Genomic DNA, 230,686 nt, shown 5'->3' on the forward strand with positions numbered 1-230,686 from the left:
ACGCCTAGGCGTTGCGCAGGCTCAGGAATGCATCGATTTGCTGACCAAGCGTATCGGCTTTCTCATGACATGCTGTTAAACAGCTCTTCTGGTACGTCTTCGTAAAAACGGCAGAACGGAAGAGAGCCGACCAGCGTGACACTCTGCTTGGCACGCGTCATCGCCACATACAGAACACGCCGCAATAGGCTGGCCTCCTGAGCCCTATCTTCCCTGTCCATATTGTCGAGAATACGCCCGGGATATTGAACGTCATGCAGCCCCATGATCACCACATGATCGAACTCGAGTCCTTTCAGCTGGTGAAAGGTGGTGACGGCAACGCCACCGGCAAAACTGCCAAGTCCTGCACCTTTGACTTTCTTGACCTTCAGACCGCGCTTTTCCAGTGCTTTCTGGGCAGGATAGAGCTGACGCGAAAAGGGTAAAACAACCGCCACAGACGTGGTGCGCAGCCTTTTATACTCACTGGCCACAAAATCGTAGCCTTTGTCATAGGCCTGCTTCGCATCAGAGGCGAGCAGCAACCTGACCTTCTCTCCCTCCTTAACCGGGCGAACCGGTGCCGTGTAGTCGGCATTGTCGGTCACGTCATTATCCGCCAGCAGGTGCCCGGCCACGTCCATGATCTGTCGCGTCGTACGATGACTCGCCGAAAGGCGCCGGGAGCGGCCACCCTGTACCTGGATGCCGAGGGATGCCCAAGTGAAACTGCGCCGGTAGATCTTTTGGGCCATGTCACCGGCCATACTGAGCGAAACACGGGGAATTTTCGCAGCGACTAACAGCCAGCTTTTATCGAAGTCCTGTACTTCGTCGATCATGACATGGTCATAGCGGTATTCGTCAGGCAGATCCCCGCCCCGCTCCATCATGGCGCGCAACAACAGCCCAGCCGGATTGTCGTAGTCTTCCTGCTGGGTTTCCTCGAGCCATTCCTGATACAGCTCGTAGACACTCCAAATGAAGCGGCGATCCTCCTGTGTGACTCGAACCGCCGTACCCCGGCCCGCGCGCTCGACGGCAAGATAGTCATCAAGCCGGGTGAGATGCTGACCGAACAGCCAGGCGATTTCATCGCCCCACCAGCCCAACAGATGCGGCGCATCCTTCAGTTCAAAGAAGCGATGCTTACCGACATCGTCTTCCGCCTCCTTGACCAGCCTCTTGAGCTGTTCGCTACGCGCCTTGCCATCTACCCAGCCGGAAAATTCGAACCCCATTGCTTTGGCGGTGCTGCGTGACCAGTCATGAAAGGTCTTGACCTCTATATCCCCTTTCATCCCCGCCTGGCGAAACGACTTCTTTACGTAGGCGCATAGGGCCGTGTTATACGTCAGGAAAAGCAGGGATCCCTTGGTCATGGCAGACAGGATCTTGCCTGCCCTGGCGGCTAAAACGGTGGTTTTACCACTGCCAGCCTGACCACGAATCAATAAGTGCTGGGAAGGATCGAGATTGATCACCGCCTGCTGCTCGTCAGTGAACGTAATAGCCGGCTGAGCAGGCTCAGTATGCAACGACGCTACGCTGCTCTCAGTCCCATCGCCCCCTTGGGCGACTTCTTCTGTCAGGCGCCACTGGTACGAAGCATCGGCCTTGACAGTGCCTTCCGTTCTGAGTCGATACAGCAGCGAGTTTATATCGCTTCGATCAACGTGCTGGCCAAACTCATCCCCCAGAATAGACGCCAGTTGACGTGCTTTTATCGGTGCATGCAGGCGTAGCAGCTTCATGACCTGCGTTTCAAAAACATCTTGATTCATTAACTGTCCTCACGCCTTTCCAAATACTTCATCACAGCCGACCCCCATCATAAAGACAGGATGCCATCATGATGCAACAGCCCTTATGCAGCACATCGAACATCATCGATTTGTAAGTGGCAACCATCTCACAGGTGATCGCTTATACCAACGGGCGGTCTCTCGTACAGACGCCTTCTGCAAAATGAAAATCCTGGGTGCCAGTCAAATAATCGGCACGAAGGGCACGCAGCCGCTGAGAATCACACCCAAAATTAGAATCGTCAGGCTTGTTCGCATCGCTTTTTCCTTATGAATCGAAATCAAAGTTTAATTCTTCATCGTCTTCACCAAACACCGCATCCAGGTTCTCCGGGGCGGCTACGTTGCCGGGATTCAGGCGTGCCAAGCGGGCCAACAGATGGGTCTGGGGAAGGGAGAGGTTCACCGCATAGGCGATGGGTAATGCTTGGGCTTTACGCAGGCTTAGGAAGGTTTCGTCATCCAGTTGGCTGAGCGCCTTCTCGTCGATCATGTGCAGGCCGTCGAGGGATAGCCCCAGTTGATTCTGTAGGGTTTCCGGCCAGGGCGTAATGATCTTGGCCTTGGCCAACGCTGATAGCGCTTTCTGGGTGGCCTGGTGTTTACGGTGGCTAATCTTGAGCGCTTCGACACGCTCAGATACCGCCTCGGTCATCTGGCCATTTTCATCGAAGAAGGGCTCGCCCTCTTCCGCGCCCAGCAGGCCGGAATTGCGATCAAAGGTGACCAGGCCCTTCTCGCCCACGGTAACAATCTCGAAGGGATAGGTGGAAAGCCACGCAGGACGGTAATTGCCCAGCCACTTGCCCTGCTTGATGAAGAGGTTATGGCCGGGTTCCAGACCGCAAACGCCAACTAACCGCCATTCACGAGCCTCTTTGATGAGTGCCAGCGGCATGGTGGCAGCGGCTTTGGCGAGTTCCCCGGCGTGTAGCGGAATCAACGCTTTATCCGCAGCAAAGCTAAGGTCAATGGGTGGGTGCCAGGTCTTGCCTTGGCATTCCTTGGGGCTCAATACGAGCGGGTTGGGCATGAAGACTCCCGATAACATGTAAGAAATGACGGACAAAGATTGAGGAAATATCACACGGGTTAAAGCGCTATTTTCTCAGCCTTCGTGCTGAATAAAAAACCCCCAGCCGAGGCCGGGGGTTAGATCGTACTTCATATGGGCAAGTAAGCTGTTTAGGGCTTACTGCATCAGGCAGCCTGTACTGAACCACCCGATGACTTCAAAGGAGCAAGGGGAAAGTTGCCCTCCCCCTGTGACCAAGGTCAGATGACCTTAGGCAACTTCGCCAGCAGTCAGGAAGCCTGTAGACAGCTGATCGTTGATGTTGGCAGCGTCAACACCAGTCAGAGTCACCTGAGTAACATCGTCTTGGCCAGAAGCGCTACCACCGAAGGTTTCGGTTTCAACGTACAGGTTGACATTGTTACCGTCTTGCTCCCAGAAGATTTCCAGAGCACCTGCATCACCAACATTGTCAGTAATGGCGTCGTCACCAAGCTCAACGAGGCTGAAGCCTTCGCCAAAGAAGATCTTATCTTCGCCGCTGGCACCGAAACCAGTCAGAACCTGATCACCCTCGGACTCAGCGAAGAGGTAGACATCATCTTCGGAAGTGAAGTTATTCGCGCCTTCCAACAAGGTTACGCCCAGACCACCTTCTTCCTCAGAGTCGGTCAGTGCTGCATCGGCTTCAACGATGGCCTCTGCCAGAGCATCAGCCTCCGCGTTCAGAGATTCGGTCGCATTCGCTTCAGCAATCAATTCTTCACGTGTCTCAATTACGCCTTGAGCGGTTTCAAGATCAGCCAGTTCTTGGTCATAAGTATCGACCAGCGCCTGAGTAGCAACGGCATCTTCAGCAGCTTCTTCGCGAGCAATACCTTCAGCCGCGATTTCGTCAGCCAAGCCAGCAGTCAGGTCGGCCGGCTCTTCGGTCAGCACAAACAGTTCATCAGCTGCGGTAGTAAGTGCATTGTCACGTGCAGTACCTTCTGCAGTGATCTCAGCGCTGTAGTCAGCGGTGTAAGCACCAGTTACATCAACAGTTGTTTCTACAAACAGAGCTACAGCCGCAGTATCAATGGGCCCTTCAAGCGCGGTTACTTCCGTACCAATAGCAGCTTGCGTGGTAGTGTTAGCAGCAGCAATCTCGTCCGCATTTGTGCCGGAGGTATCGCCATCGGCGATAGCTGGGAAGTCAGTGGCGTCGTAAGTATTGAGCGCATCGTATGCGCTGCTCAAATCGGACTGTGTTGTTGCATCTGCAGTGGCGTTATACGCGGCCAGTGCGTCGTTATAAGTAGTTACCAACGCATTGAAGTCAGTCAGATCAGCCTGAGCATTGGTGAACGCTGTAGACTCGGCACCAAAGTCTGCAACATTGGTCTGTGCTTCTTCAAACGCAGCTTTGTCAGCAGCAAACTCGCTGTTTAGCGCAGTTTCATTGCCAGCAGAAACTGCTGCAGCTGCTTCATCGCGCGCTTCTTCAGCAGCGGCTTCAGCTTCAATCGCGGCGACGTGAGCTTCCACAGCGGTATACAGCTCGTTAATGCCAACCGTGTCGGTATAAGCATCTTCGATCACCAATTCGCCTTCGGCGTTGATGCGAATCATGGCCGCACCGCCATTACCAGCATCGGTTACTACATCAACGTCTTCAGCACCGGCTGCCGGAGCAACATAAGTGGCGTCAGCATTATCGTCAGCGCGAGCGGCACGGGCATCAAACGTCGCTACAGCACCTTGTGCATCGGCATTCGCCTCTGCCGTTGCACCTACCGCTGCTTCGTAAGCGTCCTGGGTAGTGTTACGCGCTTCGATCTTGGCCATCAGTCCGTCAACTTCAAGGACGTCTGCTTGAGCGGCTGAAAGCGCATCTTTTGCGTCTTGGAGTCGTGCTTGAATGACGTTGTCGGAATCAAAAGTAGTGCGATGAGCAGTCAACGCGTTAGCTGCGTTAGTCTCAGCTGTGTCGATGGCAGTACGGATGTCCTGGAGTGAGGAAGTCTCGTCAAGACCCAGACCTTCGAGCAGTTCGTTGTCGACTTGATCATTCAGGAAGTTGGCTTCGGCTGTTTGAGCATCGGCCAGAGTCGCCAGTGCTTCAGTGAGCCCTGCGACTCTCCTCCCCTTCTTACCTATTGATTTATAAAGTCTTTTAAGTCTTCAAGTAATCTAAAATGATCCATTTCTATCTTTAATCTATTTTTGATAGCAGATACGTATATTTTGAATCTCCTTCAGAACAAGGAGTGGCGTGGCTTCGCGTCGTTTCTTCATTTCTATCTGCCGTTTACTTACGGCTTCTCTTTTTCCTTTCGACGCTCTTCTAACGCTGCGAGGCCTTTTGCGGTCACTGTGATGGTTAGGCTGTCAGTGGCCCCCAATAGGTCAACATCAATCCCTCTATCGCGGAAAACCCGCATCATGGCGGTCAATGTATCGGCCCGCATGGCCATTTCCAGGGTTTCGTTACGGGCGACCGTGGATTTAGCCACACCTAACGCATCCGCGAATTCCTGCTGACTCATGCTGAGGGCAGCCCGGCCCATGCGCATAGCGAGCGCAAATCGGTTTTTTTCATCCATTAGGGTTTACTCCTCACGATTCTGAAGCTATAAAGTACGTATTCGCTATCAATGATAGCGTATTCGCATCATTAATAGCCTATCGGTATTAATAACCCGATATTCAGCCAAATAGAGAGGAAACGTCCATGCCATCTCAGAATCTGACCCAAACCTTCGTGGATCGTAGCAATCTGTGCCCAAAGGGCAAGAAAAAGGTCGATTACTTTGATTCAAAACTATCAGGGCTGCTTCTAAAAGTATTGGATACGGGTCGAAAGACTTGGTATTTGCGTTATTCGAACGCTCATGGGCGTATACGAGAGAAAAAGCTGGCATCCGCCACCGTTGTGACACTTTCAGACATTAGAGAGTTCGCACGTCGACATTTAAGCGATATTGCCCTGGGTAACGACCCCTTTGACGCCGCTGAGGCTATGAAGGCCATCCCGACGCTATCAGTGTTCATTAATGAGACCTACATGCCCTACATTCGTAGTCATAAACGCTCCTGGAAGACCGATCAGATACTGCTGCGCGCCCATGTGCTACCTAACTGGGGACATCTGCACCTGGATGAGATAACACAACAGCGAGCGATCAAGCTGTTCGCCGATCACCGTTTAACCCACAAACCTGCGAGCACCAACCGCGTATACGACATGCTTAACACGGTGTTTCATCTGGCGATCCGTTGGGAGACCGGATTGACCGCGAACCCGCTCAAGAACGTGCGTCGTTATAAGGAAAATAATAAGCGGGAGCGTTATTTGACCGAGGGTGAGGCCAAACAGCTGTTTGAGGCACTGGAAACCACGAAAGCGCCACAGTTAAGGGCGATCGTGACCATGCTGCTACTGACCGGCGCCCGATTGAGCGAAGTGCTGAACGCCCAGTGGAAGGACTTCGATACACAGGCGCGGGTGTGGACGATTGAGTTCAACAAGAGCGGTAAGACCCGCTACGTGCCATTGTCCAACTCTGCGATCCAATTGATCGAGAACATGCCACGCATTGAGGGGTGCGCTTACTCCTTCGCCAATCCGCAGACAAAAGAGCCATATTCAAGCATTCACTACGCCTGGGATACGGTAAGAAAACGGGCGGGATTGGCTGACCTGCGCATTCATGATTTGCGTCACAGCTTTGCCAGCTTCTTGGTGAACGGGGGACGGTCGATCTATGAGGTGCAGAAGATCCTGGGCCACACCCAGATACGCACCACACAGCGGTATGCGCACCTGAGCCAGGAAACACTGCTAGAAGCGGCCAGCACGGCGATGAACAGCGTGCCGATACTGGCCTCGCTGCCATTAGCTAAGGCCATTGAGGGACGACCCACACGACCACCCCGACCGGCAGTGATCACACACAGCCCGCCGCTCCTTGCACCACCGAGGGACTTACTGGGAACAATGTAGGCAACGCCTCAAAGAATGGCGTCGATTAGGAAGGAAACAAAAAACCAGGCAGATACGGCAAGGGCAGCCACCGGGGCTGCCCTTTTTATGCGTCAGGCGGGGATATCGGAATTAAGGCAGGATCAGTGCTGGGTCTCGGCACGCAGCTTTTCGACTTCTTCTACGGGCAGTTCTTCGATTTCCGCGATCAACTGATCACTCATTTCCGTCAAGGCAATCAGTTTGCGGGCCGCATTGCGTTTGCTTTCCAACGCACGCTGTTCGGCTTCTTGACGTTCTTCCTGACGCCCCTTCTCAATACCCAGGCGCTCAATCGTATTCACGTAAGGCATATGTTTCTCCTCCTGTATGGCGTAGACCGCCTGGACAAATTCAGGTTCCAGTGCCTTGGGCAACTGGATCATCCAGTCGATAATGTTGAACAGCCGCACGATCTGCTCTCGGCTGTAGCCACGTTCGAACAGCAACCTTGTGAGAGCCACCTTGGTATCCTTGCGTGAGGCACCGTCCTTGAGCCGCTTGGCCTTGATCTGAGCCATCACCACCAAGGCAAAGACATTGTCCCTGGTTTCCAGCTGTAACCAGTCCTCTTCCCAATCAATCAGTTTAGCCGTGGGGAAGGTAAACGTCAGCTCACATCCCCAACGCTGATAGTGGAAGGTCGTCGGCCGGAAGCTCTTACGGGTATCGGCCAGCACCGCAAGGCTCACCACGTCCATCCCCTGATAGCGGTCACGTAGTCGATACTGGTAGGTATACATCCGCTCGGCAAACGCCTCTTCAGGTTCGCCCTGGACCTCGACGTGGATCAGCACCCAGGTCTCGCTGCCATCTTTGGCGTAAACCTTGATCAGTTTATCAGCGTGGCGTCTTCCACTATCGGCATCGGGCGTAATCTGCTGCAGCTCTTTATCCAGAAAGCTGTAGCCCTTCGACCAGTCCACTTGCTCGTGGATGGCCGGAAACAGCAAGCCCACAAATTCCTGGAAGTAATAATCCAATGCCATCTTCCACGGGCTATCGTGGTCGGCACGACGGCTGTTGTCGTGATCGCTCATGCACACTCCTACGTTGATGCCCGAAGCTTACCACACGCCTTTATCACTCAACGCATGCTGGCTGGCAGGTACCCGCACCACCGTATTGCAAGCATGCAGCAGTGAACCATCGCCTATTCATTGCCCAGAAGACCTCAGAATGCCCCGTCAGACGCTTTTATCTCCATAGGCTACCAAGGACATGCCAACCACCAAGCGCTGCTCACAACGCTTGTCTCGCACGTTTAACGAGGAAGCCAGAATGAATACATCCTCACTGCCATCATCAGCTCAGCCAGTCTCAGCTTCGGATAGGGAATAGCGTTGCGAGCTACCAAGCCAGTCAACCGTTATTGGCCTGATATCACAGGGTGACAAGGTTTCGACAGGCTGTACTGCTCAAGCCAAGCAAGAGGGTAGAGCCAGAAATGTAGGGGCAGCGGGCTGAATGTTAGGGAGCGACGATCAACCAGCGCTTTATAGTGATTCGCCTATCCAGCAAGCTGTCTAACAGTAGCCGTGTAATCGGCAGTATCTTCCATCTTTCGGAAGCCATACTTATCAGCAAACTGTTGGATCGATGGCGTGCCAGCCTGCTCAATCCCAATGACATCATATCGGTACTCTTGAGCGAATTCGGTAACGAATCTCAAAAAGTCACTCCCATGACCTTTGCGTGTTTTTTCGAATTCAATTCGGCTAATTACAATCGCCTTACCACCCCAAGATTCGCTCCCCTCCTCAAATACACGAATGTATAGATCAAACTTTTTTCGACTAGCATTCACAGTCGTGTTTAAGGAGGAGCATGAAACACAAGGTGCTTTGTAACCGAATCTCTCCCTTAGGTAAGCATCAAGGCGAGTGCAGAAATTAGATTTGTCGGAACCATCATGGGTGGTTGTGCAAAAACTCATAAAATGATGTGCTCAGGTTGGTTTGGGTTGATATTCCCTAGCCGCAGTATCGTGAAACAAGAAACCAGGTGCAACCAATCCAATGTAGCTGGTTTCCTCTTCCTTACCTTTTCCTCAGCGATACCGGAATGGGTGCAAGCAGGCTCTCCACCGCTACCTTCCCGTATTGCCAGGTCGGGAGCAGACTAGCTTTTCCCTACCCAATCTAATCGTCCCAGTTCCTGGGCCAACGATGCATCAGATGCTGCAGCCCGGCCTTTCTGCAAGCTCAGCTCTATAACGTTTCACTACCCAGCCAGACCAGAAACCAAACCCACCAAGCCAATCTCCACTACTCAGTTCCCAATTCACCTCGAGATACCGAGGGTGTACCGATCTCTGCAGAAACCATCGAAACCAATAACATCACAGTAAGCATGGTCAGGCTGGACCCCACCACACCCGTTGATGCAATCAGGGATAAAGGCTCGGCATCGGGTACGGGTTTTTCATCTAGCTGGAAGAAGTACTTTGCTGGCTTAACCTTCAAGCAAGCAAAGCAGGCTCCCCTATAACTTTTATCCTTTACGCTGCCATCACCCGGGGAGCCACCCTACCGCCTGGCGTCGCGTTCGCTACGCTACGCTGCGCTCACACTCCTGGGCTCGGTGGCACCCCGGGGATGACAACGGAAACCCCCAACCCAACCCCCAAGGGGCCCTTCGGGCTCCTTGGGAGTAACCCGAGATTCCCGGATGACGTCAACAAGCATGATAAGACGGGCTTTGGAATGAGTGTGCCAGTCGAAGGCACCTAAAGCCTACATAGAGGGTGATTCAGGGAATGATCCGAACCAGTGCATTCGACAGATGGGGGTGGGGATCAGGTAGAAAGCAGGAGGACACTACCATTGGAGGAAGCCAAGGAAGATGTCTTATAGAAATAGAAATGAGGCAGGACAGGTCGGGGCAATACTGATAGATAGTAATAGTAGGATAGGTATATATATATTAATAGGAGGGTATATATAGAGATAGAGTTTAGTTTGGTTTAAATGGAATGGTGGCGCTCCGCTGGGATTATAAGCACACGATATCTGCTATCACCAAAGCACGCAACTAAAAATTGCACTTTTTACATTTGGCTTTAATGCGCAAGGTCAGTTCACCGTTTCAAACCAAGTCACACTCAGTTATACCGCAATACTTATCAAAATGGCTTCATCGGCTCATTAGTATCAGGATGCGCCAATATCGGCTCAAATAACTCGGTGGCGGCGTTTTATTTACTCACATGCACCTCTTTTGCCGCCTTACTCGATAAAATCTCTTACAGCCCACCGTTGAGGCTCTTTCTACCGCCGCGTCCTAAACCAACGATGCCGGAACTGATGCAGGATTAGGGCATCGCGTGCGTTTCTCAGCTGAACACCTCCAAGCACTGCAATGCTGCAATATTGGACCACTGCATTATTTCATCACGTCATGACAATTACGGGCTTACTCATGAACAGAAATCTTGAGAAGAGCTGATACGCCCCTGGTGGTCGGGCGGTGAAGAGATGAAATCACAAAATGACATCAATGAAATTTTATCGCTCCCCTGGCGGGGGTCGCGGAAATGACAAGATTTGTAGCTGCAACACTGAACTACATTGGATCGTTGCGCTGGCTAAACCCCACCAAACTCAGGCTTGTCGCTCCCGCTCTCTCTTCCAGGAAGTATGCCCTGCTTACAGCTAACGAAGGGGTACCACTCTGCATCATCTTGTTAGAGAATACGCACCGCTTGGCTGGTGATGGCAAGCCAAAAAGGATCACATCTCTATTCTATTTAAGGGAATTGATCCTAATTTTATGGACAGGTAAACCAAGGAAGATGCAGCATCATTATGAATCAGTTATCCGTTCACTCTAGTCACGATTGCTCGAGTAGCAGGAAACCTCGGAAACGTTGTGGAACCTGCCATGCTCAAGGTCACATCACGTCGCACAAGCCAGCCAACGAGTTTGATGCATGATCTCAACGGTTAAACACGTTGCTAGCCGCTGCGGTGGTGGCAAAAGCTATCACACATTACAGCGGCTTCTGGCCTCTCAGGTAAAGCTTTACCCGGACCACAAGGCAGTGATTTTCGCCTCCAAGACCAACAGCCTCAATAAGCAGAATTACGCTACCTACCTGGCTGCCAAGGCAGCGTCAGAAGATCCCAATAAAGGCCGTATCCACGTCAGAAGGATCGATGCCCATGACTTCAAAGGGAAAGTTGTCAAAACGGTGAGCGATACCTTAGAAGATGGTTTCCTGGGCATCATCTTTACATCACATGCGGTGCTCGGTCTGATCGACCCGAAACTTCTTTCAGGAGTCATGCTGATTATCGATGAGATACCTCAGGGGCTGGTCAAACCGCTATCGATCAAATACGAAGCAGAAGACAGTGGCGATAGCTGGGAAACCAACATTGTCACGCAGCCCTCCTCTTACGATGAGTATGAAGAGGTCTTGCTCAGTCCAAAAGCAGACCATGAGGCCATCAAGCGAGTCATTCATAACGTAAGAACCAACAAAGACAACACGCGAACGAAGGAAGTGGCTGATCTGTTGGAATTTCTGCTGGCCGGCTATGACAAAATGTACGTGACTACTTACGTACAACGTCGCTCTTTTCGTTACTACCAAGCCATTCACTGGCATAAGCTGAAACTGATCGCGGAGCAGGTGGAGTCACTGGTGATACTGAGTGCTCAGCTCAAGGACAGCCTGTTTGGCTTCGTGGTGGAGCACTGCCTGGAGCTCCCAATCGTGAATTTCGACATCGAAGACGATCTGACGCTAGAAACCAAGCATAAAAACAAGGTCAAGATTATTCCCTTTCTAATTGACGCACGATGGTCAAGTTCGCTGAAGCAAAAGCCCGTCGATGAAGTGCTCTGCTTTGCGGATAATCAGCCATTGTCGGTGACGAACTGTATTGCTGAATACGCACAGCGGTTTGCTGAACATACGTTGGCAGAGCATGGCTTCTCTCATTTCATCATGACGCTCAACCACGGTGATACGGTGCTTGAGCGCCTCAAACGTGACGGTGTTGTCATTACGACAACCGCAGTACATGGCATGAACCATCTGAAGCGATTTGATCACGCGGTATATCTCGCGTCTAACCGCCCCAACCCATTTGAGCTCAAGCATCTGAAAATGTTTGCTCAAGACCACGGGGCAACTCCACAGAAAATCGAGCGAGCCGTCACGACCGAGCGCTGCCTTGAAACCGCTTATCAATGCATAGCACGTACCAGTATCCGTTTAACCAATCCCGATCTCACAAAGGAGCACATCTTCATCGTGCCGGATATGGAGTACGCTCGCTACTTAGCCAAGTGGTTTGAACAAGGATGTGTCAGCATCGATCCTTCTTACGCGCATACCAAGCGTGAAACCAGAGCATGTACCAAGCAAGTCGTCATCCAGATTCGGCGTGACTATCTAACAGGGAAGGACAATCTCAAAAACCTGGTAGCACAAGCCGGAGTCGAAATGTATGACTACAAGCACGCGATCAGAAAACATCGTGAGGAGCTGGGCCAACTCGGCATACTGGGGCGTAAGTCCAAAAATGCCGAACCTGCATGAACCCTATACTCTACGTCAGTCAGCATTGCCACAGCCACCCCACTAACCAGCATCACAGCAGGTGTCAGGAGAAGTCTGTCGACTTCTATACAGACTTATCCTCCATATACTAGCGATGTCTCAAAGCCAATAATCAGCGGTACATAGCCTATAAGCTATCCACACCTCCAAGCCAGCCCAGCACCGTGGTTTGATTCGCTAGCAGATGATCTGGTTTTGCCGATGAGAAGTCTCAGCCGACTTCTCCTGATACCCCGCAGGTTTTTTCAGAATACCTCACATAAGTACGACGGTAGCTGGTAGTGGGTGGCATCACTCTGATCGACCCTCCCCCCCTACCTCGACTGGCAGAAAAAGCCGAGGTACCACCCCCCTCATCATTCACTTCATTGATTGGCTTGCACGTCCCCGAGCTCCAGTACTTCAAGCCAACACAACACACGGGACACAACACAGCAAAATCAGACAGTATCTATCAGTGGCTTCAGATACTTATCCACGGCTAACTGCTTGTAAGTATCTCTACGCCACTACGTCGAGGGCACCACTTGTCAGGCATCAGACTTGTATAGGTGGCTCCGCCACTTCTTGTGAGAGCTAACATCACGTCAACTTGACTGCTTTACAGAAGAGTACAGAGTGGCTCCGCCACTTTCTTTGAAAATTCCCATCACATCACTTTTCAGAAGAGTAGAGGCGGCTTCGCCGCTAATCATAGAGGAGTTAAGCAGAGTGGTTACGCCACTCCTACCCACACGTCGCCACACTTCAGCTAACCAACATCAATGCTCAGCAGTATCGTATGAGTAGAACAACACACTCATCTCACAACAGTAAATAACAGGCTAGCTCCGCTAGCTCCGGTGGGTCTCTAAAGAGAGATGCCATCAGCTAACCGTCAGGCAACCGCAATACCACAGTATTGGAATATTGCAGGACGCTCACTCGACCCGTCATCCCTGCAATACAGCCCACACATTTTCCATCAACGTTTCAGCGAATGTTTCTGTTCGCCGAACCTTACCCTCAAGGACAACCACACTGAATGACATTCTTACAGTACTATGCGCATCCCATCATCACGCCAGCCTTATCGCTTTAGCATGAAGCAGCGAAAACCACCTACTCACATCTGGGTTGCTCAGGGCAGTTAGTGACCTGCGGGTCGCTTTACCTGGATACCACCCTGTTCGTTAATCCTTACTTGGCACGCCTTACTTAGCCGCAAGAGATAACCTTCATGCCACGTCATGCTCCCGCCTTGCTACCTCACTTGGCAGGTACTTTCGCGTTGCTGGCGTATTCCCCACGTTATTGGCCAAGCGCTCTCACAGGATACGCCCTGTAGCTATCAGCACGCCTACCAGAGACATGCTGTGTCACGGGAGATACCTCCGTGTTCTCAGATGATGTTGGACAGGATCACCCGATCACCCAACCAACGTAGCTCTGGCGGTACCTGTCACCACCCCAGTCATACCACGCAACCTAACCCTTTTATTTTCAAGCCGATACCGGCTATCAATCCTTCAATAAGGAATAAGCAATGCAAACACAAATCACAGCACTGGTAATCATCCAGCGCGAGCACGACCGCCTCAAAAAGCAGCTCAAACAGCTTGCCACCTATGAAGTGGACGTCGATGACCTCATTAAACTGGAAAAAAAGTGGGAAGACCAACTCTGCTTTGAGCCTTGTGCCCCACCGTTATTGGCATCATTGAGCCGCTTGATTGAGCTGCGGAAAAACGAGGCATATCCAACAAGCGCTTACAATGACGTGATTTACCAGATACACGTTTACAAGAGCGCGAGTTGGGCGTTACTGCACCGAGCCTTTGGAAACAGCTTGGCACCCTGCCTCAACGAATGGGGGCATCTACGCAACCAGCACCGGAAACTGTTTAAGCAGGATATGGAGCCGGATAAGAAGCTCACGATATCAGTACAGGCTGACTTCCTAAGAGCCCAACTACAGGCCTTGTTACCCACGCCTGACACTGTCAGCCCGACAAGCGAGCAGGTCATCACCGTAGCAAAGCAACAAGCCAGTGATGCGCTTTTCAAGGAGTTAATTGATCAGTTCGCCTGCATGTCAAAGCGAATCGAAGAGGCTCAATATCCCAAGCATACCTCCCCAGCCGAGGTCGTGAATATGCAGGCCTACCGCTCAACCCCCTAGCAACCGGCTGCATCACGCCAACGTGTTAAGCCAGTCTCGAGATGGGCTGCTGATAAAGCGTCTGCCCCTTATCTTGAGCTGGCTTACCGGATCGTTTCGCTTAACCACACCCACAGACGCTGGCACGCCGATGCTTGGTGGATACCTGTTCACCAAGCATCCTTTTTTCTTGGCTACCGCTCGCTTATTTGGTCCTCACCCGATGAAACCTGCCCAGCCTTAGCCACGGTAATCACTATTACCTACTCACGACTTTTCAAGAACCTAACCATGACTAATCAACTCATTACCCTGACACTCATGCAGCGCGAGCATCAACGCCTCGATGACCAGGCAGACCAACTGAGATCCCACACGCTGAACCTGGATGATCTGTACCTGCTCAGGCAACACTGGCAAGCTCACCTTGGCTTCTTGAGGTACGCACCGCCCCTTATCGCTGCCCTGGAGCAGCTTATCCAACAGCAAGAGAATGGAAACTGTCCGGATGACGCCTATGCCAAGGTGATCCAACAGCTCAGTATTTACCGGCAACGTTGTCGGCAGCTAGTGGCCGGTGTCTACGGTCGTTCGGAGGCTTACCTGGTGCAAGGAGGAAAGCTACACCCCGTCTACTCACAGGCATTCCAACAGACCTTTGAAGCCAAGAGATCGCTTGGTGTGATCGAGCAAACAGCATTATTACAACGGCTGTTTCCGTTTGATCCGGCATGCATCCATCCAGGCAGCAAAGCGCTGCTTAACGGCACCGACCCACCTGTCAGCAATCACGTCGGCAACCTGTAAGTATCCGCTCCTTCACTCACTCACGTCGCCGACGCTCACGGTAAGCGTTCAGATCCACCACATTACTTTTACTTGCTGGCTTCTCTTCTTTGCCTGATTTCTTATCCGGGATAAGCACGTCCTCATCCGAGAAAGACAGTACATCCTCTTCTGGCTCCACCTCAGGATAAGTCTGACACTGGCGCAGGAGTTTCTCCACGTCACTCATTTTCTTGGGACTGGTTTGAGTATCGGTTGGCGTGGGCAGTAACTGCTGAAGCCAGATTACCTGATCAGTAACTGAGAGCTTGGCCTTGGGTTCGTACGTTTGTTCAAAAGCGTAGCGGTACTCGGGATAGACCTTACCCCAGCGGTCGAGAAAGCGAGACGGACTGCCCCAGGTTTGGCGAAGTAATGCCCAGCTTGAGTGGTTATAGGCGCTGATCTGGAACACGACCTCATCGTAGTCTTCCAGGTGATACTCACCCTGTTGCAACTGCTCGATCAGATGATCCAGAGACGCCAGTAACGCCGGGGCATACAGCCGATACCCCAGCCCTGACTGCCAGCCTGTACGTAAGGCCATAAGTTGCACGTCATCCATATCGTAACGGCTTAGGCGCTTGGCTTGGGTGTTCAAGCGCTGCTGCTCACGCTGGGTGAGGGTCAGCACAATTGTCAGCTCATTCAGCATGAAGGCGTATCATCTTGGCAGTGGTTTGATGGCACTAATGCCTGCTTGCTGTGTAGCAATACTGCAGTAGTGCAACATGCCAGGGGCTTAACGGATAAGTCACTCGACAGCCCCTTTCTCAAATAATCGGCACGAAGGGCACGCAGCCGCTGAGTATCACGCCGAGCACTATAATCATCAGACTTGTTCGCATCGTTTTTTCCTTATGAATCGAAATCAAAGTTTAATTCCTCGTCGTCTTCGCCAAACACCGCATCCAGATTCTCCGGGGCGGCTACGTTGCCGGGGTTAAGGCGTGCCAGTCGGGCCAACAAATGGGTCTGGGGCAGGGAGAGATTCACCGCGTAGGCGATGGGTAATGCCTGGGCTTTACGCAGGCTCAGGAAGGTTTCGTCATCCAGTTGGCTGAGTGCTTTCTCGTCGATCATGTGCAAGCCGTTAATAGAAAGGCCCAATTGGCTTTGTAACGCGTCGGGCCAGGGGGTGATGACCTTGGCTTTGGCGAGTGCATTAAGCGCCTTCCGGGTGGCTTGTTGCTTGCGGTGGCTGGCCTTGAGCGCTTCGACGCGCTCAGATACGGCCTCGGTCATTTGGCCATCGGTAGTGAAGAAAGGCTCACCGGCATCGTCTTCATCCAGCAAGCTACTGTTCCGATCAAAGGTGACCAGGCCTTTCTCCCCTACCACAACGATCTCGAAGGGCCAGGTGGATAGCCACTCGGGCCGATAGTGGCCCAGCCACTTGCCTTGTTTGATGAACAGATTATGGCCTGACTCAATACCGCAAACACCCACCAGGCGCCATTCACGGTTCTCTTTGACGAGCGCTAACGGCAAGGTCGCAGCGGCCTTGGCGAGTTCCCCGGCGTGCAGTGGGATCAGCGCCTTGTCGGCAGCAAAGCCAAGATCAATGGGCGGGTGCCAAGTCTTGCCCTGGCACTCTTTGGGGCTCAGAACGAGCGGGTTGGGCATGAAGCCTCCCTGAAACGGTAGGAAATGACGGTCAAAGATTGAGGAAATATCGCACGGGTTAAAGCGCTATTTTCTCAGCCTTCGTGCTGAATAAAAAACCCCCAGCCGGGGCCGGGGGTCAGATCGTACTTCATATGGGCAAGCAAGCTGTTTAGGGCTTACTGCATCAGACAGTCTGTACTGAACCACCCGATGACTTCAAAGGAGCAAGGGGGAGAGTTCACCCTCCCCCTGGGCCAAGCTCAAAGGAGCTTAGGCAGCTTCGATAATGCTCACTTGGCCATTTTCGAACTGCAGGTCTGCAACGTTCACGCCAGTCAAGGTGACTTCAGTGATCTCGCCGTTGTTCAGCGCGCTACCGGCACCTTCGAACTGTTCGACGAACAGCTTGGCGTTGTCGCCATCCTGCTGGAAGAAGACTTCCAGAGTACCAGTTTCGCCCAAACGAGCATCGGCCAGCACGTCGTCTTCGCCCAAATCAACACGGCTGAAGTCAGTACCCAGGAACAGGATGTCTTCGGCTTCGAAGTTGCTCATCTCAACGTTGACACTGTTCTCGCTGTAGAGATACAGATCGCCTTCACCGGCAGTACCGGCCTCGGAAGCTGCTTCGAGGTCGACCAGGTTCTCGATACCGAACTCTTCTTCCAGCTGCGTACGCAGCTCGTCGATACGGCCAGCATCAGCTTCGTAGGCATCAACCGCTGCCTGCATGTCAGCCGCGTAGATTTCAGCGTCGCTCAAGTCAGACTGCGCATCAACAATCGCCTGTTCCAGCGCATCACGCCCGTCCTGCAGTGCCTTGACGATATTAAGAACTTCGCCGCTGACAGTCGCGTCAAAGGTAGCAATAGCGTCTTCAACAGTATCTTCCAACTCATCACGGTTGGTCACTGCATCGAGTGAATCCTGAATAGCTTTTTCGAGGGCAGTCGGCTCAAGCGTGTCATCTGTGGTGTCATACAGATCTAGCGCAAAGGTCTCAACGATACCGTCAACTTCGGTTTCACGCGCTTCTGCATCTTCGGTGGTGACTGCAGCGGTAATGGTCTCTAACAGAGTACCTAGCTCAGTGGTTCCATCAGCCAGAGTATCCGTCAGGCTGTTGCCATCGGCAGAGTAAGCCAGGATAGCATCACGCACATCACGCAGAATGGCTTCGTTGTCGCCCTTGGCGCTGATATCGCTGTCCAGCGCGTTTTGGGTGGCAGTGATGTTGGCCTGAATTTCAGTAGCGGACTGCAGGTCAAGCAAGTCTTCTTCTGCGTACTCACCATCAGGCGTTTGCGTGGTAGTTAGGTTGCCTTCACCGTCTACATAGACAGCTACACCACCGTTTTCGAGAACAGTACCCGTCCACTCGTAAGAACCTGCACCGTCAATGGTGCCAAAAGTTGCAGCCGTGGTGTCGATGCCGGTAGCGACGTTAGCTTCGGTGAGGTTAGCAATGGTGACAGTGGAGCTACCATCAGTACCACCGAACTCAACGGTGACATCACCGGCAGTTAAGGTGAAAGCGTCCATAGCGGCATCAATGACGCCAGAGATGTTAGTAATCCCTGTACCACCAGTAGCATCTACAAGGTTGCCAGCAGAAATTTCTAGCTGACCGGATACTGTCACACCATCAATTGCTGCATTGCTGATAGCGCCGGCATCGCTGATGGTGAAAGTAACGACCGTGCCATCCGCTTGAGTGATGCTGATGTTCTGAGTTGCACCGGTAGCAGGAGTCAGCTCTGTTACAACAGCACTGTTTGCAACTGATGCAGTTTCGGATTCGAAAGCACCAGCGCCATCGGCAGTGTAAGTTACGCCGGCGGAAACAACCGTATCACCTGCTGCCATCGCACCAAGTGCGTCTGTGAGCGCAGCAGCTTGATTGTTTGCAGGTGTGTTTACCGCAGCGTAACCAGCCAGGGTTACGTTGCCTTCGTTAGAAGTATCATCGGCAGTGTAAACGGTATCGCCAGCTTCGTTCTCGTAGCTATAAACAGCTGAATAATTGGTCGCCGCATCGCCTTCAGCATCTACTACAACGGTAGCGTTCTGGCCGTCAACCAAGTATTGACGCTCATCGTTATCAACCAGTGTCTGAGCGGCGGTCTCAGCACGATCTAGGTTTGCCTGAGTCATGCGAGTATCGGCAGTAATGAATTCGATGTCTTGAACAAGGCCGGTCACATCAGCGTTAGCGTCGATGTCATCATTGTTGGCAGCGTTTTCATAAGCGCTGAACTCGACAGTGCCAGCAGTCAGAAGATTGGCATTGGCTGTAGCCACGTCAGCCTGGGCATCTTCAACCGCTTGGTTAGCAGCCGCCAGGTCAGCTTCGGCGTTGTCGGCAGTATAAGCTTCCTGGAAGGTTTCCAGCGTTTCGCCTTCGAGCGGCTCATCCAGATTGCTGTTGAAAACGGTAGCGACGCCTTCCAGTGAATCGGCGGCATCAGCTTGTGCTTCTTGCAGAGAAACCAGCGCTTCAGTGAGCCCTGAGTGGTAGAGTCTTGAAAAACCTGATAAAAGTGAAGATTTCTAAGCGTTTTATACTGGGCTTTTTTACCCTTCCTTCCACACCGAGCCATGACCGAAATCACGCGTTTCAAATTCACCCACCTAACGATCATAAATGCCGTTTTCCCAACACAGCGCGCTTCCGAACGACCGGAAAGTTACCGAACACTTGCTTGCATAAAACAGGTAATTTGGTTCATAAGCGACTTCCACAGGGGTGTAGTGGGGATCATCGTATGCGTTATTCTTCTTCATCGACACCGGATCAGGATAGGGGAAACTCACACCGGAAATAGTCATCTCGCCACTCATCCGTCAATTGATTCATCCACGCTATCCAGATTCAGGGGCTACAAGGCCAAAATATCCAGGAACGCACCCTCATGTTGATAAAAACTATCCACGACTGTTTATCCCACGATTTTAAGCTTCTATTGATCGGCTATTTCACTTCATCACATCACCTCACCCCTCCAACTTACGCTAACGCTTCACTGATCCCGCTACGCGGTTGTGCATATAGTGGCTAACGCTTTATGTATTCCCTCTCTATCGTCAGGTACGACGGGTGCGTCAGGTGAATCGCTACCATTACTTACTCTCAGGATGAAACCCTCCCCTTACGGGATCACGACATGGAAAGCTATTTCTGGTTATTATCTTCTATCTGGTAATACTATTGTGCTTTCTACTGCTAAAAAATAATGATCAAAAAACTTTCGCATTCCCATGCTTATTTTATCATTATTTCTTTACCCGCACGAAAGACACGAATAGATAGTAAGCTATTTACTAACCTTATCTACCCCATCACACTGAAATAAAACTTACACAAATAAAACTCACACAGATAAAACAGATAAAACAGATAAAACAGATAAAACAGATAAAAAATACAACTATTCGCTAACGCTTCATCAACCTGCCCCCTACGGGGATTAAAAACCTAGCTAACGCCTTATTAAACTATCCCCCTTCCGGGGATAAAAACCTGGCTAACGCAATCCATACCCATCAACTCATCCAATATACCTCACCTTATCAATATTTAAAATAAGCATAATATAAAAACACCTCATATAACATTTACAATATCTCTTATAAATAACAATCTCACTTACCATTTCCAATATCTATTCCAATACCACCTCCAATATCACTTCTAACAACTATTCCAATATCACCTCCAATATCACTTCCAACATCATGTACCAGAGAGCATCAGGTGATTGATGGTCGAAGGTCACCTTCCCAGTGGGGGGTTAGGGAGACACCTCTCCCCCTATCATAACGTCTTCCACTAACGTCACCCGACGCACCCGTCGCACCTGACACCACGCTATCCTGAGCAAGCTATCCCCTACCCTGAATGCTATCCCATTTGATAAAGCACCCCGATAAAGCCGCTATTCAGCTGAAATATCCGGCCTTACCATCCATTGAAGGAAAAAGTAAACAGATCCATTATCCAAGAGATTTTTGCACGGATATACGACTATTTCCCAATCTCACCTGCCTCGCACAAGCTGCATAATCTGCTCTATAAAATAGATCGCTCACCCAACGGCAATATATCCAGTGATCAACCGGTAAAACCACAACGACCATCGGGCATCCGTTGATGGAGGCTCAATGGTCTCTTTCCAGTTGGGATTGGGAGACACCTCTCCCCGGTATCTCATCCCCTATATCCACTCAGCTGATCACACGATAACGCCGAAGATTATCCTGCTGACTCAAAGCATCCCGATAAAGAGAGCTAATTCACCCAAAATATCCCCTTTATCGCTTCTTGAAGGTAAAACTCAATGGATTGGCTATCCGGGTATTTTCCGGCTTTATCTGGGGGCTTCTTCCCGGAACAGCCCATTGATCTTGAGGGAGTGAAATGTAAATTCGGAGAAGAGGTAATGCGTACTATTAATCAATGGCGAGGACAGATTAAGCGGGCTGGGAGCTTTCTCATGACAGATGACCGGTGGCTCTGGTGGATCAATGCATTATTGGCGCTGAGCCTGTTACCCACTGCCAATGTGTGGGGCTTTTACGGGTGAGCAAAGCGTTCCTGCGTTCATTTGATCGTGTAACCGTGCAAAAAAATCCCCAAGCGATATGGCCAATCAAGCCATCGATTCACTTGGGGGTCTGGTGGTTATCCTGGCTGGGTATCCAAGGATTTGGTGGGTGTCTTGGGGGAATTTAAGGGGGTGAAGTCCAGCGTGCTCAATGAGCTGGAGGTGGCATTGGAGGCTTGCTGAAGTGTTTGTTGCGAGAGGTGGGCATAGCGCAACGTGACCTTGGGACTGGCATGGCCCAGGATTCTCTGCACTTCGTAAAGGGTACGCCCGCTATTGACCAGCATGGAGGCATATTGGTGGCGACAATCATGTAACCGAAACTCCGGTAGCCCCGCTTGATCACGCAGTCGATGCCAGACCCAGGTAATGGTGGTGAGGGGTTTGCCGGTTTGCTGGCTGATAAAGACCCGATCCTCACTTTGACAGTGCTGTTGGGTTTCTTCGAGGATGGTCACGGCCACGTCGCTGAGCGGTATTTGGCGAGCTTTTTTGCTTTTGGAGTTTTCCTTGGGGATACGCCATTGTCGCGTGGGAATATCAATATCCTGCCAGCGGGCTTTAAGGGCTTCACCCAGCCGCGCACCGGTCGACAGCAGCAATAACACCACCAAGCAGACCACCCGATTGCGGTCGGTCGAGAGCACGTGAAGCAGCCGATCGAGTTCCTCTTGGGTTAAATAGCGTTCCTTTTTATTGTCCACGTTGAAGTGTTTGACGCCTTTGACGGGGTTCTCCTCGATCACCTCCCATTGAATGGCCAGATTGAAGATATAGCTCAGAAGCATCAGCTGGCGATCGCAGCTTGAGGGGGCCAGGCCTTTTTCCCGGAGCGCATGGTGGAAGGTGACCACTTGACGACGACTGACCAGATCCAGGGGCGTTTCACCAAACACGGGAAGCATATAATTTTTGAGAAAGGACACATCGGTTTCCCAGGAACGTTTGCGCACTTTGACGTAGGGCAGATAGCGGTCTTCCACAAAGCGGGCAAAGGTCGGGGTATCTTTACGTTTTTTCTTATCGGCACGCGGATCGGCCCCCAGCATGATCGCGGCTTTGACCTGCTTGGCTTTCTTGCGGGCTTGCGGAATGGTCAGCTCTGCGGTGGTGCCGAGTTTTTCGTACTGGGTTTTACCGCGTTCATTTTTATAGCGCAGATAGAGCGTACCCACATGGGTATTGGTCGCCCGGAGTTCCAGCAGAAAACCGGGAAATTGGGTATCGCAATATTCAATCTTGCGTTGACCGGCAGGACATTGCAGCGTTTTGATCAGGGCATTGGAGAGGGCAATTTTAGGCATGGAAAGGCTTCCTGTTACGTTTGGACAAGACTTCCCCGGATCGGCCTGTTGTGAGACCGATCTGAGGGTGTTTTAAGGGGAATTGGGCCACGCGATAACGGCTAGGGTGGCCCGGTGAGGGTTATTAGCTGAATGCTATTCGCGTTAGCTTTTTAGCGGAATGGTTAATGCAGCGAGCGCCTAAATTCACGAATGCCAGCATTGTGGCTTCTTGCCGCCGTTATTACCGGCGCTGGAGGCATTGGGGTAAGGCTTTCACTTTCATCGGTGCCTGCCAGGCTGGATGATGTTGCCCCTTCAGGCATATATCTAACGGTAAGGCGGCGCCCGCCAGAGTTAATACGTTCGACATGGAACCCATGGTGTTCCAAGGTGCTCGCTAGGCTATTGAGCCTGTGGCCCAGCTGCTTTGCGTTTTGTGGCCAATCGCGTTGGTCTTGCTCCTGCCCAGCCGCTGTTGCATTCAAGCCGTGCAATAGGTCCGTAGCGCGGCCTTGCCACGTGCTGGTTTTATCTGCCATAAAGTCCTGCAGTGCTGATACCAGGGGAGGGATGTCACCATCGGCTCCCTCTGCGTCTCCACGCAAACGCTGCATTAGTGCTCCAAAATCAGCGGGGGTAAGATCCAGTGCTTGAGCGGCGGCTTGGCCAAACGCACCAAAATCCGCCATCCGTGGTAATGCCTCACAGGTTTGCTGCTTCTGATTTCTGAGCGCTGTCTGCACAACGTCCAATAAGCCGGCCAACAGATGAGGAGCGTTTTCCTCAAACTGCTTGCGGATAGCGGTATGCGTTTGGCGTCGTTCGCTGGGAATCCGATTGAAATGCAACGTCAGGCTACGATCTGCCATATCATCAAACTTAAGTGGCGAGTTGATCGCGGTGATAATCAGCGGTGCGCAGACGCGAAACAGCTGCTCGCTGGCATTGGTGTAAAGGGCCCTTACGCGCATCCCATCTCCCGTGGTCAAGCGACAAGCACGGTCTGATTCCAAGGCCTTAAAGGGTTGGGTATTGTCCATGATCACCAAACGTGAATTGAGGAAGGTGATCATGTTATCGCGAATATTGCTAAACCCTGGCATCGTCGGCACCTCACTCGGGTCTATCAAATTCCGCATCAGGCAAGCCGCTTCGGTTTTTCCGCTACCAGCAGCCCCCTGAAGAATCAAAATAGGAAAGTTGCTGGTCCCCGCCAGTCCATACGCCAGATAAGTAATGATCATTTCAATACCCTCAGCATCCTCCAGACTCCACCATTGGCGAAGTATCGAAAAATCCCCTGTTTGACTAGGCATTGGTAACGGTTGCATTCCTGGTGGGCACCGAAATAGCACGGGAACGTCCGACAACATCAGAACATTCCAACCATGTTCATCTATCTTGATAACGTGGCCTGCCGCCGTGGCCATGTCGATATATACCGTGTCGTGGTCACGGGCCGTCCGGACAAACACCGACTGTGTTTCCACTTGTTGAGATAACCCGACCAACGTATCGATCACTTCATTGATCAACGTTTTGCTCAGACATGTTTCAAACATGCTGTACATGCAAGCCGATAGCCATTGGGCAAATACGCCCTCTTGAACCACCAAAGGCCGGATACTTCCTTCTCCATGGGGTAAATAATTTGCCCGACCGTATTGGTCTTTGAACAACCGCCCGGCTTGCACGAGCTGATCGATCACCCATTTAGCGGAGGGCTTTTTACCCGATGAAGATGGCGCTTTTTCGGGGGCTTGGGTTACCGGATTAGAAGCGGCACTCTGGGATGTTGTTGGCGTGGTCATGGTGTTTTTCCTTTTTGGGTTGATCGAGGTGGTGGCAAATAAGCGACCACAATTTTCCATCTCCCTGGGCAGGGAAATGATCAGGAAAGCGAATTTCTTCGCAATCAACCCGTAAGGGAAAGCCAGGCAGTACGTCCGCACTGGCAGTGCGCATCCATGATTGCGCTTGCTGTGCCACACAGTGGCGATCAGCGTCCGGTACTTCGATGATCAAGGCATCATGCACGGGGGCAATCACCTGAATCCCATCATTCACACAATAGGTGAGCGCTAATCGCAGCATCTCAGCGCCATTGGCTTGCATGGGCCAATTCATCAGCGTTCGACGCTTGGTGGTCGCGTCCACGGCCATTTTCCAGCCGAACACCGACTCAATTTCACGTTTCTCAAGCGCGCAATGCTCAACCTGCGTCAGCCACTGCCAAAAGCGGCGATAGAGCCATCGATGTGCCGTCAGCAAGGCTTGAGCTTCTACCTCGGTGCAAGGGATTTGCCGCGCAAGACTTTTAGCCCCCATGCCATACTGCACCGCGAGTACCGTGGCCTTATAGCGTCCGCGTACGTCAGGGTGCGAGGCTTTGGTGGCATCTTCGGGTACGGCACCGGTCTGCTTGGCAAAGGCTAGGTAAGGATCCCCACTGCGGTAGGCGTCCAACATTGCCGGATCATCGGACAAGGCGGCTGCGATCCCAAACTCCTGTTGCTGGTAATCCAGTTCCAATAAGGCCATGCCTGTTGAAGGGCGCAGCAAGGGGCGAAAGGCTTTGGATAGCCCCAGGATAAAGCGGTTGGTACTGGGGGCATTCCTGCCGGTAATGGTCTGAAACGCCCGAAAGTTCACCCGATTGCGTCCAGCATCATCCACCACCAGTGCTTCTTTGCCTAACTGACCTAATAGTTTGCGCAGCTCTTTTAAGGGCGTGATCTCGGGGTAACACTTAGCCATGTCCGAGAAGGTGTCTTTATCCACTTTATAGAGGCCGCTGGGCGTTAAGGGCCAATCCCAGCCACGTTGTTGAATCAGGGCCGCAAAGCGCTCCATCCGAAAACGCCCTAGGTCGTCATAGACCGGAAACTTAGCCCTTACGTTATTGATCAGCGCTTGGCGTAGACCTTCCCGGTGCGCCCGAATAGCGGATAAGCACGCCACATCCAACGGCAAACCATTTTCTTCTACCGTGGTCAGCGCCTGCATATAGTGCCCGCGCAGTCTGGCCAGGGGCCATTCGATAGCTTCGTCCATGTGTCGAACCAAGTGGCAAGTGTTAGCCACATCGGTTTGGCAATAGGTCAACAGCTGCTGTTTTTCTTCCTCGCTGTAAGGCCCACCCCGGAGGGCGAGCTCACGATTTTTCTCTTTGGCCCAGGCATGATCATCTTCCTTACCGATCCAGCGCATGGCAGCGGCCAATCCCCCGAAACGGGCGGAGGCGTGTTCCGATGACCGTTTGTCCGTTTGACCGTTTGTCCAACAGCGAAATTCGACGTGGGCATCCACCAGACTCTCAGGACGGGGCCATCCCAAGACGTCATAACAGGCCAAATCAGCGGTGGCACTAAACACAATCAGATCATGCGGCTCATCGAAAGCGAACGGGGTGGTATCCGCATTGGGTCCTTCCAGCCAACGTGTTTGAATCTCACCGGTAAACAGATGCTCAGCCACAGCACAGCGGGGTTGGGGGCGCCCGTCAGGACGGACGCCATACTCCATATCGACAACCCACGTGTCAGCCTGCGCCTGTTGGGCAGCGCTCGGGAGTTTCACTTAGATTACTCCGCGCAGCGTTTTGACCACAGGATGATCCAAGCTGGTGATCAAGTGCTCTTTGAACGCTTCCTGGACAAAATCATCGATGGTTTTCCCCTGCGGCCATTGCGGTTCTCCAAGATCCATGGCGGCGGGTAGTGCTGCATAAGCACTCTGTTCAGAATTGGTCAGCACCCGCACCCAGCGCTCGCAAGCTTGGCGGGTCACATCCAAGGCACTATCACGCCAAGAGCCTGGCGTACCGGTGATTGGCCAAAGCATGATGTCGCCTTCACGATTGATAAAAGGCATCAGGGTGTAAAGGCGGAATTCGCCTGCCAATTCCTGTTCCAGAGAAGGGGCAACCAAGTAGCGTTCCAGGGCACGCTTCACTACCAGCAGAGAGGCATGGAACGGCTCTGCAACATGGTACGAGCGATAAAATTGCTGGGGATCAGGACGACCCACCATGATTTTTGGTGCTGCTTCTGCAGGAGCGCCTTCTTGATGAGAAAGTGACTTACGGAAATCTTGAATTGACTGTGACATGTGAAAAACCTCAGTACATTAACGGGTGAACAGGGATAAAACGGCGAACATAACTGACGTAAACATGAACCTTCGTTCGCCGATCAGACGGGAAATAACGAGAACTGGCCGCCTGATGAGTGGCATCATCCAAATAACGGCAAAACAATGCAAACGCCGATGCTGCAGTGCAATAAATCAATTTGAGCCACTTTCCCCTCGAAATCCCCTTTTTAAAAGGCTATTTGATAACTAGCCTTATATATTATAATTATAGAAAATGGTTTTTATAATCATAATAATTCTAACGAGTGCATTACTTTTCCCTGAATACCTTCAGCAAATAGGCCCGAATTGCCTCTTTCCCATTATTCCGCCGAGAAACGCCAGTAGGTAGCGTGGTCATTTGATTGGTATTGAAAACGGCCAAACGGACAAACGAACAAACGAACATCCGAGGTGGGTGATGAATAGCATTAGCTGCCTTTCACCGTTTCCCGTCGCAATCGACTGATCGTGGCACTGGTGAACGGTTTTCCTTCATAGGTGGTGAGCCCCCGTTGGTTCAAGGCATGGGCAATGGCGGTACCGCTGGATAATCCTTCGTCCTGTTCCAAATGCTGAATCACCCGCTGGATGCGCTGTTTCCAATAGGCTTGGCGCTGGGTGCGATGTTGGGTCGCCGTTTGGGTATCGCTATGCCGGATGGTGTCGATAGCGGGATTGCCCAATACCGTGCCGCGTTGCTTGGCGGCTTTCAGGGCTAAGCGAGTGCGTTGGCTGATCATCTTGGCTTCATGCTGGGCCATGGCGGCGAGAATATGGATGGTGAGTTGGTCCACGTCGGGTAGATCGCAAAGGGTAAAGCGAATCCCACGCTTCTGTAGCCCGGTAATAAAATGCAGATCACGGCTGAGGCGATCGAGCTTGGCCACCAGCAATGTGGCTTGAGCCAATTCGGCATAGTCGGCGGCATGATGAAACTGCGGTCGATCGGCTTTCTTACCCGATTCGACTTCCTGAAACTCGGCAATCACTTCTCCCCCGTACTGGGCAAGATAGTCGTTTACCGCCTGGCGCTGGGCGGATAATCCCAATCCTGAACGCGATTGTTGTTGGGTACTGACCCGGTAATAGGCCACATAACGACGTGAAATGGACACTGGCATAAAGGCTCCTTTTATCGATGGAAACGGCTTCCGTAAGGATCAGGTCACCTTGAGGGGATGGACCGGGTAAATCGGTCTGTTAAGGGGGAAATTGGGGGTCAGTTGAGTCTTGTGGTAGGCGCTACCGGCAAGGCAAGAAAACAACGGTAAAGGCGATACCCGGCGGTATCGCGTCTGATGAATGATGTTGGATTGAGGTTGGATTGATGGGTGACTGGATGAGGAATCAGTTTTCCCAGATCACTTCGACGTCATAAACGCCATTGCGGTAGTAGCTGATGAAGTTGGTGAGATAACGCTCAAAGAACTCCCCTACCCGGCAGAGCGCAATCGGCGGAAGGTAGCGCATGGCACAAAGCTCAACGCTAAATTCAAAATCGATCTCTTTCATCAACTCAATCTGATCCCCACTCCCCACGTAGCTGAAATCGGTGAGATAACCCAGCCGGTAGGTATCGCCTTCGACACGCCCCACGCGAATTTCCACCGGATGAAATCCTCCCAGTAACACATCATAGCCAGGATCACGAAATACCAGGGTAATCGCGAATAGCGGATCTTCCGGGGGTAATGGAGGTGCCTGTTGATAGGCGTGCTGGATCTCTTTCTCCAGAATTTCCGTCAGCGCATCGGGAATGGGCAAGGGGGTATTACTCACATCAAGCTGCATCGGCAATGGCATCGAAAGGCTCCAAAGGAAATGGAAAAGCGGATGAAATAGCGATCCACACAAAAACGGCATCGCCCTTTCAAAAGAGCTATGCCGAATCCTGCATTTCGCTAAACGAACGTTTTGGGTGATGAAAAAACCACCTATTAACGCGGTGGCTAACGATTAACCTTCATCGGTGCTGAGGGAGGGATTTTTGGGACGATCCGGGGTGGTTTTCGGGGTGTCTGGCTCAGCTGTGTCGGGGGTGTTATCTGAAGGGGTCAGTGCTTTTTGCGCATTGGCCTCACGGCGACGTTGCTGTTCGGCTAAGCGGGCTTGCTTACGCGCTTCCTTGCGGGCATTTTCCTGAGCGACCTCATCGGTTAGATCGATACCTTCCTCGATGGCGGTTTTGACCTGATCCCAGAACGGTTGTTGATCCTGAGTCGGGTGCAATACCAGGGGTTGTTGTTCATCGGCAATTACCAGCCCTTCGGCTTTAAGCGCTGCCCCCAGAAAGCCATGGTTATTGGCGCCTTTACGTTCATAGAGCGGCTTGAACAGAATCGCCTTGAAGGGCACGGTTTGCTGATCGATTAAGGCCAGGATAGCGGTGAGCTTGATCCATTCCTGACTGAAATAACCGCTGGATTGATTGGCGGTAATGCGAAGCCAGGTGTGATCGGACAGAGCGCTTTCCTTTCCGGTTGCATCCGCATCGATACCGATTTCATAGGACAAATTCCCGGAAGCGCGGGTGCTGAGTTTGGGGCATGTGGCCTTTTTGAGTAGGCGGATGCGGTCTTCTTCGAGTATTGCGGATTCGTCGTTGGGGGTTGCGGTATTCGAGGTTTCAGAGGAAAGGTTCTCCCCTGCTAAAGCTTTGTCAGTCGTCGCATCATTAATACTTTCCGCAGCGGCTTTGACGGTGGATTTACGCGAACGGGCGTTCATGGCTTTCTCCTGAGAAAACGTCCTGATAGAAACGTCAGGCACGCGAACACCCCCAGAACGGTCAAATTTCCGGGGGGATACGTTGGGTGTGGGTTAATACAAAGAATCAACCGATAGGATCGATAAAACGGCCTTAACCGGAGGCTTTCATGCGCATATCGGCGGTGATGTAAGGCTCTAGCTGGGCCAGGACGGCAGTAATTACCGCGAGATCATCCACGTAGCCCCCTATCGGAATGGCATCGGGAATCGCATCCAATGGACAGATCAGATAGCCCAGGGCGGCAACGGCACTGGCTTTTAAGGTGATGGGCACACTGGGATCACGCATCACGTACCAAAGCAATTTGGCCCGGTAACGGATTTCACGGTAGCCGGTGGGGAGATTATGCAGCTTGCGCCAAAAGCGCTTTTGCGAGAACTGTTTGGCATAGCGGCTAGTCATGGGCCTGGCGTCCCAGGGCGGTTAAGGCACAGCAGCGTGAGGCTTTGGGAAAGAGAAGATAGGTACCGCCACCATCGTCTTGGGTCACGGCGAGCAGTAAGACATGCTGATCCGGGGCATTGAGCAATATCTCGCTTAAATGAATCAGCTGAAAGCGTTTGAGTTTATCGATACCGGGGAGATCGGCCAGGACGTTGGAGGCCGTCAGGTAATGCAGCTGCGTACCCGTACTTTCCCAGAATTGCTGGGCGGCATGGGGATCGCCCTCGAACGGGGTGTGGATAAGTTGCTCTTCCAGAAAGGTCTTGAGCTGGGAAGAGATGGCCAGCGATGCAATGTGCTGGGGGGAATCAAGCGTGGTCATAAAAGGTTCCTTTACCGAGTGAGCAAAGGAATAATATGTATTTATGACAGTAAGTTATGACGGTAATGTAAGAATCTGATGGATACGTCAATCAATACGCCAGTCGCTCACTGGTGCGTTACCCGGAACATAGGAACACAGCAAAACACCCCCTAATCCGGTGAAAAATCATGCTTCCGGTCGATAAGAAAGGTAAAGCTTTGCCGCTGCCAATTAACCCCTATTTTACAGGCGATTAGCGCTGTTTCTTGAAGGCCAGAAAATCCACGACGTTACTCACTGTCGAGGGTGATGCTTCCCTGCGGGGTTCCCCTTCTTGCCTTTCCGATTCTTTCAGCAGCGCTCTGCCCTGTCGGCTTTTGCGGAGATTGTAGGGATCATCCCGATTGGGCACGGCGTCTACCATCGCGCGAATGAGGTCTGCCTGTTCTTTGATGGAGAGTTTTCTGCCGAGTTCGTAGCGTTGCTCAAACTGATATCTATACTCGGGAAGTACCTTTAACCAACGGTCCACATAGGGATTGATGGAACCCAGAAACGTCTTGATGAACGACCAGCTGCCTTTCTTGTAAATCCCGATCTGAAAAATCACCTCGTCATAGTCCGCTTCGGTGGCTTTGCCTTGTGCCTGGCGCTCTAGCAGATGATCCATGGCCTGCAGCAAGCATCGGGAGATGATCAACAAAGCCTAACTTATCTACCCAGTAGGCCCGATAGGTTGTGAGATCTTGTTCCGTGAGCGCATAGGTCGATAAGCGCTTAACCGGGTTATTCAACCGCTGATGTTCACGCTGAGTGAGAATGATCAGGGTGGGCAAGTCTGGTTTCATGGTGATCTATGGATAATGGGGGACGATGAATGAAATGAGTTATTGATACGACAGGATTTTGTGATCGTGGAGGTACACGTTACCGCAACCCTTTGCTATTTACCCCCTAGTGAGTCGATTTTTCCCTGCTTCAGCATGATCGAAGACAAACCCTTACCGTCGACGATTGCTCCCGTTTTTAGGCGTTATCTGCACCGTAAATGAGGCCCCGCTGTCTCGCCGAGCCCCGTTCATTTCCTTCAGGTTTTCACCTCATCAAATAATCGGCACGAAGGGCACGCAGCCGCTGAGGATCACACCCAAAATCAGAATCGTCAGGCTTGTTCGCATCGGTTTTTCCTTATGAATCGAAATCAAAGTTTAATTCTTCATCGTCTTCACCAAACACCGCATCCAGGTTCTCCGGGGCAGCCACGCTACCGGGGTTCAGGCGTGCCAGGCGGGCCAGCAAATGCGTTTGGGGCAGAGAGAGATTCACTGCATAGGCGATGGGTAATGCCTGGGCTTTGCGTAGGCTCAGGAACGTTTCATCATCCAGTTGGCTAAGCGCTTTTTCGTCAATCATGTGCAAGCCGTTAATGGACAGCCCCAGTTGGCTGTGTAGGGCTTCCGGCCAGGGCGTGATGACCTTGGCTTTCGCTAATGCTGACAGCGCTTTCTGGGTCGCTTGGTGCTTACGGTGGCTAACTTTGAGCGCTTCGACACGCTCAGATACGGCCTCGGTCATCTGGCCATCGGTATTGAAGAACGACTCGCCGGCATCTTCTTCATCCAGCAAGCCGGAATCACGATCAAACGTGACCAAGCCCTTCTCGCCCACCACAACGATCTCAAAAGGATAGGTGGATAACCACGCAGGACGGTAATTGCCCAACCACTTGCCCTGCTTGATGAAGAGGTTATGGTCAGGTTCCAGACCGCAAACCCCAACCAAGCGCCACTCACGGTTCTCTTTGATCAGCGCTAACGGCATGGTCGCAGCGGCTTTGGCGAGTTCCCCGGCATGCAGCGGGATGAGGGCTTTATCCGCAGCAAAGCTGAGATCAATGGGCGGGTGCCAGGTCTTGCCTTGGCATTCCTTGGGGCTCAATACGAGCGGGTTGGGCATGAAGACTCCCGATAACATGTAAGAAATGACGGTCAAAGATTGAGGAAATATCGCACAGGGTAAAGCGCTATTTTCTCAGCCTTCGTGATGAACCAAAAACCCCCAGCCGAGGCCGGGGGTTAGATCGTACTTCATAGGGGCAAGCAAGCTGTTTAGGGCTTACTGCATCAGGCAGCCTGTACTGAACCACCCGATGACTTCAAAGGAGCAAGGGGGAAGTTGCCCTCCCCTGGGCCAAGCTCAAAGGAGCTTAGGCAACAGTCAGGAAGCCATCAGCGTTGATGCTAACTTCACTGCCAGTTACGCCAGTCAGTTCAATCACTGTCATGTCGGCAGCGCTAGAACCATTACCCGCAAAGGACTTCTCTTCGAAGTACAGAGTGGTGCTGGTGCCGTTGTCGACAACGATGAGCTCTTGCGCAGCCACATCACCCAGGTCGTCGGAGATGTCCTGATCTTCGCCAGCCAGGACGATAGACAGTTGCTCACCAACATAGATGCTGTCGCCAGCTTCTTCGTCGGTAGTCAGCTCGAAACCGGTGATGGCAGTATCGGTGTCGGTCAACAGGAAGATGTCGCTATCGGCAGTGCCCGCTTCGTTAGCGGTATCGATGGACTCTACGACGTAACCTTCATCAGCCAGAGCTTTCTCGGCATCTTCAACGGCTTTGTCGAGGCTTTCCAGCTCACTTACAAGAGCCTGAGTAGCCTGGTAGTCAGCGGTCAGCTCTTCACGCTCGGTCACTTCTGCCTGAGCAGCTTCCAGAGCAACGGCTTTGGCAAGAACATCGGCTACCAGCGGTGCTGCAGCAGTGAAGTCAGCTGTGTATTCCACGTCATTGTGGCCATCGGTACCAGTGTCAGCAGATGCATTGTAGTAATTGCCGATCATAGCAGAGGCATCAGCTTCGACAGTGATTTCGGTGATAGCAGCACTAGTGTCCACCAGCTGAGCATCTACGGGTGTAGTGGCGCTGTTCCAAGTGATAGTAGTCGGGTCAGACACATCGGCGGCATAAAAATTGTCATCTGAGGCTTTGACTACATAACCAGAGTCATCTGCCAGAGCAAACAAACCGACAGATGTTTCAGCGGCACCATCTTCGACGAGATTCTGATCGGTGTATGTACCTACTGCAGTACCGTCAACATAATCCACTACGGTGAAACCGGTTGCGTCAACAACCGAGCCAGTGGTGTCAACAGACACAGCACCATCTGCAGCTACAGTGGCGGCGTAAGCGGCTGCTGGAGTACCACTTACATAAGCAACATATGAGGTGCCGCCGTCATTAGTGGCTAGCGTGTCATACTCAGCACCAGTGGTGCCAGCCGTTTCAGTGAAAGGACCAACTGCCGACTGAACATTGGCTACAGACACATAGCCTGTTTCGTCAGTAATAGCCGTTCCACTGCTATCGAAGGTCACATCACCAGTTTCAGCAGAAACCGTGGCTGAATAGAAATTAGTGCCGTCAGCTGTGGCAAGGTAGGTGCCATCAACATCGTTGAACAGCAGAGTGTCAGCCGTTACGTTCTCTACCATTACAACATTGGAATCAGAAGCAACATTGGCTTGCTCGGTGACATCTTTCCAGTCAGGAGACTCGACATCCAGAACGTCTGCCAGTTCAGCTTCGAAAGTCTCTTTTGAAGCATCTTCTGCCAAAGACTTATCGTAGGCTTCCTGAGCCGCTGCCAGCAAAGCGTCGAAGCCCTTAATCGGGTTGGCTTCGGTATTTACACCTTCAGCAGCTACCAGCTGGTTGCCGCTACCCAAGACAATGATGGGGTTAACAAGACTGTCTTGAACAAAAGTCTTATCAGCCTCGCCATTAAAAGCGCCATTGACCGACAAATCCAGTGAAGCGGTACCGCCGTTCAGCTGCTCTACCTTGGCGACTTCTGCTTCCAGTGCAACATCAGCATCGTCAGAAGCTTCAATAGCCGCTTCATAGGCAACTTGAGCATTGAGCAAAGATTCTTTCGCTGCAGCAAGGCCGTCTTCCTCGCCCATTTTCTGTTCAGCGGTAGCCAGAGCTTCTTCAGCATCCAGCACCTTGGCTTTCAGGACGTTCAAGGAGTCGCCCTGACCCAGACCGCCATCATTTTGGAGAGCTGTTTCAGCCGCATCGTCTGCAGCAGTGATCGCGGTGCGAACCTGAGCTTCAGTGGCAACTTCCGGCTCAACAGCAAGCTGCTCTTCAACGAGTTCGTTGGAAGCAGTTTCTTCGATGAAAGTGCTGACATCAGCCTGGGCAGTCTGAAGCGTGTTCAGACCTTCAGTGAGCCCTGAAGGTCCAGCGAGCACTTCACTGACGGAACGTCCGTCTGTCAGAGTCGCTTCGGGACGACCTTCCTCAAACTGACCAAACAGTACCCAGTGCTTGTAAGCATTGAGATTGGCGCCTGCGTCAATGGCATTAGCCACGTCTGGGTTGGCAGCAAGGTATGCATCGGAATCGAAGCCAGCAGCGATTTCCGCGTAGGCAGCATTAGGCGCACGCCCTTCTGCAGCGCCCAGATTCAAAAAGTGGTTCAACGGATTCATGCCGTCTTGTACGGCAGCGGCTACATCCGGGTTAGCTTCCAAGTACTCGGCAGTGTTGAAGTTTTCATTCGGGTTGCGGTTTTCTTTGAACCCCATGTTTTCCCAATGGCTCAGGCCGCTTTGGATGGTGCCGTTAGCAACAGCTTCAGCTACATCTGGATTCTGTGCTAGGTAGTATTCTTCGTTGAACTGAAAAGACATATTATAAATCCCTCTAAGTGAATATTCACTGGTAGATAATCTCGCCGTATAGGAAGCAAGATCAACAGAGCGGCCATGGCGCCATGGTCGCTCCTTGAAACGTCAATGCATGTGACGACTCAAGGAGCAACCATGATATAACTAAAAGCAATAGCAATAGCAATATAAAATTTCATATGCCCAAGGCCCGACGAGCCCGATTTTTTTGTTGGCAATTGCATTTCACGTTACAACCTGCTCCTTTCTTGATAACTACATTATTAACTGAGACGTCACGCCTATTCGCATGAGGTTATCGTAGCTAAGACAGTAATCTCTAACACAAGCTAATTCAAGCTTTCGCTGCAAGCTTTGATTCGGGCCTACATATAATTACTGTTTCAGGAACGGCGGCTCATCCTGAGGCATTTTCGCTACGTTCATGCTGATAGCAGGCGATCGCGGAGGCCAAGCGATTCCGGGAGCTCGGGGCGGAAAACGCTCGGTTCAAAAAAATTGCTGGCGAAGAGCGCGCTCGACAATGCGGCGCTCAAGGAGATCGTGGCGTGAAGGTATTAACGCAAAGCGAGACGGCGTGTGAGGCAAGGACGGGTGGCTGGCTCGGCAAGCCGGGCAAGCCGGCTTACCGTGAGAGTTGAAGCCCCCTGTCAGTTACGCAGTTCAGCTTGGCTGACGCGTTTTATCTAGCGGGCATTTTGGCTAATGAATCCTTTAAAAACAGTCAACAAAATAATCTTCAGGTCTAGCCAGACAGACCAGTTTTCGATATACCAAAGGTCGCATTCGATCCGCTTGGCCAGGTCTGTATCGCCACGCCAGCCATTAATTTGCGCCCAGCCGGTAATGCCTGCCTTGACAAGATGTTTTTGCATGTAACCGGGGATCTGCTGCTTGAATTCCTCAACAAACTGGGTACGCTCAGGACGTGGCCCGACAATTGACATATCGCCTTTCAAGACATTGATAAATTGAGGCAGCTCATCCAGGCTGGTTCGACGGATCAGAGCACCGAAGCGGGTCGTTTGCTTTTGGTGCGCCCCACCCCATTGCACACCGTTTTTTTCCACATCAACGGGCATCGAACGAAATTTAAGCATCATAAAGGGTCGGCCGTTAATCCCCACGCGCTCCTGGCGGTAGAAGATGGGACCTGGAGAGGTGAGTTTTACGCCTAGCGCCAAGGCAAGCATCAGCGGTGAAATGAGCAACAAGATCACTGCGGCTACGAGCTTGTCTTCCAGCCACTTCAATAGCCCCCGGGTGCCACTAATTGGCGAACAGCTCAAGTCTAGCAAGAAGAGGTCGGCGACTTGAGAGATGTCGTGATTGATAAGCCGAAAGTCGCGCAGATCGGGCATGTAGCGCACGTTACCGGTGGTTTGGTCGAGCGCCTGAAGTATTTGATTGACGTGCTTGCCGTGGCTAAGCGGCAGACAAATCCACACTTCTTGCTGGTTGTGGGTAATGGGGTCGCCGGTCTGATAGGTTTCGTGGGGTATCTCAGCTAGTTCGTTGGCGGTGTCTTCGCCTATCAATAGTACGCGTTCTACTTCAAACCCTGCGGTGGGTACGCGGTTGAGCTGCCGCCAGGCAGTAGCACAGGAATGAGCATCTCCTACCAATAATAATGTACAGCGGTTGCGACCACTGGCGCGCAGCCGGTTGAGTATCGGGTAGGCCACCAGCCGTATGAGTATGCAGCCAAGCGCTGCGATGAACATCCAGGTCATTAGCCAAAGGCGCGAGAAAGCTAAGCCGCGCTGGGTGAGAAATAGTGCCAGTGTGACCAGCGCACCTACCAGGAAGAAGCCACCTAGCAGGCGCACCATGAGCTGGCCGCGCATGCGGCCACGCCAGGAACGGTAAACGCCTAGTGTCGGCAAAATAAGCAGCGTGATCAGCGCGCCACTTAGCAGTAGCCATTGATAGCGTTCGCTCATGGCATAGTGGTCAAAGCGTATGCCGTAGGCTAGCCAGCCGCTTAGCAGCACAATCAAGAAGTCCACTATTTTGACCGCTTTAGGTGTGTAGGCGGTGAAACCACTCAAGTTACGGTTCATTTTATGCATAGTCATGAAAGGCCATTGCTGTTCATTTGGTTGGGTGATGCTTTACGCCACCAGCCTGCATGCATGCTGAAGGTTTGGATAACGCGCGGAGACAGCGAGCGGTAGCTGCGCCCCAACCGATAGCCTAGGTATTTCATGCCGCTACGCAGAATGAACTCGGGTACTTTATGTAGTTTTTTATGCTGGTTGAGAAATTGCAGTTCCGAACGAATGTAGCGCATGCCCTCCCCTTCAGCTTTGCCAAAGGCCTCTAGTAACCAGGGGTTCATGCTGTGGAAAGCACCAATGTCAAAGTAGCGACGAAACTCTTCTATTATTCGGTAGCTATGGGAGTGATACACGCAGGCATCGGCGACGTACTGTATCGCGCCGCCACGCTGAAGTAGCCGGGCAGCGGCTTGGGTGTCTTCGCCTAAAATGAGGCCGTCGGAAAACCAGCCAATCTCTTGCATGGCACTGCGCCGGTAAGCCGCAAATGAGTTGGAGAGAAAGGCAGCTTTTAGGCCAACGTAAGTGCGGTCTTCCCAGGTACGGCGTATGGACTGGCTGGGGTAGTTAAAGGCGCGTAAGTGTTGGCCAAAGATGTTGGTGCCGGGGTAGGCAAGTTGGCGGCCATAGGCAGCAGCGACCTGTGGGTCTTCAAAGGCGGCAATCAGCTTGCTGATGGCATATTCGTCTACGAGCAGCGCGTCTTGGGTCATGAAGACGACGATGTCAGCACTGGTTTGACGTGCGGCCATGGCGCGCGTGCCGCCGTGGTCGAACGTGGCTTTTTTTATCTGCTGGAGCTGAAAGCCTGCTTGCTGGATGCGTTCGGGGGTGCCATCCGTAGAGGAAGAATCCACGAACATAACGTCCAGCGGCTGCAGTTGCGCGGCACCGGTCAGCGCTGGCAGCAGATCTTCAAGGTAAGGTGCGGCGTTGTACGTGGGTATGATGACCTGTACACGGGCATTGACCTTGGGAGGCTGTTGGGGTTCAGGAGAGTTACTCATAACGTCCTTGCCAGTGATTTTTTCATTCAATTAGTTGGTAGCGCCTTGCGGGCCGGTATAGATAGCGGTGCGCGGCGACCGCGAGGGCGAACATGGTAAAGGTGGTGAAATAAACAAAGTAGTCGTTGAAAAACATCAGTGCTGTTGCAGCAAGAAAGATGCTTTTCAACAGGTAGTTGGCACTAAACCGGTGTATCGCACTGGCCGCCATACCCAGCAGTAGGTTGTATAGCGCCACACCGTACCAGCCGAAATCCAGGTAGACATTGGCGAGGTAGCCGCTGGCGGTGTTGTAGTGGTTGGGAATAATGCTGGCGAAGTAGCTGTTCACTTCCGTATCAACGGCCATAAAGGCGGGCATGCCCGCACTGTAGAGCGCTTTCCCAGCAAAAAATGTGTGATGCTGGGTTAATTCAATAATATTGATGGCGGGCATGGAGATGTAGGCCAGTAGCCAGACAATACCGGCGTTCATTTGCTGGAATTCGGGCTTGATGTTCAAAGCGGCAAAGAAGCTGGCGGTGCCAGTGCGGTAGTGCCCGACGACTTCCATAATGATGACCATCAGGACCACTAGCAGTAGCCCGTAAAGCAGCATGCGGCCGATGCGGATGTTGCGCAGGTGCAGCACTAAAAAGAAGTAGCCGAGGAGCGAGAAGATAATGTAGCCACGGCTTACGTAGAGGATAAAAATACCTATACCCACGGCTTTCATGAATAGCCCCAGCGTGGGACGGGCATATGCCGACAGCAACACTATAAAGGCAGCTAGGGCAAACAGTATGCCTTTGAGGCGCCCGTATTCCAGGTAATTATAGGTATCAACACCTAAAAAACCAAAGAATGGCGGTAGGCCATAAGTGACTAGGTTAAGCGCCACAATGGCAAATGCGAGTAGCAGTATGACCCACATGAAGCGCTGTGTTTGGTGGGTTACGGTGGCGACTTGGTGCAGCGTGAGACAGTGCCGCGTGCGACTGGTGTTACCGAGCAGTGCGACAAGCCCAAAGCCAATGCTGTACATGGCGATGGACACGCCCATGAGCTGATAAAGCGGTGAGATGTCATCTTGAAATGAGGTGGAGACGCGCAGGCTTACGCTGACGGCAATAATAGCCCATACGGCGATAAATATGACCAGCGGATGCTTGATCCACTCTTCAGCGCGCATGAGGGATTACCCGCTTAATGGTGTAGGCGAGCTTCGTGCCCACAATGCGCAGCGTGGAATCTTGCAGCCCTAGCGCCCGCGCTTGTTTTATGACCCCTTGTAGGCTGGTGGCAACGTCTTTGAGTGCCAAGAGCCGCTTTGCATAGTAGCTTACGCCAATGGCTTTGGCGCCGATGACATTGCCGCCGTGTTGCCTGTAACCCATCGTAGGCTGATTGACAAATACCACCTTGCCACCTGCTTGCAGGGTGCGACAGGCGAGCCACCAGTCGTGCATGAGAGCTTGCCTGGGGATGGGAGTTCCCTCATCTATAGCAGCTTGATTGAGCATTACGGTGCAGCCTGTGACGCGGTTGAGCACGGCCGCATCCAGCAGGGAGCGGTATTCGCGCGGTAGCTGCTGAGCATCGAAAAATGAGGAGGCGAGCTTATTACCCTGTGCATCGACGACCTGAAGGTCGGTGTGAACGAGTATGGGGACCGAGGGGCACTTTGCTTCTTCGGCCTGCATGGCGTTAAGCGTTACTTCTACCTTAAAAGGTAGCCATATGTCGTCCTGGTCACAGAACATGACATAGGGAGCTTGAGCGTGTTTGAGCAGGTGTGCGAAGTTGCCGCAAGCGTTACCAAAGCGCTGCCCGTCTTCGAGCACCTGGATGCGTTCAGGGTATTGACGCTGATAAGTGTGCAGGATGTCTAAGGTAGCATCGCTTGAACCGTCATCATGGGCGATCAGCTGCCAGCTTGTGTTGGTTTGTGCCAACAGGGAGTCGAGCTGCTCCTTGAGGTAGCGCTCGCCGTTCCAGGTTGCCAGGAGGATCTCGATCTCAGGCTGCATAAGACGCCTTCTGTAAATATCGCTTGATGTCGTCATATATCAGCCCCTTGTGGACAGCTAGCTGTTGGGCAGCCTCGGCATTACGCGGCTGTTCCAGCAGTGTGTTGAAAGCGTCTATAAAGTGGGTATCAGGAACTGAAACAGCTTCCTCAGGCAGCAGCCAAGTACCGATAAAGGCGTGCAGTTTTTTAACACGCTGGGTGGCGATGCCACATACTCGGCGGCCAAAGGCGTAGGCGGTGATAGCCCCGTGCAGGCTGGTACCGATATAGGCCTGGGAGAACGCAAGCGAGGCCATGATATGTAACACATGGGGGCTTTGCTGTAGTGCACAGGGGATGCCCCGCTGTTTTAGCATTTCAAACAGTTTTTTTAATATTTGAGCGTCGGAGTGCCCAGTGGCACGCCCAATAGGTAGCAGTAAGATCGAGTAGCCGGTTGCGGCGGCGATATCGGCTAGCTGCTCGGCAACCTGTTCGTGCTGCCCTGCTACGTAGCTCTTGGCTGTTTGAAAGACGAGGTAGTGGTCGTGCTTAAAGCCATTTTGGGTGTCTATGTCTTCTTGCCAGGGCTGTTTGGCTAGCTCGTCAAGCGGATAAATATCGGACATGATGAGCGCAGTGTCGGGCACCAGCCGTGCATCAACGCCCGCTTCTTGTAGGCGCTGCTGGGCTTCGCGGTCGCGTACGGAGACTTCGCTTGCGCCTTTGAGTAACGCGGCAACGTCATGCAAGTGCTGGGGGTTTCGCTCTATATTGAAGCCCGAGGCGCCTACTGCTGTGTAGTGCAGGCTTAACGGGCGTTCTTTTGGATCCATGACATAGGGGTAACGTGCTGGTTGTTGGTAGGCTTTGCGCAATAGTTCATTGGCTCGCTCAAACCCTAGCAGGCGACGCCCTGCCGCTAGCCCGCGGCACAGTAAATCGCTGGGTAAATGGTGACCTAACATGGTGACCCAATCCGCTGAGAGAATGTCACCCCCACAAAATATGACATTGTGTTGCGCGGGCGCTTGGCGAATGCGCTTGATCAGCGTGCTCATGGTTTCTGCGCGTACACCGCCTATGTTGGTGAGGTCAGCTTGTTTGACGGCGTAGCAGCTAACATCAGCCCCTTCACCGTATTCACCACAAATCACGTGGCGATGAATGAGCGGAAACAGAATATCGCCGTAGTTGTGACGGTCGAAAGCGCCGCATAAGGCAAAATGTGGTTGGCTCATGAATATTTTCTCCTGCAGTGGCTGCATTTTCCTGGGATTTGGTGGGGCTATCTAACCAGGGGTTTTAGCAACGCATTGCGCTTGATTCGGGCCAACGGCTTGAGGTCGGCTTCTAGGTAATCCATTACATAAGCAATGAAGAACATGGTTAGCAGTGTTGACCAGGCGGCGCCTTGGACGCCCAGCGCGGGTATTAAAATGGCATTGGCGACAATATTGAGTAGCGCTGCAGCAAAGGTGCGCTTGGCGACTTTACGCTCCAGATGTTCGACAGTCATGTAGCGAACCGTGAGTGAGTGCACAGAGGTAAAAATGGCGGACGCCATGAGCAGCGGAAGAATGCTGGCTGAGGCTTGATAACTGGGGCCAAACGCAAACAGTATAATCGGCTCACTTAGCCAATAAGCAATAAGTGCGGCAAAACTAGTCATTGCGACCATACCGCTGAATAGCCATTGCATTCGCTTAATAAAAACCGGATAAGAGGCTTTCTTAACGGCGACTAAAAACGGTAGCAGCGAGGTGGAGAGTACGAAAGGTATGAGTATCCAGGCCTCGTAGATGCGTGCGGCAGCAGCATAGATACCCACTTCTTCCATACCCAACATATGGCGCAGCATTAGCTGATCGATACGCATGTAGATAAGTGATGACAACCCAGCTAATACCATTGGCCAGGCACTGCCCAGCAGTGGTTTGATATCTGCTTTTGAAATGCTTAATTTATCAATCGGCTGTGCATACTTGTACATGCCTAACAGGCAGACAGCTACTAGGACGTGTTCCATTAAGTACGCAGCCACAAACCAGACGAGCGTTGTTTCTTGCCATATAAAGAGTAGCTTGACGACGACCATGATGCTTAACGCAGCAGACTTTGCCATGGCACCGCGCTTAGCTTCGACACGTGCTTGAAACAAGAAGTCGAAGGCGTAGAACATTACAAGGAACACGCTGAGACTCGCAAGAGCCAGGTAATGTTTAATGGCCAGGGGTTCATTGCTTACGTAGAGCACTAGTAGAAGCAGACTGTAGCAAAGTGCTGCTGCCCCTAGCATTAGCGCCATGGCGGTACCCAGTTTGCGGCCAGCGTGCAGGTCTTGGGCCAGCTCTCTGACCAGTATGGCATCCATACCTAGCCGTGCGACCACCACCAGGAAGGCGACGACAGCAATCACGTAGCTGAGGATGCCGAACTGTTCTGGGCCGAGGTAGCGGGCAATATAGACGCCTACCAAAACGCCTGAGATTAGCCGCAGTAACTGTTCTGCCAACATCCATCCACTGTTGGCCATATAGGCATAGAGTTTGTGCTGGCCCATTTAGCTGGCTCGGTGGTTGCTCTTCATTTTTTTGACCACCAAGGCAGCAAAGTGCCAAAGCCATGCGCTACCTAATGCGAGTATTACGGCTACCATGCCTCCTAGCACTAATTTCCATAGTCGCCCTAACCCTACTGGGCGTGTGCTACGTTCGGCTAGCTGTACTATTTCACCGGGTACCAGCTCGGCAAGGTGGGCTTCTATTTCGGCCACTTGGTCGGCGTAGGTGGCCGCTAGTTCACCTGAGTCGCTACTTTCGAGTATATTTTGCGCTCGTTCTAGTGTGTTATCACGCCGCTTTTCCAGCGTTTCTTTCCGACGCTGCAAACTAATTTGCTGATTTTCTTGGGCGCGCTGAAGTATCTGTTCATGAAGGCTTGTTACGTGTTGCGCATTGCTTTCTGCAGCTTCGCTTTCGATAACCAATAACAGCGTTTCATTGGGATTGGTGACAGTTACATCAAAGTCTAAACGCTCAGTTTTCAGCATTTTCATTAGGGCTGCTGAGGCGTTATTGGCGTATAACGTTCTTATTTTGGCGGCAACGGCTGAAGGAGGTTCTAAACTACCCAGTTCATTATTTTGGGTTGGACGCTGCTCGGCTACTTTGTACACTGAGTTATAGGTGTACTTTTTTTCACCACTCATGACGAGCGCGACCACCGCACCAAAGATGACCAAAAATACCGCGAGCGCTATTTTCCAGCGGCGGCAGGTAATCACAGCAATGTCAACAAGTGACACTTCCTTATGTTCATGCTGATAAAATATCTTTTCCATTCGTGATAAGCCCTAACCTAGCCAGTGTTTAGTGTTTAGTTTTACTTCAATGTGCGCTGAAGCAGTTGCATGGCATTTTCGAGATCCTCGCTTTCCAGACTTCCCACCGCCGATTGCAGTGCCAACAGATCCAGGGCGTAGTTGCCCATGGTATCCACGTATTGAATGCGCTGGTCGTAAAGGCTGGCGCGGGCGTCGAGCACATCGACCAGATCACGCAGGCCGAGCTGTTCGCCGAGCTCGGCGGCTTGTAAAAACAATTGGCTGGATTCGATCGATTGGCCCAGGGCATCCAGCTGGCGCACATTGCCATTGAGCGAACGCAAACGCAGGCGAACCTCCTGAGCGGCGAGGTTGTGCTGGTGCTCGAGCGCCTGTTGCCCGGCTTGTTCCCGCAACACCCCTTGGCGCACGCTGGCGGTGGTATAGCCGCCGCGATAAAGCGGCATGCTGAGTTCCACGCTGGCGCGGTAATCTTTGCTTTCGCGCAGTTGGTCGTCGCTTTGGCGATCGGAGTAGCTAAGGTTCAGGTTGAGCTCGGGGAAGTAACCGGCGCGACGGGTACCGGTGTCCGCGGCGGTGACGCGCCGCTCTTCGCGCGCCAGCAACACACGCAGATTCTGCCCGGTGCGTTGCAGCCAGTCTTCCTGCTCGCCCCATTCACGCTGCAGTTCCACTCGCGAGAGTTCGCCCACCGCCAGGCCACGAAATTCAGGCAAGGTGCCTGTCAGGCGCTCGAGCTCGCTCAGGGCGTTATCCAGTTCGTTTTCCGCCAGCACCGCATCGGAAATCGCCCGATCCAGGCGTGATTGAGCTTCGAGCAAGTTGATACGGTTGCCGATGCCCAAGTCATAGGCACGTTGCGCCTGGCGCACCTGCAGCTCCAGGGATTCCTGCTGGGCTTCGAGCAAGCCTAGGCGCTGGGCGGCGAGATAGGCGTCGACGTAGGCTTCGCTGACCTGCAATGCCAGGTCGCGCTCGACCACTGCCAGCTGCAGCTCCGCGGCACTGATCTGGGCATCGGCGACATCCAGCTTGCGCCAGCGCTCCAGGCTGAACAATGGCTGTTGAAGCTGTACCTGCCATACGGTTTCATCTATCTCACCGGGGCGTGTAGCGGTTTGCTCCAGCCCGAACTCCTCCGGGGAGGTCTGAATGTTGGTGGAATCCTGCCACAGGTAGGTGCCGGAGGCTGAGACCTGGGGGAGCAGTTGAGAGCGCGCCATCGGGCGCTCTTCCTGAGTGGCTTCCAGCTCGAAACGCTGGCGGGCGAGTTCGGCATCGTTTTCCAATGCCAGGGCAAACAGCCCTGGTAACGAAGGCAGTTGCCGAATGCCGGTAGCACGGTTTTCGTCGATGGCGGCAAGTTCGGCCAAGGCCGCGTTGCCGGCGGGAACGTCGTCCTGAGCCATGCCAGGCGTGGCGACAAGCATGAGCGTCAGCGCCAAGGCACCTAGCGGCGCCCATCGCCCGGCAAGCCGGCCTCCTACCATGGGGTCAGCCTGGTGGGGGTTGGCCGACCAACAACCACCGTCAAGGGCTCGCCCGGCAAGCCGGCCTCCTACCATGGGGCCAGCCTGGTGGGGGTTGACCTGGTAGGAGGGCGATTTATCGCGCGAGGGGGTGTCTGGACAAACACCACGGTCAAGAGCTCGCCCGGTAAACCGGCCTCCTACCTTGGGCGAGGGGTTAATTCTTGTCATCAACATCAATCCTCCTGGAGGGCGCGGGCCAGCATATCGGTAATCGGTTTGGCGATATAACTGGCGAAGGTGCGCTCACCGGTGCGAATCATCACTTCGGCGGGCATGCCGGAAAGGAGGCGCATCTGCTCGGTCATGTCTTTCTGGCCGTTTTCGGTCACCCGTACGCGCGCCTTGTAATACTCCTGCCCGGTGGCTTCGTCCTCGAAGCTGTCGGCGCTGATGTTGATAATTTCGCCGGCAATCTGGTTGGTCAGGCGCTGATTGAAGGCGGAAAAGCGAATTTCAGCGTGCTGGCCGATGTAGATGTTGTCGATATCGCGGGTCGGCACCCGGGCTTCGACCACAAAGCCATCCTGGCTGGGCACGATGTCCATGATCGGGTCACCGGCACGCAGCACGGCACCGATGGTGTGCACCTGCAGCCCGACGACCGTGCCGGAAACCGGCGCCCTGACCACGGTGCGTTTGACCTGGTCGGTAAGCGAGGTAATGCGTTCTTCGGCTTCGGCGATCTGGGCCTGGGCCTGGCGCAGCTGTTCACCGATCTCGGCCTGGAACTCCTGCTGGCGGATTTCCTTTTGCATCAGGTTTTCGCTGATCTGCGAGCGCAGCTGGGCGATGTTGGCACGGTACTCGGCATTGTCGCCTTCGTACTGCAGGATCTGGCGCTCGAGCTCGCGCATGCGCTGGTTATCGCCCAGGCCTTCGCGATAGAGCGAGCGGAAGTCTTCCGCCTCGCTGCGCAGCGAGGCAATGCGTTGCTTGTTGACACTGATGCGTGATTCCAGCCCTTCGATCTGTTCGCGCATCTGGTTGCTCTGCTCGTCCAGCGAGTTCAGGGTGCTGGCAAGCGATTGACGGCGAGCGACGAACAGGCTCTGTTGCACGGCAAGCACCTGTTGCACCCGCGGGTCATCGACATCCTGGAGTTCAGCGGGGATTTCCAGGGTCTCGGCGCCCTGCTGCTCGGCCAGCAAGCGCAGTTCCATGGCACGGTTGATCAGGTATTGCGAGCGCGCGATTTCCAACTGGGCGCGCACCTGGGTATCGCTGAGCACCACCAGGGGGTCACCGGCCTCGACATGATCGCCGTCCTGCACCCTCAGTTCGTCGACCAGGCCGCCTTCCAGGTGCTGCACGGTACGCTTGAACGACTCCATCGAGACGCTGCCCGGGGCTACCACGGCAATCGCCAGGGAGGCTGTCGCCGCCCAGGTACCGAAGCCACCGAACGCCACCAGCAAGATGGCGTAGCCTAGCTTGCGGTAGCCTTTGTCGCTGGTGGGCAGGCCTTCCACGGTTTCACCTTCGAGCGTCGCCGGCCCCTTGGGGGTAACGTCGATCTCCTGGCGCACCGGCATCTTGTCTGAGGTGGACTTGTCGTTCTCGTTGTCACTCATCTGCTCTATCACTCCTCGCCGCTGCGGCCACCGGGAATGGCCGAAAGGCGTGTGTTGTTCTGCTGGCCCACCTGAGCGCGGGGCTTCTTGGCGAACTGAGCCAGGACGTCATCGCGCGGGCCGAACATGCTCACCTGGCCTTCTTTCATCACCAGCAGCTTGTCCATCTTCTTGAGCACGCTGGTGCGATGGCTGATGACGAACAGCGTGGTGCCTTCGGCTTTCAAGTCGGCAATCGCCTGCGCCAGGGCGCGCTCTCCGGCGTCGTCCAGGTTGGCGTTGGGTTCGTCCAGCACCACCAGCACCGGATTGCCGTAAAGCGCGCGCGCCAGGCCGACGCGCTGGCGTTGGCCACCGGAAAGCGCGCCGCTGGTCGAGGAAATCACCGTGTCGTAACCATTGGACAGATCCAGGATCATTTCATGCACACCCGCCTTCTTGGCCGCTTCGACCACCTTTTGTGGGTCAAGGTTGCCGAATCGGGCGATATTTTCACTGACGCTGCCATCGAACAGTTCGATATCCTGGGGCAGGTAGCCGAGATAGGGGCCGATTTCATCGCGGTTGTAATGGGTGATTTCACCGCCATCGAGTCGCACATCGCCCACCTGGGCCGGCCAGATACCCAGCAAGACACGCGCCAGGGTGGATTTGCCCGCCGCACTGGGGCCGATGATGCCGACGTGCTCGCCCTTGGGCACACTGAAATTGATGCCGCGAATGGTGGCCATCCGCGAGCCGGGAGGTGCGGCGGCGACACCTTCCAGCGCCACTTCGCCCTTCGGGGCGGGCAGTGACATATGCTGCTGCTCTTCGGGTATCTGGGTCAGCAGTTCATTCAAACGCTCGTAGGCGCCACGCGCCCCCACGAACCCTTTCCAGCCACCGATCATTTGGTCGATAGGCGCCAGAGCGCGGCCCATGAGGATCGAACCCGCAATCATCATCCCGGGGGTCATCTCGCCTCTTAGCACCAACAAGGCACCCAGCCCCAGAATCAACGACTGGAACATCAAGCGCAGCACCTTGGAGGTATTGGTCAGCGCGCCCGCCCGATCACTGGCTTGAGATTGCTTGGCCAGAAATTCATGGTGGCGTTTGGACCAACGCCCCATGATCCCGGGAAGCATGCCCATGGCATGCAGCACTTCGCTGTTGCGCAGGTTGGAGTTGGCCAGGTTCTGCGCCTGGATATGTTCACTATTGGCTTCGGCGAGCAATGTCTTGGTGGCTTTTTCATTGGCGACCGCCAAGCCCACCAGAATAACCCCTGCCAGGGTGGCAAAAATGCCTAGCCAGGGGTGAAAGAGGAACAACACACCCAGATAGACCGGCACCCAAGGTGCATCGAAAAAGGCAAACAGGCCGTTGCCGGTGAGAAACTGGCGCAGGCTGGTCAAGTCATTCAACGGCTGGGCACTTGCCGTTCCCTGGGTATGCAGGCTACGCCGGAACATGGCGCCGTAAAGCCGGGCATTGATGCTGGTATCCAGGCGGTTGCCGATGCGCACCAGCATGCGCGAGCGCACCAGCTCCAACCCACCCATCACCATGAACAGAAAGATCACCAGCAGGGTGAGCATGATCAATGTATCGACGCTCTGTGAGGAGAGAACGCGATCGTAGACCTGCAGCATGTACATGGGCGGGACAAGCATCAGCAGGTTGACGAACATGCTGAAAAAGCCCACCGAGACGAACGAGCCCTTGCAAGCTTTCAACGCCCGCTGCAGATCCGTTGCTTCCTGTTGCTTTGCCATGGGGTGGTTCACCGTTGAATTGAGAGAACGTCAAGTGAGAAATTTAATCGCGGCAGCATAACAGAAACGCCCCTACAGCGGGTAGGGGCGCTTCCGGGCGAGTGCCCGGCAGAAACGGGGGGTCAGCTCAACCTTGAGCCAAGTACATTCCGCTCAACGATAGACGGGAAAGTGCGAGCACAAGGCTTCGACCTTGCCTTTGACATCGATTTCGATGGCGGCAGTGTCGACACCCTTGGCCAGGGCATCCAGGATATCGCTGATCCAACCCGCCAGCTCGCGGCATTCGGCTTCGCCGAAACCGCGCGTGGTGACTGCCGGAGTGCCGATACGCAAGCCGGAGGTGACGAAGGGGCTTTGCGGGTCGTTGGGCACGGCGTTCTTGTTGACGGTGATGTGCGCCCGACCCAGGGCAGCGTCGGCGTCTTTACCGGTCACGCCCTGCTTGACCAGGGAAAGCAGGAAGAGGTGATCCTGGGTACCGCCGGAGATGATATCGAAACCACGCTCCATGAACACACCGGCCATGGCTTGGGCGTTCTTGACCACCTGCTGCTGGTAAGCCTTGAACGCCGGATCCATGGCTTCCTTGAAGCAGATCGCCTTGGCGGCGATGACGTGCATCAAGGGGCCGCCCTGCACGCCCGGGAACACCGCTGACTGAAGCTTCTTCTCGATATCGGCATCGCCTTCCGCCGAAAGAATCAAGCCGCCACGCGGGCCGCGCAGGGTCTTGTGGGTGGTGGTGGTGACCACATGCGCGTGCGGCAAGGGGCTGGGGTAGACACCGCCGGCCACCAGGCCCGCCACATGCGCCATGTCGACCAGCAGGTAGGCACCCACTTCATCGGCGATTTCACGGAACTTGGCCCAGTCGACGATCTGTGAGTAGGCAGAGAACCCGGCGATAATCATCTTGGGCTGATGCTCGCGCGCCAGACGGGCGACTTCGTCGTAATCGATCAGGCCCTGGTCATTCAAGCCGTACTGGATGGCATTGTAATGCTTGCCGGAGAAGTTGGGCTTTGCCCCATGGGTCAGGTGGCCACCGGCATCCAGGCTCATGCCCAGGATGGTATCACCGGGCTTGACCAGCGCCTGAAAGACGGCACCGTTGGCCTGAGAACCGGAATGCGGCTGAACGTTGGCGTAGGTGGCGCCGAACAACTGCTTGGCGTAGTCGATGGCCAGGTTTTCGGCGATATCGACAAACTCGCAGCCGCCGTAGTAACGCTTGCCGGGATAGCCTTCGGCATACTTGTTGGTCAGCTGGCTGCCCTGAGCTTCCAGTACGCGGGGGCTGGCGTAGTTTTCGGAAGCGATCAGTTCGATGTGGGCTTCCTGACGCACCACTTCTTTTTGCATGGCATCGAACAGGGCATCATCGAATCCGGCAATTGTCATGTCACGGCTGAACATCGGCGGGAACCTCGTTAAAGGAGTACAAGCTAGGAAAAGTCAGGCGGCAATGATAACTCAGCCTGACGCGGGTTTCATCGAATCCGCGTCAGGTAACTCATGAATGATATTCATGAAAAAAAGCTGAAGAAACAGGGTTAGCGCGTTTCCACTTCCAGCGACACTTGGCCGGGCAGGCCCAGGGGGTCGTCGGTGTAGGTTTTCAGGTTGCTTTGTGGCGGCAGGGTGGCGTTGATTTCAAGCTCGCTGGCGCTGCCTTCCAGCAAGGCGACAAAGCCTGCGAGCACTTGTTGGACTTCTGGGCCGAACATCATGCCGAAGCCTTGGGCCTGGGTGCGCGCCTGTTCGAGAAGCTGGGCTTCGGTGATTCCTTCAAGCGCTGCACCCACCGTGACCAGCCGGCCGAACAGCCCCCTATCGCTTAGCGTCAGCGAAAGATCGCCGCCCAATAGGGTGGCGGCATCCAGCAGGCTGGCATCGTGAAAGACATCCATCGGCTGGGTATTTTCGGGTAAAATCACCGGCAGATTGACGCCGAAGGCTAGCTGCATGGCGTCATGCAGGGTGATGCGGCTGTCACCGCCCAAAGTGCTGTGGTCGTTGTGCTGCTCCCAACGGCCGTTGAAACCGGCGTCCAGCTTGAGCGTGCCGCTGCCGCCGGTGAGCAGGTTACTCGCCATGCGCAGCTGGGTGCGCTCTTCGGCCGGGGCGTTGGCGATCATGCGCTCAAGGTCGACTTCGAAGGCTTCCAGCCACATGCCACCTTCGCCATCGGCAAGATCACCATCGATACGCAGCTCATCGAGCCGACCTACCAGGCGGTCGCTGTCGATGGCGAAATTTTCCATTACCAGCAGGTTCAACTGCCCTTCCTCGGGATTCTCGAGTCCGCTCAATTGCTCCATACGCAATGCATCGAGCGTCAGGGAACCGCTGCCGAATTCCTCGAGGTCTTCCCCGGTGGCCGCCAGGCCGTTTATTTCGAGCAACCCGATGGCATCGGCACTTAGCGACTCGCCATAAAGTCGTTCAATATCCAGGCGCCCGCGGCCACGCTTTACCCCGGCATCGCGCAGAAATTCTTCCGCCAGGTCGGAGTCGAGATCCACCACGATCTGGTCAACCGTCAAGCCGCCCAGCTGAAAGTCCTGACCTTCCATCGCCTCGTGAAGCGGAAATACCGCCCGGGAAGGTTCATTGAGAACGATCTCCTCGATCTGCAACAGCGCAAGCTCGGTCAGGCGGTCTTCCACGCGGATGTCTTGCAGGGTAACGCGCTCAGGCTGGTCGTAGTCGCCGTTGACGACATAGCTGCCAATCCGCAGGCGCTCGCCCTCGACGCTATCAAATACGATGTCTTCAGCGGTATAGCGGCTGCGCAGCATGGCATCTGAAACGTCGCCAATGCTCAGCTCGCCTCCCTGAGCGAACAAGGCACGCAGCTCGGCCTCAAGACGCTCGGCGCTGGCCAGCGCCGGGGTAGTCGCCACTAAAGTGGCAATCAATAAACCGCTACCGGCCAGACTGCGATTGGACAGGCGCTGTGACATGCAAAACCTCCGTGCTAAGAGAACGTTATTCTAGCGAAACCTATCGTTAAGAATATTCCTGATGCTCGCAATAAACCACCTTGGCATCAGCTACCACAACCCCTCGCGCGGCAAGCCGCCCTCCCACAACACCACACCACACCACACAGAAGAATTTACAGCCAGACAGCATCCCAGAAAGCATAATCCATGATGTTATCCACCAAGCCTGCGCGTAGCGGGTTCGCTACGATATATCGGGCAACTTTGCGTAAATCTTCGTCTTTGCGTAATACATGATCATGAAAACCATCCTGCCAGACCGATTTCCCTAGCGATAACGAGACCTTGGCTTTGTAAAGCCTAACCGCCTCTGAAAGATTGCCTTCAAGTTTAAAGAGCCAATGAACATGGTCCGGCATCACCACAAAACTGAGCGTCGTGGCATGACATGAAAGCACGGGATGATAGAAATGATGGGCCGCCTGACACGCTGGCCAGAAGGAAGAAAAAATCTGATCGCGATTGCGTGTAACGATTGTCACCAAGTAATCATGACCCACTGAAGAGGTGCGCCCTTTGCGCAGCGCTACCTTCCTTGGCATAAGTTTCTCCTATCAATGCAACGATACAAGACCATACCCCTCGCGCGGCAAGCCGCCCTCCTACCATGCAACGGCGCATTGCCCGCCTCGAGGTAGGAGGCCGCTTCAGCGGGCGAGGGTTTAGCCTGCAAAAGCCACCTTCAAATACTCGCGCGGCAAGCCGCCCTCCTACCATGCAACGGCGCATTACCCGCCACGAGGTAGGAGGCCGCTTCAGCGGGCGAGGGTTTAGCCTGCAAAAGCCACCTTCAAATACTCGCGCGGCAAGCCGCCCTCCTACCATGCAACGGCGCATTGCCCGCCGCCAGGTAGGAGGCCGCTTCGCGGGCGAGGGTTGGCTTCACGCCTCTCCCAGCAAGCCGAGGCTGGCGGCCGGTGCCTGGCGCCGCAGGCTGTAAGACAGGGCGTGGCCGATCACCCCGATCAACAGGGCGGCGCCTAGCGGCAGCACCAGCCATAGCTCGATATGCAGGCGCGGCGGCAAGTCCAGCAGGAACATATACAGTACAGCCGTGGCAAGCTCGGCGAGAACGGCGGCCAGCAGGCCGCTGGCCAGACCCAGCAAGGCGAATTCAGCGCCTTGAATGCGGGAAATCATCCGGTTGCCGGCACCGAACACCCGCAGCAGGCCGCTTTCGTGAGCCCGCACCGGACGGCTGGCGGTCAGGGCGGCATACAGCACACTCACCCCGGCCAACAACACCAGTCCCAGCACCAGTTCAACGGCACGCGTCACCTGGGTGAGCACATCACGCACCTGGCCGAGAATGGCATCCACATTGAGCAGCGAGACTCCGGGAAATTCGCTTACCAGCTCGGGCAAGATGCCTTGCTCTTCTTCCGGCAAGTGAAACGCCGTGATGTAGCTATGGCCGTAACGTTCAAGTACGCCCGGCGGAAAGATGACGTAGAAGTTGGGCCTAAAGCTATCCCAGTTCAGATCCCGCAGGCTGGTGATTTGCGTGCGAACCTCGTCACTGCCGATACTGAACGTCAGTTGGTCGCCCAAGCCCAGCCCCAGGCGCTGCGCCAGGCCGTCCTCCATGGAGACGGGCACCGGCGGCGGCTGGGACTCTGCATCCACGGCAGCCATCCAGCCATTGCCACTTTGTGAGTCGGCAGCGGCGTCAGCCTGCCAGCCGTCAAACCACTCTCCCGCCACCACGCGATTGCCTTCGGGCACCTCGGCTTGCCAGGTGAGGTTGAGTTCACGGCGCAGGGCATTGTCGCCCCGAGCCTCTTCCGGCACTGCCTCTCGTGGTGGCTGGCCGTTGATCGCAGTGATTCGCCCACGCACCATGGGGTACAGAGAGCTCTGGGTTTCCACGCTATCGGCAATCGCGGCATCGAAGCCTTCCCGCTCACCGGGCTGAATATTGATGGCGAAGTAATTGGGGGTGTCTGCGGGCAGCTGTGCCTCCCAGGTGGTCAGAAGATCCCCGCGCACCAGCACGATCATCGCCATGGCGAAAAAGGTAATCGAGAACGCCAACAACTGCCCCAACCCGGCTTGGCGGCGGCGTGCCAGCTGGCGCCCACCCAGGCGCAGCGCCTGGGTCCATTCACCGCCCTTGGGAAGCGCTTGAATGCCGCGCAACAGCAAGGCCAGCAAGGCGGCGCCCACCCCCCACAAGACGCTCAGCACCACAATGCCGCCCAGCAATAGCCCAAGCGCCAGCGTGATGCTGCCCGAATAAAGCCACAGCAAACCGCCGAACACCCCGCATGCCACGCTGACCACCAGCCAGGCCGAGGGCGGCAAGGGGTCGAGTTCGCGACGCAACACCTTGAGGGCACTGACGCGCTTGAGGCGCAACAGCGTGGGACCGGCAAACCCCACCAGGACCGCCAGGGCGGTCAACATACCCAGCCATAGCGGCATGATGCCGGGTGCCGGCAGGCTCATGGGCAGAAAAGCGCTGAGAAGGCGCAGCAGCAGCGCCTGGCCAAGCACCCCGAGCAGTGCCCCGAGCAGCGAGGCGGCCAGCGCCAGCCCGGCGAGCTGCAGGGTGAAAATATGCACCAGTTGACGCTGAGTGGCACCGAAGCAGCGCAGCAGCGCCGCGGTGTCCAGGTGGCGCTCTACATAACGCCGCGTGGCCATGGCCACCGCGACCCCGGCCAGCAGCACGGCGGCGAGCCCGGCGATACCCAGATAGCTTTCGGCTCGCTCCAGAGCGTTGCCCAGCTGCGGGCGATCCTGGCGCACATCGCGCACTTCAACGCCCTCGCGGCGCAGCTGTGCCAAGCGGTCATCCAGACGGTTGACGGCCTCCGGCGGCCCGGCGGCGAGAATCTCGAACTCTACCCTTGAGCCGGGCTGTACCAGGCCGGTGGCCTCCAGATCGGCGATATTCATCATCACACGTGGATTGAAACTACTGAAGCCGCCGGACTGGTCGGCTTCTCGCTCGATGATACCGCTCACCCGCAGCTCGGTCTGGCCGATCTGCACCTGGTCGCCCAGCTCCAGATCGACCAGCTCACGCAGGCGCGGGTCGATCCAGGCCTTACCGGCTGCGGGGCCGGAGGCCACCTCCTCGACACCTTCGCCGAGATCCACATGCGAGACGCCGTAATGCGGATAGACATCATCCACCACCTTGAGGCTCACCGACTGAAAACGGTCCTCCCGGCTGATCATCGAGACCAGATCCACCTGGTCGCTCAGCACGAGCCCGGCATCGATCAATTCCTGGCGTAACTCGGGAGAAAACGGCTCGCTCTGCTCCAGTACCAAATCGCCCCCCAGCATCTGCCCGGCTTGACGTTCCAGGCCACGTTCCAGGCGGTCGAGAAAAAAGGCGATCATGGTCGAGGCGGCAACCGCCAGTACCAGGGCAATGAACAGCGCCCGCACGTCCGGGGCGCGCAGGTCGCGTTTCAGGCCACGGGCGGCCAGGCGAAGAGTGGGAGCCTTCACGCCGTCACCTCGCTGGGGTCGAATTCCACCAGACGCCCTTCCTCCAGACGCAAGCAGCGGTCACAACGCCCGGCCAGGGCATGGTCATGAGTCACCAGTATCAAGGTGGTGCGTTCTTGCTGATTGAGCGAAAACAAGAGTTCGATCACCGTGGCGCCGGTGTGCGGGTCGAGGTTGCCGGTGGGTTCATCGGCGAACACCAGCTCAGGGTTGGCCACGAAGGCCCGGGCTATCGCGACGCGCTGTTGCTCGCCGCCGGAAAGCTGCTTGGGAAGATGCGTGACCCGCTCGCCCAGCCCCACCCGGTTCAGCCAATCCTTGGCCGTGCCTTCCTCACCCGCGCGAGGCGAAAGCTCCAGCGGCAGCAGCACGTTTTCCAGGGCACTCAGGCTGGGCAGCAACTGAAAATTCTGGAACACGAAGCCCACCCGCCCGGCGCGCAACATGGCACGGCCGTCTTCGTCGAGTTCGCTGAGCGCTTGGCCAAATAAAGAAAGCTCACCCGCCGTGGGGGTATCCAAGCCGGCAAGCAATCCCAGCAAGGTGGACTTGCCCACCCCGCTGCGCCCCAGGATCGCGACACTTTCGCCAGGCAACACGGTCAAATCCAGTTCACTCAAGATGGTCAGCTGTCGTTCGCCGCTGGCAACCCTCTTGGTCAAGCCTTCGGCATGTAGAATGGGTGTGTCTAGAATGGATGTATCGTTGACAGAGGTTCCGGACGTTCGAGTAAAGGAGTTGGACATGAAGAAAGGCATCCCTGTGGCAAAGCGTGAGCTGAGAGGCATGATAACTGCTTGGTTTGTCTTGCTGATACTTGCGGCTTGCTTAAATACAAGCACGGCTTGGGCGCAAACGCGCCCCACGCTGCTGGTAATGGGCGACAGCTTGAGCGCCGCCTATGGTATCGAACAGGCGCAGGGCTGGGTGACGCTATTGGCCGAACGCCTGGATGAACAGGCAAAGGTGGTAAATGCCAGCATCAGCGGCGAGACCACCACCGGGGGGGCGCAGCGTTTACCGGCACTGGTGGGACAATATGACCCGGATATTGTTCTGCTCGAGCTGGGCGGCAATGATGGCTTGCGCGGCCTGCCGCCGGGGCGGATGCGTGCCAACCTGGCCGAAATGATCGAGACCAGCCAACAAGCCGGTGCCGAGGTGATACTGCTGGGCATCGACATTCCGCCCAATTATGGCCAGGCCTACCGCGACGCCTTTACCACGGTATTTCACGACCTGGCGGCGAACTACGACCTTACCCTGGTACCGTTTCTGCTGGAAAACGTCGCCTTGAAGAGGCGCCTGATGCAAAGCGATGGCATTCATCCGACGGCCGCCGCCCAGCCCGCCATTCTGGATAATGTCTGGCCTGCCCTTGCGCCGTTTCTGGAGGAGCAAGGCATAGAAACAGCGCTGAATCAGGAGTAAGGCAAGCGAGCCGCATCTATAGCGGCTCGGGTACCTTCTGGCGTTGCTGAAGGCCCAGCCCGGCGAGGATCAACCCGAGCCCCAGCAAGGTGGAAAGCAGGATCGGCTCGCCCACTACCCAGTAAAGCAGAAACAGCGACACCGGGGGCGAAAGAAAGATCAGGTTGGAGACCTTGGCGGTGCGTGAAATCTTGTGCACCGCCAGCTGCCAAAGCACGAAAGCCACCCCCATTTCGAACAACCCGACATAGACGCCGGCGCCTACCGCCGACCAGCCGTGCCACTCGAATCCCGGCCCCATCCACAACAATAGCGTCAGCACCGGCATCCCCACGCTGAAGTTCTGCCACTGGGCCACCAGCGGCGAGCGGGCATCCCGGGTATTGAGCAACCAGTAAAGCGCCCATAGAAGCGTCGAAACCAGCGCGAACACCACGCCCCAGACATCGGCAAAATCGACATCGAGTACCGCGCCACGGGTGGCGATCACCCAGACCCCGGCATAGGCGACCATGCCGGCAAGCACGTCGATACGCGTCAAACGGTGCCCCAGAAGAGGCACCGCCAGAAATGCCATGGTCAGCGCCCAGGTATAATTGAGCGCCATCGCTTCCTGGCCCGGCAGGCGGTCGTAAGCGGCGAACAGCACCAGGTAATAGGCCACCGGATTCATCAGCCCGGCCCAGGCCGCAGTGCGCCAGCCCCGGCGCAAGGCTTCATTGACCAGCCCTTGGTGCACGACCAGGGCGCCCATCAACACCCAGGACACCAGGGATGCCAGCCACATCAATTCCAGCGGGCTCATCCACGTCAAGGCCACCTTGAAGGCCGTGGCCACCGTGGACCACAGGACCACCGCGCCCAGGCCGTAGAGCATGGCTTGTTTATCCTGGGTCATCTATCCAGGTGCCCCAGATCACGCCCGGGGTCGAGCTGGTCGCGAATCGCCTGTTTCAGCTTCTTGATGTCGGGAAAGCCGCCATCGCGCTTGCGTTCCCATATCAGAATGTCGTCACACCAGATCTCGAAGGTACCGCCGTGAGACGGCATCAGCGCCACCTCGGTAATCGCCTCGCCGAAGGTGGACAACAGCTCCTGGGCATACCATCCACTGCGCAACAGCCATTGGCACTGGGTACAGTAACGAATCCGGATACGTGACATTGGGTTTCCTTCTGATTGAGGGGGTTTAATTCCATGGTAGGAGGGCGATTTATCGCGCGAGGGGGTTACCCGCCGAGGGCAACCACCAACGCTCGCCCGGCAAGCCGGCCTCCTACCCTATGCCGGGACATGGGGTTAGTTCCATGGTAGGAGGGCGATTTATCGCGCGAGGGGGTTACCCGCCGAGGGCAACCACCAACGCTCGCCCGGCAAGCCGGCCTCCTACCTTTAGGGTTGGCGCGGAGCGTTTCATCGCGCCACAATACATACAATGATAACAGCCAAGGAGGCTCTATGGCCGACCAGGACGTTTCCCAGTCGCGGGTGTACGAATGGCTGACCGGCGATGAAGACAGCCGAATGTGTGACGACATTGCCGACAGCGCCTGCAATGAACAGCCGCGCAATTTCTTCCTGCACCTGGTCGCCTCGCTGGGCAACAAACTGGCCGATGAACTCTCCAACGCTCGCCTGGTATTGCCCTGGCTGATGGGGGTGATCGGTGCCCCGGTCTGGATGGTCGGGCTGCTGGTACCGATCCGCGAGTCGGGCGCCTTGCTGCCGCAGTTGTTTGTCGCCGGCTTCATTCGTTTGAAACCCCGACGCAAGTGGGTATGGGTTACCGGCGGTCTCTTGCAGGCAGTGGCGGCGCTGGGACTGGCCCTGCTGGCACTGTTTGGCCGGGGCAGTCTAGGCGGTGCCCTGGTGCTGGGTGTACTGGCCTTGCTGGCCTTGGCGCGTGGACTTTCCTCGATTTCCACCAAAGATGTGCTGGGCAAGACCATCGCCAAGAAACGCCGTGGCACCTTGATGGGCTGGAGCGGCAGTCTCGCCGGGGTGGCTACCGTGGTCGCAGGGGGCATCTTGATGCTGTTCGACGACCGCCCCGGGGAAGTGGCACTGGCCGTGCTGCTGGCGGTTGCGGCTCTGGGCTGGGCGCTGAATGCGCTGTGCGCCGCCCGGATTCGCGAAACGCCGGGCGCGGTGGAAGGTGGCGAAAATGCCTGGGACAGCATCAAGCTGGGGTTATCGCTACTCAAGGAGGACCGCACCTTCTTGCACTTCAACCTGTCACGGGCTCTGCTGCTTTCCAGTGCCTTGGCCCTGCCCTACATCGCCCTGCTCGGCCAGCGCCAAAGCGGCACCGACCTGGGTGGGCTGGGGTTGATGGTAGTGGTCTCCGGGCTTGCCGGCATGCTGGCAAGCCCGGTTTGGGGCAAACGAGCCGACCGCTCCAGCCGTGGTGTGATGCGCGACGCCGCCCTGGGCACTAGCCTGTGCTGCCTGCTGGGTGCAGGTGCCGCCTGGCTGCCCGCTGCCTGGAGCGAGACTATCTGGCCCTACGCCCTGGTCTATGCGCTGCTGGTGATCATTCATCATGGGGTACGCTTGGGGCGCAAGACGTATATTGTCGATATGGCGGGTCAGGACAACCGAGCCTTGTATGTGGCGCTTTCCAATACATTGACCGGTGTGCTGATGTTGCTCGTGGGGGGGATACTCGGGGCCTTGGCCCAATGGCTGGGCACCCCCATGCTTTTGGTGGTACTGAGCCTTGTCGCCGTGGCCGCTATGCTGAGCGCTCAACGCCTGCCTGAAGTGGAATGATGCTTTTTGTTAGCCGCTGCCAATTGCAAACCATGGCCCGGCTAGCCATGATGGCAGCAGGATAAACGCCGCTTGATGGGGCATTTGCTATCCTATTCACAAATGCATATTCCAAAAATGCCCAGAAATGCCGTTTGGTCGCGAGGCCACCGGAAGGCTTGAAGCAGCAACAGGAACCCTCTTGATGAAACGATCTCCCTTGATCAATCCGGCGCTACTCGAACGCATCATTGACGCCTCGGAAGACGGTATTGTAGTGGCCGAACAGGAAGGCGATGAGAACATTCTCATTTATGTCAACAAGGGCTTCGAGCGCCTGACCGGCTACACTGCTGACGAAATTCTCTACCGTGACTGTCGCTTTCTGCAAAACGAAGACCGTGACCAGGCAGGCTTGACGGCGATTCGCGCGGCTCTCAAGGCCGGTAGGCCCTGCCGGGAAGTATTGCGCAATTATCGCAAGGACGGCACCTTATTCTGGAATGAGCTTTCCATTACCCCGATGTACGACGAAACCGACAATCTGACCTATTACATCGGCGTACAGAAAGACGTGACCGAACGTGTAGAAGCCCAGCATGAATTGGCTCACCTGAAGGCAAAGTACGATATCGAAGAATAAAAAAGCGCCTCTCCAAGGCTTGCATTTCCTTACCGGAACCGCTATATAGCCAAAAGGCGCTGATCGCAGCGCTTGGCGCTTCATGCCGAGAAGGCTGAAGCAGTGCTGTGTTGCCGGCCAAGCCGGTTTTGGGTTGGAGGGCCTTTTATGAGCCGTAACCCCTTGAATCGTGATTTCACCGAAGAAGCTTACGACGCTTCCGATGAACTTGACACCTCAGAAGCTGTCAATGATGAACACTACGGGCGTAGTCGCTCATCGAGCAAGACCGATGCCCTGCGCGCTCGCCGACGAGTTGAAGCGTTGCTGGAAGAACGCCGCCTGAAACGCGTGATAGAAGACAGCTGGGACGACGAGGAAGAGTAATACGAAAAAATCGTGTTACAGCAGTAATGATCAAAGCAGTACGGTAAAAGAAGGCATCATACGTTAACCCTGATCACCCCCTTGAATCACCCTCTCCCAGCGCTTGCTGGCTCATGCAATAGGCGGCATCGGCTGGCCTTTCCTTTGGCCGGCCTCTATCATCCTCCCCCAGCAACATTTCCTTTTCTTATTTCGATCTTTCAACATAACGGATATCCATGGCGCAATACGTTTTTACCATGAACCGGGTCGGCAAGGTCGTGCCGCCCAAAAAGCAAATTCTCAAGGACATTTCCCTGTCGTTCTTCCCCGGCGCCAAGATTGGCGTACTGGGCCTTAACGGCTCGGGCAAGTCTACCCTGCTGCGCATCATGGCCGGTGTCGACAAGGAGTTCGAAGGCGAAGCACGGCCGATGCCGGACCTCAATGTCGGCTACCTGCCCCAGGAACCGGAACTCGACGACGGGAAAAACGTCCGGGATACCGTCGAGGAAGCCTTGGGCGCGATCAAGGAAGCTCAGGAAAAGCTGGATGGCGTCTACGCCGCCTATGCCGAGCCGGATGCCGACTTCGATGCCCTGGCTACCGAGCAAGGGCGTCTGGAAAACATCATCGAAGCGGCCGATGCGCATAACCTCGAGCGCAAGCTGGAAGTCGCCGCCGAAGCTCTGCGTCTGCCGCCCTGGGATGCCAAGGTGGGCACCCTTTCCGGCGGTGAACGCCGCCGTGTGGCCCTGTGTCGCTTGCTGCTTTCCAGCCCCGACATGCTGCTGATCGACGAGCCCACCAACCACCTGGATGCTGAGTCGGTTGCCTGGCTCGAGCGCTATCTGCACGATTATTCGGGCACCGTGGTGGCGATTACCCACGACCGTTATTTTCTGGATAACGTTGCCGGCTGGATTCTGGAGCTTGACCGTGGCCAGGGCCTGCCTTTCGAAGGTAACTACACCAACTGGCTGGAAACCAAGGAACAGCGTCTCGGCCAGGAAGCCAAGCAGGAGGCTTCACGCCAGAAAGCCATTCGCCAGGAACTCGAGTGGGTGCGCAGCAACACCAAGGGACGCCAGGCCAAGAGCAAGGCGCGCCTGAATCGCTTTGAAGAGATGCAATCCGGCGATTTCCAGAAGCGCAATGAAACCAACGAAATCTACATTCCGCCCGGCCCGCGCCTGGGCGACAAGGTCATCGAGTTTCATGACGTCGCCAAGCGCTTCGATGACAAGGTCCTCTACGAAGACCTGTCCTTCAGCGTGCCGCCCGGTGCGATCGTGGGGATTGTGGGGGGCAATGGTGCCGGCAAGTCCACCCTGTTCAAGCTGATTACCGGCCAGGAACAGCCCGATGCCGGTGAAGTGGTGGTCGGTGATACCGTCAAGATCGCCTACGTCGAGCAGCTGCGCGACGCCCTGGATGACAAGCAGACGGTGTGGGAAGCGGTGTCCGACGGTCAGGATCTGCTCAACATCAACGGCTACGAAGTGCCTTCGCGCGCCTATGTAGGCCGCTTCAACTTCAAGGGCAACGACCAGCAAAAGCGTCTGGACGAGCTTTCCGGTGGTGAGCGTGGCCGCCTGCAGCTGGCTCAGACCTTGAAGCAGGGCGCCAACGTGCTGCTGCTGGATGAGCCCTCCAACGACCTGGACATCGAGACCCTGCGCGCCCTGGAAGAAGCATTACTCGCCTTCCCCGGCTGCGCCATGGTGATCTCCCACGATCGCTGGTTCCTGGACCGCATCGCCACGCATATTCTGGCGTTCGAAGGCGATTCTCAGGTGGTGTTCTTCGACGGCAACTACACCGATTACGAGGCGGACCACAAGAAGCGTGTCGGCAATGACTCGCCCAAGCGCATGAAGTACAAGCGTATCGATGCATGATGCTAGCTTCATGGTAGCTATCGATAACTCTCGATAACTGCGCTTGACTGAAAAAGGCCCCGGAGGGGCCTTTTTTGTTTCCACTTCTTGTTTCAACTTCTGCTGCTTTCGACTTTCTCTGCCTGGCGGCTACAGCCGATAGACGCTTTTGGTCATGACCTTGGACATCAGGGACATGCCCAGTTTTACCGGCGCGGGAAAGCGTGCGCCACCCGCTTCCAGCGCCAGCTGGGCGTGGTGGGCTTCATCGATCGCCATCTGTTTGAGAATCGCCCGAGAACGCTTGTCGGCTTGCGGCAAGGTTTTCATGTGTTCTTCCAGATGCTTTCCCACTTGATCTTCGGTGGCGGCGACGAATCCCAGGCTGATCTTGTCACCGATGGCGCCCGCCGTGGCGCCTATTCCGAACGAGGCGGCGTAGAACAAGGGGTTGAGGTAACTGGTGCGCCCTTCAAGCTCCTGCAGCCGCTGGTCGCACCAGGCCAGATGGTCGATTTCTTCCTGGGCGGCCTCTTCCATCTGGCCGCGCACCTTGGGCAACTTGGCGGTCATTCCCTGCCCCTGATACAGCGCCTGGGCACAGACTTCACCGGCATGGTTGATCCGCATCAGCCCTTCGGCATGGCGACGCTCCTGCTCATCAAGCGGTTCTTCGGCCAACTTCCCGGCGGGATTGGGCCGATACGGCTGCGCCGCACGCGGCACCAAGGTGCGCAACACGGTATCGAATTGATGAATGAGATTATCCGTACGACTGAGATTACGACGCATGGCGATTGCCTCCCTTGATGAGCATGACGCCCTTTAACCGGCGGGCCAAGTGAATTGCCGGCCTCCCATAAGGTGCATGTGAAGGTGAAAGACCGTCTGGCCGCCCTTTTCGTTGCAGTTCATGACCACCCGATAACCGTCACCGGCAAAGCCGTGATCCTTGGCCAGCTTGGCGGCGGTGTATTGCAGCCGACCGATGGTTTCAAGATCGTCTTCCTCGATATCGTTCAGGGTGGCGATGTGCTTTTTGGGAACGATCAGGATATGCGTCGGCGCCTGGGGCGAGAGGTCGTCAAAGGCCAGTACCTCGTCATCTTCATAGACGATATCCGCGGGTATTTCCTGATTGATGATCTTGCAAAACAGACAATCCATGAAAAAATCTCCTTGTGTTGCATGTCGTTGCGTTATTGGCTGGCTGCCAAAATCGGGTCTCTCAGCGAAACCGGCGCTGGGCGAGAAGATGGCGTACCAGCGGTGCCAGGATCAACTCCATGGCCAGCGATAAACGTGAGCCCGGCACGACCAGCGTATGCGGCCGCGTCATGAAGGCATCCTTGATCATTGCCAGAAGCCACGGAAAATCCACGGTGGAGGGGTCGCGAAAACGAATCACCACGAAGGACTCGGCATCGGTGGGAATGTCCTGGACCTCGAAGGGATTCGAGGTATCCACGGTGGGCACTCGCTGAAAGTTGATGTGGGTGCGTGAAAACTGCGGCTGAATGTAGCGCACGTAGTCGTCCATGCGCCCCAGAATGGTATCGATCACCGCTTCCTGCGAATAGCCGCGCAACTTGGTGTCGCGGTCGATCTTCTGGATCCACTCCAGGTTCATGGTCGGGGCGACACCCACCAGCAGGTCCACGTGTCGAGCAATATCATGCTCTTCGGTTACCAGCCCACCGTGGAGCCCTTCATAGAACAGCAGGTCGGTACCACAGGGCAGCCCCTGCCATTCGGTAAAGGTACCCACACGATAGCCGGCTTCGATCATCTGCTTGTCTTCGGCATGGATATAATGCCGAAAGGTGCCGGTCCCCTGCTCCCCGTACTCGATGAACAGGTTTTCCAGTCGATCCAACTGGTTGGCTTCCACGGCAAAATGCGAAAGCTCGTGCTTGCGCTCGGGTTCTTCGCGAAAGATACGGTGAAGATCATCCCGGGTATAGCGATGGAAGGCATCGCCATCGACCACGGCGGCATGCACATCCTCGCGCAGAAACATGCGCTCGAAACTGCGCCTGACCGTGGTGGTACCCGCCCCTGAGGAACCGGTCACCGCGATGATCGGATATTCCCGTGACATCAGGTTTTCTCCGCCTCGGCAAGGGCGGCCAGCACTGTCTCTGGAATCGTGACCGGACGCCCCGTTTGTGTATCGACCAACAGCTGGTTGACGCGTGCCGTTGCCACGACTTCACCGTCGCTCTTATCACCAGCACTTTTAACTACGCGGTGATAGATGCTCAACGCCTTGCTTTCAGGGGTGGGAATAGCAGTTTCCACGCTCAGGCTATCCGGCCAACGTGCCTCACTCTGATATTGCACGGCAAGATCCGCCACCACGCTGGGATAGCCATGCATGTCCCATTCGTTCAGCCCCAGTGACGCCAACGCCTGAATGCGAGCTTCATGCAGCAACGAAACCAGGGCATCGTGGCCCAAGTGATGCCCATAGTTCATGTCGGTCACGCGTACCGTCATCGGGTGACGATGGAAAACCGCCTCATGGGGAAATACCAGCTTCACTCGTTCCATGCTTGTTTCCTTTCAGGCTGTTTCTGGGGACATGAGGCTCGGACACATGAATTCATGAATCCTTATGCAGGCTTTCACGCGCAATGGCGCGGAACGCGATATCGCGACGATACTCCACCTGCGTCCAGTCGATCTCGGCCACCCCTTGATAGGCCGTTTGCTGCGCCGCAGAGACGCTTTCACCCAGCGCCGTGACACACAGCACCCGGCCTCCGGCAGCCACGACATCCCCTTGGGCATTTTCCCGGGTTCCCGCATGGAATACCTTGCAGCCGGTTCCGATAATATTATCCAAACCGTGAATAACGTCGCCCTTGCGGTAGTCGCCCGGATACCCTCCCGCCGCCATGACCACCCCCACAGCCGCACGCGGGTCCCACTCACAATGCTTACCTTCCAGCTTCCCTTGGGCACCTGCCAGGCATAGTTCGGCAAGGTCCGAACGCAGGCGCAGCATGATCGGTTGGGTTTCCGGGTCACCGAAACGGCAGTTGTATTCGATTACCTTGGGGTTGCCTTGCTTATCGATCATCAGCCCGGCATAAAGGAATCCGGTATACGGATGACCTTCGGCGGCCATCGCTTCAACCGTGGGCAGGATGACCTGCTTCATGATGCGTCGATCGACCTCGGGGGTGATCACCGGCGCCGGTGAATAAGCCCCCATGCCACCGGTATTGGGACCGGTATCGCCGTCATAGGCACGCTTGTGATCCTGACTGGTCGCCATGGGCACTACATGTTGGCCATCCACCATGACGATAAAACTGGCTTCCTCGCCTTCAAGAAATTCTTCGATCACCACCCGTGCCCCGGCATCACCGAAGGTGTTGGCTTCCAGCATGTCGCGAATCGCCGCTTGCGCTTCGGCTTCGCTCATGGCGACGATCACACCCTTGCCGGCGGCCAGCCCATCGGCCTTGATCACAATTGGTGCGCCCTGGCGCTTCAGGTATTCAAGGGCGGGGGCCACCTCGGTAAACGTCTGATAATCGGCACTGGGAATATGATGGCGAGCCAGGAAATCCTTGGTGAAAGACTTGGATCCTTCAAGCTGAGCGGCCGCCTGGGTGGGGCCGAAAATAGCCAGCCCGGCCGCTTGAAAACGATCCACGACACCTTCCACCAGTGGCGCTTCGGGACCGACGATGGTCAGCCCCACCGCTTGAGAGCTAGCAAAATCCACCAGCACATCGAGGTCAACGGCTTGAATGGCGACATTGGCAACCTTCGGCTCCCGCTCGGTGCCGGCATTACCTGGGGCGACGAACACTTGCTCGACATTTTTCGACTGGGCTATTTTCCACGCCAGTGCATGTTCGCGGCCACCGCCGCCAATAATCAAAACCTTCATGTCTTTCCTTCTCGACCTGGGAAGCTGTCAATGCGTTGCAGCATTATGCCACAGCGTAGGCGGCCTGGCTTGATCGCGCCATAGGACGGGGAAACCTGGCTCAACCAGGCGTTTTATCATTCTTTTCAGGTTTTTCAGTCTCGTCAGTGCTCTCATTCCGATTATCGGGCGCGTCTTTTTCGATGGCGTCCTGGTCCGTCTTGTTGAAGGTCTTTTTCCAGAAGTGCATATTCTCTTCCGCCAGATCACGCATGACCTCTATTGGCGAATTACGCACCGCCTGCTTCCATTGGTCTTGCATGCGTTTTTGCTGCGACAGCATCAAACGCGTGCCCTGCTCCAGGTAGCGTGACAAGGGCAAGGGCGAGGTCATGTCATAGACCCGAATCAACTGCGCCAGAAGGTCATTGGAGAATACCTCGGATTCACCGTCGCCCTGTTCCTGTTCGATGATGATCGAGAGCAGAATGGTACGCGTCAGGTCTTCACCGCTTTTGGCGTCTTCCACCCGAAACGGCTCTTCCTCAAGGATCAAGTGACGCAGATCTTCCAGGGTGACATAGCGGCTTTGCTGGGTGTCGTACAACCTGCGATTGGCATACTTGCGAATTACGCGCACTGCGCATCTCCTTTGAAGCAATAGAGCTTTTTAGCCCGATGCTGGTATTGTGCCTGCAACACACGCCCATGCAAGCAACCGCTGACAATTCCCCGGCGGCATAGGCGCATCCCTGTCTTTCATTTTTTCCGGAAAAATCGTTTTTCGCCATGAATCTGATATTGATTGACCCAAACGAGCTGGCAAGTCCGACTTCTGCTCGCATCACCGACCCCCGCCGCTTACGCCATTTACATGAGGTGCATCGCGCTCAGGAAGGGGATCGTTTAAGCGTGGGTATCCGGGGTGGCAAAATGGGTAAAGCCATCTTGAGCAAGCTGGATGAACACCAAGCCTGCTTCGCGCTGGAGTCGCTGGATGAGCCTGCCCCGGTAGCGCTGCCGGTCCACTTGGTGCTGGCCCTGCCGCGGCCCCGCATGCTGGCCAGAACCCTGGAGCACGTGACCGCACTGGGGGTCAAGCAACTTACCTTGCTCAATACCCAGCGAGTGGAAAAGAGCTATTGGCAATCTCCAGAGCTGCGCGACGACAAGATCCACCAGCATTTATTGCTCGGGTTGGAGCAAGCCCGGGATACCCAGTTACCCAGCATTCAATTGGCCAAGGGGTTTCGTCCTTTCCTGGAAGACAGCCTGCCCGGCCTGCTGCAAGCTCGCCAAGGGCTTCTCGCCCATCCCGGCATGCCTCGGCCTTGCCCCCGTGGAGTTACTCAGCCGAGCCTACTGCTGGTCGGCCCGGAAGGCGGCTTTATTCCCTGGGAAGTCGAGCAGCTGCTGACAGCCGGCTGCGAGGGCATACATCTAGGCCCGCGTATCCTGCGGGTGGAAACCGCCGTGACCGCCTTGTTGGCGCGGATTTTTTAATGCCGACGCCTAGTCTTTCGACTCATGAGCCACCAGGGGTGCGTCCTTCTCGCAATCGGGTGTCTGCATGAAGGTACGCCGTACATCGAGCAACCCTAGATGACTCAGGGTACGCCGCCCCAGCAAGAGGGGATAATTCATTTCCCCACGGTCACGCAGGCTGAACTGTTCCTCGTAAATAGTGTTGCCCATGCACACCTTCAACAACACCACCGGGCGTTCATCACGCCCGCCGGCGCCGCGCACGGTCAACTCGCGATATAACGGGCGCTCCAGCGTATCGCTAAACAATTCGCCGCTGGCCTGATTTTCCAGTTTCAAGCGAAAGCGTACCCAGTCTTCGTCATCTTTCTCGAACAGCTCGATATCGCGGGCATCCAGGGAAGACGTCAGGGCGCCGCTATCCAACTTTGCCTTCACTTCTATCCCCCAGGGTTTCAGGGTGGCTTTTTCCACCCAGCCGAAGACCTTTTCCTCGGCTTGCACCGCGCTGCCGCTCATGACAAATAGCGCTATCCCAATGAGGTATGCCAAGGCGTTCTGTGCCACGCTTCGACCCGAGCTTGTTTTGCCTATCATGCATCGACTCCGTAATGACAGAATTCGTATATCACTTTCACTGTGCCTGGCGTAACCGGGCGAGCAGGCGCTGAGTGGCGAAACCATCGGGGGTCAAACCGTTGTCACGTTGAAAGGTACGTAGCCCGGCCCGAGTATTGGGACCCATGATGCCGTCCGCGCCACCCACCGAATAACCCTGATCATTCAATAGGCGCTGAAGTTCCCGAGTATCCTGGCGACTCAACGGAGCCTGCTCGCGCGGCCAGGACTGTTCGACACCTTCACGCCCGGCAATCGCATCGCTCAGAGTAGCGACGGCCAAGGCATAACTGGTGGCATTGTTGTAGCGTAAAATGGCACGAAAGTTCTGCCCCACCAGAAAGGCGGGGCCATCGGCACCGGCCGGCACGATTAACGCCGCACTCTCGAATTCAGGCAGTTCCCCCCGCATGGCACGCACACCCTGGGCAGCCCAGGCGGCGGTGCTCAAGCGTTGGGTCTGGGCGTAATCGAATGTCTCGGGAAGCGCTACTTCCGCCCCCCATGGCTGCCCCGCTTGCCAACCCGCCCGAGCCAGGTAATTGGCGGTGGAAGCCATGACGTCGGGGATGCTTTGCCATATATCACGTCGACCGTCGCCGTCGCCATCCACCGCATAGGCTTCAAAACTCGACGGAATGAACTGGGTATGGCCCATGGCCCCCGCCCAGGAACCCACCATTCGTTCGGCGGCAATATCACCTTGCTCGATGATACGCAGTGCCGCCATCAATTCATTGCGGGCAAATGCCTGTCGCCGGCCTTCATAGGCCAGGGTGGCCAAGGATTCCAGGGTGGAAAAATCACCGAAATTACTGCCGTAATTACTTTCGATTCCCCAGATCGCGACGATAACCTCGGCAGGCACACCATAGCGCCGGGCCATGCGTTCTGCGGTGGCGCCATGGTCGGCGAGTTTTTCGCGCCCGTTATCGACCCGGGTACTGGAAACGGCCGTGTCCAGATAGTCCCAGATCGCCCGAACGAACTCGGGCTGATGCCGATCCAGCTCAATGACTCGAGGCCGGTAACGCAACCCATCGAGAGCCTGGGTGAGGGTCGCTTCACCGATGCCTTCGCTTCGCGCATAAAGGCGAAACTCTCTTAGCCACTGGCTGAAATCGGTGTGACTGACATCTTCGGCTACCTGGGCATCCACTTCGGATAACAGGGCATTGCCGGCCGCAGCCAATGGCGCCAAGGTAAATGTCAGGATGGCCGCAGCACCCAGCACTGAACCGCGCAGGGAAAAACGAATATGGGTTTTACACATAGAAAGGAACCTGTCTTTGATGGGCGACCCTTGACGAGCCGCTCTTGCCGCCCACATAAACCCCAACCGGGAAAATAAAATTAAAGCACGCGATGATCTCGCAGATCGGGTGATCACGCTAGCCCGACAGATACCTTAGCCGCCAGATAACCAACAAATGGGTCAATATCACTACGACCGATAGCAATGAACGCAGCGGCAAATACCATCCGGGAAATCCGGCGCGCCCCTCCCGGCTAGTATCGTAGGCCCAGATCAGTATAAAACCGATAGCCAGCACCCATGCGCCCGTACTGAGGTTCAGGAGAAGGGCCGGCCAGGCGATCAAACTCGGCACCATCGCCAACGCCAGACGCCGACTGATACCAGCCCTTTCGCCAGTGTGATGGCTCAACGCCATGCCCCATTGCACACCGCCCAGAAAGGAAAGAATGACCGCGCTGTAATATAGAAAGGCATATACCGCGATGAGCTGCCATGACGATGGCGCAGTCCATGCAAGAACGCCGGTAACGATGAAGGGAATCAGTCCAGCCAACCCCAAGAGCCAAACCACACGTCTGTCATCAATCATTTTCGCCATGCTGTGTTTCTCTATTTAGCGGGTTCGTTCAACCCTTGAGGGCCACACTTCGAGTTCAGGGCAACCAGTGCGCGACATACAGACCGTCCGGATCGTAATGCTCGGCTTGCTTGAGCACGTCGAAGTGGCGATCTTTACGTGGATCACGTCCAATACCGGCAATATAGCGCCAGTTTCCCCAGTTGCTCGCTACATCATAGTCAATCAAACAATGTTCGAACCAGGCGGCGCCCAACCGCCAATCGACATTCAAGTCCTTGACCAGAAAGCTGGCCACGTTCTGACGGGCGCGGTTGGATAACCAGCCGGTACTTTTCAGTTCGAGCATGGCGGCATCGATGAAGGCAACGCCTGTTCTGCCATCACGCCAGGCATTGAAATTGGCGCAGGAGATGGGCAGTTGACGGGAGCCGAACAAGGCGACCCCTTCCAATCGGGCAGCGTGATAAAAATATTCCCGCCAGAGCAATTCGAAGATGATCCAATAGCTGGACTCATTGGCCCCATGACAGGCTTCCCATCGGCGCACCTCGCCATATACCTGTCGAGCAGAGAGGCATCCCTGCGCCAACCAGGGTGAGAACCGAGTGGAGAAATACGCGCCCAACAAGCCATTCCGGGTTTGTTTATAAGTCGCGACTCCACCTTGGTGCCAGAGATAATCTTCCAGGCGCTGGTGAGCGGCGTCTTCGCCACCCACGTATGCCAACCCCTGACGTGCATCGGGTTGCCAGTCGGCACTTTTTTCACACACCAGCTGGAGCGCCGGAAACCCCCGGGGCGCTTCCGGCCAAGGCGGTAGTGTGATGGGCGCCGGCAAGGCCGAAGGCACTGACCACTGGGCTTCCACTTGGCGGCGAAACGCCGAAAAACTCGTCGGCAAGGCGTGCGAGGCAAAGGGTAGCGATTGCGCCGCAAGCAACAGCCCGCTTTCCACCGTCTGCAGTTCGGTACTCGCGGGAAGGTTGGCGCGCACAGCCGCTTGATAGCGTCTTTCGTCCAGGCCGGCGGTTTGCCGTACACGAATACTGCGTACATTCAGTTGCTTGGCCAGATCACCCACTACCTTGTCCGGCGACCCGATGCGTACCAGCAGGTCACTGCCCCGCTTGAGTAATTCGCCGCGCAACGCCATCAGGCTCTGCCATATGAAACGCAGACGCGCTGACCCCATCCGCGCCACATCTTCTTGCTGGAAAAGCGTATTTAGCCAGTGTTGATCCAGAACATAAAGACACAGCAGCTGATCCGGTGCGGTATCGAAGTGAAATAGCGGGTTATCTGCGATACGTAGATCATCCTGCAACCATACGATGTCAGCCGTCATGCCTGTGCCACCGTGCATACTGTTTTCTCCATATCATTTCCCCTGCTGTTGGCTCGTCGCTACGCGTGCTGACCGGTAAATTATTTAACCAAATATATTATATTGTATAATTACTGTACATATATTGCCGTGTAATTACTGTTCAAGAATTGCTTGCAGGCCTTTCTTCAGGCACAAAAAAACCACCCGAAGGTGGCGTATGCAAAGAGCGCTAGCTTGCTACAAACATTTGATTTCGATTACTTTTATCTGATTAGTCCGGATCGGTATCCCGCGGCTGACGCTGGGCATTCTCAACGGTTTCCATGCCGCTTTTGAGTTCATGAGTCAAAGGGTCATAGTTAGGCCTAAGCTCATCTTTTACCGTTCCACTCCAGAGTTTCGAGCCCACAAAATAGCCCGCACGGCCAATCACATGGGCCGCTACCGGCGCGGTCATCATGATGAAGATAATGACCGCGAAGGCTCGGGCGACCACCGCCGCCTCGGCAAAGTGCAACGCCACCGCCAGCATGATCAAGGTGGTACCCAGCGTCGCCGCCTTGGTGGTGGCATGCATGCGCGTCAGCAGATCGGGCAGGCGCAGTATCCCCAGGGCCGCCACAAACATGAACGATGCTCCTGCGAGGATCAGCCCTCCCTTTAGAAGCTCAATCATCGCGCGGCCCTCCTCGTTCCAGAAAACGAGCGAAACCGATCGCCGCCATGAACGCCATCAATGCCATGACGATAGCCACATCGACCAGACTGGGCACATCGGTCGCGATGGCGACCAGCCCGATGATGCCGACCAGGATCGATGAAAATAGCTCCAGGGCCACCACCCGGTCCGGCAGACTGGGGCCGCGAAAAAGCCGCACGAAAGCCAGACACAGTGCCAGTGACATCAACGCCAAGCTCAGCAAGATCAGGGTCGACATGGTGCGCCTCCTTTACATTTACAAGAAGCAATCTACAAGAAGCAATCAGTGAAAAAGCGCCAGCGCCCGACGCTCGAGCTCGGCCAGGCCCTGGCGCAGTTCCACTTCGTCATGCAGAAACATCGCATGAATATACAGCACGCGTCGATCATCGGAGACATCCAGGCTGAGCGTGCCCGGTGTCAGCGAAATCAGATTGGCGACGAAGGCGATCTCGAACTCGGTACGCGCCTTGAGCGGCATGGCAATTACCCCAGGCTTCATGTACCAGGGTGGCGTCACGATGTCATAGGATACCTTGAGATTAGCTACCAGCAGTTCCTTGAAGAAAAAACCAATAAAACAAATCAGCCGCGGCAAGCGTTGGGCATAACCGTCAAGCGCCGGTACCTGGGATTGAATAAGCGCCAGCACCAGATAGCCGAAGATTAGCCCGGCGAGGACATTGCCCCCGCTGAAATCCCCGCTAAGCACGATCCAGGCCAACCCGAGCAGCAAATTCCAGCCAGCTCCGATCATGGCGTTGTCTCCTCTGCCTTGCCGAGCACCGCTTCGATGTAGCGTTCAGGCGTAAGCAGCTCCGCCGCCGAGGCTTCGGCCAGCGCATAGAAGGGTTCGGCATTGAGCCCGATCAGAAGGGTACAGGCGGCCAGGCCCACCGCCGGCGCCGACATCAACCAGAGCTCGCGCTGGCTAACCGCCGGAAAGGGGACGATATCCCCTTCCGGCGGTGTGGCTTTCCAGAACACTTCCGCCCAGATCTTGGTCATCGAATAAAGCGTCAGCAACCCCACCAGCAGCGCGATGAAGGTGACACCGTAGGCCTCGGCCTCGATGGCGGCACGAACCACGATGAACTTGGCAAAGAAGCCGGAAAGCGGCGGCATGCCGGCCAGGGATAGTGCCGGGATCAAGAACAGTACCGCCAAGCCGGGATGGCTTTTATACAATCCACCAAGCTTCTTGAGGTCATAACTGCCGCGCAGGCGATGCACGATACCACTGACCAGGAAGAGGTTCGTCTTCACGATGATGTGATGCATGATGTAGAAGACCCCGCCGATGAGCGCCAGCGGCGTGAACAGCGCCAGCCCCAGAATCATGTAACCGATCTGGCTGACGATATGAAACGACAGGATTCGCCGGAACTCGAACTGGGCCGCCGCCCCCAGCACGCCGGAAAGCATGGTCAACCCCGCCCCCCACAACAGGATCTCATGGGTATAGCCCGGGCTGTGATGGAAGATCAGCGTGAACACCCGAAACAGTGCATAGACCCCCACCTTGGTAAGCAGGCCGGCGAACAGTGCCGAGACCGCCACCGGCGGCGTGTGATAGGAAGCCGGCAGCCAGAAGAACAACGGAAACGCCGCCGCCTTGATGCCGAAGGCCACCATGAACATCATCGCCAGCACATCGACCATACCGTCGTTTTCGAGCGTCGCCAGACGACGGGCAATATCGGCCATGTTGAGCGTTCCCACCATGCCGTAAAGCAGCCCTACCGCGACCAGAAAAATTACCGACGACACCAGGTTGAGCGTGACGTACTTGATGGCGCCTTCCATCTGCGCCTTTTCGCTACCCAGAATCAGCAAGGCGAAAGAAGCCACCAACATCACTTCGAACCACACATAAAGGTTGAAGATATCCCCGGTAAGAAAGGCACCGGCGACTCCCGCCAGAAGCAGGTGCATCAACGGGAAGTAGCCATAGGCTTCATGCCCCCGGCCCACGGTCGCCAGTGAAAACAATGCCACGGCAAAGCCGATGATTCCGGTGAGCACCACCATGATGGCACCCAGCAGATCGGCGACCAGGCTGATACCGAAAGGTGCCGGCCAGGAGCCCATATGCATCACCAGAATGCCGTCGCGATTGACCGTCACCAGCAGCCACAGCGACGTCAGCAACAAGACCGCCGTACCGCCCACGGCAATCACTCGCTGCATGGTCCTCGAACGCCAGAACACCAATGACAAGGCACCCGAAAACAGCGGGATCAGGATAGGAAGCGCGATTTGCGGGTTCACGTATCGGTATCCTTCATCTTGTCCAGGTCATCAGCCTTGACGATCTCCCAGGCACGACGCACCAGCACCACGGCAAACGAGAGTACGCCGAAGGAAATCACGATGGCCGTGAGCACCAACGCCTGGGGCAAGGGGTCGGCCACGATACCTGGCGGGGCCGTCAGCCCCTGGGGGACCAACGGCGGCGCCCCACGGGTCATCCCGGCGGTAACGAAAATCAGCAGATTGGCAGCATTGGAAAGCAACATCAGGCCAATCACCAGCTTGACGATGGAGCGGCGCAACATCATGTAGATGGCAGCGGCAAAAAGAATACCGATAGCAATCGCCATCAACGATTCCATGGCACCTCCTCGGCACTGTCTCGATGCTCCTCCTGATCGGTTCTCACCAGCGAAGTGATCGCTGTCAGCACCGATCCCAGTACTGTCAGGTAGACGCCGATATCGAAGATCAGCGTGGTGGACGCCTTGAAACCGATAATCGGTACCGTCCACCAATGGGCGGTAAAGAAAGGCTCGCCGTACCACCAGGCAGGCAGGGTCGAGCATATTCCCAGCAACAACCCCGCCCCCACCAGATCCTGAGGCGTCACCTTGAGCATGGCGTGCAGCGAGGCCCTGCCGTAGGCAAAAAGGTAGAGCACGAAGGCTCCCGCCCCCACCAGACCCGCAATGAAACCGCCGCCCGGTTCGTCATGACCCCGCAATAACAGAAACACCGAAAACAGCAGCTGCAAAGGCAGCAACAGGCGTGCCGTCACGTTGAGAATCAAGGTGCCCGATCTAATCATCAGTATTCTCCCGGGGGGTCGGGGGATGCCGGGCATCGTAGTCCACGACGTGAAAACGCAGCATGGCGTAGACTCCCATTGCCGCCAAGGCGAGAACGAACATCTCGCCCAAGGTATCCAGTGCCCGGAAATCCACCAAGATGACATTGACGATATTGTGGCCATGCCCAAGCGGTTGGCTGTTGGCCACCATGTAATCGGAAATTCGCGGCAATCGTTCCCCGTTCAATACCGCCAGCATCAGCAGGGTTGTCAACCCCCCGGTGAGCACGGCAACCACCAGGTCACGCAATCGCTCGACAGGCGTGGAGAGGTCGGCAAAGCGTGGCGAGCGAAACAGTACCAGCACCAGCAGAATGACCGTCAAGGTTTCCACCAGCAACTGAGTAATCGCCAGATCCGGCGCACTGAACAGCACGAAGGTCAGGGCGATCGAAAAACCCATGACCCCCAGCGCCGCCACCGCCGCCAGACGCGAACGCATCACGCAGGCCACTATCGCACCGGACACCATCAGCCCCGCCGCCACCGCTTCGTGGAAATACACGTCTATGGACAGCGCTATATTCGGTGAGTGGCGAAACACTAACGCATGGCCGACCAACCCCAAGAACACCAGCAGGGTCATCACCAGATAGTTACGGATATAGCCATTCTGAAGCAGCCGCGTCTGCCATTCTGCCACATTGACCAGGCCGCGCATCAACGCCTCGTAACCGGCTTCCGGGCCACGCGCCATGATCGGCTCCAGGCGTGCCAGTCTGGCGCGCAATGCATGCCAGTAACGAAAAACCAGCACTCCCGCCGCCAGGCTAGCCAGGGAAAGTAACAGCGGCAGGTTGATGCCATGCCACAGCGACAGCTTCACCCCCCTGACTTCACCAAGGCTTATGCCTGTCACGACAGCCGCGACCAAGCCATCCAGCAGCGCCGGGACCAAGCCCAGCAATAGCGACAGCCCGGCCAACAGGACCGGGGCAACCAGCATCGCCGGCGGTGCTTCATGGGGTGTTTTTGGCGTTTCGCGCCGCGGGCCGAAGAAGGGCCGCAAGGCGACGATCACCGCCACCGCCAAGGTCAGAAAAGCCGCGATGAATGCCAGCATCAGAATAACGCCTTGATAATGGCTCGCTTCAAGCACCGACTCGAACATCAGCTCCTTGCCCACAAAGCCAAGTAGCGGCGGCAAGCCGGCCAATGAAAGAGCGGCAATGCAAGCCGCTGCGGCAGTCAACGGCATGGCATGCCTTAGCCCGCCCATGGCGGTGACATCTTTGGTGCCGGTTGCATGGTCGAGAATGCCGGCCACCATGAACAGCGCCCCCTTGTAGAGCGAATGCGCCAGCAGGAAAACCACGAAAGCCACCAGGGCACCCTGGGTGCCGATACCCAACAGCATGGTCAAGGTGCCCAGCGCCATGATCGTCGAATACGCTAACATTTTCTTGATATGGGTGTGCTGGATTGCCAGAAAGGCGCCGGTCGCCATGGTCAAGGCCCCCACCAGCGACAGGGTGATCACCCAGGTATCGGTGCCCCCCAGGGCGGGATGCAGCCGAGCCAGCAGATAGATACCTGCCTTGACCATGGTGGCCGAGTGCAGATAGGCCGACACCGGCGTCGGTGCAGCCATGGCATTGGGTAGCCAGAAATGAAACGGAAACTGCGCCGATTTGGTAAAGGCGCCAATCAACACACAGATCAGCAGTGCTGTGTAGAGCGAATGCTCGCGCAATACCTCGCCTTGCGTGATGAGCTCGGAAAGTGACCAGCTGCCTCCCGCCACTGCCAGCATGACGAAGCCTGCGAGTAGCGCCAAGCCTCCGCCTGCGGTAACGATTAGCCCTTGGAGGGCCGCTTTGCGTGCAGCAAGGTCGGTGTGGTTGAAGCCGATCAAGAGGTAGGAGGTAATGCTGGTGAGTTCCCAGAACACGAACAGGGTCACTAGGTTATCGGCGAGCACCAGACCAAGCATCGACATCATGAAAGCGGTGATCACCATCAAAAAGCGGGGCAGATCCTGATGGCCGCGCAGGTAGTCGCCGCTATACACCAGCACCAGTGCGCCGATCACGCTGATCAACATGGCAAATAGCCAGGCCAGGCCGTCTATCAAAAACGTCAGGGTGATATCGAGCCCCGGCACCCAGGCCCACTCCAACAGCAGCACATTCCCCGCGATGATAGTCGGCCACTGCCACAGCAGCCACAGCGTCAAGGACGCGGGCAACAACGCCATTAGCATAGGTGTTCGAGCACCGAACCAGCGATGCAGCAGGGGCGCCATCCCCGCCACCACAAAACCTCCCAGCACTGCGAGTTGCATGATGCATCCTCCCGGCATGCGCCGATTCGACACCCCCCACTCAAGGCGGCGAATCACAACGACATGAATCACAACTGCAGAAACCCTTACTGTATAGAGCCAAGATGTTGAAAGGCAAGGAGGGAGCCAGAAGCGCTGTTTTACGTTACAGTAGAGCTATCGACGCTGCGGTGAGCAAGACGGTTCTCACCCACCCTTCTTTCGGACCCGTGCAGGATGACTGATCGATGACATTGCTGTGGATAGCCCTGCTGCCCCTGCTAGGGGTACTGGTGCCTGTGCTGACCGCTCGACGCGGTCGGCATTTTTGTTCTCTGGCCACCGCCTTGCTGCCGGCCCTTGCCCTGTTACTGACGCTCGCTCAGTTGCCTGCGCTGAACGCCGGCGAAGCACTACGCTTCTCCGTTGACTGGATCCCCGGCCTGGGGCTGGACCTGGCGTTTCGCCTTGACGGCTTGTCGCTGCTTTTCAACCTGCTGATAATCGGCATCGGTCTGCTGATTCTTCTCTACGCGCATTATTACCTGTCGCCGGAGGAGCCTTTCGGGCGCTTCTATGCCTACTTGATCCTGTTCATGGCGTCGATGGTCGGTATCGTCATGTCCGACAACCTCTTGCTGCTGTGGCTCTATTGGGAACTTACCAGCCTTTCCTCCTTCCTGCTGATCGGTTTCTGGTCGTATCGCAGCGATGCTCGCAAAGGAGCACGCATGGCCTTGGCCGTCACCGGCGCGGGCGGACTGGCCTTGCTTGCCGGTCTGATATTGCTGGGGAACATGGTCGGCAGCTTCGACATGAATGTGGTACTGGCCAGCGGCGAGCTGATTGTCGCCGACTCTCTTTATCCGGTGATGCTGATACTGGTGCTGCTCGGCGCCTTTACCAAATCGGCCCAGTTTCCGTTTCATTTCTGGTTACCCCACGCCATGGCCGCACCGACGCCGGTGTCGGCCTATCTGCACTCGGCCACCATGGTCAAGGCGGGTATCTTCTTGCTGGCCAGACTGCATCCGGCTATCGCCGGCAGTGAGCTATGGTCGGTCATCGTACCGCTGGTGGGTATCATCACCATGCTGTACGGCGCTTGGTTCGCCTTGATCAAGACCGACCTCAAGTCCATCCTGGCGTTTTCCACGGTCAGTCATCTGGGGCTTATCACGGTGCTGTTGGGCATCGGCAGTCCCATGGCGGTGCTCGCCGCGCTCTTTCATATACTCAACCATGCCACCTTCAAGGCGGCGCTGTTCATGAGTGCGGGGATCATCGATCACGAAACCGGCACCCGCGAGCTTGGCCACCTCGGCGGGCTCAGGCGCGCCATGCCGGTCACCGCCCTGTTGACCACCGTGGCCGCCGCCGCCATGGCCGGGCTACCGCTACTCAATGGCTTTCTCTCCAAGGAAATGTTCTTCACCGAGACGCTGGTCACACCGGTGCTGGGCGGGTTGAGCTGGATAATGCCTGTCCTGGCGACCTTGGGTGGCGTACTGTCGGTGGCTTATTCACTACGCCTGGTATATGCAGTCTTCTTCAAGCCGGCTCGCCAAGCCCCGCCGAAATCTCCTCATGAGCCGCCACATCTGATGCGCTTACCCGTGGAATTGCTGGTGGTTCTTTGCGTTCTGGTGGGGATATTTCCTGCCGCCTTGGCCACCGGCCTGCTGGGGCTGGCCACCCAGGCTGTGCTCGGTGAAGCCCTGACGTTCTACCTGGCAGTGTGGCATGGCTTCAATCTGCCGCTGGCTATGAGCCTGGTGGCCATCGTCGCGGGTATTGCTCTCTACTGGCGTCACCCCTACCTGAAAAGTTTTGCCAAAAGCTTCCAGCCGGTGGATGCTCGCCTGGTCTTCGAGAGTGCCATGCAATGCCTGGTTCGCCGGGCGGAAAGCGGCCTGGCCCGCTTCGATGGCGGCTCACTGCAACGTTACATGGGATTGCTGCTGTTCGCCGCCCTGGTCATGGGCACACTGGGCCTGGCCGGCATGGGAGCCCTTACCGGCAGCCGGGGCAACCAGCCTCTCGACGGGGTACTGTTGCTGGGCGCCGGTCTATTGATCTTCGGTGGCATCGGTACCGTGCTCACCCACCGCCACCGCCTGATATCGCTGCTGATGCTTTCCGTCGTGGGGCTGGTGGTCGCGCTGACTTTCGCGCGATTCTCCGCTCCCGACCTGGCCCTGACGCAGCTGTCGGTGGAAGTCGTCACCATGATTCTGTTGATGTTGGCGCTGTTCTTTCTGCCCCAGAAAACCGCCAGCGAGTCCTCGCCACGCCGCAACCTGCGCGACATAGCCCTGGCCGGCTCCCTAGGCACGGTCATCGCAAGCCTCAACTATGCGGTGCTAACCCGTGACAACGACCCGATATCGGGCTTTTTCATGGAAAACAGCGTGCCCGGCGGTGGCGGTCACAATGTGGTCAACGTGATTCTGGTCGACTTTCGCGGCTTCGATACCCTGGGTGAAATCACCGTACTGGCCCTCGCGGGGCTGGCGATCTTCAAGCTACTCAATCGTCTGCGCTTGTTCATGCCTCACAGCGATAACGAGGGGCGCCTCTGGTCGCCGGACTGCTATCCGATGATCCTGACCACCATTTCCCAGGCCATACTACCTCTGGCGCTGCTGGTCTCGGCCTTCATCTTCCTGCGAGGACACAACATGCCGGGCGGCGGCTTTATCGCCGGGCTGATCACCGCCGTGGCCCTTATCCTGGTCTACATGGCGCGTGGCGTCGAATGGGTCCAGTACCGCCTCGACTTTCCCTACCAACCGATCGCTATTGCCGGGGTCGCCATCGCTACTCTTACCGGTCTGGGCAGCTGGTTGTTCGGAAAGCCGTTCTTGACCTCGGCTTTCGGCTACTTCCATCTACCGCTGGTGGGTAAGTTCGAATTGGCCACCGCCATGCTTTTCGATTTAGGCGTCTACCTGGCGGTGGTAGGAGCTACCCTCATGATTCTGGCCAATCTGGGCAAGGTCACCACCGCGCACCGCCCGGTCAAGCAACCAGCATCGAGCGATACCGAACGTTCCACCAAGGAGAAAAGTTGATGGAAGGCCTCTACGCCATCACCACCGGTGTTCTCACCGCCTGTGGTCTCTACCTGACACTACGCGGACGCACCTTTCCGGTTGTGGTCGGTTTGACCTTGCTCTCCTATGCCGTGAACCTCTTTCTGTTCTCCATGGGTGGGCTGACCACCGATGGGGCCGCTATCGTTGACGGCCCCGCAAGCTATGCCGACCCTTTGCCGCAGGCACTGGTACTTACGGCCATCGTCATCGGCTTCGCCATGACCGCCTTCGTGGTGATTCTGGCGATGCGCGCCCGCAGCGAGGCGGGTAACGATCATGTCGACGGCCGCGAGGAGGAACGCCAGTGATACAGCATTTGATTGTCCTGCCGGTCGTCCTGCCGTTGGTGGCCGGCATTCTGACATTGCGCCGCCGCCAGGGCGGCACCCGCTCCAAGCGCCTGATAGGCGTGGGCGCGACTGCATTGCTGGTGATGATCGGCATCGCGCTGCTGGCCCAGGCCGCCGGCGGCGAAGTGAGCTACTACGCGCTGGGCGGTTGGCAGCCCCCCTTTGGTATCGTTCTGGTGCTCGATCGCCTGTCAGCCTTGATGGTACTGGTGACCGCCGTGCTTGCACTGGGTGCGGTGGTCTTCGCCTGTGGCGGTGACGACGAGAAAGGCAGCAATTTCCATGGGCTTTTCCAGCTCCAGCTGATGGGCATCAATGGTGCCTTTCTCACCGGCGACCTGTTCAACCTCTTCGTATTTTTCGAGGTCTTGCTACTGGCTTCTTACGCCCTGCTGATGCATGGCGGCGGCAAGGCACGCATTCAGGCCGGGGTGCATTATGTGGTACTCAACCTGGCAGGCTCTTCACTGTTTCTGATTGCGGTGGGCGTGCTCTACGGCGCCACCGGCACTCTCAACATGGCCGATATGGCCGTGCGGATCAGCGAACTCCCTGCCGAACGGGCCGGCCTGGTGACGGCCGGCGCCCTGATGCTGCTGGTGGTGTTCGGCCTCAAGGCCGCCATCCTGCCCCTCTACTTCTGGCTGCCGCGTGCCTATGCCGCGGCACCCGCCCCGGTAGCGGCGCTGTTCGCCATCATGACCAAGGTAGGTATCTATGCGATTCTCAGGGTCTACTCGCTGCTCTTCGGCGAACAGGCGGGGCCACTCGCCGGACTGGAACAATCCTGGGTCTGGTGGTTGTCCCTGGCCACCTTGGTAGCCGCCGCCATGGGTATACTGGCGGCACGGGATCTGCGCCTGATGGTCGCCTATCTGGTGTTGTTTTCGGTCGGCACCCTGCTGGCCGGCATCGGCATCGGCTCGGTAGAGGCCACCTCCGCGCTACTCTATTATCTGATTCATACCACCCTGGTGACCGGCGGGCTCTTCCTGCTTGCCGAATTGATCGGTGTGCAACGCGGTAAAGCCGGAACACGGCTGGTGAAAGGCCGCCCTCTCAAACAGGGCGGCTGGCTGGCGGGGCTATTCTTTCTCGGGGCCATAGCGGTGGCGGGCATGCCGCCGCTGTCCGGCGCTATCGGCAAGGCATTTCTGCTGATAGCCGCCGAAGGCACTCAGCGGTTGTGGCTGTGGCCCATCCTGCTAGGCGGTGGGTTGTGCATGATGATTGCCCTTTCCCGCGCCGGCTCCACCCTGTTCTGGCGCAGCCACGGTGAAGCCGCTGGCGAAGCGTTACCGCGCCGCCAATGGTTCGGCGTCGTCTGGTTATTGGGCGCATCCCCCCTGCTGGTGGTACTGGCGGGCCCGATCAGCGACTACACTCACGCCACCGCCGTCCAACTGGCCAACCCCCAGAGCATGATTCATGCCCTTCTCGACGGAGAGTCTCCGTCAACTACCTCGCCCTGAAGGGATGAGGCTTGTGACAACAAGCCCGGTTGACCAGGGAAAGCGGTAGCCAACCCGCTACGTTTGCAATAGGTCGTTAAGACCCCACCGCCGGATGCTTCACTCAGTTCGGCGCTCTGGAAGATCAGGAGCATGCTGGTGAAAGGTAAAGCGCCGAAGGTTCTGATCGCTGTCGATGGCACCATGTTCGGCGGGAGCCGGTTGCAGACATTCCCGAGGGGAGACAGGTCGCAAGACCTGCGTCACCAGGCCCGTAAGGGCAAGAACAAAGGAGGTTGTTGGTATGGCAGTCTTGGTATTGGGAAAAAACAAGCAGCCGTTGATGCCGTGTAGCGAAAAGCGCGCAAGATTGCTATTGGAGCGCGGTCGGGCGGTGGTAGTGAATCGCACTCCCTTCGTGATCCGGCTGCGTGATCGGCGCCAGAGTGACGGCACCTTGCAGCCAACCCTGCTGGCCGCTGATCCGGGCAGCAAGGAAACCGGCCTGGCGCTGATGCGCCTGGAAGACAACGCAACGGACGAGCAGGCACCGGCGATACGTCATGTGCTTTGCCTGTTTCAATTGGTCCATCGGGGTTTCCAGATTCGTCAGGCACTGGAGCAACGGGCGGGGTTTCGCCGGCGGCGTCGCAGCAAGAACCTACGCCATCGGAAGCCACGTTTCGACAACCGGACGCGCAAGAAGGGCTGGCTGCCGCCCAGCCTGCAGCATCGGGTCGATACAACCATGGCCTGGGTGGACAAGCTGTGCCGTTGGGTGCCGGTGACTCACCTGAGCATGGAGCTGGTGCGCTTCGATATGCAGAAGCTGGAAAACCCGGAGATTACCGGGGTCGAGTACCAGCAAGGCACCTTGCTTGGCTATGAGGTACGCGAGTACCTGCTAGAGAAGTGGGGCCGGAAGTGCGCCTATTGCGGTACTGGCGATACACCGCTGGAAATTGAGCATGTGGTGCCGCGCGCTCGGGACGGCTCGAACCGGGTGAGCAACCTGACCATCGTCTGTCACGACTGCAACACCGCCAAGGACAGCCAGCCGCTTGCCGACTTCTTTGCCACCGACAAGGGGTTGAAACGCCGCCTCAAAGCCAATGGCCTGTCGGCGGAAACGCGCTTGGCTCGGGTGCAGCGCCAGCTCAAGTTGCCGCTGCGGGATGCCGCCGCCGTCAACGCCACGCGCTGGGCGCTGTTTGGCGCCATGAAAACCACTGGTCTGCCAGTCGCCGTGGGTAGCGGCGGTCGCACCAAGTTCAACCGCCAGCGCCTGGGTATTCCCAAGACCCACGCCCTGGATGCGGCCTGTGTTGGAAACGTCGACTTCCTGAAGGGTTGGCAAGTGCCGACGCTGATCATCAAGGCCACCGGGCGTGGCAGTTATCAGCGCACCCGGCTCGACAAATACGGTTTTCCGCGTGGCTACCTGATGCGCCAGAAGCAGGTACAGGGCTTTCAGACCGGCGATAGGGTTAGGGCGATTGTCCCGACCGGCAAGAAGGCCGGCACACATACAGGGCGCGCGGCAATCCGCAAGACTGGCAGTTTCAACATTCAGACCGAACAGGGCGCGGTACAGGGGATATCCTGGCGCTACTGCACTCTGCTGCAACGCGGTGATGGCTACGGCTATCACCAGATACCCACGATTCAACCCTAAGGAGGCGCGGACAGGGAACCCCGAGTCGTGCTGCGCACGACGCGCTATCCCTCCCGGCACTAAAAGTACCGGGTATCCCGCGTAATATCTGATGATCAAGCCCCGCTCTTGGCTGCCGACACCTCTGTTGTCGATCCTGCTGTTGCTGGTATGGCTACTCATGACACGTAGCATGGCCTTCGGCCAGATTCTGCTGGGGAGCGTACTGGCGATCGTCATTCCTCTGCTTACCTACCGTTTCTGGGATCTACAGCCGCATGTCAGCCAACCCTGGCTGTTGCTGCGCTTCGTTCTGCGAGTACTCGGCGATATCATCGTCGCCAATCTCGAGGTGGCCTGGTTGATCATCAACCCTTGGCGCCGCATGCGTCCGCATTTCGTTGAGTATCCACTGATGGTAAAGAAGCGTTTCACGGTTACCTTGCTGGCCAATACCATCAGCCTTACCCCGGGAACGGTCTCGGCCAACCTGCGTATGGATGGCAAGACGCTGCTGATCCACGCTTTGGATGTGGAGGACGAAGAGGCGCTTATCAATCACATTCGCGAGCGTTACGAGCGACCGCTTATGGAGATATATGAATGCTAGCTATCGCACTCAAGATCAGTCTGGCGCTAGTGATCCTGGCGCTGTTGCTGAATGTCTATCGACTCACCGTGGGTCCCTCGCTTCCCGACCGACTGCTGGCCTTGGACACCATGTACGTCAATTCCATTGCCTTGATTGTGATGATGGGCCTGTGGCTCAACACCAAGACCTATTTCGAGTCGGCACTGTTGATCGCCATGCTCGGTTTCATCAGCACGGTAGCGGTGTGCAAGTACTTGCTACGCGGCGATATCATCGAATAAAAAAGGCCTTGGAGGCTCCATGACGATTAACGTGATTCTTGAGGGCGTGATCAGTTTCCTGCTGATTGCAGGCGGCATCTTCGTATTTATCGGCTCGCTGGGCATGACCCACCTGCGCGACTTCTACATGCGCCTGCACGGCCCCACCAAGGCAACCACCCTGGGCATTGGCTGCATTCTGCTGGCTTCGATGCTGTATTTCTGGGGTGCCCAGGGCAAGCCGGATATCCAGGAAATACTGATTACCTTGTTCTTGTTCATCACCGCCCCGGTCAGCGCGCATTTGCTGGCCAAGACCGGGCTGCACTTGCAGCTGCCTCATGTCGACAAGACCCAAGGCCGGCCTTCGGAGCTGCGGGATGAAGAAATCGGTGACAAGCCGGTGCCGCATCCCGATCAGGGACACGGCTGACAAGCAGGATGGGTAGCGAGAAGGCCAATGCAGTCGTTGATACATTGGCCTTTTCATTGGCTAGAGCCAGCCACCCAGTTCGTTGCGGATAATCGCTGTCAGGGCTGCGATATGATCGTCCCGGTCATTCAGGCAAGGAATATAGGTGAAGGTCTCGCCCCCGGCCTCCAGAAAGCTATCGCGGATCTCTTCCTGAATTTCCTCCAACGTTTCTACACAATCCGAGGCGAACGCTGGGGATATCACCGCGATATGTTTCTTGCCCTGCCTGGCAAGCTCCGCCACATAGTCCACGGTAGCCGGCCCCACCCACTTCTCCGGCCCGAACTTGGATTGGAAAGTGGTCACGATCTCTTCATCCGCCATCCCCAGCCGTTCTTTCAACAGGCGCGTGGTCTTCTGGCAGTGACAATGATAGGGGTCGCCTTCCATCAGATAACGCTGGGGCACGCCGTGGTAACTGGCCACCAATTTTTCCGGGCGTGACGCCGTGTTTTCATAGACCTCCCGCACTGAATTGGCCAGCGCCGTGAGATATTCCGGGTGCTCGAAATACGCCGGCACCGTACGAATGGAGGGCTGCCACTTGAGTTTCATCAAGGTGCGAAAGGCCTGATCGTTGGCAGTCGCGGTGGTCGGTGAGCCGTATTGCGGATATAACGGGAAGAACACGATTTTTTCGCAGCCTTGGGCCTGAAGTCGCCGAATCACGCTATCGGTGGAAGGATTGCCGTAGCGCATGCAGAAATCCACCACCACATTATCACCGTAAAGCTCGTGCAGCGCCGTAGTCACTTTCTCGGTTTGCGCACGGGTAATGGTCAATAACGGGCTTTCGTTGTTTTCCATATTCCAGATACTTTTATACGCTTTTCCCGAAGAGAAGGGACGCTTGCTGAGAATGACCAGCTGCAACAGGGGCTGCCATTTCCAATCGGCGTAATCCACCACCCGCTTGTCGGACAGAAATTCACCTAGGTAACGTCGCATCGACCAGTAATCGGTGGCATCGGGCGTGCCCAGATTGGCCAGCACCACACCGACCTTGGTGGGAGCCACCGGCGGGTGGTCGGAGGCGGCATGCGCCAAGCGCCCTGTACCGGGCTGGTCCTTCTCTACGCTCGTGGTCATCCAATACTCCTAGGCAAATACGTTATACGTCATGGGATCTTAGCATTTTTCACCACCGCGGCGGCATAAAGTTATACTATCGACACGATCTGTATAACAATAGATGAACACATGTCTAAGCCTTGAGCTTACTATCCGGCAGATTACTGCCCCAGGAGTTTTTATGAGCCGCTTTCAGACATTGCAAGCGAGCGCGCCGGTAACGCTATTTCACGACGGCCACTGCCCTTTCTGCCGCGTCGAAGTCGCTTGGCTGGAAAAGCATCGCCAGCGTGAGCGTATCAAGCTGGTCGATATCCAAAGCCCAACGTTCAATGCCGAAGCATACGACACCCGATTCGAGCGCATGATGGGAAAGCTGCACGTATTGGATAGCCAAGGGGCGTGGTATATAGGCATGGACGCCAGCCGGGCCCTTTATGCCGTATTAGGCTACCGGCGGCTGGTGTGGCTGTCTTGCTTGCCCGGTATATGCGGCGTCATGGATACCGGCTACCGTTTTTTTGCCCGCCGCCGGGTACGGCTGGGCCAGTGGTGGGAAAAACGTCAAGCTAGACGTTGTGCTAAACGGTCTTGAGAACGACCTCAAAAGACTAGCGGCATGCGCGATGTCAGAGGGGCATCATAATGGGCTTCGCGACCGACCACTTCGTCTTGGGGCACATACTGCACCAAGTAAGCACGGTGAATACCGGCTCGCTTGAGCTCCAGGTAAACATCGTCGAGCGCGCGAAATAGCATCGGTTTTTTACGATTAGTCAGCATGTGGCGCTGCCCTTCCACATCTTCAAGTTCCACTTGATAGAAACGGCTGCCGGCGTGGGTAATCACCCGTATTTCAAAATTATCATGCTGTTTGACGAACGGCTTGAGTGACTTGAACTCCATGGTTCCCTCCTGCATTAAATACAACTCAGGCACAGCTTGACTGTGCCTGATGACATTTCCATTGCGGTTGAGTGTCACAAATATGACGGCAATGCTGCAAGGGAGTTCCAAGTATCTTCATCAAATATTACTGATAATCAGCTGGGTCGATCGCCTTTCCCAATGAGTTACGGTCAATCCAGTTACCCGCCTTGGTCTGCTTATAGCGGAACACCACCTTGTCACCGACCGCGACAGGCAACTCACTGTCTTCCGTCTGATAACTGTAGGCCTCGCCTTCCACCACCAAATGATAACGGTAAAGATCCGGCATCCCCAGCCATTCCTTGAACGGGCCTTCCTTCTCCAGCGATTGTAGCTCACCCCGCGCTTCCAACTTGGGAATGCGCGGACGATTACCCCGTCGAAAACCACCAGCCATTGCTTTCTCCACTTGATTGATTGCCACTCGCACGCCAGTCTCGTTCGTGCGTTTGCTTATCGGCCCTGCCCTTCGCGACTGGGCATTATGCGGCTTGGCCATTGCGCCTCAACCGTCTCTCAACATCGGCTCAACCGCCGAAGGCTTCCCCGTAGCTGTCCGGGGCCAAGTCCTCGAAACGGGTGTATTTACCGATAAATGCCATATGCACCGTGCCGATGGGGCCGTTACGTTGCTTGCCGATAATCAATTCAGCCAGCCCCTGGTTATCCGGGTTGTCCTGGTTGTACACCTCATCACGATAGACGAAGGCGATCACATCCGCATCCTGCTCGATGGCCCCGGACTCCCGCAAATCCGACATCACCGGGCGCTTGTTGGGGCGCTGCTCCAATGAACGGTTAAGCTGGGAAAGCGCTACCACCGGGCAACCGAATTCCTTGGCCATCCCTTTTAACGAACGCGAAATCTCCGAGATTTCCCCGGTACGATTTTCGGAAAAACCAGGAATCTGCATCAACTGCAGATAATCGATCATGATCAATGCCATGTTGCCATGCTCGCGTACCACCCGGCGTATGCGCGAGCGCATCTCATTGGGCGAAAGCGCTGCGGTGTCGTCGATGAACAGCTGCTTGTCTTTAAGCAGGTTGACCGCCGAGGTCAGCCGTGGCCAATCCTCATCTTCCAGCTGGCCAGTACGCACACGGGTCTGGTCGATTCGCCCCAGGGAGGACAGCATCCGCAGCATCAAGGATTCCGCGGGCATCTCCATGGAAAACACCATCACCGCCTTATCGCTGGAAATTACCGCGTGTTCCACCAGGTTCATGGCAAAGGAGGTCTTGCCCATCGAAGGCCTTCCGGCAATGATCACCAGATCCGAGGGCTGCCAGCCGGTCGTCATCTCGTCCAGGTCACGAAAACCGGTGGACAAGCCGGTCATTTCGCCCTTGAGATTGAACAACTCGTCAATGCGATCCACGGCCTTGGTCAAAAGCTCGCTCATGCCGAGAGGACCACCGCTTTTAGGCCGCTCCTCGCTGATCTGGAAGACCAGACGCTCGGCCTCGTCCAACAGTTCATCGGCAGGACGCCCTTGGGGGCTGAAAGCACCATCGGCTATCTGGCTGGCGGCACGGATCAACTTTCGCAACGTCGCCCGCTCACGCACGATATCGGCGTAGGCGCGAATATTGCTCGCCGAGGGGGTATTGCGGGCAAGTTCGGCCAGAAATGCCAGGCCACCGACCGTATCCAGCTGGTCGCGTGCTTCCAGGGCTTCCGAGAGCGTGACCACATCCAGCGGCTGTCCGGCTTCCGCCATGTAGATCATGACGTTGAATACCAAGCGATGCTCGTAGCGATAGAAGTCATCGGCCACCAACCGGTCCGACACATTGTCCCAAGCTTGGTTATCCAGCATCAACCCGCCGAGAACCGACTGCTCCGCCTCCAACGAATGAGGAGGCAGCTTGAGCGCTGCCGTTTCCTGGTCGGAAGAAGACCTGTCCTGCATCATTTGCTCCTTGAACGCTCGATATCGTTCAAACCGGTAGCCTGAGGGGTAAATCAGTGACTGGGGTGTCGTTGATAAACCCGGAACGACAAAGGGCGCGGGATAGCCCGCGCCCTTTGATGGTCTGGCGAGATCAAGCGGCTTATTCAGCCACAATCACCACACGCACCACTGCATTCACTTCTGGATGGAGATGCAGATCGATGTCGAATTCGCCGGTGTGACGAATCGGACCTTGCGGCATGCGAACTTCGCTCTTGACCACATCAATACCCGCGGAAGAAATCGCATCGGCGATATCACGCGGACCGATGGAACCGAACAGCTTGCCTTCGTCACCGGCTTTCGATGTCAAGGACAGTTCGATTTCATTGAGCTGTGCTGCACGCTCTTCGGCTTCGGCCTTGCGCTCGGCAGCTTGAGCTTCGAGCTCGGAGCGCTGGGCATTGAAGGCTTCGATGTTTTCCTTGGTGGCCGGCACGGCCAAGCCGTAAGGCACCAAGTAGTTACGACCATAACCAGGCTTTACAGTGACCTTGTCACCGAGGCCGCCCAGCTTACCAATCTTATCGAGCAGAATGACTTCCATCTCGTAAACCTCTTGTCAGTTGCTGCGAGCCAACCGTGCGCGAAAATTCGCTAGCGTATCGATCAGGCCCAACAGCAGCACGATGAGAATCGCGGGCCATGTGGTGATAAGCAGCGCGTAGAACGCTACCAACCACAAGCCATTCATCCCTTTTAATCCAATAACCCCGTGTACCAACGCAATGCCAGCGATCAGCAAAGGTACCCACCCAAGCATGGCCAACGGCGCAATTCCCAGCAGCATGCCCCCCACGCCCAGCACCAGCAGAACGGCCAGTTCCCGAGGCGCCAGGCGCAAGGCGTGAAACTCCTCGCGAAAGCCTCCCGGGTTATAAAGCCCGGCCTGCCAGCTGCGCGCCAGTGCCAGACAGCCTATCGATGCCAGCAATACCACTAACCCGGTGACGCCACTGATGACCAGTTCAGCCAGCACCTGAGTATCAAACCCTTGGCTGGTGAACTCGGTCAGCATGCGATCAATCTCAGGGGAGCCTTTACGCAACTCCTCAAGCATCAAGCGGGTGTCACCCGGCGGAGTGAAAACACCCAACTGGATCATTGCCGAGGCAGCCAGCGAGCCACCAATCAGTGCCTCACTCCAGCGCATTCGCTCACGCAGAATAACGGCCATCAGCGTCACCAGCAGTACGCTGGCAAGCGGAATCACATCACCCTGCGACCACCACCAGCCGGCGGGTAGCGCGGCGGCGATAACCACAGGAAGCGCCGGCACAAGGCCATGGCGCAGCGTCGCCAGGGCGGCGATTGCCGCCCCCAGCCAGAATAGCCAAGGCACCAGGGTTGCCAAAGCAGCCCCGGCGGCGGCGTAGGGTATGCCGCGCATCAGCCATCGGGCGAGTACCAACATCACGCTAGCAACTTACTTGTGGCTATCGGAGTAGGGCAGAAGCGCCAGGTAACGCGAGCGCTTTACAGCTGTCGCCAACTGGCGCTGATAACGTGCCTTGGTGCCGGTGATACGGCTTGGAACGATCTTGCCGGTTTCGGTGATGTAAGCTTTCAGCGTATCCAGATCCTTATAATCGATCTGCTTTACGCCTTCAGCGGTGAAGCGGCAAAACTTGCGGCGACGGAAAAAACGTGCCATGGAATAACTCCTTCAAACGTGCAAATAATAAAATCAGGCAGTTTCTTCGCGGGGCTTGTCTTCGCGACGCGGACGCTTTTCTTCTGCCGGCTTCATCATCGGTGAAGCTTCGGTGACAGCTTCCTTGCAGCGCAAGACCAAGCTGCGGATGATGGCATCGTTGAAACGGAAGATGTTCTCGATTTCGTCGAGAGTCTCGCCGCCGCACTCGACGTTCATCAGCACGTAGTGAGCCTTGTGGATCTTGTTGATCGGGTAAGCCAGGTGGCGACGGCCCCAATCTTCCAGACGATGCACGGTACCACCATTTTCGGTGACAATGCTGGTATAGCGCTCGACCATGGCCGGCACTTGCTCGCTCTGGTCCGGATGGACCATGAACACGATTTCATAATGACGCATACGATCTCCTTGCGGTTTGGCAGCTTCCAATGCGCGTGCTACCGAGGCACCACGACAGGGAAGCAAGGAGGTGATTGAAATGCCTCCGTTCGAGTCATCGCAGCAAGCGACGAGACGCCGGAGGCATCAAGTAGAATAGCGCCCGCTTGTCAGGCAAACGGGCGCAGGCATTTTAGGGGCGCAGCGACTAACTTGCAAGCTGTCGTTGGCGCACCGCCTCAAACAGGCAGATGCCCGTGGCCACCGAGACATTCAGGCTCGACACCTGCCCCGCCATGGGCAGCTTGGCGAGATTATCGCAGGCTTCGCGGGTCAAGCGGCGCATGCCCTTGCCTTCGGCCCCCATCACCAGGGCCACAGGACCGGTGAAGTCGATCTGATAGATACTGGATTCGGCTTCACCGGCGGCACCGGTAATCCACACACCTTCGACCTTGAGCTTGGCCAGGGTGCGCGCCAGATTGGTGACCTGATAAACCGGCACCACTTCAGCAGCACCGCAAGCCACCTTGCGTACGGTGGCATTGAGCGGAGCGGCCTTGTCCTTGGCCACGATCACCCCATGTGCACCGGCTGCATCGGCACTGCGCAGGCAAGCACCGAAGTTATGCACGTCGGTCACGCCATCGAGCACCAGAAACAATGGCGGCTGTGGTGCCCGCCAGGCGCGCAACTTGAGCCACAACGACTCTTCGCCTTCGGGTGTCAAAGGCGAGCAGAACGCCGCCACACCCTGATGGGCACCGCCCTGGGTCAGTTGGTCGAGCACTTCGCGGGGCCGCTCCTTGACCAATGCTCCCTTGGATTGAGCTTCGTCCACTAGAGCCGCAAGGCGCGTGCCCGCCCCTTGCTGCACCCACAATTCACGGGGAGCTTCACCACGATCGAGCAGGCTGCGCAGCGCATGCACACCAAATACCAGCTCAAGGCCATTCGGCACCTTGAGATGCTGACGAGAAGACGCCGGTTTCATTACTTACCCCTTCTTGGGTGACGTCTTGCGTGGCCCGCGGCGAGTTCGCCGTGCACCCTCACCGCTATTATGGGTGCCTTCCTTCTTGTCGGCCGAGCGGCTTTTGCGCGGCTGACGCTTAGGACGTGGCTTGTCATTTTCCAGGGCGAAGTCGATCTTACGATCATCCATGTCCACACGCGCGACCTGCACCGTGAGGCCATCACCCAAGCGATAGCTCGAACCGGTCCGTTCACCCTTGAGTCGATGTTTTTCGGCTTCGTAGTGGTAATAGTCAGATGGCAGCGAGGTGACGTGCACCAGCCCTTCCACATAGAATTCATCCAGGCGCACGAAAAGCCCGAACTGGGTCACCGTGGCGATGGTCCCTTCAAAGACTTCACCCAGCTTGTCGGACATGAACTCGCACTTGAGCCAGTCTTCGACATCACGGGTGGCATCGTCAGCGCGACGTTCGGCCATCGAACAGTGCTCACCCAGCTCGACCATCTGCTCGAACGTATAAGGGCACCACTTGCTTGGCGGCTCGACCGGCGCGCCTTCGGCACGCAGCACCGTATTGGTCTGGCGTGGCCCGCGAATCACCGAACGAATGGCGCGGTGAACCAACAGGTCCGGATAACGCCGGATCGGTGAGGTGAAGTGGGCATAGGCGGGATACGCCAGGCCGAAGTGGCCGTCGTTCTGCGGTGAATACACGGCACGACTCATCGAGCGCAACATCACGGTTTGAATGATATCGAAATCCGGCCGACCCTTGATCGTCTCCGCCAGGGTGCGGTAGTCCTGAGGGGTGGGCTCGTCGCCGCCGCCCAGGGAAAGCCCCAACTCATTGAGAAACAGGCGCAGCTTGTCGAGGCGCTCCGGAGCGGGACGCTCATGAATGCGGTAAAGCGCCGGGAGGTCATGCTTGTCGAGAAAGCGTGCCGTGGCCACGTTGGCCGCGAGCATGCATTCCTCGATCACCTTGTGAGCATCGTTGCGTGAGCGCGGCACGATTTTTTCGATCTTGCGCTCTTCATTGAAGATGATCGCGGTTTCGGTGGTCTCGAAATCGATCGCCCCACGCTCTTCACGTGCCTGACGGAGCAGCTTGTAAAGCTCATGCAGGTTCTTGACCGGCTTGACCAAGGAGGCATGCTCGTTACGCAGCGCCTCGCCCTCTTTGCTCGACTCATCGAGCATCGCCGCCACCTTGTTATAGGTCAGGCGCGCATGAGAGCGCATTACCGCCTCATAAAAGCGGTGACGGCTGATGGTGCCGGTCTTGGAAATATTCATTTCGCAGACCAGCACCAGACGGTCGACATGCGGGTTCAGCGAACACAGACCGTTGGAAAGAAGCTCCGGAAGCATCGGCACGACCTGGCCCGGAAAGTATACCGAGGTGCCACGTGTACGCGCTTCTTCGTCCAGCGCTGCACTCGGCCGAACGTAATGCGAAACGTCGGCAATCGCCACCAGCAATTTCCAGCTGCCCGACTTGGTCTTCCAGGCGCAGACCGCATCGTCGAAGTCTTTTGCCGACTCATCATCGATGGTCACCAATGGCGTATCCCGCAGGTCGATACGGTGAGCCTTGTCGGCTTCTTCGACTTCCGCCGAGATACCGGCGATCTGATCCAGCACCTCTGGTGGAAACTCGGCGGGAATATCGTAACTGCGAATCGCAATATCGATTTCCATGCCAGGGTCCATGCGTTCGCCCAGTACTTCGACGACTTCCCCTACCGGCTGCACGCGCGTTTCTGGCTGTTTGACGATTTTGGCTGAAATCACCTGCCCGTCCTGGGCACCACCACAGGCACTGTGAGGAATGATCACTTCCTGGGTGACACGAGGGTTCTCGGGAATCAGGATACCGAATTCCGGCGTATTGGCCCGATACACGCCCACGATTGTCTGGGTGTTGCGTGTCAGCACCTCGGAAATGGTGGCCTCGTCACGCCCGCGGCGATCACGTCCGGTGACACGTGCCAGGACATGGTCGCCATGGAAGACGCGGCGCATTTGCCGCGACTGCAACACCAGATCGGGCTTCTTGCCGTCATCGCGCACCAGAAAACCGAAGCCATCTCGATGGCCCAGCACCTTACCCTTGATCAAGTCCAGCTTATCGATCAAGGCATAGGCATTGCGGCGATTGCGTAGCACCTGACCGTCACGCTCCATGGCGGCCATGCGACGACGTACTGCTTCTTGAAGATCTTCATCTTCAAGGCCCAGCATCCGGCTCATGTTTTCGTGGGTAATAGGTTTGCCGTACTCTTCAAGCGCAGCTAGAAGATATTCGCGACTAGGCGCGGGTTTGTCGTACTTATGCGCTTCGCGTTCGGCGTGCGGATCGTCACGTAAAGTCCATTGCGTCATGCTTTCGGCATCCTCAGCGGCGGCAGGGGAAGAGTATTTAGAAGCAGGTGCTCTAAAGAGAAGTGATGATGGAGCGCGGACGCCAAGCGTCGCATGCACAAGGTTCCAGCAGCGAATGTGTCGGAAAAAACAAGTCTATGATTGGTCATGCCCGCAGTATAGCGCCGCTGTTTGAATGACCCAACCATCTTCCTTGCTGTTTATCGCCTGTAGGGCAAGAAAAAACGCCGTCAAAGGCTTGCATTCCATTACCAGGCGGGTAATATACGCGCCACTTGCCCAGATGGCGGAATTGGTAGACGCGCTAGCTTCAGGTGCTAGTGTCCGTATGGACGTGGAGGTTCAAGTCCTCTTCTGGGCACCATTAGTTTTTGAGTATATTACTCAAAAACGTCTGGTTACCTCGGTCACAGCGAGGTGAAGTAGTGAAGGCTGTACTTGAAGACAGTCGCATAAAATGTAGGCAGGCTTGTGTTCGCCCAGGTGGCGGAATTGGTAGACGCGCTAGCTTCAGGTGCTAGTGTCCGTATGGACGTGGAGGTTCAAGTCCTCTCCTGGGCACCATACCGAACACAACCGATCACATCGAAAAAGCAGCAATATGATGCGCCCAGGTGGCGGAATTGGTAGACGCGCTAGCTTCAGGTGCTAGTGTCCGTATGGACGTGGAGGTTCAAGTCCTCTCCTGGGCACCATGCTTCATGGTACCGTCCAACCGCATCATTTCTTATTATTTCCCCTTCTTTCTGCGTCATCTTCCCATCGTATCATCCAGTCATACCGTATAGTCCCACTTGTCGCGCCAATCCTTTGCCGTATTAGCCACTGTTTATGTTGACCTTCAAGCAATCCGTTATCTACTGAAACCGTCCCGGCCGTTTGGCTACCTCTTCCAACGCCCAACCGTCCGTCTCGATGCGGCTTTCCAGACGTTGCTCAACGTCCTGAGCCAGATCGGGAAAGAAGTCCAAACCGGTACGTGCCTCTACCTGATCGATACTCACCAGATAATCGTCCAACGGCTCATTACCGCGTGCGGTCTGAGGCATGATGAACGCCAATGCCTGCGGCGTTTCAGCGTGAGGCGCCACGACAATCTTGTAGAAGGCTTCGGGAATTTCCACAAGCCCGACACGATTGAAGACGTTATCCATGAAGGATTCCGGAAATACTGGGCCCGTAATCACCTGCAACTGCTCGAAACGCGGGGCGAAATGATCCATGACTGACTCTTCCAGTCGCTGCCATAGCTGCCGATTGAGGTCGGGGCGCTGCGGTGCCATATTGCTCATGCGAAAGGTATGCAACTGCGCTGCACGCCCGTGCACCGCGGCGATCGCGTAATTTGGCGCCAAGTGCCCACGATCGTAACCACTGCCAGAATATTCGTCGGTGCCAATCGGCCATAGCGTGCGCCAATCCGCCTGGAAATTCGGCCGCGCGCCAATGCGCGCATCTTCCACGGCATGTAGCTGATAGCTGACCCAAAGAGCGTTGACCCGGACATCCGACCAACCCACCAGAAAGCCGTCATTACGCAATACACGATGAAAGGTGGTGGGATGCAAAGACTCCCAAGTCGGCGTGCCCATCCAGTTGTAGTCATCGCGGTACTGGCGCTCCTGGAAATGCCATAACCCCGATGCCATTACCACGAATAACAGCGAAACACCGAGGTTGCGGCCCCGGCGGCGCCAACGGGATAGTGAATTACGCAAGGTCGATTTCTCCGCTTGGCGGTTTGTTCTATCCAACAACAGTTTTTTTATCCGACAATTGTTACCAGCCCAGGGAGAACATGGTTTCCAGATCGTGGCGGGAATGCACCTGCATTGCATTCAAGGTTTCAGTGTCACTCACGCCTTCCACGGCATTGAGACGTTCCGTCACCAACTCCGCGAGGCTTTCAAAGTCACGGGTCCGGGCAATGGCCACCAGATCGTAACGTCCACAAGTGGAATAGACCTCGCTGATGCCTTCGACGTCCGCCAGACGCTCGGCTACCGCTTTCACTTGGCCTTTCTCGGTGTTGATCAAGATGACAGCATTTTGCATGACGAGCCCTTCATAAAAAGAAATGCGCAGCGAGTATAACACCCACCTCTGTTTGCCACAGCACTCGCCCGCGGCCGTGACTAATTGTCGCTGGGTTGAAACAGGTATTCGCAGACCGTGTCGCCTTCCGCTAGCATAGGTTTCGGGACTCCGTTGTTCAGATGTTATCGGAGTAAGAGGTGGGCAAACCACCCTATCAATCGTGACCATACGTCAGACCGTGACGTTTAAGGAGACACCATGGCTAATCAAAGCCGTCGCAAGTTCATGCGTAACAGCCTTATGGGCCTTGCCGCCTTGCCACTGGGCGCCGGCATCCTTTCCAAGGCTGCCTTTGCCCAGACCTTACCCCGCCTGGACCCTTCCTCCAGTAACGCCCAAGCCCTGAATTATGTCGAAGTGGCCAGCGAAGCCAGCGATCATCCGGCCTACAGCGAAGGCGAATTTTGCAATAACTGCATGTTCTTCGTGGAAGAGAATGAAGGTTGCCAGCTATTCCCGCAAAACAGCGTAGAACCCCAGGGCTGGTGCCAGTCCTGGACTGCTCAGATGTAATCTGTTTCTGCCTGAAGCATCTTAAGCAGCTGTACCTTTGTCCCGCGTCTAGACGCGGGACAATTGTCTGTGTAGCAATTCTGTATAGCAGCTCCATCTACTTCCTGTAGATGAGCTCAAGGACCGGCCTGAATCTCCTCCCCTTCTATCGGCCAATGGTACCGTCGAGTAACACGCTCCGCTTCAAAGGAGTCAAGCCTGACCGGAAAGCCCCATAATTGATGCAGATGGCGCATTACCGGGTAGACACTCCGTCCTAGCGGGCGCCGTGCATCCTGGACGTGATGCAGCGTCAAGGAACGATCCCCTCGAATATCCGCCTCGACTATCTGAACATTGGGCTCACGGACCGAAAGCGCGTATTGCATGGCCAAGGCTTCGCGCACACGCCGATAGCCACGCTCATTGTGGATGGCGCCCACTTCCAGGGTTTCCTCCTGGTCATCGTCCACTACCAGAAAGAGCTTCAGGTCGCGCATCACTTTGGGAGATAGAAACTGCTGAATAAAGGATTCATCCTTGAAGTTACGCATGGCAAATTCCACCGATTCGCGCCATGAGCTTCCCGCCATATCCGGAAACCACTCCCGGTCTTCCTCGGTTGGCGACACACAGATACGTTTTATGTCGGTAAAGATGGCAAATCCCAGCGCGTAAGGGTTAATGCCGCTGAAATTGGGACTATCGAAATCGGGTTGATGGATAACCGCTGAGTGCGACTGAAGAAACTCCAGCATCAATCCTTCGTCAACTAAGCCATCATCGTATAGCCGATTCATCAAAGTGTAATGCCAAAAGCATGCCCAGCCTTCATTCATCACCTGGGTCTGGCGCTGGGGATAAAAATACTGGGCCAACTTGCGTACGATACGTACGATCTCGCGCTGCCAAGGCGCCAGCAGTGGCGCATTTTTCTCGATGAAATACAGCAGGTTCTCCTGTGGCTCAGAAGGATATCGGCCAGTGGCATGCAATCCCAGCGGATCGTTTTCCGGGCTCATGCCACCCGCTAGCGACGCATCACCGCGCGGGGGTTCAGGAATAGTCCGCCAGAGCATATTGACCTGAGTCTGGAGATAGGTTTCCCGTTCATCTTGGCGACGTATTTCTTCTTCTGCCGAAATCGGCGATGGCCGCTTATAGCGATCCACACCGTAGTTCTGCAAGGCGTGACACGCATCCAGCAGCTGTTCCACGGCCTGGACCCCATGGCGCTCTTCGCACTGGGCAATGTACTTGCGGGCGAATACCAGATAGTCGACGATCGATTCGGCATCCGTCCAGGCCCGGAATAGATAATTGCCCTTGAAGAAGGAATTATGCCCATAACAGGCATGGGCCATGACCAGCACCTGCATCATCAGGGTGTTCTCTTCCATGAGATAGGCGATGCAGGGGTCGGAATTGATCACCAGCTCATAGGCCAGGCCCATCTGGCCCCGCCGGTAGGCCTGTTCCACGGCCAGAAACTGCTTGCCGAACGACCAATGATGATAGCCCACCGGCATGCCTACGCTGGCGTAGGCATCCATCATCTGTTCAGTGGTGATGACTTCGATCTGGTTGGGATAAGTATCCAGGCGGTATTCATCCGCCAGACACGCAAGTTCCGTATCGAAACGCTGGAGTATGGCGAAGTTCCAGTCAGAGCCGCTGGCAATTGGACGGCGTTTGTCATTCATGGCGCACTCCTTGAGTGTCGTCTCACTGTCTCTGGCTGAGCCGACGCTTGAACAGCTCGCGAAACACCGGATAAATGTCTCCGGCTTCGACGATCTGGCGCATGGCGAAGCGGTCGGAAAACACCTCAGCCACTGTCTCGTACTCCTGCCACAGGGATTGATGCTCATGCGGGGTGATTTCCACGTAGGCAAAATATTGCAGTTGCGGCATCAGTTTCTTGAGCAGCAGTTCCCGACAGACATCCGAATCATCGTCCCAGTTATCCCCATCGCTGGCCTGGGCCACATAGAGGTTCCACTTCCCGGGGGGATAGCGCGCCTCGATGATCTTGTCGACCAACCTCAAGGCGCTGGAAACGATGGTCCCGCCGGTTTCGCGTGAGTAGAAGAATTCCTCCTCGCCCACTTCCCGCGCCGCCGTATGGTGGCGCACGAAGACCAGTTCGACTTTCTCGTAGTGCTTCTCCAGAAACAGATACAACAGCAGGAAAAAGCGCTTGGCGATATCCTTGTGGTTTTGCGTCATCGAGCCCGACACATCCATGACGCAAAAGATCACCGCCTGACTTGACGGCTGCGGCTGAGCGCTGAGCTGGTGGTAACGCAAGTCATAGGTGTCGATGAACGGTATTGCCTCAAGGCGTTTTTCCAGCCGCTCGATTTCCGCTTTGAGTTCGATGATTCGCGCCGGATTACGTAACACGGAATCCTTGCGCTCTTCCGCTTGCAGCGCCTCCTGAGCTTTCTTCAAGGCACGCCGGATCGGCGCGCGCAAGGCAATCCGCCGGGCATAGGCTTCTCGCATCGAGCGGGTAATACTGATACGTGAAGGTACACCGTCACGGCTCAAGCCGGCCCGTACCATTTTCACTTCATCCAGGGACTTGAGCGGCTTGCGCTGCAAATGCGGAAGTTCCAGACCATCGAAGACGAACTCCAGAAACTCTTCTCGGCTCAAGGTGAAGGCGAATTCGTCCATGCCTTCACCTTGGTTGGAGGCATCGCCTTGGCCTCCTCCCTGGCCGCCCTGCCCCTTGGGGCGTTGTATCCGGTCGCCTTCGAGAAACTCCTTGTTACCCGGCGCCACGATCGAGCGCGAACCACCCTGGCCATGTTGAAACACCGGTTCGGAAATATCCTTCGTGGGTATCGAAATCTTTTCGCCACGCTCCATGTCGGTGATCGAGCGTCGGTTGACCGATTCTTCCACGGAGCGCTTGATATGCTTACGATAACGCTCCAGAAAGCGCTGCCGATTCACAGCGCTCTTGTGCTTGGCATTGGGCCTTCGATCGATGAAATAGGTCATGTGACCTCCCGGCAAGGCTCACTGAGATTTACGCACTCGCAGATACCACTCCGACAGCAAACGCACCTGCTTCTCGGTATATCCGCGGTCCACCATGCGCGCCACGAAATCCTCATGCTTGCGCTGATCCGATGTCGACGCCTTGGCATTGAACGAGATCACTGGCAGAAGCTCTTCGGTATTGGCGAACATCTTGTGTTCGATCACCCCTTTAAGTTTTTCATAAGACTGCCAGCTGGGGTTCATGCCATTGTTCTGAGCACGCGCCCGCAGCACAAAGTTGACCACCTCATGACGAAAGTCCTTGGGATTGGAAATACCCGCCGGTTTCTCGATCTTTTCCAGCTCGTCATTGAGCGACTGGCGGTCGAGCAGCGCACCGGTTTCCGGGTCCCGGTATTCCTGATCCTGAATCCAGAAATCGGCATAGACGACGTAGCGGTCAAAGATGTTCTGGCCATATTCGCTATAGGATTCAAGATAGGCGGTCTGGATCTCCTTGCCGATGAAGTCGACGTAGCGCGGGGCCAGAAACTCCTTGATAAAGCCCAGATAACGCTCATGGACTTCACTGGGCAGCTGCTCACGCTCGAGTGCCTGTTCCAGCACATACAACAGATGTACCGGGTTGGCCGCTACTTCCGTGCCATCGAAGTTGAACACCTTGGAGAGAATCTTGAATGCAAAGCGCGTGGAAAGCCCCTGCATGCCTTCGTCCACACCCGCTGCATCACGGTATTCTTGGATCGACTTGGCGCGTGGGTCAGTGTCTTTCAGGTTTTCGCCGTCATAGACGCGCATCTTGGAAAAAAGATTCGAGTTTTCCGGCACATTGAGCCGTGAAAGCACCGAGAACTGAGACAGCATGCGCAGGGTGTCCGGCGCGCAGGGCGCTGCATTCAAGGAGGAGTCTTCGAGCAGTTTCTCGTAGATCTTGATCTCCTCGGAAACCCGCAGGCAATAAGGCACCTTGACGATATATACCCGGTCGAGAAATGCCTCGTTGTTACGGTTGTTACGAAATGCCTGCCACTCGGACTCGTTGGAGTGAGCCAGGACGATACCGTTGAAAGGAATCGCCCCCATCCCTTCGGTGGGGTTGTAGTTGCCTTCCTGGGTGGCGGTCAGCAATGGATGCAGCACCTTTATAGGCGCCTTGAACATCTCGACGAATTCCATCAGCCCTTGGTTGGCGCGGCACAGCCCGCCGGAGAAGCTGTAGGCATCCGGGTCATCCTGGGAATAAAGTTCCAGTTGACGAATATCCACCTTACCTACCAGAGAGGAAATATCCTGGTTGTTCTCGTCACCGGGCTCGGTCTTGGAAATGGCAATCTGATGCAGCCGCGAGGGATACAGGCGCACCACGCGGAATTCGGAAATATCCCCGCCGTACTCCTTGAGCCGCTTGGCCGCCCAGGGCGACATCACGCTTTTCAGGTAGCGCTGCGGAATACCGTATTCCTTTTCCAGCAGCTCGCCATCTTCCTCGGGAGAAAACAGGCCCAAGGGCGACTCATACACCGGAGAGCCCTTAATGGCATAGAACGGAATACGCTCCATCAACAGCTTCAAGCGTTCCGCCAGTGATGACTTACCCCCACCCACCGGCCCCAGCAGGTAGAGAATCTGCTTACGTTCCTCCAGTCCTTGAGCAGCATGGCGAAAATACGCCACGATCTGTTCAATGGCTTCTTCCATGCCATGAAATTCCGCGAACGCCGGATAGCGACGAATCACCTTGTTGGAGAAAATCCGCGAGAGACGCGGATCCTTGGCGGTATCGATCACTTCGGGCTCGCCTATGGCTTCAAGCAACCGCTCTGAAGCGCTGGCATACGCAGACGCATCGCGCCGGCACAACTCCAAGTACTCCTGCAGGCTCATGTCTTCCTGCTGAACACGGGAAAAACGATTTTGAACGTGGTCAAAGATGCTCATTGATGCCTCCTCTGGCCCAACCTCAGCGATACGACGCGTCGGCTAACGCGAGGTACTTCTTCTATCAGCGTAGTCAGCATTAGCGATAACGATGATGGTCGCTTCAACGCAACCCAATTTTGTTTTATTCGTTCTATTCTAAGAAAGCCTGAAAGGAAATTGGTTGCGTTGAAAGCAGAAGATTTGAACAGAGCAGCAAACGGAGAAGGCGGGGAAGGATCAGCTCAGGGCGGTTTGAATATCGGCAATCAAGTTATCAAGCAGCGCAGTGGTGGTATTCCAGGCACATACAAAACGCACCCCACCGGCCCCAATGAACGTATAGAACGTCCAGCCACGCTGGCGCAGAAACTCGATCACCGCCGGCGGCAATTCCACGAACACACTGTTGGCCTGGGTGGGAAACATCAGGGATATGCCTGGCAAGGCGCTCAGCCCTTCGGCCAGATAACTTGCCATGGCATTGGCGTGTTGCGCATTGGTGCGCCAGGCGCCACTTTCCAGCAGCCCTAGCCAAGGCGCCGCCACGAAACGCATCTTGGAGGCCAATTGGCCGGCCTGCTTGCAACGCCAGGCAAAATCTTCGGCCAGGTCACGGTTGAAGAACAGGATGGCTTCCCCGAAGGCCAGGCCGTTCTTGGTTCCGGAAAAACACAGGGCGTCTATCCCTACCTGCCAGGTCAATTCCGCCGGGGTGACGTTCAAACTGGCACAGGCATTGGCGAAACGGGCACCATCCATGTGCAGGCGCAGGTCGTACTTGTCGGCAACCGCCCTTATGGCCAGCAATTCCTCACGCGAATAAAGCGTGCCCACTTCGGTGGGTTGCGTCAGCGAAATGACTTTCGGTTTCGGGTAGTGAATGTCGTTGCGCTTAGTGACCAGCGCCTCGATGCCTTCCGGGGTCAACTTGCCGTTGGGGCCCGGTGCAGTAAGCAGTTTGGACCCATTGGAGAAGAATTCCGGTCCCCCGCACTCATCAGTTTCGATATGCGCCAGTTCATGACAGATCACGCTGTGATAACTGCGCGCCATGGCTGAAAGCACCAGGGAGTTGGCTGCGGTACCGTTGAAAACGAAAAACACTTCGCAATCATAGTCGAATAATTCACGAAAACGATCCGCCGCCCGAGCCGTCCAGTGATCATTGCCATAGGCCAGATCGTCCGTCTGGTTGGCTTTGAGCAGGTATTCCATCGCTTCCGGGCAGATGCCGGAAGTGTTGTCGCTGGCAAGAAAGCGCGGAGTGCACTCCGAAGTCATGAGTAAAAGTCCTTGTAGGCAAGCGTAGTCGCGGCGCCAGCCGGGTGCCACCGGCGCCATGGACGGCCAAGACGGGATAACCGCTTGGCCGGATACGTCACCTTATCGCCCTTTCCTTCGAGCGTCACCCGGCAGACTACAGCGCTGCCGCCAGACGCGTGCCTTGTTCGATGGCGCGTTTGGCATCAAGCTCGGCGGCCTCATCGGCGCCGCCAATGATATGCACCGCGACACCTTCCGCATTCAATGGTGCCAACAATTCACGTACCGACTCCTGCCCGGCACATACCACAATGCTGTCAACCGTCAATACCCGGGCAATCTCATCCTGGCGTATATGCAGCCCCTGGTCATCGATCTTGAGGTAGTCACAGCCCGCCAGGGTGGTGACGCCCCGTTGCTTAAGAGAAACGCGGTGCACCCAGCCCGTGGTCTTGCCCAGATACTTGCCCGGCTTGGAAGCCTTGCGCTGGAGCATGGTGATTTCTCGCGGCACCTCAGGCGGTTGCGGGGCCTTCAGCCCACCTCTCGACAAAACGTCCAGGTCGACGCCCCATTCATCGCACCAGGCGTCGACATCCAGCGTCGGGTGGCCCTGATGCGAAAGCAGTTCCGAGACATCGAAACCGATGCCACCGGCACCGATCACCGCCACACGCCGACCCACGCGTTCGGGGTGGGTGATCGCCTGGGCATAACTCAGCACGCTGGGGTGGTCACTGCCGGGCAAGGCCAGCTCGCGAGGGCGCACCCCGGTAGCCAGTATCACCTCATCGAAGCCTTTCAACGCCTGAACGTCGGCCTGAGTGTTCAAACGCACTTCCACAGCGTATTTGTCGAGCATCACCCGGTAATAGCGCAGGGTTTCGGAAAACTCCTCCTTGCCGGGAATTTTGCGCGTGTAGTTGAACTGCCCGCCAAGCTCGGCGTTTTGCTCGAACAGCACCACCTCGTGACCACGGCCGGCGGCCGTTACCGCCGTCGCCAGTCCCGCCGGGCCGCCACCCACCACCGCCACTCGCTTGATCCGGCTCGCCGGCTCAATCATCAACTCCGTTTCATGGCAGGCACGCGGATTGACCAGACAGGAGGTCAACTTGCCGGCAAAGGTATGATCCAGACAGGCCTGATTGCAGGCGATACAGGTATTGATTTCCTGCGACTTGCCCGCCTGGGCCTTTTCCACCCAGGCCGGGTCGGCGAGAAACGGGCGCGCCATGGACACCATGTCGGCATGGCCTTGCGCCAATACCCGCTCAGCGGTTTCCGGCATGTTGATACGGTTGGTGGTGATCAGGGGAATGGAAAGCTCAGCTTTCAGGCGCTGCGTGACTTGCGTAAACGCCGCACGCGGCACACTGGTGACGATGGTGGGTATCCGGGCTTCGTGCCAGCCGATACCGGTATTGATTACATCGGCACCGGCCGCTTCAATGGCCCGTCCTAGGGCGATTACCTCTTCCCAGGTGCTGCCATCCGCCACCAGGTCGATCATCGAAAGGCGAAAGATGATCAGAAAATCCTTGCCGACCGTCTCGCGAATCCGCCGCACGATTTCCACGGCGAAGCGGATGCGATTGGTGAAACTTCCGCCCCATTGATCTTCGCGGTGATTGGTGCGCGGACAGATGAATTCGTTGATCAGATAGCCTTCCGACCCCATAACTTCCACACCATCGTAACCGGCTTCCCGGGCAAGGGCGGCGCAGCGCACGTAATCATCGACTTGTTGCTCAACTTCCTGGGTGCTCAAGGCGCGCGGCATGAAGGGGTTTATCGGCGCCTGAAGCGCCGAAGGCGCCACCAGATCCGGAGAATAAGCATAACGACCGGCATGCAATATCTGCATGCAAATGTAGCCTCCGGCCTCATGTACCGCCTTGACCATCTCTTGATGAGGCGGCAGCTGATCGTTATCTATCAAGGCATTGGCATTCTCGAATACCGCACCTTCCCGATTAGGGGCGATACCCCCGGTTACGATAAGGCTCACCCCATGGCGCACCCGCTCGGCATAGAACACCGCCAAGCGCTCGAAGCCTTCCGGCACCTCCTCCAGATTGGTATGCATCGAGCCCATGAGAATACGATTGGGCAGTGTCAGGTGCCCGACATTCAAAGGACGAAACAGATGGGGGTAGGCAGACGCTTGCGACATGATAGAGTCTCTTTTGTTAGTAGAGTAACCAATCGAAGTAACCAGTCGATACTGGTAGCGTCCAATCGAAATTCAAACAAGCGTATGCCATCCTGAGTGTGACGTACAGCCCCTGCCAAGCTTGCCAACAGGAACATCCCATGCCGTTGATCTACTTTCTGGTCCCCCTGGCCACCGTACTGATCTGGTCGGGCAACATGACCATCAACCAGCTCAGCGTCGGTGCCATTGCTCCCACCAGTATCGCCTTTCTGCGCTGGGTGTTGGCCCTTGCCGTCATGACGCCCTTCGTGCTGCCGGCAGTATGGCGTCACCGGGAAGAACTCGGCCGCCAGTGGCCGAAACTGGCTTTTCTCGGCTTGCTCGGCATGGGCTTGTGGCAAGGGTTGGCCTACGTGGCGGCGGAAACCACCAGCGCGACCAACATGGGCATCCTGGCCGCCATGGTACCCCTTCTCACCGTACTGCTGAGCGCCCTGATCCTGCGTGTCGCACCGACGCTTGGCGGCATCGCCGGTGGGGTAGTGGCATTTATCGGGGTAACGGTGCTGCTGGGGCGTGGCAACCCGCTTTCGTTGCTGCACCTTGAAGTGGCATTCGGTGATGCGCTGATGGTAGTGGCCGCCAGCTGCTACGCCCTGTATGGGGTGATGCTGAAACGCTGGCCGATGGCACTGCCGCCCTGGGTAATGCTGTATGCCCAGGTGTGCTTTGCCGTGCTCTTCTTGCTGCCAGGCTATCTTCTCGGCCCGATGACGCCCGTCAGTACCGCTAATATCGGTTTGATCCTGTATGCCGGCATCCCGGCTTCCATCATTACCACCTTCCTGTGGATGCGGGCGGTACGCCAGATAGGTGCCAACCAGGCGAGCATCTTCATCAACTTGATGCCGTTGTTCAGCGCCTTGATTGCCATGGCATTTCTTGGCGAAATCGTGGCCGGCTTCCATCTCGTCGGCGGCCTGTTAATACTTGCCGGCGTGATCATGGCGCAACTGCTGACCCAGCCACTGAACCGCCTGCCTCGAACCCGAGAGTCTCTGTCTTGATGAGGAAACGTCTCTTTCTTGATGATGCAACAATACTTGAAAAGCCAGATAAGCCAGCTAGGTTTACATCATCATCCAAAAAAAGTCGTCACTATTATAATGAATGGATGCTAATGCCCCTTAACCAAAACGATACGAGGTTGTCATGAAACATATCCTCAAGGCTGCGGCGCTGGTTGGCACATTCAGTTTATTGTCAGGCATGGCGGTTGCAGAGCAGCCCGGTGAAGACATCGACCCGAACAGTGGTGTGGAGTCGGCAAATGACCCCGACGACGCCATGTTCGATCCCCAAGGCAAGGTAGAAAATGGAGAAATAGTTCCGGGCAGCGGCGTCGATAGCGCGAATGACCCTGACGACGCCACGTTCGATCCCCAAGGCAAGGTAGAGAATGGAGAAATAGTGCCGGACAGCGGCGTGGATTCGGCCAATGATCCCGATGATTGATCTTTAATGCTAACCCCCTGCAATGCGAGAAAGCCCCGGCCGCCGGGGCTTTTTGTTGCGTAAAGCTAAGACTGTAATGCGTAAAGCTGGGGAGCCGTAACGGGTAAAGAGTGCCAACGGGCTTCCGGTCGAAGGGATGCGACATGTTAGGATGGTCGATCTATTTTCGAAAAAGGGGTGAGTAATGTCCCTCGAAGAACTGCATCTCAATCTGCGCAACCTGACCCCGGACGATTACGAGCCGCTCAAGGCTCTGATGGATGCCGTCTATCATGACATCGGGGGCGCCTGGCCCAAACGCACCATCGACAAGCTGATCCAGGAATTTCCCGACGGCCAGATCGCCATCGAAGACGAAGGCAAGCTGATCGGCGTGGCCCTGACCGTGCAGGTGGATTACGACGACTTTTCCAATCCGCACAAGTACGACGACTTGATCGGCCACCGTGAAATCATCCTCAACGATGAGGATGGCGACGCCATGTATGGGCTGGATGTACTGATTCACCCCGACTATCGCGGCTATCGTCTCGGACGGCGTTTATACGAAGCGCGCAAGGAGCTATGCCGCTCACTGAATCTGCGTGCGATTCTCGCCGGCGGGCGGATTCCCGGCTATCACCAGCACTCCGACTCACTTTCCCCCGCCGAGTACATAGAAAAAGTCTCGCGCAAGGAAATCTACGACCCGATTCTCTCCTTCCAACTGGCCAACGGCTTTCAGGTCAAGCGCCTGTTGCACAAGTACCTGCCGGAAGATGAACAGTCGCGGGGTTATGCCACCCTGCTCGAGTGGAATAACATTCTGTACGAGCCCGCCGAAAGCGTACTCGAAACTCGCCCCACTCAGGTGCGCGTGGGCGCGGTGCAGTGGCAAATGCGTGAGTTCGCCTCGGTCGAAGCGGCATTGCAACAGATTGAATACTTCGTCGATGCTCTGTCCGATTACCAGAGCGATTTTGCCGTTTTCCCCGAGCTGTTCAACGCCCCGCTGATGGGGCTGCAAGACCGTTCCGCCCAACAGGACCAACTGGGGGCCATCCGCTTTCTGGCCGGCTTCACCGAACGCTTCAAGACTGAACTTTCACGCATGGCGATCTCCTACAACATCAACATTATCGGCGGTTCGATGATCGAAGTAGGCGACGACGACCGTCTCTACAACATCGCCTATCTGTTCCATCGCGACGGTAACGTTGAACGCCAAGCCAAATTGCATATCACCCCGCAGGAACGGCGCGACTGGGTGATCGAAGGTGGCGATGAACTGAGGGTCTTCGACACCGACGCCGGGCGCGTGGGGATTACCATCTGTTATGACGTGGAATTCCCCGAGATCAGCCGTCTGCTCGCCGACCAGGACATGGACATCCTGTTTGTGCCCTTCTGGACCGACACCAAGAACGGCTATCTGCGTGTGCGTCACTGTGCTCAGGCGCGCGCCATTGAAAATGAATGTTACGTGGTGCTATGCGGCAGCGTGGGTAACTTGCCGTCAATCGAAAATCTGGATATCCAGTACGCACAATCGGCGGTGTTTTCGCCATCGGATTTCGCCTTTCCCCACGATGCGGTATTGGCGGAAACCACCCCCAACACCGAAATGATCTTCTTCTCGGATCTGGATCTTACCCGCCTGACTGTGGTGCGGGCCGAAGGCTCGGTGACCAACCTAAAGGATCGCCGCAAGGATCTGTTCGATCTGCGCTGGCGTGACTGGTCGTGGAAGTCCGGGGCCAATCTCGACGACCAGTAGTGAGCCATCACCTAAGGCCAGAATAGATGCGTGGGGATGCGGCGATGAGCATCGACCACAATGCCCTCCTCGCGCAGTTTTTCCATCTGACGTTGCGCGCCGCCATGATCCGCCACGCGGCGGGTTGCCGATACCACGCGATGCCATGGCAGCGTATTTCCTTCGGGTAGTTTACGCATCGCCGTTCCCACCATTCGCGGTGTGGCACCCTCGGTCATTGCCGCAATGCGCCCGTAGGTCGTCACCCGTCCCGCTGGAATCTGATCGACAATCGTATAAATCTGCTCAAGCAGGTCAGGGCGCGACATCGTTACTCTCCTCGCGTTCCGTGCGTTGCATTCCTCATGACAGGCTGACCTTGGTCACCCCACTATTGAGGAAAAGTTCAGCTCAGGATACGTTAGCGTATCCTGATGGCTTCGGCTGCGCGTATAGGCGTCATTTTCATGCAAGGCAGATTAATCAAGGTAATCGTTGGAGGGCTGACGCTTCTGCTGTTGGGGGCCATGTGGCAGTGGCTGAGTACTAATGACTTTCTCACCGCTCAACATCTGGCAGAGCTTGCCAGTCAGCTTTCTCGCTGGCGCAATGCACCCTGGATGTTTCTGGTGGTCATGCTCATCTATGCCGCTGCCTTGCTGATAATGCTGCCGCTCAGCTTGCTGGTGGTGGGCACCGGCTTGCTTTTTGGTCCGACCTGGGGGTTTGGCTACGCTCTGCTAGGTACGCTGGCGTCCTCGGCGGTTTCCTACTGGGTGGGCCGCTGGCTGGGGCGCGACGCCTTGCTGCATTACGGCGGCCGCCATTTACGGGGTATGTCACGCTATTTATCGCGGCGCGGGATTCGCACCATGATCGTGATCAACCTCTTGCCGCTGGCGCCTTTTACCCTGACCAACATGATGGCCGGCGCCTTTCACCTGAAATTTCGCGCCTACATGATCGGTTCCACCCTGGGCATTGTGCCGGGCCTGGCGGTTCTCATGCTACTGAGTAGCCAGCTTGAAGCGCTTCTTACCGCTGAAAACCGTTTCGAATTGGGGCTTGCCGTGGGCGGTCTGGCGCTGGCCGTGGTGGCGATGTGGGGCCTGAACCGTTACGCCGCTCGTCGTCGTCAACGGCGATTGCGTCATTGAGATGGATGGAGGCCAGCCGACTACTTGCGAAAGGTTTCCGGCGTTTTGGAAGGCGCCAGCAGGTCGCTTTCGGGCTTGTCCTGAAACACCAGGCGCAGTACTCGCCCGCGGTGGCAAAGCAGTTGCCACTCCGCTTCCAATCGGCCCCGCACCCGCCCCCAGGCATCAGTATCGACATTCTGATGGGTGGTATTCTCCGTAGCGATCACCTCTCGGTAGACGTCCAGACAGCGCGCCGCACAGCAGGCTTCATCAAAACCTCTTGCGGTATTCAGCGCGCCTTGGCGCAACATTTCACGCAAGGCTTTTTCGCTCATGCCGGCGAGCACTTCACATAGCGCACCTGCGTCGTCACTGGGTAGAAGCCAACCGTTTCGGCCTTGTTCCACCACTTCACGTACGCCGGGTGCATCGATCGCAGCGACCGGCAACCCGGCAGCCATCGCCTCGACCAACACCATTCCCTGGGTCTCGCTATGCGAGGCGAAGGCGAACACATCCATGCCATGGTAGGCATCGATCAGGGTCTGACCATGCAATTTACCGGTGAAATGAAAGCGTTCGACCACTGAAGCCTCGGTGGCCGCACGCTGCATGGCCAGGCGTGCATCGCCTTCCCCCACCACAAGAAAGTGGGTCTCCGGCTGCTTGCGCAGCAATTGCACAATGGCCTCGGTCAGAAAAGGCAGGTTTTTTTCGTTCGCCAGCCTGCCCACATGCCCGACCACATAAGCCTTTGCTGGAATCTTGTATCGTCGGCGAAGCTCGGCGCCATCTCCCTGCGAGAAGCGCTGCGTATCGACACCACTGGGCACCACATGCACCGCCGGGTTTGCCCCACGCCTGTGCAATAAATCCCTGATACTCTCGCTGGGTGCGATAACCGCATCGCATAGGTGGGTATATTCCGTGGATAACGCCACAGCGAAGCGTTGCATGCGCGGTGAATCCCCAGGCACGTAATGGGTATAGTGTTCGTAAAGCGTATGATGAGTGAATACCAAGGGTAAGCCGTAGGTCTCGGCAGTTCGCGCCGCGGTATCACCCAACAGGAAGGGATGATGGGAATGCACGATATCGGGGGCGAACGCTTCTATCGCCTCGTAAAGCTGGCCGGGAATCGGAACCGGCAGTGAAAAATCACTGCCGTTGAAATGCTGAACCGCTGCCACTCGAATCACATCGGATTCATGCCTCGGCTGCCCTGTCATCTTGGGCGCCACCACCAATACTTGATGCCCCAGTGCCTGAAGGCGAGATTTAAGCCGCTTGACCGACTCACTGACGCCACCCACGATTGGACAATATGTATTGGTAAACATGAGTATGTTCAAACGATTGGCTCCCTGGTTGTCGCTTTTTCCCACCCTTATCGCCCAACACTTGCGTACCCGACGATGAAGGGTGACTATCCTGATTACCATATTCAAGATAGGCGATAAAAGAATCAAAGACATCGACACCCACCACCATTCCCTGACATCCGCCACTCAAAACACACAAGGAGGCGTGGGAAAGGCGGTAGCCAAGGCGTACTGACGTACATTGCGCTATCCCTGCCCGGCTAAAAGCCGGGAGTATCCCGCGTAAATCGATGAACCTTTATTTTTTGAACTCTCTCATTGATACGTTTCAGTCCTATGTATGGTCGCTTGCGATTGCGCTGATTATTCTACTGGGGCTGCACTTGGCCGCCTATATTCATGGCTACCAATTTCTGGTTTATCGCTGTTATGGCGCGATTATCGCCTCACTGCTGGTGGGCGCCTCCGCCTTCTGGTGGCTTCCTTTACTGGTCGACTCGCAATTGGCCTACGTGGATTCGTTTTTCGGCTGGGTGGTGCTCGCTACCTGCGCATTCTGGGTGGCGGTAATCGCCTATCTCTACCTGCACCCCTTGAGCTTTCTGTTACGCGAGACCCGCGACTGACCCTACGCCGTCATTCATCACCTTCGTTAATTTTTTGAGTCAGGAGACCAGCTAATGCGTAAATTGTTATACGCAAGTATCGCCGGGGTGACGCTCTCCGGATGTACCGGCATCCCCAAGGGCACCGAGGCGGTCACTGGCTTTGAGCTCGAGCGCTATCTTGGCCAATGGTACGAGGTCGCCCGTCTGGATCATTCCTTCGAGCGGGGGCTGGATTGCGTTACTGCAGATTACAGCCTGCGCGATGACGAGGGGGTGCGCGTCATCAATCGTGGCTACAATCTGGAGGAGGGTACTTGGAACGAAGCGGAAGGACGGGCCTATTTCATAGAAGACAAGACCGTTGGAAGGTTGAAAGTCAGTTTCTTCGGCCCTTTCTATGGTGGGTACAATATTCTTGAACTGGATGAGGACTACGACTGGGCATTGGTGGCCGGACCCAATCGCGATTACCTGTGGATACTCTCGCGGACTCCGCAACTCGACCCCCAAGTCGAGCAGCGATTGCGGCAACGTGCCGCCGAGCTGGACTTTCCGATAGACGACTTGATCGAGGTGGAGCAAGGCAATGCATGCCCAAATCCTCCAGCCTCCGCCGCCTGACGTGTTCTTTCGCTAAACAAGCTTCCTATAGAACAAGCTAAGCGGTAGCCAGACAGCCAAGACCCGAAACGACTCGACTAGACCGGATACCTCAAGGATTATTTTTTTATGACTATCGATGAGTTTTTCCAGCACCTCTGGCACGACTACACTGCCATGACGCCCCAGGCCAAGCGTATCCATGACGCCTTGATCGAAGACGGTGAAACCATCGTCAACGATCACGTGGCCTTTCGCACCTTCGACCGCGGCCCGATCACCTTGGCGGCTCTCGAACCTCATCTGTTGGCACTGGGGTATACGCCGCTTGAGCCTTATGATTTCGAAGCCAAGTACTTGCGTGCCTGGGGCTACCTTCCACCCCAGCAGGACCAGCCGAGGGTATTTCTTTCCGAATTGAAGTGCGATGAACTTTCTCTGGAGTCTCAAGCAGTCATCGACCGCCTGGTGGCGCAGGTCGATCCGGGTTCAGTCAACACGCCCGAGATTCTGTGGAGCGGTCGCCTATGGGAAGCGCCCACTTTCGATGAATACCGCCTCTTGATGGGAGAGAGCGAATACGCGGCTTGGCTTTCGATCATCGGGCTAAGGGCCAATCACTTCACCATCAGCGTCAATCATCTGACGCATTACGACAGCGTGGAAAAGCTGCTCGAAAAGGTCGAATCGCTGGGGTTGAAAATCAACGAATCCGGGGGCAGGGTCAAGGGGTCACCCGAGGCGCTACTGGAGCAGGGATCGACACTTGCAGACCGTCAGCCGTTCACCTTTGCCGACGGCCGGGTAGAAGAAATCGCCACCTGCTACTACGAATTTGCCAAGCGTTATCCAAAAGCGGATGGCACGCTGTTTCAAGGTTTTGTCGCCGCTAGCGCCGACAAGATATTCGATTCCACCAAAATGTCATGACTCCTCGATTCATGGCCTTCAGCGAACTTAATATAACGGCTGGCCTGGGTGCCAGTTTAAGGAGTGCCCCTCTATGAGTCACCGTATTGCTGTGATCGCCGGTGACGGCATCGGTACCGAAGTCATCCCCGAAGGGCTGCGCGCATTGAAAGCAGTCGCCGAACGCTTCGATATTGCGCTTGAGTTTCAGACATTCGACTTCGGCAGCTGCGACTATTATCTCGAACACGGCAAAATGCTGCCGAACGACTGGTTCGAGCAGCTCAAGGACTTCGATGCGTTGTTCTACGGGGCGGTGGGCTGGCCGGAAAAAGTACCCGATCACATCTCGCTATGGGGCTCGCTTTTACAGTTCCGTCGGCGCTTCGACCAGTACATCAACTTGCGCCCCTGCAAGCTGATGCCTGGCATCAAGAGCCCGCTGGCCGGACGTAAGCCGGGCGATATCGACTTTTACGTGGTACGCGAAAACACCGAAGGTGAATACTCGAGCGTGGGCGGCAAGATGTTCGAGGGCACCGAACGCGAGGTAGTAATTCAGGATACGATCATGACGCGCACGGGCGTGGACCGCGTGCTCAAGTACGCGTTTGAACTGGCGGCCACCCGCCCTCGAAAGAAGCTCACCTCGGCCACCAAATCCAACGGCATCTCGATTACCATGCCCTACTGGGATGAACGCGTGGAGGCGATGGCCGCGGGCTATCCGGAAATCGCTGTGGACAAGTTCCATATCGACATTCTCACTGCCAACTTCGTGCTTCACCCGGACTGGTTCGATGTGGTGGTGGGCAGCAACCTGTTCGGCGATATTCTCTCGGATCTCGGCCCCGCCTGTACCGGCACCATCGGCATCGCTCCCTCGGCTAATATCAATCCGGAAGGCAATTTTCCCAGCCTGTTCGAGCCGGTTCACGGCAGCGCCCCGGATATCGCCGGCAAGGGCATTGCCAACCCCATTGGTCAAATCTGGTCGGGGGCGATGATGCTTGAGCACCTAGGTCATCAGGAGGCCGCCGATACGCTGGTAAAGGCTATCGAAGCGGTACTGGAAAGCGGGGACGCCCAGCTATTGACGCCTGACATAGGCGGCAATGGCACCACCCAGAGCCTGGGGCGCGCCATCGCCGAGCGAATTGCCGCTGATATCAGCCCTTGAGCTTTTATCAGTCCTTGAGCTTCGCGGTAATGCCTGCCACATATTCGCCCTGAAAACGGGCGATCTTGAGCTCGCGTTCATCGGGCTGGCGCGAGCCGTCGGCGCCGGCCATGGTGGAGGCTCCATAGGGCGTTCCGCCACTGGCCTGGGAAATATCGAACTGCTCCTCGATACCATAACCGATCGGCACGATCACCATGCCGTGGTGGGCCAGCGTCGTCCAGGTGGAGGTAATGGTCATCTCCTCTCCACCTCCGGTACCGGTGGACGTGAAGACACTGGCCACCTTGCCGCGCAGTGCACCGCTGAACCACAGCCCGCCGGTCTGATCGAAAAAGGTGCGCATCTGTCCGGTCATGTTGCCAAAGCGCGTGGGCGTTCCCACGATGATGGCGTCAAAGTCGGCCAGTTCCGCAGGGGTGGCCTCCTGAGTATCAAAGTCCTGTTTGCCGCCGGCCTTCTCGTAAGCCTGAGGGTCCATGGTTTCCGGTACACGCTTGAGCGTCACTTCCACTCCCTCGACGGCCTTGGCGCCTTCCGCTACGGCCTTTGCCATGGTGTCGATATGCCCGTACATGGAATAGTAAAGTACCAGAACCTTAGTCATGAACTGACTCCTTGCTGTAATGGAAAGCTGTGATAGATAGCTGTTGTGGATATCAGAGGGTGCACATAGGCAAATGGCCAAAACACCAGCTTTCAAGATAGACGAGTTAACGGCTGAAAAAAGCGAAGGTTTTCGATGCCTTGATGCGATTTTCTCGATAGAACTCGCCCAGCCAGTGATATGTGCCCGGCTTGCGCTCTTTCTTCCTTGTCGCTATTAATAGAGAACGTTGATTCAATGGGAGGCACAGTCATGACGATTTTCGAAGCGCTACGCCAAGACCACGAGATTCAGCGAGACTTGCTCAGCCAGCTGGTTGCCACTCAGGGTGCCAGCGAGGAACGCGATACGCTTTATAAAAGAATACGCACAGAGCTGCACTCCCACGCCGCAGCCGAAGAGCGGGCGCTTTACGTACCCATGCTGGAAGTTGACTTGACTCAGGAAAAGGCCCGTCACAGCATCGCCGAGCATCACGAAATCGATGAATTGCTCGAACGCCTGGATGAGACTGACTACAGCGCCACCAGCTGGTTGACCCACGCCAAGCAGCTTCAGCATCTGGTGACTCATCATCTCGATGAGGAAGAACAGGAAGCATTCCAGCTAGCCGGGCGTGGCCTTGCCGACGACCAAAAAACAGCGCTGGCCGACGAATACCAGCAAGAAATGCAGCGACAACGAGATGCCTGAATGTTAAACGATTGGCTGGATGCAGCCTTGGGTGGCGATGAGACCAGCGTCTTGAGCGGCAACCTGCCCTTGGGGCGTTATTACTCCCCTGCCCCGGGCATTCTGGAACTTATCCCTACTCAACCACGCCCTGACGCACACGCCTGTATCATTTCCGCCGCCATTCACGGCAATGAAACCGCCCCGGTGGAGCTTGTCGGCGAATTGCTGGCAGGGCTTGAGGCCGGCACACTTTCTCTAGGGGCGCCGGTACTGATCATTCTGGGCAACCTGACAGCGCTGGTGAACAACGAACGCTTTATTACCACTAACCTCAACCGTCTTTTTAAACGCGGTCTTGAAGATGTTGGGGAGGAACCCAACCGCGCTCGGGAACTCATGGCGGCCGTGGATACATTCTATCAATCACATGTCGGTTTTCCTGCCCTGCACTATGATCTGCATACCGCCATTCGTGAGAGCCGTTACCCGCGCTTTGTGGTTGAACCGTTTGCCGAAACGCCTACTCAGCCTGAGCAATGGCAATGGCTGGCCGCGGCCGACATCCAGGCCGTCTTGCGTCAACATCAGCCCAGCTGGACGTTTTCTCATTATTCGCGACACTACCACGGCGCCCAATCGTTTACTCTTGAGCTCGGCCGTGTTGCGCCCTTCGGCGACAATGACCTCCAGTCCCTCCAGCCCTTCCTTGGGCTATTAAAGGCCTTGGTAAAAGGGGAGCCGCCCGCCACCGCAGTCCCCCAGAGCATGGCGTTCTTCCAGGTGACCCACGAGATAAGGCGCCATTCAGTGGACTTTCAGCTGTGTTTTTCCGAGGCTATTCCCAACTTTACGGCGTTTCCACCGGGTGCCTGTCTGGCTTGGGACAGTGCGACAGGTGAGTTTCGTGTGGAGGGAGCACCGCTCCATGTGGTATTTCCCAACGCTCGAGTGGCGCTTGGCGAACGCGCGGCACTGCTGGCAACATCTACCACTAAAGTCGAATAATCAAAATGCTACCGTTGACGCCTCTCTGACGCCATGGCTGTTAGAATCGCCTCCTTTTCGCGCCAACCACCCGTATTGGAGCCTATGTCATGGCCGCTACGCCTATTCCCCTTGAAGTGCGCAACATCAAGAAGCGCTTCGGCGAGACAGAGGTGCTCAAGGGTCTCTCACTGAAAGCCCATAAAGGTGATGTCATCACCTTGATCGGAGCCTCGGGATCAGGCAAGAGCACTTTTCTGCGTTGCATGAATTTATTGGAACAACCCGATGAAGGCGACCTGCTGCTTCACGGAGAAGAAATTCGCTTCAAGCAGACGCGTTACGGCCGCGAACCAGCGGACTGGAAACAAGTGGTACGCATGCGTGCCAAGCTTTCCATGGTATTTCAAAGCTTCAATCTCTGGGCTCATATGACGCTTCTGGAAAACATCATAGAAGCTCCGGTTCATGTGTTAGGCCAACCGAAAAAAGAAGCTATCGAGCACGCTCGCGCCCTGCTCGAACGTGTCGGCTTGACTGCGCGTGCCGATGCCTACCCTGCCCAAATGTCAGGTGGGCAGCAACAACGCGGTGCCATCGCCCGCGCCTTGGCGATGAATCCCGAAGTGATGCTATTTGATGAGCCTACCTCGGCCCTTGATCCGGAACTGGTCGGGGATGTGCTCAAAGTCATGCGCGACCTTGCCGATGAAGGCCGCACCATGGTGGTGGTCACCCATGAGATGGGGTTTGCTCGCGATGTATCCAGCCAGGTGATTTACCTGCACCAGGGGCTCGTCGAAGAAGCCGGCCATCCCAAGGAAGTACTCAATAACCCTCAATCCCCGCGCCTGAAACAATTTCTGGCACCTAAATACTGACTCCTGCGAGGCTTAGCATGCTCGACCTGCAAGGTTACGGCCCCCGCCTGCTCGAAGGTGCCGGGGTCACTATCCAGCTGGCGCTGTTGTCACTGGCGCTGGCACTGGTATTGGGGCTTGTTACCGCCAGCGCCAAGATGTCCCGCAACCGCTTGATCCATGCAACAGCCACCGTTTACACCACGCTGATTCGGGGTGTACCGGACCTTGTGCTGATGATGTTGTTGTTTTTCGGCGGTCAGATGGGGGTCAATGTCATCAGTGACATGCTCTACGATAATTTCGGGATAGATTATTACATCAGTTTCAACGCCTTTGCCGCCGGAGTGCTCACCATTGGTTTCATCTTCGGCGCCTACATGGGGGAAACCTTTCGTGGCGCCTTCATGGCAGTAGATAACGGCCAGATAGAAGCCGGGCGTGCCTATGGCATGAATAACTGGCTGCTGTTTCGCCGCATTCGCTTTCCACAAATGATGCGCCACGCACTTCCCGGGCTTTCCAACAATTGGATGGTGCTGCTAAAGACCACCGCTCTGGTCTCGGTCATCGGTTTGACCGATATGGTGCGAGTAGCTGCAGAAGCATCACGCGCCACCCATGAACCGTTTGTTTTTCTGCTGCCGGTAGCCGCCGCCTACCTGGTGATCGCAAGCGTTTCCGAATGGATCTTCGCGCGGTTGCAAAAGCGCTACAATATCGGCTTCGGAGAGCACTGACATGCTGGACATTTCCACCTGGTTCAACGATCTTCTAGCCGGCAATCTAATCTTTACCGCCCAGACTCTGGGCTATTATTGGCAAGGTCTGGTCACCACCACCCAGCTGGTATTTCTATCCTTGGTAATAGGCCTGGTAATGGCGGTGCCGCTGGCAGTACTACGCGGCTCGAAGCATCAATGGATTCGTCTGCCGATTTATCTTTACACCTATGTGTTTCGCGGCACACCGCTACTGATTCAGCTGTATATCATTTATTACGGTGTGGTATTCGTCGATGGTATTCAGGAATCTTTTCTTTGGCCGTTGCTGCGTGAAGCTTTCTATCCCGCCCTGATTGCCTTCACCTTAAACACGGCGGCCTACACCACGGAGATTTTTCACGGCGCCATCAAGGCCACCGCTCGTGGCGAGATCGAAGCCGCCCGCGCCTATGGCATGTCACAGAATCTGATGATGCGCCGCATAATTCTCCCCAGCGCTTTTCGGCGGGCGCTGCCTGCCTATGGCAACGAAGTGATCTTCATGCTGCACGCCAGCGCCATCGCCAGTGTGGTCACCCTGATGGACCTGACCGGGGCGGCCCGTTTCGTCTATGCACGGTATTACGCGCCTTTCGAAGCCTTCCTGTTCGTGGCGGCAATTTACCTGTGCCTGACCTTCGCGATCCTGTATTTCTTTCGCTTTCTGGAGAAAAAATTGCTGGCACACCTCAGGCCACTCAGCTGAGCCGAGCGCGCCTGGCTCAAACAAACGTTGGTTCCGCGTTAACCAAATACTTTGCCTCGCTCGCATCCTGGGTTAGGTTAATGCTGATCACCATCAGGTGAACCTCTCTCGACAGGAGTCAAATAATGAAGAAGTTGTTGACCGTTTCTCTACTCGGCCTGGCAATTGCCGCCACCACCGCTCAGGCACGCGATTATGATCATGTACGTATCGGCGTCGATGTTCCCTACGAGCCGATGGAATACCGTACTCCCGAGGGTGAGCTGACCGGGTTCGACATCGACCTGGGTAACGAGCTTTGCGAGCGGGTCGGGGTGACCTGCGAATGGATCGAGCAGGAGTGGGATGGCATCGTTCCCGGGTTATTGGCGCGTAACTACGACGCTATCATGTCGTCGATGACCATCAATGATCAACGCCGCCAGACCGTGCTGTTTTCCGACCCTTACTTCACGCCGCCTTCCGCCTGGTTCGCTCCGGCAACCAGCGAACTGGAAGAAACCACCAAGGAAAGCCTCGAAGGCAAGACCATCGGCGTGCAACGCGGCACCCTGCAGGACAATTACGTCACTGACATGTATGGCAACGTGGCCGATATCAACCGCTACTCCACCGCCGATGATATGGTGCTGGATATGGAAGCCGAGCGCCTGGATATCGTCTTTCTGGACTACCCCGTAGGAAAAGCCACCTTGATCGATAGCGAGAACCGTGACTATCAAGTGGTCGGCGAAAAGATCACCGAACCCAAGGAGTACTTCGGTGACGGTTTCGGCATCGCCTTCCGTCCGCGCGATGAAGCCTTGGCCGAGCGTTTCAACGAGGCCCTGGATGAAGTACAACAAGACGGCACCTACGATGAAATTCACCAGAAATATTTCGGTGACGAAGAATAAACGCCTAGCCCCTTCAAATTAGCTATTTCGTACTTGTCCTGCCATACAACAGCCCGCTTCAGCCAAGTTTTGAAGCGGGCTGTTCGAGATATTCCAAAGCGCTTACTCCTGCAGCACGTACCGCCCCGGAGCATCGTCCATTGGTTGATAGCCAGATTTCGGCGCCCCCATGGAAGGTGGCGAAGTGGTTTCACCACTGGAACGTTCCATCAACCAGGCTTTCCACTCGGGCCACCAGGATCCTTGGCGCTCAGGAACCAGTTCCCGCCAGGTGTTGGGATCCACGTAAGGTGCATCGTTAGGCGTGTCGGCAATTTGATAGACACGATGGGTTTTTCCCGGCTCGCTGACGACGCCCGCGTTATGTCCACCGCTGGTCAAGAGAAAAGTGATGTCCGTGTCTGCCAATAAATGGATCTCATAGACGGAGCGCCAAGGGGCAATATGGTCGGTGCGAGTGGCCACCGAGAAAAGCGGCACCTGAATATCGCTTAACAGCACAGGACTGTTGTCCACCCAGTAGTTACCTTCCGCCAGTGCGTTTTCGAGATACAGCTGTTCTAGGTATTCCGAATGCATACGATAGGTCATACGAGTGGCATCGGTACTCCAAGCCATCAGGTCGAACATCGGCAGTTGCTCCCCCATCAAGTAAGACTTCACCCAAGCGGACCAGATAAGGTCATTAGAGCGCAGGAAAACGAAAGTGCCGCGCATCTGCCATTTGTCCAGATAGCCCTGCTGCCACATCAAATCCTGTAAAAAGCTCACCTGACTTTCGTCGATGAACAGTTCCAGCTCCCCAGGCTCTTCGAAATCCGTTTCCGCGGCAAGCAGGCTCAGCGAAGCCAGACGATCATCCTTGTGGCGCGCCATGGCGGCAGCCGCGATCGACAGCAACGTACCTCCCAGGCAATACCCCACGGCATGAACTTTCTGATTCGGAACCACGGCATTGACGGCGTCGAGGGCCTCCATCACGCCGAGGCGCCGGTAATCATCCATACCCATATCGCGATCTTCAGCATCGGGGTTCTTCCATGACACCATGAACACCGTGTATCCCTCCCCCACTAGCCAGCGCACCAGGGAATTATCCGGTGAAAGATCCAGGATGTAGTATTTCATGATCCAGGCAGGAATGATCAGCAAAGGCTCTGCTTGAACCTTGTCCGTGGTGGGGCTGTACTGAATCAGCTCCATCAAGCGGTTGCGGTAGATAACCTTGCCCGGCGTCACCGCTACCGTTTCGCCGGGACGGTATTTCTCGGCGCCGACCGGTCGTTCACCCGCCGAAAGGCGCCGCGCATCTTCCAGGAAATGCAAATAGCCACTGACGAAATTACTGCCCCCGGTTTCCAGAGCCCGCTTTGTCACTTCGGGGTTGGTCAATGGCGAGTTGCTCGGTGAAAGTCCGTCAAGGATCTGCCGAAACACGAACTCCACCACATCCTCGTGGTGCGGTGTGACACCATCCACATCCACGGCGGCGTTGTACCACCATTGCTGATTTAACAGAAATGATTGGTAAATGACATTGTAGGGCCATTTCTGCCACGCCTCACTCTCGAATCGATCATCCTCGGGCAGGGGTTCAATACAAGGTTTGCATCCTGCTCCTTGTATGGAGCTAGGTAAAAACCCCCATAGCCGGGCTGCTTTGCGTGCCATTTTGACACCCAGCTGGGCCTGTTTTCCCGGGGAGAGACTCAAGTGCCAGGCCCAATCGCTGAAGGCCTGCATGAGAGCCACCGGCGAAACCCCACCCGTCATTCGGCCGAGGGCGGCATGTGCTGTTCGGTCGGTGACACTAAAAATATCGCCTTCACCCTTGGCCTCCCATTGTCCGCCACTGGCCGCATGGCGGCGCTTGCGGCGGGGCAACTCCGATGTCACTGGCCGCGGCGCCAAGGGACGTTTAGACGCACCGGTTTCTTCGCGACGTTTCGGCCCACGCCGGGTGCTACTGCTACCTTCATTGGTGTCTTGCATCCTTTCCTCCCTCAAGCAGGGTCTCATTCACACAACAACTGCAATGCATACTCCAGCATAGTTGAGAGCGTCGTATTGGAAAGTCCGTATCGCATGAGTCCAGAGCCTACGGCTGGCTGACGCTTTATTTTGTAAGACCAATTTTTTGTAAGACCAACGGTTTGGACTAAACTTGAATCACATCAATACATAGCACTGCGTTACAAAAGCAGAGCTTTAAAAAACAGTTTAAAACGGAGCCTCTCGCTTCGTTGCTGAAACAAGGAGAAGACCGTGAGCAACGCAAGTTCGAATAAGCGTGTGGAAAATAAAGTAGTTTTGGTCACTGGTGGCGTATTTGGCATTGGCCGCGCTATTTCCCTGCTATTGGCCCGCGAGGGAGCCAAGGTGGCGGTCACGGACATTCAGGATGAAGAAGGTAAAAAAGTCGTTGAGGAGATCAACAACGCCGGCGGTACCGCCGAGTATTGGCACCTCGATACGTCCAGCGAAGAACAAGTGAAAAACGTATTTTCCGAGGTGGCCGACACCTTCGGCAGCCTCAATGTTCTGGTCAACAATGCGGGGGTCTCGGGACCCAACAAGCCAACGCATGAGGTAACGGCCGAAGAGTGGAACAACCTCATGGCGATCAACGTCAACGGGGTATTTTTCTGCACCAAGCATGCGATTCCTTTCATGCAGAAAGCCGGGCAAGGCAGCATCATCAACCTGTCTTCGATCTACGGCATTGTAGGGGCTGCCGACCTTCCGCCCTACCATGCCTCCAAGGGGGCGGTACGGGTGATGAGCAAGAACGATGCGCTCTTCTATGCCAAGGATAATATTCGCGTCAATTCGATTCATCCAGGGTTTATCTGGACACCATTGGTGGAAAATCTGGGCAAGGAATCGCCGGAAGGGGTCGAGGCATTTCGTAAACAGCTGGATGCGCTACACCCCATTGGCCATGTGGGCGAACCAGACGATATCGCCTATGGCGCGCTGTACCTGGCGTCAGACGAGTCCAAGTTCGTCACCGGCAGCGAACTGCTGATTGATGGTGGCTACCTGTCTCGATAGCCGCTCAACAATCGCGGTGAAATGTCAGCTGTAGACCCTGCGGTTGAGCGCGTCACGGAACGCCGGCTGAACCTTGTTGCCGCGCAGGGTGGCGCCGCTGTAGCCGTCGATGTCCTTCGCCATCTTCGCCATCTACGAACCTGAGCGTCAGGACCAACCTAACCAAAGCCCTGCCGCCAGCAAAGCAAGAGTCACCAGCAACACCACCACGTTGAGCCCCATCAAAGGCTCGAGAGGCAACCGATCCTTCAGTGTCCCAGGCAGTTGCCAGGCCAGCCAAAGCGCACCAGGAAGTGTTAGCCAGGACAACATGGCTGCCACTGGTAGCCATCCGGTCAGCACGGCCAGTCCTGTCACTGCATAGCTCCCAAGCAGCATCGCGACCACCAGCCAAGCGGCGCGGTGCAGTCCAATCGCGATCGGCAGGTGCCGGCGCCCAATATGTCGGTCAGCCTCGCTGTCCGGGAACTGATTGAGCAGCAACAACTCGCTTACCAGCAGCCCTACCACCACAGATACCACCAGCGCCGACAAATCGATTCGGCCACCGAGCGCTATCAGCGCGCCCAGAGTCACTGCCAAGCCGAATCCCACCCCCGGGGCCAGCAGGCAAAGCCACGCTGAACGCGTGATCCAGCGCGTATAGGTAACGACGAGCACTAGCCCGACAGCCCCGAAAGCCAGCACCGGCCAGCCTCGCGCCCAGAAAAAGTAGCCCCCGATAGCCACCACGCCAACTAGCGCTGCCACCCCCGCACTCAATACCGCCGGTGCTGCCGTGGGTTCGGCCGGCAGAGCGCCGCTACCGCCTGAAAATGGCGTGCGCTGTGTTATCTGGTCAAGCCCCGAGTGGAAGTCCTCGTATTCGTTAAGCAGGTTGACGGCAGCATGAGCCAACAACCCGCCCACCATGACTAACACGGTATCCAAGGGAACCAGCAAGATAGGCTGGTGCACCGCCAGCAAGATTCCGAGCAGGGCACAAAGCGGCGCCAAGATCAGAAATCCGGGCCTTGTTGCCTGAAATACGGTCTGCATTGTCATCATATCGGACGACTCCGAGGCGAGCTTTTTGCACCATGCAGCCAATCAATCACCAGCACGAGTGCTTCGTGATCACGCTCCTCGTCACCCGACTGAGATAGCGCACTGGCCGAGACCAGGGTGAGGATACTGGCCAGAAAGGCGATAAAGGTATAAGCGATCTTGTCCATAAGAAATCGAAGACCTCGCTGTGAATGTGTAAGGCAGGAATGCCCTGCCTCAGCAGTCGTCGCATCGTTCCTCGCCTTGCCAAAAGCTACTGACAGTGTCGTCGATCGGCATCAGCCTTCAAACCATGCGGCGCGTTGTCGCAACCATATTGACTTATATCAAGTAACCTCCCTCAAGCAGGTCCATACTGGACTCAACAATGAAATTAATTTTCCTGAAGCAGGAGTTCACATGGCACATCACGACAAGGGCACTGGCCCCTGGCTGGTCCTCGGGTTGCCGATTGTCCTCGGGTTGGCCTGGGTCACTCAAGGCACCGGGGTGATCGAGAATGACCCAGAGCGCAACATTTCGATCCCAGACGAGCTGACCATGCCGCTTCAGGTGCAGTCCGCCTACAATGGCAAACAGATCTTCTTCCGCTACCGCTGGCCCGCCGAGCAGGCCCATGTCTACCATGACATGCTGCGCTACACTGATGGCGAGTGGGTCCGCCACGGCAACTCCCGACCGGGTCCCGACCCCGACGGCACCTACGAGGATCGGGTCGCCATGCTGGTGGACGACGGTGGCGTACCCGACTTCGGTCGCTATGGCGGCTACATCACCGTGGGTGACCAAATGCGTTTCTTCAGCGACTCGGCGAGCCCGGCGGAGGTTTCGGAGCATCCCTATCTCGGGCAACAGCTGGGGAAAAGCGACGTCCGTAAGTACTTGCCAGCCACCCGCACCGACCAGAACGACTGGCGCAGTGTGGCGGATGCTGACGTCCTCGCCGCCCAGCGCGAGGCCGGCTATTTCCTAGATCTCTGGCACTGGCGTGCCGGGCGCTCCAACCCCATTGGCGCCTCGGATGACCAGTGGGTCGGCGAGTATCGCAACAGCGATGCCGGCTCGGGGCCCTATACCACCAACTGGGATGACGACAACGACCAGCCACGCTGGATGCTCGACCCCGAGGAAACGGGCCAGCGAGCCTTGCGCTGGGAAGACGTGATATCCGATGAGGTCGATTTCAACGGCCTCTACTATCTGTCGGAAGATAACCGGACCGATTTTAATCCTGACCACAACTGGCAGGAGGGCGACGTAATCCCTCGCCGCCTGCTGCGCCAGCCCGAGGGCTCGCGGGGCAGCATCGCCGTCCATGGCCAGGCACGCTGGGAGGACGGCTACTGGGACGTGACCCTGGTGCGCGACCTGGACACCGGCAACCCGCTGGATGACAAGATCCTCACCGAGCAGGGGATCTACGACATCGGCATCGCCGTCTACCGCAATGCCACCGGCAGTCGCTGGCACTATGTCTCCCATCCCTACTCCCTGGGGCTGGGGCGTGATGCCGACCTCCAGGCCGCCAGCTTCTCCGGCAGCTCGCCCGACTGGAGCGATGAATGGTTCGACATGACCCTCTTCTACCCCGGGCAGGTGGACTGGCCGCTGCTGATCAGCCGCGCCCATGCCGGTGTGGAGGACATCTCCGAGGGCACCCCAGTGCGTGCGCGCCACAGCGAGAAGCAGCTGGCGCTCTACGGGGTCGAGATGGAGTTCAATGACGCCATCACTTGGCGATGGTGGATAACCCTGCTGGCCGGGCTGATCGCCATGCTAGGGGTGACCCTTGCCCTGCTACCCGACTTTCGCTCGACTCGTGAAGGAGACCGCTCATGACCGGCATGCACCATATGCTCGTACACTTCCCGCTGGGTTTCTGGGCACTCGCCACCCTGATGATCCTGGTCGGTGCCCTGCTGCCAGGTCGCATGGCCGAAATTAGCCGCGCCGCCCTGCTGCCGGTACTGATCCTCAGCCTGCTCGGTGCCCTGGCCGCCATCGTCACGGGATTTTTGATCTGGCCGATCGAGGCCAGCACGCACAGTCCTCTGGCGCGCAATCACATCCTGATGGCGCTCTGGTCGCTGGGTATCTTCGCCATGCTGACCGTGCTGGTCTGGCGAGCGGGCAACGCGGCCTTCGACGGCGCCCGGCGCTGGGTGCTGGTCCTCCTCGCGCTGATCGGCGGACTGTTCTTCGCCGCCGCCGGCACCTTGGGCGGCCATCTGGTCGGCGCCCCGACGCTGTTTTCCGATGTGCTCGGCCTGATGGGATGGGAGGTCTATACCACCTTCTACAGCCCCTTCTGGGTCAGCGCCGTGATGGTGCTCATCGGCTTGGCCTGCGCGGTGCTCGGCATCATGGACCAGCGCAGGACCGGCTGACGCCAGCGCCACCTCCGCTTGCGTTGCCGAATTGCAACGTCAGACAGTCAGCCTACTCGAAGCTGAAACGCGGCGCGGAAGCCTCCGGCAATAAAGCGGCGCAGCGACGCACCTTCTCCAGAAGCTCACCATGGGTGGGCGCCACCAGGTTGATATGAGCCAGCTTTCGACCGAGGCGCTCACTTTTGTCGTAACGATGCAGATGGGCATCGGGTAACGCCAGGATGTCAGCGCTGTCACCTTCACGACCGATGACATTGACCATGCAGGTCGGTGCCAGTGCGGCGGTCTGGCCCAGGGGCAGACCTTGAATGGCGCGCAAATGGTTCTCGAATTGGCTGGTGACGGCACCGTTCTGCGTCCAGTGGCCCGAGTTATGCACCCGAGGTGCCATCTCGTTGGCCAGAAGTCCGCCATCAGGCGTCTGGAACAACTCCAGCGCCAGCACGCCGACGTAATCCAGTTCGTCGAGCAAAGACAGAATATAGCTGTCGGCGGTTTGCTGAACGCCTTCGTCCAGATCGGGCAGCGGCGCCAGGGAGTAGCGCAGAATACCGTCCACATGGACATTTTCCGCCATGGGATAAAACACCACGTCGCCATCGCGGCCGCGCACGGCAATCATCGAGACCTCACGCACAAAATCGACGAAAGCCTCGACGATCAGCTTGGGATGCTTGATGTCGGCCCAGGCCTGCTCGGCCTGTTCGGGCGTCTTGAGTACCGCCTGTCCCTTGCCGTCATAGCCTTCGGTGACAGACTTGGCCACTACCGGGCAACCCAGTTCAAGGGCTGCTGCTTTCAGCTGCTCGGCGCTTTCCACCACCCGATAGGCTGGGGTGGGAATGCCCAAGTGCTCGAACAACGTTTTTTCTTCCACCCGGTTCTGGCATACCGCAATCGCACGGCTGCTTGGATACACCGGCTTGCGCGCTTCGATCTCGCGTACCAGCTCGACGGGCAAATGTTCGAATTCGTAGGTCACCAGGTCCACCTGGTCGAGAAAGGTCTCGAGCTGGGTGTTTTCCGGGTCGACAATCACCTCCCCAATGCCCACGCTGGGGTTGCCAGTGGTGTCCAGAAACGTGAACCGATTACCCAGAGGATAACCGGCCAGTGCCAACATCCGGCCCAGCTGGCCGGCTCCCAATACGCCGATATTCATGGTGCTATCCTCATTGCGATTCAGGGGTGGGACGCGGGTCCGGGTTATCGAGCACGTTCTGCGTCTGCTCGGAACGAAACGCCTCGACGGCCTCGCGCACGGCCTTATCATGCAAGCCGACGATCTGCGCTGCCAGAAGTCCGGCATTGGTGGCACCTGCCTTGCCAATCGCCAGCGTGCCCACGGCAATGCCTCCCGGCATCTGAGCAATCGAGAGCAATGAATCCAGCCCCTTGAGCGCCTTGGACTCCACCGGCACACCCAGGACAGGAAGCGGCGTTTGCGAGGCCACCATCCCCGGCAGGTGCGCTGCACCACCGGCACCGGCCACAATCACCTGAAGGCCACGGTCGGCGGCGGATTTGGCATAGTCGAACAGCAAATCCGGGGTGCGGTGTGCCGATACCACACGGGTTTCATAGCTCACGCCCAGACGCGCCAGCATGGCGACGGCATGTTCCATTACCGGCCAATCCGACTTTGACCCCATGATCACACCCACCTTGGGCGAGCTGTTCGACGACATCCATAACTCCTCGGCCAAGCGGCCAATCGAGAAAACGAGGTGCAATGACACCCGAAAAATAAGGCGCATAGTCTACCAGAGCCAGCCATTCGCAGGGTATTTGCCTCGGCAATGAAATTTTCATCATTTTTCCATTGAAAATGCGCTGCGATTAGCGGCATTCTGTGCCTGTCGCAATTGCCTATTGGAGCACCATGAGTACGGCACATTCGTTCGCTGGCACGGATTTGATCGATCCTCCGCGAAGCAGCCCTGACCTCGACGTCAGGGAACTGGAAAAACGCACGCGCTTGATGCGCATTCTTACCCGGCTGATTGCCGCCTCGGAATTGGGAAGCCGTGAAATCGCTCGGCGTGCAGGCCTTCCCGTGCAGAAGATCAGCGACCTGCTATCCGGTCGCCTGGAGCATTTGAGCCTCGATGAATTGCTCATTCTGCGCCGCACCATCGAACCGGAGCTCACGCCACCATAAGACCAGTGCGACGTTGCTATACCCACCTATCTCGAACGACAAGCGCGCCTATGGCGCGCTTGTTATTCTGTGCCTTGAATGGCCTAGACTGCGGATTGATAAAGCCTAGCGCTTTCAAATTTCGCGTTGTTCGAATTCCTTGGCCGCCTCGATCGCTTCCTGCTGGGTTTCATGCTCACTGACAACCACCTCGTTTTCGGGCTCCGTTTCATCTATCACATGCCAACCGATCACGTTCTGATGAAGATCGTCGGCTTCATAGATGGGCTCGATACGCGCTTGTTTATTATTTGCCTTAGGCATATTAACTCCTGCTAAACATTAGCTCGATAAAAACATGCGGTTGATGGAAAACGCCTAAAATTGATCGCTTCATTTTTGACAAAGGACCTTTGCGTAGTCACTTCTCACCTTAGCCAAGTCCGCTGGTCTTGCAACGCCGCTTGCCACTCGATCCAATTGCCACTCGTCCCAAGAGGCATCCAGTTGATAGCAGACTCGACCCTTATGCTATGGCACCATACGCCTTGCCTGACCAGCCCCGAAACCTCCCGAAGGAACCGCCATGCTCAGCACTGCCGTCGCCGCTCTTACACCCGGTTTCATGGTCATCCATGGCAACCGCATGGAAGACCTGCGCGGCCTGGCGGTGGAATGGATGCAGCGCCATCCTCTCGGCCCGCTGGAAAACGAGACTATCCTGGTACAGAGCAACGGCATCGGCCAGTGGCTGAAACTGGCGCTGGCCGAAGACCCGGCCCAGGGCGGGGCGGGTATCGCCGCTGCACTGGATATCAGCTTGCCGGCACGCTTTCTGTGGCAGGCGTATCGCTCGGTACTCAATGCCCATGAAGGTGGGGGCGAAACAGACGCCGTGCCCACCACCTCGCCCTTCGACAAGTCTCGCTTGGTATGGCGATTGCTGCGCCTGCTGCCGGAATTGGTCGAACGCGAAGAGTTCGCTGCACTGCGCCAGTTTCTGGATGGTGATAACGACTTGCGCAAGCACCATCAACTCGCCGAGCGCCTGGCCGACCTTTTCGACCAATATCAGGTCTATCGCGCCGACTGGCTGGAAGTCTGGGCCGAAGGACAGGACACCTTGCTCGGCGCCCATGGCGAACCCAAGCCCCTGGACGATGCTCAACGCTGGCAACCGGCGCTGTGGCGGGCTGTCTGTGAAAGTGTCGCCAACGACATCGCCCAGGACGGCATTTCTTCGAGCCGTGCCCAGGTGCATCGGCGCTTTCTCGACGCCACCCAGGCATTCAGCGCGTCTCAACCTCCGCCCGGCCTGCCGCGCCGGGTGATCGTGTTCGGCATTTCCTCACTGCCCCAGCAAACCCTGGAAGCCCTGGCCGCCATCGCCCGCTTCAGCCAAGTGCTGCTGTGCGTGCATAACCCCTGCCAGTATTACTGGGCCGATATCATCGAGCACAAGGAGCTTTTGAGAGCCACAAGTCGTCGCCAGCGTCGCAAGAGCGGCATGCCCGAACGCCTGGATGTGCTGGGCGCAGGCGACGGCGAAGCCGATCTGCACCTGCACGCCCAACCGCTGCTGGCGGCATGGGGCAAGCAGGGGCGCGATTACCTGCGCCTGCTCGACGAACACGACGACGCCGGTACCTATCAGGGGTTGTTCGAACATCAGGCGCTGCGTATCGATCTGTTCGAACCCTTCGTCGATGAGTCGGACAAGCCCCGCCTGCTGCATCAATTGCAGGACGACATCCGCGAACTGCGCCCCTTGGCGGAAACCCGCGAGCACTGGCCGAACGCTGATCCCCGCCAGGACGCGTCCATCGTGTTTCATGTCACTCATGGCCCCCAGCGCGAAGTGGAAATACTCCACGACCAGCTGCTCGCCGCCTTCAGTGGCGACCCCGAGTTGCGCCCCCGAGACATCATCGTGATGGTGCCGGATATCGATCAGTATGCCCCGCATATACGGGCGGTCTTCGGTCGGCTCGAACGCGACGATCCGCGCTATATTCCCTTTACGCTTTCCGACCAGGGCAGCCGACATCGCCTGCCACTGCTGATCGCCCTGGAAACCCTGCTGCGCCTGCCCGAACTGCGCCTGTCGGTGAGCGAGCTCCTGGACCTGCTGGAGGTACCTGCGCTGCGTGCGCGCTTCGGCATCCAGGAAAGCGATCTCCCGACGCTTTCGCGCTGGATTCAAGGTGCCGGTATTCGTTGGGGGCTGCACAGTGGTCAGCGTCACAACCTGGACCTGCCTGAGGGCATGGAACAGAACACCTGGGCGTTCGGCCTACGCCGTTTGCTGTTGGGCTACACCCTGGGCAATGCCGGAAGCGGCGCCTGGCAAGGCATCGAGCCTTTCGATGATATCGGCGGCCTGGAAGCCGCCCTGGCCGGCGCCTTGGCCGGTTTGCTCGAAACGTTGGAGGACTGGTGGGAAAAGCTTCAGAGCCCGAGCGATACCCAACAGTGGGCACAGCGCTTGCGCGGTCTACTGGAAGCCTGTTTTCGCGCCGAGGACGCGCGCGACAGCCTGATGCTGACCCAGCTCGAAGACGCCCTGCAACGTTTTCAGGAAAGCACCGAGGAAGCCGGGCTAGTGAATGAGCTGCCGCTGGCCATCGTCCGCGAACATTGGCTGGAACAGATCGATGAACACAGCCTCTCCCAGCGCTTCATGGCCGGGGCGGTCAACTTCGCCACCCTGATGCCGATGCGCGCGATTCCCTTCAAGCGCGTCTGCCTGCTGGGCATGAACGACGGCGACTACCCCAGAAGCCATCCCCCGCTGGATTTCGACCTGATGAATGTCGACTACCGCCCCGGCGACCGCTCGCGCCGCGAGGATGACCGCTACCTGTTTCTGGAGGCATTGCTTTCGGCACGTGACCAGTTCTATCTCAGTTGGGTGGGGCGCAGCATCGTCGATAACTCCGACAAGCCGCCTTCGGTGCTGGTCGGCCAGCTGCGCGACCATCTCAAGGCGGGCTGGCGAGACAGCCAGGCAGATTCAGACGCCGGGGAAACGTTGCTCGCCGCCCTGACCACCGAACACCCCTTGCAGCCGTTCAGTCGCGCCTATTTCCCCAGCCCCGCGCAACACGCCGCTTGCGATGTCGCCGCCCAGCGATTGGTCACCTATGCCCATGAATGGCGCGAGGTACACGACGATTCTCTGGTACCCAGCGACCTTCCGAATAAGCCTTCGCAAGACGCGGAAGCCGAAGGCCCTCTGGCCGCTTTCGAGCAGGATAACCCCCTGACGTTGAGCCAGCTGGGCAATTTTCTGCGCGACCCGACCAAGGCGTTTTTCACCACCCGGCTCAAGATCTACCTCGAACAGCAGGACATCCTGAGCCTCGACCAGGAACCCTTCACCCTGAACGGCCTGGAAAACTGGCAGCTGCAAGATACCCTGATCCAGGCACAGCGCCACGCCATCGACGCCGGCCAACCGCGTGAGAAGGCCCTTCACGCTACTCTCGAACGCCTGCAAGGCCAGGGTGTATTGGCCATGGGCGCCTTCGCCGAGCGTATGCGCCAACAACTCGCCGACCCCATGGCGGCGCTGTTCAAGGACTACGCGAACGCCCTGGAAGAATGGCCGAATGCCGTGGAGGAACCGCAGCCGGTGTATTATTCACACCCCGGCTCGCCAGCGCTGGAGGACTGGCTGGACGCCATGCGTATCGATAGTCACGGCAACCGCTGCCGGTTGCTGCTACTCAGCAGCAGCCTGATCAAGAAAAAAACCTACCACTGGCATCACTTGCTGCGTCCCTGGGTTTCGCACCTGGCGGGTAACCTGGAAAGCCCCATGACCACCCAGCTCCTTTCCAAGGCGGGAAACGTCACCCTGGCACCGCTGGAAGCGGAGGACGCTCGCCGGCATCTTGAGAGCCTGATCACCACCTGGCAGGCCGGTATGCGCATGCCATTGCCTCTGGCCCCGGCCGCCGCTTTTGCCTGGCTGGCCAAGGAAGGTACGCCGGACAGCGACGCCCAGAGCGATGCCTGGCGCGCCGCCGCCAAGGCTTACGAGGGAGACGATTTCGCCTCCGGCGAAGTCGCCCGCAACCCCTACCTGGCGCACCGCTGGCAGCGTTTCTCGGCGCTGGTCGAAGCCAACCGTCACCCGGAAAGCCCTTCAGGTCACGATTTTGCCGAATGCGATTTCGCCAGCCTGACCCAGCGGTTGCTGGCGCCGGTTTATCAGGCGGTGAAGGGAGGGGGAAAATGAGCGAGATCAGCCAACTCGATCCATTGAGTTTTCCGCTGCACGGCAGCCGTCTGATCGAAGCCAGCGCCGGTACCGGCAAGACCTTTACCATCGCCTTGCTCTACGTGCGCCTGGTGCTCGGCGCCCGCCATGCCGACGATGAAGCCGCCTATGCCCGGCCGCTTACTCCGCCGGAAATTCTGGTGGTGACCTTCACCAATGCCGCCACCCAGGAGCTGCGTGAGCGGATTCGGGCAAGACTCGTCGAGGCCGCCGAGATCTTCCTGCAACCCGAACGCGAACCCGAAGGTGACGACCTTCTGCTGGCACTGCGCCAGGACTACCACCCGGCCGGCTGGTCGGCCTGTGCCCGGCGCCTGCAACTCGCCGCCGAATGGATGGACGAAGCCGCCGTGTCCACCATTCACAGCTGGTGCTATCGCATGCTGCGCGAGCACGCCTTCGACAGCGGCAGCCTGTTCTCGCTCAACCTGGAAAACGATCAGAGCGAACTCGAACAGGAGGTGGTGCGCGACTACTGGCGCAGTTTCTACTATCCGCTTGCGAGCGACGAATTGAGCGTGATTTGCCGTTACTGGGAGTCACCGGAAGCCCTGCACGCCACCTTGCGAAACCTGCTGCCCGAATGCGCGGCCCTGGGCGCCAAGGCGCCGCCTCCCGACGAGGCCGTCGCCACCAGCCAAGCGCAGATCAAGGCACGTCTGGAGGCCCTCAAGGCACCCTGGGCCGCCTGGGTCGAGCAGCTTGTCGAGCTATTCGAACAGGCCGCCCAACAGAAGGCGTTCAATCGGCAGAAATTCAATGTGAAAAGCCGCAGCAGCTGGCTGGGTGCGCTGCGCGACTGGAGCGTGAGCGAGGCCATCCGGCCTGGCTTGACCCCCGCCGCCTGGAAACGCCTGACCCCCGAGGGCATGGCGGAAATCTGGCTCAAGGGCGAATCGCCCGATCATCCGGCGCTCGTCGCGCTGGTCACCTTGCCCGCCGAGCTCGATGCGCTGCCCGACCCCCATGCCGATCTGCTGACGCATGCGGTGCAATGGTGTCGTAAGCGCCTCGACCACGAGCAGCAACGCCGCGCCGAAATGGGCCCCAATGACTTGCTGACTCACCTCGGTCGCGCCCTTGAAGGCGACAATTGCGACGCCTTGGGCGAGCAGATACGTCGGCAGTTCCCGGTGGCGCTGGTCGATGAATTTCAGGACACCGACCCCGTCCAGTACCGGATTTTCGATTGCGTCTACCGCATCGGTGAAAACCGGCCTGATAACGGCGTCTTTCTGATCGGCGACCCTAAGCAGGCGATTTACGCCTTTCGGGGCGCCGATATTCACACCTACCTGCAAGCACGGCGCGATACCGCCGGGCGCCATGTCACCCTGGGCACCAACTACCGTTCCTGCACGGCCATGGTGGACGCCGTCAATCACTGCTTCAGCCATGCCGACCAGCACCCCAGCGGGGCCTTTCTGTTCAAGGAAGAAGACGCCTCCAACCCGGTGTCCTTTCATACGGTAACCGCCAAGGGGCGCAAGGACTCGCTTACCTTGGACGGCAAACCGCTAGCGGCCATGACCCTGTGGCAGCTGGATGCCGAGGAGCCCTTGGCCAAGGGCTCCTATCAATCGGCCATGGCCGAACGCTGCGCCTCTTACATGGTCGAGCTGTTGGCTGAAGGCCGTCAGGGTCGGGCCGGTTTCACCAGCGACAAAGCATTCCAGCCGCTTACCCCTTCGGACATGGCGGTACTGGTCAACGGCCTGGGTGAAGCCCGGGCGATCCGCCAGGCGCTGTCCCGGCGCGGAGTAAAAAGCGTCTATCTTTCCGACAAGGACAAGGTGTTCAGCTCTTCCATCGCCGCTCAGCTTGAATCCTGGCTGCGCGCCTGCGCCGACCCCAGTGACGACCGCCTGTTGAGAACCGCCCTGGCAAGCCCGGCATTAGGGTTAAATCTGGCAACCCTGGATGCCTTGAGCGGTTCCCAGGAACAGGACGACTTGGCCTGGGAAGCGCGGGTCATGCAATTTCGCGGCTACCATCAGCTGTGGCAGCGCCAGGGCGTGTTGCCGCTGGTACGCCGCTTGATGAACGACTTCGCGGTTCCCGCACGGCTGCTGGAAAGCGGTGCCTCAGGCGAAGGCGAGCGCGCCCTAACCGACCTTTTGCATCTGGGGGAGCTGCTGCAGCACGCCAGCCAGGAACTCGACGGCGAACATGCGCTGATCCGCTTTCTGGCCGAGGCCATCGCCGACCCGACAGGCCAAGGCGACGCCCACAAACTGCGCCTGGAAAGCGATGCCGACCTGGTGCAGGTGATCACCATTCACAAGTCCAAGGGGCTGGAATACCCGCTGGTGTTCCTGCCGTTCATCTGCAATCACCGCCCCACCAAGGCGAGCGATTCGCCGCTGCGCTGGCACGATGCCCAGGGCCGGTTGCAAATCAGCCTATCGGCCGATGAACAGACAGTGGCGATTGCCGACCGCGAACGCCTGGGCGAGGACCTGCGCAAGATTTACGTGGCCCTGACCCGCGCCCGCCACGCCACCTGGCTGGGCATGGCGCCGCTCAAGGGGCTGGAAGACAGCGCCATCGGCCAGATGCTCAACGACGGCAAGCCCATCGCGGCAGACAAGTTCGGCGAGGCGCTGGCCGCGCTCAAGGGAGGGGAAGACAAGGCCTGCGGCGCCATCACTCTCTCAGCGGCGCCTCCCGTCACGGCACAGCGGATCGATCTCAGCCAGGACGACACCCTGCTGGGCGACGCCCTGATTCCCCTGCGCCCCGCCCGCGAGCATTGGTGGATCGCCAGCTACTCGGCATTGCGGATTTCCGCCTCGCTGGAGCCCGCCACCGCCCAGGAAGCCAATGTTTTCGAAGTGCTCGAAGAGCCCCAGGACAGCAGCCGTTACCCCGGGTCGGTCGCGCCCACGCTGCATCGTTTCCCCCGCGGCCCCGGCCCCGGCACTTTCCTGCATGGGCTTTTGGAATGGGCCGGCCGCCAAGGCTTCGCTCAGGTGGCAGACGACCCCGTCGCACGCCGCGACATGCTCGCCCGGCGTTGCCAGCTGCGCGGCTGGACGCCGTGGCTTGCCACCTTGGATGGCTGGTTCGAAGCCCTGCCGGCCACCCCCCTGCCGCTGCCCGGTGTGGCGGATGACGCTTCGATGCAGCTGCGCGAACTCAGCGCCTATCAGGTGGAAATGGAATTCTGGTTCGCCTCGCACCGGGTCGACACGCGAAAGCTCGATGACCTGGTAAGCACTTACACGCTTTCAGGGTCGCCCCGCCCGTCGCTGGATGCCGATACGCTCAACGGCATGCTCAAAGGCTTCATCGACCTGGTCTTCGAATACCAGGGCCGCTATTACGTGGCCGACTGGAAGTCCAACCATCTGGGCGCGGACGACGACGCCTACCGCCGGGCCGCGATGCTTGCCGCCATGGCCGAGAAACGCTACGACCTGCAGTTCGCGCTCTATTTACTGGCGCTGCATCGCTTGCTCAAGTCGCGTTTACCCGACTACGACTACGACCGCCACATCGGCGGCTCGCTGACGGTTTTTCTGCGCGGCACCAATCAGTCCGAAAGCCGCGGCGTCTATGCCGAGCGCCCGCCTCGGGCGCTGATCGAACGGCTCGATGCGCTTTTTCAGGGCCGGGAAGAGCTCACGGAGAGAAGCGCATGAGAGATTTGTTCGAGGGCCTGGATGATCCCGTCAGCAGCGTGCCGCACCCGGCATTGAGCAGCGTCGATGAACTCCTCGCCCTGCTCGAACGCTGGGTGGAACGCGATTGGCTGCGGGCGCTGGACCGTGCCCTGGTGGTTTTTCTGTATCGTGAAGTGGAAAATGCCCCGCCGCTGTTGTTACTTGCCGCAGCGTTCGCCAGCCATCAACTGGGGCGCGGCCATGTGTGTCTGGACCTTGCGACCACGCTGGCCGCCCCGGACCTGGCGCTTTCGCTGCCCCCGGAAGGCGATGACCTCAACGACCCACCGCCGCTGCCCAGCCAGGTGCTCGGCAGCCTGACCCAGCAAGCCTGGCAAGCGGCCCTGGCACATCCCGTCCTGATCGAGGTTGGCATTGCCGAAGGCAGCGGCACCACGCCCTTGGTGCGCCGGGATTTCGCCGGCACCACCCGGCTTTATTTGCGCCGCTATTGGCAATACGAGCAGGATATTCATCGGCAGCTTAGTACCCGGCTTGACCAGCCCTCCTGGGCATCTCATGCCCAAACCAGGCTTTCAAGCGTCTTGCCCGCGGCGCTGGAGGCGTTGTTTCCCTCGACTGAGCCCGGAACACTCGACTGGCAGAAACTCGCCTGCGCCCTGGCCTGCCGCTCGCCTTTCGCCGTGATCACCGGCGGTCCGGGCACCGGCAAGACCACTACCGTAGTCAAGCTATTGGCGCTGCTTCAGGCATTGCAGCTGGGCGAAGAAGAAAGTGAGCGCCCACTGCGTATCAAGCTTGCCGCACCCACCGGCAAGGCTGCGGCACGCCTGAACGAGTCCATCGCCAAGCAGGTCGAGGAGCTTGATTTACACAGCCTGGCAAGCCTTGGCGGCAACACCTCAGGGGTAGAGCAAGGCGTCGACCGGCTGCGCCAGGCCATTCCCACCCAGGTCAGTACCCTGCACCGGCTACTCGGTTCACGCCCCGATACCCGTCACTTTCGCCACCATGCCGGCAACCTTCTACCACTGGATGTATTGGTGGTCGATGAGGCCTCGATGGTGGATATCGAAATGATGGCCGCCCTGCTCAATGCCTTGCCGTATCGTGCTCGGCTGGTATTGCTGGGTGACAAGGACCAGCTCGCCTCGGTGGAAGCGGGTGCCGTGCTGGGCGATCTATGCCAATACGCCGTAAGCGCTCGCTACACGCCCGCTACCTGTGACTGGCTCAAGCAGATGACCGGTGCCACGATTCCCGAAGACTATCAGGCAAAAGACGGCCAGGCACTGGACCAGGCCATTACCATGCTGCGGGTCAGCCACCGCTTCGATGCGAACAGTGGCATAGGCCGCCTTGCCCAGGCAGTCAATCGCCCCCTGGATGAAAGCCACACCCCAGCCGATAAACGCCGGGCGGTGCACAAGGTATTTCAACCCGACGAGCAGCATAAAAGCTACGTGGATATCAGCCAGCTGCGCCTCGAAAATGCCGACGATCCGGCGTTGGCGCGGCTGGTGGTCAACGGTAACCCCGGCGGCTTTCCCAACCATGGTCAAGGGCGCCATGATCGACAGGGCCGGCTGCTTGCGCCGCCTACCGGCTACCGCCACTATCTGGAAACCCTGGCGGCCAAACGGCCGCCGCCATCGGTAACGCTCGAACATCAGCGCCCATTGTTCGACGCCTGGGCACTGGATGTACTCAAGGCCCACGGCAATTTTCAGCTACTCTGCGTGCTGCGTAAAGGCCCTTGGGGAGTGGAAGGACTCAACCCGCGTATCGGCCAAGCCCTGCGCCGCGCAAGATTACTCGACGCCGACAACCACGAGCTTGAGCACGGCTGGTATGAAGGCCGCCCGGTGCTGGTTACGCGCAACGATTACAGCCTGGGCCTGATGAATGGGGATATCGGCATCAGCCTGGCGCTACCCAACCCCCAAGCGCCCGCCCGCAAGCTATTGCGGGTGGCCTTTTCCGCCAACGACGGCAGCGGGCGCATCAAGTGGGTTTTACCCTCGCGCCTACAGGCGGTGGAAACCGTTTTCGCCATGACCGTGCATAAGTCCCAAGGCTCGGAATTCACGCATACCGCTCTGCTGCTCCCCGATGCCCCCAACCCCATTCTCACCCGTGAGTTGGTCTACACTGGCATTACTCGCGCGCGCCACTGGCTTTCGCTGGTAGAAAGCGGGCGTGGCATGCTGGATGACGCCGTTACCCGTGAGGTCACCCGAATAAGCGGTCTGGGGCAGCTGTCATCCACTACCGACGGCTCATGAAAGGAATGAATTGATGAAAACGACACAACGAGGTGGGGGTCGTTTGCCAACGTTTGCGGCAGGCTTGGCATTGCTGGCGTTACTGCTTGGCGCATTATTGGTGGCCGGGGCCGGGCCGGCCTATCGGCTGGAGCTATTCACGCTGGGAGAGGCCTTCACTACGCTGCGCTTCGGGGTTTACGTCACCATCGGCGCCGCTGCAATAGGCCTGGTCGCACTGCTTATCGCGGCGATCTCTCGCCGCAAGGCACCAGCGCTACTCAGCGGGCTCGCCATTCTCGGGGCTATCGCCCTACTGAGCGTGCCCTGGCAACACTGGCAGCGCGCCCAGGCCGTGCCGCCGATTCATGACATCACCACCGATACCCGAGACCCGCCCGCCTTCGAGGCACTGGCTCAGGCGCGGGAAGAGGCCCCCAATGCCGTGGACTACCCCGGCGAGGCCACCGCCCGTCAGCAGCGCCAGGCCTACCCGGATGTCGAGCCGTTAGTGGTGCAGGCCTCGATGGAAGCGGTACTTGCCGCCGCACAGGCGGAAATCGAAAACGCCGGTTGGGAGCTAGCCGCCGTCACCGACGACAAGATCGAAGCCACCGCCACCACTGCCTGGTTCGGCTTTCAAGACGATGTGGTCATACGCCTGACCCAAACCGACGACGGGGTACGTGTCGACATGCGATCCGCCTCGCGTATCGGTCGTAGCGATGTGGGAACCAACGCCGCGCGTATCAAGACATTTCTGGAGAGACTGGAAGAGCGGCTAGCGTGAAAAAATCGAGTTAGTCCCACCGTCATGAATGGCCGTCCTGTGGGAATATTAAAAAATCGGCTGGAATAAATATGGGTTAATTTTCCGTGCCCTCCGATCTTGCTATCTTGAACGCCTGCTTGAAAGACAGGAGGTCACATGCTCAATAATTCCAGGAAAGTGAGCTGCTCAAACTGTGGCGAAGAAAATGCTTGGAAGGGAACACCTCGCCCTGAAGACAAACTTTTTTGCCAACACTGTGAATCATTTATAATGACTTACGAAGACTATATTTATAATGTGATCCAGAAAGAGGTTCAGCGGTTGATTGACGAACATTTTGACCCCAACCCTGCCAATGACCATAATCGATTGATAAAAACTCTGGAAAATACGCAACCGCCCACAGCCAGAAGAATCAACTTTTTTGAATAGATTAATTACATAATGGTCGTTTCCAGTCGGCGGCCATTGCTCTTTTCAAATATCCTTTTCCAAACTGGGGTCGGCACGCTCCAGATGAAGGTAAAGCCCATCAAAATCCGCACATTCTTTCATGCCTTTCCAGTCGATTATGTGAAACTTTTTACACTTGAAAGTAATTAGTCCTTCTTTAAGAAGCCTCTGCATTACCCTGTTGGTATGTACTTGCGTGATGCCTATGGCCTCGCCAAGTTGCGCCTGTGTCAAAGGTAATTCAAAAAGATGGTCCTCCGTCAAACCAGCAGCGCGCGCACGTATAAGGAGTTCACAGAGCAAATGCGCCAGGCGTTGCTCGGAGGAGCGCAGCCCCAGATTGACCAGCCATTCCTGAAGAATTGATACATCGATCAATGATGTCCAATTCAGGGATTGAGCAAGATGCGGATGATTTTCATAGATATTATAAATTTCATGATGGGGTATAAAACCGATCTTTGAAGGAACGAGAGCGGAAATAGTATGATCAATCTTGTTGGCCAATGTCGTATGGAGGTTGCAGAAATCCCCTGGAAGCTGGTAATTGAGCACCTGCTTTTTTCCAGCATGATTATTTCTGAAGCGACTCACCCACCCTTCCATCACAAGATAAACGTACTTGGGGGATTCGCCTTGCCGGATAATGTCTTCACCTCTAGCAAAAAACTTCTCCTTAACCACTGCATCTTCAAGAACTTTAACTTCTTCAGAAGTATGCTCTTGAAAATTTTGTAGTTTATTAACAAGACATTTTATATTTTTAATAAAGTCCTCACTTAATAATCTAATAACCCAATAACCCAATAACCTAATAAAAAATCCTAACTCAAATTAGGATAGTAGGCAATTGGATGCTTCGCATAATTACAAAAATAAAAAATAGCCCAACCTTTACAAAGGCTGGGCTACCACCTCGTCGCTCTTCCGTGCGGTGCCGTCCTGGCGTGTCTTCCGTGCGGTGTCGTCCTGGCGTGTCTTCCGTGCGGTGTCGTCCTGGCGTGTCTTCCGTGCGGTGCCGTCCTGGCGTGTCTTCCGTGCGGTGCCGTCCTGGCGTGTCTTCCGTGCGGTGTCGTCCTGGCGTGTCTTCCGTGGCAGCCGTCCTTGGCTTGTTCCGATGTTGCTGCTCCTTGGAAATTAGTATCCCAAGCTACCGAACACCCTCACATTAACTTTAATCAATTTCTGAACGATAATTTTCTTGCAATGCGCAGATCAGCTAAATATTGAAATCACCCAGGGAATACTTTCAGGCACCCTTCCCCTCATCACCCAAGGTGAAATTGGGTGGATCACTGGCAGGAAAGGACTCTTCACTGGCTTCGTCCAGTTCACGCTCCCTTCGGCGTGCCGCAGGTTCATCTGCGGGGAGCTCGGTATAATCACCTTCCAATACCCAGCGGTCTCCGCTAAATTTCAGGGCATGCTTGGGTACCCAGAAGCGGCTGTCGCTGGTGGTAAGAATGCCTACCTCGTCGGTGCTTTCATCGAACACTTTGCCAATATGCTTGCCTGTGTCGGCAAAAACAGGGGCATCGTAAAGCGAATCTTTGGTCATGAGCGCTCTCCTTTTGCTCTTCGAACAGGACATAAGAATTTCTTTTCGCGCGCTCATCAAGCGTCGTCGCACACCCGAAAGTCGTCAAGGCGATGTGTTAGCCTTGAGTAAAGCCATAGAGCAATGACCACGAGGTAAACCATGCTTAGCATCTCCAATACGGTGGAACTGGCCGATTGGGAAATCGACATCAGTCAGATTCGCGCTCAGGGGGCAGGCGGGCAGAATGTCAATAAGGTCGCCTCTGCCGTGCATCTGCGTTTCGATATCACGCATTCCAGTCTGCCGCCTTTCTACAAGGAGCGCTTGATGGCATTTTCCGATCAGCGCATCAGCAAGGAAGGCATTATCGTGATCAAGGCACAAAGCTTTCGTACGCTGGAGTTGAATAAGGAAGATGCGCTGGCACGGCTCAAGGAGCTCATCCAGAGCGCTGTGAAAGAGCAGAAAGTCAGACGTCCCACGAAACCCACCAAGGGCTCTCAACGCCGACGCGTGGACAAGAAAACCCAAAAGGGAAAAACCAAGGCATTACGCGGCAAGGTATCCTCTTGAGCAAATTCTTGGGTCTTAAACAGCAAAACGCCCGAGACGCTTACCACGTATCGGGCGTTTTTAATTGGTTCATTGTCAGAACTTTCGGGCTAGTTTTTGGTTTTGTGTCGGCTGCTGAGAATATGGTGAAGGCTATTACACTCCCGCACCATGGGATCTTCAAAGTTGACTCGAATTTCCGAGCGCGCCAATACATGACTTTTACCGGTAATGGTATTTTCCACCACGGCATGGCTGTTTTCTTCGTGCACGGCCACAAATTCCCCGATAAAACCGGTATCCCTCAGGGACACGGTTTCAAGCTTGTCCCCCGGTTGAATCAGCCCTTGATAGTTCATCAAGGCCAGGCGCGCTGAGGTACCGGTACCCGTGGTACTGCGACATATCACCCCCGGATGAACGTAAGTAGCTGAACGCGAACGATAAAAGCCTTGTCCCACTTGTGCAAGCGGTCCCATGAAATGCAGAAACGGCAAGGGCCCGACATCGCCTAATGTGTAGTGAGAAAACCCGCTTCTGGCCTGAATCGCTTCCACGATCGCATAGGCACACTCCGCCAGGCGATGCTCTTCTTCTCGGATCAGGGAAAAACCTAGTTGAGTGGCATCCACCATGGCGTAGAATCCACCGCTGTAGGCGATGCTGTAGGTTACCTCACCAATCGAGGGCACATGAATGGTGGTCTGATAAGTGTCAATGTAACTAGGTAAACCGCCACAGGTGATGGTCTCGACCACTCCGTCTTCGATATGCGCCTCGATATGCACCAGGCCGGCCGGGGATTCCAGCATGAACTGCTGGTTGCCTTCCTGTTTTGCAATCATGCCGCTCTCCAGCAAGGCCGTAGCGGTGCAGATGGTATTGGAGCCGGAGTAGATCGGATATCCCATCACTTCCATAATGATATAGCCCGCCTGAGCATCCGGATGCGTGGCGGGAACGATCAGGTCCACCGACATCTCGGGAAGCCCGTAGGGCTCATTGAGTAATAATTTGCGCAGGCCATCGGCGTCATCGCGCAGGTATTCCATCTGTTCGCGCACCGTGGCACCGGGCAGAGGGTCGATACCTCCGGTGACGATACGGCTGACGTCGCCGCCTGCATGGGTTTCCATCACCTGGAGGATCAGCTCGTTGCGCATCAAGTTATCTTCTGCCTTCATTGCCTGGTCTCCAGCGCGAAAGGTGCACCCCGGGTTTGCCATTGAGCATCGGGAACAATCACGATCTTGCCAAGGTAATCATTGCCACGATTGACGAAGTAGGTTTCGGCTTCATGCAGTTCGGAAAGCTTGAACGCGGCATGCAGCACCGGCTTCAACTGACCACTACGAATCCAGGCGACTAATTGTTGAGCCTCTTCACGGGTACCGTGGGAGACCCCGAAAATTTGCACTTGATAGAGGTAAATTCGAGTCCACAGTATCTCGCTGACATTGCCTCCGCTCGCTCCGGCAATGCTCAGGCGCGGGTAAGTCGTGCGCTGCTTCATGTCGAATATCATGGCGTCGATGAAACGGTCGGTCATTTCGCCGCCGACCAGATCCATTACCGCATCGAGGGGTCGATCATCGGTCAGTGCGCGAACCTTATCGGTGAAATTAGCCATGTCCGAACGATCGATGACAGCCTGCGCACCCAAGGCCAGCAGTGCGTCGGCCTTTTCCTGCTGGCTCAAGGCGTAAGGAATCGCGCCCATCACCCGGCATAGCTGTATCAAGGCCGTGCCTACCCCACCGCTGGCCCCGGTCACCAAGACGCGCTCACCCGCCTTCACACCTGCCGCATTGAGCATGTGCAGGGCGGTCTGGTATGAGCACATTCCCATGGCGGCGAGTTCGGCATCGGCCAGCTCCGGGTTATCCACGCGATGAAACTGATCCGAGGGCACGGCGATATATTCGGCAAAGCCGCCATCGGCACCATGGCCGTAGTAATCCGGAATCAAGTTGATGTCGCGACGCTCGTCGGGGTAGAGGTTGAAGTCGAGAAGCCCCCGCTCACCGATCCGCGCGGTATCGACATCTTCGCCGACTGCCACTACATGCCCGACCACATCGGCTCCTTGAATGCGCGGGAAGGTAAGCGTCGCGGAACCGCCCATCTGAAAGGACGTCACTTCGCCTTTATCCTTGGTGGGATAAAGCCCTTCACGCGCCTTGCGGTCGGTGTTGTTTTTCGCCGTAGCCGTGACGCGTACCAATACTTCGCCTTTTTCAGGGGCGGGCGTAGGTACATCTTCACGGTACTTGAGCTTGTCGATGCCACCATGCCCAGTCAGTAGCATTGCCGCCATGCGGGTGGGTATTTCCAATGAATCATTCTCCAGAGAGCTATCGGGCTTCATGGAATGTCTCCTCGCGTTGGGCACTGATTCAAACCACGACCATAGTTGCCTCTGCCGGGAGAAATCAAGAAGCTCGTAGCATATCGCTACTCCCACCCAACAATTTTTCCAGGCATGCCACTGCTGAAAAGTCATAGGAAATAATAAACGATGGAACCCAATGTCACTGCCATGAAGGCGAAAGCCAACAACGCAAGCAGACCGTCCCTTGCCATCAAGGATAGACCAAACAAGGTAAGCGCTAACCCCGCGCCATTGGCAGTAAACGGTACCACCTCCATCGGAGGCATTGCCAGGGCGATGAAAATACAGGCCACGGCAATCGCATAGGCACCCATTCCTTTAGTGAACACCGTCAAACGAGGGCGAAGAAAGCCATCAAGAAACCTTGCCGACGGTCGCATCAACTTGATTGCCTTGTGGAGTTTCTGCTTTTCAACGGAGCGGTCCAGCAACAAATTCGGTAGCCAGAAATAACGCCGCCCCAACACCAACTGGCCCGCCACGATAAATACCATCGCTGCCATCACGGTAGGCACCCCGGGTATATCGCCCACCACAGGCAACAGGGTAATAATCCCGGGAAACAGCAGAAGCGGACCGAACGACCGACGGCCTATAGAGGAAACCACATCTCTAATTGTGACTATTTTATCTCGGTTTTCCTCGGCTTCGCTGAGTCGATCCAGCATCTGCTCCAAATCAGCGGGTTCGTTCGGACTATCCATCTAAAGATTCCTCTTTGCCTGAATGCATTAAGTTTGCATAGGCCAGGCTCTGCTGGAAACCTCAGTGACCTCATTTTATTGCTACATGCATTGCATCATGTACGAGTCTGAAAGATAGCGCTACATTGACGACTGCCCCTACCTGCCTATTCTGGAGTCGCCGCCATGTACGTTGATTACTTCTCTCTCCCGTTTGAATCGCCTATCGGTCTGCTGCAACTGCGCGCCACCGACCAAGACATCACCCATATCGTTTATATGGAAGAGACTACCGACAGTGAGTTTGAGCCCATTCGCGGCCACCCATTAATCGAATGCTGCAAGACACAACTGGAAGAATATTTCGCTGGGAGACGTCAACGCTTCGACATACCCTTGGCGGCTGTCGGCACGCCTTTTCAACAGCGGGTATGGGCGCAGCTGAGTGCCATTCCCTATGGCACCACCTGCAGTTATTCAGCGATTGCCGCACGCCTGCAGCAGCCCACCGCAGCTCGCGCCGTCGGCATGGCAAATAGCCGCAATCCCATTGCGATCGTCGTCCCTTGTCATCGCGTTATTGGTGGCAACGGGAGCTTGACCGGTTATGCAGGTGGGCTCCCTCGCAAACAGTGGTTGCTTCACCATGAAGCATAATAATGAACTTGCGCCGACCAAACACTTAATCTCCTTTATAACCCAAGCACCCTGTCCCGCAATCTTCCATAGTAGGGCTGAGGTATTGACAGAGACGCCAATGTCATCCACTGACGAGGGCGCATACTTAATAGCATTAATGAACACATATCCTTCTTAATTGACCTCCCAACTCTCTTCTTCTCCACTGCCCAAGCAAGTATCTTACGATTTATTGAAGCCCTTAAATAATGCCTTTCAAGCCAAGACAGACCAACCTCACACTCCTTCTTCAAATCGAAGCAAGGATGAATATGAACCACATTGCTCTTGTTGCTTACAACACCGCTATTATGAAGCAACCACATACTCGTAACTGTGGGGTCGTAGTGAACCATCTGGAGGTTGCATATCGCTTTCAACCAAAAATATACATCTCCGGCACGCTGATAACGCTCAACAGGAAACCCTCCCAGGTCGATGAACCTATCACGACGTATGCATGCACCGTTCATGTGAATAAAATCAGAGCGAGAAAACGCAGCTAGAGCTTCCTGACGACTCAGGACACCGCTTTTCAAGGAGTCACTTCGTGGTACTAATCTATCACCCTTCATCTTTTGAAAGGCGTTGACAAAAAGCTCAGTGGATGGGTTGTCCGAAATGGCATTAGCAAACCTCGAAAGATGATCGTAAACAAGCAAATCATCAGCATCAAAAAAAACCAACCACTTGGATGTTGCCTGCTGTGCACCATAATTCCGCGCAGCGTAGCCGCCAGGACCCGGTTTATCTCGCTGATATAATCGCAGTCTTCCCTTGCGCTCCTCTTGCAACAAGAGCTGAAGAGATCCATCCGTTGATGCATCATCAACTACAATGATCTCAAAATTTCTAAAGGTCTGATTATATAGACACTCAAGCGAGTCCAACAAAGTCGAAACCTTGTTATGTACTGGCACTATCACCGAAAATAAATGCATGAACCCTCCTTATTCATCCGATTAAATTGCTCTTAGAAAAAACTGGTAACATTTCAGAAAGGCCCACACTGATAAATTCTTAATGGCACACATTGACTGTCAACCGGATAATTCATGTATTCAACAGCAGGTGAAAAAAAGAAACCTTCGGCTAACCCTATTGTAACGATACTGGCTTTCTTTAACCGCCCCCTGCGCAAAAGCTTGAATATCATAAATAGATCTAAACACATGATCATTAGTAGCTTATGAGTAGTGCGATATTTCCTGGTGACAAATATTCTGTTCCTTATCAAGTATTTATGATATTTAAGGCGTGCTTCACTGCTTTCAGAAATTATATTCAGCACTCCTTTCTCTTGTCGTAAATGCATCACCCTGCTGGCACCGACAACAAACCCGGGAACATCTTTCGTTATTCTTAATGTATACTCGGTATCTTCACCCCAGATAAACATGGCGGAAATAGGCAAACCATACTTTTCCAAGGTGCCGCGAGGGACAAGAATAGATACAAAAGTTGCACGATCGACGGCGACCACACCATATTGAACAAACTTTGGCCAATCCTGGTAACCAATGTGATTCTTTGTTTTGTCAATGGACGGTGAGTTGGTTACATAACCATTTTCCGTGAAAGCAGTGGAGATCAGATATGCTCTATCAATGCCATTCTTATCGAGTGTACTGTCTGCCTCAGTCAGCCTTTGCAGGGCATACGGCTCCGGAATGACATCATCATCCATCATCCAGACAAAATCGGCACCTTCCTGATAAGCAATACGAAACCCGGCATTGAACCCACCAGCGGCACCTACATTATTCGAAAGCAAATACACCTTGAGATTAGGATAGTCCAATTCACTCAGCATCTTTTGTGTATCATCATTACTGGCATTGTCAACGACAATCACCTGATCACAAGAGCGTGTTTGTGAATAAATGGCACCTAGACATTGTTGGAGCAAATCCTGTCGATTGTAGGTGAGTACCACCGCGATCACCTTGCTCATAGCGCCTCCTGCCAAAATGTGTCCTTGAAAGAATTCAGCCGTTTGTCGAATACCACATCAAAACAGGGTCTCGGCACGCTCGAATATCAAGGGTCAAGTCGAGTCTTTCTCTAAAATGATTCCAGATACGCTATCGCCCCGGAATGCATAGGCATGTTTCTGAGGCCTTACAATCGAACGAAGCCGATTGACACATTCAGCTAGACAACTATGAAACTGAATGAGCCCGCCAGAGGCGAGCTCATTCAGTCACTCGGTGACAGACAGATACGCAGCTTCTAACCGGAAGTCAGTCCGCATACTTTTTCTTCGCAATCAGTAATTCATTATTGGAGTCCACCCAACCCGCCACGACCATCTCGTTCAACAAATGGCCAACGAGAATCTTGGAACCGAGATTATTCAAGTGAAAACTGTCGTAATAAAGCAGCTTTCCATCAAGCTCCGCAGTGCAGCGGTCAGGGATGAAAGTATTGCAGAACACCGACTCCGGTTTGACTCTCACGAGGTTCTTGTGATCCTCCAACTGGTCGAAGTGATGGTAAGTCGATGCCACCCTTTCGACAAAAACGTCATGGCTCGTGCTCAGTGGTTCTGTCCTCTCGATGCCGTACATAACTTCCTTGGCAAGGTGAATCGGCACATTCCAGCCCACTTCGGGAATCGGATAGACAAGCATCACTTTCTTTCCTGCCTCAAGGAGTGAGCGCACGGTGTCACGCATCAGCTGCCCCATGATCTCTACCCTATCGTCATCACCCATGGAGTTCTTCAAGGGTATCGCATACAGCTCATGGCCAGCTTCTACCCCCCCCTCGCGATTGTCGAACCTCTTGCCCTCGAACTGGAGAGGGTAGCGCGCCGACATCACAACGATCTCGATTTCCTCGTGATCGATCAGGAAATCGATGGCTTCTTCGTTGTATCGCGTGCACCCATCCATGCCATCACTCCTTCTGTAACCCACGATCGGCAAGCAGTTGGTATGCACCAGCTGCTTGATGCCATGCCCCTGGATCTCCAGTCTTCGTTCCAGGTTCTTCACGAGCGTACCCGCCTGACTATCCCCCCAGAGCGCCAATAGGCGCGGTTTCTCGCCATTGAAAACACATGAGGATTCCGGGGACACATAGTGCCCCGGAAGCACCTGGCACTCACTGACCCTGGGATCCCGGTCATCACCCATCTCGGCGAGTTGTACCGCACGTGGATCCAGCCTTCCTGGCACCCCCTGCGACACAGCCCCATAAAGCCCGAGACCGATCAGCAGAACCGACACCCCTGCCGCTCCGGCGAAGACCTGGTTGCGGCCAATGAAGGCCTTGTTCCTGAAAGGTTTTTCAACGAAACGCCAGGAAAAATAGGATAACACCAAGGTCAGGGCGCATAGCATCAGGTAATCGTTGCTCGACAGCGCCACAAGACTCCTTTCCCTGGCGAACACGAACACCGGCTGATGCCACAGGTAAATGCTATAGCTCATCAAGCCAATACCCACGACCGGCTTCCAGCCAAGCCACCTGCCCGACCACGTATCGTTCCGGGCAAACAGGATCACCAGGCTCGTCCCCATGACAGGCATCAGCGTCCACAAGCTGGGAAAAGGGGTGTCATCATCGAACATCACCACCGAATAGAGGATCATCGCCAAGCCCGCGAAAGCCCCCAGGTCGCGAAAGGCACTTCTGAACCTTAGCTCGCGACCATGCAAGGCGATGGCAATCATCGCCCCGGCCAATAGCTCCCAGGCACGAGTGGGAAGCAAGTAAAAATTAGCCGACGGGTGCATCCGGGATCCCCATTCCGCCAGGCCAAGGCTGAGAATGAATACCAGCAACAGGGTCAGGAAGAAATGCTCTTTCCTCAACCGCCTGACGAAGAGGAGAAACAGCGGGAAGAAGACATAGAACTGCTCCTCCACAGCCAGGCTCCAGGTATGCAGTAGCGGCTTTAGTTCTGCCGGTCCGGCAAAATAATCGATCTGTTGCCAGAAGAAGATATTCGATACGAAGGTATTGACGGCAATGAGACTCTGGCTCAACTCCTTGAAGTCATCCGGCAGCATCCACATCCAGGCGAAGGGAAGGCAAATCATGGTGATGAAGAAGAGTGCCGGTAATATTCGCCTTGCTCTTTTTTCGTAGAAACGGATAAGCGAGAAATTCCCGCTGACCATTTCGTTGTAGATGATATTGGTGATCAGATACCCGCTGATGACGAAGAAGACATCGACCCCGACATAACCACCATTGAAAAACTCGAACCCTGCATGATAGAGAACTACTGGAATTACGGCGACTGCCCTGAGCCCATCGACTTCTGACCTATAAAATAATTTCATTACATGAACCTTTTATCAGAACACTTTAAAATCTGAATTCCACCATGCATCCAGCCATGTGAGGAACGCCCGTTTCTGGTTTCAAAATAAAGGTTAAATGACCGGCCAAGAGGAATCATGAAGCTCACCTGGCACGAGCCCCTGCATGCCACTAAGGGGAATACCAACGACTAGGTCGTAGCCTTTCCTCTGAAAACGAAACAAGGACGCAGCGATGTCTTCGCTCAAATCGCTATAGCGATTTGTAATTCATGGTTATTCCCCGTCTTTACCAGAGATACTAATAGAAATTAAAAAACTTAGCCGTTTAAAAGTGGTTATATTTTTCAAGCACAGCTACCTTAGCAAGCGATGCCGAATGCTCCTTGGAATGTTATTATAAACGAATCTTACAAAAGGAATGGGGAAGTAATAGAAAGGAGCCTTTAGTTGCCATAGCTTTTTCAAACTGATCTTGAACGAGTTAAATGTATATCCCAAACGATTTCCAACTTCATAGCTCTGACCATCGTGAAGTCGCTTGATAGTTAGCGGCATATCCACTCGGTAGAATATATAACCTTTCCTGAGAGCACGAATCCACAGGTCGATATCGACCTGCCGGACCAATGCTTCATCATAGCCCCCAACCTGATCAAGGAATCGCCGAGTAAACAGGACAGAGCTGTGGTTTATCGGATTATGAACATAAAATCTGTCACGCCCCATTGGTGTGACTGAGAACGTCCCCTTGGCATCCAACTCCCCTTCCCCTTCTCCATAAACAATCTGGGTCGCCGTGACGACCAGTTCCGCATCTGGAAACAGACTGACAGCAACCGTCTGCTGTTCCAATTTCTCGGGTAGCCATTTGTCGTCAGCATCAATATTGGCCAACCACCGGTGTCGAGCATGGCTGACAGCGAGGTTCAGCGCCCTCGAGCGCCCGATACCTTGCGTATTCACTAACTGAACCGGAATTGGAGCCGTACGACGTAACTTCTTGAGCACTTCCCAGGTATCATCATCGGACCCATCGTTGACCACAACGACTTCTTGTGGGGGATAGGTCTGAGAGAAAACTGAAGAAAGGCTGGACTCCAAGTATCTGGAGCCATTCTTGACAGTCATTATGGCAGAGATTTTAATCTGATCCATCAGCCACCTCCATGGCGTCAAACAAGCTTACCGATGAAAAGTCCCATGGTGACTAAATCAAACAAAATAGCAGCCATGAACAGGAAGGTTCTATCGTAATCCATTAGGTTCTTGGCACCATGCTTGGGCGCCTCCCTGTCCAGACCACAATATGGAAATATTCTCTGCTATCGCATCTTGAGATTGACTATTTTCCACATCAAGAACTTTACCTTATTCTTTATTAAACGTGTCCCAAGCTCATCGTTTGGGTTATATATGCAATTATCACTCAAGCAGAAAACAGGCTTCCTTGCTTCCTGACAAATAAGCCTTGCCTGATCAGAGCTCTCCTCGATAAACAACTCCGCCGCTGAAGCCATGAACGTCTCGACCTTGAATCTGACAAGAGAATCCATTGCCATGACATTGGTATCGTTATTGACCATGACGAGATTTCGATATGAAATTCTGTCTCTCGCCAGACAGGTTTCCACCTCATGGCGGTTTGATTCTTTCTGGCAAGTAACGATTGTATCAATGACTCTCGAGGGAATATAACGAAAGCGTATGGCAACTTTATCGCCGTTAGGCTCACCTCGGTTGATCATTCCCTCGAGGCAAATACAGGATCTATTTATGACATTATGATGGAAAATATTCCATTCGAAAGCTCTTGGATGGGGAAGAAAATCAAGAATGATGTCCACATCATTCCTGAGCGGTTTGCTTGAATAGACGGCTAGGGTCGATGCACGAGACGCTAACCAGCCGGGAAGTGCATCGATTTCACTTTTCATCGATTTACCAGTCATTATACTATCATCCACAATAAGGACTTTTTTCGCCTCCCAAGGAAAGCTCAATTCTTTCCTCAGTCCTCGGGTAATCCCTCTTTTCAATGGATAGTTGTTCACCCAGGATGAGATATCCGTGCAATTCACATTCAGTGCAAGTGCAATCATGTAAGCGGGCACCATTCCACTTCTGGGGATACCGACGACCAAGTCCCAGTCACCGGAAAATTTCCCGAAATTCTTTGTAATGTCCCTGCCGAGATCGCCGTATGATTTGAACCAGATCTGCATCGAAATTTCTCCGTGATCTCACACCAAATGTATTTAGCAATAGTTACCCCGAACCCCGCTCAGGTTCATTTGATGCGGCTGCGCAGCCGATTGTAATAAGGTTGGGGCACCAACAATGAAATGGCGTGCAACCATAGCCGCATATTCATCTCTCCAAGCTTTAATGCCTCCAGGTCCAGGCGCACTGACTGGCCGAGCTGTTTTTTCTCCACCGCCCAGGAAAGCACCTTACGATTGATCGCCAGGCGCAACTGTCGGCGTTCATTGCGCGGTAATTGCGAATCGTAGTCTTTCAAAAGATCAATCCCGGGATGCAAATCGATAAGATTGCGCTTGTCGCGAGTGACATCACTGTGTTCAAGCAGGCACAAGCTGGTAATAGTGGTGTTGTAGTGAATCGCCTCCAGCTCGCACAGCGCCTTTAACCAGAAATACACATCGCCTCCGCGGCGGTAACGACCGGCTGGAAACCCATCCAACGCCAAAAACCGCTCGCGTCGGATACAGGCACCGTTCATATGAATGAAGTCAAAACGGGCAAAGGCGGTCAGGGCTTCCAGGCGATTCAGCCGGTTAACGGGGACCCCTTCGATACGCGGCAAGCGTCGCTGACCCTTCATCTTCTGATAGGCGTTGATGAATAGTTCGATATCCGGGTAATGAGCGATGGCATCGGCGAAGCACGACAAGTGATCGAATAGCAAAATGCCATCGGCATCGAAGAACACCAGCCACTCTGCGGAGGATTTATCGGCACCGAAATTGCGCGCGGCGTAGCCTCCCGGTGTCGGCGGACTACGCTGAAAAAGCTTCAATAAGCCGGCCTGTTCGTGCTCACGCAATACGTCAAGGGAACCATCGGTGGAACCGTCGTCCACGGCGATCACTTCAAAGTCCCGGAATGTCTGGCGATACACACATTCCAAAGAATCAGATAAGGTCGCCACCTTGTTATAGACCGGTATGACCACCGAAAAAAAAGCCATATCAGTAGGTTTCCTTTATTGTTATAAGGACAATGTTATAAGGACAATAATGCCAAGGGGCGTAATGCATGGTTTGCTACATCAGCTTGGCAAGCATGCTAAATGGCACAGAGCAGTTTCATGAAGCACGCGAGGCCGCACTGAGAGTGGGCCGTTTGAGTGGGTCTTGCAGGGTGTCGTTAAAGGCCGGGCTCTCTATTCCCATCGCTTCCAGCATCACTGCATTGACCTTATGGACGTCGTACCTGTCTTGAGCAATCTCGTGGGAGCGCCGCCCCATGGTTTGCACCAGAGCGGGATGATCGATGAAATGCTGCATGGCCTCGACAAGTGCATCGACGTCTTTTACCGGTATCAAGTAGCCGTTATCGCCTTCAATAACGGTTTCACGGCAGCCTGGGGCATCGGTGGTTATCACCGCACGTCCCATGGCCATAGCTTCCAATACCGAGCGTGGTGTGCCTTCCCGGTAATAGCTGGGCAGCACATAGACACTGCAGTCGGCAATTGCTGGGCGCACGTCGCTCAGCCAACCCAACTGTGCGATGGTGCCTTCCTCCACCCAGGTATCCAGCTCATCCTGGGTAATGCTGTCAGGATTGCTGTCGACGCCACCGGCCAGCTGAAACACCATTTCAGGGTGCTGCTGCTTGATGCGTCGTGCAGCGTTTGCGTACTGACGCACGCCCTTGTCGCCCAGCAAACGAGCGATCAGCAAGAAACGCGGTGGGCCTTCCGGCAAGGGAGCCACCGCGAAATGGGTCATGTCCACCCCTGAGCCATTGAGAACCTGCGAAGGCACACGCTTGGAAAGTATTCCCAGCTCACGAAACAATGCTTCATCATCGGGGTTCTGAAAAAATACCCTGTCCGCCCTATTCAGGGCCGCCGCATACAGCCTGCGCACCACCTGAAACACCAGGGCACGCTTACCGCGAGCCTCTCCTGCAAAGGCATATCCCAGGCCGGTGATCAATGCGTAACGCTTGGGAACCTTGGCCAGCCAAGCCGCCAATAGCCCATAGACGACCGGCTTGATGGTGTACCCTAGAACGGCTTCCGGGCGAATGCTGCGCATCAAGCGGTACAGTGCTTGCAGCGTCACAAGATCGCGCCAGGGGTTCAGGCCCGTGCGTTGCATGGGGATATCGTGAGTCACTACCCCCCAGTCCTCGAGTTTCCGGCGAGTCGTTGGGGCATCACCGAGCCCGGGAGCCGCCGCGTGCACTTCCAGTCCTGCCTTGATCAGTGCCTGCACCAGCGGCCCCCGAAAATTGACCAGGGAATTACTTGAACCGGACACCAGCAGAAAGCGGCGATTCGATGTGGCAACCTTAGGATTCATGAGAACTCCTCGACGGAACACCAGGCAGCACCTGAGCCTTGCGCTTTTCACCTGGCGTTGAATATGTGTGTGTCTAAGGGGATGCACCGGATATGAATGGCCTTGAGCGATCAGTCGGCCGGAAAAGTGTCGCTACGGAAAAAAGCTGCTAGGCACTTTCCTTCATGACGTCTTTCAGCACCTGACAGGTCTTATCGATCTCGTCTCGAGTAAGCGTGGGATGACACAAGAACATCAGGCTGGTTTGACCAAGCTCGCGTGCCACAGGCAGCCGAATTTCCGGTTGCCAGCCGGTGTCCTCGAAGGCCTTTTCGAGATACACCTCGGAACAGGCTCCCGAGAGACAGGGCACACCGCGCTTGTTGATCTCATCCAGAATCCGGTCGCGATTCCAGCCTGACTTAAGCCGTTGCGGCTCGATGAATACATAACATTTATAGGCAGCATGCTCGGAGCCCTCGCTTAGGCTGCCGGATGCTTCGCCGGAAGAAAAAACCGGCACCCGTAAGCCAGGACACTCGACCGCCGTTCGCCAGATGTCTTGCGCATTGGCTTGACGCACAGCGCTCCATTCGGGCATGCGCGCAAGCTGGATGCGCCCGATGGCGGCCTGCATTTCCGTCATCCGCCAGTTGGTGCCGAAGCTTTCGTGCAGCCAGCGGAAGCCCGATGGATGCTCACGCTCGTAGACCGCCTCCCAGCTCTTGCCGTGGTCCTTGTAGGCCCACATGCGCCGCCACAGCGTCTCATCATTGGTGGTGACCATGCCGCCTTCGCCGCCGGTGGACATGATCTTGTCCTGGCAGAACGACCAGCAGCCCACATGGCCGATGCTGCCCACGCTGCGTCCGCGGTAGCGGGCGCCATGGGCCTGGGCGCAATCCTCGATCACGCAAAGACTGTGCTGTTCGGCCAGCGTCATCAGCTTATCCATCTCGCAGGGCCAGCCGGCCAGATGCACCGCAATGATCGCGCGGGTCTTGGGGGTGATCTTTTTCGCCACCGTAGCCGCGGTGATGTTCTGGGAGTCGCGATCCACATCGGCAAATACCGGCACCGCACCGGCGGTGACGATACTGGAGACCGAGGCCAGGAAAGTGCGTGAGGTGACGATCACCTCATCGCGTCCCCGACCCTCGCCTTCACCGATGCCCAGCCCCTTCAGCGCCAGATCCAGCGCCGTGGTGCCGTTGGAAACGGCAATTGCATGGTCGCTTTCGGAAAACTGCGCGAATTCGCGCTCGAACTGGCGGCCTTCCTGGCCGGTCCAGTAGTTCACCTGGTTGGAAAGCAGCACACGCTGCACTGCCTGGGTCTCTTCTTCGGTAAAGGAAGGCCAGGGGGAAAAAGGTCCATTAATCATCAGAGATTACAAGCCATAAAGTTGATAGAAAATCACATGTAATAAAGCTGATAGAAAGTTACATGTAATAACGGCTTTGCTACACAGGAACCTCAACCAAGGTATCAAACTTGGCAAACGCCTTACCCAGCTGGTAATTGTATGGAATTAGCCCCCGACCTTGATAATCATCAATCAACATCTGAACATGATTCGCGCCTGCCATGTGAGTAAATGGATAGCCACCACCGAATCTTGGATTAAGTTCAAGAAGATAAAACCTTCCATCTCTCTCAAAGAAATCACAATCCATATTTCCTCGATGAGGCAATACAGAAACAAGTTTCTCGACAATACTCGAAAAAGGATCAGGAGAAACAGTCACGGATTTATCCGTTTCACCGGCACGCATGCAAGTTTTTCTTTTTACTGAAAATCCAATAAAGTTCTCGTTTTTTCCATAGAGAACATCCACGCCGAACTCAGATCCTACTATGACTTCCTGAATGATTACTGCATTCTCAGTACCCAGTGAGGCCAAGGCACTTTTGGCAACCGCATACCTGCATGCCTGAAAAGTTGCTTCCAAATCATCTTCTGATTCCACAAAAAACAAGCCAATAGAGGCGCTTCCCCACCGGGGTTTTACAATCAAAGGAAACCTTACTTTACCTAATTTGAGGGCTCTCAGAGCGTTGTCAATTGAAATAAAAGTTTCAGGCGTATCAATACCGAGCTCTCTCGCAAACTGATAGGTATACCACTTATCAGAACATGTCTGATAAGTCTCAACCGGTGGAACATAAACCGTAGCCCCCGTTTCCCGTTCAAACTGATCTCGATTTTCAGCCAGCAGCCCGATCTCAAGATCATTGAGAGAAAAAACCATATCAACTTTTTCTTTAACAACCACTTCTTTCAAGGCGTCAAGATAATTTTCCGCAAACACTCCAGGGAGCTGATGGGCGACATCGCATGCTTGCAATGCTGGGGCAGACAAATCCATATCCGTACCCACTAAACGACCAGTCTGGCCAAGGGCCTGATTAAAATAAGAGGCGAGGTAGTGGCGCCGACCGGCGCATGCGAGAAGTACATTCAGCATCGTTATTCCTTAGCAATCAATGATCGGCATAAAGCCCGCTAACTTCCCACTCTTCCCTTAAAATCGATAGCACGTATTGGTCCTTCAATTCACCGTGAGACCAAATATCTTTTCTTAAGAGCCCTTCCGTTCTCCATCCCAGAGCGGCTGTAGCTTTAACAGCCCGCTCATTCTCAGCCAACTGATAAAGATAGACTCGCTCTAAGCCGAGCTCAGCGAAGCCATAATTCACCAGTAGCTTGTAGCCATCCCTGCCAAACCCTTTTCCCCAGCAATTTTTATCCCCTACAAAAATGTAGAGTTCAGCTTTTCCGGCTTTGATATTGAGATTAATAAATCCGCCAAAGCCAATAACCGCCGAGTCTTCATTTCGGATAAACGCGAAATCTATACGATTTGTCGCGAGCACATTCTTTGAAAACCAAGCCTCTGTTTTTGCCAACGAGGTTGGGTAATCGAAATTCAAAGTTTCTTGAACATTGGGATCATTCAGAAATTCAACACGCTTTTTCAGATGATCCCGCTCAAGAAGTTTCAGCGATATTCGTTTACCCTGAAGTTGAAAACCAGCCATCAGCGACCTCAAAAAATTATGAATTCATGGAAGTCAAATTCAAAAGACCACCCGTATGCCAAAAAACAACATGACTACCAGGCGCAATCTCCCCAGCCTTCACAAGCTGAGCCAGACCAAACATTGCCTTGCCCGTGTATGTCAGATCTAACGGAATTCCCTCAGCCCGGATCACAGACTGCACAAACGCCATTAACTCCGGGCCATACTGCTCATACCCCCCAAACCGGTATTCATCCCGGAAATCTACTCGCTCTTCGGAAACCCCTGCGGGTAACAGTTTGACAACCTCTTCAATGCCACGCTGCTTCATCCGGGCAACTGAGATACCAACAACAGCCGTGTTCCAGCCTTGCTGTTCCACACCTGCGAGTAAGCCTGCCTGAGTTCCACCTGTGCCAGATGCATGGATGATGTAATCCGGGGCTACCGGTAGTTCCGCTACAGCTTCAGCGTAAGCCTCTACACCTTCCGCCGCGTGCCCGCCGCCGGGAATCACACAAACCGACTGTCCTTTTTCAACGCAGCCTTGCTCCAGGCGTTCGATCGTCGGGCCAATCTCCTGACTAGTAACGTAGTGGGCAATAGCCCCCGCACTGCGATAGAAAAACGAATTGCCCACGGTGCTCGTTTCTGGTTCCTGACCATGCAGCACAAGATGCACCTGACAACCGAGCTGTGCGCCCATTAATGCAACAACTCGTGCATGGTTGGATTCGACACCGCCATTGGTGATTATTACCTTGGGAACCCCAAAATTTAAAATATATGACTGAAGAATCGCAAATGTTTTGCGGACTTTATTGCCGCCAATGTACTGCGGAATAAGATCGTCACGCTTCGCCCAAAGGTCAATTTTCCAGACACCTGACAAACGTTTAAGTTGGTGTAAAGGTGATGGATACGTTGGTGTGGCAATCATATACAACTCAACTCTTTAAAAATTTGGAAATTACCACAACCATTATTATTTCTGAAAACAAGCGCCAAGCACTCAGGCCCGCTCTTGAATTTCAAGCAACAAAACAACTACCTTGAAGGCGCCAAAAATAAATAAAGTCAAACTTAACCCTCAAGAGCCAGCAGATATTTTTGGGTAGTTTCATAAACTCCCCAGCGCATAAGGTCATTTGGAGCTCCAGGGTTTCCAATCAAGGTCGGCTTAGAACTTGGAAAAACTTTCGGGAACTTCAACACCTCAAACACTTTATTAGCGTATAGGTATTTATTACTCCAAAAAAATAAAATATATATATATATTTTATTTAAACCAAGACTACCTTTCCCGTATTCCAAAATAAATTTATTGAAACTTTTCACTGATGCAGGGCTCATTCTTTTTTTGATCCGTCTAACACTGTCATATCGATAATTAAACCCAGCACCGTTCTTTTTCATGCCAAATAAATGTCTCGAAACCCCTTTTTCTTCAAGGATTTTTCTAGGAATTGGGCGATCATAATTACCACCGACTGAAAATGGGCGAAGCTCCTCACTATTACTAATCCTGGAAATGCTAGGCCAGCTAAGCGCGCCAAAAAGAGGGAGTGGTATCAAAATATAACCAACTCGAAGGCGATTCTCTATCATAGAAGTCCCAGCGAAAACTTCATCAGCAACTCGCATTTCGTCATTCACATCATTCCAATTCTTGTCCCAAAGCTTGTCACCTCTCTCACCCATAAATACAGCTTTTCCGGCCCAAAGATCTTCAAATGCTGAAAAAACGATGCCTGTACCAAGCTCACCTGATGATAGAAATTCAGCTTCAATTAGATCATCTCTATTCAAGTATTCATTCGCGTCACGATATTCTACTTGACCAAAATTAAGAGCTTTTGAAATTTCACGACCATCATCTTCTCGATACTTTTTGGGCGAATTAAAAGAGCATAAAATCTCGCACCCTACTTCAGCCGCTTTTGCACTACAAGCGGCAGCATCATAGCCATTTGAAATGGTCGAACAAAAATCAAATTTATTTTTTCTTTGGGAGCTCGTTACATTAGCTTTAAACTTTTCAAGATATAAAGATAAGCTTTTATTATAGTGCTCGAAATCAGAGAAGGCCGGCGGCCTTGGGCTCTCTTTCTCAACAACATTCAGCTCACGATCAATCTTAATATTTTTTAAGTAATGTATTCCTACTTTCCCTTCTTTAGTTGGGACTTCTTTTACGTATCTATTTACACCGTTGAGTATCGACGCAAAATCACTCTCATAACCATAATAATCATTGCAAAGAGTTTGTCTCGAACAGGCCAAAATAAATGGAAAGCTATTAGAAAAATACAGCTTACCCTCTAACCTTGATGAATAAACTCTCTCTAAAGCATGTCCAGGAGTTGAAATTAATACGCCATCGTCCAAAAATTTTCCGCCGGACCCTAAAAAAAAATGAGATTTATCGAATTCCATATCACTAACGTCACCATCCCAGCCACCTTCAAAAAAACCATTGCCAAATATTTCAACAAACATGCCATGATGTAGCACTGCTTTGCCATTTTTCTCGAAAATCATACACCAAGATAAAGGCGGCAACTTTTCGGACTTTATAAAATCAATATCAAACATATTATATTTAGCCTCGAAAAATTAACAGGAATTATGAAAAGCGCTTATAAAAAATATTAGAACTAGCTTAGAAATTATCGCCCCTCCGCTCATCGCTTAATTTCTGATAAACCTCGGAAGGAATCACCACCACTCCCTCGCGCTTGATTACCTGGCAAATGGTCTTGAAGATAATCTTGATATCCAGCCACAACGTTTGCGTTTTCACGTACTGCACATCGTAAGCAAGGCGGCCATTCCAGGTGGTCGCATTACGCCCCGTAACTTGCGCCAGCCCCGTAATCCCAGGCCGAACCGTATGCCGAAGCATCTCTTCCTCGGTGTAATAGTCCATATATTCCATCAACAACGGTCGCGGCCCCACCAAACTCATATCCCCCTTCAACACATTCCAAAGCTCCGGCAGCTCATCCAGACTAGTAGAGCGCAGAAATCGACCCAACGGAGTGATCCGTTCAGAGTCAGGCAGCGGTTTACCTTCAGCGTCATAGGCGTCGCGCATGCTGCGGAACTTGACCATCTCGAAGGGCTTTCCATGCAGCCCCGGTCGCACTTGGCGGAAGAGAACCGGCGAGCCAAGCTTCAAGCGAACCATCAGCGTAACGATCAACAACAGCGGTGAAAGAAGAATCAAGCTGACAAGAGAGACTGCAATATCAAAGAGGCGCTTAATCATAAAAACTCGCAGCATTAAGGATAAAGGACTAGAAGCACTGCTATAACCTTACTCCACGAACCCCTCTTTCCCTTTAGTCACATTTTCCAGCTTTAACGACAAGTGGGCTAGTGGCGTGAGCAGAGAACTCAGTTGCGGCAGAACGGCTAATTTTCAGATAACTCCCGGCATGGTCGTCGTAAGCGTCTCGCATGGAGCAAAACTTGATAGGAAAATCAAAGGCAAGCGATCGTATTTATTTTTCCAGAAGGTAAGTAGCGTAGTTTCATTACGGCTTTATCAGTATTCTTTATCCGCTTATTACCGATGCAGGTTGATAGGAAGCGGATAATGGCAATACAGGTTTGGCTCTACCTACCGAGTAGTAAGTGAATCCTTTCGCCACCATTCGGCGCGGTTCATAAAGATTGCGCCCATCAAAGATGGTCGGTTCGGAAAGCTGGGTTTTAATCAGTTCGAAATCAGGAGCCCGGAAGTTTTGCCACTCGGTGACGATAATCAAGGCATCGGTATTCTTTAACGCTGCTTCTTTGGTGCCGCAAAGGGTCAAGTGCTCATGGCTGCCGTAGAGACGTTGAGCCTCTTCCATGGCCTCCGGGTCATAGGCCTGCACCTTGGCTCCGGCGTCCCAAAGTGCTTCCATAAGCACGCGGCTGGGAGCATCCCGCATGTCATCGGTATTGGGCTTGAACGAAAGCCCCCAGATGGCAAACGTCTTATCCTTCAGCTGTGCATTGAAGTGCTGGCTTATTTTCTGGAACAGTGTGGTTTTCTGCTCTTGGTTACGCGATTCCACTGCCTTGAGTAATTTGGCGTCAAAATTGATGGCATCCGAGGTGTGGATAAGCGCCTGCAAGTCCTTGGGGAAGCACGAACCGCCATAGCCCACACCAGGATAAATGAAGTGATAGCCAATGCGTGGGTCGGAGCCGATTCCTTGACGCACCGCTTCGATATCGGCCCCCAGGCGTTCGGCCAGGTTCGCCATCTCGTTCATGAAACTGATCTTGGTAGCCAGCATGCAGTTGGCTGCGTACTTGGTCAGTTCGGCGCTTTTTACATCCATCACAATGATCTTGTCGTGATTACGATTGAAGGGCGCATAAAGCTCACGCATGGCTTCGATAGTGGCATCACAATCGGTACCGATGATGATACGGTCGGGCCGCTGACAATCGGCGACCGCACTGCCTTCCTTGAGAAACTCCGGGTTGGACACCACGTCAAAGCCGATATCGTTGCGGCCACGCTTTTTCAATACCTTTTCTATCTCGGCACGCACCCTGTCGGCGCTGCCTACCGGCACGGTGGATTTGTTGATGATGATCTGGTCGCGCTCCATGTGCTCGCCGATGGTGGCGGCCACGGTGAGAACGTACTTGAGGTCGGCACTACCGTCTTCGTCCGGGGGGGTTCCCACGGCGATAAACTGAACTTGGCCGTGTTTGACCCCGGCGACCGCATCGGTAGTGAATTCAAGCCGACCGGCAGCGTGGTTCTCTTTTACCAGCGACTCCAGACCCGGCTCATAGATGGGAATGATGCCCAGTCCGAGTTGTACGACCTTATTATCATCCACATCGACGCAAACCACGTGATGGCCGACTTCCGCCAAGGTGGCGCCTTGAACCAGGCCCACGTAACCCGTTCCGAAAACTGTAACGTTCATTGGCTTTCCTGCTGAGAATTGGTGTGAAGAGAAGAAGAAAGAGAAAGATGTTTCACCTAAGTGAGCCAGGCATTTCACTCAAGATGGCAGTGGTTTTATTCGCCGAGGATTTAGTCGACGAACAGCTATTTAACGAGGATTTATCTAGCGAGGGGTTATCCAACGAATAGTAGTCTCGATACCATTTGACGAAGTTGGCGACGCCTTGGAGGATCGGTGTGGATGGCTTGTAACCGACCGTTTTTTCCAATTCACTTGAATCCGCATAGGTATCGGGAACGTCACCGGGTTGCAGGGGCAACAGTTCCTTGATGGCCTTCTTGCCCAAGGCTTTCTCAATGGCTTCGATATACACGCTGATCGTCACCGGATCGTTGTTGCCGATGTTGAAAAGGCGAAACGGTGCATTGCTGGTGGCCGGATCGGGGCTGTCGCTGTTCCACTCCAAAGCGGGACTCGCAATGTGGTCACTGGCGCGAATGATCCCCTCGACGATGTCGTCCACGTAGGTGAAGTCACGTGTATGGCGGCCATGATTGAAGACCTGGATGGGCTCATCGGCCAGAATGTTCTTGGTGAACTTGAAAAGCGCCATGTCCGGGCGACCCCAGGGACCGTAGACGGTGAAAAACCGCAGCCCGGTGGTTGGCAGTCTGAACAGATGACTATAACTGTGGGCCATCATCTCGTTGGCTTTCTTGGTGGCGGCGTAAAACTGCAACGGATGATTGGCCCCTTCATGCTCGGAAAACGGCATTCGCGTATTGGCGCCGTAGACACTGCTGGTGCTGGCGTAAGTCAGGTGCGCAATGTCAGCGTAGCGGCACGCCTCCAATACATTGGTAAAGCCAATCAAGTTGCTTTCCACATAGCTATGGGGATTTTCCAGCGAATAGCGCACACCGGCCTGGGCAGCCAGATGAATGACCCGGTCGAAGCGATGCTCATTGAAGCATTCCGTCACCGCCTGTTGATCGGCAAGATTGGCACGAATGGAAAGGTAGTCACTTCGCGTCTCGGCTGCTGTCTGTTCAAGAAGCTCCAGGCGCGCTTCCTTGATAGCGGGGTCGTAATAGTCATTGACGTTATCGAAGCCGACGACACTATCTCCACGCTCCAGCAACCGCCTGGCAGTGTGAAAGCCGATGAACCCGGCATGACCGGTAACTAGAATCTTCATTTAATCACTCCATGACGAGGCGATCGTGGGCATGAGGGGGATGGAACAAAGACAGCGTTTACTTCAATGGCGAACAAGACGCTGTATATGCCGCCACCCCACTCGCCTCAGGCCATCCAACGTCAAGGGCACCAAGGCCACTGAGCGCACCATGGCAAGGATCGGGCGTGGAAGCTCGTTCAGGCATAAGGTTCGAGGCAGCCCGGTATAGGGAAACCAACGCTTACGATAGGAGCCTTGGCGGGCGGAAAGCGGTACGTCGCCCGTGAAACGGGAAGGCACTGCATACCAGGCATAGTTGCCCTTCAACGTTACTATCTCGTCAGGGCCGGGTTGCAGGAATTCGAAATCGATGATCTTGAGACCCTGGCAAGGGTCGTAGATAAGATCTTGTGGATTGAGGTCGATGCACTCGTAACCAAGACGACGATAATGCAGGATGACGGCTCTCACGCGCTCGATGGTCCAGATAGGCAGCAAACCATGGTGAGAAAAAGGCGCCCGAGGCGATAGTATGCGTTCCATCCGGTCGGCATAGCGCTCGAATACCAGGTAATGAGGCCCTACTTCCAGCAGACGCGACACTTCAGGCAAGGAGGCACCTAACTCACGGGCCGTCACTTCACGTTCCAGATAGCGCTCGCGTCCGGGACGAAACGTCTTGCAGATCGCCTCGGTGCCGTGAAAATCCACCAACTCTACCTTGGCCCGGCATAGCTGTTTACTCAGGTCAGCCAGTACCGGGTAAGGCGTCCGAAATGCCGCATTATGCCGCTGGGCTGTCTCACGTATTTTATCGATCTGCTGCGGTACCAGTGTCTTGAGATAGTCATGTGCCTGAGCCGCATTGCAGGACAAATGCACGGGATTGCATTGTTCCTGCGTGGTACCTGCCTGATTGATCTTGGCCCTAATCTTTGCCTTGACCGTAAGCACTCGCACATTGTCGATCCGTCCAGGGGCGTCTCTCGAAGACGTGACTTTCGCGACAGGATGTACATCATGAACGACCAGCAGCTGGGCCGGCAGGCCGCCACTCACCGGCCAGGCATCACGCCCCTGGTCCTCATCGTGAATCCGCTGGGCTAGCGCCTGCCGTTGTCCTTCTATGATCGGCACGTCACACAACACATTGAAACCATAACGATCAAGTAAGCTGCGCAGGGTATCCAGATACGCCAGCCCACGCTCTCTGACCAGTAAAATGCTAATTCCTGATAGCCACTCTTGCTGGTCGTCATTCCATTGTCTGTTCGTCATAGCTTTTCTCCTTGTGCTAAAGAGAGCGCTTTAAAGAGTGCTTGAGAATGCTCTTGAGAATGCTCTTGAGAATGCTCTTGAGAATGCTCTTGAGAATGCTCTTGAGAATGCTCTTGAGAATGCTCTTGAGAATGCTCTTGAGAATGCTCTTGAGAAAGTTATTGCTTTTCACCCTTCCTTGGTTACTGGTTTCAATACGGGCTCGAGACGAGCAACCGCTCTCAAGGTGGCATTTGTCCCCGGGCGCTGACGTCGCGTATGAGGGAGCATTGCCTGACGCGCTTCCCATACCAGATCGGCTATTTCGTCAAGGGGATGGTAGTCCAGAGGTGCCGACTGCAATAGTTGGCGGATACGCAGATGGTCGGTCGCGATAAAGGCCTGCTCCAGTTCCTGTAAAAAAACTTCCAGCCTGGGCCATTCCCAGAAACGCTCTTTCGAGGTCATGATGCGATCGTGACACGTCTTGCTGACGTCATGGCCAATCAACAATTCCTCGAAAAGCTTTTCCCCGGGACGCAAGCCGGAGTAGACGATTTCTATATCCCCTTCCGGATGCTCGGCGTCTTTCACCTCCAGTCCTGAAAGACGCACCATATTCCTGGCCAGATCATGAATGCGTACCGGTTCTCCCATGTCGAGCACGAACACTTCGCCGCCCTCACCCATGGCGCCGGCCTGGATAACCAGCTGGGCGGCTTCGGGAATCGTCATGAAATAACGGGTGATGTCAGGGTGAGTCACTTTGATGGGGCCACCCTGCTCTATCTGCTTGCGAAACACCGGCACAACGGAGCCACTCGACCCCAGGACATTGCCAAAGCGCACCATGCAGAAACGTGTGCCGGACTGCGCATAGGCGAAGGCTTGGCAGATAAGTTCGGTCAAGCGCTTGGAAGCGCCCATGGCATTGGTGGGGCGAACCGCTTTATCGGTGGATACCACCACAAAGGTTTCCACCCCCGCCGCCATCGCTGCCTTGGCCAGGTTCAAGGTACCGAAGACGTTATTGCTTACCCCCTGTACGAGATTGAATTCGACCATCGGCACATGCTTGTAGGCTGCGGCATGGTAGACGGTATGCACCTCGAAGCTTTCGAATACTGCCTTGAGGCTGCCCGAATGCTGCACCGAGATAAGCAGTGGTTTCAGCTCGCAGCGCGACTGGGTGCTATCGATATGCTGTTTCAATTCCTGCTCGATGGCGTAAAGCGCAAATTCGCAATTGTCGACAAGCAGTAGGCGAACGGGATTCTGAGCAAGGATCTGACGGCACAGCTCACTGCCAACCGACCCTCCGGCACCGGTCACCATGACTGCCTTATCGCGAATATTGGCTTCCATCAGCTCGGGAAAGGCAGGCACTGACTCACGGCCGAGTAAATCTTCGAGCGCTACCTCGCGAAGCTCACTGATCTTGGCCCGCCCGGCGATCACATCGGCACTGCCGGGAATCGTCTTGAGAGGCACGGAAAGGTCCGAAAGCCAGTGCAATATCTCGCGGCGGCGCCAACGTGGTGCACTGGGGATAGCCAACAGCACCATGGCGACCTGGTGTTCCTGAACCAGAGCAGCCAGTGTTACCGGCTGATGTACCCGCAGCCCTTCGACCATGGCGCCTTCCAGGCCCCGCCAGTCATCGACGAAAGCCACCGGCTCGTATTCGCCCCCGTTGCGAAGCGCGGCGACCAGCTCGCAACCGGCAGCCCCGGCCCCATAGATCACCACCGGCTTGTGCTGACGACGTTGGCTATGGCGATACAGCTCGCGCAACAGAAAACGCAGGCTACCGATACCCAACAGCAAGAGCAGCGCATAGATAACGATGATGGATGGCCCGATGAAATGTCCCGCCAAGTAACTGGCCGGTGCCACTAACAGGGCCGATGTCACCACGATAATGACGACTGTCGGGACGGTGACATGGCTCATGTAGCGAATCACCACGCGATACAGTCCGAGCCAGTGGAAAAACAAGAGACTTATCGGCACCAACAAGCCGATGGTCATCCACAAGGAACCATTTCTCAGCGGCTGCAGGCTTTCCAGGTGAATCATGGTCGCCAGCTGCAGGCTACCCGCCACGATCACGCCATCCAGCACGCCAAGCACCCTGCGCTTTATCCAACGCGGCGTCATCGATAACGATTTCATTAAACTAGCCATGTTTGCCCCTTTATTCTTTCTTGTCGGCTTTCCTTGCTGGCGGTCCAGTCACGATGCTGACGGCGGCATCTCAGGAGGAATCGAGAACCAGACCATGACTCGAAGTGGCCACCGAGCCTTGCCGATAGAAATGCCAACAGATCACCAGTACCATCCAGAATAGCGTCGCACGCAGGCCGTTATGGGTGGTGGAGTAGATCAAAGGCCCGGCCACTCCAGCCCAGACGTAAAGCGGGGCTCGACGCAGGGCAATGGCGATGGTCAACAAGAAAAGCACCAGCCCCGGCAGGCCATAGGCAAACAACATGTTGACGAAGGAGGAATGAATTTCGTGCCCATCGTAGGGAGCGAAACGTTCGTTTTCGCCTTCTCCCGCCCCGAAGATGGCGTATTCGGGAAAATTCATCAGCCGGTCGAACTTGCGCTCTTCATAGACGCTATCCACCTTGCCTGGTGCTCTGTCCATGCGCGCTTCCAGGTTGCGCAACACTTGCCCGTCCGAACTGATATTGGCCACCAACACTCCCCCCAGCAGCAGAGGGAGCAACAACAACAGGCGAGCGAAGTACTTGACCTGTCGGGCATTAGCCATGGCCCAGCCGACTAATACCATGACGCCCCCTCCCATGGCTGCCAACGACGAAGCCGCTAGAATCCCCAGCACGCCGGAAGCCAGCCCGGCCAAACTCAAGAATCTCATCTGTGGGTGAAAATCATCGAGCAACAACAGCACCACCACGCCACATAGCGAAAAATAGGCCAGCTGATTGGGGTTGTTGAAACTTCCGGTGGTACGGTTGATCCCTAAAGCCAATTGCACCAACACTTGGCTACCCGCGATCAGTAGCGCAATGGATACACCATTGCGGATAATCCCCTTGGCGCGTTCGCCGTAAACACTCAGAAAACGCAGCAAGGCGATACCTACCAGGAAATTGAACAGGAAAAATTGGGCGGGCCTGAAAAAGCTGGTGGTTCCCATCACCAACGTCCAGCCAAGGCACACCAGCACCACCCAGAGCACCATCATTCCCCAGCATATGGCGAAGGGTGAGACTTTCAGACGTTCGTCTCCCAATGACATTACAAGCATCGCGCCGGCAAAGCCGATCAATGCAAAATCAGTCATCTGCGGCCCACCGCTGGGAAACAAATAAAGGCTGCTTAGTGAAAGACCCAGGAACAGCAGTAGCGCACCGATTAGATTCATGGCGACACCTTTTTTCTACCGTGGCTAGAGATTAGCCATCATCTGGAAGGTATGGTTACGGCTGGCCAGGTCGTCGTAGGTACCGGCATCGCTCACCCGGCCGTCCTCGAGCATATAGATGATGTCGCATTCCTTGACCGTCGCCAGGCGATGGGCAATCAGCACCACGGTCATCTGGCCGGAAAACCGCTGGATGTCTTCCATGACGCGACGCTCGGTAATGCCGTCCAGGGCGCTGGTGGCTTCGTCGAACACCAATACTCTGGCTTGCTGGTAAAGGGCGCGGGCGATACCCAGACGTTGGCGCTGGCCTCCTGATATCTGCACACCACGCTCACCTATCCGTGTTTCGAGACCTTCAGGAAATTTTTCGATCAGATCGTCGAGTTGCGCCATATGCAGCGCCTCCTTGACTCTCTCTACATCGATATCCTTGCGATCAATCGCAAAGGCAACGTTTTCCAGGATGCTGGCATCGGACAAAAATATCTGTTGCGGAACAAAACCGATGCCCGCCTGCCAATGGCGCAAGTTTTCCTGCGTCAGGGGTACATCATCGATCAGGATTTGGCCTTTCTGAGGTTCAACCAGGCCCAGCAATAGATCCACGGCGGTACTCTTGCCACTGCCAGAGGCTCCCACCAGACCCACCATCTGGTTGACTGGAATCGTCAGCGTCAGCCCATCCAGTGCCAATGCCCGTGTTCCGGGGTAGTCGAAGACCACGTCCTGCAGCTTGATCTCTCGCCGAGGCACCCATGGCGTTAGCCGCGCATCCGGCTGAGCCTCAATGGCTGCGTAACCTTTTTCCGATTCACTGCGGCTCGCGGTCAAATCTTCACGAATCGTGTCATAGGCCGCCAAGTTGCCGCGGATTTTGGTGATAGACGTATAGATCTTCTGGAAACCGGGCAGCATCTTGAAACCGGCCAAGGCATAGATCGAGAGGGCCGGCAGAATTGCGCCCAGGTTACCTTCGTAGAGGTTAAGCAGATAAAGCACCAGCAAGATCAGCGAACCGAAAGCCACCAGTTCGATGGCGTAACGCGGGGCTTCACTTAATCCCTGTGTCACTCCCTGGCCCCGCGCAATGCGATTGCTGGCCTTCTCGAAACGCGAGGTAAACCCCGCCTGGCGATGCAATAAAAGCAGATCCTTGATGCCGCCGAATCCTTCGCTCATCAGCTTGAAGCGTTTGGATTGAGCCTCGGAAACCCGCTTTCCATGAATGGTCAGAAAACGGCGCACCGTTTGATAAAGCAGTAGATAGGCGCCAATGAAAATCACCAAACCGGATATCGCCACCACCGGGTTGTAGAGAAATATCGCCAGGGTCATCAGGGTCACCATGACCGACTTGGCATTGAGTTCCATGGCAGGATTGATGATCTTTGTGGTCACTCGTTGGACTTCCGCGGATACCTTGTTGACCAGGTCGCTGGTGTTCTGACTGGAATGAAACAACCACGGCTGGTGCAGGTAATAGCGATAGAGGCGACTCGAGAGCTCCGCCCCCACCTGAGCGCTGTAGAGCGCCAATCGCCAAGTGGTATACATGGAAAACACTGCTGCCAATAACAGCACGCCGAGCACCATGGCGCCCAATAAGCTCAGGAAATTCTTGGGGCTTTGCATGCCGCTGAAGGCATAAGCCCAGGCAAGCCAGCCATCCCCCTGGAGCTTGCTCATGTCACCCACCACCGCCATGAAAGGACCAATGGCGATCACACTGGCGATCTGAGCCAGGGCCATGATAATGATCAGCATCTGGAGCCTCAGCAATCGACGCCGTTGTTGCTGAGTCAATAATGAATAGAATTCGCGTAATTGCTTCAGCATAGTGGATCACCGGTAAGCATAGAGGTAGCTGCCGTAGTAACCGTGGCGGCTACTGGTCGGCTTCTTCACGCCGTTCAGAATCCCACCCTTGAGTCTTACGCCGGCATTCTCCAGGCGGCGCTTGGCGGCCTTGATTTCCCCGGGGGGGTTACGGTCGAAACGCACCACCATCAAGCTGGTGCCGACCAACTTGCCTACTACCGTGGCATCGGTCACCGCGAGTATCGGCGGCGTATCCACTATCACCAGGTCGTAGCGTTGGCTCATCGCCTCAAGAAAATCGTGGAAGCTGTGCTGCATCAAGAGCTCCGATGGATTGGGCGGCACACTTCCGCGTGCCACATAATCCAGCCCTTTCAGATCGCTATGACGAACGGCCTCCTCCACGCCGATACGCCGTGCCAACAACTCTGAAAGTCCCTTTACGCCCTTGCCATGAAAGGCATGGTGCAAGTGACCACGGCGCATATCGGCATCGATCAACAGCACTTTCTGACCGGCCTGGGCGCATACCGCCGCCAGGTTGGCCGCCACGAAGCTCTTGCCGACCCCCGGGCTCGCCCCGGTAATCATCAACCGATTATTATCGGATTCGAGCATGGCGAAATAGAGACTGGTACGCAGCCCGCGCAAGGCTTCCACCGCAATTTCGGCGGGTTTCTTGATGGCCAGCAAGCCTCGGAAAACTTCCTGGGCCTTCTTGGAACGGCGCGGGCGGATTCGCTCGGTGAGTCCCGCCTGTTCGCCGGAATCCGGCAGCGTGGCATAGACAGGCAGCCCCAACTCTTCAAGCTGCTCGGGCGTCTTGATCGCTCGGCTGAGCAACAAGCGCACCACTATCAGCATGGTCGCCAGCAACGCCCCAACCAAGCCACTGACCCCGGCTATCAGAGGAATGCGCGGTGCGATGGTGCCGGGGTTGAGCATGGCGGCATCCAGGATACGTACGTTACCCACGGTGCCGGCCTTGACCAGGCGCATCTCTTGAAGCTGATTGAGCAGCTGCACGTACACTTGTTGATTGACCTGGCTATCCCGGGTCAGGCGCAGTACTTCCTGCTGGGTCTCGGGTAACTCATTGACCTGGGCATTGAGACGGTCACGCTCGGCTTCAAGCTGGGCGCGCTGTCTCAGCAGTGTCTGATAGTTGGGGTGCGAGGGACGGTACCGTTCAGCCAGGTCAGCCTCCCGCATGGCCAGCTCACTGAGTTGGTTTTCCACCTCTACTACCCGAGTGAGCAGGTTTTGGGTCTCGAACGTCAGGTCCACGGAGTCGCGTTGCGCCCGGTAGTCGTTGAGCATTCCCTCGGCATCGGACAGTTGATCGCTAACCTTGGGAATCTGCTCGTTGAGAAAGGCGATCTGCTTCTCCGCTTCTTCGGAATGACGTTGCACGTTCTGGGTCAGGAAGACCCCGGTCAAGGTATCCAACGTCGGCTGGATCTGATCACGATCCGCACCGCTCAGTGTCAGTTCATACACCCCCGAATCAACGCCTCGCGGCATGATCTCGAAACGCCGTTTCAAATCCTTTATCGCATTAAGGGAAGACGTCCGCTCCAAGATGAATTCTGCACCGGGGTGCGCTTTCGCCTGGCTGACAAAAAGACGATACCCCAATGCATCGTCCTGAACCGTCTCCCCGACTTTACCGGTAAGTAGCGTTACTTCTTCCAGCAGCAACTCGAAATTGCCGTCTTCCATGAGGCGCAGCACATGCTTACTTCCCACGTTTTCATCGGGCACATCAAAACGTGCAACGCCTAGCGACTCACCGGCCCACACATAAGGATTGTTCCAATCGCTATCCTCGGAACCCGCCACCCATTCGCGCATGAATGCTGGCGTAAGGCTTTCGAACCACGCCTGGTTAATCCCATGATTGACTAGGAAGTCCCCCACCACCGGCAGCCGGCGCGGCTCGACCTGAATGGCCAGATCCTGCCGGTCAGCGGTTTCTCCCAACACCATGCGCGACTGCAGTATTTCAAGTTCGGCGGAGGTAGGGTTACCTTGCTGCTGCTCCCCCAGTGACTCCATAAGCGCCAAGTTTGAACCTTGGCTCTCTATCTGAACCAAGGCATCCGCCTGATAGATTCCCGGCTGAGAACTGGCGTGAAAATAGCCGGCCAGCAGAAAAAGTCCCGTCATCGACACGATCAACCAGCGGTGGTCGGAAAGTGTGTCTACCAACTTGCGCAGATTAAGGTCATCGCCCTCTTGGGGCGCAGACGATGACGAAGGTGGTGGGGGAAAGTAAGTCATGGTCATGCCTCATCACTCGTGAAATATCATTCAAATCGGTACTTACAGGTCACCGACATCCGTGGCGACAGTCGCGACATCACCCGGCAGGCTGACCGAAGGCAGCAGCAGCGAGATCACGGTGTTCCAGCGAGCCAGCGGTGCCGACGTCACGTACACCACATCCTGCGGCTGGAGAGGAAAGCGTGTTCCCAGCAATAGGCGCGTGGCATCGCGAATATCCAGCTGATAGATGGTGGCAATCTTCTCGCTACCGGGCGGGTTTCCTCGTATCACGAAAATACCCGAGGGCTCGGCACGGCTTTCATTCACCCCACCGGCTCTTCCCAAGGCGTCCGTCAAGGTGATGCGTTCGTTACCCAAGGCAAGCGCACCGGGACGTATCACTTGACCCATCACGATAACGTTCTGGTTTTCCATGGTCGGGACATGCAGCAGATCGCCATCACGCAGTAAGCGGTTCTGAGTCATATCTCCTTGGCGCATCATGGCGTAGAGCGAGATGTCTTCTTCGCTACCATTGCGGCTCAACGTGACGTTGCGCCAGTCCGCATTATCAAGCGCCCCGCCTACTTCACTGATGGCATCGAGTACCGTCATCGGCACGATGGTCAATGGCAGGGTGCCGGGGGTTTCCACAGCGCCACTGATATAGACTTTCTGGGAGTTGAACGCCGCAATGCCGACTTCTACCTGAGGCTCGGTGATCACTTCGGAAAGCCGCCGGGTGATCAACTGACGTACTTCGTCAAGCGTCATTCCCTCGACCTTTACGCGCCCCACATAGGGATAGAACATGGTGCCGTTGGGACGTATCCGATTCCCGGTTTCCGCAGCAGAGCGCTCGGCACCGGCGGGAATGGTCAGCTCGGGATGGTCATAGACAATCACGCTCAGGATGTCGCCAGGTCCCACGCGGTACTCGTAGCCCTGCACTTCCTGATCCAATGCCTGGGGAGTTGCCTGGGTGGGTGCTTCCCTCACGTGCATCGCGTCCACCAGGTCCGGCGTGATCGGCTGCACGGTCACTCGCCCATCCAGCGATTGTCCAAGCTCGCTTTCATCAATATGTCCACCAGGGGCCATGGCACAGCCACTCAGCACCCCCAGGAGCATGATCAACATCAGACAGCGAACCAGTCGCATCGGGCGCTCGCTAGGTTCTGCCTCTTCTATTTCATTGAATTTATTCATTCTTTGCTCCCTGTACTTTGTGTCTTGCCACGCTACCGCCCGGGGATTGTGTTCAGGCATTTCCCAGAGCCTTATTGGAAATTCGTCCTGGCGATGCCAACCCGCGTATCGCCATGAGACATGACTGCCAATTCGGCAGACAAACACAAGTTTACATAACAATACAAATAGCGCATTACCATTTACATAAGCGTGGCGGGGTGAGACAACTAACGCCTAGCACTCGTGGAAAAGTGCGGCTTATCATCATAAAAAAAGGAAAAACATCATGCCAGGTAGGGTTGAAGCGGAATTAATTTAAAGCTATATATTTCTTTAAATTCATATACTTATAAAAAAACAAGGTATTAGTCAAGTTATCATGGGTATTCATAAGTCTTCTTATCATGACTCGAAGAAAAGCCTGCCAACAAAGAACACTCTGTAACTTAAAGCGTTACATAAGTACTTCACTGTTAGCCTAGGCACTTAACTGAGAAAGGATTTTCAATAAGAAATGGACCCGAGCCTGGCATGCCGAATCGGCAACATTGCAGGTAGATCCAAGATAAGGAGGGAAAAGGGAATCTTTAGCCAGAGTCTAGAGTTTTTCAGCCCACAGGCGGGTGGCCTCTTTCAGCAGCGCATGGACATGCTCGAAAATCTCCATATTTTTGCGATAAGGATCGGGGATATCTTGTCCTTCGCCATCATCCAGCCAACGACCAAGCAAGAGTGTCTTACCCAAGGCTTGCGGTGCTTGTTTTCCCACGGCACGGCGCTGGCCTTCGGACATAACCAGAATAAGATCGGCTTCCTGGATCATCGTCGCTGTCAATTGCCGTCCCTGATGGTGGGTGACATCCAGACCCTCGGCCTCGGCCAATTCACGCGCAAGTGGTGAGACAGGCTTACCTTCCAGTGCGCCTAGGCCGGCAGAACTGATCTGACGCTCGGGCAGTTGTTGTCTAAGAAATGCCTCGGCCACAGGGCTACGGCAGATGTTGCCGGTACAGACCACCAGAATACGCTTGAACATGGCTTACTTATCTCCCGGTAAGCGAAGGTGCAGGTTGTTGTCAAATGTCATGTTTAATGCTCCCACTGAATGGCAAACAGCCCAAGTGCTTCATAAATGGCGCGTTCGGCCTTGCGCAACTCACGCGCCGAAGGTATCCAATAAGCCAGCCCGAAACCCTCGGTCCTATTAGCCAAGAAATGCGTAGGGGCAGCCACGGGCGCCAAACCTGCCACTTCGAAATGACGCATCGCACGTGGCATATGCGACGCTGATGTCACCAGCAACACTTGAGCGTCTTCGCCGAGCAATGCCTGCACCGCCTTGGCCTCTGCGATCGTATCATTAGGCGATGCCAGCCACGATCGGCACTCTCAATGCTTCTGCCGCCTCGGCATAGCCCTGTGCCATGGCCATTTCCGAGCCCGTTCCACCCCCTGATACCAGCAACGGCAAACTTGGCCGCTGATACCATACTCGGGAACTTGAACCCAAAGGAAAATCAGCCAGCTGGCATACACTGCAATTCCTGCAGGATAGGCGAAAAAAGAATAACTCAAGCCAAAGCCCATGAAGGCAATCGGCAGCAACACGCCGGCCACGGCAAAGGACCGCTGGATGGGGTTCTCGGCACGCAAACCTGGCAGAAAACGCCATAAGGGAACCAGATACAACGCCAATACCATCAAAAATCCCGGCAAGCCTCTGCGCACCCAGGCATCCAGAAGGTCGTTGTGAGCATGCCAGTAATTGCCTAACTCGGGGCTTAGTACGCCCTTTTCCTCTAGCACCTGCATGGCGGGCTGATAGCCTTGGTGGCCATAACCCACCAAGGGATGCTCACGAATCAACAGCAATGCGCCACGGTACATTTCCAGGCGAGCACCGACGGAGCCATAGTCCGCGCTTTCAATGTAGCGGCGTACTTCAGCCACCGCCTTGTCCACCCGTTTTTCCACGCCGCTTTGCGGGGTCACATACACCGCCATGATTACCGCTAGCACCGCACTCAGCACCAGCCAACGCCACGCCACCGGCCATCGGCACGCATAGCCGCGATAGAACACCCCTATCACCAGCGGCAATGCCAGCCACCCACCCCGAGTACCCGACAGCGCCGAGGCCAGCCCACCTCCCGCGGCGCCACTCAGTAACAGCGCCACCCAAAAAAATCTTGTGGTTCGCTGTTGCCAGGCCCAACCCAGCCCAGCCAGACATAACAGGGCACTCAATAACGCAAGATTGCCGAAGAAGATGGAATGTAGCGGTGGATGCCCTGTGGCACGGGTCAAACCCACCGCCAGTTTTTGCCACGCAGCCCAACCCCCCACGCCCAAGCCGCTCACAGCCAGCCCGGCCCACCACGCCGAAAGCCGTGGCGGAACGGCGCGAAGCATTACCAACACCAATGCCGCGAGCCAGGCGGCACCCGCCAATGGCAAGGCTTGCCGCAAGCTGTCATGCCAAGCACCTACCGCAAGTTCGACCATGCCCACCCCTAGCAGTAACACCAGAAAGAGCCCATCACCGCGCTTTATTGATTGCTTTAAGCAGCCCTGTGCTCCTCGTTTTTTCCAGGCAAGCATCCCCCACACCAAGGTAAACGCCAACCCCAGCCAATAGCCCAAGGGCACCAATAGCGGCAAGGTGGTGATTGCTACAGCCTGCATGCATTGTTTGCCTTGTCGATCATAGGAGTACGTATGCTTTAGTATTCCATCCGATCTTCGTCTACAGGAACTCGCTGGACGACCTTGTCTAACGGGAGAACGAAACGAAATGCTATTGATTAGATAAAAAAGGTAACACTAGGAGGAATCCAGTGCGGCGCCAAAACGTCATCATGACCTAGGGATTTTTCTCAAACTCGGGATACGGCCAGACTCCTACTTAACCATCAGCTGGGACAGGAGTTGTTTGATCGGTTCAATGATTAGCGTGGTTGTCTCAGAACCAACCCTTGCGACGAAACAGCCATATCAAGCTAATGCCAATTCCCAACATTACCCCCCATACTACAAAGTAGGCGTAGCGGAAGGTCAGTTCAGGCATGTATTCGAAGTTCATCCCGTAGATGCCGGCGACGAAAGTCAGCGGCACGAAAATCGCGGTAATCACCGTCAAGACACGCATGGTGATATTGAGTTGGTGAGAAGCAATCGAGATATAGCCGTTCACCAGATCGCCGCAGATGTCGTAATACATCTGGGTCAGGCTGTAGAGACGCTCAAAGCGTTCATAGACATCATTGATCGCGTGCAGCGTTTCGGCCACATCGCGCGGAAGGTGACGATAATCGTAGGCGATCAATTCTTGGGTGATCCCCTGATGATAACTGAAAATGCGCCGCATCTTGACCAGGCGTGAACGATACAGGGTGATGCGGCGCATCAAGTCATCGTTACCCGCTTCCAGCAACTCATCTTCAAGGTCACTCAGCTCGGTTTCAAATTCCAGCAGCCCATCAATGTAAAACCCGGCCGAGATATACATCACCTTGAGCGCCACCTGTTCCGGTGACTTCTGCAGCAGTGCCTCACCCTGGTCGTTATGTAGCCGCTCGACGCTTAGCGCCCGGCTCGGGTGGAGGCTGATCAAGAAACGTTCGCCAATAAAAAAGCAAAGCGGTTGCGGCACGTAATTGAGTTCACCGTCGAAGGAGGAAATCCCCCGATAGATAATCAATGTATGCGTTTCGAATTCTTCTATCTTGGGCGGATGACGCTCCCGATGCGCATCATTAATCGCCATGGGATGGCAATCGAAGGCTTCCAGCAAGGCACGCTCGCTGTCCTGCGTTTCCCCCTGCATATCAATCCAGATATGCGCATCTGTCGAGTCGCGCCAGGTGGCGATCAATTCTTCTCCGCCCTGATGGGACTCGCCATCGGGAAAAACCAGCATCGTGCGTAACATACCACCTCCGGCGTTCAAGGAATCATGGACTCGAGCATTCTCAACTCGTCGACTTGGCTACTGCCTTCGCGGCATGAGCCAGGCAAGCAACAGGCTGACCAGTGTCGAGGCGATCAGTGCGCCCAGAAAAGGCGCCAAGGTAGGAATGCTGTGCGGAAAACTTGCCGCCAGAACTCCCTCGACCAGGCTTCCTTGGATTATCCAGCCTGGCAACACGGCGCCGAGCATGCCCGCCACACCTCCGGCCACGGCGGAAAAGGCGCTCATCCGCTGCCACAGGCCCAATAGCACAGGCACCACGATGGCCGCGCACAGCAAATCGGCAATCAGGAACAGCCGCAGTACCGAAAGCCCCTGCAAGGCGACGATGACCACCGGCACCATCAACGCCACCGTCACCAGCCGGGCGGCACCGATCGACAACCCGCGCTTGCCGGAATCCGCCACCACCAGGGAGACAATCCCGTTTTGCAAGGTATCCACACTCGAGGCCACTAGGGTCACCGCCAGCACCAGAGCGGGTAGCGCCAACCAGGCCGGGGCCTGGCTGAGCAAGGCAAAAAATGGAATCGGCGGCTCGCCCAGTGCTACGCCGCTCATCGCCGCCAGCATACCCAAGCCTCCTACCACCATCACCACAATGACGGTAATGCCGCCGCCCAGCCAGGCGCCCAGCCCCAAGGCCCTATCGTCGCGCGCTGCCCACACCCGCTGCCAATAACCTTGATGGAAGAGGTTGGCTGCGGTGACCGCGATCACCAGGGTCAAGGCAACGCTCAGGGCCCCTGTGACCGGGATGGCGGGCATCACTGCCTCCATCGGCATCTCGGGCAAGCGTAGCCAAGCGACACCCCCCACCAGCGCCAGCAAGGCAATCAACAGCCATGCTTGCCAACGGTCGGTGGCCAGGCTCGCCCGCAACCCTCCCAGTGCCGTGTAAAGCAGTGTGGTCAGCGCCACCCCGATCACCACCAAGGCGGGCGGCACATCGGAAAGCAAGGCGGTAATTGCGCCGATCGCGGTCAACTCCGCGGCAAGAAAGCAGGCCATGTAAAGCACCGAGACCAGCGATACCCAGCGGCGAACCCCGGCGCCGTAACAAGCTTCGGCAAACTCGCCGATACTGCGCCCTTGCGGTAAGTGACGGCGAATTTTCGGCCCATAAAGCCCCAGTACAATGAACGGCAGTGCCGAGCCGATGGCATAACCCGCCAGGGCCAGCGGGCCGACAAAGGCACCGATCTCCGGCGGCGCAAACAGTATCCACGCCCCCATGCCCGATGCCAGAAACGAGAGCCCCAGCGTCGAGGCGTTTTGTGAATTACGTGCCGTGACGTAATCATCCAGGGGGCCGTCGACACGGCGCGCCCGTAGCCCGAGAAACGCAAAACACACAAGCGCCGCGACGAGCACGGCAGACGTCAGGTAAGGCATGTCGCACTTCCTCCGCCGGTATCAACCGGATCAGGTTCCAGGGTCAGCGCCTGGCGCTATCTCAGTCCCGCCTCGAAATATATGGTGGGACTCCCCTGGCGACAGTGAGTGGAATGTGAAATCAGCCGAAGCCGAGAGCGGCATGATCCTTTAGCCGTGCTGGATTTGCAAAGCCCTCCCGGGACCAGTCGATAGAGCGTGGCATATTTTACATGGCCGCCTTGTCCCTCGGCACACGTCCCATCAGATAGAATTCTTCATTGGGTGGCGTCCCGGCAAGCGTGACCAGGCGATTGGACAAGCTGAAAAACGCCGCCACCGCGCCGATGTCCCAGATATCATCCTGGGTGAAACCGGCCGCCATCAGGCGTGACTCCCAATCGCTGGTCAGCTCGCCCACGCTCAGGCTGCAGTGCATGGCGAAGTCCAGCATTGTCTGCTGGCGCTCGTTGATCGATGCCAGCTGATAGTTGATTGCCACCTGGTCGGCAAGGAGCGGGTTCTTGCTGTAGATGCGCAACAGGGCGCCATGGGCCACCACGCAATACAGGCAAGCGTTACGCGCGCTGGTGGCCACCACGATCATCTCTTTTTCAGCCTTGGTGAGGGTATCAGACTCACGCTCCATCAAGGCATCGTGGTAGGCGAAGAAAGCCCGAAACTCCGCCGGGCGATGGGCCAGCATCAAGAAGACATTGGGCACGAAGCCGGCTTTCTCCTGGACCGCCAAGAGGGTGGAATGAATATCTTCCGGCAGGTCTTCCAGGGTTTCCGGAAGAGGAAAACGACTGATCGGCATGCTCATGATGTTTCCTTGTTTTTGTGGAACAGCGTTTATACGCAAAAGTGCAGCATGACGGCTAAAAATTTACGCAGTTATCGTGAAAGATCCAACAAGAAACGGCCCCGCCTTTGCAGACGGGGCCGTTCTTATAACGCTACCTTCAACACAATTCTAACCTAACGAAATGGTGCTGTTGATGCCGCTGGAGACGTTTTCCGGCTCGAACCAACGCGCGGTAACGGTCTTGGTCTGGGTCCAGAAAGCGATGGCTTGCTTGCCGTTGGGGCCCATGTCTCCCAGCTTCGAGGCCCGTGAGCCGGTAAAGCTGAAGTAGGCCACCGGCACCGGGATAGGCACGTTGATACCCACCTGGCCGACATCGATATCGCTTTCGTAGCGACGCGCCACCCAGCCGGAATTGGTGAAGATCGAGGTGCCGTTGCCATTGGGGTTGGCATTGACAAAGGCAATGGCGTCATCCAGCGTTTCGACGTTGACCACGCAAAGTACCGGGCCGAACACTTCTTCACGATAGATGGTCATGTCGGCGGTCACATCGGCGAACAGGGTCGGGCCGACGAAGTTGCCCTTGGGATAGCCTTCCACCTCACAGCCACGTCCATCAATCATCAGCTTGGCGCCTTCCTTCTCGCCCACCTCGATCAAGTGTTCGACACGCTCCTTGGCAGCGGGCGACACCAGCGGGCCAAGGTCAGCGTCACGCTGGGTACCGGGGCCGACTTTCATGTTGCGCGCGCCTTCGACGATATCCTCGAGCCATTCACGCGCATCCCCAACCAGCACCACTACGGAGTTGGCCATGCAGCGCTGACCGGCCGCGCCGAAGGCGGAACCCAGCAGATTATTGATGGCCTGGCTGCGGTTGGCATCCGGCATCACCACACAGTGGTTCTTGGCGCCCATCATGGATTGCACCCGCTTACCCGCGTCACTGGCGCGGCGATAGATGTGCGTACCCACATGGGTGGAACCGATGAACGAGAGTGCCTTGATGTCCGTGTGGTCGCAGATCTGGTTGGCGACATCCGGGCCGCCATGCACCACGTTGAGCACCCCTGCCGGAATGCCCGCTTCGTGAGCCAGCTCGACCAGACGCATGGTGGAGCTGGGGTCCTGTTCGGAAGGCTTCAGGATGAAGGTGTTGCCGGTGGCGATGGCCAGCGGGAACATGAAGCAGGGCAGCATGATCGGGAAATTGAAGGCGGTGATACCCGCACCCACACCCAATGGCTGGTGCATGGTGTAGACGTCGATCTCGCTACCGGCATTCTCGGCCAATTCGCCAAGTTGCAGGGAAGTGATCGAACAGGCGTGCTCGATCACTTCCAGGCCACGACCTACCTCGCCTTCGGCATCCGGCAACGTCTTGCCGTGCTCTTCGGTGATCAGTGCGGCCAGCTCGGCAACATTATCGCGTACCAGCGCCTGAAACTTGAGCATGATGCGCATACGCTTACCCAGCGACGTCTTGCGCCAGGTCTTGAAGGCTTCCTTGGCGCTGGCAACCGCCTGATCGACTTCTTCAGGCGTACAAAATGGCACCCGGGCGACCACTTCCTGGGTAGCCGGATTGACCACCTCGCGCCATTCCTGGCTTTTGGATTGAACCGGCTGGCCATCGATAATCATGGGGATTTCGCGGACGGTCATGGTATTGCTCCTATCAATTTTTGTTTGCCTATCAATTTCTGTTTGCTAGACATTATGTGTACAAACACACGAACAGTAATAACAAGGAGTCTATCCGCAGGTTGGATTGCCTGACAACGGGCACTCAGGCACATTGCTTGTGTATAATTGCACAAACAACCACACAAAGTAGACCCCTCACGTTGCAGGCGGAGCCTCCATGCTCGACTGGCATGACATTCAGATCTTTCTCGAAGTGGCGCGTAGCCGTCGGCTCACCGATGCCGCTCGGCGCCTGGGGCTGGATCATTCCACCTTGTCGCGGCGCACAAGGCGTTTCGAACAACAACTCAACACCCAACTGTTCGAGCGTAGCACACACGGTTATCACCTGACGGAAGCCGGCCAGCAGCTATTGGCCCATGCCGAGGAAATGGCCCGTCATGCCGAGGAAGCCGGGGAAAACCTGTCCAACAAGAATCATCAGGTCAGTGGCCAGATACGCTTGGGAGTAACAGAAGGTTTCGGCACCTGGGTGATCGCCCCGCTGCTTTCCGCCTTCTGCCGACGGCACCCGGGCATCACACTGGATATCCTCGCCCTGCCCCGGGTAGTGAATTTGAGCCGCCACGAAGCGGACCTTGCGGTTACCATCGAACGCCCGGTAAGTCCGGGCCTGGTGATTTCCCGGCTATGCGACTATCGGCTGCGCCTTTATGCCAGCCAGGATTACCTGGCAGGCCATGGCGCCCCGACAACCTTGGCCGAGCTGGCCCGACACCCGCTGGTCGGCTATGTCGACGATCTTATCTTCAGCGACCAGCTGAGTTACCTCGACCCCCTGTTACCCGCACGTACCCTCAGTGAAGAGGCGCACTTCAGTATTCGCAGCACCAGCGTCACCACCCAGTACAGCGCCGCTCTGCATGGCGCCGGGCTTGCAGTACTTCCCTGCTTCATGGCCGAACCTACGGCCTCATTGGTGCGCGTACTGGAAGATGAAGTGACGGTGACCCGCCAGTTCTGGATCACCGCCCGCCAGGAACAGCGCCGCCTGGCGCGGGTGCGCTTATTGTGGGATTTCCTGCGTGAAGCGCTGAAGCTCAACCGGGACTTCCTGATGGGTGACAGTGCGGCCCTGGTGATACCCGAGCATGTCCCGGCAGCTGAATCCTCAGCGCCCGATCAGCCCGGTAGTCAACCAGGGCTGCCAGGCCAGTAGCACCAGCGTCACCAGGGTGGCGAGCAAAAAAGGCAGCAAGGAGCGGAAAATTTTCAGCGGCGGCGCCCCGGTCATCGAGGAGGCAATAAACAACCCCGCCCCCACCGGCGGGGTCAAAAGCCCCATCACCAGCGTCAGGCAGACCACTACACCGAACTGATAGGGGCTGATGCCGAACTGCTCCTGAGCGATAGGCAGCAGTATCGGCACCACTAGGATCAGAGCGGCGATGCCGTCGATGATCATCCCCACCAGCAACAGCACCCCGATCAGCAGCAACAAGAACAGGAAGGGGTCGGTGGTCAGGGCGGCGATCCAGGCCGCCGCCATTTGTGGCAAGCGCTCGTAAACCACCACCCAGCCGAACACCCCGGCGGCGGCGATCAGCATGATCACCAGCCCCGCATTGACTGCCGTGCGCCGCAGCACCCGGGGAAGCTGCCCGAATGTCAGATCGCCATACACCAAGCGCCCGATCAAAAGTGCAGCCAGTGACGCCAGGGCGGCGGACTCCGTGGGCGTGGCCAAGCCCAGCAATATGCCCCCGATAATGATCAAAGGAATACTCAACGCCGGCAGGCCCATGAGCAGATCGTGAAGCGCCTGGCGACGGCTGGGCCATTCACCGCGCGGGTATTGCTGCACCAGGCCCACTACCGCGATGGTGACAAAAAAGGTCAAGCCGAGCAGCAACCCCGGCAGAATGCCGGCAATGAACATTTCAGCAATCGGCACTTGGGCCATCACCCCGAACAGCACAAACAGCATCGAGGGCGGAATAATCGGCGAGAGCAAGCCGCCGGCCGCGGTAATGGCAGCACTGTAGGATTTGCTGTAGCCCTCTTGTTGCATAGCCGGCACCATGGCGCGGGACATGATCGCAATCTGCGAGGCAGCCGAACCGATAATCGCCGCCATCATCATGTTGGCGACCAGATTGATGTAGGCCAGGCCGCCACGAAAGCCCCCCACAAAAATACGCGCCAGAGCGATCAAACGCTTGGTCAGCCCGCCCTCGTTCATCAACTCACCGGCCAGCATGAACAGCGGAATCGCCAGCAGCCCATAGCTTTCCACCGCACTGAAAAGCTGTTGAGGGTAGGAGTCGAACAACACTGTATTGCCGGAGGCCTGGATGTACCACAGGGCAGTCAACGCCAGTACCAGGGCGATCGGCACCCCTCCCAGCAGCAATAGGCTGAATATCACAATGGTCATGGCGGCGGCTCCGTTGTAGGGTCACTCGCCGGGTCGCTCAAGCCCGTCAGCGACTGCCAAAGGTTGCTCGCCCCATGCAGGCTCAGTGAAAAGGCAAACCAGGGCAGGATCAACCACAACCAGAACTTCCTCACGCCTAACGTCGAGGTGTTTTCGGCATAGATGAAGTTGAACGTCTCGCCCTGAAAGGCACGCGTATCGAACCCCGCCTGCATCAAGGTCCAGGGCTGGTACCAGCGCCAGCATAGCCACAGCAGTATCAAGGCGAACGCTAGCACCATGGCATCCACGAACACCCCGAACAGCTTGCGCCCGAAGCTCGGCAGGGCATCACTTATCAAGGTAACGGCAATGCCTTGGCGGCGCTTGAGCACCGCCCCGGCAATCAGGAAGGTCATCCAGATCATGGCGTAAATCGCCAGTTCACTGATCCAGTAGAGTGGGTTGCCCAGCGTGCGAAAGGCAACATTGGTCAGAATCAATAAGGTAATCACCGCCGCCAGAAAGGCAGCAGCGATTTCTTCCAGCTGCGCCAGGCATGATGAAAAACGTGACAGCATCAAGTTCGGCCTTTATCGGCTTGCCTGTTTATCCATGCATTCACTGCTGCTTTGGTTCACGCAGCCGTTCGGCCTCTTCGCGCAGGGTATCCAGCATCGGCGCCTTGGGTTCCCAGATGGCTTCCCACTCGGCGATGGCCTCACTGAAGAAGTCGGCATCGGCTTCAACGATATTGATATCCAGCGCGCGGATCTGTTCTTCCTGAGCCGCATCCATTTCTTCGAAACCACTCAGGACGTTTTCCAGATGTTCGGCCATGGTGGTGTCGATCAGCTCACGATCTTGCTCGGAAAGCTCTCGCCATACCCGCCCGGAAACCACGCCCACCATCGGGAACATCATGTGATTGGAAATCAGTAGGTTATCTGCTTGCTCGTAAAACTTGAGAATCAGAATGGAATCGAAGTCCATATCGATGGCATCGACTTGGCCATTGGCCAGCGCATCGTAGACTTCCAGCAGCGGCATCGGCGCCGGGGCCGCACCCGTGGCGGTATAGAAGTCGCGAATCGGCTCGAAGGGGGTAATACGAATACGCAGGCCGTTCATGTCCTCGGCGTTTTCGATGGGATTGCGGCTGAGCACTTGACGCATGCCCACCATGCCGTAACCCACCCCGACCATGCCGACCTCGACAGGCATGAGCTCGAGCAACTCACCGGCGGCATCGGAACGCAACAGTCGGGCGGCGTGATTGACGTCATCCACCAGGTACGGCGCATACAGCGCACCGAAATCCGGAATGCGATTGGAAATCTCGGCGATGGTCAAAAACGCCATGTCCAAGGCGCCGGTTTGCAGCTGCTGGACCATTTGCGCTTCGTTACCCAACTGCTGAGCTGGATAAACCGTCACGCTATGTTCGTCGTCGGAACGCTCCTCCAGGGTATCGGCAAAGGCCTCGGCTTCGATTGACCACAGATGCTGCGCCGGGGTGATTAACCCCAAGCGGAAATCGCGTGCCTGGGCATTAAAGGAAGTCGCCGCCAACGTCGCAGCCGTCACGGCCAACGCCAAGGTTTTATTCAAGTTCATGTTGCGCCTCATCTCCATCCAGCGAAAAGGGCACCAGGGTGCCCGTGTTGTTGGAATTATGTTTTTTTCAGTGAAGCACGAGAATACCGCAGCCAAGACAATGATGGCACATCCATTGGTTGCACCGAGGCGAATGCATTCAGGGGGTTTCGTAGGCTGCCTTGAGACGATAAAACTCCGCCACGATAGCTTCCATGGCCACGGCGTCATAATCACACAGCCCACTGACCACGAGCTTCTTGGAACCGATACCCATGGGTATGCCATTGGAATGAATGGAAAATTCGAGCAGGGCCTCCGCCCGCTTGCCATTGACCTTAAGCGATGAGCGACTCAACGTTAAATTGGGGGAAAAGCCATCCAGACGTTCCAACGAAAAGCCCATGCTGTCATAAATCACCAGCGGACGCTTAGGGTTGAACATCACCCCATGCTCTTCCATCAACGGCTTGAGATAGTGCGGAAAGTTCTTGCCGGAAAACGCCACATAACAACGCGAAAACGCATCGATCGCCGAGTTGTCGCGGGTAGTTTCACCTGAGCGGGTTACCGTCAGGTAGCATTTGCCGTTATCGTCGGTCACATGAATATCGCCGTTTTCCACTTCGCTGAAGGTCAGGGGGGTGTCCGCCCCCACCATCGCCAGGAAGTGAAATTGCATGTGCCGCGATAGACCAAAACGTTCCAGCACCAGCGTGAACAGCAAATCCCCCGGCACGCAAAAACGCCGCGCATCGGGGTTGTGAATCGGGTTGTAGTCGCCGGCCACTCCCTTGGCGAATCGGCTGGCCTGCTCTGCGGAAATCATGACTTGCTCTCCGCGCTGCGAATAAAATTCCTTGAACATGGCGTTTGCTGCCTGCCTCTGCCTTGCGTTGAAAACGAGATCCAAAACGACCCAATCCCGCGCATAATGCCATAAAACCGAGGCTTACAGGAGCCGGAGGTCAAGGATATTCAATTTACTTGTGCCAGCGTATATCCACAGATGTTTCAGATGTCAGACGTTTCCCGGAACGTTTTTATAACCAAAAGGAAGACGCCATGCCGGAGCTTTCAACGCTAGTGCGCCATCGCCTGTTCAGGCGTATCGCCCTTTGGGCAGGTGGCATAGGGCTGATACTCATCGCCCTCGGTGTGGCTTGGCTAGCGGCCAGCCACTGGTTGCTCAATAGCCAATGGCTGGCTCAGCGGCTTTCCCAGGCGGAAGGTGTCGAGATCAGTTGGGAAAGCGGCACTAGCCGTCATCCCGGCCGCTGGGAGCTCACCGGTCTCTACCTGGCTCGCGACGATAGCCGACTCGCCCTTTCGCTAGCCGCCGAGCAGGCAACACTCGAGCTTTCATTGCTGGCACTGCTGCGTGGCGAGCTGCATATCACCTCCCTGAATGCCCAGGGGATTCGCCGCCTCACCCTGAATGAGTACCGTCTGGAAGGCGATGGCAACCTTCAACTCGAAGATAGCCGACTAACGCCGGATTACCTGGAAATCCCGGTGCTTGCTCTCTCGCTGCAAGAGGCACGTATCGATCGTGGCTCCAGCAACCTGAGCCGGGATATCGCCTTGAACGCCGACCTTTCCCTTGAACGGGTCACCCCTTCCCAAGCCGGCCCGGAAATCCTCAGCGCGCTTTCCGGCAAGCTTGATATTCAAGCCTATGCGGATGCCTGGGATGTGTTTAACCCCTACTTGCAAGCGTTGCCCTGGCTGAGTCTTTCCGGTCACGGCAGACTGCAGGGCGAGCTTTCGCTGTCCCAAGGCGTGTTGCAAGCGGGTAGCCGCCTGCGACTTGACTCGCCACGGTTGCGCGTCGAGGTCGATGAGTCGCGCTTGAATGAAGTCGACGATACCGCCGACAGCGCCCGGCGATGGTTAATCTCCCGGCAAATGTCGCTCACCCACTACGCCCAGGGCCAAGGCAACGTCACCTTGGAGGTACCCCACGAGACTCCCGATAGTCTGAGTTTTGCCGCCCGCTGGAACGACGTCATGCTGTCGGATGGCGAGCCTTACGCCGAGCACACCCATCTGACGCTACTCACCCAGCTGCCCAACCAGCCTCTCAATCAACTCGAAGCCCCCACTCATGCCCAAGCCACGCTCAAAGGAAATATCACGCGCTTGGATATGCTCGACCGTTACTTGGCCCCTACCCTTGATGGCCAGGGAATCGAACTGCGTGGCCACGGCTCGCTTGACGCCAGCATCTCCATTGTTGAGGCACGCCCAGGCCAGGCTGAGCTCAGAGTGGAATCCCCGCGCCTGGAGGCGCGTGCATTGGGGTTCACTGCCAGAGGCCGCGGCTTGCTGAATGCTGACTTGCAAGAAAGTCGGCAATTGAGCGCTAATATCACCCTGAATGAGGCTGAGCTTAATCATCATGGGCGTCGCCTGTTAAAAGATGCCGATCTCGACCTCCACCTCGAAAGCCCGCTGGACGCTGACACTGCCTTGGCCCAGGCCGAAGGTTCCGTGAAATGGAAGGCGGCGCTGCTGCCCGACATTGCCGTCTTGCAGTATTATCTGGCGCCCTATCTCCCTTCCCCCTCGCCGCTGGTCCTGGCGGAAGGCAGTGCGCAAAGTGACGGACGCTTGAGCATCACCCATGCAGGAATCCAGGGGAAAGCCACCCTGACCGGCCGGGAGCTGCGTACCCGCTTTCGCGACCACAGCCTGACCAGCGAGATGCGGCTTGACCTGGCACTGAACCAGGCGGCATTGGACGCCACGCAGCTGGACATCAGCGGCAGTCGCCTGAGCTGGCAAGCCGATAGCGAGGCCAACACCGAGCGCCTGGAAAGCTTGGCGGTGCTGCGAAAAGGCCACTTTCAGCGTAATGGAGACAGTCCCAGCGGCCAAGTCGTGGCCGAAGGCATGGTGCAGCATCTAGGGTTTCTCAATACTTTTTTGCCCGACGCCCATGGCTTGGCGGTGGATGGCAACGGCCAGCTGCGCCTACAACTTGATTTCGAAGGCAACCGTCCTTTGCCCGGCAGCCGGTTGCGTATCAATGCCGACGACCTTTACGTCAGTTTCCTCGACCACCAGGCACGCGGGCGTGGCGAATTGACCGCACAGCTCGACCCGGACGATCACGCCCAACTATCGCTAGCCCTGCCCCGTTTCGAGCTACGCCGCACAGATGACCCGCGTCCCCATCTGGAAGGGCGACATTTCGCCCTGGCCACCCAAACCAGGCAGTTTTCTCAGCTGTTGAACGCGCCAGACCCGCGCCATTTCGTTACGCAAATTTCCCTACCGATTACCCAGGTGCCTGACCTGAGGCGCTACAACGCCTACTTGCCGAAAGAAGCGGGGATTACCTTTCTCGGTGGCCAGGCCAGCCTGAGCAGCGAGATGACGCTCAAGGGGCTAAAAGCCGAAGGAAACCTGGAGCTGCAAGCGTTCGGCGCCGAGCTGTCGCTGCTCGACCAACACTTGCGCGGGGATTTGACACTTGCGATTATCCTTTCCGAAGGTGATTTGAAAGCACGTCGCTTTCAGGCCGATGGCTCGCGCCTGCGCCTGGATAACGTCCAGCGGCTTTCCACTGAACGACAAGGCGCCGGTGACCTGCAAGGCGACGCCGGTTGGTGGGTACAGCTCGATTTACAACAGGCGCGACTGCATTGGGCGCAACCGCTGACGCTGGAAAGCCAGTTGCAGCTGAGCATGCGCGATAGCGGCCTGCTGGCGCGTCTGTTTCTGCAACGCGCCCGCGACAACCCATGGCTGGGGAGACTGCTCAACGTACGCAATATCGAAGGGACGGCTCAACTCGACCTGGATGAAAACCAGGTGGAACTGCGCGATATCCAGCTGCACGGCGGGGAAAACCTGTCGTTACTCGCCGACCTGATGCTAAGGGACAGCACGGCTAGTGGCGCCCTTTATGCTCGACAGGGCGTTCTGGCCCTAGGGGTCGGGCTAAAAGAAAACTCACCGGAACTGCATCTAATCAGCCCCAGGCGCTGGTTCAATGACTGGCGCGAACGCCAGCCATGAGCCCCGAACTGCCAGCGGTGTTCTCGATCACAGTCTCAGTCATGGTCACGGCCGCTATCATGTTCTCGGCGAATCATGCGGACACGCTCCTTGGCGATTCGCGCCGACTTACCTGGCTCGTCGGGTGGCGGCTCCTTGGGAGGCAGCGTCACCCAGGCAAATACCGGCAACGCAAGCCCCCAGTGAATAGCCGCCAGACGCAAGCCCAGCGTCACCGCCAGCGAACCGCCAATGATGGCCATGAACGGTGCACCCAGACCGTCAAGCGTCACGTAAGTGATGCCTCCGGCGATGGAAGCCGTGGCGTAAACCTCCTCGCGCAACACCATGGGAATGCGTCGAGCAAGAACATCACGCACCATACCGCCCGCCACCCCGGTCAATAGACCCATCAACACCGCTACCATAGCGGGGCTTCCCAGCAGCAGCGCCTTGTGGGTGCCGATAACCGTGAACAGCGCCAGGCCGAAAGCATCCGCCACCGGCAAGAAGCCTCGCGAAAGTCGATGAATATAATGAAACCCCACCAGCGCCAGCCCGACGGTTGCCAGAATCACCCACAGATAGGTGGGGTCGCTCACCCAGAATACCGGCCTCACGCCCAGCACCAGATCGCGCAGAGTGCCGCCGCCGATTCCCGTCACCGCCGCTAGAACCAACATGCCAAATGGGTCCATACGTGTGCGACACGCCAGAATCACCCCGGAAAGTGCAAACACCACCACGCCGGCCAAATCCAGCCAATAGACCCACTCCGTCACCGCTTATCTCCTAATAGCTGTAGCTTTAACAACTTATCTCCAACGCCCGGACAAGTATCCGGGCATTTTTAATGCTCTGCACGAACCTTATGCAGCCAGCCACCTTCCGCTACCGTTATCCTGTACGCTAGCCTGATTAAAGGTTGCCATTACAGGAGCTTCGATGGAGTGGAATCCCGCTTATGCCTGGCTGATCATCGCCTTACTGCTTAGTCTGGCGGAGCTTTCTTCCGGTGGCATGGTACTTCTCGCGCTGGGCATGGCTGCCGCCCTCACCGGCCTGCTTGCCTGGCTGGGCCTTTCGCTTGCCTGGCAATTGGTCGGCCTGGGCATCCTCGCCGGCGTTCTGGTGCCAATCGCCATCAAGTTCATCCGCCCCTGGTTCTCGCCACGCGGCGTGGCCTACGGCACTACCGGCACCGGTGTCGAAAAGGGACGTAACTACCGCACCCTCAAACGCGATTTCGATGGCGCGACCGGCATCAAGGTCAATGGCGATTTTTACCGCATCCGAATAAGTGAAAACGGCGCCACCGAACTTCCGGAAGGCACGGTCGTCACTTTCAAGTCATTCGATGGCACCACCGCCATCGTCACCCTCGACTCACCCAAGGAACATTGAACATGGATTTACCTGTTAACCCGGGGTTGATCATCAGCCTGATCATCGTACTGCTCGGCATCTTGATCGTGGTCAAAGGGCTGGTAATCGTTCGCCAGTCGGAAGTCATGGTCATCGAACGGCTCGGCTCGTTCAGCCGCGTGCTCGAAAGCGGCATCAATATCATCGTTCCGTTCATCGACCAGCCGCGGGCCATCAAAATGCTTCGCTACCGCAAGATGGGTGACGAATATCAAGCGATCACCAGCGACGAGATCCGAATCGACCGCCGGGAAACAGTCATGGATTTCCCCGGCCAGCCGGTGGTAACCACGGACAATGTCACGGTACGTATCAATGGCGCCCTTTACTACCAGATAATCGACCCTAGACGCGCCGTCTATGAAGTGGAGAACATGAGCCAGGCGGTGGAGGTGCTGGCCAAGACGACGCTGCGCTCGGTGGTGGGTAAAATGGAGCTCGACAAGCTGTTCGAGTCGCGTGCGGAGGTCAACAACGAAATTCAGGCCGCCATGGAAGAACCCGCCTCCAAATGGGGAGTAAAGCTTTCTCGGGTCGAGGTGCAAGACATCGCCATGCCGGAAGAAGTGGAAACCGCCATGCGTTTACAGATGGCTGCTGAGCGTAAACGTCGCGCCACGGTGACCGAAGCCGAAGGCGAGAAATCCGCTGCCATCGCCAAGGCCCAAGGCCAGCGCGAATCGTCGATCCTTAATGCTCAGGGCGACAAGGAATCGGCCATTCTACGCGCCCAAGGTGAGCAGGAGTCGATCAAACTGGTACTCAATGCCATCGGCGACAGCGAAGAAAACAAGCGTACCGTCGTGGGCTACCTGCTCGGCCAGAGCTATATCAAATCCTTGCCCAACATGGCCAAGGATGGCGAGCGGGTCTTCATCCCTTACGAGTCCTCCGCCCTGCTCGGTTCCATGGGAATGTTTCGTGAAATGGCGGGCTCACCGGAAAATGCGGTGGGCAAGCACCTTGGAACGAACGGTAGCGCGAGCGATCTGCGTAGCGGCATGGTAGGTGGCGCCGGCAGCAGTGCTGATTAAACTTCATTTTTTACTATTCAGGGACCTGGTCCCCGAAAAACTGGCTCCGTAAATAAGTGGCCCAGGCTTATCTTTGGATTAAAGGCGTTTACACTATCCCCGCTGGAAGGGATAGACCGAGCCGATCTTGAGCATTTGAGTCAGCTCATCCAAGGCGGTCAGGGTTTCTTCGGCAAGCTGTGGATCCGCGAGGTCATCCGGCGTGAGGCGGTCGCGGTAGTGGCGGTTCACCCAGGCGATCAAGTCGCCGTATAGGGCTTCATTCAACAGCACACGACCCGAAAGCGCTGCGCGTTCTGCCTGATTGAGGACCACACGCAAACGCAGGCAGGCAGGACCACCGCCATTGCGCATGCTCTGCTTCACATCCTTGACGATTACCTCAGCGATCGGATTATTGCCCGCGAGCAGGTAATTCTGGATCGTGCGCCAGACGCTTTCGTGCTCCTGACATTCACCGGGCACGACCAAGGTCATGCCGCCATCAGGATTCGAGAGCAGCTGGGAGTTGAACAGATAGGAAGCCACGGCATCTTCCAGACTGACGGCTTCCAACGGAACCCGTACCGGTATCAATGGCGTGGCCAGTTTGGCGCGCAGTTCGTCCAGCGTTTTTTGCTCATCGAGAAACGCCATTTCGTGGTAAAGCAATACCGGTCCGTTGCCCACCGCAATCACATCGTTGTGAAACACACCGGCATCGATGGCGTCCGGATGCTGCTGGGCGAAAACCGTCTGGGCCGTTGAAAGCCCATGCTGGCGCGCCACTGCCTGGCTGGCTTCGAGCGTCTGGCGGGCTGGATAATGTCTCGGCTCTCGCTCGGGGTTGCCGCCGAATGCCTGGCGCCCATAGACGAAGAGATGCACCGCCGGTTCAGCGTAATCGCCACATAGCCGGGTATGGTTGGCTGCCCCCTCGTCGGAAAATGCAGGCGTCGCCGGAAGCACGGGGTGATGCGCGAAATGCTCTTCGTTGCGAAAGATCGCTGCCAGCACACGCCCGGTGGTTTCGGGCTCGAGAAAGCGGTGAAAGCTTGACTGCAAGTTGGCCGGGGTCATGTGCATTCGGCCGTTCGGCGCATCCACACTTGGGGTCACGGTGGCAGCATTGGCCGTCCACATGCTCGATGCCGAGCACACCGCGCGTAGCAATTGAGGCGCTTCTTTTGCCGCCCGCGACAATACCTCCATGGTCGAGCCGCTGAAGCCAAGAGCACGCAAGGCACCGATATCGGGGCGCTGTTGGGGCGGCAGCACGCCCTGAGCGTAGCCGGCATCCAGTAGCGACTTCATCTTGGCCAAGCCCTGCAAGGCGCCTTCTCTGGGGTTGGCCACTCGACCTTCATGACTCATCGAGGCCAGGTTACCCACCGCCAGTCCGGCGTAGTTGTGCGTGGGGCCGACCAGGCCATCGAAGTTGACTTCCCGATAATCCATCGCGCTCACAGGTTGACCCCCGGCGGCAGGGTATCGGGCATTTCCAGCGAATCGGACTCCATGGAAGCCACCGGATAAGCACAGTAATCGGCAGCATAATAAGCACTGGGCCGGTGGTTGCCGCTTTCACCCACCCCGCCGAAGGGCGCATCACCAGCAGCCCCGGTGGTCTGGCGGTTCCAGTTGACGATACCCGCACGAATCCGCAGCAGAAAATCATCCCAATCGCTGGGTTCGCCGCCGATCAACCCGGCGGAAAGCCCGTAACGGGTATCGTTGGCAAGCGCGATGGCATCATCCCAGTCGCGATAACGGTGCACCTTGAGCAAGGGCCCGAAATGCTCCTCGTCAGGCACATCCAGACCGGTGACATCGATCAACGCCGGGCTCAGCAGACTGGTGTCGGCTTCGAGCCGCTGCATGCGCGCCATGACGATACCGCCCATGGCTTCCAGGTCATCCTGAGCCTTGAGCAGACCATCGGCTGCCGCCACGCTCACCAGGCCACTGTAGAAAGGCTGCGGTGTTTCCTCGAATTGAGCGGCGACATGCAGCTTGGCGATGGCCTCGGCCAGCGCATCGAGCAAACGGTCGCCAACCTCACCCTCCGGTACGATCAAGCGTCGCGCACAGGTGCAACGCTGCCCGCCGGAAAGAAAGGCCGACTGCAGGATAGTCAGCACGGCAGCGCGCTGGTCCGGCACATCCTTGATGACCAAAGGATTATTGCCGCCTAGCTCCAGAGCCAGAATCTTTTCCACCTGGCCGGTAAATTGTCGATGCAAGAGGCCCCCCACCTTGGCGCTACCGGTGAACAGCAGACCATCGATAGCCGGATTACCCGCCAGGGCCTGACCGACTTCCACGCCACCCTGTACCAGGTTGAGCACCCCTTTCGGCAGTCCGGCTTCCTCCCAGCATTGCAGCGTAAGATCGGCCGTCAGTGGTGTCTGCTCACTGGGTTTGAAGACCACGGTATTGCCCGCCAGCAGTGCCGGCACTATATGGCCGTTAGGCAAGTGACCAGGGAAGTTGTAAGGGCCGAACACCGCCATCACGCCGTGCGGGCGGTGGCGCAGCACCGCTTTCGCACCATTGCCGGCACCGCCCACAGGCTTTTCGCGTGTTCCGGTGCGTTCGTGGTAAGCCTCCAGCGAAAACGTCACCTTGCCGACCATGGCACCGACTTCCGTACGCGCCTCCCAGAGAGGTTTTCCGGTTTCACCGGCAATCGCGACGGCCAAGGCTTCCCGGTGGCTCTTGAGCACCTCGGCAAAACGCTGGACCAACGCCTGGCGCTCATTGAAAGAAACACGCGCCCAGCTCGAAAATGCCTCTCGGGCACTGTCAATTGCTTGATCGACCTGTGCCGGACTCGCCGCCTTCGCCTCCCAAAGAGCGTGCCTGGCTACAGGGTCGATCTTGGTGAAAGCGTCCGCTCTGCCATCGACCCAGTCGCCATTGATGAATAGTTGTTGTTTGGCGTGCATAACCGTCTCCTATGTCTCGAGTAAGCGAAGGGTATCGCCCGTGCTGACCTGCAATTGCCGCGCTTCTGCCTCGCTCACCATAATAATCTGGTCATCCGAAGGCCCACGCCCTACCCAAGCGGCGTAAAAATCCTTTATGTCCGTGGTCGCCGCCAGCCAGCGGCGTTCCTCGCTTGCCATCAGCTGTTTGCTTACTTCTACCTGACACAGGCGCGATTGGCGCACCGCCTGCACTTCATCGATATAGGCTTCCACGGTGGGCCCACCATCGAAAATATCGATATAGCCTTCCCAACGCAGCCCCTCTTTCTTGAGCATTTCCAGTGCCGGACGCGTATCGCGATGAACCTGCCCGATACAGGCACGGGCATCGGCGCTCATAAAGGTAGTGTAGAGGGGAAACTTGGGCATCAACTCGCCGATGAAGCTTTTGCGGCCCAAACCGGTCAGCCGGTCGGCTTCGCTGAAGTCCATGGGGAAAAAATGCTTGCCCAGACTTTCCCAGAACGGGCTTTTATTGTCCTCGTCGAATACCCCGCGCATTTCAGCCAGCACCTTTTCCGGGAATCGGTCACGGAACTGGGCGATGAACAACCAGCGAGCCTTGGACAACAGCGCGCCGTTGCGCAGATGGCGAAGTTCCCGACCGCGATATTCCGGGCGCAGAAACAGCGAACAGACCTCGGCATCACCGGTGTGGTCGGAGCTCAGAAATAGCGTCTCGAACGTGCGATGCAACTCCAGCTGTACCGAGGAGTGAGCCAGTTTTCCCAGGCGGTAATTGTAGAACGGCACGCCCTTTCCCACTTGCCCTTCGATGGCGCAACAGCCGGCCAACTCACCGTTGCTTTCGTCTTCGAGCACGAAAAAATACAGCCGATCATCCACCGGCACCCGTTCTTCGAAGGCACAGGCGGCTGCTTCGATCTTGCCGGCAAGAAATTCACGGTTATCGGGTAACGAGGTAAAGCCGACACCGGTCTGGCGTGCGAGTACCTGCAAACCATCCAGATCATCACGTGCGATGGGTCGAATGCGCATCACATCTCTCCTTCATCGAGCACATTCGGCGCCGATGGCAGCGCCAAGGGCGCCGCCAGCACAGCACGGCCCTCTTCCACGCCAAGCCTTTCGGCATGTTTCGTGGTAAGCATCAACTGGCCGGTCAGCGACAGGGCATAGCTTGCCATGATGCAGCGAAAATCTTCACGTTTCTGGTTGGCGATCATCACCGGTTCGGCCTTGGGCAAAGTCGATGCCGGACGCAACCGCACCGGATGCCAGGCAGCTCTTCGGCAAGTTTCCAGGCGTTCGCGCTGGGCCTCGACCAACGGCCCGGCATCGAAAATATCTACATGACGTGAAAGATTGAAGCCTTCCGCCAGCATTTCCCGAAGCGCCGTTTCATGTGCTGGATGCTCATGACCAATCACGGCCCGCGCCTCATCGGTGAGCAGCGGCAGATAAAGCGGGAACTGCGGCATCACTTCGGCGATAAAGCTTTTCGAGTGCACCCCGGCAATATGGTTGATCGCTTCATAACCACAGGCGAAAAAATGCTGCCCGACGCTGGCCCAGAACGGCGATTCGCCTTTCTCGTCCAGGTAACCCGGAAACGCCACCGCCAGGGTGGTTGAAAAGCGCTCCGGGTACTGGGCGATGAACATCAGCCGTGCCCGACGCAGCAGGCTTTCCGCGGGCGTGCCCTTGTAGCGCGCATCCAGGGTGAACGCACATAGCAGGCTGGCCTCGGACACTTCATGGGAAAGCGCCAAGGTTTCGACCTCACGGCGCACATTGAGCTGCTGGGAGGCGTGAATAAGGGTTTCCCGGCGGTAGGTGTAATAGGCATCCTGCGCCCCGGCATGGGCACGAATGCTCGCCGTTCCCAGTACTTCACCCCTCTTAACGTCTTCCAGCACGAAGGTATATTGTTCATCGCCGGGGGCGTCGATATCGCGGCTGAACGCCTCTTGCGAGCGTGCAATACGCTCCACCAGCCGCTCACGATGGGCCGGAAGGTTGGTCAAGGGCGGTATGGCGCGAGCCGCCAGGCGCTCAAGGGCTGGCAGATCCTCGGTTTTGACGGGACGTATCAACAGCATGCGCTTATGCCTTGACCACGAGTTTCTCGATGGCTCGCTCCAGACGTGCCATGCCTTCGGCAATATCTTCCTCTGGAATCACCAGTGATGGCGCCAGTCGCAAGACGTTGGGTCCGGCAATCAACGCCATCAAGCCCTCTTCAATCGCCAACGCCAGAATGTCCTTGGCCCTGCCTTCGTATTCGGTGGCCATCTGGGCACCCATCAGCAAGCCCATCCCACGAATTTCCTTGAAGACCCCATGCTTGGCATTGATGGTTTCAAGGTGCCCACGAAACAGCGCATGACGCTTCTTGACGCCTTCCAGCACTTGCGGCGTATCGATGAACTCAATGGCCGCCAGCGCCACTGCAGAGGCCAAGGCATTGCCACCGTATGTCGAGCCATGAGTGCCGATGGCAAGCGATGGCGCGATCCTGTCGGTGGTCAACATGGCCGCCACGGGAAAGCCGCCCCCGAGGGATTTGGCAGTGGTCAGAATGTCCGGCGTTACGCCGTAGTTCTTGTAGGCGTAAAGCTCTCCGCTTCTACCCACCCCGGTCTGGACTTCATCGAAGATCAACAGCGCATTGTGGTCGTCGCACAGCTGGCGCAACCCTTTAAGAAATTCAGGCGTGGCCGGAAGGATACCCCCTTCACCCTGCATCGGTTCGACCATGATGGCACAGGTATCATCACCGACCAGCTGCATCACGCTTTCCAGGTCATTGTAATCCGCATGCAGAATGGCGCCGGGTATCGGTCCGAAACCTTGCGAATACTTCGGTTGGCCGCCCACGCTCACGGTGAAGAAGGTACGCCCATGGAAGGACTGGCGAAACGAGATGATCTTGTCCTTGTGCTCGCCGTGGTGCTCCACCGCCCAACGGCGAGCCAGCTTCAAGGCGGCTTCATTGGCCTCGCCACCCGAAGAACACAAGAACACCTTGTCGGCGAAGGTGCGCTCGACCAGCGCCTTGGCCAGCTTGAGTGCCGGCTCATTGGTAAACACATTGGACAGGTGCCAAAGCGTTTCACCCTGGGTCTTCAATGCTTCCACCAGCACCGGATGGCAGTGTCCCAGGGCATTCACCGCGATACCTCCGGCGAAATCGATGTACTCACGCCCCTGCTGGTCCCATAGGCGGCTGCCTTTGCCACGCACCGGAATCACTTCCTGGGGGGCATAGTTGGGGGTCATGTAACGATCGAAATCGTGACGATTTGGGGTGTAGTCCATGAGAGACTCCCTGCTGGGATAAGAAAATGGGATAAACAGACAGAATGAATGGCAAAACAAAGATCGTACGAACATCCATCTTACCCAGTTGGTATAACAACACAATTGCCGGGCACGAAGGCCCGGCAATCATTGCCTCATGGCTAAGATTTCACTGGTGACTTTTTATGAAGAGCGCGGTCAGTCCGTCACCCCGGAAAACAGCAACAGACCCACCAAAAGAATCCCGACAACCACGATGACGATAGGTATCAGCTTATGCATCCCCTTGGGCGATTCCCGGGCTTCCGGTTGATGATGCGATTCTATCTCCTCGTCATCCTGAGGATAACGTTCGTTCATTACGTGCTGCTTTTCTTCTTCCCGCGTCTTGCTTTCTCTGGTGTCCATTTTTCATCTCCTTGCCATTCGGTCAAGCCAAGGCTATTCATTCAGACAATACAGTGTTCCAAGTTCAGTGTTACAGGTTCTCCACGTCGAATTCCACCATGGGGTTTACATCGGCTTCGTAATCCACATCGTCGCGCTCGAATCCGAACAGCTTCAAGAATTCATGCTTGTACCCAGCATAGTCGGTAATCTCGAAGAGGTTGTCCGTGGTAACCTTCGGCCACAGGTCCTTGCACGCCTGCTGGACATCATCACGCAGCTCCCAATCATCCAGGCGCAAACGCCCTTTCTCATCGGTCGCAGGCGCTCCGTCGTACAAATAGTCAGCGAACAAGCGGTTGAGCTGATCGATGGTGCCTTCGTGCAGGCCTTTTTCCTTCATCACCTTGTAGACCATGGCGATATACAGTGGCATTACCGGAATGGCGGCACTAGCTTGGGTCACCACCGACTTGAGCACCGCCACATTGGCACCACCCTGGGTTTTCGCCAAGCGCTGGTCGATTTCATGGGCGGCGCGGTCCAGGTCTTCCTTGGCCTTGCCCAGAGCGCCATGCCAGTAGATCGGCCAGGTGATTTCGGTACCGATATAGCTGAACGCCACACTGCGCGCGCCTGGCGCCAATACGCCGGCCTTGTCCAGGGCATCGATCCATAATTCCCAGTCTTCACCCCCCATCACCGCTTTGGTGTCTTCGATTTCCTGCTGGGTGGCGGGTTCAACTTCGGCTTCGATAATACTGTCTTTGTTGGTATCGATTGCTGTGGCGCGGTAGGTCTCACCGATAGGCTTGAGCGCCGAACGCTTGAGTTCGCCACTGTCCGGGAGTTTGCGCACCGGGGAAGCCAGTGAATACACCACCAGATCAATCTGACCCATGTCCTGCTTGATGATCTCGATGGCCTTGTTGCGCGCCTCATGGGAGAACGCATCGCCATTGATCGATTTGCTGTAGAGCCCTTCGGCCTTGGCGAACTTGTCGAAAGCCGCACTGTTGTACCAACCGGCGGTACCCGGTTTTTTCTCGCTGGGCGGCTTTTCAAAAAACACGCCCAATGTATCGGCACCATACCCGAAAGCCGCGGTAATGCGCGCCGCCAGGCCGTAGCCACTGGAAGCGCCGATCACCAGGACTTTCTTGGGCCCAGCGCTTTTGTCCAGACCACGCGAACGCGTCGCTTCGATCTGCTCCAGGACGTTCTTTTCACAACCCACCGGGTGGGTGGTGGTACAGATAAAACCGCGAACCTTGGGTTTGATAATCACGCAAAACCTCTCAATAGTAAGTCGACAGTGGAATAGGCACCATTCTAGCGAGCCTTGGCCGTGGTGTCCGCCCTTGAGCCAAATCGACTTTCGCGGCACGATGGCGCCTTGGCTCCCAAAGCCAGGTCCGGTGAACAACAGAGGCGACAATGAACGCACAGCAACTGGTAGATGAGCGCGGTGAGCTATGGCTAGCGCTGGCACCGCTTTGGCTGGACAAGGAACCCGGTGAGCGCGGTTACGCCCATATGGTAGCAGTCATCGAGGCTCACAAAATGACGCTGCAAGAGCTTGAATGGATGTTTCGCCTGGAAATGGCCCCTGTCATGTCGCGTCATCAGATGTCAGTGGCCAGCGAATGGCGAAAATTCGATGACCGTAAGCTGATGCAACAGTTGGTCACTCACAACATCAAGTTGACCGGTTGGCGGCGCAAGAGCTGGGCCCTGTTTTCAGGATTGACCACCATGATGGTACGTCACCGTTGGAACGAGTTGATGGGACGAGTGATGGTGGCTCGCGGCGAGCTTCCACGCTAAGAACCGGGTCAAGCATTTTCAAGCGTCAATGTTCTTCCAAGGCCTTTTCCAAGGCTTCACGCAGGGGCAGGCCATGGTCGCGAGGGCTGAAGCGCGCAATCACCCGGCCATCGCGAGCCACCAGGAATTTGGTGAAATTCCATTTGATGGCCTTGCTACCCAGTACGCCCGGGGCGGCGTTCTTGAGCTCGGCAAACAACGGATGCGTTTCCCGGCCATTGACCTTGACCTTTTCCATCAACGGAAAGGTCACCCCGTATTTTGTTTCTCCAAAGGCACAGAACTCTTCCGCACTTTCCGGTGACTGATGGCCGAACTGGTTGCAGGGAAACCCCAGCACGATAAAACCGTGATCGCGATAGCGCAGATAGAGCTGCTCGAGCTCTTTTAACTGGGGAGTGAAACCGCATTTACTGGCGACATTGACCACCAGCAGTACCTGCCCGCGCAAGGCATGCAAATTGAAGGGTTCTCCCTGGTGGGTGTAGCAAACGTGATCATGAATCGCCATGGTTACTCCCACTACAGACCGCGGTACAACGAGGTGGCTCTTTATTCACTTCAATATCAATCTACTATTATCAACCTTGCCATGAGTGCCGACCAAGCGCCAGCGCAACGCTTAAACCAAGGGGCCGGCTATTACCCGTAGCGCCAGGGCGATCAATAGCACGCCGGTGATTCGGTTGATCCAGTGCGCCCGTTGCTGCAGCCAGGGCAGCACCCGCGAATGCGACAGAGCCACCGCCACCAGCACATACCAGCCTCCGTCGATGATCATGGCTGTCGATACGATAATTACCTTGGCCGTCATGCTCATGTCCGGCGTGACGAACTGACTCAACAGGGCGACGAAAAACAGAATCAGTTTAGGATTACCCAGCGCTACCAGCACGCCTTCCCGAGCCGCCTGGCCATTGGTGCTGATGACTTGACCGGGATGCATCGCCCCGCCTTTTCCGGCGCGCAACGCCTTGATTCCGAGCCATGCCAGATATGCTGCGCCACCCCAGGTAATCAACTGAAATAATAGCGGAAATTGCACGATCAACTTGCCCAATCCCCAGACGGTGAGTAGCGCGTAAAACCCGACACCCAGCGCATGAAACAACGCCGCCACCACACCGGGCACGCGGCCGCCGCCAAGCGTATGGCGAAGCACCAGCGCCAGGCTAGGCCCTGGCGACATCGCCCCCATCATGCAGATCGCGACTAACGACAGCCACAGTGAAAATGCCATTCAAGTCCTCCTGTTGATGCGCCTGAAACGCGATATAGGCGCTCCGGCCATTGTTGCCGAGAAACGCTGCCTAGTGTAAGCGATAAGCCGGGCAAGGGACGCCAAGACAGGTAAATAACGCTGTTAGCATGGTATTGTGTTGGGTAATATTTGTCTTTTTTCTCGACGAGCGTGCAGCCCTCATGGGGCAGGCACGGCCAACGACCAGCACAGGACAGCAACATGGGTAGGGCATTTCAGAACCGCAAGGAATCCATGGCCAAGACGGCCGACGCCAAGACCAAGGTGTACAGCAAGTACGGCCGTGAGATTTACGTTACCGCCAAGGCCGGCGGCAGCGATCCCAATGGCAATCTGGCCCTGCGTGGCCTGATCGAGCGCGCCAAGAAAGACCAGGTGCCTTCGCACGTGATCGACAAAGCGCTGGACAAGGCCAGCGGCGCCGGCGGTGAAGACTTCTCACCGGCGCGGTATGAAGGTTTCGGGCCAGGCAATGCCATGGTCATCGTCGAGTGTCTGACCGATAACCCCAACCGTACCTTCGGTGACGTGCGCGGCTGCTTTACCAAGACCAAGAGCAAGATCGGCACGCCCGGTACCGTCAGCCACATGTTCGATCACTGCGCCATCTTCTCGTTTGCCGGAAGTGACGAAGAAGCCGTGCTCGAAGCATTGATGGAAGCGGATGTGGACGTCACCGATATCGAACAGGAAGACGGGCGTATCACCGTCTTCGCCCCGCATACCGACTACGCCAAAGCCAAGCAGGCGCTGCTGGAAACCTTCGGCGATATCGATTTCGAGGTCGACGAGATTCAGTTCCTGCCCCAGACCACCACTGCCCTGGAAGGCGATGATGTCGCGGTTTTTGAAAAATTGCTGGGCATGCTCAACGAACTCGACGATGTACAGAACGTCTATCACAGCGCAGAACTCCCCGACGACAGCCACTGAACGTTGCGCTACGCTTACATAGGACGGGTAACCAAATGTATATATCTTGCATCGATGCGCAGTGTTTATAGACCTATATTTATAGAACACGCTGATTTCTCGATAAATAACATACCGTCGCTGATCAATGCAGGAGGGAACTCATGAGCATCGTCCATGTCACCGAGAAAGAACTTCACGCCAAGCTGGAAAAATGTTTCGCCGGAGAGCGTGTGCTGGTGGAGCATGACGGCAACCGGTTCAGTGCCCGAATACAGCATGTGGGGTTCGTGGGAGTGAAAGTGATTCCGGAAACCGACCTGAAACATAGCCACGGCGAACCCGGAGATGTAGAGGGGATCACCGTGCCTTACAAGGATATTTACGAAGTGGAAATCAAGGGCGTGGTTTACAGCCGACTCCAGGACTGACACGCCCCCGATTCGAGAGATAGCGCGAGATCAAAACTCCAGGCAGATCTTGCCGAAGTGACGCCCGGCTTCTTCATAGCGAAATGCATCCGCAATGTCTTCCAACGGGAAGCGCCGGTCGATAACCGGATGCATGTCGGTGGCGTCAATTGCCCGAATCATTTCCTGCTGGTTGCGCCGGCTGCCCACAATCAAGCCCTGCAAGCGCGCCTGCTTGGCCATCAGCTTGGCGGTGGGAATATCACCCTCACGCCCGGTGAGAATGCCAATCAAGGCAATATGTCCACCAATACGCACTGCATCGATGGATTGCGGCAAGGTGACCGGGCCGCCGACTTCAACCACATGGTCCACCCCGCGGCCACCGGTCAATTCCTTGACCTTCTTGCCCCACTGGGGTTCTTTTTCATAGTTAAGCGTGTGCTCGGCACCCAGCTCCTTTAGTCGCTCGATCTTGGCATCCGACGAGGAAGTGGCGATTACCCGCGCCCCCATCATGCGGGCGAATTGCAGGGCGAATATCGACACGCCGCCGGTGCCCAATACCAGCACGCTATCCCCCGCTTTCAAGCCGCCGTCCACTACCAGTGCCCGCCAGGCGGTCAGGCCCGCGGTGGTCAGGGTGGCGGATTCAGCATGGCTGTAGCCCTTGGGCTGATGGGTAAACCACTCGGCTGGATGAATCACCTGCTCGCGCGCGTAGCCGTCTACACCGTCACCCGGCGTGGTGGCAAAGTTGCCCACCCGGGCGGGGCCTTCCAGCCAGTGGGGGAAGAAGGTCGAGACCACCGCATCGCCTACCGCAAATTCCGCTACGCCCTCGCCCACGGCCTCCACCACACCGGCACCATCGGACATGGGAATGCGGCCTTCCTCGGTAGGGATCATCCCCGCCACTACCGCGTAATCATGGAAGTTGAGCGAACTGGCGTGAATACGCACACGTACCTCGCCAGGACCGGGTTCGCCCGGCGCCGGGGCATCCTGAAGCTGAAGGTTATCCAGCCCACCGGGTTGTTTCAGGGTTATCGTTTTCATCGCAAGCTCCTTGTGCATGTCGGATTGATGCATTGGCAAATTGGCCAATTGCTGTCAAGACACTAGCAGACGAATAAGCCCTTCGCTCATCAAGGTGCCGCTTCAGTGGCAACGTCCACCCCCAGAAAACCGCCGGATTGACGCCACCACAGCGCGGCGTAGATTCCGTCTCGGGCCAACAATTGCTGATGCGTGCCGGTTTCCACGATGCGCCCTTCATCCACCACCACCAGGTGGTCAAGCATGGCAATCGTCGAAAGCCGGTGAGCAATGGCGATCACGGTCTTGCCTTCCATCAAGGTATCCAGCTGTTCCTGGATGGCGGCTTCGACTTCGGAATCGAGAGCCGAAGTTGCCTCGTCCAGCACCAGTATCGGAGCGTTCTTGAGCAGCACCCTGGCGATAGCGATACGTTGTCGCTGGCCCCCGGAGAGCTTCACCCCACGCTCGCCCACATGCGCATCCAGGCCACGCCGCCCCTTGGGGTCGACCAGCTCATTGATGAAGCTGTCGGCATGCGCACGACACACCGCCTCCCAGACAGCCTCATCATCGGCATGGGGGCTGCCGTAGCGGATATTGTCCCGCAGCGAGCGGTGCAACAGCGAGGTATCCTGGGTGACCATGCCGATCTGATGGCGCAGAGAGGTCTGCGTCACCTTGGCGATATCCTGGCCGTCGATCAAAATCCGCCCACCCTGGAGATCGTAAAAACGTAGCAGCAGGTTGGCCAGGGTCGATTTTCCCGCCCCGGAACGCCCGATCAAACCGACCTTTTCTCCTGGCGAGATGGTCAGGTCCAGGCCGTCGAAGACACGCCGAGTTTCCCCTTTCGCCTGGGCATATTCGAAGCGCAGCGATTCGAAGCGAATCTCGCCCTGGGTGACACACAGCGCATCGGCATCAGGGGCGTCTTTCACCTCGGGGTCTCGGGCAATGGTGTTCATGCCGTCCTGCACCGTGCCGATGTTCTCGAATAGTCCGGCCACTTCCCACAGGATCCAGTCGGACATGAAGCGAATACGCATCACCAGGGCAATGGAAATGGCCAGCACCCCAAGCGAGATCGCTTCGAAATACCAGGCACCGATGGCCATGGCGGCGGTGCCAGTCAGGAGCAAGGAGTTGAGTAGGGTCAAACTCACCGACATGCGGGTCACCAGGCGCATCTGGCGATGGACGGTCTGCATGAAGTCTTCCATGGCATCCCGCGCGTAGGCCTGTTCGCGCTGGGTATCGGCGAACAGCTTGAGCGTCTGGATATTGCTGTAGCTGTCGACCACCCGTCCGGTCATCTGGGCGCGGGCATCGGCCTGGGCCATGGAAATATCGCGCAGACGTGGCACGAAAACCCGCATGATCAGAAGGTATCCCGCCAGCCAAAGTACCAGCGGTAACACCAGCCACATGTCCGCTCGGCCCAGCAGGATCATCGCACCACTGAAATAGACCAGGGCATACACCATCAGATCCATCAGCTTGGTCACGGTTTCGCGGATCGCAAGCGCGGTCTGCATGACTTTCTGTGACACCCGCCCGGCAAACTCGTCCTGATAGAATGCCAGGCTCTGCCCCAGCATGTGCCGGTGTGACAGCCAACGGCCAATCATCGGGTAATTGCCGAAAATGCTCTGGTGAGTGACCAGCGACTGCAAGAGTACCAATAGCGGCAAGCCGACGATCACCAGCGCCGCCATGCCTGCCAGGCGCCAGCCGTAGTCGGCAAAAAAGCCTTCGCGTTCGGCGGTCGAAAGCCAATCCACCAAATCGCCCATGTAACTGAAAAACACCACCTCGGCGGCGGAAACCAGTGCCGTCAGCAACGACATCGCCACCAGCAGCGGCAACACCGGGCGGGAAAAATGCAGGATGAAGGCAAACAACCCCGAAGGCGGTGTCTTGACCTCGCCTTCGGGGTAGGGATTGACCAATCTTTCAAAGTAATGAAATACGCGCGCCAGCATAGAAGCTCTCAGTAGACGATTCGACGGTACCGCTTAACGATACCGCCTAGTCGTCGTCCTCGTCGCCGTGAATGCGCGCCTGTCGATCCAGCTCTTCTTCCTCGGCGTCGTCGATCACCGCCAGCACTTCATCCACGTCGGCGATATGGGTATCGAGGACGAATTGACCGGTCAGTTCGCTATCCGGATGCAGCTGGCCGGATTCGTAAAGTGCCCAGATCTCCTTGGCGTATTGCGTTTCCAGCAACTCCGGGGCGTAGCGAGCGAAATAATCGCGCATGTTATCGACATCGCGCTCCAGCATCTCCTGGGCGGCATTGTTACCGGCGGCATCCACTGCCTGAGGCAGGTCGATGATCACCGGGACCCGGCCATCGAACAGGACGTTGAATTCGGAAAGGTCGCCGTGAATCAAACCGGCGCACAGCATCCGCACCACTTCCTGGAGCACCGTGGCGTAATGCTCACGAGCCTGTTCCGGCGTAAAAGTGATGTCATCCAGCCGCGGCGCCGTATAGCCTTCCGCGTCGTTGATCAACTCCATCAACAAGACGCCATCGACGAAGCCGAACGGCTCGGGCACGCGCACCCCGGCGGCGGCCAGGCGATACAGAGCATCCACTTCCGAGTTGAGCCAGGCTTTTTCCTGCTCTTTCTGGCCGTAGCGAGTCTTTTTCGCCATTGCCCGCGAACGCCGGCTGTTGCGCTCCTTGCGCCCTTCCTGATACTGCACCGCCTGCTTGAAACTGCGCTGCTTGGCTTCCTTGAACACCTTGGCGCAGCGTACCTGTTCGCCACAACGCACCACGTAAACCTGCGCTTCCTTACCGCTCATCAACTGCACCAGCACTTCGTCTATCATGCCGTCGTCAACCAGCGGTTGTAATCGTTTAGGTATTTTCATGACTGGCTGTCTTGGTTCCTCTTGGCTCTTGGAAAATGACGGTGTGGGAGCGGCCTTTCAAAGCCTTGCAAATAAGCGGCAATCAGCGGCTCACGCGACGCACACGAAACGAACGTCCTTTGAGTTTGTCCTGGGCAAGTTTGTTCAACGCAGCGTTCACCATATCCCGTTTGACCGCCACGAAGGCACTACGCTGCAGCACTTTTATCCTGCCCACCTGGTCACCAGGGATTCCTTGCTCGCCGGTCAAGGCACCCAGAATATCCCCGGGACGAAGTTTATCCTTCTTGCCGCCGTCCAGTTGCAATGTCGCCATTGGCGGAGAGAACGGCTCACGATTCTTGGCCGGCGGCAACGGCTCGCAGGTCAGGCGCTGCTCCAGAAATTCACCCAGCCGCGCCAGACGATAATCTTCCTTTTCACTGACCAGGGTACAGGCCACACCGCTGGCGCCCGCCCGCCCGGTGCGTCCGACCCGGTGCACATGCACTTCCAGGTCGCGGGCGATCTGGTAATTGATGACGGCATCCAGCTCGGCGATATCCAGCCCGCGGGCGGCGACATCGGTGGCCACCAGAATGGAAGCGCTCTGGTTGGAAAATAGCACCAAGGTGCGGTCACGGTCACGTTGTTCCAGATCGCCATGCAAGGCCAGTGCACTGAAACCCGCCTCATTCAGGGCATCGGCCACTTCCTGGGTTTCACGCTTGGTATTACAGAACACCACCGTCGAGACCGGCCGATAATGCAGCAGCACCTGGCGCAGTGCCGCAAAACGCGCCGCCTCGCTTTCGATCAAGTAAAAATGCTGGCGAATCGTGGTGCTGTCGTGGGTCTCCTCCACTTTTACTCGCAGAGGATCACGCATCAGCCCTGCCGCGATGGCCCGGATACTGCCTTTCTGCTCGTCTTCGGGAAAGGTGGCGCTGAACATCAAGGTCTGCCGCGAAGCCGGCGTCTGCCCGATGATCGCTTCGAGCGAGGCTTGAAAGCCCATATCCAGCATGCGATCCGCTTCATCGAGCACCAGCATCGTCAAGCGAGAAAGGTCCAGGGAGCCTTTGCGCAAATGCTCCTCCACGCGTCCCGGCGTGCCCACCACGATATGCGCACCATGTTCCAGCGATCCCAGCTGGGGACCGAACGGCGCTCCGCCGCACAGGGTCAACACCTTGACGTTGGGCATGGCCCGCGCCAGGCGGCGAATTTCTTCGGCTACCTGGTCGGCAAGCTCTCGGGTGGGGCACAGCACCAGGCCTTGCACGGCAAAGCTTTCGGGATTCAGGGCTGCAAGCAGCCCCAGGCCGAAGGCCGCCGTCTTGCCTGAACCGGTCTTGGCCTGGGCAATCACATCGCGTTTATCCAGAATCGCCGGCAGCGCGGCGGCCTGAACCGGGGTCATCGCTAGATAGCCTAACGAATCCAGGTTGCTCAGCAATGCCGAAGGCAACGCCAGCGTGGTAAAACGGGGGAAATCAGCATCGGACACAACGACAACCTGCAAAAGCCATAAGATAAAAAGCAAACGCCGGCAGCGCCAGCGACCCAGGACGGCAACCCGTGCCTGTCAACGTCCGGCACCATACCAGAAACCGCTCTACGCTGCCCTTTCTGGCGGTATAAGTCAGCCCAACTTGATGCCAGCCATCACGCCTGGATCAAGGGCGCGAACCGCCCTTGGGTCAGGCCGGCCAGGTCTTCCGGGCTCAGTTCTATTTCCAGCCCGCGACGTCCCGCACTCACATAGATACTTTCTTGAACCTGTGCTGAAGCATCAATGAAGGTGACCAAGCGCTTTTTCTGTCCCAAAGGGCTGACCCCGCCCAGCACGTAGCCGGTGACGCGCTCCACCTCGTCCGGTTCGGCCATTGCCGCTTTTTTCACTCCCGCCGCCTTGGCAAGCCGCTTCATGCCAAGCTGCGCGGTCACCGGCACAATCCCTACGGCGAGCACCTTGCCGTCGAGCTTCACCACCAGGGTCTTGAACACGCATTCCGGCAATACACCCAGCTTGTGGGCCGCTTCAAGACCATACGACACTGCGCCCGGCTCGTGACTGTATTCATGTACCTGAAATGGCATTCCGGCCTGTCTGGCGGCATGAATCGCAGGGGTCATCTGGGTTCCTTGTCAAGGATTGCTTAGGCAAACATCATGCGGACATCATGTTTGCCTTGGAATCGCGTGTCCAGACCCGGTGCTTGCCCAGCACTTCACAAAAATCAGCGAAGACGTCCTGCAGCGTAGCGCCACTTATCACTCCGTCTTCCGGTACAGGTATTTCGGCGGCCTCCAGAAGACGTTTCCCTTCACCGATAGCGGCAATCACTTTCAGGTGCTTGTAAGCCTCCTGGAGGTAATAGCGCCCTTGGCCCGATTGCGCCAAGGCATCGATACTCTGCTGCCCATCGGCCACGATAACCGCATCCATGGTTACCGAAGGCTGGCCGTTGAGCATGGCGTCGGGAGACACCATCCGGCCATCGCTTGCCTTGACGGGCGCCATGCTCGGTGCGATGAGCATGGCTTGAGCCCCTTCGCCCTCTAGCCGGCTCTTGATCTCGTCCAGCTGGGCGGCGTCCACGCCATCGGCCACCAGCACTGCGACCTTGCGCATGGCGATGTGGCCCGGCAGGCGCGCCATCAGGCTCAGCGCCTCGGAATCGGTCTGCGCGCTATGGCCCAGCTCATCCGCCGAAGCAGGCTTCTGGGTCGGGGCTTCGATGCCGTGCAGTTCCCCGACACGACGCGCCAGCTCCAGGTCGATGTTAGGCAGGATTTCCTTGATCATCCGTTCACGAATCCAGAGTCGCTGCACCTTGGAAAACTCGAAAGCATAAGCGGCGATGATGTGCTCTTTCTCCACGTCCGACTGGCTGTTCCAGAACAGCGTGGCCTGTGAATAATGATCGCCGAAGGAATCGCTGCGACCGCGCACCTTATGGGCATCTATACGCTCGTAATGGGTTTCAAAACCGCCATTCTCCGCGGCCGATGGAGTTTCACTCGGCCAACCGCCATCGATAGAGTTCGGTTCGTAGGACGCCTGACCTTTGTCGATGGTCTGACGGTGCATCGAATCGCGCTGATTGTTGTGGAACGGACATACCGGCTGGTTAATTGGAATTTCGTGAAAATTCGGCCCGCCCAGGCGCAACATCTGGGTATCGGTGTACGAAAACAACCGCCCTTGCAGCAAGGGGTCGTTACTGAAGTCGATTCCCGGCACCACGTGGGCGGGGTTGAACGCGACCTGCTCAGTCTCGGCAAAGAAGTTGTCCGGGTTGCGGTTGAGCACCATCTTGCCGATCAGCGTCACCGGCACCTGCTCTTCGGGAATGATCTTGGTGGGGTCGAGAATATCGAAATCGAAGCTATGCTCGTCCTCTTCTTCCACTACCTGGATGCCCAGCTCGTATTCGAGAAAATCGCCGCTCTCGATGTCATCCCACATCATGCGGCGGTTGAAGTCCGGGTCACGTCCCCAGAGTTTCTGGGCTTCGTCCCAGATCAACGAACAGGTGCCGGCCACCGGTTTCCAGTGAAACTTGACGAAGCGCGACTTGCCCTGCCTGTCGATCAGCCGGAAGGTGTGAACACCGAAGCCCTCCATATTGCGGTAGTGACGTGGAAAGGCCCGGTCCGACATGGTCCACAGCACCATATGGGTGGCTTCCGGCATCAAGGACACGAAATCCCAGAAGGTATCGTGAGCCGACTGGCCCATGGGAATCTCGTTATGCGGCTCGGGCTTTACTGCATGCACGAAATCCGGAAACTTGATCGCATCCTGGATGAAGAACACCGGCATGTTGTTGCCGACCAGGTCCCAGTTGCCCTCGTCGGTGTAGAACTTGGTGGCAAAACCGCGCACATCGCGCACTGTGTCATTGGAGCCGCGAGAGCCTTGCACCGTGGAAAAGCGCACGAACACCGGTGTTTTCTTGTCAGGGTCCTTGAACACCCCTGCCTTGGAGTACTGAACGGCATTTTCATAAGGCTGAAAATAGCCATGTGCCGCTGCCCCACGCGCATGCACGATGCGCTCCGGGATGCGTTCATTGTCGAAATGGTTGAGCTTTTCGCGAAAGACAAAATCTTCGAGCAGGGTAGGGCCACGCTCCCCGGCTTTCAGCGAATTGTGGTTGTCCGAGATTCGCGTCCCCTGATTGGTGCGCAGATCATGTCCTTCGGCATCACTGCGGTAATGTTCCAGGTTATCCGACTTGCTCGATTCGTTGGTAGTGATGTCTGTATCGTGCGGCCCGTCACTGTTCGGATTGGTATGCGGATTTTTTGCCATGACTCACTTCTCCTGTATCACTTCTCCTGTTTGCACGACAGCGGTTAAAGCGTCATCAGCACCCAGAGGCCCATCACTGCCATCATGGCGTTTTCAGTAAAGCTGATGATGCCCAACGGAACGTTGGAATTAGCCCCATACAGGCACCATTGAGGTCGGTTTTATCGATGTAGACTGCCGTCTCTTCAACGTAGACAGCCAATCTCACAGATACAAGGCAGATTCACCGGGTCAATTCAGACGTTCCTCCAGCTGCCAGCTATTATCGGTAAGCGGCACGGCGCCGTGCGGGGTCACTTGCACGGTATCGCTTAAACCGATGCCCCACTGCCCCGGCCAACGCAGGCATAACGGCAGGTGAAAAACCATATCGGGTTCGAATTCGCGCATCTGGTTCCGGGCGATAAAACCGGTGCCTTCCACCCAGCTGGGTGGAAATTGCGCACCTACGGCATAACCGTAGACCCCGGAGAAAAACAGCTTGTCACTCCATAGCGCCAAGACGGCATCCGCTGCCCGAGCCGCATCATCGAAGGTATTGCCGGGGCGCATCGCATCGCACAGCACCTCGAACAAGCGGCGACACACATCGCGCACCGCCTGCATGTCCGGGGTTGCTCGACCCGCCACCACCGTGCGCATCATCGGCGCGGTGTAACGCTGATAGGCCGAACCGAACTCCAGAAACACCGGGTCATTGGGCTCGATCACACGGCGTTTATGGTTGACGTGGATGATGCTGATACGCCGCCCGACGGTGACAATTGGCTGCAGGCTCATGAATTCGCTTCCGGCTTCCAGCAGCGCACGCGAGCCTTCCGCCGCCACGTCATTATCCGTCACCCCGGGTCGAATCACCTGGATTGCCGCCTTGAGCCCGACCGAGGTAATGCGTGCGCTTTCCCGCAGACATTCGATCTCCGCCGGTGTCTTGACGACGCGAACTCCATCCAGCACTTGCCCGCCTTCCCGGAAGCGCCCACTACCCAAGCGCTGTTGCAACTGAGTGATCACGCCATGGCGCAGCCCGGCACTCCAGCTGTCCAGGCCGATGGAATGGTACTGGGCCAGCACGTCGTAAAGCGGCTCGACCACCTCGTCGATGCCTTCCCAGCGATACCCGAGAATTTCATCCACCTTGGCCGTGACCACTGCCGGGCCGGTCTCGATGGAAGGCACCTGAAGCACGCAACGCTTGGCCGAAAACACCAGGCAGGCGTGCACCGAGACCTCGAAGGTGTGGTAACCGGTCAGGTAATAGATATCCGCCGGGTCGGTCACTAACAGCGCCTCCAGCCCGATGGCTTGCATGGCGTCTATTACCTTGGCGCGGCGCCGGTCGAATTCCACTTCTGGAAACGGCAATTCCGAGGCTTTCAATTGAACGTCAAGGGCTTGACGATAGGCGAGGTAGTCCATGGGCGGGTGCTCCGGCAATTCAGGATTCTTGGGTAAGGATGCCTGATGAAGTGTAGTCAGAATGGTGCCGGCAGGCGTTTGCTCAGCCAACGCCTCACCTCACTCCTGGCCTGATGTCTCAGTGACCGAGCAACTGAAAAAGCGGAAACAACCCGAACCACAGAACATAACCCAGCGAGACACCCATCAGCCCATCAATGCGGGAGGAAATATTGCCCCTTTCCGCAAGCTCGACCTTTCCCCTCTGGCGATATAAGCAGAAGGCCAGCAAGACGGCATGGGGAACCACCACATAGGCAATACCGCCGTAAGCCCCCTCGGCGATGCCCAGCAGATGCCAGATGAGCGCCACGCCTGCAGAAGCCAATGTAAAACCTAGAGCGACCTCCAGCGCGCCGCGACGCCCGAGACGTACCGCCAGGGTACGCTTGGCAACTGCCGCATCGGCCTCAAGGTCGGGTATGCCCGAGAGCGTGATGGCAGGCACGATCGCCAAGAGCAGAGGCAGGCTTAAAAGCCACGGCAAGGCGGCGTACCAGTCACCTCCGAAAATCACATAACCGCTCAAGAGCACGCCGATACTGTGAGTGACCGCCACATCCAGTTCGCCCAGGCCGCGATAGCTGAGTTTCAAGGGCGCCGCCGTATACCCCAGTGCTAATATCGCCAGCACCACCAATACCAGAATGATGCTCCCCGCGGCCCCCAGCGCCAAGTTCACAAGCCACGCCGAGGCGGCCACGAACCCCAGCAGCGACACGAAAATGCCAGCCTTGACTTCACGTTGACTCAAGAGCCCATCCACCAATACTCGTGAGCCACCCGTGAAGGTGCTGTAAAAGCGATTTTGCCGATCGCTTGGCAAGTCGACTATTTCGTTGGTGAGTACCGTTGCTACCTCCAGCAGAAATAAACAAAGGTAACCCAGCCAGAAGAGGCCGGTGGTGAACACATCACCAGGGGGTGAAGCCGCCAGGGCACCGATGGCATAAGTCACCCAGGTCATGGGATAGAACTGCAGACGCAGCGCCTTGAGCCAGGCGCCGGCTTTGTGTTGCAGCCATTCGAAAGGGGAAATGCGGCCACGCTGCAATTGCCGCCCCTGGAACTTGGCCCGCGCCAGCCATGCCTGACGCTGCCGGGCAGTGGAGTCTTTGACCGAACCGCAGGCCAGGTAGCGCACCGGACAAATCCCGCAAAACCCCAGGGTCGCCTTCGCCAAGGCATTTCTTCCCGGCTGGCGATAAAGCAGCTTGTGGATCAAGGGAGGCGTGTCCATGGTGGTGATCAGCTGTGCCGAACGCCCTTTCAAAAGCCCTTCGTAACCGATCCCGCCCTCACAGGAGATGAATGCGAACCCCGGCAGCATGATGCGATCCAGAAAACCCTTGAGCAGCGCAGGTGTCCCGCCCCACCAGGTGGGATAGACAAATACTAGATGCTCTGCCCATTCCACCAGCTCCCGCGCCCGGCTCAGGTCGGCTTCCAGCGGTTGCTGGTTGGGTGAGAGCGTATGCACATGCGGGTCGAAATCAAGTTCGGCAAGATCCAGGCGGCGTAAATCCACCCCCGCCGCCCGGGCGCCTTCACTGTAGGCATCCGCCAGGGCGCCGCACAGACTCTCGACACGCGGATGGCCCAAGATAAGCAGCACCTTCATGCGTCAACACCACTCAAGCATGATTTCATAACGCAAAGGCGCCGAGTGGTTTTGCAAACGTTCACCTTCATGCCATCCTCCCTGAACACTGTTGAAAACCTTCTCCACGTTGAAGCACCCATGCCTACCATTGAGCACGCAGCCGATATCCAGGCCGAACGAGAAGCGGTTTTTGCGCTGGTGAGCCAAGTGGAAGGCTTCGCCTCTTACAGCGATGCCATAGACAACATAGTTCGCTTGAATGACGACCGCTACTTATGGGAAGTCCATATCGCCGGGCAGTCCTTGTGTTTCGATATCGAGATTACCCAGACGCTTCCGCCGGAGCGGTTTGCCTGGCGCTCCTTGAGCGGTATTTCCAACCAGGGGCATTTCGACTTCACGCCCATAGAAGGCGGCACTCGCGTTCACCTCACCTTGGAATATCATCTGGATAACCGCCCGATGGAAAAGGCCGTCCAACTAGCGGCGAAACCTCTGTTGCACAAGCTCAGCCAGGACATCATCCGCCAAGTAGAGTGCCGCTTGGCCAAGCCACCCGAACCGAAGCACGATAGCGATTCCTGAGTGCGAAGGGCATAAGAAGGGCTGAGAACGTTAGCCATTCATATCCATCAGCAACAGCAGCACACCGAGAAAGTAAAGCACCATGATGGTGACACTTTCCCAGCCAATACGCCCCGGCCCCTGCTCCTGGCGGCGGATCAACCCCATCATCAGGATACTCGACATCACCAGGGTCAATGACACCCAAAGGATCACTTCAGCGGTCATGGTGTGGTAGATGGAGCCCGGCCGATAAGCGATATCCGAGGCCGCCGTGAACAGGGTATCGAAGGCATTGCCCCCAATGATACCGCCCACCGCCAAGGTCAAGGCACCCCGGCGAACCGCGGCGATGGAGGTGACAAGTTCAGGAATCGAGGTACTCACAGCGGTCAGCAACACCCCAACCGCCGTGTGGCTGAGTCCTGTCTTGATCGCAATATTGTTCGCCGTAGGGGCCAGCACCCAACCGGCAAAACCCAGGCCGATCATCAAGAATAAAAAAGTGCCGCATAACCGAGGAAGCGTGGGCATCACCGAAGTATCTTCCGGCGTGTCCTCGCGCGTTTCGCGCGTCACCGAAGGTTTCCACATGGGATACAGCCGGGCACTTCGTACCAGTTGAATGCCATAGATATAAAGCCCCAGCAGTATCGGCGTGACTGGATGAATGCCCCACAATGTAATCTCGGGCAGTGTGGGGGTCAGAAGAATCAAGCCTAGAAGAGTGATCAACAAGGCGTTTTGCAACATGTTCGGTGCGGAGGCGGCCGCATGTTCAAGGTTCGCACGCCGATAGGCCAGGTCGGCCACCACCAGAAACAAGGTTTGAACGGCGATACCGCCCAAGGCATTACTCACCGCCAGTTCAGGATGACCTTGCCAGGCAGCGGTAACCGAGAGTACCGAGCCGCCAAGCGAGGTCGATGCCCCAAGCAGCACGGCACCTGCGACCGCCTCCCCGAGCCCCGTCCTATCGGCCAGCTGGTCGACCACCTGAGTAATCCATATTCCCAATACAGTAATCACTAAAGCGCATGCCGTGAAAACTCCCACGCTTTCGGCCAGCGACCAACTGGATGGATTGAATGGATCCAAATCACTCCCCTTCACTCGCTTTGGTGGTCGTTGTTTCACATGCCGTCTACAGGGCTAAGTCAGGCTTTTCAAAATAAGCTCATGCGTTTCATCACTCCATCACGCTTTATCCACCAGTGAAAAAGCGCACCGGCAATGTGTAACGCCACCAGCCCCAGAATCACCCAGCCCAACCAGCCATGTACAAGGAATAAACGTTCGGACAGGGCTTCGTTTTCGCCGATCAACCCCGGCAGGTTCCAGTGAAAGAACTGCACTGGAAAGCCGCCACTAGCGGTGGCCAGCCAGCCGATTATCGGCATCACCAACAGCGTCAAGTAAAGCAGGTGATGCACACTGGTACTCAGCACACGTTGGAAGGGATGAAGCGGGGGGTCATGAATCGGGACCACAAAGCCCAGACGGCTGATAAGTCGCAGCGTCATCAGAATCAGCATCGTCACGCCCAATGTCTTGTGGGTGGTGTAAAGCAGGTTGGTCACGGGCTCGCCAAACCATCTTACGGCCCCTTCGAAACCCAGATAGCCCAACGTGAGCCCGATAGGTAGCACCAGTAGCAGTACAGCAGCCACCAGCCAGTGCAGCACCCGATGCGGGTAGGCATAGCGATCCAGCTCCGTCATATCGTTCTCCCGGATGCGATGAGGGTAAGTAGTCTTTGATACGCCAAGACGTCTTTCATACTAGTAGAGGCAAGCGTTGATTGTGCAATGCTAGGCTGTGACAGGAACGACTGGCGAAAAGACATGTCGAGAGCAAGTATCGAGAAGCAGTAGCCGAACGCAACTTGCTACACACGACCCCAACCGCAAGGAGCATGACCATGCAGGCACGCTATTTCACCATCAATGACTATCCCCAAGGCATGCCGCAGCCCGAGCTATTCGAGCTGCACAGCACCGAGTTGCCTGCCTTGAAAGATGGCGAAGTGAGAATTCGTAACACCTGGCTGTCGGTCGACCCTTACATGCGTGGACGAATGAGTGGCGTCACCACCTATATCGAACCGTTTGAACTCAATGCTCCGCTTGAGGGCGCTGCAGTGGGCGAAGTGATCGAGAGCCGGGATCCGCGTTTTAGCGAAGGTGACAAGGTTCGCCACATGGGCGGCTGGCGTGATATTGCCCAGCTTGACGCCGATACGCTGGAAGCGTTGCCAAGCATCGAGGTACCCGAACAGGCTTATCTGGGCGTGCTCGGCATGCCGGGCATGACCGCCTGGACGGGCCTGAACGAGATTGCCAAGATGCGCGAAGGCGACAATGTTCTGGTCAGTGCCGCCAGCGGTGCGGTGGGCTCCTTGGCAGTGCAACTGGCAAAGGCCAAAGGCGGCACCGTGGTGGGGATCGCCGGCGCGCCTGAAAAGCTTGAGTGGCTGGAATCTCACGGAATCAAGGCGATCAGTTACCGCGGCAAGGACGCCCAGCAGTTAAGCGAGGACCTCAAGCAGGCCTGTCCCGAGGGCTTCGATGTGTACTACGAAAACGTGGGTGGCGACTGCCTCGAAGCGGCACTCGATAACCTGCGCGTAGGAGCGCGCATCGCAGTATGTGGGCTGATCGCCGACTACAATGCCACGGCGCCCAGCACAACACCCGGCAACCTGGCGATGATCTTGATCCGCCGCGTGCGCATGCAGGGCTTCATCATTTTCGATCACTGGTCGCACTATCCGCAGTTTCTCGAAGAGGTCGGCCCGAAAGTCGCCAAGGGCGAAATCGACTACGAAGAAACCATCGAAGACGGCCTGGAAAGCACCCCCGATGCCTTCCTCAAGCTGTTTGAAGGGGCAAACAAAGGCAAGATGCTGGTGCGGCTGTAATAGCCCTTTGTAGTAGCAATCCTTTACGATAGCCTGGCAGCCGCAGGACGCCTGGCCGTCACTTCATGGCGGCCAGGCAAGAAAATCCTCTTCAAAACACAGCGTGCCGATACAGGGGGCTGAGATCATCCTGCCACTGGTGCTGAGAAAGCTTGCGCCATCGCTCCGCCGGGCTGAGCCTTTGTTCGATAATATCCTGGAGCGGCTGCAGATAAAGCGCTTCATCCGCGCCGTCCACATCGACTTTCTGGCGTCTCTTGAGCCCTTCATGGGCCAACGCCGTCACGTATTTCAACGCCGCAAGCAAAGACTCAGCGGGATAAATACCCTCCACGGACACCTCGGCGCTTTCCGCCATGCCCACCTCGGGCAAACGATGCCTAAGCTGATTCAGGCGTGCCACGTCACATCCTTCGATAAACTTCAGCGCCTTGCTCAACGCCTGATCATCGTAAAGAATTCCCGTCCAGAACGCGGCCAAGGCCATGCTGTGCTCCAGGGTAAGGGAGTCATTGCCGCGCAATTCCAGGTGATCTTTCAGCCGCACATCATGCATCAAGGTATTGAGATGGTCTTTCCAATCCTTGAGCGTGGGTTTTTCTCCGGGCAGTTCAGGCAATGCGCCTTGCATCATGTCGGCGAAAGAACGCCCGGCAAGATCCACATGCATACCGTTTCTTTTCACCGAGTACATGGGTACTTCCAACGCCCGCTGAACATAAGTGGTAAAGCTCAGCTCCGGCGAAAACACCAGCGGAAGGATCCCGCAACGCGCCGAATCGGTGTGCAGCCAGACGTAGTTACGATAAGAGTTCAGCCGGCTGTCCCGACCATCGGCGAAGGGAGAATTGGCCAACGCCACCATTACCAAAGGCTGCAAGGCCATTGTCACGCGATACTTATCGCACATGTCCTGTTCGCTGCAAAAATCGAAATTCAGCTGAAACGAGCAGGTGCGCGTCATCATATCCAGGCCATGCACGCCCACCTTGGGCATATAGCCCCGCATGATGTGAAAACGGCTTTTCGGCATCCAGTCCACCGCCTCCCGATTCCACTGCGGGGCGAACCCCAAGGCCATTATGCCCAGCCCCATTTCATCGGCAAGCTCCGAAAGCTGCAGGCGATGTTCGAGCATTTCCTGATAAACAGCGTGCAGATCGGCCCAAGGGCTTCCGGAAAGTTCAAGCTGTCCGGCAGGTTCTAGCGTGATGGCAGCCCCTTCACGTTTCAAGCCGACGAGATTGTCCTGTTCGAAGCTCGGCTGCCATCCAAAACGCTGCCACTTGGTCAGCAGAGCGTGAATTCCGGCATCTCCGGCATAGCGCAACAGGTGCTTGTCGTAGCGCGAAAAAATGAATTTTTCGTGTTCCACGCCGATCAAGCATTGTGCTTTTGGTCTGCACTGCTGCGCCAGGTCATCGCCTAGGCGCTGGGTGTCGGTTATTTGCTGCATGATCAGCTCGGTGTCGGGGCATTTTCGGCGATCAGCCCTTCTTCCTTCAGCGCCTGCCAGAATTCAGCCGGGATATCGGCGTCCATCGATGCGCGGTTTTCCCGTGCCTGTACGGCATTGCGCGCCCCGGGAATGGTGGCGGCAACCACGTCGGGCGCGGCGGTGAACTGAAGAGCGGCGGTGCGCAGGTCAGTGCCATGCTCGTGCGCCATGGCGCTCAACCGATCACGCTGCTTCCAGTACTCATCGGGAATATCCTTGCTGTACATCCAGTAGTTGGTGCCGGCAAGAAAGCCCGAGCCCAGCGGTGCGCCGATCACCAGCGACACATCGTTATCGCGGCACTTCGGAAACAGGCGGTTCAAGGCGTCTTCGTGATTGATCAGGGTGTACTGCGTGGCCTGCAGAATCACATCGGGGTCGGCATTATCCATGGCGGCAAGGCTTGGTTCGATGTCATTGACCCCCATTCCCCAGGCGCCGATGATGCCTTCCTCGCGCATGCGGGTCAGCTCAGGCATGGCCCCGTCGAGCGCGGTCTTGAGGTATTGCGTCCACTCTTCGCCCATGTCCTGGTTACTAGGCGCCAAATCATGAATATAGACGATATCGATCTTGGGTAGCCCCAGGCGCTGAAGGCTGTCCTCCACCGAGCGACGTACCCCGGCGGCGCTGTAGTCGTAGCGGTAATCGAAATTCAGCCTCCCTGCCCAGATACTGATGTCGTTCGCCGAGGCATCAGGCACCAGTAGCCGCCCTACCTTGGTCGACAACACATAATCGTCGGGCGACTTGTCATCCAGAAAATGTCCCATGCGGCGTTCTGACAATCCCAATCCGTACCAGGGCGAGGTGTCGAAATAGCGCACCCCGTTGTTCCAGCAGGCTTCAAGCATGAGTTGGGCCTCATCATCGGGCGTCACCCTGAACATGTTGCCGAGCTGAGTGCCGCCCACACCGAACTCAGCGTCCGGGGGAAACAGACCGGAGGCGAGCGGAGGTTTACGAGGCAGAGCCGAGCCACTGGTGGCGTTGGCAGCATTGCTCCCGCCAGCCGTTTTTTCGGTAGCCAACAATGGCGATGCCGCGGTGGCTGCTGCGGCAATCACCGCACCGCTCAGAAATTCTCGACGATTGGGCATCATTTCTCTCCCTGAAAAGAATACGAAGGTATCGAGAACAAGACTGGAACAGGATTGCCAGACTCGCCAGTCATTGAGCGTTGCCATCCAATGCTTCGAGTCTTTAGGGTCAGAGTCGGTCATCGATATAACGCTTCAGATTCAGGGCATCCTGGGCGCCGCAGGCCTGCTTGGTATTGTTGAAATAGACATAGACATCCCGGCCGCCCTGAAGCTGCTCGACAATCTGTCGAGCTTTTGCAACCAGAAACTGCGATGAATAATTTCCGGCGTAGTTATCGCCGTGAAAGCGTAGGTAGGTCCAATCCGCGGTGATGACCCTTGGATGATCCTCAAGCATGTCATGAATGCATAGCGCCGTGGCATGCTTGCGCAGCACCTCGTAGACATCCTCGTTGAGCCAACTCGGATCACGCAGCTCGACTGCCCAGCGCCACTCGCCGGGCACCTGTTCCAGAAACGCATCCAGGCGTTCCGGTCTTACTCGCCATTTAGGCGGCAATTGCAGCAGGATCGGGCCAAGGTGCTTTTCGAGTCGTTCGGCCACCTCGACAAAGGCCGGGATGCTCTTCTCCGGGTCTTTGAGACGCTTGATATGGCTGCCGTAACGGCTGAACTTGAGAGAATATTTGAAGCCTTCCGGCGCCGCTTCGCGCCAGTTATCGAAGGTCTCGGCGGTGGGCAAGTTGTAAAAGGTATTGTTGATTTCCACCGTGCCGAATTGCTCGGCATAGTAATCAAACCATGCTTTTTGCGGCATGTCTTCCGGGTAGAAACGCCCTTTCCAATCGCGGTATTGATACCCGGATGTGCCGATGCGCAATCGACCCATATTCTCTGTATTCTGTGCCATCTGCTTGGTCATGGGACCCTTCCCGTAACATCGAGTTAGAAACCAAGTATAGTGGTCAATGAACCATTGCCAGTGAGTGTGGGTCAGAGCTTTCAAGGCTAGGTCCCTATTCTGCCAGGGAAGCCACATAGCGCAGAGCGAGCGCGCCTGCTCGTATGGATGCGAAAAAGAATACAGGAGTCGGCGCAACATGGTAGTGATGAGGTAAAACGTTATGGAAATATCCCGTCTGTTTCTAACCTGTTGCCTGACAGGCCTGATGCTGACCGGTTGTGCCGGCAAAGGGCAGGCGCACGACGAACCAGAAATACTTCAGCAGGGTGTGGCGTCCTACTACAGCGACCACTTCCAGGGCAAGACCACCGCCAGCGGTGAGCCTTTTGACCAGCAAGCCTTGACCGCCGCACATCCAGACTTGCCGTTCGGTACCAAGGTGCTGGTCACACGGCGAGACAACGGCCGCGAAGTGGAAGTGCTGATCAACGATCGCGGTCCTTACGTCAAGGGACGCATCATCGATCTCTCCAAGCGCGCCGCCAGAGAGCTTGGCATGTTGAAACGCGGCACAGTCCCGGTATTGGTTACCTCTTTGCAGTGAAGTGATGGCCTTAATTATCCCAAGGCGCAGGCTCAGCCAAAGAACCATTTGCTCAATCACGTTTTCTCAGCCATTTTCTCTGAAAAGTATGGCTTTTTTACTGTAGCCGGATTACTTGCCCATGCTTGGCGGCGCTGGATTGCTTGACTAGGCTGACTGAATAATCAGCAGATCCAGGCTCAAGGAAAGGCGATGGCAAAGCTCAAGGAATACCGCCTCAAGCGTAACTTCGAAAGCACCCCCGAGCCCGCCGGGGAACGGCATGACGACGACGCTTCTGGACACAGCTCTTCTGGACACAGCTTCGTGATGCATAAACATGCAGCGAGCCATGACCATTTTGATCTTCGGCTGGAGCAGGAGGGGGTGTTGCGCAGCTGGGCGCTGCCCAAGGGTCCCAGCCTTGAACCCGGCGAAAAACGCTTGGCGATACAGGTGGAAGATCATCCTTTGGAATATGCCGATTTCGAGGGTGTCATTCCTGAGGATGCTTACGGCGGCGGCACCGTCATGATCTGGGATCGAGGCGAATGGAAGGCCCACGGCGAGCAGAAGGAAGGTCACCTCGACATCGAACTCGACGGCGAAAGGCTCAAAGGCCGCTGGACGCTGATCCGCATGAAAGGTGGCAAGCAGAAAGATACCCAGGATGACAAACAGTGGCTGATGATCAAACGCAGCGATGACGGCCAGAATGACACGCCCGAGGTCAGTGTCGAGGAAGACAGCAGCGTGGTATCCGGGCGCAGCATGGCCCAGATCGCAGAAGATCGCGACGCTACCTGGGCCTCACAACATGACCAAAGCAACGAAAACAGCAATACGAACGAAAACCAAAGCAGTGAAGCCTCCCTTCCCGACCCCGGCTCGCTGAAAGGCGCCCGGCGTGCCGAGCTTCCCGCCGAGCTCCGGCCGCAACTGGCCACCCTGGTACACGAAACCCCGGATACCGATGCCTGGATTCACGAAGTGAAATTTGACGGCTATCGTATCCTGGCCCGTATCGAAAACAATCAAGTACGGCTGATGACCCGCAATGGCAAGGACTGGGCGGACCGCCTTCCCAAACTTGCCGACTTATTGGCGCAGCTTCCGGTGACATCCGCCCTAATCGATGGCGAAGTCGTCGCACTGGCCAAAAACGGTATCAGCAGTTTTCGCCATCTCCAGGAAGCCATGAGCGACAAGCGTACTGACGACCTCGTCTACCAAGTGTTCGACATGCCCTACCTGGAAGGCTATGACCTGAAAAAGGTAGCGCTTATTGAGCGTAAGCAGGCCCTTTCCCAATTACTAAAAGCCAGTGGATTCAAGGATGACAGCCAAGTCCGCTACTCCGAGCATATCGATTCCCGCGGGACTGAATTTTATGAAGAGTCCTGCCGGAAGGGACTTGAAGGCATCATCAGCAAACGCGCCTCTAGCCACTATCAGGAAAAGCGCAGCAAGGATTGGCTCAAGACCAAGTGTGTCCTTCAGGATGAGTTCGTCGTGGGTGGCTACACCGAGCCGCAAGGCTCACGCAATGGTTTCGGGTCGCTATTGATGGGGGCATTCGATAACGACGACCGGCTTGAGTATGCCGGACGTGTGGGCACCGGTTTCAGTAGCCTGCAACTTGAATCGCTGAGCGCCACCCTACAGAAGCTGGAAACGTCCCGCTCGCCGTTCAATGCTCCGGTTCCCGATGAACGTTCCGTCCATTGGGTACGCCCGGAACTGGTGATCGATGTGGAATTCACTCAGCGCACGCGGGACGGGCGTTTACGGCATCCATCGTTTCGTGGGCTGCGTGAAGATCGCAACCCAAAGGAAATTCGCATGAATCGCAGCAAGCCGAGTGCCGCCCCCCCCTCGAGCGGCAAGGCACCCAACGCCAAGCCTTCAGCTCAACGCCGCGCGCAAGACCGCGCCGGAAAGGATGAAACCGACGTACTCGGTGTGCGGCTCACCCACCCTGATCGAATCCTGTTTCCCGAGCAGGGCTTGACCAAACTCGACCTGGCTCGCTTCTACGAAGATATTCAGGACTGGATACTGCCGCACTTGGCCCGACGGCCCCTCTCGCTGGTGCGCTGCCCTCAAGGACGCACGGATGAATGCTTTTTTCAGAAGCATCCCCGCAGCGCCATTCCCGACAGTGTGCCGCGCATCGAAATCCCCGAAAAGGGAGGCAGTGCCGACTACCTCTATGTAGAGTCGGCTGCGGACCTGGTGGGCCTGGTCCAGGCCGGGGCCTTGGAGATCCACCCTTGGGGAAGCCATATCGATGACGTTGAGCATCCGGACATGCTGATTTTCGATCTCGACCCCTCGCCTGGGGTGAACTGGAAGGAAATCCTGCGCGTGGCCGGTACACTTCGCGACCGCCTGGAATCACTCGGCATGCAAAGCTTCGTGCGCACCTCCGGCGGCAAGGGGCTTCACCTGGTCGTGCCCTTGGTGCCCGAAGCCGACTGGGAGCAAACCAAAGCCTTTGCCAGGGCGGTGGCGCAGTTACATGCCAAGGACGACCCTGAGCGTCTGACGACTCAGATGTCCAAGACCAAGCGCGAAGGCCTTCTGTTCATCGATTACCTGCGTAACGGACGCGGCAACACGGCGGTAGCTTCTTATTCCGTACGTGCACGCAAGGGCGCGCCCGTCGCCGTACCGGTGCGCTGGGACGAACTCAATGCCACCCTGCGCCCCGACCGCTACGATGTCTCGAACCTGCGCCGACGCCTCGCGGCACTGCGTGAAGATCCCTGGGAAGGTTTTCTGGATGCAGCCCGCCCCATTAACGTCAAGTTGCTCAAAGCCGTGGGACTCTAGCTAATATCGGAAGTGGCTGAACGGATAGCGCTGGATTGGCTCAAAGCATCACGTAGCCATCCATTTGCAATCGAGGAACGTACCATGGCCTTCACCGCGACCGATCCCATCAAAATGATTTTTGCCCTTCTCTTGCCACCGGTGGGTGTTTTTCTGGAGGTCGGGTTCAAAGGCCACTTCTGGCTGAATCTTCTCTTGACCCTATTCGGCTATATTCCAGGCATCATTCACGCCTTCTACGTCATCCTCAAGCATTAGACGGGCCGGACATACTGAAATCGAGCATAACGAGAGAAAGGCGTCGCTCAACTGCAATGACGCCTGAATCTCAAGACTTTTGCTAATGTAGTTTCAAGAAAACCAACGGATTGGAATGGCCTGCTTATGTCGGCCGCTCGCGCCACAGCTGAGCAATATCCGGAGGAAGCTGGCTGGCGACGTCCTCTGCTTCGCCGTCGCTGATTTGGGCGCGTACCGTGGCGAACACCCTACGGGAGATCGACTCCGCCTCTTCCGGGTTGGCATCCAGGTCCGAGGCAACCATTTCAATGAACTCATCCTTGCCGAATCGTTGCGGGGCCGCGCTTTTATCGATCCCGCTATGGTCCAGTAGTTCCCGCAGCTTCTGGGGGAGTTGTGCTTCCATCTTGTTGGTTTCGGTAGGCTGGATTCGTTTTTCCAAGGCACCCAACACCGCTACTGTGGCTTTTTCCGCCTCTTCCTTGCTCATATCGCCGGGCGTGCACAACTCATTGAGAAAATGGTGGTAGGTGTTAGCGGTGCGCCCTTCATGACGCTTCTCTTGCTGCTCTGTTTTAGGTTGATTGGCCATCTCTGAAGTTCCTCCCTGGTTCGAGATTCTAAACCTGACGTAAATTGGCTAACGGGAAGCGGAACCTGGCGTTTTGCAGCAACGTTCCCCGTAGCTCTACAGAGTGTGGTAAAGATTCCCGCAATATGACAAGTATTCAACGCATGTCAGTGGGTATTTTTTTGCAGCGCATGAAGGCATGGAGCACAACCGCTACGTGAGACGGGCATTCGGGCTCGAAAACAGCAAGATTTCTTAGATACCGCAGCAGCTCTTGAACTTGCGTAAGCTCCCGCACAGGCAAGAATCGTTGCGACCGGGCTTGAGCCGAGTGATATCGGGAGTACCATCCAGATAGAACCAACGCCCTTCTTCGCGCACGAACCGAGAAGCCTCTTCCAGTACCGCCCAACGCCGCCCTTCCTTGAAGACGGCGCGAAACGCTACCTGCCCCTTGCCACCCTCCTCTGCGCTTTCGAGTATTTCGAGGCGCAGCCAACGTGACGAACTATCCGGCGCCAAGTTTGCCGGGCGAGTGCTCGGGTGCCAACTTGCCAGCAAGTAGTCGGTAAGATTCAACACGAAAGCACTGTAACGCGAACGCATCAGCGCCTCAGGAGTCGGCGCCAGCTCACCGGCGTGATAGCGCCCGCAACAGTCGGCCAACGGCTTGTCACCACCACAGGGACACAAAGATGCGTTGAGCGGGCTTTTAGCAGGGCTTTTGAGAGTGCTTTCGAGAGTGCTCATTCAGCATTCAGCCTGTTGTGTATTGCGGGAGAAATGCACCAGGCGTACATCCACAGTGACAACGAGCGACTCCAGCGACGCCGCTTCCGCCCGGCCTTCGGCGCTGGCGCGATAAAGGTGCGGGGTCATGGCGAGCAGATCGGCAATGCTATCTGCACCGTTCAGTTCAAGCGGGTAGCGGATTGTTTCTGTGTGCAGGCGCGTAAAGCCTTGCGGCACCTGGAACTCTCTGGTGCGCTCCGGCTTCAAGGTGGGATAAATGATCTCGCGCAGCTCACGCAGATGGTCCGGCCCGGCATCCACCTGTAGCAGCATGCCACCCGGCTTGAGTACGCGAGCAAACTCGCTGTACACAGGAAAGCCGAACATGCACAGCAGCCGATCGAGCGTGCCGGGCTGCACGGGCAGGTTTGCGTTGCTACCCACCAGCCAACTGGCCCCTTTGTCTTGCTTGGCGGCGGCGAGAATCGCCCATTTGGAGATATCCAGCCCCGTCAGCGCCAGCGCTTGCTCTTCAGATGCCGCTTTCGCCAAGGCGCGCAGGTAGTAGCCTTCCCCGCAGCCGGCATCAAGGCAACTGAGCGTGGCATCGATGGGGAAACTCTTCAAAACGGCTTGGCTGAGCGCATCGGCGATGGGTTGGTAATGCTCGGCATCGAGAAAGCGTTGGCGTGCCGCAACCATTGCCTTGCTGTCGCCGGGGTCGCCTGAACGCTTCTGCTGTACGGGCAGCAAATTCACATGGCCCTGCTTGGCAATATCAAAGCTATGCCCTGCCGCACAGCGCCATGCATTGCCGTTTCGCTGTAACGGGTCGCCGTCCAGCGGGCAGGCCAGCGCTTGAAAAGGGGTCATGCTCATAAGCTGTCATCGCCTTTCGGATAAGTGTTCATTGGCATCGCCGGCCGCTGAAGAGGAGTGAGCACCGGGTTCTTCGCCAAGGGCGATATCCTGATGACTGAGCACCACCACCTCTCTCGGCCACCACTCAGGGTGGTTGTCCCGGATAAAGGCCATCAGTCTCTCCCGGATATGCATTTCCGCTACCCAGCCATCCATAGGTTCAGATGCCATGAGATAGCAAGCGATCGTCTGGGCCATGCCGGTTTGCCCCGTCACGTAACACAACAGCTTGTGGTGTTCGATGACGTTGTCTTCTTCCTTGGCATACTCCAGGAATTTTTCCCTAAGGAGCTCGATATCTGCACTCAAGTGAAGGGTTAGCTCCAGGATTCGGTACATCTTGGAACTCTTGACTGAAAGGTTCTCGAAGGGCTTGGAGACGAAGTACGTGACCGGCACATTCAAGCGCCGCTCGTCCCACACCCTCAGCCGAATGAAGGTATAGAAAATGCCTTCCACATAACACCACTGACCTTCGAACATTATCAGATCGCCGATGCGAATGGGCTTGGCTAACGACACCTGAAACGAGGACAGGATATTGCCCAGCACCGCCTGGCCCGCGATTCCCCCCAGTACCGCCAGAACACTGGCCGACGCCAGCAGCGAAATCCCCAGCGTCCCGAATAGCTGGACCTGACTCAGTACATAGACCAAAACCACGATAACCGTGACCAGGATGATGACCCGACGCAGCGCGTGAAGCGACGTCAGTAACTTGCGATCATCCTTGGGTTTGGTGTCATCGATCGGCCCCACGAGACGCCGTGTCACGTTAAGCAAAATGGTGTCCACCAGGCGAAGCGCGATGGTAGCGACGCCCCAGGCCACGATGGTAATCAGCAGTACGCGAATGAACGTGGTAGCCACGGCAGTGAAAGAGACCACGTAATTGAGCACTATCTGGGCAACCAGCGACATGACGAGCAGCGCCATAGCCCCCTTGATCTGGCTGGCAAAGATGCTTGGCGAGCCGGAAGGTAACCAATGGGCCATCAACCCGACCAAGGCGTAGACACCCCACCCCACCAGGCCAATCGCCAGCAGGAAAATCGGAATGGCTATCCACTCCCAGATCTGGAGGATCCCGAACGAGGTCTTAAAACGCTCCGGGATATGCTCCTCCAGCAATGAGGGGCCATATTTCTCATAAAGTGGCGGGATCGACGATACGCTATCCGGCGTAACCAGCCAGACCGGCTCCTCATCGCCCACCCGATACCGGCTCAGACTAATATCATAGGCTTCGCCATCGGCCTGGAGTGATGCCAGCTCGATATTGCGGCGCGGCTCTCCTGTTTGGGGATGCTGTCCCGACGGGTCCTGGATAGCGGCATCCTGACGCCCGGAAAGGCTGGAAGTATTGAGCCACTCGCCACGCCTAAGGACCTCAGCCAACTGTCTGGCTAACCGAGCTCCTCGTTGTTGCTGCTCCGCAGGGTCCAGAAAGGACAAGTTGAGGATATGCGCCGCCGCGGCAAAGTCTTCCTCATCGGTAAGTTCCAGAAAGCTCCGGATAGACTCTCGTGGCGTCATCCGATTGACCGTCTCAGGCGCCTCGTCAAGCCCAGCGTTCAACGAATCGACGGAGAACCATTGCTGCTGCTCGCTCTCACTTCCCCCCTCCTGCATTTGCGCCACACTGGGACCGGAAAACATCAATGCTACTGACAGCACTGCCCACAGGAGCCACGAGATGTTTACTTTCATATGCGTGTTCCGATTTCGATGAATCATCCGTTTATGCCACTTGACAGACGAACTCAATTCTGACTTGCGCCTGGCATTAAGCTACCCTTGAAACCGCCTACCTTTGTTGACATCCATACCATCCTGTCAGGGCAGTAAAGATTTGACATCCTCCTCTCCCTCAGCTTCTTAGGAAGCTGCCGCCTGGGGCGGAAAGGAAGAGGATTCCTACGGCGCTCAGGCTCAGCCTACGGCTTTCCTGAGTCGCTTCGGTGGGTTCCTGCTGCTGGCGGCCTTCCTGCACCGCTCACTTCACAGGCTAACCGGGCATGCCCTGCCCTTAGCACATTGATCGCGCCGACAAGATCGGCATTGGCCTTAAAGCCACGCAAGACACAGGACTGGCGCACGCCGCTGGAAGTCTATGCCGAGGAGTTCAAGAAAACCGTCGCAGGTCCGAGCACCCTTCACGCTTGGCCACAAGCAAGCCTTGAACTTTCGACCGCTGCCGCAAGGCGGTGCGGTCGGGCTGTTTCATAACAAAGTATGGCCCAGTGCCCAAACCCATCGCGACGCCAGCACGCCTCTTTTGCAGCAATGAATTTGGTGGCAGCGTCGTGATCCCAGTTGAATGTGAGGAGCGGCATGTGCTCAGTCATGCGAGGGCCTGAGATGCCACGGTGGGGCTGCAGCTGGGTTCCAATGCTGAATATCGTTTTCAAGACTCAGCCACTTTCCCTCGTCGAACTGAGCGTGTGTTTTGGACTGGCGTCTCTGGTATTGGTGGCCGTGAAACTCGAAAAATGGCTGTACCGCCGCGGCCGGGGTATGTCGAGACAGCCTGAGGCCTGCGCCGGCTTATCACCTGAGTGAATGCCATGACACACTGGTTCAAACGCACACTGCTGACACTGCTCCCGCACCACGGGCTGTCACGCACGGTGCAATGGAGCGCCCGCTGCCCACCAGCCAACCGGCCCCTTTGTCTTGCTTGGCGGCGGCGAGAATCGCCCATTTGGAGATATCCAGCCCCGCCAGTGCCAGCGCTTAAAAAGGGTAATGCTCATAGGCAATTCATCATTAAAAAATGTCGCTATGTGGCGCCGAAACCGTCGATGGCAATGGGGCCTGGGGAGGCCTGAAAGCGGTGCGCACCGTTTTGAGCAGTTACTGTTTGGCAAACAGCCACAAAAAAACCAGGCCCGCATAAGCGGGCCTGGTTTTTCGAAGCCTTTCGACTTCAAGCTCGTAACTAAATGCTAGTTAGGCGAGCTTGATGTTCGAAGCCTGGAGGCCTTTTTTACCTTGGGTCACGTCAAAAGAAACGTTTTGACCGTCTTGCAAGGATTTGAAGCCTTCAGCTTGAATTTCTGAGAAGTGAGCGAACAGATCGTCGCCGCCTTCAGAAGGAGTAATGAAGCCGAAACCTTTAGCGTCGTTAAACCATTTAACTGTGCCAGTTGCCATGTGATGATTCCTTCGCGCTTAGCGCTGTATACAAGTTGCCGGGTGTTGCCCCGAGATGAAGCGGATAAAACAAGGGGATATGACCAGGTTACCGAAAGGATCGACTACAACTGACAATATTCACTGCTTGCTAACCAACTGCGAGCAATGATCACACATCTGCGGGATGATGTCAACGTGATTGAGAGAGGATCTGACACTGTCTCGCTGATGAGCGTTGGCTCAGTGCCAAGGCGGTTGCTGGCATGAGTGATTGCCGTGCCGTCATGACATGAATAGGATAGACCGTAATGTAACGTTTTCTACTAATACAGGGAGGCTTTCATGCCGACGATACTGCAGGTTCACTTTCCTTTCGACGGCCCCTTCGGAGAGGCCATGGTCGATGCGATGACGCCGCTGGCCCAATCCATCAACGACGAACCCGGCCTACTCTGGAAGATCTGGACCGAAGATCCGAAGAGCAAGCGCGCGGGC

204 protein-coding genes, 3 tRNA genes, 1 pseudogene and 1 riboswitch (1 of these 209 running past the window's edge) are annotated in these 230,686 nt (G+C 56.2%); of the genes and pseudogenes, 60 read left to right on the plus strand and 148 right to left on the minus strand.

Translation table 11 applies throughout. The features are described 5' to 3' along the window. Positions 1 to 62: 62 nt before the first annotated feature. From LG290_RS11990 to LG290_RS12005, 4 genes are all read right to left on the minus strand, one after another. Positions 63 to 1,766, minus strand: a complete 1,704-nt coding sequence (locus LG290_RS11990) for a UvrD-helicase domain-containing protein (protein WP_499835005.1) — start codon at positions 1,764 to 1,766, stop codon at positions 63 to 65. 289 nt (positions 1,767 to 2,055) lie between these two features. Beyond that, the gene (locus LG290_RS11995) at positions 2,056 to 2,820 is read right to left on the minus strand and encodes a SapC family protein (RefSeq protein ID WP_499835006.1); all 765 of its coding nucleotides are present in this window, start codon (positions 2,818 to 2,820) and stop codon (positions 2,056 to 2,058) included. A 252-nt stretch (positions 2,821 to 3,072) separates the two neighbouring features. Continuing rightward, a complete protein-coding gene (locus LG290_RS12000) occupies positions 3,073 to 4,743 on the minus strand; it encodes a hypothetical protein (RefSeq protein WP_499835007.1) in 1,671 nt (556 codons plus the stop codon). A gap of 353 nt (positions 4,744 to 5,096) precedes the next feature. After that, complete coding sequence (locus LG290_RS12005; protein ID WP_499835008.1) at positions 5,097 to 5,387, minus strand: helix-turn-helix domain-containing protein; 291 nt, start codon at positions 5,385 to 5,387, stop codon at positions 5,097 to 5,099. Positions 5,388 to 5,515: 128 nt separating this feature from the next. Here LG290_RS12005 and LG290_RS12010 point away from each other — a divergent pair, with 128 nt between their 5' ends. Then, positions 5,516 to 6,787, plus strand: coding sequence for a site-specific integrase (locus tag LG290_RS12010; RefSeq protein WP_499835009.1), 1,272 nt, complete (start codon positions 5,516 to 5,518; stop codon positions 6,785 to 6,787). Between the two features lie 122 nt (positions 6,788 to 6,909). On the opposite strand, the gene LG290_RS12015 is transcribed toward LG290_RS12010, so the two are convergent. Continuing rightward, positions 6,910 to 7,845: an Rpn family recombination-promoting nuclease/putative transposase gene (locus LG290_RS12015; protein WP_499835010.1), complete on the minus strand. Its 936-nt coding sequence runs from the start codon at positions 7,843 to 7,845 to the stop codon at positions 6,910 to 6,912. Positions 7,846 to 10,736: 2,891 nt separating this feature from the next. Here LG290_RS12015 and LG290_RS12020 point away from each other — a divergent pair. The 3 genes from LG290_RS12020 to LG290_RS12030 all read left to right on the plus strand — a co-directional run bounded on the left by LG290_RS12020 (position 10,737) and on the right by LG290_RS12030 (position 15,324). After that, the gene (locus tag LG290_RS12020; protein ID WP_499835011.1) at positions 10,737 to 12,356 is read left to right on the plus strand and encodes a hypothetical protein; all 1,620 of its coding nucleotides are present in this window, start codon (positions 10,737 to 10,739) and stop codon (positions 12,354 to 12,356) included. Between the two features lie 1,546 nt (positions 12,357 to 13,902). Then, positions 13,903 to 14,538: a hypothetical protein gene (locus LG290_RS12025; RefSeq protein WP_499835012.1), complete on the plus strand. Its 636-nt coding sequence runs from the start codon at positions 13,903 to 13,905 to the stop codon at positions 14,536 to 14,538. A 270-nt stretch (positions 14,539 to 14,808) separates the two neighbouring features. Then, positions 14,809 to 15,324 (plus strand): hypothetical protein, encoded by a 516-nt coding sequence (locus tag LG290_RS12030; protein WP_499835013.1) that lies wholly within the window; start codon positions 14,809 to 14,811, stop codon positions 15,322 to 15,324. Between the two features lie 16 nt (positions 15,325 to 15,340). Here LG290_RS12030 and LG290_RS12035 read toward each other — a convergent pair whose 3' ends face one another. From LG290_RS12035 to LG290_RS12185, 31 genes are all read right to left on the minus strand, one after another. After that, the gene (locus LG290_RS12035) at positions 15,341 to 15,997 is read right to left on the minus strand and encodes a hypothetical protein (RefSeq protein WP_499835014.1); all 657 of its coding nucleotides are present in this window, start codon (positions 15,995 to 15,997) and stop codon (positions 15,341 to 15,343) included. 203 nt (positions 15,998 to 16,200) lie between these two features. Continuing rightward, positions 16,201 to 16,968, minus strand: coding sequence for a SapC family protein (locus tag LG290_RS12040; protein ID WP_499835015.1), 768 nt, complete (start codon positions 16,966 to 16,968; stop codon positions 16,201 to 16,203). A 252-nt stretch (positions 16,969 to 17,220) separates the two neighbouring features. Then, positions 17,221 to 19,251 (minus strand): hypothetical protein, encoded by a 2,031-nt coding sequence (locus tag LG290_RS12045; RefSeq protein ID WP_499835016.1) that lies wholly within the window; start codon positions 19,249 to 19,251, stop codon positions 17,221 to 17,223. After that, positions 19,224 to 19,571, minus strand: coding sequence for a hypothetical protein (locus LG290_RS12050; RefSeq protein WP_499835017.1), 348 nt, complete (start codon positions 19,569 to 19,571; stop codon positions 19,224 to 19,226). Before LG290_RS12050 ends, LG290_RS12045 begins: the two co-directional genes overlap by 28 nt. A 2,060-nt stretch (positions 19,572 to 21,631) precedes the next feature. Further along, positions 21,632 to 22,858: a site-specific integrase gene (locus tag LG290_RS12055; RefSeq protein WP_499835018.1), complete on the minus strand. Its 1,227-nt coding sequence runs from the start codon at positions 22,856 to 22,858 to the stop codon at positions 21,632 to 21,634. A gap of 164 nt (positions 22,859 to 23,022) precedes the next feature. Continuing rightward, the gene (locus LG290_RS12060; protein WP_499835019.1) at positions 23,023 to 24,651 is read right to left on the minus strand and encodes an AICE element replication initiation protein; all 1,629 of its coding nucleotides are present in this window, start codon (positions 24,649 to 24,651) and stop codon (positions 23,023 to 23,025) included. Next, a complete protein-coding gene (locus tag LG290_RS12065; protein ID WP_499835020.1) occupies positions 24,614 to 26,419 on the minus strand; it encodes a DNA polymerase in 1,806 nt (601 codons plus the stop codon). The genes LG290_RS12060 and LG290_RS12065 overlap by 38 nt, the downstream gene beginning before the upstream one ends. After that, a complete protein-coding gene (locus tag LG290_RS12070; RefSeq protein WP_499835021.1) occupies positions 26,420 to 26,950 on the minus strand; it encodes a hypothetical protein in 531 nt (176 codons plus the stop codon). 455 nt (positions 26,951 to 27,405) lie between these two features. Then, positions 27,406 to 28,098 (minus strand): recombinase family protein, encoded by a 693-nt coding sequence (locus tag LG290_RS12075; protein ID WP_499835022.1) that lies wholly within the window; start codon positions 28,096 to 28,098, stop codon positions 27,406 to 27,408. Positions 28,099 to 28,324: 226 nt separating this feature from the next. After that, positions 28,325 to 28,780: a DUF2787 family protein gene (locus tag LG290_RS12080; RefSeq protein ID WP_499835023.1), complete on the minus strand. Its 456-nt coding sequence runs from the start codon at positions 28,778 to 28,780 to the stop codon at positions 28,325 to 28,327. A gap of 153 nt (positions 28,781 to 28,933) precedes the next feature. Continuing rightward, positions 28,934 to 29,704: a hypothetical protein gene (locus LG290_RS12085; RefSeq protein ID WP_499835024.1), complete on the minus strand. Its 771-nt coding sequence runs from the start codon at positions 29,702 to 29,704 to the stop codon at positions 28,934 to 28,936. A gap of 133 nt (positions 29,705 to 29,837) precedes the next feature. Continuing rightward, the gene (locus LG290_RS12090; protein ID WP_499835025.1) at positions 29,838 to 30,149 is read right to left on the minus strand and encodes a YkvA family protein; all 312 of its coding nucleotides are present in this window, start codon (positions 30,147 to 30,149) and stop codon (positions 29,838 to 29,840) included. Next, complete coding sequence (locus LG290_RS12095; protein WP_499835026.1) at positions 30,142 to 30,513, minus strand: hypothetical protein; 372 nt, start codon at positions 30,511 to 30,513, stop codon at positions 30,142 to 30,144. Before LG290_RS12095 ends, LG290_RS12090 begins: the two co-directional genes overlap by 8 nt. Positions 30,514 to 30,748: 235 nt before the next feature. Then, positions 30,749 to 31,165, minus strand: a complete 417-nt coding sequence (locus LG290_RS12100) for a hypothetical protein (RefSeq protein ID WP_499835027.1) — start codon at positions 31,163 to 31,165, stop codon at positions 30,749 to 30,751. Positions 31,166 to 31,683: 518 nt separating this feature from the next. Next, the gene (locus tag LG290_RS12105) at positions 31,684 to 32,451 is read right to left on the minus strand and encodes a SapC family protein (protein ID WP_499835028.1); all 768 of its coding nucleotides are present in this window, start codon (positions 32,449 to 32,451) and stop codon (positions 31,684 to 31,686) included. A gap of 250 nt (positions 32,452 to 32,701) precedes the next feature. Further along, positions 32,702 to 35,203 carry a hypothetical protein gene (locus LG290_RS12110; protein ID WP_499835030.1) on the minus strand — a complete coding sequence of 834 codons (2,502 nt, stop codon included), beginning with the start codon at positions 35,201 to 35,203 and terminating at the stop codon, positions 32,702 to 32,704. Between the two features lie 683 nt (positions 35,204 to 35,886). Next, positions 35,887 to 37,278 (minus strand): undecaprenyl-phosphate glucose phosphotransferase, encoded by a 1,392-nt coding sequence (locus tag LG290_RS12115; protein ID WP_499835031.1) that lies wholly within the window; start codon positions 37,276 to 37,278, stop codon positions 35,887 to 35,889. Continuing rightward, complete coding sequence (locus LG290_RS12120) at positions 37,275 to 38,267, minus strand: glycosyltransferase family 2 protein (RefSeq protein ID WP_499835032.1); 993 nt, start codon at positions 38,265 to 38,267, stop codon at positions 37,275 to 37,277. Before LG290_RS12120 ends, LG290_RS12115 begins: the two co-directional genes overlap by 4 nt. A 22-nt stretch (positions 38,268 to 38,289) precedes the next feature. Continuing rightward, positions 38,290 to 39,438, minus strand: coding sequence for an oligosaccharide repeat unit polymerase (locus tag LG290_RS12125; protein WP_499835033.1), 1,149 nt, complete (start codon positions 39,436 to 39,438; stop codon positions 38,290 to 38,292). Next, positions 39,428 to 40,276: a glycosyltransferase family 2 protein gene (locus LG290_RS12130; protein ID WP_499835034.1), complete on the minus strand. Its 849-nt coding sequence runs from the start codon at positions 40,274 to 40,276 to the stop codon at positions 39,428 to 39,430. Before LG290_RS12130 ends, LG290_RS12125 begins: the two co-directional genes overlap by 11 nt. Further along, a complete protein-coding gene (locus tag LG290_RS12135; RefSeq protein ID WP_499835035.1) occupies positions 40,266 to 41,498 on the minus strand; it encodes a polysaccharide pyruvyl transferase family protein in 1,233 nt (410 codons plus the stop codon). Before LG290_RS12135 ends, LG290_RS12130 begins: the two co-directional genes overlap by 11 nt. A 47-nt stretch (positions 41,499 to 41,545) precedes the next feature. After that, positions 41,546 to 42,820 (minus strand): flippase, encoded by a 1,275-nt coding sequence (locus LG290_RS12140; RefSeq protein ID WP_499835036.1) that lies wholly within the window; start codon positions 42,818 to 42,820, stop codon positions 41,546 to 41,548. Beyond that, complete coding sequence (locus LG290_RS12145) at positions 42,821 to 43,600, minus strand: hypothetical protein (RefSeq protein WP_499835037.1); 780 nt, start codon at positions 43,598 to 43,600, stop codon at positions 42,821 to 42,823. Positions 43,601 to 43,641: 41 nt separating this feature from the next. Beyond that, positions 43,642 to 45,309 carry a TolC family outer membrane protein gene (locus tag LG290_RS12150; RefSeq protein WP_499835038.1) on the minus strand — a complete coding sequence of 556 codons (1,668 nt, stop codon included), beginning with the start codon at positions 45,307 to 45,309 and terminating at the stop codon, positions 43,642 to 43,644. After that, positions 45,309 to 46,706: an HlyD family type I secretion periplasmic adaptor subunit gene (locus LG290_RS12155; RefSeq protein ID WP_499835039.1), complete on the minus strand. Its 1,398-nt coding sequence runs from the start codon at positions 46,704 to 46,706 to the stop codon at positions 45,309 to 45,311. Before LG290_RS12155 ends, LG290_RS12150 begins: the two co-directional genes overlap by 1 nt. An 8-nt stretch (positions 46,707 to 46,714) precedes the next feature. After that, positions 46,715 to 48,466: a type I secretion system permease/ATPase gene (locus LG290_RS12160; protein ID WP_499835040.1), complete on the minus strand. Its 1,752-nt coding sequence runs from the start codon at positions 48,464 to 48,466 to the stop codon at positions 46,715 to 46,717. A 153-nt stretch (positions 48,467 to 48,619) separates the two neighbouring features. Beyond that, entirely contained in the window at positions 48,620 to 49,885 is a 1,266-nt protein-coding gene (gene glyA, locus LG290_RS12165; protein ID WP_499835041.1) for a serine hydroxymethyltransferase, read from the minus strand. A gap of 137 nt (positions 49,886 to 50,022) precedes the next feature. Continuing rightward, positions 50,023 to 51,435, minus strand: a complete 1,413-nt coding sequence (locus tag LG290_RS12170; RefSeq protein WP_499835042.1) for a hypothetical protein — start codon at positions 51,433 to 51,435, stop codon at positions 50,023 to 50,025. 155 nt (positions 51,436 to 51,590) lie between these two features. Then, a complete protein-coding gene (locus LG290_RS12175) occupies positions 51,591 to 52,019 on the minus strand; it encodes an REP-associated tyrosine transposase (RefSeq protein ID WP_499835043.1) in 429 nt (142 codons plus the stop codon). 340 nt (positions 52,020 to 52,359) lie between these two features. Further along, entirely contained in the window at positions 52,360 to 54,942 is a 2,583-nt protein-coding gene (locus LG290_RS12180) for an ABC transporter permease (RefSeq protein ID WP_499835044.1), read from the minus strand. Then, positions 54,939 to 55,688, minus strand: a complete 750-nt coding sequence (locus LG290_RS12185; RefSeq protein WP_227842168.1) for an ABC transporter ATP-binding protein — start codon at positions 55,686 to 55,688, stop codon at positions 54,939 to 54,941. Before LG290_RS12185 ends, LG290_RS12180 begins: the two co-directional genes overlap by 4 nt. Here LG290_RS12185 and LG290_RS12190 point away from each other — a divergent pair. Further along, positions 55,687 to 56,373, plus strand: a complete 687-nt coding sequence (locus LG290_RS12190; protein ID WP_499835045.1) for an arylesterase — start codon at positions 55,687 to 55,689, stop codon at positions 56,371 to 56,373. The two genes, LG290_RS12185 and LG290_RS12190, sit on opposite strands and share 2 nt — an antisense overlap. Positions 56,374 to 56,389: 16 nt before the next feature. Here LG290_RS12190 and LG290_RS12195 read toward each other — a convergent pair whose 3' ends face one another. Next, positions 56,390 to 57,271, minus strand: a complete 882-nt coding sequence (locus LG290_RS12195) for a DMT family transporter (RefSeq protein ID WP_499835046.1) — start codon at positions 57,269 to 57,271, stop codon at positions 56,390 to 56,392. Further along, positions 57,268 to 57,537: an Rdx family protein gene (locus LG290_RS12200; RefSeq protein WP_160417832.1), complete on the minus strand. Its 270-nt coding sequence runs from the start codon at positions 57,535 to 57,537 to the stop codon at positions 57,268 to 57,270. Before LG290_RS12200 ends, LG290_RS12195 begins: the two co-directional genes overlap by 4 nt. Positions 57,538 to 57,831: 294 nt before the next feature. Between LG290_RS12200 and LG290_RS12205 the strand changes: the two genes are divergently transcribed. The 4 genes from LG290_RS12205 to ettA all read left to right on the plus strand — a co-directional run bounded on the left by LG290_RS12205 (position 57,832) and on the right by ettA (position 62,013). Beyond that, positions 57,832 to 59,145, plus strand: coding sequence for an MFS transporter (locus LG290_RS12205; protein ID WP_499835047.1), 1,314 nt, complete (start codon positions 57,832 to 57,834; stop codon positions 59,143 to 59,145). Positions 59,146 to 59,329: 184 nt separating this feature from the next. Further along, complete coding sequence (locus tag LG290_RS12210) at positions 59,330 to 59,767, plus strand: PAS domain S-box protein (RefSeq protein ID WP_499835048.1); 438 nt, start codon at positions 59,330 to 59,332, stop codon at positions 59,765 to 59,767. Between the two features lie 147 nt (positions 59,768 to 59,914). After that, positions 59,915 to 60,133, plus strand: coding sequence for a PA3496 family putative envelope integrity protein (locus LG290_RS12215; protein ID WP_499835049.1), 219 nt, complete (start codon positions 59,915 to 59,917; stop codon positions 60,131 to 60,133). A 218-nt stretch (positions 60,134 to 60,351) separates the two neighbouring features. After that, positions 60,352 to 62,013 carry an energy-dependent translational throttle protein EttA gene (gene ettA / locus LG290_RS12220; RefSeq protein ID WP_160417828.1) on the plus strand — a complete coding sequence of 554 codons (1,662 nt, stop codon included), beginning with the start codon at positions 60,352 to 60,354 and terminating at the stop codon, positions 62,011 to 62,013. A gap of 129 nt (positions 62,014 to 62,142) precedes the next feature. Here ettA and coq7 read toward each other — a convergent pair whose 3' ends face one another. The 6 genes from coq7 to phaR all read right to left on the minus strand — a co-directional run bounded on the left by coq7 (position 62,143) and on the right by phaR (position 66,518). Next, positions 62,143 to 62,784: a 2-polyprenyl-3-methyl-6-methoxy-1,4-benzoquinone monooxygenase gene (gene coq7 / locus LG290_RS12225; RefSeq protein WP_499835050.1), complete on the minus strand. Its 642-nt coding sequence runs from the start codon at positions 62,782 to 62,784 to the stop codon at positions 62,143 to 62,145. A gap of 33 nt (positions 62,785 to 62,817) precedes the next feature. Then, positions 62,818 to 63,159, minus strand: coding sequence for a histidine triad nucleotide-binding protein (locus LG290_RS12230; RefSeq protein ID WP_160417826.1), 342 nt, complete (start codon positions 63,157 to 63,159; stop codon positions 62,818 to 62,820). 61 nt (positions 63,160 to 63,220) lie between these two features. Continuing rightward, entirely contained in the window at positions 63,221 to 64,093 is an 873-nt protein-coding gene (locus LG290_RS12235) for a phosphoribulokinase (RefSeq protein ID WP_160417825.1), read from the minus strand. After that, positions 64,093 to 64,545, minus strand: coding sequence for an acyl-CoA thioesterase (locus tag LG290_RS12240; protein ID WP_499835051.1), 453 nt, complete (start codon positions 64,543 to 64,545; stop codon positions 64,093 to 64,095). Before LG290_RS12240 ends, LG290_RS12235 begins: the two co-directional genes overlap by 1 nt. Before the next feature lie 52 nt (positions 64,546 to 64,597). Beyond that, positions 64,598 to 65,899, minus strand: coding sequence for a phosphoribosylamine--glycine ligase (gene purD, locus LG290_RS12245; RefSeq protein ID WP_499835052.1), 1,302 nt, complete (start codon positions 65,897 to 65,899; stop codon positions 64,598 to 64,600). A 100-nt stretch (positions 65,900 to 65,999) separates the two neighbouring features. Beyond that, positions 66,000 to 66,518: a polyhydroxyalkanoate synthesis repressor PhaR gene (gene phaR, locus LG290_RS12250; RefSeq protein WP_160417822.1), complete on the minus strand. Its 519-nt coding sequence runs from the start codon at positions 66,516 to 66,518 to the stop codon at positions 66,000 to 66,002. 149 nt (positions 66,519 to 66,667) lie between these two features. On the opposite strand from phaR, the gene LG290_RS12255 reads away from it, so the two are divergent. Next, a complete protein-coding gene (locus tag LG290_RS12255) occupies positions 66,668 to 67,381 on the plus strand; it encodes a 16S rRNA (uracil(1498)-N(3))-methyltransferase (protein WP_499835053.1) in 714 nt (237 codons plus the stop codon). Positions 67,382 to 67,390: 9 nt separating this feature from the next. Here the strand turns inward: LG290_RS12255 and rloA3 are convergent, their stop codons facing one another. The 11 genes from rloA3 to LG290_RS12310 form a co-directional block, all read right to left on the minus strand. Continuing rightward, positions 67,391 to 67,882 carry a retropepsin-like aspartic peptidase RloA3 gene (gene rloA3 / locus LG290_RS12260; protein ID WP_499837100.1) on the minus strand — a complete coding sequence of 164 codons (492 nt, stop codon included), beginning with the start codon at positions 67,880 to 67,882 and terminating at the stop codon, positions 67,391 to 67,393. A gap of 115 nt (positions 67,883 to 67,997) precedes the next feature. Beyond that, positions 67,998 to 69,254: a lytic murein transglycosylase gene (locus LG290_RS12265; protein WP_499835054.1), complete on the minus strand. Its 1,257-nt coding sequence runs from the start codon at positions 69,252 to 69,254 to the stop codon at positions 67,998 to 68,000. A 118-nt stretch (positions 69,255 to 69,372) separates the two neighbouring features. Continuing rightward, positions 69,373 to 69,837, minus strand: coding sequence for a DUF3429 domain-containing protein (locus LG290_RS12270; protein ID WP_499835055.1), 465 nt, complete (start codon positions 69,835 to 69,837; stop codon positions 69,373 to 69,375). Between the two features lie 55 nt (positions 69,838 to 69,892). Continuing rightward, positions 69,893 to 71,164, minus strand: a complete 1,272-nt coding sequence (locus tag LG290_RS12275; RefSeq protein WP_499835056.1) for a DASH family cryptochrome — start codon at positions 71,162 to 71,164, stop codon at positions 69,893 to 69,895. A gap of 253 nt (positions 71,165 to 71,417) precedes the next feature. Next, a complete protein-coding gene (mnhG, locus tag LG290_RS12280; RefSeq protein WP_499835057.1) occupies positions 71,418 to 71,822 on the minus strand; it encodes a monovalent cation/H(+) antiporter subunit G in 405 nt (134 codons plus the stop codon). Further along, a complete protein-coding gene (locus LG290_RS12285) occupies positions 71,815 to 72,084 on the minus strand; it encodes an MrpF/PhaF family protein (protein WP_160417817.1) in 270 nt (89 codons plus the stop codon). The genes mnhG and LG290_RS12285 overlap by 8 nt, the downstream gene beginning before the upstream one ends. Before the next feature lie 45 nt (positions 72,085 to 72,129). Next, positions 72,130 to 72,603: a Na+/H+ antiporter subunit E gene (locus tag LG290_RS12290; RefSeq protein ID WP_499835058.1), complete on the minus strand. Its 474-nt coding sequence runs from the start codon at positions 72,601 to 72,603 to the stop codon at positions 72,130 to 72,132. Beyond that, complete coding sequence (locus LG290_RS12295; RefSeq protein WP_499835059.1) at positions 72,600 to 74,117, minus strand: Na+/H+ antiporter subunit D; 1,518 nt, start codon at positions 74,115 to 74,117, stop codon at positions 72,600 to 72,602. The genes LG290_RS12290 and LG290_RS12295 overlap by 4 nt, the downstream gene beginning before the upstream one ends. Continuing rightward, the gene (locus LG290_RS12300) at positions 74,114 to 74,461 is read right to left on the minus strand and encodes a Na+/H+ antiporter subunit C (RefSeq protein WP_160417814.1); all 348 of its coding nucleotides are present in this window, start codon (positions 74,459 to 74,461) and stop codon (positions 74,114 to 74,116) included. Before LG290_RS12300 ends, LG290_RS12295 begins: the two co-directional genes overlap by 4 nt. Continuing rightward, positions 74,449 to 74,910 carry a Na+/H+ antiporter subunit B gene (locus tag LG290_RS12305; RefSeq protein ID WP_160417813.1) on the minus strand — a complete coding sequence of 154 codons (462 nt, stop codon included), beginning with the start codon at positions 74,908 to 74,910 and terminating at the stop codon, positions 74,449 to 74,451. Before LG290_RS12305 ends, LG290_RS12300 begins: the two co-directional genes overlap by 13 nt. Next, complete coding sequence (locus LG290_RS12310) at positions 74,903 to 77,236, minus strand: putative monovalent cation/H+ antiporter subunit A (RefSeq protein ID WP_499835060.1); 2,334 nt, start codon at positions 77,234 to 77,236, stop codon at positions 74,903 to 74,905. Before LG290_RS12310 ends, LG290_RS12305 begins: the two co-directional genes overlap by 8 nt. Positions 77,237 to 77,463: 227 nt before the next feature. Between LG290_RS12310 and LG290_RS12315 the strand changes: the two genes are divergently transcribed. The 7 genes from LG290_RS12315 (at position 77,464) to LG290_RS12345 (ending at position 85,053) form a co-directional block, all read left to right on the plus strand. Continuing rightward, positions 77,464 to 80,289: a monovalent cation/H+ antiporter subunit A gene (locus LG290_RS12315; RefSeq protein ID WP_499835061.1), complete on the plus strand. Its 2,826-nt coding sequence runs from the start codon at positions 77,464 to 77,466 to the stop codon at positions 80,287 to 80,289. Then, complete coding sequence (locus LG290_RS12320; protein ID WP_160417810.1) at positions 80,289 to 80,621, plus strand: Na+/H+ antiporter subunit C; 333 nt, start codon at positions 80,289 to 80,291, stop codon at positions 80,619 to 80,621. Before LG290_RS12315 ends, LG290_RS12320 begins: the two co-directional genes overlap by 1 nt. Next, positions 80,618 to 82,135: a monovalent cation/H+ antiporter subunit D gene (locus LG290_RS12325; protein ID WP_499835062.1), complete on the plus strand. Its 1,518-nt coding sequence runs from the start codon at positions 80,618 to 80,620 to the stop codon at positions 82,133 to 82,135. Before LG290_RS12320 ends, LG290_RS12325 begins: the two co-directional genes overlap by 4 nt. 283 nt (positions 82,136 to 82,418) lie before the next feature. After that, complete coding sequence (iscB, locus tag LG290_RS12330; RefSeq protein ID WP_499835063.1) at positions 82,419 to 83,789, plus strand: RNA-guided endonuclease IscB; 1,371 nt, start codon at positions 82,419 to 82,421, stop codon at positions 83,787 to 83,789. 91 nt (positions 83,790 to 83,880) lie between these two features. Beyond that, the gene (locus LG290_RS12335) at positions 83,881 to 84,378 is read left to right on the plus strand and encodes a Na+/H+ antiporter subunit E (RefSeq protein WP_160417808.1); all 498 of its coding nucleotides are present in this window, start codon (positions 83,881 to 83,883) and stop codon (positions 84,376 to 84,378) included. Next, the gene (locus LG290_RS12340) at positions 84,372 to 84,641 is read left to right on the plus strand and encodes a K+/H+ antiporter subunit F (protein WP_114486118.1); all 270 of its coding nucleotides are present in this window, start codon (positions 84,372 to 84,374) and stop codon (positions 84,639 to 84,641) included. The genes LG290_RS12335 and LG290_RS12340 overlap by 7 nt, the downstream gene beginning before the upstream one ends. A gap of 19 nt (positions 84,642 to 84,660) precedes the next feature. Then, the gene (locus LG290_RS12345) at positions 84,661 to 85,053 is read left to right on the plus strand and encodes a Na+/H+ antiporter subunit G (RefSeq protein WP_202114701.1); all 393 of its coding nucleotides are present in this window, start codon (positions 84,661 to 84,663) and stop codon (positions 85,051 to 85,053) included. 60 nt (positions 85,054 to 85,113) lie between these two features. On the opposite strand, the gene hemH is transcribed toward LG290_RS12345, so the two are convergent. Beyond that, a complete protein-coding gene (gene hemH, locus LG290_RS12350) occupies positions 85,114 to 86,184 on the minus strand; it encodes a ferrochelatase (protein WP_499835064.1) in 1,071 nt (356 codons plus the stop codon). Between the two features lie 163 nt (positions 86,185 to 86,347). Here hemH and LG290_RS12355 point away from each other — a divergent pair, with 163 nt between their 5' ends. Beyond that, on the plus strand, positions 86,348 to 86,761 hold the full coding sequence (locus tag LG290_RS12355; RefSeq protein ID WP_499835065.1) for a thiol-disulfide oxidoreductase DCC family protein: 414 nt from the start codon (positions 86,348 to 86,350) through the stop codon (positions 86,759 to 86,761). Positions 86,762 to 86,769: 8 nt separating this feature from the next. Here the strand turns inward: LG290_RS12355 and LG290_RS12360 are convergent, their stop codons facing one another. The 9 genes from LG290_RS12360 to rnr all read right to left on the minus strand — a co-directional run bounded on the left by LG290_RS12360 (position 86,770) and on the right by rnr (position 94,453). Further along, positions 86,770 to 87,072, minus strand: a complete 303-nt coding sequence (locus LG290_RS12360) for a DUF6482 family protein (protein ID WP_160417806.1) — start codon at positions 87,070 to 87,072, stop codon at positions 86,770 to 86,772. A 127-nt stretch (positions 87,073 to 87,199) separates the two neighbouring features. Next, positions 87,200 to 87,493: a hypothetical protein gene (locus LG290_RS12365; protein ID WP_160417805.1), complete on the minus strand. Its 294-nt coding sequence runs from the start codon at positions 87,491 to 87,493 to the stop codon at positions 87,200 to 87,202. Between the two features lie 130 nt (positions 87,494 to 87,623). After that, positions 87,624 to 89,012: a replicative DNA helicase gene (gene dnaB, locus LG290_RS12370; protein ID WP_499837101.1), complete on the minus strand. Its 1,389-nt coding sequence runs from the start codon at positions 89,010 to 89,012 to the stop codon at positions 87,624 to 87,626. Between the two features lie 142 nt (positions 89,013 to 89,154). Then, on the minus strand, positions 89,155 to 89,601 hold the full coding sequence (rplI, locus tag LG290_RS12375; RefSeq protein ID WP_160417803.1) for a 50S ribosomal protein L9: 447 nt from the start codon (positions 89,599 to 89,601) through the stop codon (positions 89,155 to 89,157). A 15-nt stretch (positions 89,602 to 89,616) separates the two neighbouring features. Further along, positions 89,617 to 90,468 (minus strand): hypothetical protein, encoded by an 852-nt coding sequence (locus LG290_RS12380; RefSeq protein WP_160417802.1) that lies wholly within the window; start codon positions 90,466 to 90,468, stop codon positions 89,617 to 89,619. A gap of 12 nt (positions 90,469 to 90,480) precedes the next feature. Continuing rightward, entirely contained in the window at positions 90,481 to 90,708 is a 228-nt protein-coding gene (gene rpsR, locus LG290_RS12385; protein ID WP_114486126.1) for a 30S ribosomal protein S18, read from the minus strand. Positions 90,709 to 90,741: 33 nt separating this feature from the next. Then, a complete protein-coding gene (gene rpsF / locus LG290_RS12390; protein ID WP_114486127.1) occupies positions 90,742 to 91,110 on the minus strand; it encodes a 30S ribosomal protein S6 in 369 nt (122 codons plus the stop codon). A gap of 187 nt (positions 91,111 to 91,297) precedes the next feature. Beyond that, entirely contained in the window at positions 91,298 to 92,083 is a 786-nt protein-coding gene (gene rlmB, locus LG290_RS12395; RefSeq protein ID WP_499835066.1) for a 23S rRNA (guanosine(2251)-2'-O)-methyltransferase RlmB, read from the minus strand. Positions 92,084 to 92,086: 3 nt separating this feature from the next. Then, positions 92,087 to 94,453, minus strand: a complete 2,367-nt coding sequence (gene rnr / locus LG290_RS12400; protein WP_499835067.1) for a ribonuclease R — start codon at positions 94,451 to 94,453, stop codon at positions 92,087 to 92,089. Between the two features lie 277 nt (positions 94,454 to 94,730). Between rnr and LG290_RS12405 the strand changes: the two genes are divergently transcribed. From LG290_RS12405 to LG290_RS12415, 3 genes are all read left to right on the plus strand, one after another. Continuing rightward, positions 94,731 to 94,817: transfer RNA gene (locus LG290_RS12405), tRNA-Leu, on the plus strand. A 113-nt stretch (positions 94,818 to 94,930) separates the two neighbouring features. After that, positions 94,931 to 95,017 (plus strand) — tRNA-Leu (locus LG290_RS12410). Positions 95,018 to 95,061: 44 nt separating this feature from the next. Beyond that, a tRNA-Leu gene (locus LG290_RS12415) sits at positions 95,062 to 95,148 on the plus strand. A 162-nt stretch (positions 95,149 to 95,310) separates the two neighbouring features. Here the strand turns inward: LG290_RS12415 and LG290_RS12420 are convergent. Together LG290_RS12420 and LG290_RS12425 are read right to left on the minus strand one after the other, a co-directional pair. Further along, entirely contained in the window at positions 95,311 to 96,102 is a 792-nt protein-coding gene (locus LG290_RS12420; protein WP_499837102.1) for a DNA/RNA non-specific endonuclease, read from the minus strand. Between the two features lie 130 nt (positions 96,103 to 96,232). Next, positions 96,233 to 96,508: an Lrp/AsnC family transcriptional regulator gene (locus tag LG290_RS12425; RefSeq protein ID WP_114486176.1), complete on the minus strand. Its 276-nt coding sequence runs from the start codon at positions 96,506 to 96,508 to the stop codon at positions 96,233 to 96,235. A gap of 240 nt (positions 96,509 to 96,748) precedes the next feature. Here LG290_RS12425 and LG290_RS12430 point away from each other — a divergent pair, with 240 nt between their 5' ends. Continuing rightward, a complete protein-coding gene (locus LG290_RS12430) occupies positions 96,749 to 97,063 on the plus strand; it encodes a high-potential iron-sulfur protein (RefSeq protein WP_160417799.1) in 315 nt (104 codons plus the stop codon). A 116-nt stretch (positions 97,064 to 97,179) separates the two neighbouring features. Here the strand turns inward: LG290_RS12430 and LG290_RS12435 are convergent, their stop codons facing one another. From LG290_RS12435 to LG290_RS12455, 5 genes are all read right to left on the minus strand, one after another. Continuing rightward, a complete protein-coding gene (locus tag LG290_RS12435) occupies positions 97,180 to 98,745 on the minus strand; it encodes a SpoVR family protein (protein WP_499835068.1) in 1,566 nt (521 codons plus the stop codon). 22 nt (positions 98,746 to 98,767) lie between these two features. Continuing rightward, positions 98,768 to 100,054: a YeaH/YhbH family protein gene (locus tag LG290_RS12440; RefSeq protein ID WP_499835069.1), complete on the minus strand. Its 1,287-nt coding sequence runs from the start codon at positions 100,052 to 100,054 to the stop codon at positions 98,768 to 98,770. Between the two features lie 18 nt (positions 100,055 to 100,072). Continuing rightward, the gene (locus LG290_RS12445) at positions 100,073 to 101,995 is read right to left on the minus strand and encodes a PrkA family serine protein kinase (protein ID WP_499835070.1); all 1,923 of its coding nucleotides are present in this window, start codon (positions 101,993 to 101,995) and stop codon (positions 100,073 to 100,075) included. 219 nt (positions 101,996 to 102,214) lie between these two features. After that, positions 102,215 to 103,258: a threonine aldolase family protein gene (locus tag LG290_RS12450; RefSeq protein WP_160417795.1), complete on the minus strand. Its 1,044-nt coding sequence runs from the start codon at positions 103,256 to 103,258 to the stop codon at positions 102,215 to 102,217. A 136-nt stretch (positions 103,259 to 103,394) separates the two neighbouring features. Next, on the minus strand, positions 103,395 to 105,416 hold the full coding sequence (locus LG290_RS12455; RefSeq protein WP_499835071.1) for an oxidoreductase: 2,022 nt from the start codon (positions 105,414 to 105,416) through the stop codon (positions 103,395 to 103,397). 140 nt (positions 105,417 to 105,556) lie between these two features. On the opposite strand from LG290_RS12455, the gene LG290_RS12460 reads away from it, so the two are divergent. The 3 genes from LG290_RS12460 to LG290_RS12470 all read left to right on the plus strand — a co-directional run bounded on the left by LG290_RS12460 (position 105,557) and on the right by LG290_RS12470 (position 108,669). Then, on the plus strand, positions 105,557 to 106,465 hold the full coding sequence (locus tag LG290_RS12460; protein ID WP_499835072.1) for a DMT family transporter: 909 nt from the start codon (positions 105,557 to 105,559) through the stop codon (positions 106,463 to 106,465). Between the two features lie 145 nt (positions 106,466 to 106,610). Next, a complete protein-coding gene (locus tag LG290_RS12465; protein ID WP_499835073.1) occupies positions 106,611 to 106,913 on the plus strand; it encodes a hypothetical protein in 303 nt (100 codons plus the stop codon). Between the two features lie 184 nt (positions 106,914 to 107,097). Next, positions 107,098 to 108,669: a GNAT family N-acetyltransferase gene (locus tag LG290_RS12470; protein WP_499835074.1), complete on the plus strand. Its 1,572-nt coding sequence runs from the start codon at positions 107,098 to 107,100 to the stop codon at positions 108,667 to 108,669. An 11-nt stretch (positions 108,670 to 108,680) separates the two neighbouring features. Here LG290_RS12470 and LG290_RS12475 read toward each other — a convergent pair whose 3' ends face one another. Further along, positions 108,681 to 108,977 carry an MGMT family protein gene (locus LG290_RS12475; RefSeq protein ID WP_160417790.1) on the minus strand — a complete coding sequence of 99 codons (297 nt, stop codon included), beginning with the start codon at positions 108,975 to 108,977 and terminating at the stop codon, positions 108,681 to 108,683. A 138-nt stretch (positions 108,978 to 109,115) separates the two neighbouring features. Between LG290_RS12475 and LG290_RS12480 the strand changes: the two genes are divergently transcribed. Continuing rightward, positions 109,116 to 109,805 (plus strand): TVP38/TMEM64 family protein, encoded by a 690-nt coding sequence (locus LG290_RS12480; protein WP_499835076.1) that lies wholly within the window; start codon positions 109,116 to 109,118, stop codon positions 109,803 to 109,805. Between the two features lie 20 nt (positions 109,806 to 109,825). Here the strand turns inward: LG290_RS12480 and LG290_RS12485 are convergent, their stop codons facing one another. Further along, a complete protein-coding gene (locus LG290_RS12485) occupies positions 109,826 to 111,127 on the minus strand; it encodes a glycosyltransferase (protein WP_499835077.1) in 1,302 nt (433 codons plus the stop codon). 287 nt (positions 111,128 to 111,414) lie between these two features. Here LG290_RS12485 and LG290_RS12490 point away from each other — a divergent pair, with 287 nt between their 5' ends. The 4 genes from LG290_RS12490 to LG290_RS12505 all read left to right on the plus strand — a co-directional run bounded on the left by LG290_RS12490 (position 111,415) and on the right by LG290_RS12505 (position 114,406). Next, a complete protein-coding gene (locus LG290_RS12490) occupies positions 111,415 to 111,735 on the plus strand; it encodes a hypothetical protein (RefSeq protein ID WP_499835078.1) in 321 nt (106 codons plus the stop codon). A gap of 54 nt (positions 111,736 to 111,789) precedes the next feature. After that, positions 111,790 to 112,338 (plus strand): lipocalin family protein, encoded by a 549-nt coding sequence (locus tag LG290_RS12495; RefSeq protein WP_499835079.1) that lies wholly within the window; start codon positions 111,790 to 111,792, stop codon positions 112,336 to 112,338. Positions 112,339 to 112,446: 108 nt separating this feature from the next. Beyond that, the gene (locus LG290_RS12500; protein WP_499835080.1) at positions 112,447 to 113,247 is read left to right on the plus strand and encodes a DUF1338 domain-containing protein; all 801 of its coding nucleotides are present in this window, start codon (positions 112,447 to 112,449) and stop codon (positions 113,245 to 113,247) included. A 73-nt stretch (positions 113,248 to 113,320) separates the two neighbouring features. Continuing rightward, positions 113,321 to 114,406: a tartrate dehydrogenase gene (locus LG290_RS12505; RefSeq protein WP_499835081.1), complete on the plus strand. Its 1,086-nt coding sequence runs from the start codon at positions 113,321 to 113,323 to the stop codon at positions 114,404 to 114,406. A gap of 7 nt (positions 114,407 to 114,413) precedes the next feature. Here the strand turns inward: LG290_RS12505 and wrbA are convergent, their stop codons facing one another. Then, positions 114,414 to 115,013, minus strand: coding sequence for an NAD(P)H:quinone oxidoreductase (gene wrbA / locus LG290_RS12510; RefSeq protein ID WP_499835082.1), 600 nt, complete (start codon positions 115,011 to 115,013; stop codon positions 114,414 to 114,416). Positions 115,014 to 115,265: 252 nt separating this feature from the next. On the opposite strand from wrbA, the gene LG290_RS12515 reads away from it, so the two are divergent. The 6 genes from LG290_RS12515 (at position 115,266) to LG290_RS12540 (ending at position 119,898) form a co-directional block, all read left to right on the plus strand. Then, positions 115,266 to 115,706: a hemerythrin domain-containing protein gene (locus LG290_RS12515; RefSeq protein ID WP_499835083.1), complete on the plus strand. Its 441-nt coding sequence runs from the start codon at positions 115,266 to 115,268 to the stop codon at positions 115,704 to 115,706. Beyond that, positions 115,707 to 116,693 (plus strand): succinylglutamate desuccinylase, encoded by a 987-nt coding sequence (locus LG290_RS12520; protein WP_499835084.1) that lies wholly within the window; start codon positions 115,707 to 115,709, stop codon positions 116,691 to 116,693. Positions 116,694 to 116,782: 89 nt separating this feature from the next. Next, positions 116,783 to 117,553 carry an ABC transporter ATP-binding protein gene (locus LG290_RS12525; RefSeq protein ID WP_160417775.1) on the plus strand — a complete coding sequence of 257 codons (771 nt, stop codon included), beginning with the start codon at positions 116,783 to 116,785 and terminating at the stop codon, positions 117,551 to 117,553. A 17-nt stretch (positions 117,554 to 117,570) separates the two neighbouring features. Further along, a complete protein-coding gene (locus LG290_RS12530) occupies positions 117,571 to 118,272 on the plus strand; it encodes an ABC transporter permease (RefSeq protein WP_499835085.1) in 702 nt (233 codons plus the stop codon). Between the two features lies 1 nt (position 118,273). Then, the gene (locus LG290_RS12535; RefSeq protein WP_499835086.1) at positions 118,274 to 119,002 is read left to right on the plus strand and encodes an ABC transporter permease; all 729 of its coding nucleotides are present in this window, start codon (positions 118,274 to 118,276) and stop codon (positions 119,000 to 119,002) included. Between the two features lie 125 nt (positions 119,003 to 119,127). Next, positions 119,128 to 119,898 (plus strand): transporter substrate-binding domain-containing protein, encoded by a 771-nt coding sequence (locus LG290_RS12540; RefSeq protein ID WP_499835087.1) that lies wholly within the window; start codon positions 119,128 to 119,130, stop codon positions 119,896 to 119,898. Between the two features lie 102 nt (positions 119,899 to 120,000). Here LG290_RS12540 and LG290_RS12545 read toward each other — a convergent pair whose 3' ends face one another. Then, entirely contained in the window at positions 120,001 to 121,890 is a 1,890-nt protein-coding gene (locus LG290_RS12545; RefSeq protein WP_499835088.1) for a PHA/PHB synthase family protein, read from the minus strand. Between the two features lie 273 nt (positions 121,891 to 122,163). On the opposite strand from LG290_RS12545, the gene LG290_RS12550 reads away from it, so the two are divergent. Further along, positions 122,164 to 122,952, plus strand: a complete 789-nt coding sequence (locus LG290_RS12550; RefSeq protein WP_499835089.1) for an SDR family NAD(P)-dependent oxidoreductase — start codon at positions 122,164 to 122,166, stop codon at positions 122,950 to 122,952. Positions 122,953 to 123,099: 147 nt separating this feature from the next. Here LG290_RS12550 and LG290_RS12555 read toward each other — a convergent pair whose 3' ends face one another. Next, positions 123,100 to 123,999 carry a prenyltransferase gene (locus LG290_RS12555; protein ID WP_499835090.1) on the minus strand — a complete coding sequence of 300 codons (900 nt, stop codon included), beginning with the start codon at positions 123,997 to 123,999 and terminating at the stop codon, positions 123,100 to 123,102. Next, complete coding sequence (locus tag LG290_RS12560) at positions 123,996 to 124,166, minus strand: hypothetical protein (RefSeq protein WP_499835091.1); 171 nt, start codon at positions 124,164 to 124,166, stop codon at positions 123,996 to 123,998. Before LG290_RS12560 ends, LG290_RS12555 begins: the two co-directional genes overlap by 4 nt. A gap of 232 nt (positions 124,167 to 124,398) precedes the next feature. On the opposite strand from LG290_RS12560, the gene LG290_RS12565 reads away from it, so the two are divergent. Both LG290_RS12565 and LG290_RS12570 read left to right on the plus strand, forming a co-directional pair. Continuing rightward, entirely contained in the window at positions 124,399 to 125,838 is a 1,440-nt protein-coding gene (locus tag LG290_RS12565) for an ethylbenzene dehydrogenase-related protein (protein ID WP_499835092.1), read from the plus strand. Beyond that, entirely contained in the window at positions 125,835 to 126,386 is a 552-nt protein-coding gene (locus LG290_RS12570) for a DUF2231 domain-containing protein (protein WP_499835093.1), read from the plus strand. The genes LG290_RS12565 and LG290_RS12570 overlap by 4 nt, the downstream gene beginning before the upstream one ends. 52 nt (positions 126,387 to 126,438) lie before the next feature. Here LG290_RS12570 and LG290_RS12575 read toward each other — a convergent pair whose 3' ends face one another. Together LG290_RS12575 and purE are read right to left on the minus strand one after the other, a co-directional pair. Next, positions 126,439 to 127,551 (minus strand): 5-(carboxyamino)imidazole ribonucleotide synthase, encoded by a 1,113-nt coding sequence (locus LG290_RS12575; protein ID WP_499835094.1) that lies wholly within the window; start codon positions 127,549 to 127,551, stop codon positions 126,439 to 126,441. A 10-nt stretch (positions 127,552 to 127,561) separates the two neighbouring features. Further along, positions 127,562 to 128,077 (minus strand): 5-(carboxyamino)imidazole ribonucleotide mutase, encoded by a 516-nt coding sequence (gene purE, locus LG290_RS12580; protein ID WP_499835096.1) that lies wholly within the window; start codon positions 128,075 to 128,077, stop codon positions 127,562 to 127,564. Between the two features lie 194 nt (positions 128,078 to 128,271). Between purE and LG290_RS12585 the strand changes: the two genes are divergently transcribed. Beyond that, positions 128,272 to 128,550, plus strand: a complete 279-nt coding sequence (locus LG290_RS12585) for an XRE family transcriptional regulator (RefSeq protein ID WP_499835097.1) — start codon at positions 128,272 to 128,274, stop codon at positions 128,548 to 128,550. 114 nt (positions 128,551 to 128,664) lie between these two features. On the opposite strand, the gene LG290_RS12590 is transcribed toward LG290_RS12585, so the two are convergent. After that, a complete protein-coding gene (locus tag LG290_RS12590) occupies positions 128,665 to 128,853 on the minus strand; it encodes a hypothetical protein (protein WP_160417765.1) in 189 nt (62 codons plus the stop codon). A 262-nt stretch (positions 128,854 to 129,115) separates the two neighbouring features. On the opposite strand from LG290_RS12590, the gene recC reads away from it, so the two are divergent. The 5 genes from recC to LG290_RS12615 all read left to right on the plus strand — a co-directional run bounded on the left by recC (position 129,116) and on the right by LG290_RS12615 (position 139,908). After that, positions 129,116 to 132,772, plus strand: a complete 3,657-nt coding sequence (gene recC, locus LG290_RS12595; RefSeq protein WP_499835098.1) for an exodeoxyribonuclease V subunit gamma — start codon at positions 129,116 to 129,118, stop codon at positions 132,770 to 132,772. Continuing rightward, entirely contained in the window at positions 132,769 to 136,458 is a 3,690-nt protein-coding gene (recB, locus tag LG290_RS12600) for an exodeoxyribonuclease V subunit beta (RefSeq protein WP_499835099.1), read from the plus strand. Before recC ends, recB begins: the two co-directional genes overlap by 4 nt. Continuing rightward, a complete protein-coding gene (gene recD / locus LG290_RS12605; protein WP_499835100.1) occupies positions 136,455 to 138,725 on the plus strand; it encodes an exodeoxyribonuclease V subunit alpha in 2,271 nt (756 codons plus the stop codon). The genes recB and recD overlap by 4 nt, the downstream gene beginning before the upstream one ends. 13 nt (positions 138,726 to 138,738) lie before the next feature. Next, complete coding sequence (locus LG290_RS12610) at positions 138,739 to 139,494, plus strand: DUF1499 domain-containing protein (RefSeq protein WP_499835101.1); 756 nt, start codon at positions 138,739 to 138,741, stop codon at positions 139,492 to 139,494. A gap of 138 nt (positions 139,495 to 139,632) precedes the next feature. Further along, complete coding sequence (locus LG290_RS12615) at positions 139,633 to 139,908, plus strand: hypothetical protein (RefSeq protein WP_499835102.1); 276 nt, start codon at positions 139,633 to 139,635, stop codon at positions 139,906 to 139,908. A gap of 45 nt (positions 139,909 to 139,953) precedes the next feature. Here LG290_RS12615 and LG290_RS12620 read toward each other — a convergent pair whose 3' ends face one another. Both LG290_RS12620 and LG290_RS12625 read right to left on the minus strand, forming a co-directional pair. Continuing rightward, a complete protein-coding gene (locus LG290_RS12620; RefSeq protein ID WP_499835103.1) occupies positions 139,954 to 140,736 on the minus strand; it encodes a Crp/Fnr family transcriptional regulator in 783 nt (260 codons plus the stop codon). A gap of 442 nt (positions 140,737 to 141,178) precedes the next feature. Continuing rightward, entirely contained in the window at positions 141,179 to 141,487 is a 309-nt protein-coding gene (locus LG290_RS12625) for a hypothetical protein (RefSeq protein ID WP_499835105.1), read from the minus strand. A gap of 141 nt (positions 141,488 to 141,628) precedes the next feature. Here LG290_RS12625 and arfB point away from each other — a divergent pair, with 141 nt between their 5' ends. Further along, complete coding sequence (gene arfB, locus LG290_RS12630) at positions 141,629 to 142,042, plus strand: alternative ribosome rescue aminoacyl-tRNA hydrolase ArfB (RefSeq protein ID WP_499835106.1); 414 nt, start codon at positions 141,629 to 141,631, stop codon at positions 142,040 to 142,042. A gap of 89 nt (positions 142,043 to 142,131) precedes the next feature. On the opposite strand, the gene LG290_RS12635 is transcribed toward arfB, so the two are convergent. From LG290_RS12635 to LG290_RS12645, 3 genes are all read right to left on the minus strand, one after another. Further along, a complete protein-coding gene (locus tag LG290_RS12635) occupies positions 142,132 to 143,184 on the minus strand; it encodes a proline racemase family protein (RefSeq protein ID WP_499837103.1) in 1,053 nt (350 codons plus the stop codon). A 17-nt stretch (positions 143,185 to 143,201) separates the two neighbouring features. Continuing rightward, complete coding sequence (locus tag LG290_RS12640; RefSeq protein WP_499835107.1) at positions 143,202 to 144,389, minus strand: zinc-binding dehydrogenase; 1,188 nt, start codon at positions 144,387 to 144,389, stop codon at positions 143,202 to 143,204. A 131-nt stretch (positions 144,390 to 144,520) separates the two neighbouring features. After that, positions 144,521 to 145,117 (minus strand): exopolysaccharide biosynthesis protein, encoded by a 597-nt coding sequence (locus LG290_RS12645; protein WP_499835108.1) that lies wholly within the window; start codon positions 145,115 to 145,117, stop codon positions 144,521 to 144,523. 165 nt (positions 145,118 to 145,282) lie between these two features. Between LG290_RS12645 and LG290_RS12650 the strand changes: the two genes are divergently transcribed. Beyond that, entirely contained in the window at positions 145,283 to 145,753 is a 471-nt protein-coding gene (locus tag LG290_RS12650; RefSeq protein WP_499835109.1) for a methylated-DNA--[protein]-cysteine S-methyltransferase, read from the plus strand. Positions 145,754 to 145,788: 35 nt separating this feature from the next. Here LG290_RS12650 and LG290_RS12655 read toward each other — a convergent pair whose 3' ends face one another. The 29 genes from LG290_RS12655 to LG290_RS12795 all read right to left on the minus strand — a co-directional run bounded on the left by LG290_RS12655 (position 145,789) and on the right by LG290_RS12795 (position 181,463). Further along, entirely contained in the window at positions 145,789 to 146,715 is a 927-nt protein-coding gene (locus LG290_RS12655) for a glycosyltransferase family A protein (protein ID WP_499835110.1), read from the minus strand. A gap of 53 nt (positions 146,716 to 146,768) precedes the next feature. Continuing rightward, positions 146,769 to 147,728, minus strand: coding sequence for a glycosyltransferase family 2 protein (locus LG290_RS12660; protein ID WP_499835111.1), 960 nt, complete (start codon positions 147,726 to 147,728; stop codon positions 146,769 to 146,771). A 289-nt stretch (positions 147,729 to 148,017) separates the two neighbouring features. Continuing rightward, a complete protein-coding gene (locus LG290_RS12665) occupies positions 148,018 to 150,069 on the minus strand; it encodes an acyltransferase family protein (RefSeq protein ID WP_499835112.1) in 2,052 nt (683 codons plus the stop codon). 336 nt (positions 150,070 to 150,405) lie between these two features. Further along, complete coding sequence (locus tag LG290_RS12670) at positions 150,406 to 151,206, minus strand: glycosyltransferase family 2 protein (RefSeq protein WP_499835113.1); 801 nt, start codon at positions 151,204 to 151,206, stop codon at positions 150,406 to 150,408. Between the two features lie 167 nt (positions 151,207 to 151,373). Next, positions 151,374 to 152,273: a phosphoribosyltransferase gene (locus LG290_RS12675; RefSeq protein ID WP_499835114.1), complete on the minus strand. Its 900-nt coding sequence runs from the start codon at positions 152,271 to 152,273 to the stop codon at positions 151,374 to 151,376. A 65-nt stretch (positions 152,274 to 152,338) separates the two neighbouring features. Beyond that, the gene (locus LG290_RS12680; RefSeq protein ID WP_499835115.1) at positions 152,339 to 153,259 is read right to left on the minus strand and encodes a glycosyltransferase family 2 protein; all 921 of its coding nucleotides are present in this window, start codon (positions 153,257 to 153,259) and stop codon (positions 152,339 to 152,341) included. Positions 153,260 to 153,377: 118 nt separating this feature from the next. Beyond that, positions 153,378 to 154,604 carry a glycosyltransferase family 4 protein gene (locus LG290_RS12685; RefSeq protein WP_499835116.1) on the minus strand — a complete coding sequence of 409 codons (1,227 nt, stop codon included), beginning with the start codon at positions 154,602 to 154,604 and terminating at the stop codon, positions 153,378 to 153,380. A 148-nt stretch (positions 154,605 to 154,752) separates the two neighbouring features. Next, on the minus strand, positions 154,753 to 155,967 hold the full coding sequence (locus LG290_RS12690) for a DegT/DnrJ/EryC1/StrS family aminotransferase (protein WP_499835117.1): 1,215 nt from the start codon (positions 155,965 to 155,967) through the stop codon (positions 154,753 to 154,755). Between the two features lie 79 nt (positions 155,968 to 156,046). Next, a complete protein-coding gene (locus LG290_RS12695) occupies positions 156,047 to 157,051 on the minus strand; it encodes an ATP-grasp domain-containing protein (protein ID WP_499835118.1) in 1,005 nt (334 codons plus the stop codon). 16 nt (positions 157,052 to 157,067) lie between these two features. Continuing rightward, a complete protein-coding gene (locus tag LG290_RS12700; protein WP_499835119.1) occupies positions 157,068 to 157,625 on the minus strand; it encodes a GNAT family N-acetyltransferase in 558 nt (185 codons plus the stop codon). 16 nt (positions 157,626 to 157,641) lie between these two features. Continuing rightward, on the minus strand, positions 157,642 to 158,547 hold the full coding sequence (locus tag LG290_RS12705) for a 1-aminocyclopropane-1-carboxylate deaminase/D-cysteine desulfhydrase (RefSeq protein ID WP_499835120.1): 906 nt from the start codon (positions 158,545 to 158,547) through the stop codon (positions 157,642 to 157,644). Between the two features lie 143 nt (positions 158,548 to 158,690). Continuing rightward, positions 158,691 to 160,202, minus strand: coding sequence for a hypothetical protein (locus tag LG290_RS12710; RefSeq protein WP_499835121.1), 1,512 nt, complete (start codon positions 160,200 to 160,202; stop codon positions 158,691 to 158,693). Between the two features lie 67 nt (positions 160,203 to 160,269). Beyond that, positions 160,270 to 160,878, minus strand: coding sequence for a sugar transferase (locus LG290_RS12715; protein ID WP_499835122.1), 609 nt, complete (start codon positions 160,876 to 160,878; stop codon positions 160,270 to 160,272). A gap of 289 nt (positions 160,879 to 161,167) precedes the next feature. Next, complete coding sequence (locus LG290_RS12720; protein WP_499835123.1) at positions 161,168 to 162,547, minus strand: UDP-glucose dehydrogenase family protein; 1,380 nt, start codon at positions 162,545 to 162,547, stop codon at positions 161,168 to 161,170. A gap of 52 nt (positions 162,548 to 162,599) precedes the next feature. Beyond that, positions 162,600 to 163,727, minus strand: coding sequence for an NAD-dependent epimerase (locus LG290_RS12725; protein WP_499835124.1), 1,128 nt, complete (start codon positions 163,725 to 163,727; stop codon positions 162,600 to 162,602). Positions 163,728 to 163,790: 63 nt separating this feature from the next. Next, the gene (locus tag LG290_RS12730) at positions 163,791 to 164,987 is read right to left on the minus strand and encodes a hypothetical protein (RefSeq protein ID WP_499835125.1); all 1,197 of its coding nucleotides are present in this window, start codon (positions 164,985 to 164,987) and stop codon (positions 163,791 to 163,793) included. A 16-nt stretch (positions 164,988 to 165,003) separates the two neighbouring features. After that, a complete protein-coding gene (locus tag LG290_RS12735) occupies positions 165,004 to 165,159 on the minus strand; it encodes a hypothetical protein (protein ID WP_499835126.1) in 156 nt (51 codons plus the stop codon). Beyond that, entirely contained in the window at positions 165,156 to 167,153 is a 1,998-nt protein-coding gene (locus tag LG290_RS12740) for a polysaccharide biosynthesis protein (protein WP_499835127.1), read from the minus strand. Before LG290_RS12740 ends, LG290_RS12735 begins: the two co-directional genes overlap by 4 nt. Positions 167,154 to 167,223: 70 nt before the next feature. Beyond that, entirely contained in the window at positions 167,224 to 168,363 is a 1,140-nt protein-coding gene (locus tag LG290_RS12745) for an O-antigen ligase family protein (protein ID WP_499835128.1), read from the minus strand. A gap of 24 nt (positions 168,364 to 168,387) precedes the next feature. After that, positions 168,388 to 170,202 carry an ABC transporter ATP-binding protein gene (locus LG290_RS12750; protein ID WP_499835129.1) on the minus strand — a complete coding sequence of 605 codons (1,815 nt, stop codon included), beginning with the start codon at positions 170,200 to 170,202 and terminating at the stop codon, positions 168,388 to 168,390. A gap of 6 nt (positions 170,203 to 170,208) precedes the next feature. Next, positions 170,209 to 172,467, minus strand: coding sequence for a polysaccharide biosynthesis tyrosine autokinase (locus tag LG290_RS12755; RefSeq protein ID WP_499835130.1), 2,259 nt, complete (start codon positions 172,465 to 172,467; stop codon positions 170,209 to 170,211). A 42-nt stretch (positions 172,468 to 172,509) separates the two neighbouring features. Continuing rightward, positions 172,510 to 173,661 carry a polysaccharide export protein gene (locus LG290_RS12760; protein ID WP_499835131.1) on the minus strand — a complete coding sequence of 384 codons (1,152 nt, stop codon included), beginning with the start codon at positions 173,659 to 173,661 and terminating at the stop codon, positions 172,510 to 172,512. 580 nt (positions 173,662 to 174,241) lie between these two features. Then, the gene (locus tag LG290_RS12765) at positions 174,242 to 174,679 is read right to left on the minus strand and encodes a low molecular weight protein-tyrosine-phosphatase (RefSeq protein WP_499835132.1); all 438 of its coding nucleotides are present in this window, start codon (positions 174,677 to 174,679) and stop codon (positions 174,242 to 174,244) included. 53 nt (positions 174,680 to 174,732) lie between these two features. Continuing rightward, positions 174,733 to 174,978: an ElyC/SanA/YdcF family protein gene (locus LG290_RS12770; RefSeq protein WP_499835133.1), complete on the minus strand. Its 246-nt coding sequence runs from the start codon at positions 174,976 to 174,978 to the stop codon at positions 174,733 to 174,735. A gap of 54 nt (positions 174,979 to 175,032) precedes the next feature. Beyond that, on the minus strand, positions 175,033 to 176,328 hold the full coding sequence (locus LG290_RS12775; protein WP_499835134.1) for an O-antigen ligase family protein: 1,296 nt from the start codon (positions 176,326 to 176,328) through the stop codon (positions 175,033 to 175,035). A gap of 277 nt (positions 176,329 to 176,605) precedes the next feature. Beyond that, positions 176,606 to 177,574: a magnesium transporter CorA family protein gene (locus LG290_RS12780; protein ID WP_499835135.1), complete on the minus strand. Its 969-nt coding sequence runs from the start codon at positions 177,572 to 177,574 to the stop codon at positions 176,606 to 176,608. A gap of 57 nt (positions 177,575 to 177,631) precedes the next feature. After that, complete coding sequence (locus tag LG290_RS12785; RefSeq protein WP_499835136.1) at positions 177,632 to 179,008, minus strand: SLC5/6 family protein; 1,377 nt, start codon at positions 179,006 to 179,008, stop codon at positions 177,632 to 177,634. After that, positions 178,998 to 179,115: riboswitch (TPP riboswitch) on the minus strand. (Overlaps the previous gene by 11 nt.) Positions 179,116 to 179,216: 101 nt before the next feature. After that, on the minus strand, positions 179,217 to 179,813 hold the full coding sequence (locus LG290_RS12790) for a peroxidase-related enzyme (RefSeq protein WP_499835137.1): 597 nt from the start codon (positions 179,811 to 179,813) through the stop codon (positions 179,217 to 179,219). Between the two features lie 150 nt (positions 179,814 to 179,963). Then, positions 179,964 to 181,463, minus strand: coding sequence for a CoA-acylating methylmalonate-semialdehyde dehydrogenase (locus LG290_RS12795; RefSeq protein WP_499835138.1), 1,500 nt, complete (start codon positions 181,461 to 181,463; stop codon positions 179,964 to 179,966). A 199-nt stretch (positions 181,464 to 181,662) separates the two neighbouring features. On the opposite strand from LG290_RS12795, the gene LG290_RS12800 reads away from it, so the two are divergent. Then, complete coding sequence (locus LG290_RS12800) at positions 181,663 to 182,664, plus strand: LysR family transcriptional regulator (RefSeq protein ID WP_160417730.1); 1,002 nt, start codon at positions 181,663 to 181,665, stop codon at positions 182,662 to 182,664. Here the strand turns inward: LG290_RS12800 and LG290_RS12805 are convergent. The 4 genes from LG290_RS12805 to LG290_RS12820 form a co-directional block, all read right to left on the minus strand. Further along, positions 182,617 to 183,882, minus strand: coding sequence for a TRAP transporter large permease (locus tag LG290_RS12805; protein ID WP_499835139.1), 1,266 nt, complete (start codon positions 183,880 to 183,882; stop codon positions 182,617 to 182,619). The two genes, LG290_RS12800 and LG290_RS12805, sit on opposite strands and share 48 nt — an antisense overlap. Next, positions 183,879 to 184,442 carry a TRAP transporter small permease gene (locus LG290_RS12810; protein WP_499835140.1) on the minus strand — a complete coding sequence of 188 codons (564 nt, stop codon included), beginning with the start codon at positions 184,440 to 184,442 and terminating at the stop codon, positions 183,879 to 183,881. The genes LG290_RS12805 and LG290_RS12810 overlap by 4 nt, the downstream gene beginning before the upstream one ends. Positions 184,443 to 184,482: 40 nt before the next feature. After that, positions 184,483 to 185,478, minus strand: a complete 996-nt coding sequence (locus LG290_RS12815; protein ID WP_499835141.1) for a TRAP transporter substrate-binding protein — start codon at positions 185,476 to 185,478, stop codon at positions 184,483 to 184,485. Positions 185,479 to 185,617: 139 nt separating this feature from the next. Continuing rightward, positions 185,618 to 186,325, minus strand: coding sequence for a DUF3581 family protein (locus LG290_RS12820; protein ID WP_160417726.1), 708 nt, complete (start codon positions 186,323 to 186,325; stop codon positions 185,618 to 185,620). A gap of 197 nt (positions 186,326 to 186,522) precedes the next feature. Here LG290_RS12820 and LG290_RS12825 point away from each other — a divergent pair, with 197 nt between their 5' ends. Next, positions 186,523 to 189,483 carry a translocation/assembly module TamB domain-containing protein gene (locus LG290_RS12825; RefSeq protein WP_499835142.1) on the plus strand — a complete coding sequence of 987 codons (2,961 nt, stop codon included), beginning with the start codon at positions 186,523 to 186,525 and terminating at the stop codon, positions 189,481 to 189,483. A 35-nt stretch (positions 189,484 to 189,518) separates the two neighbouring features. On the opposite strand, the gene LG290_RS12830 is transcribed toward LG290_RS12825, so the two are convergent. Then, the gene (locus LG290_RS12830; RefSeq protein WP_499835143.1) at positions 189,519 to 190,244 is read right to left on the minus strand and encodes a trimeric intracellular cation channel family protein; all 726 of its coding nucleotides are present in this window, start codon (positions 190,242 to 190,244) and stop codon (positions 189,519 to 189,521) included. A 163-nt stretch (positions 190,245 to 190,407) separates the two neighbouring features. Here LG290_RS12830 and LG290_RS12835 point away from each other — a divergent pair, with 163 nt between their 5' ends. Beyond that, positions 190,408 to 190,866, plus strand: a complete 459-nt coding sequence (locus tag LG290_RS12835; protein WP_499835144.1) for an NfeD family protein — start codon at positions 190,408 to 190,410, stop codon at positions 190,864 to 190,866. A 2-nt stretch (positions 190,867 to 190,868) separates the two neighbouring features. After that, complete coding sequence (locus tag LG290_RS12840; RefSeq protein ID WP_499835145.1) at positions 190,869 to 191,921, plus strand: SPFH domain-containing protein; 1,053 nt, start codon at positions 190,869 to 190,871, stop codon at positions 191,919 to 191,921. Between the two features lie 93 nt (positions 191,922 to 192,014). On the opposite strand, the gene astB is transcribed toward LG290_RS12840, so the two are convergent. The 7 genes from astB to fabV form a co-directional block, all read right to left on the minus strand. Beyond that, positions 192,015 to 193,358, minus strand: a complete 1,344-nt coding sequence (gene astB, locus LG290_RS12845) for an N-succinylarginine dihydrolase (RefSeq protein WP_499837104.1) — start codon at positions 193,356 to 193,358, stop codon at positions 192,015 to 192,017. Positions 193,359 to 193,363: 5 nt separating this feature from the next. Continuing rightward, complete coding sequence (gene astD / locus LG290_RS12850; protein WP_499835146.1) at positions 193,364 to 194,848, minus strand: succinylglutamate-semialdehyde dehydrogenase; 1,485 nt, start codon at positions 194,846 to 194,848, stop codon at positions 193,364 to 193,366. Positions 194,849 to 194,857: 9 nt separating this feature from the next. Next, positions 194,858 to 195,889: an arginine N-succinyltransferase gene (gene astA, locus LG290_RS12855; RefSeq protein WP_499835147.1), complete on the minus strand. Its 1,032-nt coding sequence runs from the start codon at positions 195,887 to 195,889 to the stop codon at positions 194,858 to 194,860. After that, positions 195,889 to 196,953 carry an arginine N-succinyltransferase gene (locus tag LG290_RS12860; protein ID WP_499835148.1) on the minus strand — a complete coding sequence of 355 codons (1,065 nt, stop codon included), beginning with the start codon at positions 196,951 to 196,953 and terminating at the stop codon, positions 195,889 to 195,891. Before LG290_RS12860 ends, astA begins: the two co-directional genes overlap by 1 nt. A 4-nt stretch (positions 196,954 to 196,957) precedes the next feature. Next, positions 196,958 to 198,172: an aspartate aminotransferase family protein gene (locus LG290_RS12865; protein WP_499835149.1), complete on the minus strand. Its 1,215-nt coding sequence runs from the start codon at positions 198,170 to 198,172 to the stop codon at positions 196,958 to 196,960. Between the two features lie 180 nt (positions 198,173 to 198,352). Further along, complete coding sequence (locus LG290_RS12870) at positions 198,353 to 198,562, minus strand: hypothetical protein (RefSeq protein ID WP_499835150.1); 210 nt, start codon at positions 198,560 to 198,562, stop codon at positions 198,353 to 198,355. 70 nt (positions 198,563 to 198,632) lie between these two features. Continuing rightward, complete coding sequence (gene fabV / locus LG290_RS12875; RefSeq protein ID WP_160417716.1) at positions 198,633 to 199,829, minus strand: enoyl-ACP reductase FabV; 1,197 nt, start codon at positions 199,827 to 199,829, stop codon at positions 198,633 to 198,635. Positions 199,830 to 199,978: 149 nt separating this feature from the next. Between fabV and LG290_RS12880 the strand changes: the two genes are divergently transcribed. Beyond that, complete coding sequence (locus LG290_RS12880) at positions 199,979 to 200,368, plus strand: DUF7079 family protein (RefSeq protein WP_499835151.1); 390 nt, start codon at positions 199,979 to 199,981, stop codon at positions 200,366 to 200,368. Between the two features lie 25 nt (positions 200,369 to 200,393). Here LG290_RS12880 and LG290_RS12885 read toward each other — a convergent pair whose 3' ends face one another. Both LG290_RS12885 and LG290_RS12890 read right to left on the minus strand, forming a co-directional pair. Next, entirely contained in the window at positions 200,394 to 200,879 is a 486-nt protein-coding gene (locus tag LG290_RS12885; RefSeq protein ID WP_499835152.1) for a glutathione peroxidase, read from the minus strand. Between the two features lie 111 nt (positions 200,880 to 200,990). Continuing rightward, complete coding sequence (locus LG290_RS12890) at positions 200,991 to 201,608, minus strand: LysE family translocator (protein ID WP_160417713.1); 618 nt, start codon at positions 201,606 to 201,608, stop codon at positions 200,991 to 200,993. 222 nt (positions 201,609 to 201,830) lie between these two features. Between LG290_RS12890 and LG290_RS12895 the strand changes: the two genes are divergently transcribed. Both LG290_RS12895 and LG290_RS12900 read left to right on the plus strand, forming a co-directional pair. Further along, positions 201,831 to 202,562 carry a YebC/PmpR family DNA-binding transcriptional regulator gene (locus LG290_RS12895; protein ID WP_160417712.1) on the plus strand — a complete coding sequence of 244 codons (732 nt, stop codon included), beginning with the start codon at positions 201,831 to 201,833 and terminating at the stop codon, positions 202,560 to 202,562. Between the two features lie 143 nt (positions 202,563 to 202,705). Continuing rightward, positions 202,706 to 202,972, plus strand: coding sequence for a hypothetical protein (locus tag LG290_RS12900; protein ID WP_160417711.1), 267 nt, complete (start codon positions 202,706 to 202,708; stop codon positions 202,970 to 202,972). A gap of 30 nt (positions 202,973 to 203,002) precedes the next feature. Here LG290_RS12900 and LG290_RS12905 read toward each other — a convergent pair whose 3' ends face one another. From LG290_RS12905 to LG290_RS12940, 8 genes are all read right to left on the minus strand, one after another. Next, positions 203,003 to 204,010, minus strand: a complete 1,008-nt coding sequence (locus LG290_RS12905; RefSeq protein ID WP_499835153.1) for a zinc-dependent alcohol dehydrogenase family protein — start codon at positions 204,008 to 204,010, stop codon at positions 203,003 to 203,005. Between the two features lie 89 nt (positions 204,011 to 204,099). After that, complete coding sequence (locus LG290_RS12910) at positions 204,100 to 205,974, minus strand: ABC transporter ATP-binding protein (protein ID WP_499835154.1); 1,875 nt, start codon at positions 205,972 to 205,974, stop codon at positions 204,100 to 204,102. 46 nt (positions 205,975 to 206,020) lie between these two features. After that, complete coding sequence (locus LG290_RS12915) at positions 206,021 to 206,878, minus strand: PA4780 family RIO1-like protein kinase (RefSeq protein WP_160417708.1); 858 nt, start codon at positions 206,876 to 206,878, stop codon at positions 206,021 to 206,023. A gap of 82 nt (positions 206,879 to 206,960) precedes the next feature. Next, positions 206,961 to 208,367, minus strand: coding sequence for an ATP-dependent RNA helicase DbpA (gene dbpA / locus LG290_RS12920; RefSeq protein WP_499835155.1), 1,407 nt, complete (start codon positions 208,365 to 208,367; stop codon positions 206,961 to 206,963). Positions 208,368 to 208,525: 158 nt separating this feature from the next. Continuing rightward, positions 208,526 to 208,996 carry a Cys-tRNA(Pro) deacylase gene (gene ybaK / locus LG290_RS12925; RefSeq protein WP_499835156.1) on the minus strand — a complete coding sequence of 157 codons (471 nt, stop codon included), beginning with the start codon at positions 208,994 to 208,996 and terminating at the stop codon, positions 208,526 to 208,528. Between the two features lie 34 nt (positions 208,997 to 209,030). Beyond that, a complete protein-coding gene (gene katE, locus LG290_RS12930) occupies positions 209,031 to 211,181 on the minus strand; it encodes a catalase HPII (protein ID WP_499835157.1) in 2,151 nt (716 codons plus the stop codon). A gap of 231 nt (positions 211,182 to 211,412) precedes the next feature. Beyond that, positions 211,413 to 212,600 carry a M24 family metallopeptidase gene (locus LG290_RS12935; RefSeq protein ID WP_499837105.1) on the minus strand — a complete coding sequence of 396 codons (1,188 nt, stop codon included), beginning with the start codon at positions 212,598 to 212,600 and terminating at the stop codon, positions 211,413 to 211,415. A gap of 118 nt (positions 212,601 to 212,718) precedes the next feature. Then, on the minus strand, positions 212,719 to 214,260 hold the full coding sequence (locus LG290_RS12940; RefSeq protein WP_499835158.1) for an NAD(P)H-dependent oxidoreductase: 1,542 nt from the start codon (positions 214,258 to 214,260) through the stop codon (positions 212,719 to 212,721). 120 nt (positions 214,261 to 214,380) lie between these two features. On the opposite strand from LG290_RS12940, the gene LG290_RS12945 reads away from it, so the two are divergent. Further along, a complete protein-coding gene (locus LG290_RS12945) occupies positions 214,381 to 214,827 on the plus strand; it encodes an SRPBCC family protein (protein ID WP_499835159.1) in 447 nt (148 codons plus the stop codon). A gap of 30 nt (positions 214,828 to 214,857) precedes the next feature. Here LG290_RS12945 and LG290_RS12950 read toward each other — a convergent pair whose 3' ends face one another. After that, positions 214,858 to 215,904 (minus strand): sodium:calcium antiporter, encoded by a 1,047-nt coding sequence (locus LG290_RS12950; RefSeq protein WP_499835160.1) that lies wholly within the window; start codon positions 215,902 to 215,904, stop codon positions 214,858 to 214,860. Between the two features lie 68 nt (positions 215,905 to 215,972). After that, positions 215,973 to 216,527, minus strand: coding sequence for a cytochrome b (locus tag LG290_RS12955; RefSeq protein ID WP_499835161.1), 555 nt, complete (start codon positions 216,525 to 216,527; stop codon positions 215,973 to 215,975). A gap of 200 nt (positions 216,528 to 216,727) precedes the next feature. Here LG290_RS12955 and LG290_RS12960 point away from each other — a divergent pair, with 200 nt between their 5' ends. Beyond that, on the plus strand, positions 216,728 to 217,726 hold the full coding sequence (locus LG290_RS12960) for an NADP-dependent oxidoreductase (protein WP_499835162.1): 999 nt from the start codon (positions 216,728 to 216,730) through the stop codon (positions 217,724 to 217,726). 91 nt (positions 217,727 to 217,817) lie between these two features. Here the strand turns inward: LG290_RS12960 and LG290_RS12965 are convergent, their stop codons facing one another. From LG290_RS12965 to LG290_RS12975, 3 genes are read right to left on the minus strand one after another with little or no spacing between them, the layout of a single operon-like run. Beyond that, positions 217,818 to 219,182 carry a glutamate--cysteine ligase gene (locus tag LG290_RS12965; RefSeq protein ID WP_499835163.1) on the minus strand — a complete coding sequence of 455 codons (1,365 nt, stop codon included), beginning with the start codon at positions 219,180 to 219,182 and terminating at the stop codon, positions 217,818 to 217,820. A gap of 2 nt (positions 219,183 to 219,184) precedes the next feature. Continuing rightward, entirely contained in the window at positions 219,185 to 220,411 is a 1,227-nt protein-coding gene (locus tag LG290_RS12970; protein WP_499835164.1) for an aldo/keto reductase, read from the minus strand. Positions 220,412 to 220,433: 22 nt separating this feature from the next. After that, complete coding sequence (locus LG290_RS12975) at positions 220,434 to 221,189, minus strand: DUF72 domain-containing protein (RefSeq protein ID WP_499835165.1); 756 nt, start codon at positions 221,187 to 221,189, stop codon at positions 220,434 to 220,436. Positions 221,190 to 221,436: 247 nt separating this feature from the next. Here LG290_RS12975 and LG290_RS12980 point away from each other — a divergent pair, with 247 nt between their 5' ends. The 3 genes from LG290_RS12980 (at position 221,437) to LG290_RS12990 (ending at position 224,847) form a co-directional block, all read left to right on the plus strand. Beyond that, positions 221,437 to 221,775 carry a septal ring lytic transglycosylase RlpA family protein gene (locus LG290_RS12980; protein ID WP_227842191.1) on the plus strand — a complete coding sequence of 113 codons (339 nt, stop codon included), beginning with the start codon at positions 221,437 to 221,439 and terminating at the stop codon, positions 221,773 to 221,775. A gap of 192 nt (positions 221,776 to 221,967) precedes the next feature. Continuing rightward, positions 221,968 to 224,589 carry a DNA ligase D gene (gene ligD, locus LG290_RS12985; protein ID WP_499835166.1) on the plus strand — a complete coding sequence of 874 codons (2,622 nt, stop codon included), beginning with the start codon at positions 221,968 to 221,970 and terminating at the stop codon, positions 224,587 to 224,589. Positions 224,590 to 224,673: 84 nt separating this feature from the next. Continuing rightward, on the plus strand, positions 224,674 to 224,847 hold the full coding sequence (locus LG290_RS12990; protein ID WP_160417695.1) for a YqaE/Pmp3 family membrane protein: 174 nt from the start codon (positions 224,674 to 224,676) through the stop codon (positions 224,845 to 224,847). A 124-nt stretch (positions 224,848 to 224,971) separates the two neighbouring features. Here the strand turns inward: LG290_RS12990 and LG290_RS12995 are convergent, their stop codons facing one another. The 6 genes and pseudogenes from LG290_RS12995 to LG290_RS13020 all read right to left on the minus strand — a co-directional run bounded on the left by LG290_RS12995 (position 224,972) and on the right by LG290_RS13020 (position 230,209). Beyond that, entirely contained in the window at positions 224,972 to 225,421 is a 450-nt protein-coding gene (locus LG290_RS12995) for a DUF2267 domain-containing protein (RefSeq protein WP_160417694.1), read from the minus strand. A gap of 234 nt (positions 225,422 to 225,655) precedes the next feature. Then, entirely contained in the window at positions 225,656 to 226,150 is a 495-nt protein-coding gene (locus tag LG290_RS13000) for a YchJ family protein (protein ID WP_499835167.1), read from the minus strand. Then, on the minus strand, positions 226,151 to 227,011 hold the full coding sequence (locus LG290_RS13005) for a putative RNA methyltransferase (RefSeq protein WP_499835168.1): 861 nt from the start codon (positions 227,009 to 227,011) through the stop codon (positions 226,151 to 226,153). A 6-nt stretch (positions 227,012 to 227,017) separates the two neighbouring features. Beyond that, positions 227,018 to 228,763, minus strand: a complete 1,746-nt coding sequence (locus LG290_RS13010) for a mechanosensitive ion channel family protein (RefSeq protein ID WP_499835169.1) — start codon at positions 228,761 to 228,763, stop codon at positions 227,018 to 227,020. Between the two features lie 357 nt (positions 228,764 to 229,120). Further along, a pseudogene (locus LG290_RS13015) lies at positions 229,121 to 229,246 on the minus strand (hypothetical protein); the annotation flags it as partial. A gap of 759 nt (positions 229,247 to 230,005) precedes the next feature. Continuing rightward, positions 230,006 to 230,209 carry a cold-shock protein gene (locus LG290_RS13020; RefSeq protein WP_160417691.1) on the minus strand — a complete coding sequence of 68 codons (204 nt, stop codon included), beginning with the start codon at positions 230,207 to 230,209 and terminating at the stop codon, positions 230,006 to 230,008. A 324-nt stretch (positions 230,210 to 230,533) separates the two neighbouring features. Here LG290_RS13020 and LG290_RS13025 point away from each other — a divergent pair, with 324 nt between their 5' ends. After that, positions 230,534 to 230,686: the beginning of a monooxygenase gene (locus LG290_RS13025; protein WP_499835170.1), read on the plus strand. Its footprint extends 162 nt past the window's final position; 153 of the gene's 315 nt are visible here — the first part of the coding sequence; its start codon is at positions 230,534 to 230,536; the stop codon falls past the right edge of the window.

This window comes from Halomonas sediminis, from assembly GCF_044871105.1.
GTDB lineage: Bacteria > Pseudomonadota > Gammaproteobacteria > Pseudomonadales > Halomonadaceae > Vreelandella > Vreelandella zhuhanensis.

Bases quoted from the DNA above. Each gene is read 5' to 3' on its own strand.
- LG290_RS11990 (WP_499835005.1), bottom strand. From the start codon at position 1,766: ATGAATCAAGATGTTTTTGAAACGCAGGTCATGAAGCTGCTACGCCTG.
- LG290_RS11995 (WP_499835006.1), bottom strand. From the start codon at position 2,820: ATGCCCAACCCGCTCGTATTGAGCCCCAAGGAATGCCAAGGCAAGACC.
- LG290_RS12005 (WP_499835008.1), bottom strand. From the start codon at position 5,387: ATGGATGAAAAAAACCGATTTGCGCTCGCTATGCGCATGGGCCGGGCT.
- LG290_RS12010 (WP_499835009.1), top strand. From the start codon at position 5,516: ATGCCATCTCAGAATCTGACCCAAACCTTCGTGGATCGTAGCAATCTG.
- LG290_RS12015 (WP_499835010.1), bottom strand. From the start codon at position 7,845: ATGAGCGATCACGACAACAGCCGTCGTGCCGACCACGATAGCCCGTGG.
- LG290_RS12020 (WP_499835011.1), top strand. From the start codon at position 10,737: ATGATCTCAACGGTTAAACACGTTGCTAGCCGCTGCGGTGGTGGCAAA.
- LG290_RS12025 (WP_499835012.1), top strand. From the start codon at position 13,903: ATGCAAACACAAATCACAGCACTGGTAATCATCCAGCGCGAGCACGAC.
- LG290_RS12030 (WP_499835013.1), top strand. From the start codon at position 14,809: ATGACTAATCAACTCATTACCCTGACACTCATGCAGCGCGAGCATCAA.
- LG290_RS12035 (WP_499835014.1), bottom strand. From the start codon at position 15,997: ATGCTGAATGAGCTGACAATTGTGCTGACCCTCACCCAGCGTGAGCAG.
- LG290_RS12040 (WP_499835015.1), bottom strand. From the start codon at position 16,968: ATGCCCAACCCGCTCGTTCTGAGCCCCAAAGAGTGCCAGGGCAAGACT.
- LG290_RS12055 (WP_499835018.1), bottom strand. From the start codon at position 22,858: ATGCCTAAAATTGCCCTCTCCAATGCCCTGATCAAAACGCTGCAATGT.
- LG290_RS12060 (WP_499835019.1), bottom strand. From the start codon at position 24,651: ATGACCACGCCAACAACATCCCAGAGTGCCGCTTCTAATCCGGTAACC.
- LG290_RS12070 (WP_499835021.1), bottom strand. From the start codon at position 26,950: ATGTCACAGTCAATTCAAGATTTCCGTAAGTCACTTTCTCATCAAGAA.
- LG290_RS12075 (WP_499835022.1), bottom strand. From the start codon at position 28,098: ATGCCAGTGTCCATTTCACGTCGTTATGTGGCCTATTACCGGGTCAGT.
- LG290_RS12080 (WP_499835023.1), bottom strand. From the start codon at position 28,780: ATGCCATTGCCGATGCAGCTTGATGTGAGTAATACCCCCTTGCCCATT.
- LG290_RS12085 (WP_499835024.1), bottom strand. From the start codon at position 29,704: ATGAACGCCCGTTCGCGTAAATCCACCGTCAAAGCCGCTGCGGAAAGT.
- LG290_RS12090 (WP_499835025.1), bottom strand. From the start codon at position 30,149: ATGACTAGCCGCTATGCCAAACAGTTCTCGCAAAAGCGCTTTTGGCGC.
- LG290_RS12095 (WP_499835026.1), bottom strand. From the start codon at position 30,513: ATGACCACGCTTGATTCCCCCCAGCACATTGCATCGCTGGCCATCTCT.
- LG290_RS12100 (WP_499835027.1), bottom strand. From the start codon at position 31,165: ATGGATCATCTGCTAGAGCGCCAGGCACAAGGCAAAGCCACCGAAGCG.
- LG290_RS12105 (WP_499835028.1), bottom strand. From the start codon at position 32,451: ATGCCCAACCCGCTCGTATTGAGCCCCAAGGAATGCCAAGGCAAGACC.
- LG290_RS12110 (WP_499835030.1), bottom strand. From the start codon at position 35,203: ATGTCTTTTCAGTTCAACGAAGAATACTACCTAGCACAGAATCCAGAT.
- LG290_RS12115 (WP_499835031.1), bottom strand. From the start codon at position 37,278: ATGACTATGCATAAAATGAACCGTAACTTGAGTGGTTTCACCGCCTAC.
- LG290_RS12120 (WP_499835032.1), bottom strand. From the start codon at position 38,267: ATGAGTAACTCTCCTGAACCCCAACAGCCTCCCAAGGTCAATGCCCGT.
- LG290_RS12125 (WP_499835033.1), bottom strand. From the start codon at position 39,438: ATGCGCGCTGAAGAGTGGATCAAGCATCCGCTGGTCATATTTATCGCC.
- LG290_RS12130 (WP_499835034.1), bottom strand. From the start codon at position 40,276: ATGCAGCCTGAGATCGAGATCCTCCTGGCAACCTGGAACGGCGAGCGC.
- LG290_RS12135 (WP_499835035.1), bottom strand. From the start codon at position 41,498: ATGAGCCAACCACATTTTGCCTTATGCGGCGCTTTCGACCGTCACAAC.
- LG290_RS12140 (WP_499835036.1), bottom strand. From the start codon at position 42,820: ATGGGCCAGCACAAACTCTATGCCTATATGGCCAACAGTGGATGGATG.
- LG290_RS12145 (WP_499835037.1), bottom strand. From the start codon at position 43,600: ATGGAAAAGATATTTTATCAGCATGAACATAAGGAAGTGTCACTTGTT.
- LG290_RS12150 (WP_499835038.1), bottom strand. From the start codon at position 45,309: ATGTTGATGACAAGAATTAACCCCTCGCCCAAGGTAGGAGGCCGGTTT.
- LG290_RS12155 (WP_499835039.1), bottom strand. From the start codon at position 46,706: ATGAGTGACAACGAGAACGACAAGTCCACCTCAGACAAGATGCCGGTG.
- LG290_RS12160 (WP_499835040.1), bottom strand. From the start codon at position 48,466: ATGGCAAAGCAACAGGAAGCAACGGATCTGCAGCGGGCGTTGAAAGCT.
- glyA (WP_499835041.1), bottom strand. From the start codon at position 49,885: ATGTTCAGCCGTGACATGACAATTGCCGGATTCGATGATGCCCTGTTC.
- LG290_RS12170 (WP_499835042.1), bottom strand. From the start codon at position 51,435: ATGTCACAGCGCCTGTCCAATCGCAGTCTGGCCGGTAGCGGTTTATTG.
- LG290_RS12175 (WP_499835043.1), bottom strand. From the start codon at position 52,019: ATGCCAAGGAAGGTAGCGCTGCGCAAAGGGCGCACCTCTTCAGTGGGT.
- LG290_RS12190 (WP_499835045.1), top strand. From the start codon at position 55,687: ATGAAGAAAGGCATCCCTGTGGCAAAGCGTGAGCTGAGAGGCATGATA.
- LG290_RS12185 (WP_227842168.1), bottom strand. From the start codon at position 55,688: ATGTCCAACTCCTTTACTCGAACGTCCGGAACCTCTGTCAACGATACA.
- LG290_RS12195 (WP_499835046.1), bottom strand. From the start codon at position 57,271: ATGACCCAGGATAAACAAGCCATGCTCTACGGCCTGGGCGCGGTGGTC.
- LG290_RS12200 (WP_160417832.1), bottom strand. From the start codon at position 57,537: ATGTCACGTATCCGGATTCGTTACTGTACCCAGTGCCAATGGCTGTTG.
- LG290_RS12205 (WP_499835047.1), top strand. From the start codon at position 57,832: ATGGCCGACCAGGACGTTTCCCAGTCGCGGGTGTACGAATGGCTGACC.
- LG290_RS12210 (WP_499835048.1), top strand. From the start codon at position 59,330: ATGAAACGATCTCCCTTGATCAATCCGGCGCTACTCGAACGCATCATT.
- LG290_RS12215 (WP_499835049.1), top strand. From the start codon at position 59,915: ATGAGCCGTAACCCCTTGAATCGTGATTTCACCGAAGAAGCTTACGAC.
- ettA (WP_160417828.1), top strand. From the start codon at position 60,352: ATGGCGCAATACGTTTTTACCATGAACCGGGTCGGCAAGGTCGTGCCG.
- coq7 (WP_499835050.1), bottom strand. From the start codon at position 62,784: ATGCGTCGTAATCTCAGTCGTACGGATAATCTCATTCATCAATTCGAT.
- LG290_RS12230 (WP_160417826.1), bottom strand. From the start codon at position 63,159: ATGGATTGTCTGTTTTGCAAGATCATCAATCAGGAAATACCCGCGGAT.
- LG290_RS12235 (WP_160417825.1), bottom strand. From the start codon at position 64,093: ATGTCACGGGAATATCCGATCATCGCGGTGACCGGTTCCTCAGGGGCG.
- LG290_RS12240 (WP_499835051.1), bottom strand. From the start codon at position 64,545: ATGGAACGAGTGAAGCTGGTATTTCCCCATGAGGCGGTTTTCCATCGT.
- purD (WP_499835052.1), bottom strand. From the start codon at position 65,899: ATGAAGGTTTTGATTATTGGCGGCGGTGGCCGCGAACATGCACTGGCG.
- LG290_RS12255 (WP_499835053.1), top strand. From the start codon at position 66,668: ATGAATCTGATATTGATTGACCCAAACGAGCTGGCAAGTCCGACTTCT.
- rloA3 (WP_499837100.1), bottom strand. From the start codon at position 67,882: ATGAGCGGCAGCGCGGTGCAAGCCGAGGAAAAGGTCTTCGGCTGGGTG.
- LG290_RS12265 (WP_499835054.1), bottom strand. From the start codon at position 69,254: ATGTGTAAAACCCATATTCGTTTTTCCCTGCGCGGTTCAGTGCTGGGT.
- LG290_RS12270 (WP_499835055.1), bottom strand. From the start codon at position 69,837: ATGGCGAAAATGATTGATGACAGACGTGTGGTTTGGCTCTTGGGGTTG.
- LG290_RS12275 (WP_499835056.1), bottom strand. From the start codon at position 71,164: ATGACGGCTGACATCGTATGGTTGCAGGATGATCTACGTATCGCAGAT.
- mnhG (WP_499835057.1), bottom strand. From the start codon at position 71,822: ATGATTGAGCTTCTAAAGGGAGGGCTGATCCTCGCAGGAGCATCGTTC.
- LG290_RS12285 (WP_160417817.1), bottom strand. From the start codon at position 72,084: ATGTCGACCCTGATCTTGCTGAGCTTGGCGTTGATGTCACTGGCACTG.
- LG290_RS12290 (WP_499835058.1), bottom strand. From the start codon at position 72,603: ATGATCGGAGCTGGCTGGAATTTGCTGCTCGGGTTGGCCTGGATCGTG.
- LG290_RS12300 (WP_160417814.1), bottom strand. From the start codon at position 74,461: ATGGAATCGTTGATGGCGATTGCTATCGGTATTCTTTTTGCCGCTGCC.
- LG290_RS12305 (WP_160417813.1), bottom strand. From the start codon at position 74,910: ATGATTAGATCGGGCACCTTGATTCTCAACGTGACGGCACGCCTGTTG.
- LG290_RS12310 (WP_499835060.1), bottom strand. From the start codon at position 77,236: ATGCAACTCGCAGTGCTGGGAGGTTTTGTGGTGGCGGGGATGGCGCCC.
- LG290_RS12315 (WP_499835061.1), top strand. From the start codon at position 77,464: ATGACATTGCTGTGGATAGCCCTGCTGCCCCTGCTAGGGGTACTGGTG.
- LG290_RS12320 (WP_160417810.1), top strand. From the start codon at position 80,289: ATGGAAGGCCTCTACGCCATCACCACCGGTGTTCTCACCGCCTGTGGT.
- iscB (WP_499835063.1), top strand. From the start codon at position 82,419: ATGGCAGTCTTGGTATTGGGAAAAAACAAGCAGCCGTTGATGCCGTGT.
- LG290_RS12335 (WP_160417808.1), top strand. From the start codon at position 83,881: ATGATCAAGCCCCGCTCTTGGCTGCCGACACCTCTGTTGTCGATCCTG.
- LG290_RS12340 (WP_114486118.1), top strand. From the start codon at position 84,372: ATGCTAGCTATCGCACTCAAGATCAGTCTGGCGCTAGTGATCCTGGCG.
- LG290_RS12345 (WP_202114701.1), top strand. From the start codon at position 84,661: ATGACGATTAACGTGATTCTTGAGGGCGTGATCAGTTTCCTGCTGATT.
- hemH (WP_499835064.1), bottom strand. From the start codon at position 86,184: ATGACCACGAGCGTAGAGAAGGACCAGCCCGGTACAGGGCGCTTGGCG.
- LG290_RS12355 (WP_499835065.1), top strand. From the start codon at position 86,348: ATGAGCCGCTTTCAGACATTGCAAGCGAGCGCGCCGGTAACGCTATTT.
- LG290_RS12360 (WP_160417806.1), bottom strand. From the start codon at position 87,072: ATGGAGTTCAAGTCACTCAAGCCGTTCGTCAAACAGCATGATAATTTT.
- LG290_RS12365 (WP_160417805.1), bottom strand. From the start codon at position 87,493: ATGGCTGGTGGTTTTCGACGGGGTAATCGTCCGCGCATTCCCAAGTTG.
- dnaB (WP_499837101.1), bottom strand. From the start codon at position 89,012: ATGCAGGACAGGTCTTCTTCCGACCAGGAAACGGCAGCGCTCAAGCTG.
- rplI (WP_160417803.1), bottom strand. From the start codon at position 89,601: ATGGAAGTCATTCTGCTCGATAAGATTGGTAAGCTGGGCGGCCTCGGT.
- LG290_RS12380 (WP_160417802.1), bottom strand. From the start codon at position 90,468: ATGTTGGTACTCGCCCGATGGCTGATGCGCGGCATACCCTACGCCGCC.
- rpsR (WP_114486126.1), bottom strand. From the start codon at position 90,708: ATGGCACGTTTTTTCCGTCGCCGCAAGTTTTGCCGCTTCACCGCTGAA.
- rpsF (WP_114486127.1), bottom strand. From the start codon at position 91,110: ATGCGTCATTATGAAATCGTGTTCATGGTCCATCCGGACCAGAGCGAG.
- rlmB (WP_499835066.1), bottom strand. From the start codon at position 92,083: ATGAAACCGGCGTCTTCTCGTCAGCATCTCAAGGTGCCGAATGGCCTT.
- rnr (WP_499835067.1), bottom strand. From the start codon at position 94,453: ATGACGCAATGGACTTTACGTGACGATCCGCACGCCGAACGCGAAGCG.
- LG290_RS12420 (WP_499837102.1), bottom strand. From the start codon at position 96,102: ATGGCATCGGGGTTATGGCATTTCCAGGAGCGCCAGTACCGCGATGAC.
- LG290_RS12425 (WP_114486176.1), bottom strand. From the start codon at position 96,508: ATGCAAAATGCTGTCATCTTGATCAACACCGAGAAAGGCCAAGTGAAA.
- LG290_RS12430 (WP_160417799.1), top strand. From the start codon at position 96,749: ATGGCTAATCAAAGCCGTCGCAAGTTCATGCGTAACAGCCTTATGGGC.
- LG290_RS12435 (WP_499835068.1), bottom strand. From the start codon at position 98,745: ATGAATGACAAACGCCGTCCAATTGCCAGCGGCTCTGACTGGAACTTC.
- LG290_RS12440 (WP_499835069.1), bottom strand. From the start codon at position 100,054: ATGACCTATTTCATCGATCGAAGGCCCAATGCCAAGCACAAGAGCGCT.
- LG290_RS12445 (WP_499835070.1), bottom strand. From the start codon at position 101,995: ATGAGCATCTTTGACCACGTTCAAAATCGTTTTTCCCGTGTTCAGCAG.
- LG290_RS12450 (WP_160417795.1), bottom strand. From the start codon at position 103,258: ATGACTTCGGAGTGCACTCCGCGCTTTCTTGCCAGCGACAACACTTCC.
- LG290_RS12455 (WP_499835071.1), bottom strand. From the start codon at position 105,416: ATGTCGCAAGCGTCTGCCTACCCCCATCTGTTTCGTCCTTTGAATGTC.
- LG290_RS12460 (WP_499835072.1), top strand. From the start codon at position 105,557: ATGCCGTTGATCTACTTTCTGGTCCCCCTGGCCACCGTACTGATCTGG.
- LG290_RS12465 (WP_499835073.1), top strand. From the start codon at position 106,611: ATGAAACATATCCTCAAGGCTGCGGCGCTGGTTGGCACATTCAGTTTA.
- LG290_RS12470 (WP_499835074.1), top strand. From the start codon at position 107,098: ATGTCCCTCGAAGAACTGCATCTCAATCTGCGCAACCTGACCCCGGAC.
- LG290_RS12475 (WP_160417790.1), bottom strand. From the start codon at position 108,977: ATGTCGCGCCCTGACCTGCTTGAGCAGATTTATACGATTGTCGATCAG.
- LG290_RS12480 (WP_499835076.1), top strand. From the start codon at position 109,116: ATGCAAGGCAGATTAATCAAGGTAATCGTTGGAGGGCTGACGCTTCTG.
- LG290_RS12485 (WP_499835077.1), bottom strand. From the start codon at position 111,127: ATGTTTACCAATACATATTGTCCAATCGTGGGTGGCGTCAGTGAGTCG.
- LG290_RS12495 (WP_499835079.1), top strand. From the start codon at position 111,790: ATGCGTAAATTGTTATACGCAAGTATCGCCGGGGTGACGCTCTCCGGA.
- LG290_RS12500 (WP_499835080.1), top strand. From the start codon at position 112,447: ATGACTATCGATGAGTTTTTCCAGCACCTCTGGCACGACTACACTGCC.
- LG290_RS12505 (WP_499835081.1), top strand. From the start codon at position 113,321: ATGAGTCACCGTATTGCTGTGATCGCCGGTGACGGCATCGGTACCGAA.
- wrbA (WP_499835082.1), bottom strand. From the start codon at position 115,013: ATGACTAAGGTTCTGGTACTTTACTATTCCATGTACGGGCATATCGAC.
- LG290_RS12515 (WP_499835083.1), top strand. From the start codon at position 115,266: ATGACGATTTTCGAAGCGCTACGCCAAGACCACGAGATTCAGCGAGAC.
- LG290_RS12520 (WP_499835084.1), top strand. From the start codon at position 115,707: ATGTTAAACGATTGGCTGGATGCAGCCTTGGGTGGCGATGAGACCAGC.
- LG290_RS12525 (WP_160417775.1), top strand. From the start codon at position 116,783: ATGGCCGCTACGCCTATTCCCCTTGAAGTGCGCAACATCAAGAAGCGC.
- LG290_RS12530 (WP_499835085.1), top strand. From the start codon at position 117,571: ATGCTCGACCTGCAAGGTTACGGCCCCCGCCTGCTCGAAGGTGCCGGG.
- LG290_RS12535 (WP_499835086.1), top strand. From the start codon at position 118,274: ATGCTGGACATTTCCACCTGGTTCAACGATCTTCTAGCCGGCAATCTA.
- LG290_RS12540 (WP_499835087.1), top strand. From the start codon at position 119,128: ATGAAGAAGTTGTTGACCGTTTCTCTACTCGGCCTGGCAATTGCCGCC.
- LG290_RS12545 (WP_499835088.1), bottom strand. From the start codon at position 121,890: ATGCAAGACACCAATGAAGGTAGCAGTAGCACCCGGCGTGGGCCGAAA.
- LG290_RS12555 (WP_499835090.1), bottom strand. From the start codon at position 123,999: ATGATGACAATGCAGACCGTATTTCAGGCAACAAGGCCCGGATTTCTG.
- LG290_RS12560 (WP_499835091.1), bottom strand. From the start codon at position 124,166: ATGGACAAGATCGCTTATACCTTTATCGCCTTTCTGGCCAGTATCCTC.
- LG290_RS12565 (WP_499835092.1), top strand. From the start codon at position 124,399: ATGGCACATCACGACAAGGGCACTGGCCCCTGGCTGGTCCTCGGGTTG.
- LG290_RS12570 (WP_499835093.1), top strand. From the start codon at position 125,835: ATGACCGGCATGCACCATATGCTCGTACACTTCCCGCTGGGTTTCTGG.
- LG290_RS12575 (WP_499835094.1), bottom strand. From the start codon at position 127,551: ATGAATATCGGCGTATTGGGAGCCGGCCAGCTGGGCCGGATGTTGGCA.
- purE (WP_499835096.1), bottom strand. From the start codon at position 128,077: ATGTCGTCGAACAGCTCGCCCAAGGTGGGTGTGATCATGGGGTCAAAG.
- LG290_RS12585 (WP_499835097.1), top strand. From the start codon at position 128,272: ATGAGTACGGCACATTCGTTCGCTGGCACGGATTTGATCGATCCTCCG.
- LG290_RS12590 (WP_160417765.1), bottom strand. From the start codon at position 128,853: ATGCCTAAGGCAAATAATAAACAAGCGCGTATCGAGCCCATCTATGAA.
- recC (WP_499835098.1), top strand. From the start codon at position 129,116: ATGCTCAGCACTGCCGTCGCCGCTCTTACACCCGGTTTCATGGTCATC.
- recB (WP_499835099.1), top strand. From the start codon at position 132,769: ATGAGCGAGATCAGCCAACTCGATCCATTGAGTTTTCCGCTGCACGGC.
- recD (WP_499835100.1), top strand. From the start codon at position 136,455: ATGAGAGATTTGTTCGAGGGCCTGGATGATCCCGTCAGCAGCGTGCCG.
- LG290_RS12610 (WP_499835101.1), top strand. From the start codon at position 138,739: ATGAAAACGACACAACGAGGTGGGGGTCGTTTGCCAACGTTTGCGGCA.
- LG290_RS12615 (WP_499835102.1), top strand. From the start codon at position 139,633: ATGCTCAATAATTCCAGGAAAGTGAGCTGCTCAAACTGTGGCGAAGAA.
- LG290_RS12625 (WP_499835105.1), bottom strand. From the start codon at position 141,487: ATGACCAAAGATTCGCTTTACGATGCCCCTGTTTTTGCCGACACAGGC.
- arfB (WP_499835106.1), top strand. From the start codon at position 141,629: ATGCTTAGCATCTCCAATACGGTGGAACTGGCCGATTGGGAAATCGAC.
- LG290_RS12635 (WP_499837103.1), bottom strand. From the start codon at position 143,184: ATGCGCAACGAGCTGATCCTCCAGGTGATGGAAACCCATGCAGGCGGC.
- LG290_RS12640 (WP_499835107.1), bottom strand. From the start codon at position 144,389: ATGAAGCCCGATAGCTCTCTGGAGAATGATTCATTGGAAATACCCACC.
- LG290_RS12645 (WP_499835108.1), bottom strand. From the start codon at position 145,117: ATGGATAGTCCGAACGAACCCGCTGATTTGGAGCAGATGCTGGATCGA.
- LG290_RS12650 (WP_499835109.1), top strand. From the start codon at position 145,283: ATGTACGTTGATTACTTCTCTCTCCCGTTTGAATCGCCTATCGGTCTG.
- LG290_RS12655 (WP_499835110.1), bottom strand. From the start codon at position 146,715: ATGCATTTATTTTCGGTGATAGTGCCAGTACATAACAAGGTTTCGACT.
- LG290_RS12660 (WP_499835111.1), bottom strand. From the start codon at position 147,728: ATGAGCAAGGTGATCGCGGTGGTACTCACCTACAATCGACAGGATTTG.
- LG290_RS12665 (WP_499835112.1), bottom strand. From the start codon at position 150,069: ATGAAATTATTTTATAGGTCAGAAGTCGATGGGCTCAGGGCAGTCGCC.
- LG290_RS12670 (WP_499835113.1), bottom strand. From the start codon at position 151,206: ATGGATCAGATTAAAATCTCTGCCATAATGACTGTCAAGAATGGCTCC.
- LG290_RS12675 (WP_499835114.1), bottom strand. From the start codon at position 152,273: ATGCAGATCTGGTTCAAATCATACGGCGATCTCGGCAGGGACATTACA.
- LG290_RS12680 (WP_499835115.1), bottom strand. From the start codon at position 153,259: ATGGCTTTTTTTTCGGTGGTCATACCGGTCTATAACAAGGTGGCGACC.
- LG290_RS12685 (WP_499835116.1), bottom strand. From the start codon at position 154,604: ATGAATCCTAAGGTTGCCACATCGAATCGCCGCTTTCTGCTGGTGTCC.
- LG290_RS12690 (WP_499835117.1), bottom strand. From the start codon at position 155,967: ATGATTAATGGACCTTTTTCCCCCTGGCCTTCCTTTACCGAAGAAGAG.
- LG290_RS12695 (WP_499835118.1), bottom strand. From the start codon at position 157,051: ATGCTGAATGTACTTCTCGCATGCGCCGGTCGGCGCCACTACCTCGCC.
- LG290_RS12700 (WP_499835119.1), bottom strand. From the start codon at position 157,625: ATGGCTGGTTTTCAACTTCAGGGTAAACGAATATCGCTGAAACTTCTT.
- LG290_RS12705 (WP_499835120.1), bottom strand. From the start codon at position 158,547: ATGATTGCCACACCAACGTATCCATCACCTTTACACCAACTTAAACGT.
- LG290_RS12710 (WP_499835121.1), bottom strand. From the start codon at position 160,202: ATGTTTGATATTGATTTTATAAAGTCCGAAAAGTTGCCGCCTTTATCT.
- LG290_RS12715 (WP_499835122.1), bottom strand. From the start codon at position 160,878: ATGATTAAGCGCCTCTTTGATATTGCAGTCTCTCTTGTCAGCTTGATT.
- LG290_RS12720 (WP_499835123.1), bottom strand. From the start codon at position 162,547: ATGAACGTTACAGTTTTCGGAACGGGTTACGTGGGCCTGGTTCAAGGC.
- LG290_RS12725 (WP_499835124.1), bottom strand. From the start codon at position 163,727: ATGAAGATTCTAGTTACCGGTCATGCCGGGTTCATCGGCTTTCACACT.
- LG290_RS12730 (WP_499835125.1), bottom strand. From the start codon at position 164,987: ATGACGAACAGACAATGGAATGACGACCAGCAAGAGTGGCTATCAGGA.
- LG290_RS12740 (WP_499835127.1), bottom strand. From the start codon at position 167,153: ATGGCTAGTTTAATGAAATCGTTATCGATGACGCCGCGTTGGATAAAG.
- LG290_RS12745 (WP_499835128.1), bottom strand. From the start codon at position 168,363: ATGAATCTAATCGGTGCGCTACTGCTGTTCCTGGGTCTTTCACTAAGC.
- LG290_RS12750 (WP_499835129.1), bottom strand. From the start codon at position 170,202: ATGCTGAAGCAATTACGCGAATTCTATTCATTATTGACTCAGCAACAA.
- LG290_RS12755 (WP_499835130.1), bottom strand. From the start codon at position 172,467: ATGACTTACTTTCCCCCACCACCTTCGTCATCGTCTGCGCCCCAAGAG.
- LG290_RS12760 (WP_499835131.1), bottom strand. From the start codon at position 173,661: ATGAATAAATTCAATGAAATAGAAGAGGCAGAACCTAGCGAGCGCCCG.
- LG290_RS12765 (WP_499835132.1), bottom strand. From the start codon at position 174,679: ATGTTCAAGCGTATTCTGGTGGTCTGTACCGGCAACATCTGCCGTAGC.
- LG290_RS12775 (WP_499835134.1), bottom strand. From the start codon at position 176,328: ATGCAGGCTGTAGCAATCACCACCTTGCCGCTATTGGTGCCCTTGGGC.
- LG290_RS12780 (WP_499835135.1), bottom strand. From the start codon at position 177,574: ATGTTACGCACGATGCTGGTTTTTCCCGATGGCGAGTCCCATCAGGGC.
- LG290_RS12785 (WP_499835136.1), bottom strand. From the start codon at position 179,008: ATGCCTTACCTGACGTCTGCCGTGCTCGTCGCGGCGCTTGTGTGTTTT.
- LG290_RS12790 (WP_499835137.1), bottom strand. From the start codon at position 179,813: ATGAGCATGCCGATCAGTCGTTTTCCTCTTCCGGAAACCCTGGAAGAC.
- LG290_RS12795 (WP_499835138.1), bottom strand. From the start codon at position 181,463: ATGACCGTCCGCGAAATCCCCATGATTATCGATGGCCAGCCGGTTCAA.
- LG290_RS12800 (WP_160417730.1), top strand. From the start codon at position 181,663: ATGCTCGACTGGCATGACATTCAGATCTTTCTCGAAGTGGCGCGTAGC.
- LG290_RS12805 (WP_499835139.1), bottom strand. From the start codon at position 183,882: ATGACCATTGTGATATTCAGCCTATTGCTGCTGGGAGGGGTGCCGATC.
- LG290_RS12810 (WP_499835140.1), bottom strand. From the start codon at position 184,442: ATGCTGTCACGTTTTTCATCATGCCTGGCGCAGCTGGAAGAAATCGCT.
- LG290_RS12815 (WP_499835141.1), bottom strand. From the start codon at position 185,478: ATGAACTTGAATAAAACCTTGGCGTTGGCCGTGACGGCTGCGACGTTG.
- LG290_RS12820 (WP_160417726.1), bottom strand. From the start codon at position 186,325: ATGTTCAAGGAATTTTATTCGCAGCGCGGAGAGCAAGTCATGATTTCC.
- LG290_RS12825 (WP_499835142.1), top strand. From the start codon at position 186,523: ATGCCGGAGCTTTCAACGCTAGTGCGCCATCGCCTGTTCAGGCGTATC.
- LG290_RS12835 (WP_499835144.1), top strand. From the start codon at position 190,408: ATGGAGTGGAATCCCGCTTATGCCTGGCTGATCATCGCCTTACTGCTT.
- LG290_RS12840 (WP_499835145.1), top strand. From the start codon at position 190,869: ATGGATTTACCTGTTAACCCGGGGTTGATCATCAGCCTGATCATCGTA.
- astB (WP_499837104.1), bottom strand. From the start codon at position 193,358: ATGGATTATCGGGAAGTCAACTTCGATGGCCTGGTCGGCCCCACGCAC.
- astD (WP_499835146.1), bottom strand. From the start codon at position 194,848: ATGCACGCCAAACAACAACTATTCATCAATGGCGACTGGGTCGATGGC.
- astA (WP_499835147.1), bottom strand. From the start codon at position 195,889: ATGCGCATTCGACCCATCGCACGTGATGATCTGGATGGTTTGCAGGTA.
- LG290_RS12860 (WP_499835148.1), bottom strand. From the start codon at position 196,953: ATGCTGTTGATACGTCCCGTCAAAACCGAGGATCTGCCAGCCCTTGAG.
- LG290_RS12865 (WP_499835149.1), bottom strand. From the start codon at position 198,172: ATGGACTACACCCCAAATCGTCACGATTTCGATCGTTACATGACCCCC.
- LG290_RS12870 (WP_499835150.1), bottom strand. From the start codon at position 198,562: ATGGACACCAGAGAAAGCAAGACGCGGGAAGAAGAAAAGCAGCACGTA.
- LG290_RS12880 (WP_499835151.1), top strand. From the start codon at position 199,979: ATGAACGCACAGCAACTGGTAGATGAGCGCGGTGAGCTATGGCTAGCG.
- LG290_RS12885 (WP_499835152.1), bottom strand. From the start codon at position 200,879: ATGGCGATTCATGATCACGTTTGCTACACCCACCAGGGAGAACCCTTC.
- LG290_RS12890 (WP_160417713.1), bottom strand. From the start codon at position 201,608: ATGGCATTTTCACTGTGGCTGTCGTTAGTCGCGATCTGCATGATGGGG.
- LG290_RS12895 (WP_160417712.1), top strand. From the start codon at position 201,831: ATGGGTAGGGCATTTCAGAACCGCAAGGAATCCATGGCCAAGACGGCC.
- LG290_RS12900 (WP_160417711.1), top strand. From the start codon at position 202,706: ATGAGCATCGTCCATGTCACCGAGAAAGAACTTCACGCCAAGCTGGAA.
- LG290_RS12905 (WP_499835153.1), bottom strand. From the start codon at position 204,010: ATGAAAACGATAACCCTGAAACAACCCGGTGGGCTGGATAACCTTCAG.
- LG290_RS12910 (WP_499835154.1), bottom strand. From the start codon at position 205,974: ATGCTGGCGCGCGTATTTCATTACTTTGAAAGATTGGTCAATCCCTAC.
- LG290_RS12915 (WP_160417708.1), bottom strand. From the start codon at position 206,878: ATGAAAATACCTAAACGATTACAACCGCTGGTTGACGACGGCATGATA.
- ybaK (WP_499835156.1), bottom strand. From the start codon at position 208,996: ATGACCCCTGCGATTCATGCCGCCAGACAGGCCGGAATGCCATTTCAG.
- katE (WP_499835157.1), bottom strand. From the start codon at position 211,181: ATGGCAAAAAATCCGCATACCAATCCGAACAGTGACGGGCCGCACGAT.
- LG290_RS12935 (WP_499837105.1), bottom strand. From the start codon at position 212,600: ATGGACTACCTCGCCTATCGTCAAGCCCTTGACGTTCAATTGAAAGCC.
- LG290_RS12940 (WP_499835158.1), bottom strand. From the start codon at position 214,260: ATGAAGGTGCTGCTTATCTTGGGCCATCCGCGTGTCGAGAGTCTGTGC.
- LG290_RS12945 (WP_499835159.1), top strand. From the start codon at position 214,381: ATGCCTACCATTGAGCACGCAGCCGATATCCAGGCCGAACGAGAAGCG.
- LG290_RS12955 (WP_499835161.1), bottom strand. From the start codon at position 216,527: ATGACGGAGCTGGATCGCTATGCCTACCCGCATCGGGTGCTGCACTGG.
- LG290_RS12960 (WP_499835162.1), top strand. From the start codon at position 216,728: ATGCAGGCACGCTATTTCACCATCAATGACTATCCCCAAGGCATGCCG.
- LG290_RS12965 (WP_499835163.1), bottom strand. From the start codon at position 219,182: ATGCAGCAAATAACCGACACCCAGCGCCTAGGCGATGACCTGGCGCAG.
- LG290_RS12970 (WP_499835164.1), bottom strand. From the start codon at position 220,411: ATGGCAACGCTCAATGACTGGCGAGTCTGGCAATCCTGTTCCAGTCTT.
- LG290_RS12975 (WP_499835165.1), bottom strand. From the start codon at position 221,189: ATGACCAAGCAGATGGCACAGAATACAGAGAATATGGGTCGATTGCGC.
- LG290_RS12980 (WP_227842191.1), top strand. From the start codon at position 221,437: ATGCTGACCGGTTGTGCCGGCAAAGGGCAGGCGCACGACGAACCAGAA.
- ligD (WP_499835166.1), top strand. From the start codon at position 221,968: ATGGCAAAGCTCAAGGAATACCGCCTCAAGCGTAACTTCGAAAGCACC.
- LG290_RS12990 (WP_160417695.1), top strand. From the start codon at position 224,674: ATGGCCTTCACCGCGACCGATCCCATCAAAATGATTTTTGCCCTTCTC.
- LG290_RS12995 (WP_160417694.1), bottom strand. From the start codon at position 225,421: ATGGCCAATCAACCTAAAACAGAGCAGCAAGAGAAGCGTCATGAAGGG.
- LG290_RS13000 (WP_499835167.1), bottom strand. From the start codon at position 226,150: ATGAGCACTCTCGAAAGCACTCTCAAAAGCCCTGCTAAAAGCCCGCTC.
- LG290_RS13005 (WP_499835168.1), bottom strand. From the start codon at position 227,011: ATGAGCATGACCCCTTTTCAAGCGCTGGCCTGCCCGCTGGACGGCGAC.
- LG290_RS13010 (WP_499835169.1), bottom strand. From the start codon at position 228,763: ATGAAAGTAAACATCTCGTGGCTCCTGTGGGCAGTGCTGTCAGTAGCA.
- LG290_RS13020 (WP_160417691.1), bottom strand. From the start codon at position 230,209: ATGGCAACTGGCACAGTTAAATGGTTTAACGACGCTAAAGGTTTCGGC.